Origin of the sequence: Stappia sp. (assembly GCF_965276915.1) — a bacterium.
In the GTDB taxonomy this organism is placed as follows: domain Bacteria; phylum Pseudomonadota; class Alphaproteobacteria; order Rhizobiales; family Stappiaceae; genus Stappia.
The window spans coordinates 4,409,767-4,632,815 of sequence record NZ_OZ255709.1 but is presented as its reverse complement, the minus strand read 5'-3'; the positions used below and the strand labels follow the sequence as shown (position 1 = coordinate 4,632,815).

Below are 223,049 nucleotides of genomic sequence, written 5' to 3'. Positions count from 1 at the left end.
CTCTTCGCCGTGGAATGGATCACCCGGCGCACGCGCCTTGCCGAGGACACGGCCATCGGCGCGGTGCTCTCCGTCTTCTTCGGCTTCGGCATCGTGCTGCTGACGGTCATCCAGACCCAGTCGCAGGGCCGGCAGGCGGGGCTTGAAGGGTTTCTCCTGGGCTCCACCGCCGGCATGCTGTTCCAGGATGCCATCGTCATCGCCGTCGGCGGCGTGCTGGCGATCGCAGCCCTGATCGCGCTGCGCCGGCCGATGACGATGGTCGCCTTCGATCCCGGCTTTGCCGCCGCCTCCGGCGTCAACACGGGCCGTGTAGACATGGCAATGATGATGCTGGTGCTGGCCGTCACCGTGACGGGGCTGAAGATCGTCGGCCTCGTTCTCATCGTGGCGCTGCTGATCATCCCGGCCGTCGCGGCGCGGTTGTGGAGCGAGCGCACCGATCGCGTCATTCTGGCCGCCGGCGCCATCGGCGGCGTCTCCGGTTATCTCGGCGCGGCGATTTCCGCCGCCGCGCCCGGCCTGCCGACCGGCCCGATCATCGTGCTTGTCTCCTTCGCCCTGTTCCTCGCCTCGCTGCTTTTCGCGCCGCAACGCGGCGTGCTCGCCGCTGCGATCCGCCACCGCAGCTTCCAGCTGCGCCTGCACCGTCGCCAGGGCCTTTTGTCGCTGGCGCGCAGCGAGCCGATCTTCGACCCGCTGACCCTGCGCGTGCTCCAGCGCGAGGGACTGATCCGGACCGACCGGGTGGCGACCGAGGAAGGGCGGGCGGCCGCTGCCCGGGCGCTGCGCGACGAGCGCCGTTTCGAGATCGCCCGCGAGATCCATCGCGACGATCCCCTTGCCCACCGCTATGACGGCCTGACCCCGATCGAGGATGTGATGACCGCTGACGAGATTGCCGAGATCGATCGCATGGTCAACCGACCCTCGAGCGTTGGAGCGCCGGCATGATGGGGCCCGAGTTCGTCCAGCTGTCGCTCACCCCGATCCTGATCGGAGTGCTCTCGGCCATTGCCTGCGCGTTGCCGGGGAATTTTCTCATCCTGCGCCGGCAGGCGCTGATCGGGGATGCGATCAGCCATGTGGTGCTGCCGGGCATCGTCGTCGCGTTTCTCGTTACCGGCAGTCTCGCCAGCCTGCCGATGCTCGTTGGCGCGGCCGGGGCCGCGCTTGTCGCCGTCTTCCTGATCGAGACCATTCGCCGGCTGGGCCGGATCGAGCCCGGGGCGGCGATGGGCGTCGTCTTCACCTCGATGTTCGCCGGTGGCGTTCTGCTGCTGGAACAGAGCGATACGAGCGGCGTGCATCTCGATGTCGAGCATGCGCTGATGGGCAATCTGGAAAGCCTGATCTGGTTCGACGCGACGGGTTGGGTCTCGCTTTTCGACCCTGCAGCACTGGCCGGGCTGCCGCCGGAGTTGCCGCGCATTGCGCTGGTGGCTGCCACCATCACCATGCTGATGCTCGTCTTCTGGCGGCCGCTGAAACTCTCCACATTCGACGAGGGCTTCGCCGCGACGCTCGGCCTGCCGGTGCGGCTGATCGGGCTTGCCCTGGTCGCGGTCTCCGCCGTGGCGGCGGTCGCCGCCTTCGATGCGGTGGGATCGATCATCGTCATCGCCATGTTCATCTGCCCGCCGGCCGCTGCCCGGCTAATGACCGAGCGGCTCGAACATCAGGTCGCCTGGAGCGTCCTCTTCGCGACGCTTGCCGCCATTCTCGGCTATGTGCTGGCCGGCTACGGACCGCTCTGGTTCGGTTCGCCCAATGCGGTCAGCGCTGCCGGCATGATCGCCACCGTCTCGGGCGCGATGCTCGCCGTTGCCTGCGTTGCGGCGCCGCATCGCCGCCGTATCGGCCAGCCGGCGGGCTGAGCCTTCGCCGCAAGCGCCTTCCGCGGCTTCCGTGGTCGGCCGGGGGCATCGGGCGGCGGGAACGGTTGAAAGTACGCTGCGCGCGATGGTTGCAACCGCGTTTCAGGTCTGACCGATTTCGGTTGTGGTATTCTTCCCAATGAAAATAATATCCATCTACCTTCTGAATGTCTCGCGCCAACCTTGAGAAAATTTCGGATATTTTCGCCAATATATTGTTTTAAATAAGGATATTTATTTAGGTCAATACGTGTAAGTTTTTTTGAATGTCGAAAATTGTATTGAATCATACGAATAAATCCGAAAATCGTCTTTATATATTTGGCTCTGAAGCCTTGCTAGGTTGTTTCGTTGATGCGACGATGCGCGCATAAGTAGATATTTTGCGTTTCCAGCCAGTTTTTTCCATGCGAGGTTGCGATGTTCGATATCACCACTGTCCGGGAAATCGACTACGGCACGAACAGCGTCGTGTATGTCTACCAGGACCACGACAATCCAAAGCTCTGGTACATGGTTCCGGTGCCGACCCTGAGGACGGTTGGCGGCGCGCCGGCGTTCTCGCTGACCGAGTACACCAAGAACGGCGGCGGCGTTGCCGGTCTGTGCACCTTCGAGATGGAACTGGTCCAGCCGCAGGCGGCGCGCGCCGCGGCCGAGAAGGTGCTGGGCGACGACATCTCCTGGGGCGGCTTCACCTGGGTCGGCGGCACCGCCTATTTCTACTACGACATCGAGGGCGAGGGGCGGGCGCTGGCCGTCGAGCCGACGCTCTACGGCACCAATGTCGCCGCGTTCCAGATCGAGCTGGAGACGGCGGAGGCGCTCAACACGTTCAAGGGCGCCTACGGTTCGGGGGGCGGTGCCTCGCCGTTCCGCGTCGAATACGACATGCAGGTGCTGACCAAGCTGCTCGGGGCCAAGGCGACCGTCACCTACAAGGCGGAAGCGGCGATCGAATACGAGAAGAAGTACAAGACCGTGCGCGACACCTGGGGCAACCAGAAGCAGGTGCTGCAGGAGGTCAAGCAGGTGCTGACCCAGTCAGGCGCCGGCGACGTCAAGGTCGAGCTTGGTGCGGGCAGCTCCGAAGAGCTGGCGCAGCGGGTGCGCGACTGGGGCTGGACGACGCTGGAGAACCAGGTCTCGACCACGGTGGCGGCGGCGGCGGTGATGGCGACGGGGCCGAACCCGGTCTCGGCGACGACCTCCTTCACCCAGTCCTACCAGGAAGACACGGTGATCGACTGGTCGACGCCGGTCAGCACCTTCATGCGGAAGTTCTCCTCCGACGAGTGGAACAAGCTTTTCGTCAAGGTCGACAACCGCAAGCTCTCGGTCGTCTTCAACCTGATCGGCCAGCTTGACCGCAGCGACAATGGCGATCCGATCGCCCAGTCGGTGACGGTGACGGTGACCTATCCGACCCGCAAGACCGACAACACCTTCACCCTGATCGTCAAGGACGGGGCGCAGTCGTCGCTGATCTACGAGGCGCCGGGCGATTTCCCGGGCGGCGACTACAATGCCGAATTCACCTACAGCTACGTGATCGAGTTCGACGACGGCAAGAGCTACCAGAGCGATCCGGTGACGACCACCGACACGCTGGTCAACATCACCCCGAACAATTTCGGCACGCGGCAGGTCACCTTCATCGGCCAGAACGTGCCCTTCGGCACGCCGACCGGCGTCCGGGCGGTCAATATCGACTTCTTCTTCGCGCCGCCCGCCGGCAATCCGGCCATCGTCCAGACCAAGACGATGACGGCAAACGGCGAGGACGAGGCCATCGCCTTCGACAGCTACTACAACCTGCCGATCGGCCAGGGCTACACCTACCGGCTGCGCTACCAGATGGCGGACAATACCGAGATCGTCTCGCAGCCGCCCGGCGCGCTGTCGGCGGCGCCGGACTATACCGGCTCGGGCAATGCCGACATCGTCTTCGTGGTCGACCCCAAGGGGCTGTTCACCCAGTTCACGCTGCGGGCCTTCAACTACACGACCGAGCCGGCGACGCTGGCGCTGGTCGACGTCAACGCCCAGTATTTCGACCCGGCCAACAATGGCGATCAGTGGGTCGCCGAGAACACCTGGGCGAACTGGACGCCGGAAGGCTTCCTGAGCTTTGCCGAGCCGCGCTGGAACTTCCAGGCGGTCGACAACCTCAACATGGCCTACTACAACATTTCCGGTCAGGTCTACTATTCCGACGGAACCAACTTCACGCTCGACAAGTACCGACAGTCGAGCGAGACGAAGACGCTGACGATCACCAACACGATCCAGAATTACAGCGTCAAGGTCGACACCAGTCTCATCGACTGGGACAAGGTGGCCAGCGTCAATCTCACCATGTTCCAGCTGACCACGACGGCGAAGGAGGAGTTCGGCGGCACGCTGCCCGATTTCCTGCGCAAGCCGCGCGAGGAGATGACCCGGAAGGAGCGGGAACTTGCCGGCGAATCGCAGCAGAACCAGATCCTCTACAGCATCCTGGGTTCACCGCAGGGCGTGAAGGTCGACACGATCGAGCGCTACTACGGCATCCAGCGGCTGCGCACCGATCCGACGATCGAGTTCTACTACACGGCCGTCTACGTGATGAAGGACGGCGAGGCGCGCGCGATCGAGAAGCAGGAGGTGACCGGACGGCTGTCCGTCGAGCTTCCGGCGGTGCCGCCGGCCAACATCCAGCCGGGCATCGTGCGCCAGCGGATCGATCCGGACCAGCTGCACGCGCATATGCGCAAGAGCGGATAGGCGCGGGTCATGTCCGCGCGGGGACTTGACCAGGCGCAGGGCGCCCCGGACCCGCTGCCCTGCGCCCCGTCGCCGGTCTCCGCCATCGCGGAAGCCGGCGAGGGAGCGGTGCTCGACCATCTTGCGCGTTCGGCGCGCGACCTGGTCCGCGGTGTCGCCGATGGCGGGCCGCATGCGGCCGAGGGTGCCGCGATGCGGCCGGTGGCCAGCAACCTGACACCTTCGGGTGCGGCCGTCGAGGCGGCGTTCGTGTGGGGCGGTGTCGGCCCTGACGGGCGACCCGGTTGCGATCCCCGCATCAGTCTCGACCCGCTTCCCGGCGGCGCGCCTTCCGCGCGCCTTGCCGCGGCCCTTGCCCTGCTGCGTGCGGCCGGGACAGCGCGTCTTTCGGTGCAGCAGCAGATGCTGGCGGCCGAGGTGGCCGAGTGGCAGGCATCGTCTCCCGGGCGCTACGGCGCCTGGGCGGGCCTACGCGCGGGGTCTGTCGCCGCATCGCCGGCGGGTGCGTCGCCGCCGCTGGCCGCCAAGCTCTACCTGGAACTGCCCGAGCGGGCGCGCGAGGCGGCCTGCGCGCTGGAGCAGCGCCTTGCCGGCGCGCCGCCCGTCCTTGGCGGACGCGATATCCGCCCGACCATGCTCGGCCTCGACCCGCAAAACGGCGGCGTCGAGGTCTATTACCGCTGCGATCGTCTGTTTCCCGGCGATCTCGACACGCTGATGCGCCGGTTTCGCCTGGCCGAGCGGTCCGGCGAGGTGGTCGCACTCATCGAGCGGCTGACCCGGCGCAGCGTCCGTTTCGAGCTTCCTTCCTGGGATGTCGGCTTTTCCGTCGCCTATGTGGCGGGAGAGGAGGGCGCGCGGCTCTCGCCCGCCGTCTTCACCTTCTATTCCAATGCCGCCTCGCTGCTCGGGCCGGACGAGCGGGTGCGCTGCGCGCTGATGCGCGAGGGGCGCGCCGCGAACTGGGACATGGTCCCTTACGCGGCGCTCCATGCGCGCATGCCCGAAACGGTCCCGGGCGAGGCGCCGCTACAATGTCACGGGCTTGTCGGCGCGGTGCTTCCATCGGTCGGGGACATGCGGGTCACGGCGACCCTGGCGCTGCCGCGCGCGCTCGGCTGTCCCGCGCGCCGCGATGCCATGCGCGCGCAACCTGGGAGCCTGCCGCAGGCGCACGCGGCAGAGGGACGGGAGGAGCACGGCCATGCCTGACACCGCTCCGCTGCTGTCGCAGCTTCTCGCCCTGCAGGCACCGGGCGGGGCCTTCCCCTCGCAGGTGGATGGACCCTCGGGCGCGCTCGCCGACGAGACCTGCTTCGTCACGGCGCAGGTGGCGCTGATCCTTGCGGGAACGGTCGCAGCGGCAGGGGAGCCTTCGGCGGACGCGGCCCGGCCGGCGCTTCGCCGGGCGCTCGATTTCGTCGAGGCCTGCGAAAGCCCGCAAGATCCCGGCGCCTTCCTCTTCTATCCGTCGGGCCTTGCAGCGCCGCGCCTCGACATCGACCTTGCCGCCGATGCCGACGATACGGCGCTCGCCTGGATGGCGCTTGTCGCGGGCGGTCGCCGCAGCCGGGCCGAGGCGGGTGCCGCCCTGTCACGGCTGTTGCCCCGTTTCGCCTGCGGCGCGGCCCGGCGCGGCGACCCTCCCTTCGCGCGCGCGCCGCTGCTGCGCACCTGGGCGGGCGGCGGCGAGCCGGATCCCGTCGACCTGATCGTCAACATCAACATGGCGGCGGCGCTCGCCCTGTGCGCTCCCGCCTCAAGGCCCGCCATCGGCGAGGCGGGAGAAGCGATCGCAGCACGCGTCGTCGCCGCCTTTGCCGGCCACGCACCGGACCGTTCCGCGCTGAGGGCGCTTGCCCCCTATTACGCGGATCCGGCGGAGGCGGGCATTGCGCTGGAACGCGCGCTCGCGTGCGGGGCGGATGCACTTGCGCCGCTTGGCCGACGGCTGCTGCCGCTCGCGGAGCGCGACCGGGCGGCCGGCCGTCCGGCCGCTCGCCCGCTTTACTGCAACGCCCATGGCCGCCCGTTGTGGCGCGCGCCCGCCTTGCAGCTCGCCCGGCGTCTGGCCGACACGCTTGCCCTTTCCTTCGACCAGCCCTTTTCACCACCCTCGATTTCGGGAGGCTCCCATGACTTTGATGCCCAGGTCCGTCCTTGCTGAACTGCCGGCCGGCGAGCGCCCGGCGGCGCGCGCCAGCACCAAGTACATGGAGACGTTCCAGCTCTCCAGGCCGGCGCTCGGCGGCACCGACATCGTCACCTATGCCAATCATTCGGGCGATCTGGATCTCTACACGATCGGCACGGCCGGCGAGATCTACCGGCTGCGTCGCGGCGACGGGTCGGAGGCCCCCTACCAGGACACCGACCTGCATGTGCGCGGCCGGCAGCTCTTCCTCTACACTTCAGCGGCCGAAGGCAGCAACACGCCGAACATCATGACGCTCGGGGACAACGGGCAATTGTCGCTGGCCGAGTTCCAGACGACGACCGATACCTATTACCAGCGCGAGACGAAGCCGACCGACGCGACGGAGACGATCCGCCAGTTTCGCGGCGTGCGGGGCATCACCGGCAATGTCTATGTCAACGTCATGCTCGACGTGCCGGGCGCCGACTACGGCCTGCTCGCCAACAATTTCTTCAAGCCGGGCACGGCCGAGTGGGCCGGCCCCGTCTGGGCGCCGGTCTCGGGGCCGGGGGGCACCCAGGCCCAGGTGAAGAGCATTGCCATGGTGTCGAACAGCACCGTGCAATCGGCGATCTTCGCCATCGGCAAGGACAACGCGGTCCTGTTCAGCGAGACCAGCGACCGCACGTCCGCGCTCAGGGCGCTCGGCACGAAGAAGGCGACGGCGCTGTCCGTCATCGTCGATGCCGCCGACCGGCTGAATGTCTTCGCCGTCGAACAGGGCACGGGCAAGCTCCTGTTGAAGAAAGAAAAGAAATACCAGTCCGGCTCGCTCAAGCAGTTCGACGACTGGATTTACGTCGACCCGTCGCAGAGCGTGCCGCTGACCGAGATCTACGCCTCGGTCACTTTCGACGACATGCTGCAGGTCTTCGGCATCGGCGCCGACGGACGGTTGTGGCGCTCCGGCCAGGTGCCGGGCACCGGGCGCAAGGCGGAGCCGACCTGGAACGTGCTGTTCCCGCTCGGCAACGAGATCCCGACCGATCCGGGCTCGAAGGCGACGATCTTCACCGTCGGCCGCGACCACGCCGGCTATGCGGAGGCCTACACGGTCTCTGCCGGCGGCGACCTCACCCGCTTCTGGCAGTCTCCGACCTCGCGCCAGTGGTTCGAGCAGCGGGTCGACCTCTTGCGCCAGGACAACGAGATGGTGCCGGTGGAAACCCATGCGCTGGAACTGGTGGTGCTCGACGAGGACGGCATGCCGCTCTCCTTCGCGCCGGTCTCCATCCAGTCCTCCTTCCTGGTCACGCTGTTTGTCGACGGGCGCTCCTACCGGTGCAGCCAGGTCAACCGGGTTCCGGCGCAGACCGGCCCGGGCGGCAAGCTGGTGGTCTACCAGCAGGCGACCGCGCTCGCCGCCGCGACGATCTATCTGGAAACGACGGGCACGCTTGCCGGCAGCCCCATCGTGGTGGAGCCGAACCTGCAATTGCAGGAAAAACTCTCGGCGCTGACGGTGGATGAGATCAAGAACGCCAAGGATGCCTCGGGCAATTATCTTTTGCCGGCTCAATACAGAACCAATGACGAGTATGCCCAGAGCCTGCAGCAGATCACCCAGGCGTCGATGGAGATCGCCGACCAGCGCGAGGTGAAGGCGTCGAAGGTCGCCTATCACACGGTGTCGCGACGGATGGCGGCGCGCGGCTTCGACCCGCGCCTCAACCTGCGCGCCATGTCCGGCACGGCCTGGTCGATCGACTTCTCCTCCGGCTTTCCGCAATACCAGGCGATGACCCTGTCGGAGGTGTCGGAGTGGAAGACGGGAAAGCTTGCCGCGATGCGCGCGTCGGCCGCCAATGACGACGGCGCGGAGCTTGCCGGCTTCCTCGGCATCGACTGGGGCGATGTGTGGAACGGGATCAAGAACGCGGCGAAATTCGTCATCGACGGGCTGACCAAGATCGTCGTCGAGATCGTCGACGGGATCGGGCGGGTGCTGTTCGAGATCGCCGGCAAGGTGTTCGAGGCGATCATCGAGTTCGCCCAGCAGGCCTTCGATTTCGTGCAAGGCGTGTGGAACTGGCTGAAGGTCAAGCTGAAGCAGCTGTTCGAGTGGCTGGCCTTCCTGTTCAATCTCGGCGACTTCAAGCGCGTCGCCGAGGCGGTCGAGCACAACACGCGGGTGATGCTCGATTTCACCGTCGACGGCATCGATCACGTCAAGACCATGATCCTTTCGGGCATCGACACGCTGAAGGATTCGCTGAAGGCGGTCGTCGACGACATGCTCGACGAGTTCAACAAGGAGGACAATCCGACCATCGCGCAGTTCTCGTCGCAGCAGGAGATGACCGACGAGCAGGCGTACGAGATGGAGCACAATCTCTTTTCCAACGCCTATGAGCAGAACGGCGGCAAGGCCGACGAGCGCGGCGGCAGTACGGTCAGCCTCCTGAGTTCGAGCGCCCTGTCGAGTTCGCTCGACGGGCTGATATCGATGATGGAGGACCTCGCCAACAACTTCCAGTTCGGCGACGGCAAGGAGGCGTTCAACGAGGCGCTCGATTTCTTCACGGCGATCGGCGACAACCCGAACGACGCGCTCAACCTGTTGATGAGCGGCGTGATCAAGGTGATGGAGAGCGTGGCGCTCTTCGCGCTCGATGCCGCCAAGGGCGTGATCGCGACCTTGATGGACCTGATCAAGGAGGTGGTTGCCTCCTTCCGCGACGCGCTTTTCGCGGAGTGGGAAATCCCGGTCCTGTCGCAGCTCTACAAGTTCTTCACCGGCCACAGCCTGTCGATCCGCGTCAGCCAGATCGCTTCCTGGCTGATCGCCATTCCCGCCACGCTGATCTACAAGCGCGCAACCGGCAAGGCGCCGTTCCCCGATCAGGCGGCGCTCGACGCCTACACGAACTATGTCACCGTCGACTGGATGAAGTCGAAGTTCGGGATGACCACGCAGAAGGAAGTCGTCTTCGACAGCACGGCGGAGAAGGTCGTGGCGGGCTTCGCCCTCGGCGTCTACGCGGCGGCGATGGTGGTGCGCATCTTCACCGACGGGCTGACCGGTTTCCTGAGTTCGACCGGAGCGATCCCCGACCAGGGAAGCAAGGTGCCGGAGGGCCTGAAGACCTATTCGAAGGGCTGGTCGCCGAAGGGCAAGAACCTGGCCGGCCTCGCCGCCGTGCTGATGCGCTACGTCACCACCTTCGCCACCGCGCCCTGGCTGATCCGTCCCGGCACGCCGGTGCCGAGCTGCCCGCCGGGCGATCCGGGCTTCTCCGGTGTCATCTGGATCTGCCAGGTGCTCGCCGGACCGACACGCGGCCTGGTGATCCTGGCCTTCCCGGGCGGCAAGGCGCGCACCTATACGGCGGAGCTGACCATCACCCTGTGGGGCTTCGTCAACATCGCCATGGTCTCGTGGAACTACGGGGCGAGTTCGAACAAGGACAAGCTCGCCAAGATCGGCCTGTCACGGGCGCTGACCAACATCATACCGGGGCAGGCGACCCGCTTCCTCTTCGTCCCGGACGTCCAGGAGGCGCTCTACTACGTCCCGGCAATCGTCGGCGAGGCGCTGATCGTCGTCGGCAATCTCGGCTCGGCCGGCATTGCCGTGTGGGAGCTCGTCGAGATCACCACGGCTGACGACTGAGGCGAAAGGCGCTGCGGCAGAGGGCGTGCCTCTCTCCCGCTGTTCCGGATGGCCGGCTCGCCCTCAGGTGGTCACCCCGCCCTCGGTCCGTCACCCCGGGCAAGGCGAAGCCGCGAGATGCAAGTCTTGGGGGCCCATTCGTTCCCAGAGCGGGCGCGATGAGGAGGAGGAGGCCGCGCAACCGTTCGGCCCGCTGATGTCTGAGAGCCCCCGTGCCTGCCGCGACCTACGAGCACCCCCAAGCCTGCCGGGGTTGCCAATGGATCCCTGCTCTCCGCTTCGCTCCGGCTGGGATGACGCCCGGGTGAGAGGCATCGCCCGTGCCGACAAGACCGGCGGCGGGCGCGATGAACCGAAGCGGTCTCTGCGGTGACCGCTCTACGCGCACACAGGCTGTTGCCCGACACTCCGCCACTGCCCCGTCCTCAGGCCGTCACCCCGGGCAAGGCGAAGCCGCGAGATGCAAGTCTTGGGGGCCCATTCGTTTCCAGAGCGGGAGCGATAAGGATATGGAGCCCGCGTGACGATCCGGTCCAAGGGCGGCGAAGGGCTCCACGCCTGCCGCATCCGGCGGCCGCATCCCTCAGGAGAGATGTTCGCGAAAGAAGGCGATGGTGCGCTCTTCGGCAAGCCTTGCCGCCGCCTCGTCGTGGCGCGGTGTCGTGTCGTTGTGGAAACCGTGATTGACGCCCGGATAGATGTGGACCTCGAAGGTCTTGCCATGGGCCTTCAGCGCCGCCTCATAGGCCGGCCAGCCGGCATTGATGCGGTCGTCGAGGGCGGCATAGTGCAGCTGCAGCGGCGCCTCGATCGCCGGGACGTCCTCGGCCGATGCCTGGCGGCCGTAGAACGGTGCCCCGGCGGCGAGTTCGGGATAGGCGACCGCGATCGCGTTGACGACGCCGCCGCCATAGCAGAAGCCGACCGCGCCGACCTTGCCGGTGGCATCGTCGCGGGCCGCAAGATGCTCGAACCCGGCGAAGAAGTCGTTGAGCAGCTTGGTCGCATCGACCGAGCGCTGCAGTTCGCGGCCCTGGTCGTCATTGCCGGGATAGCCGCCGACGGAGGTCAGCCCGTCCGGCGCCATTGCCATGAACCCGGCCTTCGCCATGCGCCGGGCGACGTCCTCGATATAGGGATTGAGGCCGCGATTCTCGTGGATGACCAGCACGGCCGGCAGCTTGCCGGTCACGCCGGCGGGGCGGACCAGATAGGCGTTCACCTCGCCATGGCCGTTGGGGGAGGGATAGGTGATGCGGGCCGTCTCGATCGCCGGATCGTCGGGAGCGACCTGCCGGGCCAGCGCGTAGTCCGGCGAGAGCGCGTTCAACAGCGCCAGCGCGGTGACGCCGCCGACCGCGTATTTCGCCGCCCGGTCGAGGAACTCGCGCCGGTCGATCCTGCCATGGGCATAGAAATCGTAGAGCTCGAGCAGTTCCTGCGGAAAATCCTTCGCTGTCCTGCGCGCCGGCCGGAGCTTTCCGCTGCCCATCGTTCCAGGCTCGTCCATGTCGTCCTCCATGCCATGGTGGCGGGGGCGCGCCCGTTGCCCCCGCAGGTCGCACCTGCAGATAGTGACATAGGCCAGGCGCTTCCCAAAGCCATGACTATCGTCAGATTACGCGGGATGGAGGATCGTGGATCAGGGACGGGGAGGCGGCTGGACGTCCGCCGTCAGACGTTGAAGGCGTCCGCCCATTCGGGATGCTTCTTGCGCTGGGCGTTGACGAAGGGGCAGAGCGGCATGATCTTGAACCCTTTCGCACGGGCGTCGGCGACAAGGCGTTCCACCAGCGCCAGTCCGGTCCCGGTGCCGCGAAGGCTGTCGGGCACGCCGGTATGGTCCGCGATCACGAGCGTCGGGCTCGCGATCGAAAAGGTCAGGTCCGCTTCCTCCGAATGGCCTTCGACACGGGCGACATAGCGGCCCTTGCTGTCGCTGCGTTCGATGTCGATGGTAATGGCGCCGGTCATGTCGTGCGTCTCCTTTTCGATTGTCGCGGGGTCCGTCCTGCCCGACCGTCTCCGATCCTGTCAAGCCGGGACGGGGCGGGGCAAGGGGCGTTTGCCGCGGCTGTCGGGGTCAATGTGATGCGGTTTGAATGATGAGACAATGCTGCAATCCAAAGTCTCACTGTCTCTTTTTAGTGAACGGTCGAATGCTATCAAATCGAACAATTTCGATAAAGTTTCGATCAATTTCTGCAAGATTCAAGCCCAATATTGTCGTGATTTGTCAGTCTGAATCAATTCTGGCGCGCCTGCCGTGCAGGCGCGCCAGGGTGCTGTTCCCGTCCTGCCCGCGCGGGGCGGGCAGGATATCCCCGGTTCTGGCCGGGTCTCAGCCGAGGGGCAGGTTGTCGTCGCGCTTCACCGCGATGATCGAGGAGCGGCCGAGCGTACCCTCGCCGTCCGGGAAGGGCGCCTTCGGATGCTGGATGCCGACGAACATCGTGCGGCGGTCGGCCGACCAGGTCAGGCCGGTGACTTCCGAGCCGTTCGGGCCGGTGAGGAAACGCTCGATGCGGCCCGTCGCCGGATCGCCGGCGAGCATCTGGTTGTTGCCCTGGCCGGCGAAGTCGCCCTCGTTGTCGTCATCGCCGTCCGTCTGGATCCAGAGCAGGCCGGTGGTGTCGAACATCATCCCGTCAGGCGAGTTGAACATGTTGCCTTCGTTGACGTTTTCCGATCCGGCATAGGCGTCCTCATGGACGGTCGGGTTGCCGGCCATGACGAACAGATCCCAGGTGAAGCCCGTCGCGGCATGGTCGTCGCCGTCCGGATACCAGCGCACGATCTGGCCGTACTTGTTCTCGGCGCGCGGGTTCGGGCCGCCGACGGGGGTCTCGTCGCCGCCGGCATTCGGCTTGACGCCGCGGCGCGAGTTGTTGGTCAGCGCGCAATAGGCCTCGATGGCAACCGGATTTACGGCAACCCATTCCGGGCGGTCCATCGTGGTGGCGCCGACCTTCGAGGCGGCGACGCGGGTGAGGATGGCGATCTCCGCCGCCGTCATCCCGGTTGCCTCCGGCGTCAGTGCGATCCACTCGCCCGAGCCGTCCTCGGCGAAGCGGGCGACGTGGAGCATGCCCTCGTCGAGCAGCGTCGAGGTGTCGCCGCCGGGGGTATAGATGCCGGCCGAGACGAACTTGTAGAGGAACTCTCCCCGCTCGTCGTCGCCGAGATAGACGACGACGCGCCCGTCGCGGGCAAGCGCCGTGGCGGCGTTTTCATGCTTGAAACGGCCGAGCGCGGTGCGCTTGACCGGCGTCGAGGCCGGATCGGCGGGGTCGATTTCGACAATGTACCCAGCACGATACGGCTCGTTGAGATGCTTCGAGAGGTCGAAGCGCTCGTCGAACTTCTCGTAGGAATAGACGCTCTTGGCATCGATGCCGTAGCGCTTGAAATCGTCCGGCAGGGCCACGGTCTCGTCAGTCGAGCCGAAATAGCCGTTGAAGTTTTCCTCGCAGGTCAGGTAGGTGCCCCACGGGGTCTTGCCGGCGCCGCAATTGTTGAAGGTGCCGAGCGAGGAGGTGCCGGCCGGGTCGGCCGCCGTCTTCAAAAGGTCGTGCCCGGCAGCCGGTCCCGACAGGCGCATTTCGGTGTTGTGGTCGATGCGCCGGTTGAGCGGACTGTCGACGACGATGTTCCAGCCGCCCTCGCTTTCCGCCACTTCCATGACGGTGACGCCTTGCAGGTTCTGCAGCTTGCGCACGTCCTCGGCGCTCATCGGCTTGCCGTCCTCGTTCTTCGGCAGGTTGAGCTTCGGATTGACGTATTCGTGGTTGACCGCAATCACCTGGCGGTTGCCGATGGCGAAGAGCTCCATGCCGTCAGTGTTCTCGCCGAAGACCCGGTTGGAAGTGGCCGCGTCGCCGCCGGTCGCATGGTCGAACGCGACGGCGTCGGAGAAGAGCGGATCGCCCCAGCGCGCCAGCACCCGCCAAGTATACCCTTCCGGCACATGGACGGTGAAATCGGTCGCGATCGGGATCGGCTTGAAGGCGAAGCGCGAGGTCGCGGCTTCCGCCGAGACGGAGGACAGCAGGCTGCCCATGCCCATGCCCATGCCAGTGCCCAGGCCCATGGCCGCGGCGCCCGATCCGTAGGCGAGAACGCCGAGGAACCCGCGACGGGAGAGGGCTGCCTCGACCACCTGGTCGAAACCGGTCACTTCAGGGTCGGGCCTGCGGGCCTCGTCGAACGCGTCGAAGGAAAAGCCCTCGTAGTCGATATGCTGGCTGTCGTTGCGATCCATCGCTGTCGCTCCTGTGGCTGGCCGGAAGCTGGCCACAACCGGTGGCCGGCTCGACCTTAGCGCCGGTTTTCCTCATGCGTGTGACGATGCCGTTGGTCCCGGTTGTCAGCGCCTGTTGTCCGATCTACGCTGCGGCCACCGGCCCAAAGGATCAGTACAAATGACTATTTCGACAACGCCCGGTTGGGCAGGCCACCATGACGACGACGAGATCGTTCCGCGCGACATCCGCTTCAATATTTCCGGCAATGCGGAGCGCCACTGGTTCGGCGGCGATCCGATGCGCACGGCGATATTCGACGCCTTCTCGATCTTCCTTCCCGAGGGCGAACGCTTTTTCATCCGCTCGCTGAAGCACTATGCGTCGAAGTTCGGCGATCAGGACCTGATCGATGAAATCAAGGGGTATGCGGTGCAGGAGGCGTTCCATACCCGCGAGCACGGAGACTACAACCGCACGCTGGCAACGCTCGGCTATGATGTGGAGGAGATGGAGCGGCCGGTGAAATCCGTTCTTGACAGCGTCAGCGCGCCGCTCTTGCGGCTGGCGGTCACCTGCGCGGTCGAGCACCTGACGGCCAATTTCTCGACCATGACGCTGCGCCATCAGGAAGTTCTCGACAGCGCCCACCCGGCCTACCGGCGGCTGTGGATGTGGCATGCGCTGGAGGAACTGGAACACAAGGCGGTCGCGCTCGACGTCTACAAGCGGGCCGCGGCGGGCATGCCGGCCTGGAAACGCTACGGGCTGCGCGTCTCGGCAATGAACCTCACCGTGGTTCACTTCATGCGGATATTCCTGCGCAACGTGCGCCTGCACGTTGAGGCCGACGGCATCCGCACGGGCTTCCGCTTCTGGTCGCGTTTCGCCTGGTTGCAGATCGTCTCTCCCGGCTATACGCGGGTCAGCCTCTGGTCTTTCCTGTGCTACTACATGCCGGGCTACGACCCGCGCAAGGTCGACGACAGTGACCTCATCCGCAAGGGGCGGGCGTGGCTCGCCAACGAATATGCCGCCGGCAGCACGGCGCAGGAGACCCCGGCCCGATGACCAGCCGCGCCTTCGTCTATGTCCTGCGTGCGGTTGAGCGCGGCGCCTTTCCGAAAACCCGCAAGTGGGCCTGGAAGCGGCTCTACAACATCCTGTCGCGGACCTGGGGCGACAGCGACTGGCGCTTCATGAACTACGGTTACATGCCGACAGGCGACGCGTTTGCCCTGACGGCGGAGGACGAGCCGGAGCGCGCCTTCATCGGCCTCTACCACCAGGCGCTGGCCGGGCTTGCGGTTGAGGGCGCGCGCATTCTTGAAGTGGGCTCGGGCCGGGGCGGGGGCGCGCGCTACATCGCCCGCTACATGGCGCCGGGCGCGGTGACCGGGCTCGACTACTCGCCGGAGACGGTGCGCCGGGCACGGCAGCTCAACGGCGACACGCCGAACCTCACCTTCGAGGTGGGCGATGCGGAGGCGTTGCCCTTTGCCGATGCAAGCTTCGACATCGTCGTCAACATCGAGTCCTCCCATTGCTACGCCAATGTGCCGGCCTTTGCCCGAGAGGTGGCGCGGGTGCTGGCGCCGGGCGGCTGCTTCACCTGGGCCGACATGCGCGCCTCCACGATGATCGAGGGGCTGGACCGGGATCTCGGCGCCTCGGGCCTCGCGCTGGAGAGCGAGACCAACCTGTCGCCGGGTGTGGTCAACGCGCTTGATGCCGTCAACGAGCGCAAGATGAGCCGCATCCAGAAGACCGCGCTGATGCGGCGGTTCCTGAAGGAATTCTCCGGCGCCAAGGGTTCGGTTCTCTACGGAACCCTGAGGTCGGGAGCCGTCGTCTACCTTGCCCGCCGCTATCGCAAGGCACTGGCATAAAAGGATTTTTCCAGACGTATCGGGCTGTCAAGCAGATGTCATGTCCACCCCCTAACAGTTCCTGATTGGCTAGTCAGCCTCTCGCATTCTGGGGGAAATCATGAAAATCACGGTGCTCGGCGCGCTCGCGGCAGCGCTTCTCGGCTCGACCGTCGCGGCCTCCGCCGATCCGGTGTTCAACCGGATCGCCTCGTTCCCGGTCAACACCAACCTGCCGGCCGATCTCGACCAGAAAACCGAGACCTCGGCAGAGATCATCGCGGCGACGGCGGACGGGCAGATGCTCGTCTATTCCGACAGCCCGCTCGGCGCCATCGGCTTTGTCGACATCGCCGATCCGGCCGCGCCGAAGCCGGCCGGCATCGTCAGGGTCGATGGCGAGCCGACCTCCGTCACCGTGCTTGGCGGCAAGGTGTTTGCCGGCGTCAACACGTCCGAGAGCTACACTGCGCCTTCCGGCAACCTCGCCGTCATCGACATCGCCAGCAAGACGATCGAGGCTTCCTGCGATCTCGGCGGCCAGCCGGATTCGGTGGCGCTCTCGCCGGCCGGCGACCTGCTCGCCGTCGCCATCGAGAACGAGCGCGACGAGGACCTGAACGACGGCGCGTTGCCGCAGATGCCGGCGGGCTACCTGACGCTCTTCAAGATCAATGACGGCGTGCCGGATTGCGCGAGCCGCCAGGATATCAACCTTACGGGCCTCGCCGAGATCGGCCCGGAAGATCCGGAGCCGGAGTTCGTCGATTTCAACTCCAGGAACGAGATTGTCGTCACACTGCAGGAGAACAACCACCTGGTCGTGGTTGACGGCAACTCGGGCAAGGTGACCGCCCATTTTCCGGCCGGTACGGTTGACGTCGACAGCGTCGACACGAAGCGCGACGGCATGCTGTCCTTCGCCGACAAGATCGCCGGCATCGCGCGCGAGCCCGATGCGGTGCAGTGGATCGACGACGACCGTTTCGTCATCGCCAACGAGGGCGACTACAAGGGCGGCTCGCGCGGGTTCTCGATTTTCTCGAAGACAGGCGAGTTGCTGTTCGATTCCGGCAGCGACTTCGAGCATCGTGTGGCGCTTGCAGGACATTTCCCCGACAAGCGGGCGAACAAGAAGGGCGTCGAGCCGGAAGGGCTCGAGGTCAAGCGCTTCGGCGAGGAGATGCTGATCTTCGTGCTGTCCGAGCGCGGCTCGGCCGTCGGCGTCTATCGCGACACGGGCGCGGCGCCCGAATTTCTCCAGCTGTTGCCGACGGCGCTGGCGCCGGAAGGCGCGGTCGCCATTCCAGGCCGCAACCTCTTGGCCGTTTCCAACGAGGCGGACCTCGTCGAGGAGAGCGGCCTGCGCTCGCATGTGACGATCTACAGCTACGCGGAAGGGACGGCCTCCTATCCGATGATCGTGTCGAAGATGGATGATGCGGGCCGGCCCGTCGGCTTCGGGGCCCTGTCGGGCCTTGCCGCCGATCCCGAAGTTCCGGGCAAGCTCTACGCGGTCAATGACAGCTTCTATGCCCTGCAGCCGACGATCTTCGAGATCGACGCCACCGCGCACCCCGCCCGCATCACCGGTGCCATCCGGGTGACCCGCGGCGGCCAGCCGGCCCAACTCCTCGACCTCGAGGGTGTCGCGCCGGACGGCAAGGGCGGTTTCTGGCTCGCATCCGAAGGCAATGCGGCAAAGCTCGTGCCGCATGCGCTCTACCGCGTCGACGGCAAGGGCGAGATCAGGGAAGCGGTCGCGTTCCCGGCCGGACTTCTCGCCCATGAGACCCGCTTCGGGGCCGAGGGCGTCGCGATGATCGGCGACACGCTGTGGATTGCCATCCAGCGTCCCTGGAAGGACGATCCCAAGACCGCCGTGAAGCTCCTCGCCTACAACACCGGGAGCAAGGAATGGGGCGCGGTGCGCTATCCGCTCGATCCGACGGAAACCGGCTGGGTCGGCCTGTCGGAGATCGTGGCTTACGGCGATCATGTCTACATCATCGAGCGCGACAACCAGATCGGCGACAACGCGAAGCTGAAGAAGCTTTTCCGGGTGCCGGTCTCGGCGCTGGTGCCGGCGCCGCTTGGCGGCGACCTGCCGCTTGTCGCCAAGGAAGAGGTTCGCGACTTCATTCCGGACCTGAAGGCGACCGGCGGCTACGTGGTCGACAAGATCGAGGGCTTCACGGTCGATGCCGCGGGCACCGGCTATGCGGTCACCGACAATGACGGCGTCGACGACAGCAACGGCGAGACGCTGTTCTTCTCGACCGGCAAGATGTGAGACGAGACGGGCCGCCCGAGAGGCGGCTCGTTCCGCACCCGAACAAAAGAAAGGCCCGGGAGCGATCCCGGGCCTTTTGCGTTCTGCCGAGGTCTTCCGGCGTTGGTGCCGACCCTACTCGCCCGTCAGCGGCGGAAGACCATCATGGTGAAGAGGCCGAAGGGACCGTGGCGGCTCTCGCGTTCGAGCACCATGGAAGTGTTGGCCAGCACTTTTTCGCGCGGGAAGAGCGGATCCCAGCCGAGATTTTCGGCGAAACGGGCAAGGCCGCGCTCGATGGCGGCGAGCACGCCGCTTCCCGAGGCAAAGTGATTGACGATGATGACCGTGCCGCCCGGACGCACCACGCGTTCCAGCTCCTTGAGCACGGCGGCCGGATCCGGCACCACGCTGACGACATACATCACCGTGGCGATATCGAAGCGGGCGTCCTGGAAGTCCATCTGGGAGGCGTCCATGGCCCGCAAGGCGGCAACGTTCTTCAGCTTCTTGCGGCGGATCCGGTCACGGGCGCGCGCCAGCATGGGCTTCGACAGGTCGATGCCGGTGATCGACAGCGAGGGGTCGTAAAGCGGCAGCGAAAGGCCGGTGCCGACCCCGACCTCGACCAGTTCTCCGGCATGGCGGTTCGCTTCCCTTGCGGCGGCGCGCTGGCCGGCGATGAGCGGCGCGGTGAACACCCAGTCATAGACAGGGGCCCAGCGGGCATAGGCGCTCTCGACCGCGCTGGCGGGCGAGAGCCCGTCGCGGCCGCCGATGCCGAGGCGGCGCAGGAGCTTGTCGAACAGGCGGCGAATACGGCTGACAGGAAAGAACTCAACGGCCATCAGAGTGTTGCCACCACGCGTGCTTGTGTTGTCTCGTTGGCGCCAAGGCCGGCGCCGGAGGGAATGGTGCGACCGATCCAGCCACCGCCGAGCACCCGTCCGCCATCGCCGTCATCGTCGAAGAAGACGCAGGCCTGGCCGGGTGCGACGCCCGTTTCGCCGTCGACAAGGTCGAGCATGGCGACGCCGTCGACAAGCCGCAGGATGGCGGGCTTCGGCGGCCGGGTCGAGCGGACCTTGGCGTGCAGCTCAAGGCCGGAGGCGGGGATGTCGGCAAGGCTGCCGGGGCCGATCCAGTTGACGTCGCGCAGCACGATCTCGCGGGTGCCGAGCGCCTCGCGCGGGCCGACGATGACGCGGCGACCTTCCGCATCAAGACGAACGACATAGAGCGGCTCGCCGGTGGCGATGCCGATGCCGCGGCGCTGGCCGATCGTGTAGTGGATGATGCCCTGATGGGTGCCGAGCACGCGGCCGTCGACATGTACGACGTCGCCGGGCTCGGCGGCGTTGGGCTTCAGCCGCTCGATCACGTCGGCATACTTGCCCTGCGGCACGAAGCAGATGTCCTGGCTGTCCTGCTTTTCGGCAACCGACAGGCCGAACTCGCGGGCAAGTTCGCGGGTCTCCGGCTTGGTCATGCCGCCCAAGGGGAAGCGCAGGAAATCGAGCTGGTCCGGCGTCGTTGCGAAGAGGAAGTAGCTCTGGTCGCGGTCGAGGTCGACCGGCCGGAACATGGCCCTGTGACCATCGATCAGACGGGAGCGCACATAGTGGCCGGTGGCGAGCACGTCGGCGCCGAGCGTGCGGGCGGTTTCCAGCAGGTCCGAGAACTTGACCGTCTGGTTGCAGGCGACGCAGGGGATCGGCGTCTCGCCGGCGATGTAGCTCTCGGCGAACCGCTCGATCACCTTCTCGCGGAAGCGGTCCTCATAGTCGAGCACGTAGTGGGGAATTCCGAGACGCTCGGCCACCCGGCGCGCGTCCTGGATGTCCTGTCCGGCGCAGCACGCGCCGGCGCGATGCACGGCCTCGCCATGATCGTAGAGCTGCAGGGTGACGCCGATGACGTCATAGCCCTCCCGCTTCATCAGCCCGGCCACGACGGAGGAATCGACGCCGCCCGACATGGCGACGACGACGCGCGTGTCCTCCGGCCGCTTGGGGATATCGAGACTGTTGAGCATGCCTGTCACCTTGCGGTCCTGTTTGCTTGCGGTGCCGGCCGATGGCCTGTCCGGCCGGGCGTTCCTGCGTCAGGCCGGCCCCGGCTTTCCGCCATCACCGCGCCTGTCACCGTCGCCCCCTTGCCGTCCTTGGCTCCTGCCTGATCCTGCCGTTGCGATATCCGGCCGTGTCGTGTCCAACCCGTCATCGGTTGTCCTGGCGACACCCTTCCGGCGCGCGGACGGTTTGCTGGGGGACGCGACCGGTCCCGTGTCTGGCAGCCCGCATATGTTGCGGGCGACTATAGCGGATCGGCCGGGCAAAGGAAAAGGGTGCGCTGGAGGCGACACGCATCGTGCAGTCCTCGCCCGGCAAAGCTTACCGGTCCCGGCAATGTTTACCCGGTATGTGAGAAATTGCCCGGCCCCGGACAAGGGGCACGTCTCCGATATTCGCTGTTTTCCGCCATTTTTCCGGTTGGCCCGGCATTTGCTGACATGTTTTGCGGAAGAGTGGCCTGTGCAATCCGGATGACGGGGCAGGCGACAGAGAAATCGGAGAGACGCGTGATCCTCGCCAATCCAGTGTCCAGTTTCCCGGCAAGCGTGGCAGGCCTTGCCGGTCAGGCCGGGAGCCAGGCTGCCGGTCAGGCCGGGAGCCAGGCTGCCGGTCAGGCGACCGGCGCCGGGCTGATGGCCGGGACGCCGTCGATGTTCGCGCTCGACCTGGGTGCGGCGACGGCAGGCATGCGGACCACGGCCGGCGCCAGTGCGTCTTCACAGGGTTTTGCAGGGCGTGGCGGCATTCCCCTTGCCGGCCTGCGCGAGCTGCATGTCGATGCGAGCATGCTCGTCCAGCTGGATATCGAGGCCGGGCCGCCGGCAGCGGTGTCGCCGCGCGGGTGGTTCGCCGATGCCGTCCGGGCCGGCGAGGGCGTCATGGCCGGTGCGCTGACAGGCGAAGGCGTAGCGGGACGACTGACAACCGAACTTGCCGAGGATGGCAGTGCGGCGGACACGACGCTTGACGTCGCGGCGCAGACGGACATTCCCGCCGGCATTGCCGGCCTCCTTTCGGGCATGATCGCGGCCGCAGGCCAGGCCTCGGCCACCCTGAGCGATACCCCGGCAGGGACGGGATTTTCCACCGCCCTTTCCGCACAGGCGGCCGTCGGCGCGACCGAGGGCGTGTCTGGAGCCGTGGAAGGCGGAACTTCGACTGCCGGAAGCGCGGCTACGGGATCCGCCGTCAGCGGGTCCGGTGCTGCGGCAACCGGGAGCGCCTTGACGCAGCCCGCCGTGGCAGGCACAGGCGCGACGCCAGGGGCGATCGCCTCGAACGATGACAGCAGCCCCGGTCTTCCCTCCACCAGCGCCTCGCTGTCGGTGAAGGTTGCGGGCGGCCTGGCTGGCGGTCTTGCCCTGGCCGCGGAAGCTGGCGGGAATTCACAGGCCGTCGCCGGAGCGATGACGAGGGGGGCGACCTCGCCGGCGTCCGACGATGCCGCCGCGCAGGCAGCCCGGGCCATGACGGCGCAGGCAGGCGAGATACAGGCGGGAGCCGCTTTGGCCACCGACGATGCGACAGGTGCCGCTACGACGGGTGCCGCTACGACGGGCGCCGGTACAACGGGCGCTGGCGCGGCGGTTGCCGGATCGGCCGCCGCCCTGCCTGGCGGAAACATCATCGAGGCAACGCTCTCAACCGGTGCCGGTACGACGACGACGACCGAGCGCTCCGCCGGGCCGGCCGGGGTCGAGAGCCGTATCGAGGGCCAGGGCGGTTCGGCCGCCATCCGCGTCAGCACCGCCCCTGCGACAGCCGGAACGAGTGCCGCAGGCGGCCTGACGCAAACCGCCGCCGCTTCGCTTGTCGCAACGGCAACAGGCGTTCCGGCGACGGAACCGGACGGGGCTGCCTTCTCCGGGACGGGCGAAGCCGGGACCGGGGCAACGACGTCCGCGCGCGCCGCCTCGCAGCCGCAGGCAGGCAACACCGAGGGTCTGCTTCCCGGACGCCAGGGCGCGGAAAACCCGAATGCGAACAGCCAGGGCATCGGTGTTCGGGCCGGGGGCGATCAGGCTCCCGCCATGACGGCCGATGTCGAAGCCGGCGCCGTGCCGGGCGAGACGCCGGGAACGGCAGCGAAGCGCCTCGATGCAGCCGCTGACCCGGCTCGTGCGGGGGCAATTCCGACCGCGGACGTGGCTGCCAGCGCGGCGGCCGGCACAAATGTCCGTCCGGCGCCGGATGCATTGGTTGCAGGCAAGCTGTCGGTGTCGGGGATGGCTCCGGCGAGCGCCCTTGCGGGTGCGGTCATTCCGGCAGGCGACATGGATATCAGCATCACGACCAGCACGGTGGCGGATGACGCAGCCGCGGCCGGCGGGACCGGGACGGCCTCCCGGGAGCAGGGCACGCCGGTTGCCGGCGGCCAGGCCATGCCGGCGCTGACCGGCCAGGTTGCGAATGTCCTGCCGCGCGGCGCGGCTTCGGCCGCCGCCCGCACGAGCGAGCTTGACTATGCGCAGGCCGTCGAAGACGCGACGGCCGGTACGTCCGGACAGGACGGCGAGGGTGCCGGCGCCGCGCGCGAAGGCAACGGCAAGCCGGCGGGAGCCTCGGCACCGCAGGCCGCCGCATCCCAGCCGATCGAGATCCAGCGCCCCGGCGTGAGCGCGGCCGCTCTCGCCTTCGCCGCCGCCATGACGGAGGGCGATGCCAGCCAGGGAGAGGGGAGCGATCCCTTCAACGGCCTGACCGAGATTGCCCGCGCCGACGCGCAGGCCAGTGTTTCTACCGCCGCCCTTCGCGGATCGACGGCGGCACTTCCGCAGAACGCGGCAGTGGCAAGCGCACATCTGGCGGCGGAAGTCGCCAGGTTTGCCCAGAAGGGGCAAACGCGCTTCCAGATCCGGATGGACCCGCCCGAGCTTGGCCGGGTCGACGTTGAACTGAAGGTCTCGCGGGACGGAACGGTGAGAGCGCATCTCGCCGTCGAGCGCAGCGAGACGCTGGACATGTTCCTGCGCGACCAGCGCGGGCTGGAAAGGGCACTCGATGCCGCCGGCCTGAAGCTGGAGAACGCAGGACTGGAGATGTCGCTGATGAACCAGAACGGTTCCACGGCCTTCGACCGGGGCGAGGGGGGCGAAGGCCGCTCCTCGCAGCCTGGAGAAGGCGGTGTCCTCCAGAAGGAGGACGGCGACACGCTGCCGATGGCAGCGGCACGGGCCTATGTGAGCGGCGCCAGCGGCGCCCTCGATATCCAGATCTAGCCCGGTTCAGGGGCGGGGCGGGCGTCTGTCGCCGGCCCCTGGCAGGAGTAGGATACCATGGTTACAAGCAGCATTACCGGGAGTGGCGGTTCGTCGGGGTCGGGTTCCTCGATCACGTCGATGTCGGCGTTGTCGAACAATTACGAGCTGTTCCTGTCGATCCTGACGACGCAGATCAAGAACCAGGATCCGCTCGACCCGATGGATTCATCGAAATACACCGAGCAGCTGGTTCAGTATTCCTCGGTCGAACAGCAGATCAAGACGAACGATCAGCTTGGCGACCTGCTGGGCGTCATGGCGGCGACGACGGCCTCGAGCTATGTCAGCTATCTGGGCACGAACGTGGTTGCGTCCGGCGCAACGACGCAGCTTTCCGACGGCGAGGCGAACTGGACCTACGATTCCCCCAGCTCCGGCAAGGCGAAGATCGAGATCCGCAACGAGCTTGGCGCGGTGATCTACACGGCCGATGCCGACCTGTCGTCGGGGCGCAATGCCTATACCTGGGACGGAAAGACCACGGCGGGGTCCACGGCGCCCGACGGCAACTACACGATTTCCATCGGACGATACGACGAAAAGGGCAACCCGAGCATTCCGGTCGCGACCGAGGTCTCGGGAACGGTCGAGGGCATCGAGTTCACGTCTTCGGGCGCGGTTCTGACCGTGGGCGGCGTCCGTATCCCGGCCAGCGCGGTGATTTCCGTGAATTCGACCTCGTAGCGGTCGCAGGGGCGCGGCCGAGGCCGCCGCTCTCGGGGACTGGCGACAAACCGGCGCGGACAGGAAAACCTGTCGTCGCCGGTTTATTTTTTTTCCGACCGTCCCGGTTCCCAATTTGCGAAACCGGCGCAGTATCGCCTAGCCCAATGTTTTCCTCGCTTTACGACTGTCGAAAGGTTTTCTGAGTCGTTCCAATTCTTACCGAATTGTTGCTTTGGGCTTAGGCAAATTTTAAAGCCAAACAGTTACATTCATAGTCAACGTGGTCATGTTGAGTGTGAGTGTACAATGACCGACCGAGCGAGTGCGCGTGTCAAATATGTTATCGGCCCTGACGGGTCGCCGCTTACGATTGCCGATCTTCCTCCGGTATCAACGAGGCGATGGGTGATCAGGCGAAAGGCAGAGGTGGTGGCCGCCGTGCGTGGCGGACTGCTGTCCCTGGACGAAGCCTGCAAGCGGTATACGCTGACCGTTGAGGAATTCCTCTCCTGGCAGAGTTCCATCGATCGGCATGGTCTTGCCGGCCTGCGCGCGACCCGCGTGCAGCAATACCGGAACTGATCGGCAAGCTTCCCCGCCCGAACGGTTCCGCAGATCCTCGAACATGACGCAAGGCCGGCCCGCAAGCCGGCCTTTTTGCGTTTGCCGCGCCCCGGGCCTCGTCGCGCATGATGCCTGCGGCAGCGCCTGGCCGGGATCCGTGCGGCGCGACTCGTCGACGTTTCAGGAAAGGTTAACGAGGCCGGTCAATCTTGCCGGGTTCCGGTCGCATTTCGCCAATGATTTTCGGCGGAAAACAGCCATTTTCATCATTTACTAACGGACGTTAACACCTTGTTTACCATCTGGCGGGCAAATTTTGCCTACCGGCCATCCGGGGGCGTCTTTTTCCATCCCCTCATCCCCAGGGCTTCCCCGGGTGGCCCGGTCTCAAACGGTTCTTTCCAAGAGCATCGAACGGGTGGCACGTGAACGGACTTGCGGATCTTGTAAAGGCACTGGGACCTGGCCGCCTCGCCGCGATGGGCGCCGTCGCGGCAATCCTGGTCGGCGTGTTCGCCTTGATCATGCTGCGCGTTACCGCGCCGCAGATGACGCCGCTCTATACCGATCTCACCTTCGAGGATTCCTCCGCGATCGTCTCCCAGCTCGACAGCCTTGCCGTGCCCTATGAGCTGCTGAACGACGGCGCGACGATCCTGGTCTCCGACGACGAGGTCTTCCGCGTCCGCATGCGGCTGGCGGAGCAGGGCCTGCCTCTCGGCGGCTCCGTCGGCTACGAGATCTTCGACAAGGCCGACACGCTCGGCTCCACCAGCTTCGTCCAGAATATCAACCGCACCCGGGCGCTCGAGGGCGAGCTTGCCCGCACCATCCGCTCGATCGGCCGCATCAAGTCGGCGCGGGTCCATCTGGTGCTGCCGGAGCGCCGGCTGTTCCAGCGCGACGCCCAGCCGCCCTCCGCCTCCATCGCGCTGTCCGTGCGCGGGTCGCTCGATCCCGGCCAGATCCGCGCGATCCAGCATCTCGTGGCGACGGCCGTCGAGGGGCTGCAGCCGAATTTCGTCTCGATCGTCGACGAGACCGGCCGGCTGCTCGCCAGCGGCGCGGGCGAGGAAGGCGAAGGTTTCCTCGCCTCCTCGCTGCAGGAGCGGACCCAGTCGATGGAAGCGCGGCTGCGCTCGCAGGTCGAGGAGATCCTCAATTCGGTGGTCGGCGTCGGCCGGTCGCGGGTGCGTGTCGCGCTGGAGCTCGACCACACCCGCACCTCCGAGACGCAGGAGACCTTCGATCCGGAAGGCCAGGTCGTGCGCTCGACGCAGACGCGGGAAGAGAATTCCTCGACCATCGGTCGCCGGGGCGCCGTGACCGCCGGCAATCAGCTGCCCGAGGCAAACCAGCAGACCGGCGAGGACGACAATCGCGACGTCGCCAACCAGAACGAGGAGATCGTCAATTTCGAGATCTCCAAGTCGGTGAAGACCGAAACCATCGAAGCCGGCGGGCTGAAGCGCCTGTCGGTGGCAGTGCTGGTCGACGGCGTCTATGCGCCGGACGCCAACGGCGACATCGCCTACGAGCCGCGCACGGCGGAAGAGCTGGAGCGGATCGAGACGCTGGTGCGCTCGGCCGTCGGTTTCGACGAGCGCCGCGGCGATACGGCCGAGGTGGTCAACCTGCGCTTCGCCCAGGCGCCGAACAGCGTGCTGGCGGAGGAGGAGGCCGGCCTCTTCGAATTCACCCGCGCCGACATGATGCGTTTCGTCGAGCTGGGCGTTCTGTTCCTGATCGCGGTACTGCTGACGCTCTTCGCGGTGCGCCCCCTGATCAAGCGCATCCTCACGGTCGAGGAGCAGGCCGCGCCGGTCCTGCTCGGCTCCGACGGGCAGCCGCTGGAGAACCCGATGCTGGCCGACCAGTCCGGCGACCGCTCGCTGCCGGGCGAGACCGACGAGAACGGCGAGCCGCGTATCGAGTGGCTGGAAGAAGCCCAGGCACAGGGCGCGGTCCAGGTCGCCACCATCGCCAAGGTCGGCGCCCTGATCGACGAATATCCGAAAGAAGCAGTCGGGATCATCCGTAGCTGGATGAATGAGGCGGCATGAGTATCGCAAACAGCATCCAGACCACGGCGCACAGCCACCTGACGATCAGCGCCTCCGAGAAGGAGCGCGATCTCAAGGGAACCGAGCGCGTTGCCGTCCTGTTGCTGGCGCTCGGCGAAAAGCACGGGCGCCGCATCTGGGAACAGCTCGACGAGATGGAGGTCCGCGAGGTCTCCGCCGCCATGTCGCGGCTGGGCCCGGTGACGCCGACCATGCTCGAGGAGCTCTTCGTCGACTTCGTCAAGAAGATCTCCAGCAATGGCGCGCTGAACGGCAATGTCGACGTTACCGAGCGCCTGCTGGCGAGCTTCCTGCCGCGCGACCGCGTCTCCATCATCATGGAGGAGATCCGCGGACCGGCGGGCCGGAACATGTGGGAGAAGCTCTCCAACGTGCAGGAGAACGTTCTCGCCAACTACCTGAAGAACGAATACCCGCAGACCGTTGCCGTCGTGCTGTCGAAGATCGATCCGGACCACGCCGCCAAGGTGCTCGGCATCCTGCCCGAGGAACTGGCGCTGGAGGTCATCTCGCGCATGCTGAAGATGGAATCGATCCAGAAGGAAGTTCTGGAGAAGGTCGAGCAGACGCTCCGCGTCGAGTTCATGTCGAACCTGACCAACACCTCGCGGCGCGACAGCCACGAGATGATGGCCGACATCTTCAACAATTTCGACCGCCAGACGGAGGCCCGGTTCCTGGCCGCGCTGGAAGAGGAAAACCGCGACTCGGCCGAGCGCATCAAGACGCTGATGTTCACGTTCGACGACCTGATGAAACTCGATGCGGGCAGCTGCCAGACCCTGCTGCGCAGCGTCGAGAAGGACCGCCTGGCGATCGCGCTCAAGGGCGCGTCGGAATCGGTGCGCGAGTTCTTCTTCTCCAACATGTCGTCGCGGGCGGCCCGGATGATGCAGGACGACATGGACGCGCTCGGGCCGATCCGTTTGCGCGACGTGGACGAGGCGCAGTCGGGAATGGTGGCGACCGCCAAAGATCTCGCTGCGAAAGGGGAGCTCATGCTGTCCAAGAGCAAGGGCGATGACGAGATCATCTACTAGGTGGCCTGAAGCACGATGATGACACGAATTGCGAGCACACCGATGAAGGTCAACCGCTTCCTCTTCGACCGCAACTTTGCGGCGATCGACGTGCCTGAGGAGGAAGAGGTCGAGGAGGTCGTGGAGCCGGTGGTTCCCACGATCCCGCTTGCCGAACACCGTGCGCTGGTCGCCGCCGCGGAACAGGCGGCGTACGAGCGCGGTCGTGCCGAGGCGGCGGTCGATCGGCAGCAGAGCGACGAAGGCCGGTTCGCCGACGAGGCCGGCCGGCTGGCCGAGACCGTTTCGGCGCTGATCGGCCAGCTCGATACCGAGCAGGCCCGTCACGAGAAGGACGCGGTCGCGCTGGCCTTCCTGGTGGCGCGCCGGCTGTGCGCCCACCTGATCGCCCGCGAGCCGCTGGGGGGAGATCATCGCGCTGATCTCCGAGTGTCTCGGGCCGCTGCGGCGGGCGCCGCACCTGGTGATCCGGGTGCGCGACAGCGATCTGGCCGCGCTCAAGGAGCGGGTCGATCCGCTGGTCGCGGAGAAGGGTTTCGAGGGCCGCCTGGTGTTTCTGGGCGAGCCCGATATCAGCGCCGGCGATTGCCGGATCGAATGGGCGGACGGGGGCATCGTGCGCGATCGCAAGGCGATCGAGAAGCAGGTCGACCAGGCCGCCCGGCGGTATTTCGAAAGCCGGCGCGCCGGCAAGGGACAGCAGGCGTCCCTCAACCACGAGCCCGCCGAGGAGCGGATTGACGGATGAGCGATATCGACAAGGACATCGACGGCGACCTGCCCCAGTCGGGGATCCCGCTTGCCGAGATGGAAGCGCAGGAAACGCATCGCGAGGGTGGCGATCGCGACCATTCGCAGGCGCGCAGCGCGGCCGATCTGGAGGCGGTGTTCGATGTGCCGGTGCAGATTTCCGCCGTGCTCGGCCACTCGCGGATGCATGTGTCGGACCTGTTGCGGCTGGCGCCGGGCACCGTCCTGAAGCTCGACCGCAAGGTCGGCGAGGCCATCGACATCTATGTGAACGACCGTCTGGTGGCGCGCGGCGAGGTGGTCCTCGTGGAGGACAAGCTCGGCGTCACCATGACAGAAATCATCAAGTCCGATCGCTGATCGGAGCAGGAGAAGACCATGCGACTGTTGATCGTCGGCACTCTCGAAGGCCAGTTGATCACCGCCTCGAAGATCGCAATGGATCGGGGCGCCGCCGTCACCCATGCGGCCAGCATCGAGGAGATGCTGAAGGTCCTGCGCGCCGGTCGCGGCGCCGACCTGGTGATGGCGGATGTCGGGCTCGACATCGCCGAGCTGATCGCGCGGCTGCAGGGGGAACGCTTCCACCTGCCGGTTGTTGCCTGCGGCGTCAAGACGGACGCCAGTGCCGCGGTGAGCGCCATCCGCGCCGGCGCCAAGGAATACATCCCGCTGCCGCCGGATCCAGAGATGATCGCGGCCGTTCTGGCGGCGGTCGCGCGCGACCAGTCGAGCGTCATCTACCGCGACGGGGCGATGGCCGCCGTCGTTCGCCTTGCCGAGCAGATCGCACCGTCCGACGCCTCGATCCTGGTGACCGGCGAGAGCGGTTCGGGCAAGGAGGTCATCTCCCGCTACGTGCATTCACGTTCGAACCGGGCCGACAAGCCGTTCATCTCGATCAACTGCGCGGCGATCCCGGAGCACTTGCTGGAATCGGAACTGTTCGGCCACGAGAAGGGCGCCTTCACCGGCGCCATCGCGCGGCGTGTCGGCAAGTTCGAGGAAGCGGACGGGGGCACGCTGCTGCTCGATGAAATCTCGGAGATGGACGTGCGCCTGCAGGCCAAGCTCCTGCGCGCCATCCAGGAGCGGGTGATCGACCGGGTCGGCGGAACCAGGCCGGTGCCCGTCGACATCCGCATCATCGCGACGTCGAACCGGGATCTGGCCGAAAGCGTGCGGACCGGCACGTTCCGGGAGGATCTGCTCTACCGGCTGAACGTGGTCAACCTGAAGCTGCCGCCGCTGCGCGAGCGCCCGGGCGACATTCTTGAGCTCGCCGGTCATTTCGTCGAGCGCTATGCGCGCGAGAACGGCGTTGCGAAGCGCCCGATCTCCGAGGACGCACGCAAGATGCTGCTGTCCAACCCCTGGCCGGGCAATGTGCGCGAGCTGGAAAACACGATGCATCGCGCCGTGTTGCTGGCGAGCGGCGACGAGATCGATCTCGACGCCATCCGCATGCCGGACGGCAGCCCGATCTCGGGCGGACGGACGGCCGATGCGCGGATCGCGGCCGATGCGGCGGCCACGGCGGAGGCCGTCAACCGGGTCCTGGTCGGGCGCACGGTCGCCGATGTGGAGCGCGACCTGATCCTCGACACACTGGATCATTGCCTGGGCAACCGCACCCATGCGGCGAAAATCCTCGGCATCTCGATCCGCACCTTGCGCAACAAGCTGAATCAGTATGCCGATGAGGGACTGGACGTGCCGGGCCCCGGAGAGGCGCGCGTCGCCGTCGCCTGAGGCGGGCGACAGGCGAATGGCGACGGGCGAATGGCGACGGGCGAATGGCCACCGCATGGCAGGCCGGCTGACAGGGTGACGAAGGGTCGAGAATGAGCGATGTGACGGCGAGCGAGGGCTCTCAGGCCAAGGTTCCGGCACCGGCGGCAAGCGGCGGGTTCCGCCTGCCGGCGGGCACCCCGAGCCTGGCCACGGTCTGGGACACGATCCGGCGCGGCGACATCGCGCTGGCGATGGGCGTCATGATCATCCTGGTCGTGCTCATCCTGCCGATGCCGGCGATGATGCTCGACATGTTCCTGGCCATCTCCATCATCTTCTCCGTGCTGATCCTGATGACCGGCCTGTTCATCCAGAAGCCGCTCGAGTTCTCCTCCTTCCCGACCGTGCTGCTGATCGCGACGATGTTGCGGCTGGCGCTGAACCTGGCCTCGACGCGCCTGATCCTGGCCAACGGCCACGAGGGAACGGACGCGGCCGGCGAGGTGATCGAGGCCTTCGGCCATTTCGTCATGGGCGGCAACTTCATCATCGGCATCATCGTGTTCTCGATCCTGGTGATCGTGAACTTCGTCGTCATCACCAAGGGTTCGGGGCGTATCGCGGAAGTCGCGGCACGCTTCACGCTCGACGCGATGCCCGGCAAGCAGATGGCGGTCGACGCGGATCTCTCCGCCGGCCTGATCGACGAGGCGACGGCACGCCAGCGCCGGCGCGACCTGGAGGACGAAAGCTCGTTCTTCGGCGCCATGGACGGTGCCTCGAAATTCGTGCGCGGCGACGCCATCGCCGGCCTGCTGATCACCTTCATCAACATCATCGGCGGCATCATCATCGGCGTTGCGCAGATGGACCTCAGCTTCTCGCAGGCGGCGACCACCTACACGCTGCTGACGATCGGCGACGGCCTCGTCTCGCAGATCCCGGCGCTGATCGTGTCGACGGCCGCCGGCCTGCTGGTGTCGAAGGCCGGTGTCGCGGGCTCCGCCGACAAGGCGCTCGGCCGGCAGCTTTCCGGCTACCCGAAGGCGCTTGGCATGTCGTCCTTCGTGATGGTGACGCTCGCCATGCTGCCGGGCATCCCGATGATCCCGTTCCTGAGCCTGGCCGGGCTTGCCGGCTATCTCGCCTACCGATCGGGCAAGTCGCAGAAGGTGGCGGCGGAAGAGGTGCGCATGGCGGAAGTCGCCGCGGCCGAGCCGGCGAAGCCGTCGGAGCCGCCGGTCAGCGAATCGCTGAAGATGGACGAGCTCAGGATCGAGCTCGGCTACGCGCTGCTGCCGCTGATCAACGGCCAGAGCGCGGACGGCGACCAGCTGACCGAGCAGATCAAGGCGCTGCGCCGCCAGCTCGCCGCCGATCTCGGCATCCTGATGCCGCCGGTGCGCATCCTCGACAACATCCAGCTGGGCGCCAACGACTATGTCATCAAGGTCAAGGAAGTGCCGGCGGGCAACGGCCAGCTCTTCCCCAGCCACTACATGGTCATGGATCCGGCCGGCGGCCAGGTGAAGCTGCCCGGCACGCACACGACCGAGCCGACCTTCGGCCTGCCGGCGACCTGGGTCGAGGGCCAGTATCGCGAGGACGCGGCGCTGCGCGGCTACACGGTGGTCGATCCTGCGACGGTGCTTGCCACCCATCTGACCGAGACGATCCGCGGCAACGTCTCCGAGCTGCTGACCTATGCCGACGTGCAGAAGCTGCTCAAGGAGATCACCGGCGAACAGGCGAAGCTGGTGGAGGACATCGTGCCCTCGCAGATCACCGTGTCGGGCATCCAGCGGGTGCTGCAGGCGCTTCTGGCCGAACGCATCTCGGTGCGCGACCTTGGCACGATCCTGGAAGGCGTCGCCGAGGCGACGGGCTTCACCCGCAATCCGGCGATGATCGCCGAGCATGTGCGTACCCGCCTTGCCCGCCAGATCTCGGCCGCCAACCAGGCGCCGGGCGGCTATCTGCCGCTGATCGCCCTGTCGCCGCAGTGGGAGCAGGCGTTCATCGAGTCCATCGTCGGCGACGGCGAGGAGCGCTCGCTGGCCATGGCGCCCTCGAAGCTGCAGGAATTCGTCCGCCTGGTGCGCGACGCCTTCGAGCAGGCGGCGCAGGCCGGCGAGGTGCCGGTGCTTCTGACCTCGCCGCAATCGCGGCCCTTCGTGCGCTCCATCGTCGAGCGCTTCCGCGCCCACACCACGGTGATGAGCCAGAACGAGGTGCACCCGCGCGCAAGGCTGAAAACGGTCGGATCCGTGTGATGAAAACGCGGGCGCCCGCAGCACGGCGGGCGCCGAACAACGGTTGCCGAAACGAGGGTTTGGGGGAGCGAGCGCTCAGACCTTGATGTCGACGCCTTCGGTCTTCTTGTCGCCGGTCTTGGCGGAATCGAGACTTTCGATGGCCTGGTCGATCGCGCCGTTCTGCTGGGCGATCTTGGCCTTGGCCTCGTTCTTGACGCGCTGGGCAACGTTGTTGAAGAGCATTTCCGTCGCCGTCTGGGTCTCGCTGACACCGACGGCGAAGACGTTGCTGGCGACGGCCTGCTGGTTCAGGAACTTCTGGGAATGGGCCTTCTGCTTGGCCTTCCACTGCTGCATCTGCTGGTAGGCGGACACCTTCTTGGTACTGCCGAAGCCGCGGCCAAAAGATTTTCCGATGAGAGCCATGGCGGTGGAAAGAGTCCCTGATCGTGCGCGAGTACCGGCTATTCGGAACCACTGTCGCCCCAACGGGGTTAACAACTTCTTAGCGGTTTCGCCTACGGCCAGTGAAGTATTGCGGAATGCGACGAATTGGGCGCAGGAGGGCCGCGCAAGCCCAGCTCAGGCGGGCACCTGCTGGGTGATGCAGTGGATGTTGCCGCCGCCGAGCAGGATCTCGCGCCCGGGAACGCCGACGATCTGGCGGCCGGGGAAGAGGCCGGCGAGGATCGCGGCGGCTGTGGCGTCGCTGCGCTCGTCGAGCAGGGGAAACACCACCCGCGTGTTGGCGATGTAGAAATTCGCGTAGCTGCCGGCGAGCCGTTCGCCTCCCTCGCGCACCATGCCGTTGTCGGCGGTCTCGATGCCCTGCGCCTCGGCCCTGGTCATGGTGAGGGGACCGGGCATCGGCAGGCGGACGATGCGGATCTCGCGCCCGCGCGCATCCCTTGCGGCGGACAGGAACTCGAATGCCTCGCGCGAGCGCTCGTGCTGCGGGTCGGTGCGATCATCGGTCCAGGTCAGCGCCACGACACCCGGTGCGCAGACATGGATCAGGTTGTCGACATGGCCCGTCGTCTCGTCGAGATGGACGCCGCGCGGGATCCACAGGACCTTGCGCGCACCGAGATAGCGCTTCAGCCCGGCCTCGATCGAGGCGCGCGAGAGCTTCGGGTTGCGGCCCGGGGAAAGCAGGCATTCCTCCGTGGTGTAGACCGTGCCCTCGCCGTCGACATGGATCGCGCCGCCTTCCAGCACGAAGGGCGCGCGGTAGCGCTCGACGCCTTCGATCCCGGCGATCTGCGCTGCGACCTCGTCGTCGAGATCCCAGGGGTCGTAAAGACCGTCATGCTCGCCGCCCCAGGCATTGAAGCGCCAGTCGACGGCGCGCAGGCCGCCCTTCGCGCCGGTGACGAAGGTCGGTCCGATGTCGCGCATCCAGGCGTCGTTCGAGGGCAGGCGGACAAGACGGATGCCGGGCGACAGCAGGGCTCTCGCCCGGTCGTGTTCGGCGTCCGAGACGGCGATCGTGACCGGGTCGCTGGCATGGATCGCCTCGGCGACGGCGGCGAAGGCCTCCTGGGCGGGACGGGCATTCTCGCGCCAGTTGTCCGGTCGTTCGGGCCAGGCCATCCAGCAGCCCGAATGGGGCTCGAATTCGCCCGGCATGCGGTAGCCGTCATCGGCCGGCGTCGAGGCGAGAGGAGTGTCCATCCTATGGGGCCACTTCCTGCCCGCGCCGGCCGGCACCGCCGCCGGCGCCGTCCAGTGTTGCTATCGGTCCGTAGAGGTCCGGCCGACGGTCCCGGAAAACGCCCCAGGAGGCGCGCAGGGCGGCAAGCGCGTCGAGATCGAAGGTGGCGGCCAGCACCGTTTCCTCCGTCCGGTTCGCCTCCGCGACCTTGGCGCCGGTGGCGTCGGCAATGAAGGAGGAACCGTAGAAGACGAGTTCCGTGCCGCAGCGCCCCGGTTCCGCGCCGATCCTGTTGGAGGCGACGAGCGGCATCAGGTTGGCGCCGGCATGGCCCTGCATGACCCGCTGCCAGTGAGCGGCCGAATCCCAGTCCGGGTCGAGCAGTTCGGAGCCGATGGCTGTCGGGAAGAAGAGCATTTCGGCGCCCATCAGCGCCATGGCGCGGGCGGTTTCGGGAAACCACTGGTCCCAGCAGATGCCGACGCCGATGCGGCCGGCCTTTGTGTCCCAGACGCGGAAGCCGGTGTCGCCCGGGGAGAAATAGTATTTCTCCTGGTAGCCGGAGCCCTGCGGGATGTGGCTCTTGCGATAGACGCCGAGGTTGCGCCCGTCCGCGTCGATGACGGCGATGGAGTTGAAACGGGCCTGGCCGGCAAGCTCGTAGAAGCTCACGGGAATGACGATGCCGAGTTCTGCGGCAAGCGCCTGCATGCGGACGATCGCGGGATGCCCCTCTGCGGCTTGCGCGCGCAGCAGCAGGTCGGGCGCTTCGTCCTGGCAGAAATAAGGATACTCGAAAAGCTCCTGCGGCAGCACGATGTCGGCACCGCGCCCGGCCGCCTCGCGCACCAGTCGTTCCATGGCGGAAAGGTTGGTCTCGCGATCGGGCGTGCAGGCCATCTGCAGGGCGGCAAGGGTGACGTTTCTCATGAGGCTCCCGGAATGACGCGCTTGGTCCGGCGAGGGTAGCGGATGGCGTCCCCAAGGCCAATCGCGGAAGCGCGCCCGGCAACCGATCTCCCGCTTGATCGGAGACGCCCGACGGACTACCTCAGAAGCGGTCGGCGGAACGCGCCGGCGCATGCCTTGCACAAGGAGCCGCGATGTCCTCGATCAGCGTCGATCTGGCCGGTTACACCGACCTGCCGCCCGGCAAGGTGGCCACAATCGTCACCTATCTGGAGATGCGGGCGCAGCCGATGCCGCGCCGGGCCGAGCGGCCGGACCTGTCGCTGCAACGCATCGAGGCGCCGGATCCGGGCGACTATCGTGCGCTGTTCCGCGGGATCGGCGACGAATGGCTGTGGTTCGGCCGGCTGACGGGGAGCGATGATGACCTGCTCGCGCAGATCACCAGGCCCGGGCACGAAGTCTATTTCTGCCGCAGGAAGGGCGCGGCCGAACCGGTCGGCCTGCTGGAACTCGATTTCAGCGATCCGCGCGACGTCGAGCTTGCCTATTTCGGACTGGTCCCGCAGGAGATCGGCAACGGCGCCGGGCGCTGGCTGATGAACCAGGCGCTGTCGAAGGTCTGGTCGAGGCCGGCGACCGCGCGGCTTTTCGTCCACACCTGCACGGCCGACAGCCCGCAGGCGCTGGGCTTTTACCGGGACAGCGGTTTCGCGCCCTACAAGCGGGCGATCGAGATTTCCGACGATCCGCGGCTTTCCGGCGTTCTGCCGATGTCGGCGGCGCGCCATGTGCCGGTGATCGAGGGAGAGTAGGGCGGGCCTCAGCCGGTCATGCGCAGGACGGCCGCGCCGGTCGCCTTGAGAAGGTCTGACGGAGTTGTGGCAAACACGCTGTTCGGCGATCCGGCAGCGGCCCAGATCCCGGCGAATCGGATAAGATCCTCATCGAGATAGACGCGCGTTGCGGCGATATGGCCGAGCGGCGCGACACCGCCGATGGCGAAACCGGTGCGCTCGCGCACGGTGCGGCCGTTGGGGCGGACGAGCTTTTCGCCGATGCGCTCGGCAACGGCGGCCTCGTCGACGCGGTTCACGCCGCTGACGAGAAGCAGGATCACCTCGTCGCTCGCCTCACCGAGGAACACGAGCGACTTGACGATTTCCGCCACCTGGCACCCGCAGGCGGCGGCCGCTTCCTCCGCGGTTCGGGTGGAGGCGGGCATCTCGACGATGTCGATGGTCAGGCCGGCGTTGGCGGCCGCCTCGCGAACGCGGTCCGTGCTGCTGTTGTTTGCCATGGAGAAGTCTTAATCCTCGTTAACCATAAAACGTTGTTTGTTCGTGGACGAATCGGATCTGATGGGGCGGGACGGCTGCGGATGAAGTCGCATTATGGTAAGCATGTTTGTTAAGGGTTCGTTTACCTGCCTCGAACGGAACGATGTATGACCAGATCGCGTGACAATGTAGTGCCGCATGCCAAGGTGCGCAGCCTCCGGGAAGCCATCCGGAAGGTCAAGTTCGCCGAGGTCGAGCGCACCGACGTGGTGGTGGACTTGCAGGAATCGGAAAGGGCCCGCCTGGAACTTCTCGCCGAGGAGCTGCAGGACATCTTCAAGGAAGTTCCCGAGGACGACGACCAGTTCTCGTTCCAGATCGTGCCGGGCAACATCCCGCGCCTGTGGATCGACATCACCGGTCACGTGGCGATGGGCCGCGACAAGCGCACCTACCGCTTCCTCAAGGACACACGACTGGGTCGCACGGTCATTCTCGAGACGCCCGAACTCGACGACATGGCCGATTGCATCACCGAATATATCGCCGAGCGGGTGCTGGAGCGGGAGCGCGCCGTCGAGGGCGACTGGCTCAGCAAGCGTCTGAAGGAGCCGCCGCGCGCGGAAGCCGCGGTCGCGGCCGTTCCGCAGCAGTCGGCCCAGCCGTCTGCGGCCAGCGTGCCGCATGTGCGCGGGCTGTGGGGACCCTTCGCGGCCTTCGCCGTTGGCCTTCTGGTCGGCGCCGCGCTGCTGGTCGGCTATGCCTGGTTTGCCAATCCCCTGAACTGACGCCGGCGGCCCGTTTTTTCCCCTTGAGCTTAGCCTATCCGGGAATGTCGATCGCGTGCCGCGCGATCGTCGCGACCGCCTGCACTTCGTCGCGAGGAGCCTTCGAGACGAAGCCGCGCTCTTCCATCTCGCAGTGCCAGTTGCCCGGTGCGCCATCGATCGAGAACAGGTTGTAGCGGGCGGCCGGGCGCTTGTGTCCCGGTCCGTTGGAGGCCGAGGGCACGCCGATCACCGGCACAGGCCCGTGCGGTCCTTCGATGACGGTGCGGGTGGCAAGATGGGTGTGGCCGTGCAGGACGAGTTCGCAGCCTGCCCGCTTGACCGCGGCGCGCACACGCGAGGCATCGGTCAGTCGCTTGTTCCAGCCGGTGGCCCCCCGTTGCGGGGGATGATGGATGAGAAGGACGCGGAACAGGCCTTCCTCGCCAAGCCGTTCCAGGCAGTCCCGCAGCCGGCGCGTCTGGGCGGTGCCGATCCGGCCGGTGGCGAACCACGGGCCGCTGGCGCGCGCGCTGGAAACGCCGACAAGCGCCAGCGGACCGCGTCTGCGGACAAAAGGGAACGTGTCGGGCGTGGCGGCATCGCCGCTCATGTAGGGGCCCCAGGCGTGGACGGCGCGGCGCAGGGCGCCCGGCACATAGGCATCGTGATTGCCGGGAACGACGGTCAGCAGGTCGGGAGGGGCTATGTCGTCCAGCCAGTGCCGCGCCGCGGAAATCTCCAGGTCCAGCGCGATGTTGACGAGGTCGCCGGTCAGCGCGATGTGATCCGGGCCGTTGTCCTGGATATCCTCGACAAGGCCGGGAAGCCAGGCGCCGGCCATGGTCCGGGCGCGCGAGCGGTGCCAGTTGACGTAGCCGATCACCCGCTTGGAAACGAGGTCGCGGAATTTCGCGTCGGGCATCGGGCCAAGGTGGGGATCGGAGAAATGTGCGAGACGGAACATGCGCCCACATCAGGAAAGCATGCGGGTCCGGTCAAGCAAAAAGCGCCGCGGACAGGTCCGGGCGCTTCCATCCATCCTCTCGGGACGGTGCAGAACGGGAGGTCCCGACAGGGCGCGATGCGCTCCTGCCGCGTAACCGGCCGTGTCAGTTGCTGCTGAACGTGGTCAGCACCGCCGCGATGCGCGGGTTGGTCAGGTCGATGGCCGGCCGCCAAACATAACGGCGCCGGGCGCGGGTCGGGAACAGGACCGACAACATGGCTCTCTCCTTCGAGAACGCAGCATGGAAACGATGGGGGCCCATCGGTGAAAGGCGTCGTTCCTTCGGCTGCGAGGAGACAATCCCCGGAATCCCCTGCCTGAACAAGCGCCATTCGGGCATTTCTCCCATGCGCGGCGCGCATGGTGGGTTAAGTATCTGTTATCGGGCACCCGACTTCGAGCGGATCCCGTGTCGGGTGAAACCGGGTGCCGTGAAGAGGGTCAGTGGTATGCGGACCATCCTTCCGCTGAAAGCGATACGCAGGCTTGCGCTGGCGGCGACCCGCTACCAGCGGGCAATGACGCTCGGTGTCCGCGTCGTGGCACGGGATGCGGACGGCGCCATCCTGCTGGTGCGCCACACCTATCTGCGGGGCTGGTATCTTCCTGGCGGCGCCGTGGATGCCGGCGAGACGCTGGCAGAGGCCGCCTTGCGGGAACTGCGCGAGGAAACCGGCGTGCTGCCGGGCGCGGGCGCGGCGGCGGAGCTCTTTGCCATCTATCACAACCGGCGCGACCACCTGCGCGATCACGTTGCCCTTTACCGGCTTTCGGCTGTGCTCGTGCCGGAGGGCGCGCTACGGCCGAACCGCGAGATCCGCGAGGCGCGGTTCTTCGCGGTCGATGCGCTTCCCGAGGAGACGACGCCCGCCACTCGCCGGCGCCTTGCGGAGCTTGCCGGCGAGAGCGAGATCGCCCCGCTGTGGTAGCGGCCGCGCGCGGGGACGTGGATCAGGCCGCGCGGCCGAGACGGTCGCGCCCGTGCGGCCGGTCGAGATCGAGCTGCGGGCCGACGGGAACGATGCGGGTCGGGTTGATTGTCTCGTGCGAGCCGTAATAGTGCTGCTTGATCGTGGCGAGGTCGCAGGTGTCGGCAATGCCGGGCTGCTGGTAGAGCTCGCGCAGATAGCCCGAGAGGTTCGGATAGTCGGCGATGCGGCGGATGTTGCACTTGAAGTGGCCGACATAGACCGCATCGAAGCGCAGCAAGGTGGTGAACAGCCGCCAGTCGGCCTCGGTGAGCCGGTCGCCGGTCAGGTAGCGGCTCCCGCCGAGGCGTTCCTCGAGCCAGTCGAGGCTTTCGAAGAGCTTGCCGACCGCCTCCTCGTAGGCCGATTGCGTCGTCGCGAAGCCGGCCTTGTAGACGCCGTTGTTGACCGTGTCGTAGACGCGGGCATTGATGCGCTCGATCTCCTCGCGCAGCGCCTGCGGATGGAAATCCAGCGTTGCATCGACCCCCGGCAGTGCATCGAAGGCCGAATTGAACATCCGGATGATGTCGGCCGATTCGTTGGAGACGATGGTCTGCCGCTTGCGGTCCCACAGGATCGGCACGGTGGCGCGGCCGGTATAGGCGGGATCGGCCTTCACATAGACCTGCCAGGCGGCGCGCGCGCCGGTCTCGGGTTCGGCTTCCGAGAAGGTCCAGCCGTCTTCCAGCATCAGCGGCTCGACCGCCGACACGGTGATGACGTCCTCCAGCCGCTTGAGCTTGCGGAAGACCAGCGTCCGGTGCGCCCAGGGACAGGCATAGGAGACGATCAGGTGGTAGCGGCCGGCCTCGGCGGCAAAGCCGTCCCCGCCGGTCGGACCGGCAGCCCCGTCGGGCGTGACCCAGTTGCGAAACACTGAATCCTTGCGAACGAATCGACCTCCGCTGGAGCCGGTATCGATCCAGCCGGTCTTCCAGACGCCTTCGACGAGTTGACCCATGATGATGTCCTCCTGTGTCTGTTGTACCCCGGAGATGGGCCCTGTTGCCCGTTCTTCAACAACCTGAATGGTGCGTTCACCCGGGATGAACGGTGGGCGGTGATACAGGAAACTCTTTACGGACCGGGTGTTGCATGATACCGACCGCCCTCGCATCAGATGAAGGGCGCGCGCCTTGCGACCCGACAGGCCGGATGAAGATGATCAGGATCGAACGCCAGCGACGACGAGAATTGCGACGAGGCCAGCCCTCGCGCGTCGTCACACGCGTGCCTTGAGACACCGGTAGAGCGGTTCGAAAGATCCCTCGGAACGGTTCGACAGGCACGGTTTCCTGCCTGACTGTCCCGATCCCGAGAACCGATCATGCTCGCTCTTTCCTGGCTTATCCGGAACGAAACCCCCGAAGACCTTGCCGCCATCGAGGCCCTGCAGGCCGATGCGTTCGGCCCGGGCCGTTTTGCCAAGACCGCGTTCCGTCTGCGTGAAGGCGTCGATCACGACCCGCGCCTGAGCTTTGTCGGCATGAGCGGGGATGTCTTTGCCGGCTCGGTCTGGCTGACGCCGATCACCATCGGCGGCGCGCCGTCGCAGCTGCTCGGGCCACTGGCCGTCGCGCCGGCCTTCAAGAACAAGGGACTGGGGCGGCTGCTGGTCAACCAGTCGCTGAAGACGGCACTGGCTTTCGGCGAGCGCAGCGTCCTGCTGGTGGGTGATGCGCCCTATTACGGCCCGCTCGGGTTCGAGCCCGTGCCTCCGGGCTCGATTACGCTGCCAGGGCCTGTCGATCCGGCGCGGGTGCTTGTCGCCAATCTCGTGCCGGGTTCCCCCATGCCGGTCGGACAGGCGCGCGGCGGACGCGGATGAGGCCGCGTCAGCGTCCCTCGCGGTACCACAGGAGCGAGACCGCGCCGAGCAGAAGCGCCAGACCGAGAAGGCCGGCGAAAAGCGGGTAGCGGTCAATCCCCTTGAGCAGGCTCGCATCGCTGGTGCGGAACCCGATCCAGCCGTCGCCGGCAAAGCTTGTCGCGCGGCGCAGCGGCACGACGCGCGGTATCAGCACGTTGCCGCCGGCATCCACAAGCCGCCGCACGCTGCCGCCTGTCTCCTCGGCAAGCGGTGCCAGCGTTTCGGTGGTGGAGAGCACGTCGGTGAACTCGCGCGGATTGGGCGGGCCGACATGAACCAGGGCCTTGCGGCTGCCATCGTCGACCGAATAAAGACCCAGATCGGGAGCGGGTGCGCTGGCGCGCCAGAGGCCAGGCGACACTTCGGTCGGCGTCAGGTTGCGGGTCTCGCCGCCCGGCAGTGTCAGTGTCATGTCGCCGACGCTCTCGCCGATCGTCTGGCGCTCGGCGACAACCTCGACGCCGCGCGAGGTGAGCCGCAAGGCCTCTTCCTCGAGGTCAGGTTCCTTCATCAGCCAATGGGCGAGGCGACGCAGCAGCGCCACATGCGGGCCGCCGCCCTCGTAGCCGCGCGCCCACAGCCAGACATGGTCGGACAGCAACACGGCGACGCGGCCCTCGCCCTCACGGCTCAGCACCAGCAGCGGCTTTTCCTCCGCACCGGTCATCAGCGTCTCGCCGTTGCGGATGGTGGCATCGACGAGGCGGAACCAGCGGCTCCACGCCGGCGGCTCGACGTTGCCGCCGGGCAGGCCCCGGGTCACCGGATGGCGGCTGCCGGTTTGCGAGATCGCCGCCCGGAAGGGTTCCTCGTAGATCATGCCGCTCGGCTCGGCCGGCAGCACGGGCGACAGCGGCGTGCGATAGATGCTGCCGCCCTCGGCATAGTCGGGACCGCCTGCGACCAGCACCGCGCCGCCCTCGCGCACGAAGCGGGCGATGTTGTCGAAGTAGAGCAGCGGCAGCACGCCGCGCCGTTCGTAGCGGTCGAAGATGATCAGGTCGAACTCGTCGATCTTGACCGAGAACAGCTCGCGGGTCGGGAAGGCGATCAGCGACAGCTGGTTGATCGGCGTGCCGTCCTGCTTGTCGGGCGGACGCAGGATGGTGAAATGCACGAGGTCGACGGACGCATCGGATTTCAGCAGGTTGCGCCAGGTACGCTCGCCCGCATGCGGGCTGCCGGAAACGAGCAGCACCCTCAGGTTCTCGCGGATGCCCTCGACGGTGACGACGACGCGGTTGTTGAGTTCGGTGAGTTCGCCCTCCAGCGTGTCTGCGGAGAACTCGAAGATGTTGTTGCCGCCATGGGCGACGGTGACGGGAATGTCTATGGTCGAGCCGGGCTGGGCGCGTTGCTGCGTGACGATCTCGCCGTCGCGCCGCACGGTGATGGTGACCCGGTCCGAGGCGCTCTCAACGCCGCGATCCTGTAGCTGCAGGGTGACCACCTGCTCGGAGCCGACAAGGGCGAATTTCGGCGCGCGGGCGATGGCGAGACGGCGGTCGATCTCGTCCTCGACGCCCGTCACAAGCGCATGCAGCGGTGCGTCGAAGCCAAGGTCGGCGGCCTTTTCGGGAATGTCGTGGACTTGCCCGTCGGTGATCATGACGCCGCCGCCGATCCGCTCTGGCGGCACGTCGGACAAGCTGTCGGCCAGCGCGGAGAAGAGCGCCGTGCCGTCCGCCGTGGCGCCGTCGCCGCGGGCGGCGCGGGTGACGCGCAACTCGTAGCCGGGGAGTGCGGCGAAACGCTGCTCAAGCGCGGCAAGGGCCTCATTGGTGGACGTGGCGCGATCTCCCAGGCGCTGGCTCTGGCTCTCGTCGACGACGATCGACACGATGCTGCTCAGCGGCTCGCGGTCCTCCCGCTCGATAGCCGGGCCGGCAAGGGCGAAGACCAGCAGTGCCATGGCCATGACGCGCAGCGGCCATGCGGGCAAGCGCAGGACGAAGGCGGCAAGCGAAAGCGCGAGCGCGGCAATGGTCGCGGCGGCCAGCAGCCAGACGGGAAACAGCGGCGCGAAGGAGAGGGACCAGATCACGCGATCGCTCCTATTGTCCGAGACGTTCGAGAAGGGCGGGGATGTGCACCTGGTCGGCCTTGTAGTTGCCGGTCATCGCATACATGACGATATTGACGCCGGCACGGAAGGCGTATTCGCGCTGGACCGCGTCGTTCGGCACGGTCGGAAACAGGTAGTTGCCGGCCTCGTCGATCGCCCATGCGCCGGCGAAATCATTGCCGGTGATGAGAACGGGCGAGACGCCGTCGCCCCCGCGTACCGGCCTGCCGGGTTCCCCGGCCGCCTGCTCGCTTGCCTCCACCCAGAGCGGTCCGCCGGAATAGCGTCCCGGGAAGGTCTCGAGGAGGTAGAAGGCCTTGGTCAGGACATGATCGGCCGGAACCGGCTCCAGCGGGGGCATGTCGAGCCCGTCGAGCACGGCGCGCAGGCGCAGCACGGCCGGCGAGGTTCCAAGGCCGATGCCGGCGGACAGCTGGTCGGCGGTGTCGAAGAGGATCGTGCCGCCATTGCGCATGTAGGTGTCGATGCGGGCCAGTGCCTCGGAGGAGGGACGCGCTGTGTCGGCGGAAATCGGCCAGTAGAGGATCGGGTAGAAGGCGAGTTCGTCGCTGGCGATGTCGACGCCGACCGGCGCCTCGGGCTCCAGGGCGGTGCGGGTGGAGAGATAGCGCGTCAACCCGAGCAGGCCCTGGCGGCTGGCCGTGTCGCGGTCCGGCTGGCCGGTGAGGACATAGGCAAGGCGGGTGTCGAGCGTCGCCTCCAGGGCGGCAAGGTCGCCGGAAGTCTCCTGTGCCCGGGGCTCTCCGGCGGCAAGCGTCATGGCACAGGCGAGAACCAGCCCTGCGGGCAGGACCCGGCCCAGCCGGCCGCGCAGCGCCGTGCGGTCGCCGCGCAGCCAGATCATCGCGATCGCGTCGGCGAACAGCAGCAGCAGGGCGATCAGGAAAAGGGCGGGGCGCAGGTCGGTTGCCGCCGATGCCGGATAGCCGGTAACGCGGGCGGTGCCGCCGAGCGATGCGAGGTCGAGCTCCATCACCTGTTCCGGCGCGGTGAGAAGGTTGATTGCCCGGAAGGCGTCGTCGCTGCCGTAGAGGCCCGGCGGATGGCGCCGGCTCGGGGCGACGTCCTGCTGCGAGGCGGCAACCGGAACCGCTGCCGTCGATGGCGAGCCGAGCCGGCCATAGCCGTCAAGCAGGCGCACTGGCGGCAAAAGGGTTTCCGAGGGATCGGTCGCGGCCGCAGCCGTGGTCGGGGCGGTCTGCGTGCCGGCCTCGTCGTTGGCGGGAGCGGCCGAGGAGAGGCTGACGATCCGCCGCAGCATGGCGACGAAACTGCCGGAAATCGGCAGGTTCGACCAGCCGGTATCGGCCGTCACGTGGAAGAGGACCACGGTGCCGCGTCCGCGCGCGGTGGCGGTGACGAGCGGCGTGCCGTCGGCGAGCGTTGCCCAGGTGCGGTCGGCAAGGTCCGGTCCCGGTTCGGCGAGCACCTGCCGGTTGACGGTGACGTCGGCGGGCACCGGCATGCGGGCGAAGGGGGACGCCTCCGAGAAGCTGGCGAGCGGCTGCGGCTCTTCCCAGGACAGGCTGCCGCCCAGGGTCCTGTTGCCGGCCCGAAGGGGCGTGGGGATCAGCTCGTCCGACCCGCCGGCCAGGCGCGGTCCGGCGAAGCGCACCAGTATGCCGCCCTGCTCGACCCAGTCCCGGACCCGTTCGAGGGCCGCGTCCGGCATGCGCCCGACATCGGCGAGCACCAGAACGGAAACACCTTCATCAATGAGCTCAGGAAGGGCGTTGTCGAGGTTTTCGCTGCGTGGCCGGCGCAGCTCCGAAAAGGGCGACAGCGCCCGGTCGAGATAGTAGAGCGGCGACAGCAGGGGCTGCGCCTGGTCGGCGGAGGCGCCAGAGACGAGGCCGACCGTGCGCCGCTGCCAGCGATCGTCCAGCAACTGGACGCCGGCGGCGCTGTTTTCACCTGCGACCTCGAGCCGGGCGATATCGTTGCGGAGCTCGACGGGGAGGTTGAAGGACACCTCGCCCACATCCGTGTCGTCCTCGAAGACGGGGGCCGCCTCGCCAAGCACCAGTCCGCGCAGGTCGAGCGCCCGCACCACCAGGTCAGCGGGCGCTGCGTCGCCGCGCAGCACGGCGGCGGTCAGCGCATCGATGTCGTTGCGGGCATCGGCGAGTGCTGTCGGGCGCGGCAGGCCGGTCAGCACGCTCAGTTCGGCGTCGCCGGCCAAGGCGCGAAGATCTTCCAGGAAGCGCGGTGTTGTCTCGCGGGCGATGCCGTCGCTCAGCCAGACGATGGCGTCGGGCGGCTGGTCGGCAGCCGCCTTGCGCAGGGCCAGCGTCAGTTCGCCGCGCGCGGTCGGCCAGGAGCGCGGCTCCAGCACCCGGAGCCGCTCCAGCGCGGCATTGGCCGTCTGCGAGACCAGCGGCTGGTCCGGCCCTTCGGCGGTTGCCGCGAACAGAACGGGCCGGCCGCTGTCGGCGGCGGCCGTGATCAGTCGCTCCGCCGTCTGGCGCTGCCGGTCCCAGGCTCGGGCCGAGGCCCAGCCATTGTCGAGCAGGACCCAGAGCGGTCCGTTGCCGGCGGGCGCGTCGGCGCTTGGCCGCCAGACGGGACCCGCGAGCGCGAAGATCAGCGCGGCGGCGAGACACAGGCGCAGGATCGTCAGCCACAGCGGGCTCTTGTCGGGGGTCTCCTCGCGCCGGTCGATGTCGGCAAGCAGCCGGGCGGGGGGGAAGGCGACCCGGCGCGGGCTTGGCGGGATCAGCCGCAGCAGCCACCAGATGACCGGCAGCAGCAGCAAGGCGGCAAGGGCGAGCGGGGCGGTGAAGCCGAGGGGCAGGAAGGAGGTCATGCATCGACCCCCTTGGTGCCCTGCATGGGAATGCCGCTCAGCCGGCTGTGCAGCAACAGCATCGGCTCGGATGCCGGACGGTCGGTGTGGTGGACGAGGAAGGTCCAGCCGGCCCTGCGGGCGGCGTCGCCAATGGCGGCGCGGTGCGCCTCAAGCCGATCCGTATAGGCCTTTTTCCACTCTTCGGCCTTGCCGCTGGTCAGGCGGAAGCCGGTCTCGGGGTCGCGGAATTCGGTGCGCCCGGCGAAGGGGAAGGTTTCCTCGACGGGGTCGAGCACCATGACCATGTGGGCGCGCGCGCCGGAAGCCGCGACCTTGCGCATCCATGCAAGGGTGCCCTCGACCGGATCGAGCAGGTCGCCGATCAGGACAACGTCGGAGAAACGGCGGATATCCTGGGGTTCGGGCAGGCTGGCGGGGTCGGCGAGATGGGCGAGGGCGGCGGCGATGCGTTCGGCCGCATGGCGATCGGCCACCGGCTTGCGCAGTCCGGGCAGGCCGATGCGCTCGCCGGTTTCGGCAAGCAGGTCGGCCAGCGCCAGCAGCAGGACCAGCGCCCGGTCGCGCTTGATCGTGGCGGAGAGATGCGAACGGAACGCCATGGACGGGGAAAGGTCGGCCCACAGCCAGACGGTATGGGCGGCCTCCCACTCGCGTTCGCGGACATAGAGGTGGTCGTCGCGGGCGGAGCGGCGCCAGTCGATGCGCTTGACCGGTTCTCCGGCGACAAACGGACGGAACTGCCAGAAATTCTCGCCGGAACCGGACCGGCGGCGGCCATGCCAGCCGGCATTGGTGGTCATGGCGACCTGGCGTGCCTCGACCAGGAGGTCGGGCAGAGCGTCGGCAAGCGAGCGCGCGCCGGCGACGACCTGCGGCCAGCTTTCACCCTGCTCCTCGCCGGATGTCGGCCTGCCCGGTGTCGCCTGGAACCCGAAACGCGCGAAACCCTCCATGGACTGTTCCTAGCCGATCCGGCTTTTCAGGCGGCCGATGAGCCCGCGTATGGTGTGGCCGTCCGCGCGGGCGCCGAAGGTCAGCGCCATGCGGTGCTGCAGGATCGGTTCGGCCAGCGCCAGCACGTCGTCGACGGAAGGCGCCAGCCTGCCGTCGACCAGCGCGCGGGCGCGCACGGTCAGCATCAGCGCCTGGCTGGCGCGCGGCCCCGGTCCCCATGCGATCAGCTCGGTCAGTTCGTCGTCGGTCTCGCCCGGACGGGCGGAGCGGACAAGTTCCAGGATCGCCTCCACCACGCTCTCGCCGACCGGCATGCGGCGCACCAGCTGCTGGCAGGCGATCAGGTCGTCGCCGTTCATCACGGCGGTGGCGGCGGCATCATGCGCGCCGGTGGTCTCCATCAGGATGCGGCGTTCGGCCTCGCGGTCGGGATAGTGCACGTCGATCTGCATCAGGAAGCGGTCGAGCTGGGCCTCGGGCAGGGGATAGGTGCCTTCCTGCTCGAGCGGGTTCTGCGTCGCCAGCACGTGGAAGGGACGGGGCAGGTCGTAGCGCTGCCCGGCGATCGTCACGTGGTACTCCTGCATCGCCTGGAGGAGGGCCGACTGGGTGCGCGGGCTGGCGCGGTTGATCTCGTCGGCCATCAGCACCTGCGAGAAGACCGGGCCCTTGATGAAGCGGAAGGCGCGGGAGCCGTCCCGGTCCTGGTCCATCACCTCGGCGCCGAGAATGTCGGAGGGCATCAGGTCGGGCGTGAACTGGATGCGTCGGGCATCGAGACCGAGCACCGTGCCGAGCGTTTCCACCAGCTTCGTCTTGGCGAGGCCGGGCACGCCGACCAGCAATCCGTGACCGCCGGAGAGCAGCGTGACAAGGGCCCGCTCGACGACGCTTTCCTGACCGTAGATGACGCGCGCGACCTCGCTGCGCGCGCCGGCGATCTTTTCCATCGCCGTCTCCGCGTCGCGGGCTACCTGTTCGTGGTCGATGTCCGGTGAGGTGATCGCGCTCATGGTCGGTATACGCCTCCTGCTTCGTTTGGACCGCCTGGCCGCCGTTTCCGGCAGCATGCGGCTGATCGGCGCCGGGTGACCCGGATTGCCTGGCCGGCGCGACATTTCGGCAGTGGCGCGCAGGACTCACATTGGCAACGCGACGATGGTAACCCATGTCATGATAGGGTATGGGCCAAATCATGGCGGGGACAACGGAATTGGATCAAAAAGCAGCGACACGAAGGAAATCGGGGACGTCCGATGCAATTCCCGAGGGTCTTGCGGATCTGGTCGCACGCGCGGGGAGCAGTCGCGGCACGCCGCCGGTGGAGCGCTGGAACCCGCCCTTCTGCGGCGATATCGACATGCGTATCGCCGCCGACGGGCGCTGGTTCTACATGGGCTCGCCGATCGGCCGGGAGGCGTTGGTGCGCCTGTTCGCCTCGGTGCTGCGCCGGGACGAGGACGGTCGTCACTACCTGGTGACGCCGGTGGAGAAGGTGGGGATCACGGTCGAGGACGCGCCGTTCCTGGCGGTCGAGCTTCATGCCGAGGGCGAAGGCGCCGCGCAGGTCCTGACCGTGCGCACCAATGTCGGCGATGTGGTGCGGATCGATGCCGAGCATCCCCTTCGTTTCGAAGATGAAACTGGCACGGGCGGGCTCAAGCCCTATATCAGGGTCCGGGGCGGGCTGGACGCCCTGTTCGCACGGCCCTTGCTGTATCAGCTGGCAGATCTTTTCGAGGACCATACGGTGTCGGGCGAAACCCTGACCGGCGCATGGAGCTCCGGCCGGTTCTTCCCGGTCTCGCCCGGTGGCGCCGCGACAACAGGTGAGGCATCTTGACGGCGTTCGTGGAACAGCGGATCGCGATGACGGGGGAGGGGCAACTGACGGCCCGTGCCTTCGCCGAACAGGCGCGCACGCGCCTTGTTTCGCCCGCGACCGACGAGGTCGGCGATCACATCCTCAATCCGGATCTCGGGCCCTTCGCCTTCGCCAAAAGGCCGCCGCGCGACGCGGCGGTGCTGATCCCGGTGATCGAACGGCCGGCCGGGGCGACCATCATCCTCACCCGGCGCACCGACCATCTGACCAGTCACGCAGGGCAGATCTCCCTGCCCGGCGGCAAGATCGATCCCGACGACGACGGTGCGGTCGGCGCCGCCCTGCGCGAGGCCGAGGAGGAAATCGGGCTCGATCCGCGTTTCGTCGAGACGCTTGGCGTCCTGCCGACCTACCTGACCGGATCGGGTTACCGCGTCGCGCCGGTGGTCGCCCTTGTCGGGCAGGAGGCGCAATTGGTGCCGAATCCCGACGAGGTGGCCGATGTTTTCGAAGTGCCGCTTGCCTTTCTGATGAACGACGCCAACCATTTGCGGCAGTCGCGCGTCTTTGCCGGCAAGCCGCGCTATTTCTATGCGATGCCCTATGGCGAACGCTATATCTGGGGCGTCACTGCCGGAATCCTCCGGCTAATGTACGAGACGGTTTGCCGCTGATGTTGCGTATCATCCTGACCCAGCTACTGCTTTTCTCCCTGCCTTTCATCGGTTTCGCGATCTGGCTGTTCATCACCAAGAAGGCGCAGACATCGGAGAACTGGCGCAAGGGGCCGATGGTCTGGCTGGTGATCGCCGGCGGTGTGCTGGTTATCGGCGGGCTGGTGATGCTTACGACCCGCGAGGGCCTGCCGGAGGGCAAGACCTATCGTCCGGCCGAGCTGCGCGACGGCGAGTTCGTGCCGGGCCACTTCGAGTAGCCTTGCGGGAAACGGCGTCCACATGACCGCGCGTATCGATTCCGACTGGCTTTGCGAGCCGGGCCTGCAGGCGGCGTTCGATGCTATCGGGCGTGACGGCGACAGCGTGCGTGTGGTTGGCGGTGCGGTGCGCAACACGCTGATGGGGCTGCCCGTCACCGATATCGATATCGCCACCGATGCTGTCCCCGACACTGTCATTGCACGTGCCGAAGCGGCCGGGCTGAAAGCCGTTGCGACCGGCTACGAACACGGGACAATCACCGTGGTGAGCCATGGCACCGCCTATGAGGTGACGACGCTGCGCGAGGATGTCGAGACGCATGGCCGTTCTGCCACCGTCCGCTTCGGTCGCGACTGGCAGCGCGACGCGGAACGGCGCGATTTCACCATGAACGCGCTTTACGCGGCGCGCGACGGCATCGTGCACGATCCGGTCGGCGGGCTGCCGGACCTTGCCGCGCGCCATGTCCGCTTCATTGGCGATGCGCATCGCCGGATCCGCGAGGACTATCTGCGCATCCTGCGTTTCTTCCGGTTCCATGCCCAATATGGAGACGGTGCGCTCGACGAGGAGGGGCTTGCCGCGGTCGTGGAGCTGAAGGCCGGGATCGCCGGCCTTTCGGCGGAACGGATCGGCATGGAGATGCGCAAGCTTGTCTCGGCGCCCCGTGCGGCGGAAACGCTTGCCGAGATGGAGCGCGCCGGCGTGACGCCGATGGTGCTGGCAACGCAGGCGGGCCTTGCCCCGTTCCGCGCGCTGCGCGCGCTCGACCATCTTGCGCCGAACACGAGGGATCCGGCGCTGGCGCTCGCCGCGCTCAGCGACGGCGATGCGGCGGAACTCGACGCGGTCGCCGATCACCTGCGGCTTGCCAATGCGGAGCGGCGCCGGATGAAGGCGGCCTTTTCCGCCTCGCGCTGGCTGGCGGAAGGACTTGCGGCGAGGGGGCCGGGAGGCGACCCGCGGCTGGCGCTTGAACTCCTCCACCGCTTCGGCCGGGAGGCAGGCGTCGACGGGGTGCTGCTTGCCTGGTCGAACAGCGGGCCGGGGCCGGACGATCCGGCTTTCAAGGCACTCCTGGCGCAGGCCCTCGATCTTGATGCACCGGTCTTTCCGCTTTCCGGCCGGGACCTGACCCGCGCAGGCGTTGCCGCGGGACCGGAAATCGGCCGCCGGCTGGCGCTGGCGGAGGACCGCTGGGTGGCGAGCGGGTTCACGCTCGAGCGGGCGACCTTGCTGGATATCGCTGTCGCCGGCTGAAATACGGCGGCCGGCATCGGTCGAAGGCTGCGGCCGTTCACTCTTCGGCGAATTCGCCGGTGATCTTCAGGCCTTCGATTTCCGTGGCGCCGTCGTTCTTGACGATCGTGCGGGGCACGGCACCGGCCTCGCGGGCCAGTGCCTCGGCAAACGTTGCGGAGTGGGTGACAATCCAGATCTGGCTGCGCTCGCAGGCGCGGGCGACGATCCGGGCAAGCGGCTCCAGAAGGTCCGGATGCAGGCTCGCCTCCGGCTCGTTGAGGGCGACGAAGGCCGGCAGGCGGTAGGCGAGCAGCGCACCGGCGAGCGCCAGGAAATTGAGCGTGCCGTCGGAGAGTTCGCGCGCCTCGAACGGGCGGGCAAGGTCGGGGAAGCGCATGGCGATGGCCGCATGGCCGCCATCCAGCCGGATGTCGAGGCGGGCGCCGGGAAAGGCGTCGTCGATGGCCGCGTCGAGATCGACGGTGTCGACCCTGACCTCGGCGAGCGTCGCGAAGACGGCGGCGAGATCGGCCCCGTCGGAGGACAGGGTCGGCGTGGTCAGGGCGAGCGCCGGGCGGCGCAGCGGCGAGCCGTCATCGGTGCGGAAACCGTGATAGAAGCGCCAGTCGGAAAGCGTGCGGCGAACGATGTCGAGCTCGGGGAAGCGGCCGCCGTCGCGAAAGGCGAACAGCGCGGTTTCCGAGCCCAGCACCTCGTTGTCATAGGTCAGGCGTTCGCCTCCTGCCGCCCGCAGCCAGACGGAAGGACCGGAACGCTGCATCAGCACGATGTCGCGCGTGCCGGAAGCAATCGTCAGCCTTTCTTCCTTCACCAGCGGTTCGAGCGGGAGGGCGGCATCGGAGCCGAGCTTTGGCAGGCCGATCTCGATTGCATAGGAAAGGTCTCCAAGCCGCGCCTTGAGGCTCAACCGCACGGGCGCGCCGCGCTTGCGCTCGCCCGCCCAAAGGACGCTTTCCACCCCGCCCTCCTCGGCGATGGCGCAGGTGATGCGGCCAAGAGCTGCCTGCTGGAGCAGGGAGAGCCCCCGGTAGAGATTGGTCTTGCCGGTGCCGTTCTTGCCGACAAACACGTTCAGCGCCCCGACCGGCATGTGCACGGCGCGCAGGGAGCGATAGTTGGTGATGGAAACCGAGCTCAGCGGAGGCAGGGACACGGCGGATCCGTTTTCCTGGAAGGGTGAGGCCCGCTCAGGGCCATTTCACCACCGGGGGCATGGAGGAGAGGATCGAGGCGACATTGCCGCCCGTCTTCAGGCCGAAGATCGTGCCACGGTCGTAGAGCAGATTGTACTCGACATAACGGCCGCGGCGCACCAGCTGTTCCTCGCGCTCCGCCTCGTTCCAGGGTTTGTGGTAATTGGCGCGCACCAGCTTCGGGTAGATGTCGTGAAAGGCGAGCCCGACGGCCTGGGTGAAGGCGAAATCCGCGTCCCAGTCGCCGGAATTGAGATAGTCGTAGAAGATGCCGCCGACGCCGCGCGCCTCGTTCCGGTGCTTGAGAAAGAAATAGTCGTCGCACCACGCCTTGTAGCGCGGATAGTCGGCCACTTCGTGCGCCTGGCAGGCCGCTTGCATTGCGCCATGGAAGGCGAGCGTGTCCGCGTCTTCCTGCGTGCGCCTTGCATCGAGCACCGGCGTGAGGTCGGCACCGCCGCCGAACCACTGGCGGGTCGTCACCACCATGCGGGTGTTCATGTGCACCGCCGGCACATGCGGATTGTGCATGTGGGCGATCAGCGAGATGCCGGACGCCCAGAAGCGCGGGTCTTCGGACGCGCCGGGGATCTGGCCGCGAAATTCGGGCGAGAACTCGCCATGCACGCTCGAGACATGGACGCCGACCTTTTCGAAGACGCGCCCCTTCATCATCGACATGACGCCGCCGCCGCCCTTGGCCCCGGTCGAATCGGTACGCTCCCACGGTGTGCGCTCGAAGCGTCCGGCGGGGAGGGCGGCAAGCTCTCCGGGAAGGGCAGCATGTTCGGCGGCGTCGTCCTCGATCGCCTCGAAGGCGGCGCAGATCCGGTCGCGGAGCGCGCGGAACCAGGTTTCGGCCTGTGGCTTGCGCGTCTCGATGTCTTCCGGCACCGGACCGCCGCGCGCCTCGCTGTTGCCACCTGCCGTCTGTCCGCTCATTCCCGTCACCTTCGCCAGCACATTCGTGAAACCCGACCGCTTCATGGCAGATGCGGACGCCCGGGAAAAGGTCTGGCGGTCGCGACGGTGCGCCGCGCCGGCCGGCGGCGGCCCTTACGAAGGGAAGCTCCCGGTCTGGCGCAAGGCCTCCCCGAGCACCATCGCACCGGCGACCGCGACGTTGAGCGAGCGCATGCCGGGGGTCAGGGGGATGATGAGGCGCGCATCGGCTGTGTCGTGGACGGCAGGCGGGACACCGGCGGATTCCCGCCCGAGCAGGAGAAGGTCGTCCTTGCGGAAATCGAAGCGATGGTAGGGCTCGCTGCCCGCCGTTGTCAGCAGGACGAGCCGTCGCTCTTCCGCCCCGCGCCAGGTTTCGAACGCCTCGAACGTGACGTGGCGGCGCAGGGCAACGCGCTCCAGATAGTCCATGCCGGCCCGCTTCAGCGCGTGGTCGGAAAGCGGAAACCCGGCCGGCTCGACGACATGCACGGCGATGTCCATGCAGGCGGCGAGGCGCAGGATCGTGCCGGTGTTCTGCGGGATGTCGGGCTGGTAGAGAACGAGATCTGGCATTGTTGCAAGTGTCCGGAGCTTGGAAGCGCGAGGTGGCGCCCCATATGCTGGTTGCGGGTACGGGTGGTTGCCCGCATCCTCAGGCCTGCGCGCCTTTAGCGGGACTGCCGGATTCGGCCGTCAGGGCGTGTCGGTCCCTCCGACAGGGATCGTGCGTTGGCGCGCCATACTTCACGTCACGCCGCATTTCGCGCCAGACTTATTGCCCCGCCCCGCCTTCCCGGCAATAGCAAAGGAACAGTCCGCCCGTGTTCGAACGCCTGCTCGTCTGGTTCGAGACCCGTCTCGACCCGCTGAAGCCGCTTCCCGACAGGCCGGTGCCGAAAACGGGCTTTGGCTATCTCTGGTTCTTTGTCTCCCAGGCGAAGGCGGCGTTTCTCGCCATGCTGGTGCTGGGCGGCGTGACGGCCCTGATCGAGGCGGCGCTCTATGTTTTCGTCGGCGACCTCGTCGACATGATGCAGACGGGCGCGCGCGCGGATTTCCTCGCCGACCATGCGCCGGTACTGATCGCCATGGCGCTGACGGTGCTGGTGCTGCGGCCGGTCGTCTCGGCGCTGACCTCGCTGGTCGAGGAGCAGATCATCGTTCCCGGCTTCTTCAACCTCGTGCGCCTGCAGGGGCATGCGCAGGTCGTCGGCAAGTCGCTCGCCTATTTCCAGGACGAGTTCGCCGGGAGGATCTCGCAGAAGGTCTGGCAGTCGGGGCAGGCGGCGGGCGACTTCATGGTCAGCCTGCTGCAGATCATCTGGTTCATCGTCGTCTTCGCGCTGTCGACACTGGCGCTGGTGACGCGCCTAGATCCGCTGTTCGGTGTCGTCGTGGCGCTCTGGCTGGCGGCGTTTGCCGGGGTCTCGGCCATCTATGTGCCGCGCATCCGGGCTCAGGCGAAGGCCAGCGCGCATGCCTCGTCCGGCGTGACCGGCCGCTTCGTCGACACCTATGGCAATATCCAGACGATCAAGCTGTTCAGCGATATCGACCGGGAAGCGGTGGAGACGCGCGGCGCCTACGAGACCTTCCTGGCGGCCATCCGGCGCTTCACCCGCACGCTGACGGCCGTGCGCTGCCTGATGAGCCTGCTCTCGGGCGTCATGATCGCGATGATCGGCGTGCTCGCCGTGCTGGCCTGGCAGGCGGGCAGCGTCACCACCGGCGACGTGGCGCTGGTGCTGGGACTGGTGCTGCGCCTCAACGTGCTGCTCGGCCGCCTGATGGGCCAGCTCAACGGGCTGTTCCGGGCGCTGGGCACGCTGCAGGACAGCGCCGAGACGATCACCCGGCCGGTAACGGTGCCCGATGCAGCACAGGCGCCGCAGCTGAAGGTGTCGGAAGGGCGTATCTCGTTCGACGGCATCCGCTTTCACTACGGCAAGGCGGGCGGGGTGATCGACCGTCTGTCGGCAACGATCCGGCCGGGAGAGCGGGTCGGCGTCGTCGGCCGGTCGGGGGCGGGCAAGTCGACGCTGGTCAACTTGCTGCTGCGCTTCTACGACTTGGAAGGCGGGCGCATCCTGATCGACGGACAGGATATTTCCGGCGTCACGCAGGCCTCGCTGCGCGGGCAGGTCGGCGTGGTGACGCAGGACACCTCGCTGCTGCACCGCTCGATCCGGGACAACATTGCGCTCGGGCACCGGACTGCGAGCGAGGAACTGGTGCGGGAAGCGGCGCGGCGCGCCCATGCGCTGGAGTTCGTCGAGGCGCTTGCCGACAGCCGCGGGCGCACCGGCTTCGACGCCCATGTGGGCGAGCGCGGCGTCAAGCTCTCCGGCGGCCAGCGGCAGCGCATCGCGATTGCCCGGGTGCTTTTGAAGAACGCGCCGATCCTGGTGCTCGACGAGGCGACCTCGGCGCTCGATTCGGAGATCGAGGCGGCGATCCAGGACAGTCTCAACGAACTGATGGCCGGCAAGACGGTGATCGCCATCGCACACCGGCTGTCGACGATCGCGGCGATGGACCGGCTGATCGTCATGGACGAGGGGCGTATCGTCGAGGACGGCAGCCACGAGGACCTGCTGCGCAATGGCGGTCTCTACGCGGATCTCTGGGCGCGTCAGTCGGGCGGTTTCCTGCTTGCCGAGGATGTGGCCTGACGAGACGGGCAGCAGCGGCCGGTGGGGAGAACGTTGCATGAACGCAACAGTGATTCCGGATCGATCCTTCGGGTTCGAATTACCCCTTTGCAACTTCCGGTGATCGTGTAGTGTGCCCGCATCGGTCACCGGCTCCGGTCGGCTGACCCTTTGCGGACCCTCCCCGGGTCCTTGTCGAGCGGGTGGAGTTTCCGCCCAGTCCAGTGTCGCCACACCCAGTGAAGAGGAGGGATCGCATGATCGAAATGCGCGTGTTTCAGATCCACGCAGCCATGTGCGCCTCCCGTCAGGCGACCGGACCAATGATGCTCTGCGCCTGAGCGAGCTTCCTTCAGTCCTTCCCATGTCTGCCCGCCCGGCCTGACCGCCGGCGGCTTCCGCTTTCCTGTCGCGCATGCAATCCGCCCGTTCCGGCGGATGCGCCGGGGACTCAATCCCCTGGTGTCGGTGTCGCGGCGTCTCCTATTGCCCGGTTCCGCAGGAGCTTGTCCGATGTTGTCCCGCTATCCGCTCGACCCGTTCGCGCGGCCCGATTCACCCGACCTGCCCGGTCTCCCCGTCAGGATCGCCCCCGCAGGTGTCGCAAGGCGCCTGAGGGAGGCGGCGATCGTCGCCGGTGCCGCCGCCGCTCTGACGCTGGCGCTCACCCTCATCCTCTTCCTGCCGGTCGCGGCGGACGAGATCGCCCGGCTGGAGAGCGTCATCGTCAATGGCGTCAGCGAACCGGCCGGTGCGTTCACGGACCGGCTGGTGACGCTGTTTCTCGGCCTGCTGGTGCTGTCGGCATCGGTTTCCGCCTTCATCCTCTCGGTGCTGATGACACCGCCCTCCACGCGCCCGATCTTCCCGGCCGGCGGGCGCGGCTCCGCCCGGCTCCCGCGTCGCGGTAGGACCTGCAAGGAACACGATCATGTTCAAGCGCTTTGAGAAACTGGTCGATCCGTTCCGGGAGGGGTCCATGGAGGCTCCCCCGGCGACGCTGTTCGCCTTCTGCTGGCACTATACGAAGCCGATCTGGCCGGTGCTTGCCGTCGTCTCCGTGCTCGGCACGGCCATCGCGATCTTCGAGGTCATGGTCTTTTCCTTCCTCGGCGATCTGGTGAACTGGCTGTCGAATGCGGACCGGGAGACGTTCTTCGCGGAAAACTCCGGGCGGCTCGTATGGATGGGCGTGGTCATCCTGGTGATCATGCCGGTGCTGGCGCTTTTGTGGGAGATGCTGTTCCACCAGACGCTGCTCGGCAACTATCCGATGGCGATCCGCTGGCAGGTGCACCGTTACCTGCTGCGCCAGAGCGTGGGCTTCTACCAGAACGACTTTGCCGGGCGCATCGCGACGAAGGTGATGCAGACGGCGCTCGCCGTGCGCGAGGTGGTGACGCGTGTGCTCGACGTGCTCGTCTATGTCTGCGTCTACTTTCTCGCGGCGGTGGTGCTCATCGGCGATGCCAGCATCGAACTGGCGATCCCGCTGATCCTGTGGCTGGTCGCCTATCTCGCCGTTCTGGTGTTCTTCGTGCCGCGGCTGAAGTCGCTGTCGCAGGTGCAGGCGGACGCGCGCTCGACGATGACGGGACGCGTGGTCGATGCCTATACCAACATCGCCACGGTGAAGCTGTTCTCCCACACCGACCGCGAGGAGAGCTACGCCCGCCAGTCGATGTGGGAGTTCCTGAAGACCGTCTACCGGCAGATGCGGCTGGTGACGCTTCTCAACACGGCGCTGCACACGATCAACGTGCTGCTGCTGTTCTCGACCGGCGCCGTCTCGATCGCGCTATGGCAGCGCGGCGTGGTGACGGCCGGCGACATCGCCGTTGCCGTCGCGCTGATCCTGCGGCTGCACGGCATGTCGCAGTGGATCCTGTGGGAAATTTCCGGCCTGTTCGAGAATATCGGCACTGTGCAGGACGGCATCACCACGATCTCGCGCGAGCGCGACGTGGTCGACGCACCCGACGCCGCGCCGCTCAAGGTCGGCAGCGGGGCGATCTCCTTCCAGGGCGTGCGCTTCCACTACGGCAAGAAGAGCGGCGTCATCGACCACATGGACCTGGAGATCCGGCCGGGCGAGAAGGTCGGCGTGGTCGGCCGCTCGGGAGCCGGCAAGTCGACGCTGGTCAACCTGCTGCTGCGCTTCCACGACGTGGAAGGCGGGCACATCCTGATCGACGGCCAGGACATCGCCACGGTGACCCAGTCGAGCCTGCGCGCCAATATCGGCATGGTGACGCAGGACACGTCGCTGCTGCATCGCTCGGTTCTGGAGAACATCGTCTATGGCCGACCGGACGCCAGCGACGAAGAGGCGATGGAGGCGGCACGGCGCGCCCATGCGGCCGGGTTCATTGCCGGTCTGGAAGACCAGGGCGGACGCAAGGGGCTTGAGGCCCATGTGGGCGAGCGCGGCGTCAAGCTCTCCGGCGGCCAGCGGCAGCGCATCGCGATTGCCCGGGTGCTGTTGAAGAACGCGCCGATCCTGGTGCTCGACGAGGCGACCTCGGCGCTCGATTCGGAAATCGAGGCGGCGATCCAGGACAGCCTGAACGAGCTGATGGCGGGCAAGACGGTGATCGCCATCGCCCACCGGCTGTCCACCATCGCCGCGATGGACCGGCTCGTCGTGATGGATCACGGGCGGGTGGTCGAGGACGGCAGCCACGACGAGTTGCTGGCGCGCGGCGGGCTTTACTCCAGCCTGTGGAACCGGCAGTCGGGCGGGTTCATCGACAGCCAGCGCGACGCCGGCTGAGCCTCCGGGCAAGACCGCCTGTGCGGCGGGGTCTTTGAAAAGAGGCCTCGCCGCACAGCTTCCGCGTTGCATCGGGAACTGTCGCCGCTCCTGCAATCACTGGGTAAAAACCGCGACAAAGCGTCGTCTTCCAAAGGATGATCTGGACAAGCGCGGGCAAGGGTGCCAATAACAGCCCCGCTTGGAAAGGTGCGGAAAGCCGCATCTGCCGCCCGGACGACCCGCTCCGCCTCCCTTCGCCTTCCGGATTGCCGGGGCAGGGACGGTGGCTTTGCGCTGTTGTCGCCGGGCCAACGGGTTAAAAAGAGGACGCGACCTTGGCACAGCAGGATACGGTCGAACCCACTCGCCGCGATTTCCTCTATATCGCGACCGGCGCGATGGGGGCGGTTGGCGCAGGTGCGCTGGCATGGCCTTTCATCGACCAGATGAACCCCGACGCTTCAGCGCTGTCGCTGGCCTCCATCGAGGTGGACGTCTCGGCGGTGGAAGAGGGACAGTCGATCAAGGTGATGTGGCGCGGCAAGCCGGTTTTCATCCGCAACCGTACCGCCAAGGAAATCGAGGAAGCCAACGCCGTCCCGCTGGCGGATCTTCCCGACACGAACGCGCGCAATGCCAATCTCGCCGCGGACGCAGAGGCAACCGACGTCAACCGCGCGGTCGAGGGCAACGAGGCCCTGATCGTGATGGTCGGCGTGTGCACCCATCTGGGCTGCATCCCGCTTGGCCAGCAAGGTGATTTCGGTGGCTGGTTCTGCCCCTGCCACGGCTCGCACTACGACACCGCCGGCCGCATCCGCAAGGGACCCGCGCCCGAGAATCTCCTGGTTCCGCCCTTCGAGTTCATCTCGGAAGGCCTGATCCAGATCGGTTGATACGCGGCAATCCAGAGGAGGCAGCCATGGCTGGACATTCCAATTACGTGCCGCAGAGCGCGGCGGCTAAGTGGCTCGAGAGCCGCCTGCCGGTCATTTCGCTCGTTCGCGGTTCCTTCATCGACTTTCCGACCCCGAAGAACCTCAATTACTGGTGGACCTTCGGCGGCATCCTGATGTTCGTGCTGATCGCCCAGATCATCACCGGCATCGTGCTCGTCATGCACTACACGCCGAACACCGAGATGGCATTCGCCTCCGTCGAGCACATCATGCGCGACGTGAATTTCGGCTGGCTCTTGCGCTACCTGCATGCCAACGGCGCGTCGATGTTCTTTATCGCCGTCTTCATCCACATGTTCCGCGGCATGTATTACGGCTCCTACAAGGCGCCGCGCGAGATCTCGTGGATCCTCGGCGTGATCATCTTCCTGATCATGATGGCCACCGCCTTCATGGGCTACGTGCTGCCCTGGGGCCAGATGTCCTTCTGGGGCGCCACCGTGATCACCAACCTGTTCTCGGCGATCCCGCTTGTCGGCGAGCCGATCGTCAACTGGCTGTGGGGCGGTTTCGCGGTCGGCAACCCGACGCTGAACCGGTTCTTCTCGCTGCACTACCTGCTGCCGTTCATGATCTTCGGCGTCGTGCTGCTGCATGTGTGGGCGTTCCACACGACGGGCAACAACAATCCGACCGGCATCAACCCGAAGACGAAGCAGGATTCGCTTCCGTTCCATCCGTACTACACGATCAAGGACCTGTTCGCGGTTGTCGTGTTCACGATCCTGTTCGCGTATTTCGTCTTCTACATCCCGAACTTCATGGGACACGCCGACAACTACATCGAGGCCGATCCGCTGGTGACGCCGGCGCATATCGTTCCGGAATGGTACTTCCTGCCGTTCTACGCGATCCTGCGCGCCGTGCCGGACAAGCTCGGCGGCGTCATCCTGATGTTCGGCGCCATCGCGGTGATGTTCGTGCTGCCGTGGCTCGACACCTCCAAGGTCCGCTCCGGCACCTACCGGCCGCTGTTCAAGCAGTTCTTCTGGATCTTCGCGGCCGTCTGCGTCGGCCTCGGCTATCTCGGCGCGATGCCGCCGGAAGGCTGGTACGTGATCTTCTCGCGGATCTTCACCGCCTACTACTTCGCTCACTTCCTGATCATCCTGCCGCTGCTCGGTTTCCTGGAGAAGCCCAGGGCGCTGCCGGCATCGATCTCCGAGGCGGTGCTCGCAAGCTCTGGCGGCGGCAAGCCTGCGGGCGCGGTCGCCGCACCGGAAACGAAGTGAACCACGGACGGGATTGGGAGTTCTCACTCATGAAAACGATGATCAAATCCGTGCGTGGAGCCTTGCTGGCGATGGCCGCCGTCGCGGTCGCCGCTCCGGCACTTGCCGCCGGCGAAGGCCCGCATATCGAGCGCCAGCAATGGTCGTTCTCGGGACCTTTCGGCTATTACGACCGGGCCCAGCTGCAGCGCGGCTTCAAGGTCTACAAGGAGGTCTGCGCTTCCTGTCACGGCGCCCGCTTCCTCGCCTTCCGCAACCTGGCGGAAGAGGGTGGGCCGGGCTTCACCGAAGACCAGGTCAAGGTGATCGCGGCCGAGTACACCGTTCTGAAGGGGCCGAATGACGACGGCGAGATGGAGGAGGTCCCTGCGATCCCCTCCGACCGCTTCCCGTCTCCCTTCCCCAACGAACAGGCGGCGCGTGCCGCCAATGGCGGCGCCTATCCGCCGGACTTTTCCACGCTCGCCAAGGCGCGCGCCGTGGCCAGCGGCTTCCCGGGCTTCATCTTCGACATTTTCACGCAGTACCAGGAACACGGCCCGGACTACATCTATGGCCTGCTCACCGGCTACGAAGAGGCGCCCGAGGGCGTCGAGGTGCCGGCCGGGCAGTACTACAACACGCATTTCATCGCCGGAAAGACGCTGGCCATGGCGCCGCCGCTCTATGCCGACGGTGTCGAGTACACGGACGGGACCCCGACGACGGTCGAGCAGTATGCGCGCGACGTCGCCACGTTCATGATGTGGGTGGCCGAGCCGAAGCTGGAAGAGCGCAAGAGCATGGGCTTCCGCGTGATGATCTTCCTGATCATCTTCGCCTCGCTGCTCTACTTCACCAAGAAGTCGGTGTGGCGCGACGTCGATCACTGATCGGTGCGCCATTGACGGAAATCGGGCCGCCGGAGCAATCCGGCGGCCTTTTCATGTCCGCCACGGCCTAGGCCACGTGTCCTGTTGGAATATTCGCGCCATGGTGGTATCGCAATGAGCGGGTTTGAGGGGGACGGCATGGTCGATGCAGTGCTTGGTGTGATCGGCGGATCGGGTCTTTACGATCTTCCGGCGCTTGAAGGAGCGGAGTGGGTCCGGGTGGAAAGCCCCTGGGGCGAGCCGTCCGACAGCGTGCGTATCGGCTCGATCGGCGGCCTGAAGGTGGTCTTCCTGCCCCGGCACGGGCGCGGCCACCGCTTCGCGCCCTCCGACATCGACTATCGCGCCAATATCGACGTGATGAAGCGATGCGGCGTCACCTCGCTGGTTTCGGTCTCGGCGGTCGGGTCTCTCAACGAGGCGATGGCGCCGGGCCATTTCGTGCTGGTGGACCAGTTCATCGACCGGACTTTCGCGCGCGAGAAGAGCTTCTTCGGCAAGGGCTGCGTCGCCCATGTGTCGATGGCCGATCCGGTCTCGCCGCTGCTGGCGGGCCATATCGCGGCCGCCGCGCAGGCGGAGGCGCTGACCCATCACCGCGGCGGCACCTATCTCGCCATGGAAGGTCCGCAGTTTTCCTCGCTGGCCGAAAGCAGGCTCTACCGGACCTGGGGATGCGACGTGATCGGCATGACCAACATGCCGGAAGCCAAGCTCGCCCGCGAGGCGGAGATCTGCTACGCGACGGTTGCCATGGTGACCGATTATGACAGCTGGCATCCCGACCACGGCTCCGTCGACATCCAGTCGATCATCCGCGTCCTGCATGAAAATGCCGACAATGCCCGCCGCCTCGTTGCCCGGCTCGCGCAGGACCTGCCGCGCACGCACGAGGCCTGCCCGGTCGGCTCGGACACGGCACTGGAATACGCCATGATGACCGCGCCCGACGCGCGCGATCCGGCTCTGGTCGCGAAGCTCGACGCCGTCGCCGGCCGCGTGCTGGCCCGCGAAGGCTGAGCCGTTGCCGGACGGCGACAGTTGACGGTTAGAGCGTGCGCCCGCCATGCATCCACGGGCCCATGCCGATGCCGAACACTGTCGCCAGCGCGCCCATGACGAGGGACAGGATGACGGACACGATGATTGCCGCGGGGATCGCGGCCAGCGTGACCTTGATGATGATCGTCATCAGGCGAAAGAACGGAATGTCGATATCGACCACCTGGACCGGCTGCCTGTCGCTCATCTGGCTGCTCCTCAATTTCCCTGGACTTCAACACGGATCGCCGAGGATGATGACCGACCCTTGCGCGACCGGCAACGACGAGGCTGGATGATGGTTCAAGACACGGTTTCCGACGAGCTCCTTGCGGCGATCCGCACGATCCCGGATTACCCCAAGAAAGGGGTTCTCTTCCGTGACATCACCACGCTGCTGGGCAATGCCCGCGCGTTTCGCCGCGCCGTTGACGCACTGGTGCAGCCCTGGGCCGGTTCCAAGGTCGACCAGGTCGCCGGCATCGAGGCGCGCGGCTTCATCCTGGGCGGGGCGGTGGCGCATCAGCTGTCGGCCGGCTTCGTGCCGATCCGCAAGAAGGGCAAGCTGCCGCACGAGACGGTGCGCATCGCCTACTCGCTGGAATACGGCCTCGACGAGATGGAGATGCACAAGGACGCGATCACGCCCGGGGACAAGGTGATCCTCGTCGACGACCTGATCGCCACCGGCGGGACGGCGGAAGCCGCCACCAAGCTGCTCCAGCAGATGGGTGCGGTGGTGGTTGCCGCCTGCTTCATCGTCGACCTTCCCGATCTCGGCGGGTGCAAGCGCATCGAGGATCTCGGTGTGCCGGTGCGCACGCTCGTGGACTTCCCGGGTCATTGAGCGGGGCGCCGACCAGCGGGAAACCGGATGCCGGTGCCGCTCGGGCGCCGGCCTTCGACGCGGCTTTCGTCGATGCCTTCCACGATCTGCTCGGCTGGCGGCGCGACGTGCGCCGCTTCGCCGACGCGCCGTTGGCCCCCGCGCTGGTCGAGACGCTGCTGGCGCAGGCGCACATGGCGCCCTCCGTCGGCAACAGCCAGCCCTGGCGCTTCGTGCTGGTCGAGGACGATGCCCGGCGGGAGGCGATCCGGGAGAATTTCCGCAAGGCCAACGCCGAGGCGCTGGCAAGCTATGACGGGGAGAGGGCGGGCCTTTACGCGCGGCTGAAGCTGGAGGGCCTGACGGCCGCGCCGGTGCAGCTTGCCGTCTTCTGCGACGAGGGTACGTGCCAGGGCGACGGACTGGGGCGCAGGACGATGCCGGAGATGCTCGCCTATTCCTGCGTTTGTGCGGTCAACACGCTGTGGCTCGCCGCGCGCGCTCGCGGGGTCGGCATGGGCTGGGTCTCGATCCTCGACCCGCTGCGGGCGGGCGAGGCGCTGGAGGTGCCGTCCGGCTGGCGCCTTGTCGCCTATCTGTGCCTTGGCTATCCGGTCGAGGAGCACCCGGATCCGGAACTGGAGCGTGCCGGCTGGGAGGCGCGAAGCGGTCTTAGCGAACGCATCTTCAGACGCTAGACTATATACGAAGCGGTGGTGCGGCAGGGCACCTGCGCAAGCAACAGGGGCGAGACAATGGCGGTGAGCATTCGAGCCAAGACCGACGACGACCACGCGGCCGTCGTCGAGCTTCTGACACGACGATGGACCAGTCCGGACATTCTCATCGAGGGCGAGATGATCGACGCCTCGCGGCTGCCCGGTTTCATCGCGATGGAGGAGGACGAGATCGTCGGGCTGGTGACGCTGATCCAGCGCGACAACGAGTGGGAAATCCTGACGCTCGATTCGCTGAGCCGCTGGAGCGGCGTGGGCACGCTGCTGCTCAACGCGGTGACGGGCGAGGCCGTGGAGAGCGGCATCCGCCGGCTTCTGGTGCGCACCTCGAACGACAATCTCGACGCCTTCCGCTTCTACCAGCGGCGCGGCTTCCGGATGGAGAAGCTGGTGCCGGGCGCCATCGAGGAGGAGCGCCGGCTGAAACCGGAAATCCCGATGATCGGCGAATACGGCATCCCTATCCGCGACGAGGTGGTGTTCTCGCGCAAGGTGTAGCGGTACGGGCGGGCGGGCGTCGTCCGCCGGGTTCAGCCTGCGGGGCGCCGCGCCACAAGCACCTTGCCGGTGAAGGAAAAGACGAGCACGCCGTCCTGGTTGACGCCCTCGTTGGCGTGGACGGCGAGGCCCCATTGCGGGCGCGTCTTCATCGGACGCTTTTCAAGAAGCGTCGACGTGTAGGTGATCGTGTCCCCGGCAAAGACCGGCTTGATCCATTTCAGGTCGGTGAAGCCGGGCGAGGGGCCCAGCCGCGACGGTGTGCCGAGGCGCTCGCACTCGGCCTTGATATGGGCGACCATCAGCTTCATCCACACGGAGGCGGTATGCCAGCCCGACGCGCACAGACGGCCGAAATGGGTCTGGCTGGCGCCTTCGTCGGACAGGTGGAAGGGCTGGGGGTCGAAGGCCCGGGCGAAGCGGATGATCTCGTCGGGCGTGAAGTGGTGGCTGCCGAGATCGCGCCGCTCGCCGATCTCCATGTCCTCGAACCAGGTCATCGGACGGTCTCCCGGCGGGCGAACAGGATCTTGTTGCGCTGGGTCATGACGGTCACGCCGGTCTGGTCGGCAAGCGTGAAGAGGAAGTCGACCATGCCCAGTTCGGGGCGCGAGTTCAGCACCCGGGCGGAGACGACCTCGGCGCTGGCGCTCAGCGTGTCGCCGGGGCGCACGGGGCGCATCCAGCGGACCTCCTCGACGCCGGGCGAGCCCTTGCCGCTGGAGTTCAGCAGCAGGTTGTCGCACATCAGCCGCATCAGCATGGCGATCGTGTGCCAGCCGGAGGCCGCGAGCCCGCCCAGCAGGGAGGCTGCTCCCGCCGCCTCGTCCAGGTGGAAGGGCTGGGGATCGAATTCCGCCGCGAAGGAGATCACTTCCTCGCGCGAAACGGTTTTCGAGCCGAGCGGGATCGTGTCGCCGGGCCTGAAATCCTCGAAGTATCGCATGTCGCTCATGCGCGCCATTTAGGCCGATGCGCGGGTTCCTGTCGAGATCGCGCTAGGGAAGGTGGTCGCCGGTCTTCAGGTGTTGAACTTGAAGAGCAGCACGTCGCCGTCCTTGACGACATATTCCTTGCCTTCGTCCCGGGCCTTGCCGGCATCCTTGGCGGCGGTCTCGCCGCCGAGCGACACATAGTCGTCGAAGCCGATCGTCTGGGCCCGGATGAAACCGCGCTCGAAATCGGAGTGGATGACGCCGGCGGCCTGCGGTGCCTTGGTGCCCTTGCTGATCGTCCAGGCGCGGGCCTCCTTGGGGCCGGCCGTGAAATAGGTGATCAGGTCCAGAAGGTCGTAGCCGGCCCGGATCAACCGGTCGAGACCGGGTTCCTCGAGCCCCATGGTTTCCATGTATTCCGCCTGCTCGGCCTCTTCGAGCTGGGCGATTTCCGCCTCGATCGCGGCGGAAATGACGACACAGGCAGCCCCTTCCGCTTCGGCCAGGGCGCGCACGCGCTCGGACTGGGCGTTGCCGGTGCCGGCGGCGCTTTCCTCGACGTTGCAGACATAGAGGATCGGCTTGGTCGTCAAGAGGTTGAGGCCGTCGAGGATTTTCCTGTCCTCGGGCGTGGAGGCATCGACCAGGCGGGCGGGCTTGCCGTCCTGAAGCAGGGCGAGGGCGGCTTCCATAAGCGGAATGACGGCCTTGGCCTCCTTGTCGCCGACCGTTGCCTTTTTCTTCAGCGGCGCGAGGCGGCGCTCAAGGCTCTCCATGTCGGCGATCATCAGCTCCGTCTCGACGGTCTGGGCGTCGGCGATCGGGTCGATGCGCCCGTCGACATGGGTGATGTCGTCATCCTCGAAGCAGCGCAGCACATGGGCGATGGCATCGACCTCGCGGATGTTGGCAAGGAACTGGTTGCCCAGGCCCTCGCCCTTCGAGGCGCCGCGCACGAGGCCGGCAATGTCGACGAAGGTCAGGCGGGTCGGCACGATGCTGGCGGACTTGGCGATGCGCGCGATGTCGCGCAGGCGCGGGTCCGGCACGGCAACCTCGCCGGTGTTCGGCTCGATGGTGCAGAACGGATAGTTTGCGGCCTGCGCCGCCGCCGTCTTCGTCAACGCGTTGAAGAGCGTGGACTTGCCCACATTCGGCAGGCCGACAATGCCGCACTGGAAACCCATCTTGGCTAGTCCTTCTTTCCAAACATGCGGGCCAACTGATCGGCGAGCGCGCCGCCGGGCCCCTTGCGGTCGCCACCAAGGCCCGCCAGCGGCGGGGTCGCCACCGGCGAACGGGCGCCGGCCGGGGCCTTCGCCTTGTCCTGCCGGTCCGGCTTGGCCGGGCTCACGGCGCGGTGGAGACGGTTGCAGAATTCCGAATGATGCCCGCCGACCAGCAGGCCGGCCTCGCTCGCCACCGCATCGAGCAGCGGATCGAGCCAGTCGGCGTCGGCCTTGGCGAAATCGCCGAGAACATGTGCGGTGACGCGGTCCTTGTGGCCGGGATGGCCGATGCCGAGCCGCACCCGCGAATATTCCTTGCCCAGATGTGCGTCGATGGAGCGGATGCCGTTATGGCCGCCGCTGCCGCCGCCGACCTTGGTGCGCACCTTGCCGGGAGCAAGGTCGAGCTCGTCGTAAAGGACGATCACGTCGGCCGGGGTGAGCTTGTAGAAGCGGGCCGCATCGCCAACGGAGCGGCCCGATTCGTTCATGTAGGTCTGGGGCTTCATCAGGAGGACCTTGTCGCCCTCCAGAACCCCTTCGCTGACCTCCGCCTGGAAGCGGCTGCGCCAGGGGCCGAAACCGGCATTCCGGCCGTGGATCGCGTCCACGGCCAGAAAGCCGATATTGTGGCGGTTGCGGGCGTATTTCGCACCCGGATTGCCAAGCCCAACGATGAGGCGCATGGGATCTCCCCGTCACTTCCCGTCGCAGGCAGACGATTGCAGAGCCGGACCTTAGTCCTCGCTCTCCTCGACCTCGGCTTCTTCCTCGTCGTCGCTGTCCGAGGCGGCACCGCCACCCGGTGCGGCGATCGTGGCGACGGTGAAGTCGCGGTCGGTGATCGTCGGCACGCAGCCGGCCGGGATCTCGATCGCGGAGATGTGGATCGAGTCGCCGACCTGGGCCTTGGCCAGATCGATGACGAGGGCGTCCGGAATGGCGTCGGCCGGAACGGTCATCTCGACCGTGTGGCGCACCACGTTCAGAACGCCGCCGGCGCGGATGCCCGGGCATTTCTCTTCATTGATGAAATGCACGGGGATGTCGACCGTCAGCGAGGAGCCCTTGGCAACGCGCAGGAAGTCGACATGAATGAGGTCGTCGCGGACGGGGTCGAGCTGGTAGTCCTTGGCGATCACCCGGTGGGCGACGCCGTCGACCTCGATCGTCCCGAGATTGGTCATGAAGCCGCCGCGATGCAGGGCGAGCGTCGATTCCTTGAGCGGAATTGCGATCGGCAGGGCGGGCTTCTTGTCGCCGTAGATGACGGCGGGAACGAGGGCCTCACGGCGAAGCGCACGAGCGGCCCCCTTGCCGACCCGGTCCCTCACCGAAGCCTTCAGCACATAGCCTTCAGCCATGGTAGTTCTCCTTCAGATTGTCGTGAATGCGGACCGCCGTTGCGTCTCCTGCAAACGGGCAGCCCTCATGCGCCGCCTCCAGGGGTGCAGGTGCGCGCCGGTGCTATAGCCGAAGCCGCACCAAAGGGCAAGCCGCGCGGCGGTTTCCGGCGGTTCATCGCCCGCAGGACTGCGGCACCGCCTGTTGGCGCAATCCCGGGCTTGCAACTCTTTCGCAATAGGGATGTTGTATGCTGCCATGCGGTCCGGGGTCTTCCCGGCCGGCGATTTCGTGACGATGAACCGATGGGTGCGATGTTGAACTGGCTGGGACGGATCTGCGCTGCGGCTGTGGTTTTTACCGTGACGGGAGTGTCCTGGGCGGCGGGGCTCAATGTCTTCGAGGAGGACCTGACGCGCCTGGCACAGGCGCGCCTCACGGCGATCGCGGCAGCGGATGTGGTGATCGAGGCCGTGCGGGCACAGAACAAAGTGACGGCCTCCTACAACCAGGCGCGGATCGAGGAACTCGAAGCCACCTGGCGGAACGAGGCGGAAACCGGTGCCCGGGCGCTGGTCGACGAGATACTCGACAGACCGGTGTCGAGATACCTGGTGCAGATGCAGGAAGCCAGCGACGGCCTCTTCACGGAAATCATCGTGATGGACGGGAAGGGGCTCAATGTCGGGCTCAGCCAGGCAACCAGCGATTATTGGCAGGGCGATGAGGACAAGTGGCGGATGACGGTGCCGGTTGGGCCTGAGGCGCTGCATATCGGGCCGCTCGTGGAAGATGAATCCACCCAGACCGTGCAGAGCCAGGTCAGCATTCCCGTCGTCGACCCGCAGACGGGAGCGGTCATCGGCGCACTGACGGTCGGTGTCGACGTAGAGGAAATCTGACGCGCCGCGCCTGATCCCGGGCGCGCCGCTTTCCGGTGCACGCCGGTCCAGCCCGAATAGCCAGCCTGCACAGATTGACAAGGAGGCCACCCTGCGCTCACCTGCCACCCCCGGCGTGGCCGGCGCGTGGCCCGGGACCGTGGACCCCGGCGCGGCCCGCGTCGAAAACACCGCAAGCGGAAAGACGAGCCGGCGACAGGATCTCCGGCCACAACTGGGAGGTAGCCATGACGGCACTGACGAAACGCGGATTTGTGAAACTTGTTGCGACGGCCGGTATCGTTGCCGGCGTGTCCCTTGCTCCTGTCGCCCCGGCCGTGGCCGCGGACAAGATCACCGTCGGCGCCTTGCGCTTTACCTCCCATGCGCCGAGCTTCATCGCCTTCGAGCGCGGCTATTTCGCCGACGAGGGGCTCGAGGTGACATTCGAGTATTTCCAGGCGGCGCAGCCGATGGCGGTGGCCATCGCTTCGGGGGATGTCGATTTCGGCGTCACCGCGATCTCGGGCGGCCTGATCAACCTGGCCGAGAAGGGGGCGGTCAAGGTCGTCGGCGGCGCGCTTCAGGAGGAGGCCGGCATCGACGGCCAGATAATCCTCGTCTCCAAGGCGGCCCATGATGCCGGCGTGACGTCGCCGGCCGGGCTGAAGGGCAAGAGCTTCGGCATCACCCAGACGGGGTCGTCGTTCCACTACATCGCCCACAAGATCGCCGACAAGGAGGGCTTCGACCGCTCCGAGATCACCTTGCGCCCGCTGCAGAAGGTCGGTGCCGTGATCGGCGCGCTGAAGACCGGCCAGATCGATGCCTGGGCGATTGTGCCGCATATCGCCAAACCGCTGGCGGCGGGGCCGGAGATCGAGGCGATCGGAATGGTCGCGGATTACATCCCGGACTACCAGGTGACGACCGTCTTCACCTCGACCGCCAACACGGTCGACAAGCCCGACCTCGTGAAGCGCTTCCTCGCCGCCTTCTCCAGGGGCGCGGACGACTTCAACGCGGCGCTGGTCGACAACACGGCCGGCGAGGCGGAAGCCGAGGCAATGCTCAAGCTGCTGCACAAGTATGTCTACAATGACCGTCCGTTCGAGAAGGCCGCGCCGTCGATCCGCAACGGCGCCATGCGGGTCAACAAGAACGCGAAGCTGAACATGACCTCGATCGCCGACCAGCTCGCCTGGTTCCAGTCGGAGAAGCTTGTGCCGGCATCCGTCAGCATCGAGATGCTGGTCGATTCCAGCTTCGTCGAGACCGACTGACAAGCAAGGACGGGGCGCAGCCGGCATGGACCTCCTGCTTCGCGGGATCACGCACCGCTACGGCGCGACCGAGGTGCTGAACGATATCGACCTGGCCGTTGGCGAGGGCGAGATCGTGTGCATCATCGGCCCGTCGGGCTGCGGGAAATCCACCCTGCTGCGCTTCATCGGCGGGCTGGAGCGGCCCGATGAGGGCGAGGTGCTGCTCTCGGGCCCCGTGCCGGTCGGCTCGCTCAACCCGTTGACCTATGTCTTCCAGGACTTTGCGCTGCTGCCCTGGCGCAGCGTCGAGGCGAATGTCTCGCTGGTGCTGGAAGACCATGCCATGAGCAGGGGCGAGCGCGAGGAGATCATTGCCGATGTCCTCGCCCGCACCGGCCTGTCGGAGTTCCGCAAGGCGCTGCCGCGGCAATTGTCGGGCGGCATGAAGCAGCGTGTCGCCATCGCCCGCGCGCTCAGCGTCCGCCCTGCGGTGATGCTGATGGACGAACCGCTGTCGGCGCTCGACAGCCAGACGCGCGAGCTGCTGATGGACGATCTCGTCGACCTTTGGCAGCGCGAGCGCTTCACCGCCTGCTACGTCACGCATAACCTGGCGGAGGCGGTGCGTCTCGGCCACCGCATCGTCGTCCTGTCGCGGCGCCCGGGCCGCATCCGCACCATCGTCGAGATCGACCGGGACCTTGCCGATCGGGGCACGGGCGATGCGAAACTCGATGCCGTGCAGCGCGAGCTCTGGCAATTGCTGCGCGACGAGGCACGCGCCGCCGACAGGGAGATCGCCGATGGCGTCGCTTGAGGGATCGCAGACGGCCGCACCTGCCGCGACCGATGACGGGGACGGTGTCTCGCCCGCCGCGCACACGGCGTTGCGGCCGGTGCCCTATCGCGGTGGCGGTTTTCGCCCCGTGCCCGTGCGGTTCGTCGGGCTGTTCGTCTTCGTTGCGCTGATCGTCCTGTGGGAGGCGGGATCGCGCAGCGGCGTGATCAGCAATCTGGTCCTTCCGGCGCCGAGCGAGGCGTTCGAGGCGTTCCGTTACCTGGTCGAATCGGGGCAGCTGTGGCGGCATCTCTCCGCCTCGCTGCAGCGCCTCGTGATCGGCTGGACGCTCGGCATGTCGCTTGGCGTGGCGGTCGGGCTGATGATCGGGCTGTTCTCGCTGGCGCGCGCCGGCGTCTTGCCGCTGGTCTCGGCACTGTTTCCGATCCCGAAGATCGCGCTTTTGCCGCTTTTCGTCATCTGGTTCGGGATCGGCGAGGGCTCGAAGGTGGCGACCATCCTGTTCGGCTCGTTCTTCCCTACCGTGATCGCCACCTATGGCGGCGTCGACAATGTCGACCGGACCCTGGTGCGCATGGGCCAGTCCTTCGGCCTTTCCTGGTGGTCGATCGTGCGCAAAATCATCCTGCCGGGCGCCATGCCGGCGATCCTGTCGGGTTGCCGCATCTCGGCCTCGATTGCGATCATCCTGCTGGTGGCGGCCGAGATGATCGGCGCCGAATACGGCGTCGGCGCCTATGTCCTGATGGCCGGCAGCCTGTTTGCCACCGACCAGCTGCTCGCCGGTGTCGCCATCCTGTCCGTCCTCGGTCTTGTCGTCAGTTGGCTGATCGGCAAGGCGGAAGCCTGGCTGCTTGGCTGGCGCGGCTGATCCCGCCGCGCCGGCAAATCCGTACCGACTGGAACTTTCGCGCTCTCCTTCCCAAGCGGTCGTCCTGTACGTCTCTGGAGCAAAACCGGAATGCCGAAGCTATACGAGAGCCGAAAACGCATCCTGGTGACAGGAGGCGCCGGCTTCATCGGATCCCACCTGTGCGACCGTTTGCTGACGGACGGCCACGAGGTGGTGTGCGCGGACAATCTTTCGACCGGCACCCTTCTCAACATCGGGCACCTCACGGACAACCCGGGGTTCGCGTTCCTGCCGCACGACATAGCGGAGCCTCTCCATGTCGAGGTGGACGAGATCTACAATCTCGCCTGCCCGGCCTCGCCGGTGCACTATCAGAGCGACGCGGTGCGGACCGTGAAGACTGCGGTCCTGGGGGCGATCAACGTGCTCGACCTGGCCAAGCGTCTTCGCGTGCCGGTGCTTCAGGCCTCGACCAGCGAGGTGTACGGCGATCCGCTCGTGCATCCGCAAACGGAAGACTACCGGGGCAATGTCAATCCGATCGGACCACGCGCGTGCTACGACGAGGGCAAGCGTTGCGCGGAGACCCTGTTCTTCGACTACCACCGCCAGCACGGGGTGGCGATCAGGATCGCGCGGATCTTCAACACCTATGGCCCGCGCCTGCGCCATGCCGACGGACGGGTTATCTCGAACTTCATCGTCCAGGCACTGGGCGGCGCGCCGCTGACGATCTACGGAGACGGGAGCCAGACCAGATCCTTCTGCTTCGTGTCGGACATGGTCGAGGCGCTTGTGCGGCTGATGGCGTTGCGGGACGACAGCGCGAGGCCGGTCAATCTCGGCAATCCGAGGGAGTGCACCATGAGCGAGCTCGCGCAGGTCATCCTGCTGGAGACAGGCTCTCCGTCAGGGGTCGCGCATCTGCCGCTGCCGGAAGACGACCCAAGGCAACGACAACCCGATATCCGGCGTGCGGGCGCGGTGCTCGGCTGGGCCCCTTCCATCGACCTGGAAGAGGGGATCAGGGAGACGGTCGGGTATTTCAGGCGGCACCCGGAGCTTGACACGGGCTGAGCTTGCCCGGCAGTGACAGGTTGCAGAAACCACAAGACGGCTTGCGGACGTGTTTTCATTGGCAATCGACCTGCTTGATCGCGCCCTGTCGGTCGAAGCGCGACGACGCAGCGGCTTTCGTCCGGCGCCCGACGGGCTGCAGGGCATCATGCCGACTCCCGGAACCTGGGAGGAGGTCGGCCCGGACGTCGCCCCGCTTGTCTGGCGCCGCGAAGATCCGGCGGTGGCAGGACGCGGACCGGCCGGCGTTCTCGTGGAGCAGGGATTGCGGATCTCGTCCCTGCCGCATGTCAGCCCTGACAGGGACGAGCATGCCCGATGGCTTCGGCTTTCCGACGCGCGGATGCGAACCGTTCGCCAGGCTCACTGGAAGCTGGGGCTGCGCGCGGCGTTTCAGCGGAAGCTGGACGCACGCATGCGTGTCGTGACGCTCGACGGCGATACCATCCTGCTCGGGGCCTATTATCCGGACTGCAAGAACTACTTTCATTTCTGGGTCGATGCGATGTGCGACCTCTGGTTCCTGGGCCAGTGCGGGCTCGACCTTTCTTCGGTCAGCCATGTCCTGATGCCCTGGAACGGCTCTCGCTGGCAGGAGGAGGTCGCGCAGCTGTGCGGCATCCCGCGCGAGCGGATCGTGCCGCTGTCCTCGGCCGACGCCTTCGTGCTGGAACGGGCGCATCTGCCTGTCCGCGTCAAGGGCGGTACCCGCAATCACGACTGGATCGCCGCCGCCCTGCGCCAGGTGAGCGGATGGCGGCTGCCGGAGGAGCCGGCCGGGCCCGCGCGCAGGATTTATGTGACACGCGGTGGCGCCTTGCGCCGTCCCCTCCTCAACGAGCCGGACGTCCTTGAGGCCATCACTCCGTTCGGGTTCGAGGTCATCGATTGCGCGAGCCTGTCGGTTGCCGACCAGCGGGCGCTGTTCGCCAGCGCGGAGATCGTCGTCGCGCCCCATGGCGCCGGCCTCGTCAACATGGCGTGGGCCCGGCCCGGAACGAAGCTGGTCGAGTTCATGCCGCGCGGCCACGCCAACCCGTGTTTCATGGACCTCTGCGCACAGGCCGGGCTTATTTACCGCAACGTTCCCTCAATAGCGGAGGAAGACGGCGGCGATCCGCTCTTCGCCGGCTTTGCAGTCGACCCCGGGCATGTCACCGCCGTGCTGCGGGACCTGCTGGGGCCGCCGGTCCCGCCCGCCGGTCCGAGGTCTCAGCGCGCGCCGACGCGCTCGTAGATGCCGATCGCGCCGGAGCGGTCGACCGAACGGACGTCGTAGCGCGCGGCCGGATCCTCGCCCATGCCGAGCGAGCCCGAGGGCATGCCCGGCACCGCCAGGCCGGCGATCGGGGGCCGGTTGGCGAGCAACCGGCCGACCGAGGAGAGCGGCACGTGGCCCTCGAGGAAATAGCCCTCCACCAGGGCCGTGTGGCAGCCTTCCATGGCGGCAGGCACGCCCGCCTTTGCCTTGACCGGGGCGAGGTCCTCCCGGTTTTCGATGACGATCTCGTAGCCGGCCGCCCGCATCGCGTCGGACCAGGCTTCACAGCAACCGCACCAGGGCGACTTCCACACGGTCATGGTCTCGCCCGCGGCATGGGCTGGCAGTGTCGCGGGAAGCGACAGGGCAAGTGTTGCGGCGAGGGCGAAAGCGGCATGTGTGTTCATGGGAGCCAAGGTCCTTCTCCTGTCATCTTCGCCAAGATGTCTTGCGGCTTCCAGCAGGGGTAAGGTCAAGGGGCAGGCGGACAGTTGCTCCATCCCTTGCCGGGGAACGGGAAAGGTCTAGTTTCCCGGCGGTGCCGGTCCGCGCAACCTGCGCCCTGCGGTGCCATCGATACGGAAGGAAAGAACATGCCGGGTTTCAGACCGTTTGCCGTCGCCGTCCTCGCGTTGCTGCCCGCCGTCGCGTTCGCTGACAGCCACCGCACGCCGGCGCCGGAGGGCGCCGCGGTCTATTTCATCACGCCGCAGGACGGTGCGACCGTCTCGAGCCCGCTGACCGTCAAATTCGGCCTGAGCGGAATGGGCGTTGCGCCGGCGGGCGTGGAGAAGGAGATGACCGGCCATCACCACCTGCTGATCGATCAGGAGCTGGAGGACTACGACAACGCCATTCCGGCGGACGACAACCACCGGCATTTCGGCGGCGGCCAGACGGAAACGACGGTCGAGCTTGCGCCGGGCACGCACCGGCTGCAGTTGATCCTCGGCGATCACAACCACATACCGCACCAGTCGCCGGTGCAATCGCAGGTGATCACGATCACCGTCGAGTAGCGCCGCGACAAAAAAACGGCGGGGTTTCCCCCGCCGTTCGTTTAAAGCTCGAAAAGGTGTGGCGCGGTCAGCCGAACAGGCTCGACACCGACTGTTCCAGCGCGGTGCGCGAGACCGCCTCGCCGATCAGCGGGGCGATCGAGATCGCGCGGATGTTGGGCGCGGCGAGGACGGCGGCCGTCGGCTCGATGGAATTGGTGATCACCAGTTCCTTGAGCTTGGAGGAGGTGACGCGGGCGACCGCGCCGCCCGAGAGCACGCCGTGGGTGATATAGGCGGTCACCGACTTGGCGCCCTGGTCGAGCAGTGCCTCGGCGGCGTTGCACAGGGTGCCGCCCGAATCGACGATGTCGTCGACGAGGATGCAGTCGCGCCCGGTCGGGTCGCCGATGATGTTCATGACCTCGGACTCTCCGGGCTTGTCGCGGCGCTTGTCGACGATGGCGAGCGGCGCGTCGATGCGCTTGGCCAGCGCGCGGGCGCGGACGACGCCGCCGACGTCGGGAGAGACGACCATGACGTTGTCGGTCGAATAGCGCTCCTTGATGTCGCGGGTCATCACCGGCGCGGCAAACAGGTTGTCCGTGGGGATGTCGAAGAAGCCCTGGATCTGGCCGGCATGCAGGTCGAGCGTGAGAACGCGATGGGCGCCGGCATGGGTGATCAGGTTGGCGACCAGCTTGGCCGAGATCGGCGTGCGGCCGGAGGCGCGTCGGTCCTGGCGGGCATAGCCGAAATACGGCATCACCGCGGTGATGCGCTTGGCCGAGGAGCGGCGCAGCGCGTCGATGACGATCAGCAGCTCCATCAGATGGTCATTGGCGGGAAAGCTCGTGGACTGCAGAACGAAGACGTCCTCGCCGCGCACGTTTTCCTGGAGCTCGACGAAAATTTCCTGGTCGGCGAAGCGGCGCACCTGGCATTTGGCCAGCGGCGCGCCGAGATAGTGCGATATTTCCTCGGCAAGCGCGCGATTGGAATTGCCCGCGACGATCTTCATGGCCCGCAAGTCCTTTCTTGGATCCGTCGCCGCGGGGGGCGGCTCCGGCATGACAGGCTCACACGTGGTCTGTCTGGTCTTTGTTGGTGGCCCTGGTCTAGGCGCGGCCGGCCGGACCGGGGTCCGGCATCGTCACGGCCGTTCCTCCATCAGGCGGCGGCGTTTTAACAACGCCTCCCGGGTTTCACAACCGGCCAGTGCGTGTGTGGGCATGTTTTTCGGAAAGTCGGTAACCGGAACCGCGCGAAGGAAGGGCTGCACGGTCATGTCCGGCGGAGCGAATTCGGCACGCAGGTCCCGCTCGCCACAGGCGCCGCGCCGCATGCGCGCATCAAAAGCGCGGCCAGAATCATGTGTTTGCCGGCGATCTCCTCAAGACCGGCATTTGCTCCCGGACGCGCCAGGCGGGGATGCAAATGCCGGCGCCGGGTCACTAGCGGCGAATCCAGGCGGCGAGCTCGCTGACCGAGCGGCGCGCGGCGCGATTGAGCGCATCATCGTCGATGCCGGCCCACGGATCGCCGGAGGAGCCGGGGGCCGATTCCTGCCCCAGGATCCTGTGCAGCCGGTTGCCGGACGAATCGACCACGTCGAAGACATAGAACAGGGTCGTGGCCGACTGGCTTCCCGAGGCGGACAGATAGCCGTTGATCCGGTAGGTGGCGGGTGCGCCCACCCGGCGCACCACGTTCAGGTTCTGGTTGCGGGCCTCGTTGCCGATCTGCCGCGACAGGGCGTCGGCGATGTTGCCGGGCGCGCCGGTAAAGGGCTCGAACGCAACGGTCGCCTGGCCGGCGGGAACCGACGGTGCCGGAGCGCTTGCCGCGGGCCGGTCGTTGTCGGCGACATAGGCCGGAGGAAGGGGCTGGCCGGCACAGGCGGCCAAAAGCAATGCGAGAGCCGGGACGGCGCCGCGCAGAACGGTCTTGCGGAAGGTGGAAAGCACGTTCATCTCGCCTTGTCTGTCCGTTTCCGTCATCGCTTCGATTGCCGGTGGTTGCGCTTCGTCGCCGCCTCGCGCGCGCCGCGCTCCACCATGTTTCGTTTCCTCGTTTATCCCGCCTTGACCGGCAGGTCGAGGGGGAGCTTCGAAAGGCACTCGGCCGATCCCTCGCGCGTCAGGTAGGTCTGGCCCAGCGACATGGCCGCGCCGGTGTCGGAATCCGCCAGGATCATGTGCACGAAAACCACCATGTCGGGAACGATCCGTGCCGGGTTGGCGCGATAGGCCATCGGCCAGTCCATCCAGCTGGGAGCAAAGCGGGCGCCAAGCGAATAGCCGCAGGCGTTAAGCCGGTGGGCGCCCTCGCCGCGCGCGTCGATCTCGCGCGCGTGGGCATCGAACACCTCGCCGAAGTCGCGCCCGGGCACGAGACATTGCTCGACGGCCGCGAGCGCTGCGCGGGCCGCCTCGTAAAGGGCGACGTGGCGGCCGGTCGGCTCGCCGACGATCACCGTGCGCATGGCGGCGACATGGTAACGCCGGTAGACGCCGGCCCATTCCAGGGTCAGCTGGTCGCTGGCGTCCAGCGTGCGGCGCCCGGTCTGGTAGCGACACAGCAGCGCCTCGGGGCCGGAGCCGATGATGAACTCGTTGGCGGGATAGTCGCCGCCGCCGGCAAAGACCGCGCCCTGCATCGCGGCCAGGATGTCGCCCTCGCGCGCACCGGGGCCGATCAGCGGCAGCGCCGCCTCATAGGCGGCATCCGTGAGCGCCGCGGCACGGCGCACGCAGGCGATCTCCGCCGGCGTCTTCACCGACCGCAGCACCGCGACCAGCGAGGAAGCATCCTCCAGCAGCGCGAAATCGGCAAGCAGCGTCGCGATGTCGATGGCGATCCGGCCGGTCATGCCGTGGGTGTCGTACTCGACGCCGATGCGGTTGCCGTCGAGGCCGAGCTCGAACAGCAGGTCGCGCAACTGAAGCACCGGCGAGGCCCCGTCTCGGTCCTCCCAGACGCGGATGTCGTCGACGGTGGAGGTCAGTTGCGCCTGCCGCAGGTCGGCGGAACGGGTCAACAGCACGATGCGGCCGTCGCGGGTGACGACCATCGACTGGAAGAAGCAGAAGCCGAACGTGTCGTATCCGGTCAGCCAGTACATGCTCTCCTGGGCGAAGAGGAGCATCGCGTCGCGGCGTTCCTCCGCCATGCGCGCCGTCAGGGTCTGCAGCCGGGCAGTGTATTCCTCCCGGGAGAAAGCAAGGGACATGGTCAGTTTCCGCTGATCGAGATGGCCGAGACGAGGCGGCCGTAATCCGGTTCGCTCCTGTGGGTGGAGCGGCGATAGGAGAAGAAAAGGTCCTCCTCCAGATAGGTGCAACGGCCGAGGTCGCTGGCTTGCGCAATGCCTGCCGTGCCCAGCCGCGAAAGGATGTAGGCGGGAAGGTCGAACAGCGCATGGCCGTCGCGGTCCGCAGGGGCGAAGAAGCGGTTATTGCCGGCATCCGCCGTGAGGAAGCGTTCGACGAATTCCTCGCCGACCTCGTAGCTGGCGCGGGAGATGGTCGGACCGAGCACGGCAACGATGCGGTCGCGGCGGGCGCCGAGCCCTTCCATCGCGGCCAGCGTCGCCTCCAGCACGCCGGTGAGGGCGCCGCGCCAGCCGGAATGGGCAGCACCGATCACCCTTGCGCCGGCATCGGCGAACAGCACCGGTCCGCAGTCGGCGGTGGAGATGCCGAGCGCGATGCCGGGGCGGTCGGTGACCAATGCGTCGCCGCGCGGCTGTGCGTCCGGTGTCCAGGGGCGGTCGACAACGATCGCGTCGGGGGAATGGTGCTGGTGGGGCGAGACCAGGGCGCCGGGGGCGACGCCGAGCAGGCTGGCGACCCGGGTGCGGTTCTCCAGCACGGCGGCGCGTTCGTCGTCCGAGCCGAGGCCGACATTGAGGCTGGAATAAATGCCCGAGGAGACGCCGCCCTTGCGGGTGAAGAAGCCGTGGGAAATGCCGTCAAGCGCGGAAAGGTCGGGAGATGTCAGCATCGGGGCGAAAGGCCTGTCCTGTCACGGAGCGAGGGATAAGGGGCACGGGAAGACGGCGCGATGGTGGGTGCATCGACGTCCGCTGTCAAACGGGATCGAAGGGCATCAGCGGCACGATGTCAGGGGCGACGGCCAGCACCTTGAAGAGATCGCCCATCTGGCCTGGGGCTGCCAGCCGTTCGACCTCGCCGCGGATGCGTTCCCGGTCGTCTTCGCTCTTGCCCGCGCCGAGTTGTCCGGCGCGTTCCAGCAGGCCGAGGGCGAGCAGGAACTCTCCCTGGCCAAGCAGCCGGCGCGGCCGCAGCGGGGCAAGGTTTGCTGCCCTGGCAAGGGCCTCGAAATTGACATGGGCTGTAAGGTCGCACAGGCCGGGCGCCTCGAACACGGACACATGCTCATGCCTGCGCAGGGCCTGCAGCGTGTCGCCGGCGGCCGTGCGGCCATAGCCGTAATCGATTGCGAGCAGGACCCCGCCCTGCGCGGCAAGCCGGGTGGCAAGGTCCTGCATCAACGCATTGGCGAGCGGCTGGGTCTCGACGACCGCGCCTTCCGGCGCCCCGGCAAGGCCGGCGATAAGATCCGCGTCCTCCAACCCCCCGGTGCCGGGGACGAAGCGGAGGGTCTCTCCGTCGTCCGCAAGGCCGATGCAGCGTTCCCGCCAGCGCCCCTGGAGGCGGACATATTGCCGGATCGGCAGGGCATCAAAGAACTCGTTGGCGACGATCAGAAGCGGCGCATCGACGGGAAGGCCCGCGATCGAGTCGTGCCATTGCACGTTGACCGCATTCGCGCCGAGCGCCGCCTTCTGGACCTCGCGCAGTCTGGGGCTCGTCTCCACCAGATGAAGGCTGGCGGCGGCGTGGAATGCCGGTCGCAGGCGCGCGACACGCAGGATGTCGGCCATCAACGTGCCGCGACCGGGGCCCAGTTCGACCAGGTGGAACCTCTTTGGCGCGCCCGAGGCGGCATGGGCGTGAACCAGCCACGCGCCGATCATTTCGCCGAAGAGCTGGCTGACCTCGGGAGCGGTGATGAAGTCGCCGCCGGCGCCGAAGGGTTCGGCGCGCATGTAGTATCCGTGCTGCGGGTCGGCCAGACACAGGGCCATGTAGTCACAGACGGAGAGCGGCCCGGCCGTCTCGATCAGCGCGCGGATCCTGTCGGCAAGCGGCGTTGGCGTCCCGCGCGTCACGCGCCGCTGTCCGTACCCGTCGCGGGACGGCGCAGGGCACGAAGAATCGCGAAAAGGCCGGCGGCGATCATCGGCAGCGACAGGACGATGCCCATGGTCAGGCCGAACTGGAGATAGCCGATATGGGCATCGGGCACGCGGAAGAGCTCGACGAAGGAGCGCGACAGCCCGTAGCCGAGCGCGAAGGTGCCGGCGACGAGGCCTGGACGGCGGAAGCCGCCGCGTGACAGCCCGATCCGGGTCACGAGAAGCAGCAGCAGGCCTTCGAGCGCGGCTTCATAGAGCTGGCTCGGGTGGCGCGGCTCCGGTCCGGCGCCTGGGAAGACGAAGGCCCAGGGCACATCGGTGACGCGGCCCCAGAGTTCGCCATTGATGAAGTTGGCAAGGCGGCCGAAGAAGAGCCCGATCGGGGCGACCGCGCCGGCAAGGTCGAACATGGTCCAAATGGGTATGCCCCGGCGCCAGGCGAAGACCACCATCGCGACGACGACACCGAGGAAGCCGCCATGGAAGGACATGCCGCCCGACCAGACCTGCAGGATGTCGAGCGGGTTCTGGAGATAGTAGCCCGGCGCGTAGAACAGCACGTAGCCGAGGCGTCCGCCGAGGATCGTGCCGATCGTCGCGTAGACGACGAAATCGTCGACATCGACAAGGCCGGGTCGCGGTGTGCCGCCCCAAAGGCTGTCCCTGGCGACGAGGCCGCGCATGTAGCGCCAGCCGATGAGCAGGCCGGCGATATAGGCCAGCGCATACCAGCGGATCGCGAAGGGGCCGAACTCGATCAACACCGGATCGATTGCGGGAAAGGGCAGGACGAGAACAGGCATGGCGCCTCCGGCTGGCCGGCGGCGAGGGTGCCGCGCGCGGGGCGGACGTTGCCGCCGTTTGCCCCGCCGCGTCAAGGTTGCGACGATTTCACCCGTTCCGGGTGTTTCGCTGAGGCGCAAAGCGCATTACCTAGAAGGCAGAACATCTGCGGGGCCGGCATCGTCGCCGGCGACATCCGCGTATCCGGGAAAGGACAAGGCATCATGACACAGGGATCGAGCCGGATTCTCGACGATTTCGCCAAGCTGATGACGGACGCGGCCGGCGTTGCCCAGGGCGCCAGGCGTGAGGTGGAGACGGCGTTCCGCGCGCAGGCCGAACGGTTCCTGGCGGACATGGATCTGGTCAAGCGCGAGGAGCACGACGTCGTCAAGGACATGGCGGCGAAGGCTCTGGATGCGGTCGAAGCGCTGGAAGCGCGCGTCGCCGAGCTGGAAAAGGCGATGGCCAAGCCCCGCGCGGCCAAGCCGAAGACCTCCGGAGACTGATGCCGGAATAATTTGCGAGGGATGGCGGCGGGGAAAATCGAAGGCTTTCCCGACGTAATTTCGCCGCTGCCATCCACAGGTTCAAAAGCGTAAAAGAAACGTGAACATATCTTTGAATTAACTTCTCCCTATATACTGGTTTCAGGCGAAGATTCGCGGCGTCCGCTGCCGGACCGGCTTTGGCCGCCATTCGGGCACGCGAAAAATTGCTGGCGGCAGGCCAAACTCCTGCGGACCGACACGGATGGCCTTGCGTCCGGCCAGGGCGCGATGCCCGCAAGCCGAGAGGAACCTCCCATGAGCCTCATCGACATCGATTTCGAACGGCCCGCCAATCCCGTCGACACGATCGAGCATATCGCGGCGATCAACGACTGGTCCTTCGAAAGGTCTTGCGACGAGGAGATCACGATCTCCGTCACCGGCCACTGGTGCGACTATCACGTCTCCTTCTCCTGGATGGAGGACCTCGAGGCCCTGCATCTGGCCTGTGCCTTCGACCTGAAGGTCCCCGATCCGCGCCGCACGGAAGTCGTGCGTCTGCTGGCGCTGGTCAACGAACAGCTCTGGATGGGCCATTTCGACCTGTGGAACCGCGAGGGCGTGGTGATCTTCCGCCAGTCGCTGCTGCTTGCCGGCGGCGCGGAGGCCACCTCCCGGCAGATCGAGGGACTTCTTACCAACGCGCTCGAATCCTGCGAGCGCTACTATCAGGCCTTCCAGTTCGTCGTATGGGCCGGTAAAAGCGCCTCCGAGGCGATCGATACCGCCCTGTTCGAGACTGCGGGGGAAGCATGAGTTTTTCGAAGGAGCGTCCGCTCGTTCTTGTCGGCGCCGGCAAGATGGGCGGCGCCATGCTGGCCGGCTGGGTTGATGCCGGAACCGACCCGGACGCCATCCTGGTGGTGGATCCCAACGCTTCCGAGGAGCTTCTGGAACTTGTGGCGCGTACCGGCATCCGGCATGCCGTCGCCGTCGATCCCGCCCTTCGCGCCGGTGTCCTGCTGCTGGCGCTGAAGCCGCAGATCATGGCGAGCGTGCTGCCCGGCGTCGCCTCCAGCGTCGATGGCGAGACGCTGGTGATCTCGGTCGCGGCCGGCACGCCGGTCGCCACCTTCGCCGCAGCCTTCGGGGATGTCGCCATTGTCCGGGTGATGCCGAACACGCCCGCGCAGGTCGGGCGCGGCATGAGCGTTGCCTATGCCAATCCGCGCACCAGCGCCGTGCAGCGCGCCACCGTCGACACGCTGCTTGCCGCGATCGGGGCGTCTGACTGGATCGCCGAGGAGCGGCAGATCGATGCGGTGACCGCGGTCAGCGGCTCGGGGCCGGCCTATGTCTTCTATCTCACAGAGGCGCTGGCCGAGGCCGGTATCGCGGCCGGACTTCCCGCCGACCTCGCCATGCGCATCGCCCGCCAGACCGTGTGCGGTGCCGGCGAGCTGATGTACCGCTCCGACAAGCCTGCGGCGGAGCTGCGCCGCAACGTCACCTCGCCGAATGGCACCACGGCCGCGGCGCTCGAGGTGCTGATGGATGCCGATGGCGGCTTGCCGCCGGTGATGACGCGTGCCGTCGCGGCGGCGAAGAAGCGCTCCGAGGAGCTTGCCGGCTGAGGCTTTCCCGCGGCTGGCGGCTGTCTTTCTGGCCGCTTTCGCGGGCAAAGCGTCGCGGGGTGTCGAAATTTGCCGGCGCTCTGCCTACATTGATCTTTCGAGGATGCCGGCACGACATCGTGCTCCGGCGGCAACCCGGGAGATGATGATGGCAACGCAGAAGACGAAACAGAAGATCGTCGCGACCTTTCTCAAGCTGGTCGGGGAGCGGGGCTGGAGCGGGTTCGAAATGACCGACATCGCCGCCGGGGCCGGCGTCAGGCTGTCGGTGCTGCGGGCCGAGTTTTCCGGCAAGACTGGCTGCCTCAGGGCGTTTCTGTCCGAGGTCGACCAGACGGTTCTCGACGATATCGACGAGGACATGGCGGACCAGCCGGCCCGCGAGCGGCTCTTCGATGTCCTGATGTCGCGGCTCGATGCCCTTGCTCCCCACAAGGATGCGCTTCGCGAGATGAAGCGCGCGGCCGCGCGCGATCCGCAGCTTGCCCTGAAGATCAACCGCGAGGCGGTGACCTCGATGCGCTGGATGCTCACCGCCGCCGGCATTCCCGCCTCCGGCCCGCGCGCCTCCGTCATGGCGCAGGGGCTGGCGATCGCCTTCGCGCGGGTCGTCGACACCTGGCTGACGGACGAGGATCCGGGACTTGCGCGCACCATGTCGGCGCTCGACCGGCAGCTGGACGAAGGCGAGAGCTGGATGGGCCGGCTCGACGGTGTCAGCCGCTTCCTGAAGCCGTTCTTTTCCGCCGTGGCCCGTGGCCGAAAGGCGCGCAAGGCTCCGCCGGAGGCTGGCTCCGAGGCTGACGGCGGGGCTTCACCCGGCGCGGCGTCTCCAGCGGCCTGAGGTCGGACGCCTGAAAAAGGTCTTGCCTGACGAATAAGCATAGGCTTATATGTCGGCATGACCGAGAACGATGTCTTTCGCGCCCTTGCCGACCCGACTCGCCGCACCGTCTTCGAGAAGCTGGCTGCCGGCCGCATGAACGCGACCGCCCTGCGTGAAGGCATGGCGATCAGCCAGCCCGCGATGTCACAACACCTCTCGGTCCTGAGAACCGCCCGCCTCGTCAAGGAGATGCGGGAGGGACGCTTCGTCTATTACGAGGTCGACCCGGAGGGGCTGGCGCTGGTCGCGGGATGGATGGCGAAGTATCGCGCCTACTGGCCCGCGCGCGTCGATGCCCTGAAGGACTTGCTGAAGGACATGGACCAATGAGCGACGGGATTTTCGGCGAGAGCGAGACCGGCCAGGAGCCTTCGGCGGAGCTCACCCTTGAATTCGACCTCGACGCACCGCCGGAGAAGGTCTGGCGGGCGCTCAGCCTGGCCGAGTTTCGTGCCCGCTGGATGCCCGGTGATCCGCTTGCCGGCGAGGAGCCCGTCTGCACCGAACCGGGGCGGGAGGCGAGCTACCGGATGCGCGAACCGGCTCCGCCCTTCCTTGAAAGCATCGTGACCTTTCGCATCGACCCGAACGGGGCGGGCGGCACGCGTTTGCGGGTCCTTCACGAACTGACGGACGTGCGGCTGAGGCGAGCGGGAAAGCCGCCGACGAGCAGCGATCCCTGCCTCATGCTTGCGGCCTGACAGCCGCGAGATCCTTCGAAAACCCGGAAGCACTGGAGTTCGCCGATGCGCGAAGCGATGCAACTCGTCCCCATGGTCGTCGAGCAGTCGGCACGAGGGGAGCGGTCTTTCGACATCTACTCGCGGCTGCTGCGCGAGCGGATCATCTTCCTCAACGGCGAGGTCAATGACGACGTTTCCGCCCTTGTCTGCGCACAGCTCCTGTTCCTCGAGGCGGAGAACCCGACAAGGCCGATCAGCCTCTATATCAACTCGCCCGGAGGTATGGTGACCAGCGGGTTCGCCATGTACGACACCATGCGCTACATCCGTCCGCCGGTGCACACGCTGTGCATGGGAACGGCCCGCTCCATGGGCTCCTTCCTGCTGATGGCGGGGGAGCCGGGCGAACGGGCGACCCTGCCCAATGCCAGCATTCTCATTCACCAGCCCTCCGGGGGTTTCAAGGGACAGGCCTCGGACATGCTCATCCATGCCGAGGAGATCAAGCAAACGAAGCATCGCATGACACGGCTCTATTCCGAGCATTGCGGCCGCAGCTACGATGCCTTCGAGGAGGCGATGGACCGGGACCGGTTCATGACCGCGGAACAGGCGTTGGAATGGGGCCTGATCGACCGGATCCTCACGCCTCGCGAGCAGACGGCGGCGGTTGGCGACTGACCCGTCGGGCGGCCCTGTCCCGCGAACAGGCCAGCCGGCGCAAGTCCTGTTCGCGGTGCTTTGCACGAGCCGGAGCGATGCCGTAATGTCGTCCGATGGTTCGCGAATGCATCCGGCCGCTGACGCCGGATGCGCGGGTCTCTCGCCTTCTTCGCTTTTACAAGACAGGGTTTTCCGTATGGCAGATGCCGACAAGGGCGCCGTTGCGCCGACCGTTACCTTTGACGATTTCCTGAAAGTCGACATCCGCGTCGGGTGCGTCATCGAGGCCGAGCCCTTTCCCGAGGCGCGCAAACCGGCACTCAAGCTGAAGATCGATTTCGGCGAGGAGATCGGCGTCAAGAAAACCAGCGCCCAGATCACCCGCCACTACACGCCCGAGACGCTGGTTGGCCGCCGGGTGCTTGCGGTGGTGAACTTTCCGCCCCGCCAGATCGGCCCGGTCATGTCCGAGGTGCTGACGCTCGGCGTGCCCGATGCCGACGGCGAGGTCGTGCTGCTCGCTCCCGACCAGGACGTTCCTCTCGGCGGCCGGCTCTACTGAGCGGCCGCCCGCACGCGGGGACGGCGGAAGACATAGACGGTTGCCGGCGGCAGGTTCGCCCAGACGCGCCTGGTGCGTGTGAAGCTCAATCCTAGCCCTTTCGTGACGCGGGAGCGCAGGGGCGATTTCGGGCCGTAGGTGAACTGGATGAAGACGCCGTCCGGCCCGAGCCGGGAGAAGGCGGAGCCCAGGATCGCGGCCTGTTCGTCGGCGCTCATCGAAAGCAGCGGCAGCCCGGACAGCACGGCGTCGAAGGGAGCCGCCTCGACACGCGCCAGCTCCTGGGCCGGCAGTCTGTGCAGTCTGGCTTGCGGAAAGCGGGCTGCCAGGTCGCCGGCGAAGAGCGGGTTGATCTCGAACAGGACAAGGTCGCGTTCGGCGATGCCGCAGTCGATCATGCAACGGGTGAAAACGCCGGTGCCCGGGCCGAGTTCCGCCACGCGGCTGGCCTGCGCTGGAAGCTGGCGCGCCATCATTTCGCCGAGGCTTGGCGAGGAAGGGGCAAGCGCCGCGACCTGGCGCGGGCGACGCAGGAACTGGTGGAAGAAGGCTGTCTGTCCGGTCGGCATTGGGGGGGAGGCCTCGGGTGATCGGTGCGGGATGGATGTGATGGTTGTCTGGGGACGGCGCGGGCCGTCTCAACGGCCGCGCATGATCGCGTAGGCAAGCGCTGGCGAGATCCGGTGAAGGACCCGCAAGGCTCGTGTCTTCTCGATCCAGATTTCCTTCTTTCCCCCTTCCAGGCCGCGCAAGAGGTCGGCGGCGGCGCGTGTCGGCGGGTATTTGCGGATTGTTGAAGGCCGCGACAGGCCGGTATCGACCAATGTCATCACAACCTCGCTGACAAGGATCTGACGCCCGGCCGCCTCGCACTGGTCGCGCAGCGCGCGGGTGAAGCTGCGCAGGCCCGCCTTGGTGGCGCAGTAGACCGCTGCGTCGCGCTTCGGTGCGATGGCAAGCCCGGACGTGACGTTGACAATCGCGGCCGTGGGCTGGCGCGACAGCAGCGGCAACAGGGCGGTTACAAGCTGCGCGGGGGCTGCGAGATTGACGGCGATCTCGCGTGCAATGTCATCGGGAAAGGCAGGCGGCGCGCTCGCAAGGTCCTGGTGGATCATGATCGCGGCGTTGTTGATGACGACGCTGCAACCGGGATGTCGGGTCGCGACCCAGTCGGCAAGCGCACGCACGCCGCCCGTGGTGCCGAGATCGGCCGCGAAGGCGTCGAGCCGCCCGGGATGGGCCTCGGCCAGATCGTCCAGCGGGGCGATGTCGCGCGCGGTGACCAGCACGGAGTTTCCGCGGGCGAGCAGCTGGCGCACGGTTTCAAGTCCGATGCCGCGCGAACCGCCCGTGACCAGGATCGTGCGACCGGCAAGGTCGAATGTTTTTCTCATCGGGTCCTTCCTGTCGGGGGCGAAAAGCCCTTCGCAGATCCGGTCGATTATGCGAGTAATCGCTCACATTCACACTCGCATTGGGCAGACCCGATGGACACACGGCTCAAGCCGCGCAAAACCCCGGTACAGGGCCGCAGCAAGGCGACTTGCGACGCTGTTCTGGAGGCGGCTGCTCGCATTCTCGTGGAAGAGGGGCGACAGGCCCTGACGACGAATCGTATCGCCGAGCGTGCCGGGGTCTCGGTCGGTTCGCTCTATCAGTACTTCCCCGGCAAGGAGGCGATCGTTGCGGAGCTGATCCGGGAGATGCGGCGCGACATGGTGGTGCTGCTGCGCGGGGCGGTGCAGGCGGCGGCGACGCAGGCGTTCCGCCCGGCGGTGGGAACTCTGCTGGCGGCCACGCTGGACCATCACACGGCGCGGCCGGAACTGGCTCGGGCGCTGGAGCGGGAGGAGGAAGACCTGCCGATCGATGCGGAAACGCAGGTGCTGAAGGCGGAGTTGCGCGGCCTGATCGCCGGGTTCCTTGTTGAGCGCGGGGTCGCGGATGCCGAGCGTTGCGCCTTCGACCTGGTTGCCATGTGCCACGGAATGGCATCCGCTGCCGTGCGCGCCGGGCAGGACAACATGGAAGACCTGAAAGGTCGCCTTGAGCGCGCCGTGCTCGGCTATCTCGGCAGGCCGGAGTGAGCCTCTCGGCTCTTCTGCGCCGAATGAACCGGTGCTAGACGGGAATACGCACCCGGGCGCGCAACCCGCCCAGGCCGTCACTGGCGCCGAGCACGATGTCGCCGCCATGGGCGCGGGCGATGTCGCGGGAGATCGCAAGGCCCAGGCCGCTGCCGCCGGTGTCGCGGTTGCGTGCCTGGTCGAGCTGGTAGAAGGGGCGGAAGACGTTCTCGCGCTCGTCCTCGGGAATGCCGGGGCCGTTGTCGTCGATGGTGATCGTCAGCCAGCCGTCGGCGTTGCGGCCCTCGATACGCACCTCGCTGCCGTGCCGCGCGGCATTGGTCACCAGGTTGGTCAGTGCCCGCTTGAAGGCGCTGGGGCGCAGGTTGACCATTGGCGGTCCGTCCAGGCGGGACGAGACGGCGCCACCGAGGATCTCGACCTCCGCCTCCAGGTCCTCGAACAAGAGACCGATGTCGGTCAGTTGCGCCTGCTCGTCGCCTTCGCCGCGGGCAAAGGCGAGATAGTCCTCCAGCATCGTCTTCATCTCGTCGACGTCGTGCTGCAGCGCCCGCACTTCCTCGCTGTCGGGGAACAGGGCAAGTTGCAGGCGGAAACGGGTCAGCACGGTCCTGAGATCGTGGCTGACGCCGGCGAGCATGGTGGTGCGCTGCTCGATCTGGCGCTCGATGCGCCGACGCATCTCGATGAAGGCCTGGGCCGCGCGCCGTACCTCGCGCGCGCCGCTCGGCCGGAAGTCCTCGATCGGACGTCCCTTGCCGAAGTTTTCCGCCGCCGTTGCCAGCCGCTCGACCGGCCTCGTCTGGTTGCGCAGGAACAGCAGCGCGATGACGACGAGGATGAGCGAGGTGGAGACCATCCAGACGATGAAGAAATGCGAATTGGACGCGTAGGTCTGGCTGCGCCGGGCGATGACGCGCAGCACGTTGTCGGGCAGCTTGATGCGGATCTCGACGAAGCTCGAGCGGCCGACCGTGTCGATCCAGAACGGTTTGCCGATTCGCGCCGCGATCTGCTGGGAGAGATAGCGGTCGACGATGTCGAAAAAGGGCTTGGGCCGGGGCGGCGGCAGCGGTTCGGGCGGCAGGATGCTGATCGCCAGGCTGAGATCGCGCCGGGCCATCTCCGTCAGTCCGGCAATCCCCTCCTCGCTCTCCGCACTCTCGGCCAGGGTTGTCAGAAGGGCGATGTCGCGCACGACCGCGTCGGACAGGCGCTGGGTAACGAGATTGTAGTGGCGCTCGAGAAAGACGAAGGCCAGAACCGCCTGCATGATCACAAGCGGCGCCACGATGATCAGCAGGGTCCGGGCGAAGAGGCCCTTCGGCGTGCGGCGATAGAGCGCCCCGGCGAAGGCGCGATAGGGGACGGCCAGCGTGTCCGTGAACCGCCGCAGGGCGGGCGGCAGCGACCAGTCCGGCAGCTTGCCGCGCAGGCGCCCGCTCAATCGCATACGAGCCGGTAGCCGATGCCGCGCACGGTCTGCAGATAAAGCGGATTGCCGGGATCGGTCTCGATCTTGCGGCGCAGGCGGTTGATTTGCACGTCGACGGTGCGCTCGCCCAGGCCGCTGTCGTCGCCGACGATTTCGGTGCGTGGCACGGTCTCGTTCGGCTTCTCCGTGAACAGGGACAGGATCTCCTTCTCCCGGTCGGTCAGCCGGACGATCTCCTCGCCGCGTTTCAGTTCGCGCCGCGCGGCGTCGAACACATAGGGGCCGAAGCGGACGTCGGCCGGCGGCATTGCCTCGGGCGCGGCGCGGCGGCGCAAGATGGCGCGGATGCGCAGCAGAAGCTCGCGCGGCTCGAACGGCTTGACGAGGTAGTCGTCGGCGCCGGCCTCGAGCCCGGCGATCCTGTCGGCGGCGTCCGAGCGGGCGGTGAGCATCAGGATCGGCACGTCGGAGCGCCCGTGCAGGTCGGAGGCAAGCGACAGTCCGCTTTCCCCCGGCATCATCACGTCGACGACGAGCAGGTCGAAGGCGAGCCCTTCCAGCCGGCGGCGGGCTTCGGCCGCCGAGGCGGCGACCGTGATGCGGAAGCCGTGCTCGGCGAGAAAACGGCGCAGCAGCGTGCGGATGCGGGTGTCGTCGTCGACAAGCAGCAGATGCGGGGCATCGTCATCCAGCACGGGGCGGTCCCGGGTCCCGGTCAGGGGAGAACCGGAGATCGGGAGTTCGGCGGAATCGATCGTCACGGCCGGCTTCTCGCTCTTTCATGGTGATGCGCGGTGGCGCGGATCGCTCTTGTCATTCGCCGTCGATCAGGCGCGCGACGTCGCCGCGCTGGTCGGGGTCGATCATATGATAGAGGAACTGTCGGGCGATATCTTGACCGCCCGGGGGAATGGCGGTGAGGGCCCGGCGGATGCGCCGGGTCTGGAGGTCGGTCAGGCGGGCGGCAAGCGCCTCGCCCCTGGCGGTGGCGAACAGCAGGCGCTCGCGCCGGTCCTGCGGGCCGGGCTCCTGCGAGATGTAGTCCTCCTCGACAAGCTGCTTCAGCACCCGGGCAAGGCTTTGCTTGGTGATCTTGAGGATCGCCAGAAGGTCGGTGACCCGGAGGCCCGGATTGCGGCTGACGAAATGCAGGACCCGGTGGTGCGCCCGGCCGAAGCCGAACTCGGCCAGGACCGCATCGGGGTCCGAGGTGAAGTCGCGATAGGCGAAGAACAGCAGCTCGATCAGGTCGATCGGGATCGCCGTCGTGGAGGCGTCAGGCTCCGCAGGGAGCGTGTCCGAGAAATTTACGTCAGTCATATTGACTTATTTCCGACCGATTGTTACACGTATCCTGTCTGCTGCGAAATGATCGTACGTCATCGCCCTTCAAGCATGGTAGATGTTGTCCTTCACCGTTGCAGATCGCGACTTTTCGCCGATGCTTGCGGTTCACGCATTGCCTGCATCGGCCAGCCGTGGCCCGCCACCATACAAACAGATGACGGGCCGCGCAAAGCCGCGCGATCGGGTTGCAAGTCAGTCGGTTCGATCCGTTCCTTCCGGTTTCGGGTCGCATTCAAACGCAAGCGGGATCAAGCCCGTTGCATGTTTCGGGAGAATTTCGACATGGCGCAGGTGCCTTTTGACCAACGCGAAGGCGAGATCTGGTATGACGGCGCCTTCGTGCCGTGGGCCGATGCCAAGCTGCATGTGCTGAGCCACGGCCTGCACTATGCCAGCAGCGTGTTCGAGGGAGAGCGCGCCTATGGCGGCGAGGTGTTCAAGCTCGAGGAGCACACCGACCGCCTGCATGAATCGGCACGCATCCTGGGCTTCGAGATCCCCTACAGCCCCGAGACCATCAACAAGGCGACGCGCGAGCTGCTTGCCCGCGAGAACCTGGTCGATGCCTATGTGCGTCCGGTCGCATGGCGCGGCAGCGAGATGATGGGCGTGTCGGCGCAGACGAACACGATCCACCTGGCGATCGCCGCCTGGGAATGGCCGAGCTATTTCGATCCGGAACAGCGGCTGAAGGGCATCCGTCTCGACATGGCGCCCTATCGCCGGCCGGATCCGGCGACGGCGCCGTGCCGTTCGAAGGCCGCAGGCCTCTACATGATCTGCACGATTTCCAAGCACGAGGCCGAGCGCAAGGGCTATGCGGACGCGCTGATGCTCGACTGGCGCGGCCAGGTGGCGGAAGCGACGGGCGCCAACGTCTTCTTCATCAAAGACGGCAAGATCCACACGCCGAAGCCCGATTGCTTCCTCGACGGCATCACCCGACGCACGGTGATCGGCCTGGCGAAGCGGCGCGGCATCGAGGTGATCGAGCGGGCGATCCTGCCGGAGGAACTCGCCGGCTTCGAATCCTGCTTCCTGACCGGCACGGCCGCCGAGGTGACGCCGGTGTCGGAAATCGCCGACTGGTCGTTCCAGGTCGATGCCATCACCAAGGCGCTGATGGAAGACTACCAGCGGGAAGTCCAGCCGAAGGCCGAAGCGCGGGTCGCCGCCGCCGGCTGATCCGGTCTGGCGATGTCGGGCGAAGACGGAAACGAAAAAGGCGGCCTTCGGGCCGCCTTTCTTGTTGGCGCGGGTGTCTCGGCTTAAAGGCGGAACACGCGGCCACGTTCCGTCCAGGCGACGACACCCAGCGCGAGCAGGCTGAAGCCGGCAAAGCCGAGCGCGAGCGGCAGCACCGTGCCGTCGAAATGGCTGGAAACGAGGAAGCCGAGCGCGGCCCCGCCGCTGGTGGTGACGAAACCGAGCATGGCCGAGGCGGTGCCGGCGATGTGGCCGAGCGGTTCCATGGCGATTGCGTTGAAGCTTGGCCCGATGAGGCCGAAGGAGAACACCGCCAGCAGCAGCAGGCCGGTGAAGGGAACGAGGCTGGAGCCGGCCGTGAGCGCGACCACGACCTGGATCACGCTGATCGCGCAATAGGCGACGAGCGCCCAGTGAGAGAGAGGTCGCAGGCCGATCCGTTCCACCAGCGAGGCGCTGAGGAAGGACGAGGCGGCCAGTGCGCTGCCGATCAGCGCGAAGATCAGCGGGAAGGACGCGCCGAGGTCAAAGACATCGACATAGACCTGCTGGGCGGAGGCGATGAAGGCGAACAGCGCGCCGAAGATCAGCGTGGTGGCCAGCATGTAGCCGAGCGTGGTGCGCGTCCTCAAGGTCGCCATATAGGCGCTTGCGACGGCGGAGAGCGAGAACCGCCGCCTTTCCGCTTTCGGCAGGGTTTCGCCCAGGCGCAGCGCGCACCAGATCAGCATGGCGAAGCCGCCGAGCGTCAGCATCAGGAAGATCGCCCGCCACGGCGCGACAAAGAGGATCAACTGGCCGATCGAGGGCGCGATCACGGGGACAGTCATGAACACCATCATCACGAGCGACATCACCCGGCCCATGCGGGCGCCGGAATAACAGTCGCGCACCACCGAGAGGGCGACGACGCGCGGCGCCGCGCAGCCGATGCCTTGCAGCAGGCGGGCCAGCAACAGGTGATCCATGGTGTCAGCGACGAGGCTGAGAAGGCCGGCGAGCGCGTAGAGCGCCAGTCCGCCGAGCAGGACAGGCCTGCGGCCGAAGCGGTCCGACATCGGCCCGTAGACGAGCTGGGCGGCGCCGAAGCCGAGAAGATAGACGATGACAACCTTCTGGCGGTCGTTCGGATCGGTGACGGCGAAGGCCCGGCCGATGTCGCCAAGGGCGGGAAGCATGACGTCGATGGCAAGCGCGTTGAGCGCCATGAGCGCGGCGACGATGGCGACGAACTCGGTGAAAGCGAGGCCGTGGCGCGGTGCGCCGACCGCCTCTGCGGCGGGTGAGGAAACAGTCATGGTCGGTCCGATCGGGAGGACACCATCGGCTGTCGGCAGGAAGACCGTGGGGGAACGGTTGCCGGCACAGGCCGAGACAGGGCGTCGGGAGCTTTTGCTAGACATTCACCGGAATTTGCCGCCGGTCAACCTGCCTGCGCGGGCCCGGGTCTGTGACCGGGATCCGGCCGTAGCGGTTTTTCCTCGCGGAAGGGCGGGCAACACCTTGAAATGACAGCGGCGGGGATACGCGGCAGCCTTTCGGAAAATTATCGCGTCCAGCGGTCGGCGTCGGCGCTGTCACTCTCTCGTGCGTCCACCCATTCGCCGGCGCCGCCGCTCTTCAGGTGTTCCTTTTTCCAGAACGGCGCCCTTGTCTTGAGATAGTCCATCAGGAACTCGGCCGCCTCGAAGGCGGCGCGGCGATGGCGCGAGGCGGTGACGACGAGGACGATGTTGCCCCCCGGGGCGATGCGGCCATGACGGTGGATGGCGAGGATCCCGTCGAGGGGCCAACGCCGGCAGGCGTCTTGCGCGATCCGTCCGATCTCCTCCTCGGCCATGCCCGGATAGTGCTCGAGCTCGAGCGCCGAAAGCCGGCCGGCCTCGTCGCGGCACAGGCCTGTGAAGGTGACGACGGCACCGATATTGGCTTTTCCGGCGACGAGCCCGTCGATCTCGGCCGCCGGATCGAAATCCTCCGCCTGGATGCGCACCACGACCCGGGGGGAGGCGGGGACCCGTTCCCCGTCGGCATTCGGGGCGGCAATATCGGAGGGGAGGGGGGCGTGGCCGGTCACCGATGCACCTCAGCCGCCGGTCATCGGCGGAAAGAATGCGGCCTCGCGGGCGCCGGCGAGCGGGGCGTCGTGCTCGACATGCTCGTGGTCGAGGGCGACGCGGATCGTCTCGCGTTCGGCAAAAGCGCCCGCATAGCTTTCGTCGCGCTCGGACAGCCAGTCGATCAGGCCGGCGACAGTGGTCACCGTGCCGGGCACTTCGAGGGTTTCCGCCTCGCGCCCGATGCGTTCGCGCACCCAGGCAAAGTAGCGTATCTGCATGATCAGGCTCCGTTCGTAGCGGCGGCGGCCCCGGAGTGTCCGGTCAGTCCTGCATCAGGTGGCCGATGCCGGCACGGAAATAGTCGTAACCGGTATATAGCGTCAGCAGCGCGGCGATCCACAGGGCCATGAGGCCGACGATCTGGGTGCCCGGCAGGACGGCCTCGCCAGCGGGGCCGGCCAGCAGGAAGGCCATGGCGATGAGCTGCAGGGTCGTCTTCCACTTGGCGAGCTGCGTCACCGGCACGCTGACGCGAAGGTCGGCCAGGAACTCCCGCAAGCCCGAAACGAGGATCTCGCGGCACAGGATGATGGCCGCCGCGATCATCGACCAGCCGCCGATGTCGCCCTTTCCGGACAGCAACAGCAGGCACACGGCGACAAGCAGCTTGTCGGCAATCGGATCGAGCATCTGGCCGAGACGCGACTGCTGCTGCCAGGCGCGCGCCAGATAGCCGTCGAAGAAGTCCGTGATCGCCGCGACGATGAAGATGGCGAGCGCCGTCCACCTCGCGCCATGTCCGGCGAAATCGGGGATCAGGCACAGCATGACCGCGGGGACCGCGAGGATGCGGCCGTAGGTCAGGATGTTGGGAAGGCTCCAGACGTGGGATCGCGACATGTCTCGGTCGTGTCTTGAGCTGGGCGGAGCCGCCGTTCCGGCCGGATCGGCGAGCCACCGCTCCAGGCGGGGGTCAAGGGACGTACCCGACCTTGAAGCATGTGCACATGTGCGCGTCAATCGGCGGGCCCGGGCGGGAGCCGTCATCGCGTGGTCTGGAACCGGCCCTGCGAATTGATCGGCAGGCGGCTCTCCACCGCCCCACCACAACGGGTATACCTTTGCGGAACGACATGAAAACGGGATGCGAGATGACACAGCGGGTGAACGGGTTCGGGCAGGCGATCGGGCCGGACGTGGCGAACTGGACGGCGCGGCCACGCCCGCCGCGCATGGCGATGAGCGGGCGGACCTGCCGGCTCGAGCCGTACGAGTCGCGCCACGCGGCCGATCTTTTCGAGGCCTATTCAAAAGATCGCGAGGGTCGCAACTGGACCTATCTGGGCTATGGCCCGTTCGAGGAGGAGAAGGCTTTCGCCGCCTTCGCGGCCGCCACCTATCCCGGCGACGATCCGATGTTCCATGTGGTGGTCGACGCGCAAAGCGGCCGGGCGCTGGGCGTTGCCAGCTATCTCAGGATCGATCCGGGCAACGGGGTCATCGAGGTCGGCCACATCAATTTCTCGCCAGCTCTCCAGGCAACGGCGATGGCGAGCGAGGCCATGTTCCTGATGATGGGCCGGGTCTTCGACGAGCTTGGCTATCGCCGCTACGAGTGGAAATGCGATGCGCTGAACGCACCCTCGCGGCGTGCGGCCGAACGCCTCGGCTTCGTCTATGAGGGCACCTTCCGCCAGGCCGTGATCTACAAGGGACGAAATCGCGACACGGCCTGGTTCTCGATCACCGACAGCGAATGGCCGGCGCTCAAGGCCGCCTTCGAGGCCTGGCTCGATCCGTCGAATTTCGATGCGGACGGCCGGCAGAAGCGCGCGCTCGCCTCGTTCAGGGGCTGAACACCGACCGGGCCATGGCGGGGGCCGGTCCAGGACGATCGGGCGCGTCAGGAGAAGATGCGTTCGCCCTGTTCGTCGATGATCTGGCGGGCCTTGCGGATGGCGAATTCCGCGGCCTGCTCCTCGCTTGGCATCAGGTCGGCGCGAATGAAGTCGTGCGAGCGCGTCTCGCCGTCCTCGTTGGTCTGGGCGATCGACCCGGCGACCTGCCACTGCCCGTCGCGGGCGGTCGGGGCCGGCGTGACGAGGAAGCCCTTGTACTCCACGATCGGATGCCGGGCGCGCGGCGCCGCCTTGTCGCCGCCGCCGAACAACCCGCCGAACAGCTTGCCGAATACCATGTCACGCGCTCCGTGTGCTTTTCGCCGCGCCGCGCATCCGCGCGCCGGTCCGGCAAGTCCTCCCGCAGGCTGTTTTTTCCGGTCCTGCGGATCCGGGGCCAAGTGTCGCGCGTGCGGCGGGGCACTTCAAGCCCGGCTGTCCCGGTCGTTGCGGGGCGCGTGGCCTTCCGGCGCGCCGTCGCCCAGCTGCCGGTGCGACCAGTGCCGGCGGCAGAGCGAGACATAGCTTTCCTCGCCGCCGATGACGACCTGCTCGCCTTCCTCCACGATCCGCCCGGCGCCGTCGAGCCGGGCGACCATCGTTGCCTTGCGCCCGCACCAGCAGATCGTCTTGACCTCGCGCAATGTGTCGGCGAGGGCCAGCAGCGCGGCGCTGCCGGGAAAGAGCTTGCCCTGGAAGTCCGTCCGCAACCCGTAGCACATCACCGGGATGCCGAGTTCGTCGGCGACCCCGGCGAGCTGCCAGACCTGCGCCTCGGTCAGGAACTGGGCCTCGTCGACAAAGACGCAGTCGATCGGGTGCTCTTCAAGGTGTGTCTCGACATGGCCGAGCAGGTCCGTTCCCGTCTCGAACAGGTCGGCTTCCGAGGCCAGTCCGATGCGCGAGGCGATGCGCCCGCGTCCGGCGCGCTCGTCGATCGCTGCGGTCAGCAACAGGGTCGCCATGCCGCGTTCGCGGTAGTTGTAGGACGCCTGCAGCAGGATCGTCGACTTTCCCGCGTTCATCGAGGAATAGCTGAAATAGAGTTTCGCCATTGTCCGGGCGCCGGCTCCTGTGGTGGCGTATGCCGCCATCATGACCGCATTCGTGTCCGGGACCGACCCGGTCGCGCCGTTTTGCACAGGTAAAGGAATACCCGGCGGCGCGCGGGGCTACTCGTGGAAATGGTCGTAGATCGCGCGGGCCACGGATTCGGACACGCCCTCGACCGCCATCAGGTCGTCCATGCCGGCCTTGGAGACCGCCTTGGCCGTGCCGAAATGGCGGAGCAGTGCGCGCTTGCGGCTGGGGCCGATGCCGGCGATCTCGTCGAGCGGGCTTCGGGCAATGTCCTTCTTGCGCCGGGCCCGGTGGGTGCCGATGGCGAAGCGGTGCGCCTCGTCGCGCAGGCGCTGGACGAAATAAAGGACGGGATCGCGCTCCGGCAGCATGAAGGAGGGTTTGCCCGGGATGAAGAACTTCTCCCGCCCCGCATCGCGGTCCGGTCCCTTGGCGATGCCGATGAGCGGAACATCGGTAATGCCAAGGTGCTCCAGCACCTCGCGCGCCGCGTTCAACTGGCCGAGGCCGCCGTCGATGAAGACGAGATCCGGCCAGGCCGGGATGGCGGTGATGTCCGCGGTGTCGCCGTCGGCCTCCTCGATGTCCGTCTCCTCGATATCCGCTTCTACCGGCGGGGCCGACACCCTCTCCGTTTCCGTCCCCTTCGCCTCTTGCGGAGCGGCCGGGCCAGGGACAGGGCCAGGGACGGGGTCGCGGGCATGTTCCTTCAGCAGGCGTGAGAAGCGCCGGGTCAGCACTTCGCGCATCATGCCGTAATCGTCGCCGGGGACGAGGTCCTCCGACTTGATGTTGAACTTGCGATACTGGCCCTTGGCGAAGCCTTCCGGCCCGGCGACGATCATGCCGCCGACCGCGTTGGTGCCCATGATGTGGGAGTTGTCGTAGACCTCGATGCGGCGCGGGGTCGCCGCAAGCCCGAAGACCTCGCCGACCCCTTTCAAGAGGCGTGCCTGGCTGCTCGTCTCGGCAAGTCGCCGGCCGAGCGCCTCGCGGGCGTTTTTCGTCGCGTGCTCGACCAGTTCGCGTTTTTCGCCGCGCTGGGGCACGGCGACCTCGACCTTGTGGCCGGCGCGCTCGGAAAGGGCGGCGGCAAGCAGCGCCCGTTCCTCGATCTCGTGCGACAGGAGCACGAGGCGCGGCGTCGGCTTGTCGTCGTAGAACTGGGCGAGGAAGCTCTCCAGCACTTCCGCCTCACCGAGCGACTTGTCGGCGCGGGGAAACTGGGCGTGATTGCCCCAGTTCTGGCCGGTGCGGAAGAAGAACACCTGGATACAGGTCTGTCCGCCTTCCTGGTGGATGGCGAAGACGTCGGCCTCCTCCACCGTTTGCGGGTTGATGCCCTGGTGCGACTGGACATGCGAGAGCGCGGCAAGCCGGTCCCGATAGACGGCGGCGCGCTCGAAATCGAGCGTTTCCGACGCCTGCTCCATCTGGCCGGCCAGTTCCTTCTTCACGATCTGGCTGCGCCCGGAGAGGAATGCCTTCGCCTCGGCGACGAGGCCGCCGTAATCGTCGGGTGCGATCTCGCCGGTGCAGGGGCCGGCGCAGCGCTTGATCTGGTAGAGCAGGCAGGGACGGGAGCGGTTGGCGTAGTAGCTGTCGGAGCAATTGCGCAGCAGGAACGCCTTCTGCAGGGCGTTGATCGTGCGGTTGACCGCGCCGGCGGAGGCGAAGGGGCCGAAATAGCTCCCCTTGCGCCGGCGCGAGCCGCGATGCTTGACGAGGGCGGGGGCCTCGTGGTCGCCGGTGACGAGAATGTAGGGAAACGACTTGTCGTCGCGCAGCAGCACGTTGAAGCGGGGCCGCAGCCGCTTGATCAGGTTTGCCTCGAGAAGCAGCGCTTCCGTTTCTGTGCCCGTCGTGACGAACTCCATCGACGCGGTTGCCATGATCATTCGAAGGATGCGGTTCGACTGCCCCTGCAGGCGGGTATAGCTCGTGACCCGTTTCTTCAGCGAACGCGCCTTGCCGACATAGAGCACGTTGCCCTCGCCATCGAGCATGCGGTAGACGCCGGGTCCCAGCGGCAGGCGGCGAACGAAATGCGCGATCACGTCCGCGCCGCGGGCGTCCGGCCCCAGCGGCGTCGGTGCACTCTGGAAGGCCGGCACCTGCGGCAGCTCCGCCTCGCCGTCCTCGCCCGGAAGCTCGTTTTCGTCCTCGTCCCCGTTCTCGTCCGGCAGGTCCTGCGGGTCGAGGGGGGCGTCCTTGTGTCCGTTCATTCCGCGATGCCCACGACGTCGGGCGTCTCCCATGCAAGGTGCTGGCCCCCGTCGAGCGCGATCATCTGGCCGGTGATCGACGGCGTTTCCCACAGGAAACGGATGGTGCGTCCGAATTCCGGCAGCGCCGGCCCGCGTCCCAGCAGCACCGCGCCGGCCTGGCGGGCGAAATCTTCCGCCTGCTGGCGCGTGTTGGCGAGTGTCGGGCCGGGGCCTATGCCGTTGACGCGGATGCGCGGGGCGAGCGCCTGCGCCATCGTCTGCGTCGCCGTCCACAGCGCTGCCTTCGACAGGGTATAGGAAAAGAACTGCGGGGTCAGCTTCCACACCCGCTGGTCGATGATGTTGACGACAAGGGCGGTGGTGTCCGCCGGCAGCATTGCGGCCATTTCCTGGGTCAGCAGGATGGGTGCGCGGGTGTGGATGGCCTGGTGGCGCTCGTAGCGCTCGACCTCGATCTCGCCGATCTCGTCGCGCTCGAAGATCGAGGCGCTGTTGATCAGGAGGCGGACGGGACCGAGCGCCTCGCATGCCTTCCTCATGACCTGCGCCGGCGTGTGCGGCTGCGTCAGGTCGCCGTTGACGACCGTGGCCCTGCCGCCGGCCGCGAGGATCTCGCCGGCGAGGCCCTCGGCCTCCGGCATCGAGCTGTGGGCGTGGATGGCGACCTGAAAGCCGTTGGCGGCAAGGTCCGCGGCGATTGCGCGGCCAATGCGGCGACCGGCGCCGGTGACGAGGGCGACAGGGGCATTTGCCGCGGTTGCGGCACGTTCCGATACGGGCATTGCGACTCGCTGGGTTCCGGAAATCAGGCGCTGGCAAAAAAACATACGCAATGCGGGCGACGTTCGATCAGGCAACCTTGCCGAGATGGAACGCCATGAAAATGTAGATCCCGTACAATGCGCAGAGGATGATACCCGAAGGCCAGCGGATGGTCACCCGCATTGCCGAGAACGCGAGCACCAGTAGCGCGCAGGCAAGCATCGCCCAGAGGTCGAACCGCAGCACTTCGGCGGGAACCTCCACGGGAATGACGACGGCCGTGATCCCCATGATGGCGACGAGGTTGAAGACGTTGGAGCCGATGACGTTGCCGAGCGCGACGGCCGCGTGGCCACGGACGGCAGCCATCAGCGAGGTCATCAGTTCGGGCAGCGAGGTGCCGAGCGCAACGACGGTCAGCCCGATCACCGCGTCGGAGACGCCCCAGTTGCGGGCCAGCGCCGAGGCGCCCTCAATGGTGAAATGGGCGCCGAGCGGCAGGCCGATCATGCCCAGCACGACGAACAGGATGGCAAGCGCCGGGCTTTCGGGAACGCCCTCGACTTCCTCGAACGGGGTGTCGTCGTCGCAGCAGCCGGTCTCGACCGCCGCGGCCCCGGCATTCTGCGCGCGGTGCTTGCGGGTGGCGCGAACAGAATCCCACAGGAACACGGCCAGGAGCAGCAGCAGGATGCCGCCGTCCAGCCGCGAGATCGGGCTGTGGAACGCCATTCCGATGAAGATGCCGGTCACGGCGACCATGAAGATGGCGTTGCGGGTCGCGCCGTTCTCGCAGCATGCGGTCGCGGCGAACAGCGCCGGCAGGCCGAGCACGGCCAGCACATTGGCGATGTTGGAGCCGACGACATTGCCCACGGCAATGCCCGGAAGACCGTCCAGCGCCGCGCCGAGGGAGATGACGAGTTCGGGCGCACTGGTGCCGAAGGCGACGATCGTCAGTCCGATCACCAGGGTGGGTATGCCGAGCTTCTCCGCGATGCCCACGGAACCGCGCACCAGGACGTCTCCGGCGACGATGAGAACGACGAGCCCCCCGATCAGGCTGACATATTCGATGAGCATGAAGCTAGGGCACCCGGCGCTGCGGAGACAATGTGAAAAGCGAGGCAAGCTGGACACGGGCGCGGCGGAAAGGTCCGGGCGAGCCCGTCTGGTTCACTCCAGCCTGCGTGTGACCTGCCCTATATATGTATTCGAATGCGGATGAAAAGCCCGGATGTGGGGTTGCAGGCATGCGGAAAAGGCCCGGTTGGCGGCGTTTCCCGCCTGTTCCGCATGGTAACCGATTGCTTACCACGTCACCAAAAAATCATCACTTGCCCCCAGATCACCGCATTTCGTGACGGGCGTTGCCACATTCGATCGCCATATGTTCCGTGTTGGGGGCCGGACAGCGGCTGGGCGATTGCCCGCCTGTCCGAATATTCCATGTGTAACTCGGAGTAATCAAATGAAGCGTCTCGCTGCAGCCGGTTTGACGATCGCCGCCGCCGTCGCGGCGAGTGCTCCGGCACTCGCGGCCGACCTTCCGCAGCCTGCCGAACCCTATACCTACAACGAGCCCGTTCCCGCGGAACGGTTCGACTGGTCCGGGTTCTACTTCGGTGGGCATCTCGGTTGGAACTGGTCCGACTTTCAAACCAACAACGCCGTCACCGGTCGCTTCAACACCCGCGACAACGGCGTCACAGGCGGTGTCCACGCCGGCTACAACTACATGCTGACGCCGGAATTCCTGCTCGGCGCCGAGGCTGACTTCAGCCTCACCGACATCGAGAAGTCGCGTACGGTCGCCGGTGTCAACTACAAGACGTCGAGCGACTGGAACGGCACGGTTCGTGCCCGCGCCGGTTGGGCCTTCGACCGCTTCCTGGTCTTCGGTACCGCGGGTCTTGCGATTGCCGACATCGAAGCGACGGCAAACGGCTCCTCCAAGAACTCCATCCGTACCGGCTGGACGGCAGGCGCCGGTCTCGAGGGTGCCGTGACGCAGAACATCACGGCCCGTGTCGAATACCAGTACCAGAACTACGGCAGCGACAAGTTCGCTATCGGCGGCCAGACCTACAAGACGGATCTCGACAACAACCAGGTCCGTTTCGGCATGAGCTACAAGTTCTGACCCTGACGGATCGCGACGTGCAAGGAGGGAGCCCGGCAACGGGCTCCCTCCTTTCGTTTCAGGGCTGCGAAAAGCGCCCGCGAGCGCCGGCCTTGCCAATGCCTTTGCCAATGCCTTTGCCAGTGCTCTTGCCAGTGCCCTTGCCAGTGTCCGTGCCGCTGCTCTAGCCTCGCGAGGCGTGTCCCTCCCCGAAAGGCCTGTCGTGTCCGTCGCCGAAGCTTCATCCCCGTTGCACCCGCCGATTGCCGGCCTGCCGATGTATGACTGGCCGGAGGTTCGCGAGGCGACCGACGCGCTCTGGACGGGCCTTCGCGCCGCGTTCGACGCACGCGGGTTCGCGCCGCCGGCAATGCTGTCACGCGACCGCGATCTCTTCGATCTGTGGCGCGATCCGGGGCTGCTTGTCGGCCAGACCTGCGGGTTGCCGCTTGTGCGCCACCTTGCCGGCGCGGTCTGCGTGCTCGGCGCGCCCGATCACGGGGTCGAGGGATGTCCGCCGGGCCACTATCACAGTGTCGTCGTGGTGGCGGGGCACAGCCGCGCCGAAGGGCTTGAGGACCTGCGCGGCAAACGGCTTGCCTTCAACCACCCCGGTTCGCAGTCGGGGGAGGGGGCGCTGCGTCACCTGCTGGCGCCGCTTGCGGGCGGCAGGGCATGGTTTTCCAAGGTGATCGAGACGGGCTCGCACCGTGCGGCGCTTGCGGCGGTCGCAAGCGGGGAGGCGGATGCGGCGACGCTCGACGCCGTCAGCTTCCGGCTTGCCGAAAGGCATGATCCAGCTGCCGGGGCCGTGCGCGTTCTCTTGCGGACGCCGCCGACGCCGGGCCTGCCGATGATCACGGCGCGCGGCAATGCCGCCCGGGTGGAGATTCTGCGCGAAGCGGTTGCCGAGGCGATCGCGACCGCCCCGCGCGATGTGCGCGAGGCGTTGTTCCTGCAAGGCTTCGTGCCGATGGAGGCTGCCGACTACGCGATCATAGCCGAGCGCGACGCGGCCGCCTCGCGGCTCGGATATCCGGCCCTTGCCTGACCGCTCGAGCGCAGGGGGGCCGCTTCAGCCCGTGAAACGGGTGTCCGTGAAGGCGGGAACCGCCGCCTCGAAGGCCTCGAGCCAGGCGACGAGCCCGGGATGGCCGGCCCGCCAGGTGCCGTCGAAACGCAGGTCGAGATAGCCGAGCGCGCAGGCAAGGCCGATCTGGCCGGCATCGGGCAGGGTTCCGGCGGCAACGGTTGCCGGCGTCTCCGCTTCCAGCGCCGCCAGGGCGCGGGTCACCTTCTCGCCCTGATAGGCCAGCCAGTCCGGATGACGTTTGTCCTCGGGGCGGAACCGGACCTCGTAGACCTGCAGGATGGCGGCATCCATGATGCCGTCGGCAAGGGCCGCGAGCCGCAGCACGTCGAAGCGGGCGGCGCCCGCGGGGATGATCTTGCCGCCGCCGGCGAGGTGATCGAGATATTCGACCACGACCCGGCTGTCGAACAGCACCCTGCCGTCATCGAGCACCAGCGCGGGGATCTTGCCGAGCGGGTTCTGGGCGCGAATCGTGTCGCTGGGATCGGTCGTGTCGGTCATCTCGACGGCGATGCGATCCTTCAGGCCGAGAACGGCGGCGGCGATCTTGGCCTTGCGGCCGAAGGGGGACGGGGGGGAAGAGCGAAGGACGGGCACGAAAAGCCTCCCAAATGTCTCAGGAACGGATGCACGGGGGCGTGCGGTCTGGCGGGTGCCGGTCTCGCTCACATGTCCGCAGGACATGACCTGGCTGGCAGGTCCTGCCTGGCATGGGGCGGCCGGTTTGGCGGGGCGAATTTTTTCGACACCGCAGAACACTGGTTAACGCGGTTTTGCGTTGTTTGTCCACGGCTTGAAAAACAGTCGCGGTTTCAGTGCGTTCTTGAAACGAATTGCGAATGTGCCGGTAACATCTCGTTAAAGCGCGGTTCCTAGCGTGGCGATGCGGGTCGGCAGGCGGCTTCGCGAGGATACCGGCAAAGGACATGGCATGCGGCTTTCGCTTCACTCTCCCTTCGGGGCGCTGTGCAAGGCGATCTGCCTGTCGGCTCTGGTCTATGTGATCTCGGGGCCGGCTTTCGCGCCCTGGCGTCCGGATGTCGTCGATGAGCCGATGTCGCGCTACCATGATGCGGTGAACGAGGTTTTCGCGGACCAGCGGCCGACGCTGGCGCTGGTCACCGAGCCGCTGCGCCTGTCGCCGCATTTCGCCCGCCAGCATGTCGCGGCAATGCTGCGCAAGTGATCGGGACCGGGCGCCGGGATGCGGCCTATTTAGACGGAAAGACCTGCGTCCAGCGACCGGGATTGCCGGCATCACGGCACTCCGCCGGACCCTCGAATCGCTCCAGCACAAAGGCGTAATCCTGCCAGCGCCATGCCGCGCGGTAGCCGCAGACGCGGTCCGAGCGACCGACATGTTCGGCCGTCAGCAGGCCGCGGTCATGGTCGTAGGCAACGCCGGTCAGGAGGTCCGTGCCGACCCAGCCGAACCGCGGGTCGTGCAGGGCAAAGGCAAGCGTCTCGATGCCGCCGATTTCCCCCGAATCGCGCATGTAGAGCCGGTATGTCACCGCGTTGCCGGAGACCGTGCAGGGAATGGCATAGAGCGTCGAAGCATTGCCCAGAACACCGACCGGGACCTCGGCGTTTGCAATCGAGGCGCTGTCGGTGCTCTCGCAGTCGCTGGTGCGGGCGTGCCGCTCCAGCACCGCGTAGGGGATGCCGAGCGCCGTGACGATCTCCCGGCGGCTCGGCCTTGCAAGGGCGGGGACGGCATCGGGCGCTGCCAACCGGGCGGTGTCGAGACCGCTCGCCGCACCGCCAAGCGCCTGGAGCCCGGCGGTCAGCCCGGTAAGCGAGAAGACCGCGTCATGGGCGTCGGCGACCGCGTCGAGATAGGAAACCCGCAGCCGCGTCCCGCCCCTGAGCGCGGCGAGCAGCCGGTCGCCCGCCGCCGCGTCGGTGACGTAGAGATGGTCGATATCTCCGAAGGGGGCGAACTCCTCGGGGCGCAGCACATGCACCAGGGTTCCGTCCACCTCCCATTGCATTGCGCGGGTGTCGTCGGGACGGGCGCGGCCGGCGCTGAAGGACAGCGACAGCGCCGCCTTGCCCGCGCGCAGCGCCAGCGTGTAGAGCGGCTGGCCGCTCTGCTCCTCGACCCCCGTCGTCGTCAGTTGGCAGTTGTCGCGGGAGGAACAGTCCAGCTGCCAGTCGCCGAAGGTTTCGGCATGGGCGCGGGATGCGGCCGGGCCGAATGCCTGAAGGCAAAAGGCCAGCAGGCCGGCGGCAAGCACGACGCCGGCTTGGCGCGGGGCGACGGGGCGGTTGGTCGTTCTAGCGTCCGGGTGCGGGAACATGGATCTGCCCTTGCCTGCAGCCCCGCCGGTCTACGGACCGGCAGGAGCGGAATTCCAGGTCGCGCGTCAGGCAGATGCGGACTTCGCTCAGCCGCCCCTGTTTGCACATGACGGCCATGGCGTTGTCGCGCAGGCCCGGATTGGCGAGACGGAAGGCGGTCTCGACGGCGTCGGGCGCCACCCGTCCGCCGCTTTCCGTCGTGGCGAAGGCGGCCGGGATGCGGATCTTTGAAAAGGCGCGCCGGGCAAGGGCGAAATAGGCGTCCGGGGCAAGCCCGCTGCAACTGCCATGCTTGCGCCACTGATGCCGGACGAGGCCCCGGCTCGGCATGATGTCGAGGGTCTTCCTGATCGTCGCATCGGCGGGATCGCGCGGCTCCGAGACTTCGCAGAAATCCGGGTAGCCGTTTTCGTATTGCGGCCAAAGGCCATGGACGATGAAGCGGAAGGGCTTGGCGGCGCGGCACTGGGTCGGATCGGCATTGCGTCCGGCCCGGGCGCAGTAGGAGGGCGACCAGGAGAGCGAGAGCACGTAATAATCGAAGGTGCCGGGGCGTTCGGCGCGCGCATCAACGGCAAGGGCGACCAGCAGCACGGCGGCGACAAGGCAGGTGTCGACAAGGCAGGCGGCAAGCCGTCCCGCGCATGCCGGGAGCCTCGACATCGATGCTCTCGTCAATAGGAGCGCGCAGTGCGGCAGCGCGCATCGTAGACCCGCCACGGGTCGATGCCGGCGACGCAGGCCTCAAGACCCCAGGAGAGGCCGACAAAGCTGCTGTGCTCGGTGATGGCGTAATAGACGCGGCGCTGGCGGCCGTCGCTCATCATGGCCCGCGCCTCGCAGAAGCGGCGGGCATAGGGGCTCGGCCGGTCGACGCTGTAGCCCGTTTCGACGATGCGGTGCATCTCGCGGATGGTGATGCCGCCCGAATAGACGGCGTCGGCCCGCGCGACATGGCCGATGACGGCGCGCTGGACCGCCGCTTCCTCGCAAGCCGGTATGCGCGGCTCGTCGTTCCAGGAAAAATAGGGGCGATCCTGTGCCTGCGCCGCAAGGCAGAAGCCGGCGAAGGCGGCCACGTAGACGATGGCGCGCAGGGCGTGGCGGTAAAGGGCGGGCATGCGGACGTCTCCTCGGCCGGTGCGGTCAGCAGGACGATGCGGCAGCGCGTCGTCACGGTCAAGCCTTGGCGCGGCGGCGGCCGTCACGCGGTTTCGCCGGTCAGGTCGAACACCCGCCATTCGGCGCCGCGCCCCTGCTGCAGCACCGTTGTCAGCCAGGGAAGGATGGTTTCCAGCTCTCCCTTCAGCGTCCACGGTGCATTGATCATGATCAGCCCGCTGCCCATCATCGGCTTGTCGGCGGTGGCCCGGCCGGCAAAATGCTCGGCGACCATGATGCGGGTGATGCCGGACACCGACATGGCGTCGTAGAAGCGCTTGACCAGCTTGCGGTCCTTGATCGGATACCAGGCCATGTAGACGCCGGTGCCGAAGCGGCGCCACGCCTTGTAGAGGCCGGAGGCAAGCTGCTCGAACTCGTTGGTCTCCTCGAAGGCCGGGTCGACGACGATCAGGCCACGCTTCTCCTTCGGCGGGACGAAGCCGCGCAACGCGTTCCAGCCGTCGAGCTCTATCGCCTTGGTCTGGTAGTCGCCGTCGAAGAGCTCGGCGAGCTTCACCACGTCGAGCGGATGCATCTCGGTCACCGTCAGCCGGTCCTGCTCGCGCATCAGCTTGCGTGCGAGGAGCGGCGAGCCGGGGTAGCGCTCGAGCTTGCGGGCACCCTCGTTGACGCTCGCCACAACGTCGAGCCACGGCGCCAGCAGGGCCTCGACCTGCGGCGGACGCTGCGCGTCGAGGACCCGGGCGATGCCCTGGCGCCATTCGCCGGTGCGCTGGGCCTCGCCCTTGGTGAGATCGTAGAGGCCAAGACCTGCATGGGTGTCGATCACCCGGAAGGCGGAGGGCTTTTCCTTGAGATAGGTGAGGATGCGCGCGAGCGTCGCGTGCTTGAGGACGTCGCCGATGTTTCCGGCATGAAAGGCGTGGCGGTAGTTCACCGGCTTGCGCTCCCCGTTGCGGCGGCCGCGAGCGACCGGGACAGATAGACGACGGCCTTGTCGCCGAGATCCTGCGTGCCGATCTCGGCAAAGCCGAGCCTCTGGTGGAAGCGCAGCGAGCCTGGGTTGGGCGGCCTTGTGTTGACCTCGCAGGCCAGCGGCGCAGCGGCGCGTGCCGGCTCGGCGGCAAGCCGCGCGATCAGATCGCGATAGAACAGCTGCCCGATCCCGGATCCGCGCGCCTCCGGCGCCAGCGCGATGCGGTCGACATAGGCGAAACGGCGGAGATTGTTCTTCAGCCACGCAAAATTGCGGCTGTCATAGTCGGCGCCCTGATCGAGGCAGACGAGCAGGCCGACAAGGTCCTCGCCGCGAACTGCGACCAGCGTGTGCACGCTCATCGCCGCGAGCGCGAGCAGTTCGGCCTCGCTCAGGCTGTTGACGGCGGGAAGACTGGCTTCGTTGACGCGGCGGGCTGCCCCGACATCGGCGGGGAGGAAGGGACGGATGTCGATCATCGTGGTTCGTGACGCGTTCCATGCCGCGCCGCGGGTCGCGGGCCCGAGGGAGGGGCCTTGCCGGCGGCGGGAAAAAGGGAGGCGGCGGTCCCTTGCCGGAACCGCCGCCGCGATATGCTGGCCGTGATGCGCCCTGTCCGGCCGGCACATGGCCCGGCCGGAATGTTCGGACGGTGACCGCAGGGGGCGTTTGCCGGGAGTTACTCCGGCTGCTCGCCGCCTTCCTCGATCTTCAGCTCGACGGCCTTGGGGCCCTTGCCATGCCGGTCCGGCTCGGTCTCGAAGGAGACGCGCTGGTCGCTTTCCAGACTGGTCAGGCCGGACCGCTCCACCGCCGAGATGTGGACGAACACGTCGGCATCGCCATTGTCCGGCATGATGAAGCCGAAGCCCTTGTCGGCCTTGAAGAACTTCACCGTGCCAAGCTGCCGCGGGCCACGCTCGGCCGGCGGGCCGCTGCGCCGGGGACCGCGATCGGCGTCACCGCCACCACGAGGTCCGCCATAACCGCCGCCGCCGTCACGGGGAGCGCCGCCGCCATAGCCACCGCCGCGCGGAGCGCCGTAGCCGCCGCCTTCGCGCGGGGGGCCGCCATAACCGCCGCCGCCCTCACGCGAACCGCCGCCGCCATAGCCGCCGCCGCGCGGAGCGCCATAGCCGCCGCCTTCGCGCGGGGGACCGCCGTAACCGCCGCCGCGCGGGCCACCGCCCTCACGCCGGTTGTCCGGTCCGCGGTCGCCAAAGGAGCGCGAGGGACCGCGATCGCCGCCGCCAAAGCGGTCGCCGCCGCCAAACTGGCTGTCCGGAGGAAACCCCGGCTCGCCGCCGTCCGGGCCGCCCCAGGCAGGTTCACCGAAATTGTCGCGACGGCCACCGCGTTCCGGTTTGTTGCGCTTTCCGTGATCGGAACCAGCGCCGAATTCGTCCGCGTCCCCGCCATAGTCCTTCGAACCGCCGCGCCGTCTGCCTTGTCGACGGTCGTCCGAACGCCAGTCATCCATGTCCAAATCACCTTGTATGAGCCTGCTGGTCCGCCGGGCTCGCCGATCACACTCTTCTGACGCACAGGGACCTTTGTGCTCTTGCCCTGCGCCGTCAGGCTTCAACCGCGGTTGTCACCCGCACCGGATCGCACGCCACCCTTGGCTGAGAGGCGCGCAATTCGTGTCGCATGACAGTTTCCGAAGACCTGCCTGTCGCCTGACCTGCCTGTCGCCGAACCACCCGAACTCGCACTCTTCGGCAACCATGCACCGCTCCAGCCCTGCCAACCGCGGTGATATCATACGGTCTGAGGGGGCTTTCGGGCAAGGAAAACCCGGAGAAACCGATACCTTGTCGTGTTTTTCGAAGCATTTTGGTGAAAGCGCCGATCCGTCCCTGTGCGAATTGACAGGAGCCTTGGCCGGGCGGGCGGTGGATGGTTGCCAGCGGCGCGTCCGCCGGGCTACGAGGGAAACGGAATTCTTGCCGGGCCTGCAACTTCCCCCGGGTGGTCGGGCGCGCCTGCCGCCCGGGGCGCGGGATGCGGCCGGCCGGCCACAGCAACAGGAGACGTCATGAGCGAGCCAGAGGGCATCGAGCCGCCGATCCAGATCGTCATCGTGCCGGTGACGGCGTTCCAGCAGAACTGCTCGATCGTCTTCGACAGGGCGACGAAGGCCGGGGCGGTGATCGATCCCGGCGGCGACGTCGAGCGCATCCTCGCCGCGCTGCGCGAGCATGAGGTCAAGGTCGAGAAAATCGTCCTGACGCACGGGCATATCGACCATGTGGGGGGTGCGGCCGATCTGGCGGAGGCGCTGGAGGTGCCGGTGATCGGACCGCACGAGGCGGACCGCGAGCTGATCGCCCGGGTGGAGGACCAGGCGCGCCAGTTCGGCGTCGACGGGGTGCGGGCGGTCGAGCCAGACCTGTGGCTCGCCGAGGGCGACGAGCTGACCATGGCCGGTCGCAGCTTCCAGGTGCTGCATTGCCCCGGCCATGCGCCTGGCCATCTGGTCTTCTTCGACAAGGAGCTGCGGTTCGCGATTTCCGGCGACGTGCTGTTTGCCGGATCTGTCGGGCGGACCGATCTTCCGGGCGGCAATCACGAGACGCTGATCGCCTCGATCCGCGACAAGATGCTGCCGCTGGGCGACGATGTCACCTTCCTGCCCGGCCATGGCCCGGCCTCGACCATCGGCCATGAACGGCAGACGAATCCGTTCCTCAGATAGGCATCGGCGGCAAACGGACGCCGCGTGACGCGCGTCACGGCTTCACGGCCGGTTGCGGCGTTAAGGTCCTTGCAGATGGCCGGAACGGTTCCGGCCTGAAGACAAGGACAAGACCCATGCGCAAGATGACGCGAATTGCCCTGGCTGCGGCGATGGCCGCCACGATGACCACCACGATGATCACCGGCGCCTTTGCTGTCGAGGACAACATGAGCCGTCAGATGCGGCTGGACCGGCTGAAGGAGCAGGACATGCGCGGCGGTCCCTATATCCGCGGCGGCCACGGCGCGACGCTGACCCGCTACAAGGTCTGCAACGTGATGCCGACGCCGGTGCGCGATCCCTATACCGGCGAAAGGGTCTATGTGATGAAGGAAGTCTGCTGGATGGAGTGACTGCCCATCGGCCGCGACACGCGGCACCTTCCCGAGCGGACGGTGGCGGGCGAACCGCCACCGCCGGTCACAGCAGGCTCTCGATGACCTCGAGCTTGTCGTTGACCAGCCAGCCGTAGTAGTTCTCCGCCGGCCATGTCTGGGCGCCCGCCGCCCGTCGCCGGCGAAAGTCCGAGGCCCGCGCCCAGGGATCTCCCAGGTTGTAGAGCGTGGCCGTCAGGCCCGGGTTCTTCGAGATGTCGACCCGCCCCACCGACTTGTAGGCATCGATGGCGTCGCGCAGGATCGCGGCCATGTAGTGCAGCGACTTTCCCGGATCCATCGCCGCGCGATAGATTTCCTGCTCGTTCCTGGCGGACAGTTTCGAAAAGCCGCTCGTGCGGGCCACCTTGTCGCTCATCATCAGCACCGTCAGCGGCGACAGCTGGCCGAGCCCGAAGCTCTGGCCGGCGAAGAGCGGCTGGAAGAAGGCCTCGTTGAAGGTCTTGTCGGGAAACCGGTCGCCGTCGACCCGCTTGCCGCGGAACGAGACGTTCCAGACCCGCTGGTAGCAGTTCCACAGCGTGTTGGTGTCCTGGCGGCCATTGTTGCAGCGGCTGAATTGCGGCCGCTTGACGAAATCCTCGACATGCTCGCCGCCAAGCGAGAACTCCATGCGCACGCCCGCATAGCTCAGCGCCTTCACATAGTAGGACTGGGCGCTGTCGAGACTGTCGTAATTGTAGGTGTGCTCGCCGATGATCGCGCCGAGCATGTGGACGGGGTCGATGCCGTAGAGGCCGGCGACGCGCTTGATGTCGCGGATCAGGCGTGAATCCCGGCGCAGCACGGCGATGATCCGGTCGAACTTCGCGTCGTAGGCGGAGTTGCTTGCCGCGGTGCGACGGGCGGAGGCGAAGGGGATGCGCGGCTGTCGGGCGTTGCGGTTGCCGGAGGGCACGGTGCTTGCCGCCGCCGCGCCGCTCACGAACGAGGGGATCCCGGCAAGCGGTGCGATATCCAGGGGGAGGGCCAGCAGGAGCGTTGCCGCGAGTGCGCGCAGAACCGCGCGCGCGCGCCGCGCAAAAATCGTTGGTCGTGTCATTACCGCATCCAGCCGCCGCTCGTCCGCCTCGCCCCTTGCATATACCGGGGGGCGGTGCGTTGGGAAGGACGGCCGGGCCACAGGCTGAACAAATCTTTGCGTGTTGCGTCCGTCTCCGCGCCATTCGGCGAGGTCGGCTACGGATGTGGAGTGACGGGCACGGGAAAGCCTGGAACGAATGGATTTCATGCGGGAAAGGTCGCTTGTCTTGTCGGGTGCGGGGGCTGAGCGAAACGGCGCCGGCAGGCGGTTCATCGGGTCTGCGCCGTCGTGCCGGTGTCGGGCGGGGGCGGGGGATCTGGCGGATCGGCGGCGGTGGCCGCGGGTCCCATCAGCAGGTGCACCGAGCGCGGGACGGCGAGATCCTTGAGGAAACCGTCATGCCGGCGAAGGCCGCAGAGCTCGCGCTGGATAAGGCTGTGCCAGAGCGCTTCGCCGGCCTCCGCATGGCGTCGTCGCCAGCGCGCGCGCAGCGCCTCGACCTCGTCCGGGGAGGCGGCATGGAAGCGTTCGCCGCAGCGATGCAGCAGCGCCAGCGCGCTCTCCAGCACCTTGTTCAGCCGGACGAGGGTAGCGATCTTCTCGGCCGCCTCCTCCTGTCGCAGCGCCTCGCCGAGCGGGTCGTCGCTGCGGGGGCGGAAAACCTCTGGCGTGCGGAGCGACATGGCGGGCCTCGCGCTCACGCGCGCACCGGCGGGTGCGGGACACCGCCGGTGATCGGCCGGGCGACGCCGGTGCTGGTGGGAAAGCTGATCGGCAGGCCGCGCAGGGCGCGCATGGCCAGCAGCGCGAAGCATTCGGCCTCGATCGCATCGCCCCGCCAGCCGAGGTCCTCGGCAAGCAGGACCTCGATCCCGGCACGGGCCGCTATTTCCCGCCGCATCAGCGGATTGCGGCGCCCGCCGCCGCACAGGACCAGGCGGGCGGGGCGATGCGGCAGGACATCGAGCGCGCGGCCGACGGCGCCGGCGGTGAAGGCGGTCAGGGTCGCGGCGCCGTCCTTGGCGCTCAGCCCGTCGGCCATGGCGGAGGTGAAATCGTTGCGGTCGAGGGACCTGGGATAGGGCGCGGCCAGATAGGGGTGGTCGAGCAGGTGCGCCAGGCGACCCTCGTCGACCCGGCCGGAGGCCGCAAGGCGCCCGTCGCGATCCATCTCGCCAAGTCCGTGCCGGCCGATCCAGTCATTGAGCGGGGCATTGGCCGGCCCGGTATCGAAGGCATGGGGAAGACCCCGCTCGTCCACCCATGTGACGTTGGCGACCCCGCCGAGATTGAGAACGGCGGTTTCGGGCCCCGCGTCCGCCCGGCGCAGCAGCGCGGCGTGGTAGATCGCCGAAAGCGGCGCACCCTGGCCGCCGGCCTCCATGTCGGCGCTGCGGAAGTCGTTGACGACCGCGATGCCGAGCCGGTTCGCCATGGCGCTGCCGTCGCCAAGCTGGCGGGTGCGTCCCTTGCGTCCGGCCGAGGGCGCGCGGTGCAGCACCGTCTGGCCGTGGAAACCGATGGCCGCGACCTCGCCGCGGGGCAGGCCGATCTCCTCCAGGAAGCTTGCGACGGCCTCGGACTGCGCCTCGGTGACGCGGGCCTCGGCCCTGGCGAAGATCTCGGGTTCGTCGCCCGCAAACGCCCAGTCGGCCGCCGTCGCCAGCGTCTCGACGAGAAGCGGGCGCAGGTCCTGCGGATAGGGCGCGAGCGTCCAGGCGCCGAATTCGGCGATCTCCTCGCCGTCGGTTCGCAGCAGGGCGATGTCGATGTTGCCGTCGAGGACGGTGCCGGTCATCAGGCCAATGGCCCAGGCGGGGGTCATCTGGGCGCGGTCTCCCGGGTGGTCATGGTCATTGTCGCGGCACGCAGTCCCGGTTCGGGAACGACCGGCCCTAGCATTGGTGGCTGTAGGTGAAGACCAGCGTGTCGGTCGTGACCGCATCGGTGGGGTGGCACTGCCGGTTGATGTTGCGGGTGCCGGACACCGTCACCTGAAGCTGGTCGGGGCGCACCGGGCCGGCCACGGAATAGACTTGCGGCTGGCCGGGGCAGTGGCGGGAGAACACCCGTGCCGTTCCCTCGTACCAGTTGCCGCGCTTGACGCCTTCGAACAGCACCGTGCCGGGTGCGACGCCGGCCCTGCGCAATTGCGGGCGGGGATTGTCGTAGGAGAACCAGCGGCGATCGCCCGTTGCCTGCAGGCGCATCACCGACCCGTTGTGCATCCAGCAGCTTTCGGCAGCGGCCGGCGCCGGCATCGCGGCGAGCGTGCCGAGCATCAACGCGCCGGCGGCAAGCGGGCGAAGGGCGGCGCCCGTCAACCTGCTGATGGCAATGGTCTTGTGGTTTCCCATGTGATCGTCTCCCCGGCCTCCGACACTGTAGCACGACATTGCCGTGCCCGGGCGGCGCGGGCAGTGACGCGCGTCACGTTCCGCACGCTCGTCAGTCCGCGCCGAGGTCGAAGCGGCCGCGGCACTGGCCGTAGCGATCGTTCAGCGCGGAGCCGAGTTCGGCATCGTCGGGACGCTCCAGCAGGTCCTGCCAGATGCCGTCCGAGCGCAGCGAGCGGAGCGTGCAGGCGCAGGCCGCCTCGCATCCGGAGGCTTCTCCCGACAGGCTGCAGGTGGCGGTGCATTGCGCGACGAAGGCGGTGCTGGTGCGGTCCGGGGTCAGGCCGGCGGTCACCGCCAGCCAGACCGCGCCGAACAGGAGCGGCTGGTGCACGAGATAGACCAGCAGCGAATGGCGGCCGGCAAGGGCCATCGTCCGGCTTGTCCGCCCCTTTGTCCGCCATTGGCGCACCCTTGCGGGAATGTCGCGGGCGATCGCGATCCTGCCCGCGACGATGCCGGCGAGGATGGCGGCCAGCCAGGGAAACAGCGGCACGTAATCGACCGACAGCGGCGGCCGGGCGACAAGTCCGGTCCAGGCGAGCCAGCTGTCGCCGGCAAAGTCCAGCGAGACCAGAAGCGGCAGCGCGGCGGCAAGCGCCGCGGCGAGCGCGATGACAACCACCGGCAGGCGCACGAAGGGCAGCGCTGCCAGCGAGCCGGCGGCGATCGCATGCAGGATGCCGAAGCGGACATATTGCTCGCCAAGCGCGAAGTAGGTGGCAAGGCTGATGGCGGCCGCGGCGAGCGCGATGCGTGCCGCGCGGCGCAGGGCGGGACCGATGCGCAGGCCGTCGCGATGGGCCAGCGCCAGGCCGATGCCGACGAGAAACAGGAAGCTGCCGGCGATGGCGATGGCGAAGCCCCGCCAGGCGGGGTGGGAATCGACCGGCCAGTCGACCACGCCGAACCATTTCATGTCCCAGGACAGGTGATAGACGGCCATGGTCGCCAGCGCGATGCCGCGCGCGACGTCGAGGGCGTCGATCCGCCCCCGCGGCTGCCGGGCATCCGCTTCGCTTGTCATCGCCATGCCGCAGGCACTCCGTTGTCGGCTGGGTTCCGGTCAGACCCGGTTGGGGCGCAGGCGCCACCGGTTCCACGAGATCATCGGCACGAGTTGCACCGCGATGATGGCGAGGAAGATCAGCAGGCAGCCGGCCAGGCCGGCGGCGTCAAGCCTTTCGCCCAGCAGAAGCGCCCCGAAAAGGGCTGCGAACAGGGCCTCGGACGACAGCAGGATGGCGGCATCGGCGGCCCGCGTCCAGCGCTGCCCGATGGCCTGCAGCGTGAAGGCAAGCCCGCCGGAGATCAGGCTTGTATAAAAGAGTTCGGGAGCGGCCGCCCATAATGCCGCGAACGTGACCGGCTCAAGCAGCAGGCCGGGCGCCAGCGCGGCGGTGCCGACCACGGCGAACTGCCAGCAGGAGAGCGCCAGCGGGCGGCCGCTCGTCGCCGCAAGTCCGCCGATAAGGCCGACATGAAGCGCCCAGAAGACCGCGCACACGATCATCAGCATATCGCCGGTGCCAAGCGCCTTCAGGTCGCCGCCGCTGAGCAGCCAGATGCCACCGAGCGTCACCAGCGAAGCGGGCCAGGCGACGGCATGCGGTTTTTCGCGAAACACGACCAGGGCGAGCAGCGGCGTCAGGACAACATAGATGCCGGTCAGGAAACCGGCATTGGTCACCGTCGTGGTCAGCAGGCCGACCTGCTGCAAGGTGATCGCGGCAAAGAAGACGAGGCCGAGGCCGGTAAAACGCAGGCCCATGCCGGCGGTCAGCGGGTTGCCGGGGTTCCGGCGCCCCTCCGCAAGGGCGAAGGGCAGGACGGCGGCGGCGGCGATCAGGAAGCGGACGCCGGTAAAGGTGAGCGGTCCCAGATGCGCCATCGCCGTCGCCTGCGCAACGAAGGCGGACCCCCAGAAGAGGGCGGCGAGAAGCAGCAGCGTGTTGGCGAGAAGGCGGCTCATGGGCACCCGCTATCCGAAACCGGGGGTGCCTGCAAGCGCCAGCGTCAGCCGTTCGGGAAAGCGAAGCAGAAAACGAGGGTGAGGACCAGGATCGCGACGGTCACGCGCAGGGCGATGGGCCAGGGGGAGGTCTTCTGGACGGCAATCGTGTCGGACAGGCCGGCGGCCAGATCGTTCGTCGGTGCCTGGTTCGTGAAGCTCATGTGTCGTCTCCGCCAATCCCCTCGCGACCAGAGAATTCAAGCGGTATGGTTAACAAACTGTAAAGCGTCGCGGCGCGACCCCTCGCACTTATCCCAAGGAAAGTAACGTAGCGTCCGCTGTCTGTGGAAAAGAAGGCGCGACTAGAGGTCGAGCGCTTCCAGCCCCGCCTCGAGGTGATCGGCGAAAAGCGGCATGCCGATCAGGTATTTGGCGGTGGAGCGCAAGGCCCGGTCACGGGCCTCCTCTATGGCCTGGTCGAGCTCTTCCGCGTCATAGTCGCCCCGCCCGATCCAGACCAGCGCGACCAGTTCCGCGGCCTCGTCGACATTGAGGTCCTCGATCAGTTCCAGCAGTTCCTCGGCGGAGAGGTCGTCCGATTCTTCCTCGGCCAGCCCGTCATGGGCATGGGTGTCCTCCAGGCTTTCATTGTCGAACTCGATCTCGTGATCGTTGCCGGTCTCATAGCCGCCGTCATTGGCAGCTGCTGCTGCCCGGGCCTTCTGGACAAGCATCCGGATCGTCGCCGGAGAAAGTGTGAGGTCGACCGCCATCGTTCGAAACTCCGCCTCGCGGGGCCGGCTCCCTGGTCCGCTTCTTGTTTCCGCCGGCATGCCTGACATCGAGGCAGGGGCGAAATCCGGAACCGCCACATCGATGCCGCGCCGAGCGCTGCATCCGGCGGTCGGCCTCGCGGAACCTGCCGTTCCGCGAGCCTACGCTCGGACTGCCGGGAATGCCAGTGGGGGGAAGCGGGACAGGAAAGGCGAGGGGGCAGCCCGAAAGCGGCCCGGGTTCGGTGCGTGAGGGCCGACCGGGGCTGCTCAGCGTTGCCCGACTGCCGCCACCTGCGGGCCGAGGTCGCGGATCGTTTCGGTGAGCGGGCCGCCGAACATGGTCAGCGAGGCCGCGAAAAGAAGGCCGGCTGCGACGGCGACGGCAAGAAACATGGCCGCGCGCTCGTCTTCCGCGCGCCGCGTGACCCCGAGCGTGTCAAAAGTGCCGCGACGCATCACATCTGCCTCCCGGCGGTGTCGCGCTGACGCAGGCTGGTGCGCAGACCCTGTGTCATGCGGCTGCCCAGCAGGGTCAGGACGATCAGCATCGAGCCGAAGGCGAGCGCCAGCAGGCCGATGGTCCATTCGTCGGCGGCGGTCGTGTTGGCGGCACGGGCGCTCGAGGCGATCAGCACGGCGGGAACCGAGCCGATGGCGGCGATCGCCACCGCGCGGACGGACTTGCCGAAACGCGAATGACGTGTGGAGCTTGTGGAACGCATGACTGGTACTCCGGGGCTTCGTGCAATTTCGATGCTGCGAAGATGACCGTCGATATGGGCTGCCTGAGGCCGCCAATCGGGCGCTTCCTGTGTCATTTCGCGGCGGAAGCAAGGCAGGAGCCTGCGCAATTATGAATGCGGAGCATGCGATTTTCTGTGACCGCTTTTACTGAATCGCAGGAGCTTTGCGCGAAGGTGAGGACAACGCAGCATGACGGCTGGGGCCAGGGGCAACCCGGGGCGCCCGGCAAGAACCGGAAAACGAAAAATGGACGCAATGGAGAAGGCTGAGCGGCACCCGGTGCCGGCGGATGCGGAGACGATCAGCCAGCCCGTTGCCAGCGACGGCGGCACGCCGGCGATGTCGGTGGCGGGCCTGTCCTTCTTCATGGTCGACATCCAGGCGAAGCGGGTGGTCTGGCTGGAACCGCGATCTCTCGATTTCGAGCACCGCTCCGGCCTCAACGACGCGTCGCTGTCGACGGCGATGCGCCACATGGCGCAGAACGACCAGAAGCAGATCCTCAGCCTGATCCAGCTTGCCGTGAAGAACGGCTCGGCCGGCCCGGTCGAGCTCGGCGGCGATGACCTTGGCGCCGGGCTGTCGCTGGTGGCGATGCGCTACCAGGCCGAAGGCGGGCGCACCTTCGTCGTCGCCGTTTCGGGCTCCGAGGTGGAGGACGAGGCGAACGGCACGGCGGTGCGCGGCGTCGCGCCGCTGATCCGTCATCTCGTCGAGGACAGCGAGAAGGCGGTGCTTGTCTGCGACAGTTTCGGTTATCTCCGTTACGCCAATGACGCGCTCTACAAGCTGTTCGGCATTCCCGATCCCTCGCTGTGCATCGGGCGCAATATCGCGCATATCCCGAACCGGGTCGGCAAGACCCTGACCTCGGTGGTGCTGACGACGCTGGCGCGGCGCGCGCCGATGGACGGCAGCAAGCGCTTCTTCCTGGCAAGCGGCGATTCCATGACGCTGGATTTCGACCTGATCCCGTTCCGGGTCTCGGCCGGGCTCGGCGGCGTCGTGTTTTCCGCCTCCAAGGTCAAGGAAAGCGGCATCGACTTCCAGCAGATCTTCAACTGCGTGCATGCGCCGATGCTGGTGGTCGACATCAAGACCCGGATGCTGATCTCCGCCAACAATGCGGCGCGCAAGACCTTCGCGGTCACCGAGCAGCTGATGGAATCGGCGCCGATCACCGAGACCATGCTGCATCCGAAGACGTTCCTGAGCCTGATCGAACATGCCCGCAAGGGCGGCAACACGCCCCTGCAGGCGACGGTCAGCGGCTTCGACGGCGTCTCGCGCAGCAAGCGCATGCGCGCGACGGTCATCGACGCGGGCACCACCCATTACCTGCTGATCGAGAGCAAGCACTGATCACCCGGACCCAGGTCCCGTCCCGCGTCCGCCAGGACACGGGGTACGGGAGCTGGATGCGGCGACCTGCGCTTCCATTCCCAAGTCCGGCGAGAAACGCCGTGCCTTTCCCCGAGTGTTTCCCGGCCTTGCATCTTGTCCGCTCCTCCTGCCCGGACGGTGCGTGCCCGCGGCTTGCGCGCTGTTGCGCAAGGGCCCGGTGCATGCAGCCGGCGCGAGCGCGTCCGGGGCGGCCTGTCGTCCGGCGTCCGCGGCGGCGTTGAAAAGGCGGGACGCGGCCCCGGAAACCGGGTCCATGGCCGGCCGCAACGGGCTGGCGGCGGAAATTTCTGCAATCCGCACGGCAAAAGATAATTTCAGGCGATTTTTTCAAGTAAGAGCGAATGTTCGAAAATTCGTATTTTTGGCGATGCAACCCCCGGTACATTCCTGTTTTTGAATGAAAAAAATCACAGATGTATTTTGTGTTCCTGATAAACTAAATCGTTTAACGCCTGTTAATCAAAAGCAAAGTTTACACAATTTTAGCGCGATAATCGGACTATCATCGTCTGTATGGCGTGAAGATAAGTTGTGCCAGAATATTTCCGGAAGATAAATCCGGAGTAACACGATGTCATGTCGATGTCCTTGTTCAATTTTTTATTTTCGGACTTGATTTGATATCCATGCGGCACGACCCGCAAGCTTCGCGCCCTTCCTCAAGGAAGGAGCCATTGCATGCGCAAGTTGATCGACCGCTTCCTGCGGGAAAAATCAGGTGCGTCGGCCGTTGAATTCGCCCTTGTGTTGCCGGTCTTCGTGCTGGTCATGCTCGGGATCATCGCCTACGGCATTTATTTCGGTGCGACGCACAGTGTTCAGCAACTCGCCGCCGATGCGGCCCGTGCCTCCATCGCCGGCCTGTCGGATCCCGAGAGGATCCAGATCGCCAACCGCCACGTCACCGAGAATGCCCGTCAATACGCCCTTCTCGACGTGAGCCACGTGAGCGTGGAGGCCGGGCCCGTCGCCACCGACGCCACCCAGTTCCGCGTTGCCGTCTTCTATGACGCCAGCAGCCTGCCGATCTGGGCGATCGGTCCCATTCTTCCCCTGCCGAGCCAGACCATCGCGCGTACCGCCGTCGTCAAGCGCGGCGGCTATTGACGCGAGGAGGACACGTCATGCAAAGCACCGGTTTACGCAAGCTCCTCATCTCCCTTGCCCGCGACCGGGAGGGATCGGTCGCCATGATCACGGCCTTCTTCTTTGCCGTGATCATGGGGGCGCTTGCCCTTGCCGTCGATGTGGGCGCGCTGTTCCTCGAGCGGCGGACCCTGCAGGGAACGGCCGATCTTGCCGCCGTCGCCGGCGCCTCCGATATCTCCCGCGCGGAAGCCGCCGTCGCCGCGACGCTCCAGGCAAACGGCGTTGAGGCCGACTTCACCGTCATCCGCGGCAACTACGTCCAGGATCCGGCGCTCGACCACACGCGCCGTTTCCGGGCCAACCTGCAGCCCTACAATGCGGTCAGGGTCAATCTGGCGAAACCCGGACGGGTCTATTTCGCCAAGGTGTTCTCCTCCCAGACGACGACCATCGGGGTGACGGCGCTGGCCGCCAATGCAGAGATGGCCTCGTTCTCGATCGGCACGCGCCTGCTCGCCCTGCGCGACGGCGTCGCCAACGAGCTGCTTGGCAAGCTGCTGGGGACCACGGTCAATCTCAATGTGATGGACTATCAGGGGCTCGCCTCGGCCGATGTGCAGATCGCGCAGACGATCCAGGCGGTCGCCACCGAGATCGACCTGACGGCCGGCACCTTCCAGGATGTGCTCGACGCCTCGGTGACGACGGGCGACCTCGTTGCCGCGATGGCGAAGATCGCCGGCGGCAACGGCGACACGGCGGCGGAACTGGCGCTGAAGCGGCTGCTGGCCTCCGGCGGGCTCAATGGCGAGGTGCCGCTGGCCTCGCTCTTCGATCTCGGTCCCTTCGCGATGCTCGCCATCGACGATCCGGCGCCGGGGCTCGACGCGCAGGTCTCGGCCATGCAGATCCTCGGCTCCTCGCTGGTGCTTGCCAATGGCGCGCGCCAGGTCAAGCTCGACCTGGGCGCCGAGGTTCCGGGGCTCCTGTCGCTGACCGTCGACCTGGCGATCGGCGAGATGCCCCGCCACAGCGCGATGATCGCCGTCGGGCCGAAAGCGGCGAAGGTGCGCACCGCGCAGACGCGGCTGCGGCTGGTGGCTGAGGTCGGCGGTGCCGGCGTGCTCGCCAATGTCCGCCTGCGGTTGCCGCTCGTCGTCGATCTCGCCTATGGCGAGGCAAGCCTTGCCTCCGTTTCCTGCCCCTATGGCGGCTCGTCGCGGGCGGTGGTCGTCGCCCGGCCGGGGATCGCGGAGGCCTGGATCGGAGAACTCGGCGGCGGCGACCTGTCCGATTTCGGCAACACGCCGTATCTCTACCCGGCTCGCATCGTCGAGGCGCCGCTGGTCAAGGTCACCGGCAAGGCGCATGTCGATGTGGGCAATTCGCTCGGCACGCGGCTCGTCTTCACCGCGCGCGACGTCGAGCGCGGTACGGTGAAGCGCACCAGCACCAACTCGATCGCCGGTTCGCTGGTCTCCAGCCTGCTGTCGGATCTCGATGTCGAGGTCAAGCTGCTGTCGCTCGGCCTGTCGCTTCCCGGTCCGATCGCCGACACGGTCGGCAGCGTGCTGGGCAATGTCGCCGATCCGCTCGACGCCGCCGTGCACGGGCTCTTGACGACGCTCGGCCTGCATCTGGGCGAGGCGGATGTGCGGGTCCACGGCATCCGCTGCGGCGGCGGCGTGCTTGCCGGTTAGGCGGCTTGCGTGGACGTTGGCCATCTCCCTTGCGTGGCGGGAGCGCGGGAAGTAGTCTCCGCGCGCCTGCAACCACCTGCCTCACCGGGAGAGCATCATGGGCTTCATCGCCGACGCACTGGCGCGCGTCAAACCCTCCGCCACCATTGCCGTGACCAACAAGGCGCGCGAACTCAAGGCCGCCGGACGCGATGTCATCGGCCTGGGCGCGGGCGAGCCGGATTTCGACACTCCCGAAAACGTCAAGGCGGCCGCCATCGCGGCGATCAACGAGGGCAAGACGAAATACACGGCCGTCGACGGCATTCCCGAGCTGAAGGCGGCGATCTGCGCCAAGTTCAAGCGCGAGAACGGCCTTGCCTATGAGCCCTCGCAGGTCAGCGTCGGCACCGGCGGCAAGCAGGTGCTCTACAACGCCCTCGTCGCGACCATCAATCCGGGCGACGAAGTCATCATCCCGACGCCCTACTGGGTCAGCTATCCGGACATGGTGCTGCTCGCCGGCGGCGAGCCGGTGATCGTGGAGGCCGACAAGTCGACGTTCAAGATCACCCCGGAGGCGCTCGAGGCGGCGATCACGCCGAAGACCAAGTGGCTGATCTTCAACTCGCCCTCCAACCCGTCCGGCGCGGCCTATACGCGCGACGAGCTGAAGGGCCTGACCGACGTCCTGATGCGCCATCCGCATGTGTGGATCATGTCCGACGACATGTACGAGCACCTCGTCTATGACGGTTTCGAGTTCACCACCCCCGCGCAGGTCGAGCCGAAGCTCCATGATCGCACGCTGACGGTGAACGGCGTCTCCAAGGCCTATGCCATGACCGGCTGGCGCATCGGCTATGCCGGCGGCCCGGCCGAGCTGATCAAGGCGATGGCCAAGGTGCAGTCGCAGTCGACCTCCAACCCCAGCTCCATCGCCCAGTGGGCGGCGGTCGAGGCGCTGAACGGTCCGCAGGACTTCATCCCCGCCAACAACGAGGTGTTCAAGTCGCGCCGCGATCTCGTCGTCTCGATGCTGAACCAGGCGAAGGGCCTCTCCTGCCCGGTGCCGGAAGGCGCGTTCTACGTCTTCCCGTCCTGCGCCGGCACGCTCGGCAGGACCGCGCCGTCGGGCAAGGTGATCGAGACCGACGAGGATTTCGTCACCGAGCTGCTGGAAACCGAGGGCGTTGCCGTCGTGCAAGGATCGGCCTTCGGTCTCGGCCCCAACTTCCGCATTTCCTACGCGACCTCGACCGAGGCGCTGGAGGAAGCCTGCACGCGCATCCAGCGCTTCTGCGGCAACCTGAGATAAGCCGCCCGCGCCGGTTCGGCGCGCGGCAATGTCGATCGGCTCAAGGCCCGGCGGGGCGATCCGCCGGGCCTTTGCTTTTGGCTCGTTTCGCGGCCCTTGCCCGTTTTAAGGCGCCATCCTTCACCCGGACGTCGTCCCTTCTGCGCTCTTGGCGGCACGCCGGCCCTGCCTCCCTCTCGGACGTCATCCCAGCCGGAGCGAAGCGGAGAGCAGGGATCCATTGGCAACCTCGGCAGGGAGTTTTCGTGAAATATATACCTTTCAAGTTCTTGGTATAAATTGAAATCTAGGTGCTTGGAGCGATTGTTATCGTGTAGCTGTTTTCCGACTCGCCAAAGGAAATCTTGTTGTCTGGTGGTGGATTCAACCCCCCGAGAATGCTGCGTTGGACCTCGAAGCCGTTAGAGACGAGGAATTCATGATATTGATTTCCTACGTCTTGGTCTGATCTTCCGCCTATAGTTTTCAGAATTACTGTCTTTTTATTAGGCATGAGTTTGAGTATTTCAGATGCGATATTTTGATCAAATGTGAGTTTTTGTGGCCCGTAGTTGTTTACGGGCCCAACAATCCCGTAGTTTACTCCTGAGTTATGGTAGCTATCACCCATAGGAATTACCTCTCTCGCCGATTTTTCTGAGGTTTTTGCAAAAAAAATAAACGATAGAATTATGCCAAAAACAACTAAGGCTATTCCGCCATAGGTGGCTATTGGCGCTAGGTCGGGAAATGTGTCTGGCCCAAAAGCCATCGCTACACCTCCGCCCAGTGTGATGGCAAGGCCACCGATCTTACTGAAGATATGTTTTCGATCCATCTCTGCTTCATATCAGCGGGGACGAGTCTGCAAAAGATAGTACTACCCGCTTGAACAGAGAACCCATCGTGTTGTCTTACGGCATAGACGGTGCGCACCGCCTGACAGCCCCCGTAATGCACCGCAGCACAGGTTTCCCTTGCGTTCCCCGCGTCATCGGCGCGACGATGAATGTCCGCCCGTGTCTGGCGGGCGGCGGTGCTGGTGCGCGGCGCCGTCCGATCAGAGCCGCGCCCGGTTCCTTCTACGACAACCGGTCCTTCCGGGACCTGATGGGAAGGAGACTTGAGCATGGGCGACAACAGGACGAACGGGAGCGCCGGCACCCAAGCCGGCAGAGATACGGGGCCCCGGTGCATCGGGATCTTCGGGCCCTTCGGCAGCGGCAAGACGTCGCTGCTGGAAGCGTTGCTCGCCCGCACGGGGGCCATTTCGCGGCAGGGAGCGGTGACGGCCGGCAACACGGTCGGCGATGCCGCGCCGGAGGCGCGCGCCCACTCCATGAGCGTCGAACTCAACATGGCCGAGACCGAGTATCTCGGCGACCGTTTCGTTTTCCTCGATTGTCCCGGCTCCATCGACTTTCTGGGCGAGACCGCCGGCGTGCTTGCCGGCATCGACCTTGCCATCGTCGTTGCCGAGGCGGACGAGAAGAAGGTGGCCGCGCTTCAGGTCATTCTCAAGCAGCTTGAGGATCGCGGCATTCCCCGCATCCTGTTCCTGAACAAGATCGACAGGACCTCCATGCGGCTGCGCGATGTGCTGGCCATGCTGCAGCCGGCCTCGGCCGCGCCGCTGGTCATGCGCCAGATCCCGATCTGGAGCGGCGGCATCGCCACCGGCTTCATCGACCTTGCGCTGGAGCGCGCCTATGTCTACCGCGAGCACGCGGCAAGCCAGGTGATCGAGATCCCCGACGAGGCGATGGCGCGGGAGGTCGAGGCGCGCTTCTCCATGCTGGAGACGCTGGCCGACCATGACGACGTCCTGATGGAATCGCTGCTGGAGGACATCGCTCCGGAGCGCGACCGGGTCTTCGACGATATCGGCAGCGAGCTGCGCGACGGGCTGATCTGCCCGGTGCTGTTCGGCTCGGCCGAGCATGGCAACGGCATCGGCCGGCTGATGAAGGCGCTGCGCCACGACGCGCCGGGCATCGCCGAGACCCGCACCCGGCTCGGGATCTCCGACGATGGCGGCACGCTCGTCCAGGTGCTCAAGACCGTCCACACGCTGCATGCCGGCAAGCTGTCGCTGGCGCGGCTCATCTGCGGCACCCTTTCGGACGCGGACACGCTGACCCGGCCGGACGGCGAGCCGGCGCGGATATCCGGTTTCTACAGGCTGATGGGCCAGCAGGCGAACAAGCGCGGCCCGGCGGAAGCCGGCGACACGGTCGGCCTTGGCAAGCTCGACGGGGTGCATACGGGCAACACGCTGGGTGGAGGCTCCGCGGTGCCCCAACTGGCGCCGCTCGACATGCCGCTGCCGGTGCTGGGCCTCGCCGTCTCGCCGAGCGAGCGCCGCGACGAGGTCAAGCTCTCGGCCGCGCTCGCCAAGCTGGCCGAGGAGGATCCGGCGCTCGTCGTGACCCAGAGCCAGGACACCGGCGAGACCCGGATCGAGGGGCAGGGCGAGATGCATCTGCGCGTCGCGCTGGAGCGGCTGACGGGCAAATACGGGCTGGCGGTGGAAACGGCAGATTCCACCATTCCCTATCGCGAGACGATCCGCGGGTCGACCTCCGTCCGGGCGCGCCACAAGAAGCAGTCGGGCGGCCATGGCCAGTTCGGCGACGTGGCCATCGACATAAGGCCGATGCCGCGCGGCGAGGGCTTCGTCTTCAACGACACGATCACGGGCGGGGTGATCCCCAAGCAGTATATCGCCTCCGTGCGTGCCGGCGTGGAGGAGGCGCTGAAGAGCGGCACGCTGGGCTTTCCCACCGTCGATATCGCCGTGACGCTGACGGACGGCTCCTATCACAGCGTCGATTCCTCCGACCAGGCGTTCCGCATGGCGGCGATCCAGGCGATGCGCGAGGGCTTGCCGCAATGCAAGCCGGTGCTGCTCGAGCCTATCCACCATGTCACCATCGCCTGCCCGAGCGATGCGACGGCGCGCATCAACGCCATCGTCTCGAGCCGGCGGGGGCAATTGCTCGGCTTCGACGCCCGTCCTGGCTGGGCCGGATGGGACGAGGTGCAGGCCTTGATGCCGGAGACGGAGATCGGCGGGCTGATCGTCGAGCTGCGCTCGGCCACCGCCGGCGTCGCCACCTATGTCAACCGCTTCGACCACCTCGCCGAACTGACCGGCAAGCCGGCCGACGCGGTGCTCGCCCGCCACGGCCGCCAGGCGGCGTGACATCCACAGGGAGCGGGCGGTGCGTCGCGCCACCCGCTCCCTGCCGCTTCCAGTCTGGACCTCGGCAGTCTGCTCCCTAGCTATAGGGCGGGGGCAGGTCAGGTTGCCAATCAGGCGGCCAATCAGGCTGCCAATCAGGCGGGAGGGATCCCTTGCGAGCAGTTCTTACAGGTGTTTCTTCGACTGTCGCCGGTGCGCTGGCACTGACGGCCATCACCCTTGCGCCGGCATCGGCGCAGGGCGTGCATGAGGCCGGCGGGGTGAAGTTCACCGTCACCCGCGCCGTCGCGGACCTCTCCTATCCCTGGGGCTTCGACTTCCTTCCCGACGGCTCGTTGCTGGTCAACGAGGTTGAGGGGCGCATGTGGCTTGTCTCCACCGACGGCGAGCGCCGCATCGAGGTCACCGGCGTGCCCAGGGTGCGCGCCGTGGGGCAAGGCGGGTTGCTCGATCTGGTCGTCGCGCCCGATTTCGGGACGAGCGGCCGCGTCTATTTCACCTTCTCCGAGCCGGGAACGGGCGGTGCGGGCACGGCCGCCGCGACGGCCCGGCTGCTGCGCGAGGGCGACACGGCGCGGCTTGCCGACGTTGCCGTCATCGCGCGGATGGAGAAGAAGACCGGGAGCGGCCGCCATTTCGGCTCGCGCATCGTGCCGGCGCCCGATGGCACGCTCTTCGTGACGCTCGGCGACCGGGGCGATGCCGACCGTGCCCAGGACCCGAAGGACCATGCGGGGTCTGTCCTGCGGGTCAATGCCGACGGGTCTATCCCCGACGACAACCCCTTTGCCGATGGAGCGAAGGCCTTGCCCGAAATCTGGTCGACCGGCCATCGCAACATCCAGGGTGCGGCGATCGAACCTTCGACCGGGCTTTTGTGGACGGTCGAGCACGGCGCGCGCGGTGGCGACGAAATCAACCGGCCGGAAGCGGGCAGGAATTACGGCTGGCCGGTCATCTCCTATGGCCGCCACTATTCGGGGCTGCGGATCGGTGTGGGGGCGCAGGCGCAGGGCTACGAGCAGCCCTTGCATTACTGGGACCCGTCGATCGCCCCGTCCGGCATGGCCTTCTACACGGGCGACGCCGTCCCGCAATGGCGCGGCAGCCTCTTTGTCGGCGCGCTCAAGGACCAGCTGATCTCGCGGCTCGAGGTGGAAAACGGCGAGGTCGTCGCCGAGGAGCAACTCGTCGTCGGCGACTACGGGCGCATCCGCACCCTGCGCAACGGACCGGACGGGACGCTCTGGTTCTCCACCGACGAGGGCGAGGGCGCGCTTTATCGGATTTCCGGGGCGCGATAGGACGAGGCCGGCGCGGCAGCTCCTCCGCCCGCGCCGGTGCATCCGCCATTTGCAATGTCCGATTGTGCCGGCTCCCACAATGCCCCTCGCGTTGACAAGGCGACCCATTGACCGCGATGCTGCCACGACCATGACGTCGGAGGCGGGAGCATGCGGATATTGGCATTTATGTTACTAACTTTGCTTGCCGTCACGAGTGCTGAAGCTAGCCCCGAGGAAACTCTTTCGCGGGAGATATCAGCATGTTGGAACACACATGAGACCATAAAAGATCACACTGTGGTCATGGACGCGAGGATCGACGGCAACGGCAACGGCAACTTCCGAGCCTCAGGTTTTGACTCCGATATACCTGGAGCCAGCATCCTCGCAGACTCGGCACGACGCGCGGCTCTGCGGTGCGCGCCGTACGATGTCCCTCCGGGGCTATATCGGTTTGAACTCAAGCCCCTTGATCCGTTTGAGGGCCTGCCGCCTGTTGCTCCCTCGCAATAGGACGAGGCCGGCGCGGCAGCTCCTCCGCCCGCGCCGGTGCATCCGCCATTTGCAGTACCGGGCTTTCGCGCTATTGAGAGGGAGCGGCCCCGTTTCCCTTTCCTCGCCGTCTTCCCCTTGTCGCGCGCCACCCCCGGACATCATGAACACCGTTCCGCTTATCATCGCTTTCGCGTTTTTCATGGAGATGATGGATTCCACCGTCATCGCCACCTCGCTGCCGGTGATCGCGGCGGATCTCGGCACCAGTCCGATCGCGCTGAAACTGGCGCTGACCTCCTACCTGGTGGCGCTTGGCGTCTTCATCCCGGCCAGCGGCTGGATGGCCGACACGTTCGGGGCCAAGCGGGTGTTTCGCCTCGCCATCGTCGTCTTCGTCATCGGTTCGCTCGCCTGCGCCTTTTCCAACTCGCTGCTCACCTTCGTGCTCTCGCGCTTCCTGCAAGGGATGGGCGGGTCGATGATGGTGCCGGTCGGGCGGCTCATCCTGGTCCGGACCTTCCGGCAGAAGGACCTTGTCCACGCGATGACCCTGATGACCATTCCGGGCCTCATCGGTCCGATGGCCGGCCCGCCGCTCGGCGGTTTCCTGACCACCTATTTCTCCTGGCACTGGATCTTCCTCATCAACGTGCCGATCGGCATTGCCGGGATCTGGCTTTGCGGCATCTTCCTGCCTGACATCGCCAGGCGGCCGACCGCCTCGCTTGACTGGCGGGGCTTCCTCCTGAGCGGCACGGCGGCGGCGGGCATCGTCTTCGGCCTGTCCGTCGTCAGCCTGCCGGCGCTGCCGCCCGTCGTCGGCGTGGTGACGACCGTTGCCGGGCTTGCAGCGCTTGCCGGCTATCTCGTGCATGCGCGGGCAAAGGACCATCCGATCCTCGACCTCGGGCTGTTGCGCAACCGGGCCTTCGGGCTGACCTTGCTGGGCACCAACATCTTCCGCGTCTCGTCGGGGGCGATGCCCTTCCTGATCCCCTTGATGCTGCAGACGTCCTTCGGCTACAACGCCTTCCAGTCGGGCCTGATCACCTTCACCGGCGCCTTCGGAGCCATCTCGATGAAGTTCATCGTCAAGCGCTCGCTGGCCGCGCTCGGCTTCCGCACGGCCCTTGTGATCGCCTCGCTCGGCGGGGCGCTGCTGACCCTTGCCATGGCCGCTTTCGCGCCCGGAACGCCGGTGTGGATCTTCGTGCTGGTGCTTTACGGCGCCGGTCTCACCCGCTCCTTCCTCTTCACCTCGTCCAACGGGCTGATGTTCACCAGCATTGCCGATGACGAGGCGAGCCAGGGAACAGCCCTCAGTTCCGTGTTCCAGCAGGTCTCGCTGGCGCTCGGCGTGGCGCTTGCAGGCTTCGTGCTGGAGGCGACGGGCTGGTTCACCGGCGATCCGTTGGCGCTCGTCAACTTCCACGTGGCCTTTGCCGTCACCGCGGCGCTGGCGCTTGTCTCGGTGCCGGTCTTTGCCTTCCTGCCGGCGTCGGCCGGGCAGGAGGCTTCCGGCCACCGACAGCGCCGGGAGGCGTGAGCGGAGCGTTTCGCCCGGCAACTCTTCACGCCGCCCGCACCTTTCGTTCAACCGCACTTGATTTGCCGGGAGCCGGTCCGCGCGCTAGGTCAGAAGCAACGCTCGGCGCCACGACGTGCCGCGGCCGGCACGCATGTGCGGGCGCGGGAACCTTCAGGACGGCAGGCATGAAGCGGGAGAGGACGCAATGAACATCATTCGCAAGCGCGGCTGGGAGCTGCCTGAATCCGAGGCGACGCCCGAGGTCGTCTTCTTCAACCGGCGCTCGGTGATCGCCGGCCTTGCCGGCGCCGGCGCGCTTCTTGCCGGTGGCGGGTGGCCGCGCCCGGCCTTCGCCGAGGAAGACCCCAGCGCCTCGCTCTATCCAGCGAGCCGCAACGAGGCCTTCACCCTCGACCGGGAGATCACCCCCGAGAAGGTCTCCTCCATGTACAACAATTTCTACGAGTTCGGCTCGCACAAGCAGATCGCCTCGGCGGCGCAGGCGCTGAAGATCCGCCCCTGGGAGGTGAAGATCGACGGGCTTTGCGACAATCCGCAGACCATCGGCATCGACGACCTCTTGAAGAAGGTGAGCCTTGAGGAGCGGCTCTACCGGCTGCGCTGCGTCGAGGCCTGGGCGATGGCGGTGCCGTGGACCGGCTTCCCGCTGGCGGAGCTGGTGCGCCTCGCCAGCCCCAAGGCCGGGGCGAAGTACCTGCGCATGGAGACCTTCCTCGACCCGGACACGGCCAGCGGCCAGCGCGCCTCCTGGTATCCCTGGCCCTATGTCGAGGGGCTGACCATCGCCGAGGCGACCAACGAGCTCGCCTTCCTGGTCACCGGCGTCTACGGCAAGCCGCTAGCCAGGCAGTTCGGCGCGCCGCTGCGCCTCGCCGTGCCGTGGAAATACGGGTTCAAGTCGATCAAGTCGATCACCCGCTTCTCCTTCACCGAGGAACGTCCGGTGAGCTTCTGGGAGGAGGTACAGGCGGCCGAATACGGGTTCTGGGCGAATGTGAACCCGGAGGTTCCCCATCCGCGCTGGAGCCAGGCGAGCGAGCAGGTGCTGCCGAGCGGCAACCGCGTGCCGACGCAGCTCTTCAACGGCTATGGCGACTATGTCGCCGACCTCTACAAGGGGATGGAGGGCGAGAACCTCTACATGTGAGGGAGAACGCTTGCGTTCGCTCATCGGACGAGAGGGCCTGGCGCCGCGCGCCGGGTCCTTTTTGCGTTTGGACCGCGGGGGGGGGGCGCGCAAGGTGTTCCGCTTCGGGGCCGGCCCAAAAAAAATGCCGGGCACGAGGCCCGGCAGTTATTTGATTTTGCCACCATCGGTGGCGCAATCACCTTCCAGAGGGGAACAGCTGGTCGCATCAGACGTCGCTGGGAGGAGGTAGCGACGAAGCAGACCAACAGCCTGTTGCTTATATGCAGTGCACAACGTGCCTATGCAAGATGCAGTCGCGCAAGTCTGCTATGCAAAAAACGAGGGCCACGCCGCGCGCTGCGTCAACTTTGCCCCGTGAAGCATCGCGACATGCTGGAAACAGCGGCGTTCTGCCTGCTTCCAAAGCAGGCCTTGCGCGAATGACAGGGGTTGTGGCGCGACTTTGTTTGCATCCCGTGCCCATGCCTTGCCCGTGCGCTTGCCTTGCCGGCGCAATGTGCGACGCAATATCGCAGGCGGCCGGCTGAAAGGACCGGCTGCCATCGTCGGCATGCGTGGAAAAAGCCTCAGAAGGTCCAGCGCTCGGCCTTGGACAGCAGGAAGTCGCGGAAGACGGCGATGCGCGCCGTGTTCTTCAGCTCGGAAGGATAGACGAAATAGGTGTCGAAGCTCGGCACCTCCGCCTCGGGCATCAGCTGCACGAGGCCGGAGCCGTCCTCGTTGATGTAGTCCGGCAGGATGGCGATGCCGATGCCGCGCTGCACGGCACGCTTGATCGCCACCACATTGTTGATCCGCAGCACGCAGCGGCGGGTTTCGCCGAGCGGCAGGCCGGCCGTTTCCAGCCAGTTCATGTCGCGCAGATAGGGCGGGGCCTGCTCGCCGAAGGTGATGATGCGGTGGCCGTCGAGGTCGTTCATCGACTTGGGCGCGCCGAAGCGCTGGATATAACCGGGCGCCGCGTAGAGATGGAAATGCACGGTGAACAGCTTGCGCTGGATCAGGTCCGGCTGGGTCGGCTGGCGCAGGCGGATGGCGACATCGGCCTCGCGCATGCCAAGGTCCAGTTCGTCATCGTCGAAGATCAGCCGCAGTTCCATCTCCGGATAGAGATCGACGAACTCGTTGAGGCGCTGGGTCAGCCAGGTCGAGCCGAGGCCGACCGTGGTGGTGATCCTCAGAACGCCCGACGGTTTCTCGCGGCTGTCGGTGAGGCGCGCCTGCGCTGCCTCCAGCTTCATGAACACCTCGCGCGCGGTGCGGTAGAGCACCTCGCCCTGCTCGGTCAGCAGCAGGCCGCGTGCGTGCCGATGGAACAGCGGCACCTTGAGATCGTGTTCCAGCGCGCTCACCTGCCGGCTGACCGCGGACTGGCTCATGTTCAGCGTGTCGCCGGCATGCGTGAAGCTGCCGGCCTGCGCCGCCGCATGGAAGATCCGCAATTTGTCCCAGTCCAGCGGCACGGCGTCCTCTATATGTTCGTGTCGGCTCCCGCCGAGGCGTATGGATGGGTCGTGACCCTAGCCTATTCGGCGGCTTCCGCTTCCGCAATCTCATGTTCGGCAAGAAAGCGTTCGCTTTCAAGGGCCGCCATGCAGCCCATGCCCGCCGCCGTCACCGCCTGGCGGTAGATTTCGTCGGTCACGTCGCCGGCCGCGAAGACGCCGGGGATCGATGTCATCGAGCTGTCGGGCGCCGTCCAGATGTAGCCGGACGGCTTCATCTTCAGCTGGTCCTTGAACAGTTCCACCGCCGGCGCATGGCCGATGGCGACGAAGAAGCCGTCGGCGGCAACGTCGCGCGTCTCGCCCGTGTGGACGTTCTTCAGCCGCGCGCCGGTCACGGCCTTGGGCATGCCGCCGCCGAGCACTTCTTCCACGGTGCTGTCCCAGATCACCTCGATCTTGTCGTTGCGTGCCAGCCGCTCCTGCAGGATCTTCTCGGCGCGGAAGCTGTCGCGGCGGTGGACCACCGTCACCTTGGAGGCGAGGTTGGCAAGATAGAGCGCCTCCTCGACCGCAGTGTTGCCGCCGCCGACGACGATGACTTCCTTGCCGCGATAGAAGAAGCCGTCGCAGGTGGCGCAGGCCGAAACGCCGGCGCCCATGAAGTCCTGCTCGGTCGGGATGCCCAGCCACTTGGCCTGGGCGCCCGTTGCGATGATCAGCGCGTCGCAGGTGTGGACGGTGCCGCTGTCGCCGGTCAGGCGGAAGGGGCGCACCGAAAGATCGGCCTCCAGGATCGTGTCGTAGACGATCTTCGTGCCGACGTTTTCCGCCTGCTTGCGCATCTCCTCCATCAGCCAGGGCCCCTGGATCGGATCGGCGAAGCCCGGATAGTTCTCCACTTCCGTGGTGATGGTGAGCTGGCCGCCGGGCTGGATGCCCGTGATCAGCACCGGCTCCAGCATGGCGCGCGCGGCATAGACGGCGGCGGTGTAGCCGGCCGGGCCGGAGCCGACAATCAGGAGTTTGTGGTGCTCTTCTGCCATCGCTTCTTTCCTTGCATGCTCAGCCTCGCGGCGCCGGCGCGCGAGCCGTTCGGTGCGCCTCGAAACGCCGCCGGATCGCCTCGGCGATCTCCGGCGTGGAATCGACCGGATCGTAGGTAGTCACTTTAAGCGGTCCGGGAAAGGGGTGCACGGCGTTCGTTCCCACCAATCCCGCCATAAACGCATCAAATTTGCGGTGACCGCCATGCGGGTGGAAAACATGGACCGCGCGGCCGGTGGCCAGCGCCTCGCCGACCATGTTGGCGCTGTCGGCGGTGACGACCACCGCATCCGCGTTGGCAAGATACTGCAGCAAGGGGTTTTCGCCCGTCCCGTCCCACAGAAGGTGCGGGCCGTGCGCCGCGATCTCGCGCAGCGCTTCCGACAGCGCCTGCGGCGTGCGCCGCGATGTCGTCATCATCAGATGCGCGCCCTCGGCCGCAAAATGCCGCAGCCCGTCGGCGAAGCGGGCGATGTCTTCGGGCCGGTAGTGGTGGTTGCGGCTGTCGCCGCCAACGAGCACGGCAACGCGCGGGTGTCCGAGTGCGGCGATCTGCGGCCAGGGGTTTTCGCGCGCATCCGCCAGCCTTTCCGCCGAATGCCGGTGCGGACCGCCGGGCGTTGCCAGCACGTTGTCTCCGCGCAGGGCGTCATGCGCCTGCACCCAGATGAAATCGGCGGCCTTCACGCCCGTGCGCGGGTCCTTCAGGAACACGGTGAAGGTCTGCCCGTGGCTGTCGCGCCGGATCCGCTTCAGATAGGCGACGGCGCGCCGGCCGGAGGCAATCGCGATGTCGGGAAAGGGCGGGGCGATCGGGCTTTGCGGCCGGTCCGGGGCCTCGCGCGGGTCGACGGGACCGCGCGGCATCGCCCAGGACCAGGGCGCGCGCGGCGCCACCCGGCGCAGCTCGAAGGCAAGCCCCAGCGCCTCGGCGACCGCGATGCATTGCATCTCGTCGCCGGCCTTGCCGTCGGTGACGATCCAGGCGCTGGGCGCAGTCATGCCGGGCTTGGCGATCAGTGGGCTTTCCTGATGTTTCTTCATGGTGGCGATTGTTGTTATACTATTGCAGGTTTCGGTAAAAAATCATAAGGCCCTAGGGTACGAACGGCACGATGCGTCCGGCCGAGTCGCGCTTGTCCGCCCGGACCCTCCCGTCCGGAGCGCCTGCCCGCGAGCCCTTGCGCGTCTGTGCCAGCGATTGGCGAAGGAGACCAGCGTGAAAATCCGCCTCGATGCGATTGATTGGCACATTCTGAAAGAGCTGCAGGCGGATGGCCGCATCACCAACGTGGAGCTGGCGCGCCGCGTCGGCATTTCCGCGCCGCCCTGCCTGCGCCGGGTGCGCGCACTGGAAGAAGCCGGGCTGATCGTCGGCTACCGCACCCTGCTCGACGAAAAACAGCTCGGCTACGAAGTCACCGCCTTTGCCATGGTCGGCCTGCATTCGCAGACCGAGGGCGATCTCAACGCCTTCGAGGAGAAGGTCAAGGGCTGGCCGGAAGTGCGCGAAAGCTACATGCTGTCGGGCGAGGTCGACTTCCTGCTCAAATGCGTGGTGCCGGACCTGCAGGCCTTCCAGAACTTCATCATCCGCGAACTTACCGCCACGCCCAATGTCGACAGCGTCCGCACGGCCCTCACCATCCGCCAGACCAAGAACGATCCGGTCGTGCCGATGAAGGAGTGAGGGGATGAGTGATGCAAAAAATCATCACTATATACCGATATGCTACTCGAAAAACTTCGTGAACTCCGATGGATACTTGATGATATCTGATCTTTGGGATGAAGGGAGGATTTTTCCGTCAAAGCCTATTGCTTCTCTGAAAATAAGGAAAATGTATTCGCAGCCGGTTCATGCCGAAGGAAGGATGGACGATTCCATCGAAAGACTTTTTTCTAGTGAGGTTGAAGCAGCGTGGACACCGGTTTTTCGAAAAATTCTTAATAAGGACCGCATTTCTCAATATGATTGGAGTGCGATCATCAAGTTTATGTGCTCGATGATTGTTCGTGTTCCCATGACATTTAACGCGATTATTGAGCTATTGAGGGAGCATGTGATTCGTAGCGCGCCGGATAGTGTTGAACATATTCCGAATATTCTAATTGATACATATCATAAAATTATGGGCCCGAGAGCGAAGGCCGAACCTTCTTTCAGGGATTTGGTTGAATGCGGAGCAATTTCGATAAATATCGATCCGCACAGATGTATTTCATCTATTGTAAATATTATGAGAGAAATACAGGTTTTTAAATTAGGATTCCCATTTGGGTCCCCGAAATTTGTTTACAACAACACGGGCATTCCATTTTTATCTAGTGATAATCCGGTTTGTTTTTTTCGAGGTAGCAAGGGGAAGAGTGGGTATTATCCATATCAAGTTCAAAAAGATCGCCCTTTTTCGTTTTTATTTCCAATTAGCTCTCGAATTGCTCTTGTGAATAGCAGCTTTTTTGCGGCGAAGGGAATGCATATCGGGGTGGACCATGAAAGTGATGTGCGGCAAATGAACCGCATAATATCAAGATTCGCATACAGGTATGTGTTCTCTTGTGATGAAGATATTTTGAAATATTCATTCAATCAGAGAAATATCTGCCCAAGGCCGGTGTATTCAAGATCTACCATTGGAGATGGATTTGTTTTTGATATTTTCTATAAATTCGGCGCACCTAAGAAGATTTTTAATGATTGGAAATATCAATTTAAGCGCTGACTTTCTGCACAGAGACGGCATTCACCTGACAGCTCCGCGTTTTGAAGCGGTTTCAGGCGGCGCGGGTTTCGTGTGTCATTGAAGCCTGTTTCGGCGCTGTTGTCAGCGGGTCTCCTTTCGGTTCCTTTGGTGGTTGTGGCGGCCTGCCGGGCAGGCCGTCGGTGAAGGCCTTGGGGATCCATTCGTTCCCAGAGCGTTGGTGAGGGGGCTGCGAGGCCGCCGGCGTGCTCCAACGCATCCTTGCGATCATTCGCGCGCAGCCCCGCGAGCGTCATCCCGCACGAAGCATGAGCGAAGATGCGGGATCGGAGAGCCGACGGCGTCAGTGGCTGGGCTCGGCAAGCGCCGTGGCTCGCCGGTTCCGGGTCGCGGCTGCGCCTTGCCCGGAATGACGAAACGAGGGACCGTGCGCTGAGATGGCGAGAGGGGCCGACAGGACGGGAGCCAGCGTACTTCAATCTCACGCCTGCCGGGGTTGCCAATGGTTCCCGGCTCTGCGCTGACGCTTGGCCGGGATGACGGCATGAGCGGGGTGTGCCGTCCTGACGCCTGCTGCCACGGCTGCCTGCCGCCACGACTGCTTGACGGCAAAGTGGCATCGACAGCCTGTCGGGAGAGGCACGAACCATGCCTCTCCCCTCCACGCGTCAACTCGCTCAGGCGGCGGCCGCGTCCGGCCGGCTGAAGTTCACCTCGCGGGTCACCTGCCAGCGTCCGTCCTCGAAAATGAAGTCGATGCTCAGGTCGATCATCATGTTGGGGCCGCCGACCGGGATCTTTCGCGAAATCAGCACATGCCCCCGGTTGCCGGACACAGTGACGCTGTGGATTTTGGCCCACATGTGGTCCGCCGGGTTTTTGCCCCTGAAGGTCTGCTCCAGCATGGACATGAAGTCCGTCTTGGTCAGGGTCACCAGGCGTCCGTCGATGCTGAGGTCCATCACGACGATGTCGTCGTGGTAGATGCCGTCGAGCGTCTCCATGTCGGCGCTGACGCCGGCTTTCATCAACTCGTCGATCCGCGCGCGCAGTGCGGCTTCCGTTCTTTCGGTCATGCTGTCTCCTCGGGGTTCAGGCAAAAGTGCCGTTGATCGGGGCGTCTTTCATGGGCCCGCGCCGGAAGCCGATGCCCTTGGCAATCCACTTCAGATCGGGTCGTGAAAAGGGAACGTTGGAGATGTCGGTGATCTGCAACGCGCCGGTCTCGTCGACGACAAAAAGGCCCGGCTCGGCGAACGGGGCCTCGACATCCATCCCGTTGCGCGGACTTGAAACGTACAGGCCGAGTTCCTGCATCTGCGGAACCGTCAGGCCGTAGGCCACGTCGAAGTGCGGCGACACCTCCTCCATCTGGGCGATGGCGCGGGCCTCGTTGTCGGCCGAGACCGCAATCACATCGACGCCGAGCGCGTTCAGGTCGGAAAGGGTCGCATCGAGCTCCCGCAGGTATGTGGTGCAGAGCGGGCAGTGCCTGCCGCGATAGACAATCACGAGCATCCAGTCGAAGCCCTCGCGCGGCCTCGATATGTCGCGCCTGCCGCCACCGAGCACGGGAAGGCTGATCGCCGGAAACACCGAACCGGCGGCGAGTTTTCTGCTGGTCATTTCGAGCGTCCCTTTATATATTGATCGATACATAAAGGCGTGAGCCGGACAGCGTCAAGGAATATATATTGAACGTTACAAAAAAAATTGGCCGCCCCCGGAACTTCGATTATGACGAAGCGCTGTTGAAGGCGATGTTCGTCTTCTGGGAGAAGGGCTATGACGGTGCTTCCATGCGCGACCTGACCAGTGCCATGGGGATCACGGGCCCGAGCCTCTATGCGGCCTATGGCGACAAGCGCGGCCTCTATCTGAGCACCATCGACCACTATTGCGATGCGGATGCCTGCGCCCCGCTTGTGGCCCTGGAAGGCGAGGAAGACATCGAAAAGGCGCTTCATGCCTTCTTCTCCGAGGTCATACGGTCCGCCTCGGAGCATGAAAGCGGCGCGACGGGGTGCTTCCTCGCATCCAGCGTCGTGGCATCCGTCGGCCATGTGGACGGGGTTGCGGAGCGCATGGAAGCCGCCATCGCCGACACGGAGAAGCGATTGGTCAAACGCTTCGACCGGGAAGTGGAGAAGGGCACCTTGCCGCCGACCTTCCCCTCGAAGGAACGGGCCGCGCTGCTCTTCGACCTTCGCCAGGGCTACATGTTCCGGGGCCGTGCGGGCTGGTCCAGCGATCGCATGCGGAACCAGATCGCCGACCGGGTCAGGATGCTGCTCTCGCACTGACCAGGCCAGAGCCAGTTATCGAAGCCGTCCTTTTCCACGGAAGCTTCTTCTCATCCTTGCACGAGCGGGAAGGGCCGGGGACAAGCTTTCCGGTGCGGCGGCAAGGGCGAGGCTCACGTCACGGGGATAACCGTCACCGGGAAACGGGGACAAGCGCAAGGCGGCGACAAGCGCCGGGCACCGGCGATGCGGCCCCGTGTCATCGTCAGGCGGAGACGGCAACGCCCGGACGTTGCCGTCCGGGCGAAAAAAGAAAGATACAATTTCGAAAAAAAATGAATCAATTTTGCGCAGAAAACTGTTCGAATTTGTTCGAGATTGTCGCGCGCGTCGTCAGCCGAAGCTGACGTTGATGATCTCGTAGGCGCGCGCGCCGCCCGGCGCGGTCACCTCGACGCTGTCGCCGGTGGCCTTGCCGATGAGGGCCCGGGCGATCGGCGAGGAGATCGAGATGCGGCCGAGCTTCACGTCCGCCTCGACGTCGCCGACGATCATGTATTTCTTCTCTTCCTCGGTGTCCTCGTCGATGAGGGTGACCGTGGCGCCGAACTTGATCGTGTCGCCGGACAGCTTGGTGACGTCGATCACCTCGGCCCGGCCGAGCTTGTCCTCAAGCTCGCCGATGCGGCCCTCGTTGAGGCTCTGCTGCTCCTTGGCGGCATGATACTCGGCGTTTTCCGACAGGTCGCCATGGGCACGCGCCTCGGCAATCGCCTGGATGATGCGCGGCCGCTCTTCCGACGTCCGCTGCTTCAGTTCCTTCTCGAGCATGGCGTAGCCAGCGCTTGTCATCGGAACTTTTTCCATAGGTCCTCGACCCTTTCGCTTCGCGCGCCACTCGTTGGCGGCGCGCGTCAAAAACACAGACGTCCGGCCGGGAAGTCCCCTGCCGGAACGTTCAGGATAATCAGGCCTTCGTGAAATAGGCCTGCAACGGAACCACTTCAAGGTTGCCCGAAGCGTAGGCCTCGATCCCCTTTGCCGCCGCAATCGCCCCTGCCAAGGTCGTGTAGTAGGGGACCTTGTGCAGCAATGCGGCGCGGCGCAGCGACCTGCTGTCGGAGAGCGCCTGCGCGCCTTCGGTCGTGTTGAAGACGAGCTGAACCTCTCCGTTCTTGATAGCATCGACGATGTGAGGCCGGCCTTCAAGCACCTTGTTGACCTTGTCGCAGGAAATTCCCTGCTCCTGCAGGAAGGTCTGGGTCCCGTGCGTGGCGATGATCCGGAAGCCGGTCTTTGCAAGGCGCTGGATCGGGTCGAGGACGCGTTCCTTGTCGGCGTCGCGGACCGAGACGAAGACCGTGCCGGAAGTCGGCACGCGGGTGCCGGAGCCGAGCTGGGACTTGGCGAAGGCGACCTCGAAGGTGCCGTTCAGGCCCATCACCTCGCCGGTGGAGCGCATCTCCGGGCCGAGCACCGTGTCGACGCCCTGGAAGCGGGCGAAGGGGAAGACGGCTTCCTTCACCGCCACATGGTCGAGCTTCTTCGTCGTCAGGCCGAAGGAGGCCAGCGGCTCGCCGGCCATGACGCGGGCGGCGATCTTGGCGATCGGCTGGCCGATGGTCTTGGCGACGAAGGGCACGGTGCGCGAGGCGCGCGGGTTGACCTCGAGCACGAAGATCTCGCCGTTGCGGATGGCGAACTGGACGTTCATCAACCCGCCGACGCCGAGCGCCTTCGCCAGAACCTCGGTCTGGCGGGTGAGTTCGGCGATCATCTCGTCCGAGAGCGAGTAGGGCGGCAGCGAGCAGGCGCTGTCGCCGGAATGGATGCCGGCTTCCTCGATGTGCTCCATGATGCCGCAGACGAAGACGTCCTTGCCATCGGCCAGCGCGTCGACATCGACCTCGATGGCGCCGTCCAGGTAGCGGTCGAAGAGCAGCGGGTTCTTGCCGAGCACCGTGTTGATCTGGCCGGTCTTGTCATTGGGGTAGCGGGCGCGCACGTCGCCGGGAACCAGCTCCGGCAGGGTGCCGAGCAGGTAGGCGTTGAGCGCGTCCTCGTCGCGGATGATCTGCATCGCCCGGCCGCCCAGAACGTAGGAGGGACGCACGACCAGCGGCAGGCCCAGATCGGCGACGACGAGGCGGCTCTGCTCGACCGAATAGGCGATGCCGTTCTGCGGCTGCTTCAGGCCCTGGCGGTGCAGCAGCTTCTGGAAGCGGTCGCGGTCCTCGGCGAGATCGATCATGTCGGGCGCGGTGCCCAGGATCGGCACGTCCGCCTCGACCAGGGCCTGGGCGAGCTTCAGCGGCGTCTGGCCGCCGAACTGGACGATGACGCCGTGCAGCGTGCCGTTCTTCTGTTCTGTACGGATGACCTCCAGCACGTCCTCGTCCGTCAGCGGCTCGAAATAGAGCCGGTCCGACGTGTCGTAGTCGGTGGAGACGGTTTCGGGGTTGCAGTTGATCATGATGGTTTCGAAGCCGGCATCCTGCAGCGCGAAGGCGGCATGACAGCAGCAATAGTCGAACTCGATGCCCTGGCCGATCCGGTTCGGACCGCCGCCGAGAATGACCACCTTCCTGGCGTCGCTGGGCCGCGCCTCGTCGGCAAGATGCCCGGCGAAGGGCGTCTCGTAGGTCGAGTACATATAGGCGGTCGGCGAGGCGAATTCGGCCGCGCAGGTGTCGATGCGCTTGTAGACCGGATGCACGTCGAGGCGCTGGCGCAGCTTCCTGACGTCGCTTTCCTCAAGGCCCGCGAGCGAGGCGAGGCGCGCGTCGGCAAAGCCCATCGCCTTGAGCGAGCGCAGTGCCTCGGTGGTCTGCGGCAACCCGTGCGCGCGCACCTTCTCTTCCAACTCGACGATGGCCTGGATCTGGCGCAGGTACCACGGGTCGATATGGCAGGAGCGATAGACCTGCTCCAACTCGGTGCCGAGACGGAAGGCCTGGGCGACCTTCAGCAGCCGGTCGGGCGTCGGCGAGGCAAGGGCGGCGCGGATGGCGTTCTTGTCGTCGTTCTGGCCAAGGCCGGGGATCTCGACCTCGTCGAGGCCGCTGAGACCGGTCTCCAGGCCGCGCAGCGCCTTCTGCAGGCTCTCGGCGAAGGTGCGGCCGATGGCCATGACCTCGCCGACCGACTTCATCGCGGTGGTCAGGATCGGCTCGGCGCCGGGGAACTTCTCGAAGGCAAAGCGCGGGATCTTGGTGACGACATAGTCGATCGACGGCTCGAAGGACGCCGGTGTCGCGCCGCCGGTGATGTCGTTCTCCAGCTCGTCGAGCGTGTAGCCGACGGCGAGTTTCGCTGCGATCTTGGCAATCGGGAAGCCGGTCGCCTTGGAGGCGAGCGCGGAGGAGCGCGACACGCGCGGGTTCATCTCGATGACGATCAGACGGCCGTTTTCCGGGTTGACCGCGAACTGGACGTTGGAGCCGCCCGTCTCGACGCCGATCTCGCGCAGCACCGCGAGGCTCGCGTCGCGCATGATCTGGTATTCCTTGTCGGTCAGGGTCAGCGCCGGCGCGACGGTGATCGAATCGCCGGTATGGACGCCCATCGGGTCGATGTTCTCGATCGAGCAGATGATGATGCAGTTGTCCGCCTTGTCGCGGACGACCTCCATCTCGTACTCCTTCCAGCCGATCACCGATTCCTCGACCAGCACCTCGTTCGTCGGCGAGGCATCGATGCCGCTCTCGATAATGTCCAGATATTCCTCGCGGTTGTAGGCGATGCCGCCGCCGGTGCCGCCGAGCGTGAAGGAGGGGCGGATGATCGCCGGAAGGCCGATGTCGTCGAGCGCGTCGAGCGCCTCGCCAAGCGAATGGGCGAGGCGCGAGCGCGGCGTCTCGAGGCCGATCCGGGCCATCGCCTCGCGGAACTGCTCGCGGTCCTCGGCCTTGTCGATCGCCTCGGCGGTGGCGCCGATCATCTGCACGCCGAATTTCTCCAGCACGCCCATCTTGCGCAGGGACAGCGCGCAGTTCAGCGCGGTCTGTCCGCCCATCGTCGGCAGCAACGCGTCGGGGCGTTCCTTCTCGATGATCTTCGCGACGATCTCCGGGGTGATCGGCTCGATATAGGTCGCGTCGGCGAGATCTGGATCGGTCATGATCGTCGCCGGGTTCGAATTCACGAGGATGGTGCGATAGCCCTCTTCGCGCAGGGCCTTGCAGGCCTGGGTTCCCGAATAGTCGAATTCACAGGCCTGACCGATGATGATCGGTCCTGCCCCGATGATCAGGATGGAAGAGATGTCTGTGCGTTTGGGCATTCTGGGCTCGCGGCTCGGCGTCGCCCTTTCGCGCGGCGCGCGAAACAGGGGCGAGGAGGTCGGTATCGGTAACGTGTTCGGCTGAGCGCGCCTTATAGGGAAAAAGCGCGGGCGGCGAAACCCCATCCGCGCTTTGTTCCGTACCTAATCGACGACGGCGACAGCGGGCCGGGCGGGCGCGGCGGGTGCAAGATCCGGCATGTCGAGCGCAACCGGCCGCGCGCCGTCGAAATCGCCGATGCCGATGGCGAGTGCATAGCAGGCGAGCCGGACCGATTTCGGGATCTCGACGGGCCTGCCGTTGCGGTCGCCTTTTTCGTAGTACTGGATCATCCGCTTCTTCAGGCCGAGAATGTCGGCGGCATCCTTCTGCTTCAGGCCCAGCGACTTTCGCCACTGGCGGAACCGTTCCGGTGTCATGCCTTCTTCGGCGGCCGGTTCCGGTGTCTGAGGCTTTTTCATGTGGTGACCTTCTTCGTGAGCCCGCCGCCGATTCCCCCTGGCAGCGGGGGAAGGCATCAGGCAAGACGCAATCTGTGCGCATGCCTAGATCCAACGGGCGGGCGAGAAAGTCAAACGGCGATGCGCCACGGCGCCGCCGGCGTTAATCGTGATGAGGGAAACCGCGAAGGGTCCCCTGTTGCGTGGCTCCGTCGAACTTACATGTTGCCGACATTTTCTAGTAACATCTCCTCCTGCTCCGAATGGTGGAGCAATATCGTTCCGGCACCGGCCGGATCCTTGAACGGACCGCATGTCCATGCTCGCCAGATTCGATGTTCCTGCGTCAGTGGATACGCTGCTCATTCATTCGCGCGCCCAGGTCGGGCTCGCGGACTATTGTCGGCTGTGCGGCGTGCCGTTCGACACGGTGCTGCGAGAGAGCGGGCTCGACGGCGAGAGTGCCCAGGCCTCGCTCGGCGGGCATATCAGCCTGCGGGCGCATGCCAGCGCCCTGGAAGCGGCAAGCCGGCTTGCCGACGACGACACGTTCGGTCTGGGCTGGACCCGCGCGCTGGGACCGGGGCCGGAGGACACGGTGTCGCTGGCGCTTCGCCATGCTCCCGACTTCCGCGCGGCCCTGCAGACGAGCGCGCGTTTCATGCGCATCGTCGTTGACGTGACGGAGATCCGGGCGGAGTTCGACGGAGCGGATGCCACCCTTTGCTTCGCGTTTTCGCCGGAACTGGTCTGCAGGGACCAGCTGAACGACCGTGTGACGAGCAAGATCTTCAGCCGGATGATGCGTATCGGCGGGGCAAGCGTGCGGCCTCTCGAGATCCACCTGGCCCGCCCGCGTCCGATGAACGTCTCGCGTCATGACATGTTCTATGGCGCGCCGGTGCGCTTTGCCGCCGAGCGCAATGCCTTGCGGTTCCGGGTCGAGGAGGGCGGGGGAAGCAATCCGCTGCGCGACGACGACCTGTTCGCAGCGCTGTGCGAACTGAACCGGCGCCGTCTCGACGATCGCCGCCGGGCGGAGGACTTTGCGTCCCTGGTGAGCGATGTGATCGCCGAGCGCATCGCCGATCCAGGCCTGACTATCGCCGAGGTGGCGCGCGACCTGGGCATGAGCGTGCGCGTGCTGCAGCGGCGTCTGGCCGAGCGCGAGCGGACCTTCCACAATCTGCATGACGGGGTTCGCCGGCGCATGGCCGCCGACTATCTCGCCCATACCGACCTTGCCGTGTCGGAGATTGCCTTTCGCCTCGGGTTCTCGGCGGTCGGGAACTTCTCCCGTGCCGCGCGGCGCTGGTTCGGTCGACCGCCAAGCGAATGCAGGCAGAGCCGGCTGGCTGTATTTTAGGCAAGAACCTGCCGGAAAACGTCCGGGCAGGCCGTCGGGCGGTCGCCTCGATGGCATTTGTCCTGTCTCCCCTTCCTCATGGGCACTATACTTTAGGCCTAAAACTTCCCTTGGGGTCGCCGATTCCGGGGAGATATTCATAAATGTCTGTCTGTTTTTAGTTTATACAGGCCAATTGATAGATGTTATCTCCATGTTGATTTGATGTAAAAAGTTTAGAATTGACTATATCGGATAGTGATACGAGATGATCTTCAATTGTGGAATTTTTTTTGACCGCGCGGTTGCTTTCCGCTTTTCGTTTTCGGACGGGTTTTTCGATAAAATGAACGTAGGGATAAAAAAATGGCGCGCGAAGAGAAGGCCCCGTTCGCGTCGCGGTGGCATAGTTCGCAGCGTTGTGCGCGTTCCGGGCCGCGCCGTTCTATCGGGAAATACGGATACGGATATGACGGAACTTTCCAGGACTGCTGCTTTTGGACCGGATCTGGCAGGGCCTATTCTGGTCGAGGGTGGAACCGAGGCGCGTCTCTCAATCGCGGAGATGGCCGAGACGTTCGGGGTTACACTCCGCGCGCTTCGCTTCTATGAGGAAAAAGGTCTCTTGCGGCCGGAGCGCAAGGGGGCCCGGCGATTCTACGGCGCCCGCGAGATCGGGCGCATGCGGGTCATCCTGCAGGCAAAGCGCATCGGGTTGACGCTGGTCGAGATTCGCGAAGTCATTTCGCTGCTCGAAGGCCGTTCCAGCCGCATGTCGCAACTGCGTTCGCTGCGGGAGATGTGTGCCAGGCAGGAAGATCTGCTGCGCGAACAGCTCGAACAGCTTCAGGCCCAGACCAAGGAGACGGCATCCGTCGTCGCCGCGCTGGAGGGGCTGATCGAGGCCAATCCGGACGCCTGACGGGCGTTGATGCGGATGTGAACGAAAAACGCCGCGCTCGATGAGCGCGGCGTTTTTCGTTTTCCGATCATCCCGATCAGGTGCGATTGCGCAGCAGGCGCGCGCCTTGCGGTCAGGCGGTTTCGGCCTTCTCGGGAATGGTCTCGCCACCGGCGCGCTGGCGCATCAGGTTGGTGAAGCGGCGGAACAGGTAATGGCTGTCGCGCGGGCCGGGCGAGGCTTCGGGGTGATACTGCACGGAAAAGACCGGCTGATCCTTCAGGCGCAGCCCGCAATTGGAGCCGTCGAAGAGCGAGACGTGGGTCTCCTCCACCGTAGCCGGCAGGCTTCCGGCGTCGACAGCGAAGCCATGATTCATCGAGGTGATCTCGACCTTTCCCGTGGTGCGGTCGAAGACCGGATGGTTGGCGCCGTGATGGCCCTGGTGCATCTTCACGGTCTCGCCGCCGAGCGCCAGCGCCAGCATCTGGTGACCAAGGCAGATGCCGAAGACCGGCAGGCCGGTCGCCACGAGATCGCGGATCACCGGGACCGCGTAGTCACCGGTTGCGGCCGGGTCGCCGGGTCCGTTGGACAGGAAGATGCCGTCGGGCTTGCGCGCCATCACTTCGTCGGTGGTGGCAGTCGCCGGCAGGACGGAAACCTTGCAGCCGGCGTCGGCGAGAAGGCGCAGGATGTTGCGCTTGATGCCGTAGTCGATGGCGACGACGTTGAACTCTCCGTCCTCGCGCGTGCCATAGCCCTCGTCCCAGACCCAGGGGGTCTGGGTCCAGCCGTAGCTCTGCGAGGAGGTGACGTCCTTCGCCAGGTCCATGCCGACGAGGCCGGGCCAGTTGGCGGCGGCGAGTTTCAGCGCGTCGATGTCGAAAACGCCGTCCGGATTGTGGGCGATCACGGCATTGGCGGCACCGGTCTCGCGGATCAGGGCGGTCAGGGCGCGGGTGTCGATGCCGGACAGGCCGATGATGCCGCGCGCCTTCAGCCAGGCGCCGAAATGCCTGGCCGAGCGGTAGTTGGCCGGCTCGGTGACATCGGCACGCACGATCGCGCCGCGCACGCCGGAAGCCGCCGCCATGTTGACGGTCTCGACATCCTCGTCGTTCGTTCCCACATTTCCGATATGAGGAAACGTGAAAGTCACGATCTGGCCGGCATAGGAGGGGTCGGTGAGGATTTCCTCGTAACCGGTGAGCGCGGTGTTGAAGCAGACTTCGGCACAGGCCTGGCCGGTCGCTCCGAAACCACGACCCTCGATCACTGTCCCGTCGGCGAGAACGAGTACGGCCGTGGTCGGCGGCGCGGACCAGACGTCAGCGGTCATTGTCTTGCTTTCTCGATCGGTTCGATGACATGATTTGGCGTTCGACGCGTCTTGACGGAGAGGGGCTCAACTGTCAACGGTGCGTCACGCGCCGCACTCTATGGTAAGCGCGGAAAAGGGTCAACCACTGGCGTTGTAAAAATACACCATATAAATCAAGTGGTTGCGATAGATGTTCGGGGATTTTCCGAAGCGGGACGACAGTCTACGGCAAGTTTATCCGGGCAAATGGCAGGGCAAGTCATGCGTGAACGTATCGATGCGGCGTTGCAAGACGCCGTGGAGAACGACGACAAGCGGCGGGCGGCGACGCTTCGTCTGGTTCTCGCGGCAATCAAGGATCGCGATGCGCGTTCCAGGGAACTCGGCCATGATGGCGTTCCCGATGCGGAGATCCTGGAAATCCTCAACAAGATGGTTCGCCAGCGCGAGGCTTCCGTGCGCGACTTCGAGGAGAGCGGCCAGCTTGGCCTGGCCGAGCAGGAGCGCGAGGAGATGTCGGTCATCCACGAATTCCTGCCGCGCCAGTTCGACGAACGGGCGATGCAGAACGCCTGCGAGGACATCGTCCGCGACATCAATGCCAAGGGGCTGCGCGACATGGGCCGCTGCATGAGCGCGCTCAAGGAGCGCTATCCGGGGCAGATGGATTTCGTGCGGGCAAGCTGCGTCGTGAAGGACCTGTTGCGCACGGAGTGATGCGGCCGGGGCCGGGTGGCGCGGGGCGGCCTGTGCCCTCTCGTCCGTGCCCTCACGACCACGCCCTTGTCCTCCTTCAGGCCCATTGCCAAACGGGACGGTCCATCCCACTTTCTTCGGCAGGCCTTCTCCTGTCGCCCTTTCAGTCAGCCCTGTTGCGCGGGCGGAGCGGACGCTATGGTGTCCCCTTCGCCCCGTGCCGAACCGGCTGCTCCGGAACCTGTGTCCATGCGATTTTCCCCCGGCCTCCTCGACGAGATCCGCGCCCGGCTCCCCTTGTCGGAGATCGTGGCGCGCCGCGTCTCGTGGGACCGGCGCAAGTCGCAGCCGGCGCGCGGCGATTTCTGGGCCTGCTGCCCGTTCCACCAGGAGAAGTCGCCGAGCTTCCATGTCGACGATCGCCGCAACCGCTACAAGTGCTTCGGTTGCGGGGCGTCGGGAGACCATTTCCGCTTTTTGACGGAAACCGAGGGCCTGTCCTTTCCCGAGGCCGTGGAACGGCTCGCCGAACAGGCCGGCGTCTCCCTTCCGGCTCCGGATCCGCAGGCCGCCGCCCGCGCGGCGGAACGCGCCAGTCTTGCCGATGTCTGCGAGATGGCGGCCCGCTTCTTCCAGGATGCGCTGGCCATGTCGGGCGGCGAGGAGGCGCGCGCCTATGTCGCCCGACGGCGGCTGAAACCGGAGACCCTGCGCGAGTTCCGGATCGGCTTCGCGCCAAACGGCCGCGACGCGCTGAAGCGCCATCTCCTGGGCAAGGGGGTGGACGAGGGTGCGATGGTCGAGGCCGGCCTCATTATTCGGCCCGATGACGGACGCCCGACCTATGACAGGTTCCGCAACCGGCTGATGATCCCGATCCAGGACGAGCGCGGCCGGGTGATCGCCTTCGGCGGGCGCACGCTCGATCCCGACGGACAGCCGAAATACCTGAACTCCCCGGAGACGCCGCTGTTCCACAAGGGCACGATGGTGTTCAATTTCCACCGCGCCCGCGAGCCTGCCCACAAGAGCGGCCAGGCGATCGTGGTCGAGGGCTACATGGACGCCATCGCCATCTGGCAGGCGGGCATGGGCAATGTGGTCGCAGCCCTCGGCACCGCCTTTACCGAGGACCAGGTGGGGCGGCTGTGGCGGCTGGCGCCCGAGCCGGTGATCTGTTTCGACGGCGATGCTGCCGGCGTGTCGGCGGCCCATCGTGCCGTCGACCGTATCCTGCCGGGACTTAGGAGCGGATATTCCTTCGGTTTCGTCTTCCTGCCCGACGGCAAGGACCCCGACGACCTGATTGCCGAGGGGGGCGTTGCCGCCTTCGCGCGCGAGCTTGCCGGCGCCATGCCGCTGATCGAGGTGGTGTGGTCGCGCGAGGTCGACGCGGCGCGCATCGACACGCCCGAGCGGCGCGCGGCGCTGGAAAAGGGGCTCGACGATCTCGTCCGCACGATAGCCGACGAGCGGGTGCGGCGCGGCTACCAGCTCGACATCCGCCTCAGGCTTTCCAACCTGTTCTACCGGCAGGCGCGCGACCGGCGCATGGCCGGCGGCGGTGGCCGCCCGGGCCAGGGAGCGGAGCGGGGAGGGACCCAGACCCCGTCCGGGCCGGCACGCGGCGGCGATCTTCCCGACAGCTCGCTCTTCGGCAACGAGCGGACCCTGTGCGGGCTTTGCCTGCGCTATCCCGACCTGCTCGAACGGCACGTGGAGCGGGTTAGCCAGGCGCGCTTCGGCGACACGCTGCACGCGCGCTTCCGGGACGAGTTGTGCCGGATCGCCACCGAGTTGCAGGACGTGCCGGTGAGCGGGTTCTTCGAGACGCTGGACAACCGGTTCTACCAGATCCTGTCGGAGGCGCTGGACGGGGGAGAGGTGCCGGGCACCGCCGGCGCGCGCCCCGCGCCGCGCTTCAGCGACCTGCTGCAGCGCCTGCCGATCCTGCGGCACGAACCGCCGGCGGATTTTGTCGAGGATCTCTTCTGCCACTATCTCGACACGCTCGAGATCCGGACCCTGGAGCAGGAGCTGGAAGAGGAGATGGGCGCGCTTGGCGACGGCCTCGACGAGGCGGAATGGGAACGCGTGCGGGCCCAGTCGCAGGACCTTGCCCGCCGGCGCGAGGAATGCGCGCGCGACGAGCAGGACCTGGCAGAGCGGGCGCGGGGGCTGCGCGGCGGCCGTGTCGCGGCGACGGGAACAACGGGCCAGGGGATCCTTTCGGGCGGGTCGGGTGCGGGGGGCAGGCTGCCCGGCGGGGCGATGGCGTCATCGCCGCGCTGACCCGGGCCGGCGGCTACGGGCGGCGCGGGCCGGCAACACGGCCGGGGACAAGCGACCTATTCGATTGACTGTTCACGAATCACTCTTGCGAATCCGGACCTTTGCGCTAAATAAGCAGATCAGGCAGCATCCGGCGCCGCGCCAGGCCATTCATGCGAAGCCCAGGGCCCAACGAGCCCGCATCGGGACGTAATGCATGATCAGGGACCGACAAGGCGGCACGAAATCAACCCGCTGACCTATACCCCATGCGGAACCGGACGGCCGGAGCGCTATGCGCCGGCCGGTCAAGTCCGGTCTCACTCGCGGCTTGTCGAACCGGTTTGCAGGGTTAAGTGGCACTTAACGGACATCGACTAACACTAATGATCGAACGACGCCGGACGTGTTCCACGGGATGGCGTGCGGCCCTTGGCTTGCGCGCATCGGTGGCGTTGGCGAGCCGTTCGGGTGCCCGGCGACGGGTTGCGAGAAGACGGGTTGTGAGAAAACGGGCCGTGAACTGAATTTTCCGGTCCCCCCGGCCTGGACGCGTTGGCGACAGGGGGGAGGGGCCGGGCCTGGAAATGCGATGGCCGCCGCGTCCGCCCTTGGCGACGACGTGGCGGGGACGCGGTTTCGGGCGCATCTAGGATCAAACGCGACAGCGCCAGGCCCGTTCGGGCCGGGGGGCCGGAGAAGACAATGGCAGCGAAATCGACGCAGGCTGAAGAGAGCCAGGAACCCGCGACCGAGACCTCTGACGGTCCGCTTCTGGATCTGTCCGATGCCGCGGTCAAGCGGATGATCAAGCTCGCCAAGAAGCGCGGCTATGTGACCTACGAGGAGCTCAACGAGGTCCTTCCCTCCGAGGAAGTGACGTCGGAGCAGATCGAGGACACGATGGCGATGCTTTCCGACATGGGCATCAACGTCATCGAGGAAGAAGAGGCCGAGGAAGCCCAGGCCGACGACAACCGCGAGGGCGGCGAAGTCGTCGAGGCCGGGCCGACGGCTGTCGCCAAGACGCCGGCCAAGGAGCCGACCGACCGTACCGACGATCCGGTGCGCATGTATCTGCGCGAGATGGGCTCGGTCGAGTTGCTGTCGCGCGAGGGCGAGATCGCCATCGCCAAGCGCATTGAGGCCGGCCGCGAGGCGATGATTGCGGGCCTCTGCGAGAGCCCGCTGACCTTCCAGGCGATCATTATCTGGCGGGACGAACTCAACGAGGGCAAGGTCCTCCTGCGCGACATCATCGATCTCGAGGCGACCTATTCGGGTCCCGACTTCAAGCCGGAAGGCGCCGAGGAGGAGAGCGAGGACGGCGACGAGGACAGCACCGCCGCCGCATCGGGCGAGGGCAACGGCGAGCGTCCGGCCGCCAAGGATGGCGAGGGCGAAAGCAGCGCCAAGGGCGAGGACGGCGCCGAGGGCGAGAGCCAGACCGAAGGCGAGGGCGAGGGTGACGACGACGACGAGTTCGAGGCGAACATCTCGCTCTCGGCGATGGAGTCCGAGCTGAAGCCGAAGGTTCTGGAGACCTTCGACCGCATCGCCGACGACTACAAGAAGCTGCGCCGCCTGCAGGACCAGCTGGTCGAGAACAAGCTTGCCAACAAGACCCTGTCGCCGTCCCAGGAGCGTCGCTACAAGAAGCTCAAGGAAGACATCGTCGTCGACGTCAAGAGCCTGTCGCTCAACCAGCAGCGCATCGACGCGCTGGTGGCGCAGCTCTACGACATCAACAAGCGGCTGATGGGCTACGAGGGGCGGCTGCTGCGCCTTGCCGACAGCCATGGCGTCGATCGCGGCGACTTCCTCAAGCAGTACCAGGGCAACGAGCTCGATCCGAACTGGATCCGCAAGGTCGCCAATCTCGCCTCCAAGGGCTGGAAGAACTTCGTCGCCTCCGAAAAGGAGACGATCCGCGAGCTGCGCCTGGAGATCCAGAGCCTTGCCTCGGAGACGGGCCTGGAGACGGCCGAGTTCCGCCGCATCGTCTCGATGGTGCAGAAGGGCGAGCGCGAGGCGCGCATCGCCAAGAAGGAAATGGTGGAGGCCAACCTGCGCCTCGTCATTTCCATCGCCAAGAAATACACGAACCGCGGGTTGCAGTTCCTCGACCTGATCCAGGAAGGCAATATCGGCCTGATGAAGGCGGTCGACAAGTTCGAGTACCGGCGCGGCTACAAGTTCTCCACCTATGCCACCTGGTGGATCCGGCAGGCGATCACCCGCTCGATCGCCGACCAGGCCCGCACGATCCGCATCCCGGTGCACATGATCGAGACGATCAACAAGATCGTGCGCACCTCGCGCCAGATGCTGCACGAGATCGGCCGCGAGCCGACCCCGGAGGAGCTGGCCGAGAAGCTGCAGATGCCGCTGGAGAAGGTCCGCAAGGTCCTCAAGATCGCCAAGGAGCCGATCTCGCTCGAGACGCCGATCGGCGACGAGGAGGACAGCCATCTCGGCGATTTCATCGAGGACAAGAACGCGGTGCTGCCGATCGACGCGGCGATCCAGTCGAACCTGCGCGAGACGACGACGCGGGTGCTGGCCTCGCTCACCCCGCGCGAGGAGCGCGTGCTGCGGATGCGCTTCGGCATCGGCATGAACACCGATCACACGCTGGAGGAAGTCGGCCAGCAGTTCTCGGTGACGCGCGAACGTATCCGCCAGATCGAGGCCAAGGCGCTGAGGAAGCTCAAGCATCCGAGCCGGAGCCGGAAACTGCGCTCGTTCCTCGACAGCTGAGGACGGGGCCGAGCTATCGGACGCGGTTTTCAGGCTTTTTTCAAGGGCTCGGCGGCAACGCCGGGCCCTGTCTTTTGGGCGGGCGCCTCTCTGGCGTCTTCCCGGGCGAGCAACGCGAGACCCGGGACCGGAGAAGCACACGCGGTCCTGAGGTGCTGCCGGAGGATTGCCGACAGGTCCCCGGCTCCCCGATCCCGGCTCTGCGGCTTCGCCTGCGGCCGGGACGACGGGGGAAGCGCGTGTGCGGTATGATGCCGAAAGGCGCGTTTGCGATCACGTTCGTGCTGGGAAGTAGCCGCGCTTTGCCGCCTCCCTTTTTCCCCGAAGCCGGGTTACCCATGGGTATGCGCCGGCACGACAAACACGGCCGGCCACGGCACACCAGAGAGAGCAACGGGCCCTGACCCTCGACATGCCGAGCGACAAGCGCGAACCGGGCTTTGACGTCGCGCCCCCGGGGAGCGGGCGGGGCGCGGCCGACGCGTTGCCGGCCCCCGTCTCCGCACCCGTGCCGGGCGCGGACAGCCGGGCTGGTTCGGGCAACGGGGAGATGCCCCGGGCCGAAGCGCGGGCTGCGGACGAGGCAGGCTCTGTTCCGGCGACGGGACGCGCGCGGGGCGGCGTTGCCCTGTCCCTGATGCTGCATGTCGCGGTCGCCTGGGCGGTCTTCTTCGGCGGCGACAGTGTGCGGGAACTGCCTTCCTTCCTCGACGAGCCGGTCGAGGTGGTGCTGGTCGACTTTCCGGCCGCCGAGGAGGAGGCGCCGGAAGAGCCGCAAGAGGAGGAGGTGCCGGAAGAGCAGGAGACTGAAGAGGAAGCGGACACCGCGCCGCCACCGCCCTTGCCGGACAGCGAACAGGCCGAGACCGAGCCGCCCGCGGCGGAGGAGCCTGAGGAAGAAAAAACCGAGACCGCGGAACCCGAGGCCCCCGAGCCTGAGGCCCCCGAGTCCAAGGCCAAAGAGCCCGAGGTCGCGGCGCTGCCCGAGCCGGCGGTGCCCCCGCAGGCAACGCCGCGCGTCTTGATCCCGGTGACGGAGTTTGCCGAGGAAGACAGCGGCAACGCGGAGCGGCCCGGCGAGATCGGACTGCGTGAAGGGGTGGAAGAGACCCCTGAAGCAGAGTCTGAAACAGAGCGTGAAACAGAGCCTGAAACAGAACCTGAGGCGGCTGTTGCGCCCCCCGGCGAAGGGACAGGCGAGACGGCTGGCGAAGGGACCGGCGAGGGTCCAGGCGAGGAACCCGGCGAAGGACCGGACGGGGACCGGAATCCCGTCGGGGCCGATGGCGAGGAGATCGCACATCCGGTCGACGATGCGACGACCCGCGAAGAGGCGGAGGTCGCGCAAGACGGGGCGCAGCAAGAGGCTCCCCCCCAGACCGAGACAGAGACAGAGACCGAAACCGAAACCGGAACCGACGGCGGGACCGAGGTCGCGGCACTGAACGATCCGGTGGCACCGGGCGAAGCGGAAACGGCTGCGGAAGTCGAGGCGAATGCGGAAGGTGCCGGAGAGCTCGACGTGCTCGGGACGCCGGGTGAGGGGCCCGGCGCGATTGCGGCGACCGGGTCCGGCCTGCCTCCAGCCGGCACCCGCGTGCTGCCTCGCGAAAAGCCGGCAGACCTTGCGGTGCCGGCGGCATCCGGGGAGCGGATCGACCTTTCAGCGCTCGCCGATCTCGGCGCCCGGGCCGAGGCGATCTCGCGCGCCCTTGCAACGCGCCAGCGGGCGGCAGCGGGCGGGGGCGAAGGAGGTGGCGGCGGTGGTGGCGAGATCGCCGGCGGCACCACGGCGACGCGGCTGTTCTCGCGCGACATTTCCGACGATCCGCGCATGCGCACGGCGATGAACGGCATGCCGCAGGCCGCCCGCGTCGATCTTCTCTGCATGACCGAACTGCGGGCACAGCTGCGCACCGGGACGCCGCCCTATCATGCGGACCTGCTGCCCTCGTTTCGCCTCGAGGCGGGCAACGTGCTGCAGCCGCGCCGCGCGGCCTTTCGCGCCGGCGGGCAGTGGTACGATCTCGACTTCCGCTGCGAGCTCAATGCCGGCGTGACGCGCGTCGAAAGCTTCTCCCACCGGGTCGGCGAACCGGTCCCGCGCTCCGAGTGGTCCGCGCGCCGGTTCCCGGGGAACTGAGCTCCCGGCGGGCTTCCGCCGGGTGTCGGGACAAGTCCAAAAGCCGCACGAAAATTGGTTGTTGTTTGCCACCCCTCCCGCCAGACTGGCGGCGGGGAAGCGCTGCGGCGCGGCACTGCGGGGGCAGGCTTGGCGGAAGACGACGAACGGCCGGAGATCGACAGCCGAGAGGCGCTGGAAGCGTGGTTGACGGACAACCCGGTCGAATGGGCGCAGGTGATCGCCGTGCGTGCAGCGCTGCGGGTGTTTCCGCTGGTGTTCAAGGTCCATGAGAATTGGTATAGCTATTCGAGTATCGCTTCAAAACAAGGCTTAAGCCTGCAGGTGTTCAGGGCTGCGTTTATTTCGCGAGCCGCGCGCGGATACCCAAGTAGGGATATGAGGGAGGCCTCTGCTTACGCAGCTGCCATTGATGTCGCTGACCTACCACTCGGTAACTCTGTCGTCTATTCCATTGCCACCACTTCTGATGTTGTCGCCACAGCTGACGCGGTCGCCTTTGCTGCCAACGCTATTAATACGACCACAGCTGTTGCCGCCGCCGCCGCGACCGCCATTTCCGCTGCCGATGCTGCCGATGCTGCCGGTGCCGCCACGGCAGACGGCAGAGCCGCCGCCATGTCCTGGCAAGCCATCTCCGATGACTGTCAATGGTTACTTGGGCGTGGCACAGACGGCAATCTGATCGATCAGCCGCTTTGGCTTTCCGATGTCCGGGGCATGATCGCTTACACTAGCAACCTTCCGCCCTGGGTCCGAGAGCCGTTGCACCGTTTCACCGCGCGAGATGAAGTCAAGAACGGTCCCTGGGGGCTGATCGTCGATTGGTATCGCGCCATCTTGCCGGAGCCGGACAACGCGAAACCGCTCAGTCTCTTTGGCGAGAAGGCCGATATTGCCATTGCCACCCAGCCGGATGCGTTCTGGACGGTCACGGAGGAGCGGTCGACAGAGGATATTCTGGAGGAAATCGCGGCGATCGGGGGGTATGGCCAGCGCGGCCTTTTTTTTGATGGTGTCCTCTCTTCGCTTGCTACCCGGATCCTGGAGTTCTTAGAGGAAGTACGACGACCGGCAGCATTTGACGAGATCCACTCGGCGATTCTAGCATTGCGTCCTGTCTATCATCCGTCGCTTGAGGGGGAACTTGGTTCTCAGCTGGCTTTCGGACGGATAATTCGAACCAGTGACGGGCTTTATGTTCATCAGAAGTGGGCGGAGACCGACACCGCGAACTGGGATTTCTTCCTCTCCTACAATCAGCACGACCTTGCCGTTGCCCGGCGCATCTCCGATGTATTGGAGGACGAGGGCTACGCGGTCTTTTCCCAGTTCAACGACATGACGGCCGGCAAGAGCTTCGTCGGCGAGATGAACAAGGGTCTTGCGGGCATGGGGCGGATGATTGCCGTCTATTCGCCCGACTATTTCTCCTCCGGTCCTTGCCAGTCGGAATGGGAGGCGGCGTATACGGTCGATCCTTCCGGTGAGGGGGCCGGGATCGTGTCGTTCATGGTGCGGACTTGCGAGCCGTCTCCGCTTGCCCGTCGGCTCGTCTGGACATCCCTGCTCGGCCTTTCGCCGACGGACGAGCGCGAGGCGGTGCTGAGAGCCGTTCGCGGCGGGCTTGTGCCTCGCGACCGTGTGGTACAGAGAGCGGCGATGAAGGCCGCCGCTAGCCCGGATGTCGGCCTCGATCCGAGCGGTCGGAAGCTCGATGCCCTGCCCAACGCGGAGTTCGACCGGCCCTTTGTCGACGAGGATCTGTTCGAGTTGCCGGAGCGGCTGCGAAGCCTCATCGGCACCATCCTGGATGTGCTCGAGGGGCGGAATTCACCTCGCGGCCTGACGACGGCGCTGCGCAGCTATGCCGCCGAACTGGAGGCACGCGGCGCCAACTGCAGTCTTGGCGTGCTGCGCGACCAGATGGCCTTCGTCGAGGCGGAGGTTGACGACCCGGAAGCCGAATACTGGTGTTCCGGAGCCGGGCTCAAGGTCCATATCGCCAGTCTTCGCCGACTTCATGCGTTGCTGCTCACCCATTATCCGCTCGATCAGGAGCGCGAGCGCCTGCTTCGCTCGGTTGAGGTCGACGAGGAGAAGTTCAGCCCGGAAGCGAGCGCGAGGCTGCGGGACGAGATCCGGAACGCGGTCAGGGAAGCTCTTGCGGATGACAGCGTCACGGAGAGCTATCGTGATGCGGTAGAGAACAGGGCGCGCGTCGTTCGCGATGCTCTCGACCTGCCCACTCCCGACGTGCCGACGGATGGCGATCCCGAATACACCCGGAGGGAGCAGGATCGCAGCAACCGCGTCAGGGATGCGAAGAAGCGCGCCCTCGCCCAGGAAGCGGCGTTGGCCGACAAGACGCTGGATGTGGTCGGCAAGATGGCAAAGATCGCCGACTCGCCGGCGGTGCAGCGTCTGGCGAGGGCGATGCACGATCTTGCGGAGTGGTTCTGGTAGCGCCATCGCCACGATCACCCGGGGTTCCGCAACCTGAGCGCGTCTTGCCGGCGCATGTCCGCGCCGATTGTGTTCCGCGACAGCGGCGGCGCGCCTGTGCTACGATCCGCAAAATAAAGGATACTTATAAAGATCATCTATTCCGGCTCATGTCGCATGGGGTCGAAAATGAGCAGAGATCATCCCGCGCTGGCGGTTTTGTTTTTTCTTTTCTGCACGGTATTTCCTTTTTCTCCGGGCCTTGGGCAGACAATCCCGGCCGACGAATATGCCCGGTTGTGCGAGAAGCTGATCAGCGACGTTCCGCCCATCGACTGCTCGCAAGGCACCGAGATCAGGATGACCCTCGGGGCAAAGGACGGCAACGGTCTGGACACCTGCCACGAGCCGTCGCTGCTGGCCGATACCGGATGCCGTCCTGGCTCGCGGCTGTTGCGGCTGACGCCGGTGAAGAACCCCGCCGACACCGAGATCGTCTTCCTGTGCCGTTCCGACCGCACCTCCAGCCAGCTGAACTCGGTCATCGGGGTTCACCACAACACGCGCACCGGGGCGACATGCTGGTATCACAGCTTCGGGCACGGCCGCCTTTCGCGCGGCGCCAGGCTGCCGCCGCCGGCCACCGCGCCCGATCCGCTGGCGACACCGACCTGGGACGGGCTCAATCAAACCGGGATCGGCAGTTCCAACTGCATGACCTGTCATGACAGCGATCCCTATATCGTCACGCCTTTCCTGGCGCGCACGGCGGATGCCAACGCGCTGCCGGGGCTGCGGGCGGGCGAGGCGGCGCTGGACTGGTACAACCGGCCCTATGCCAGCTTCTTCATGCGCCGCGCGCCGGGCGCGGACAAGCTGCCGGCCTGGCCGGCCACCATCCGCATGCAGCCCGCGTCGCCGAATGCCTGCTCCGGCTGTCATGGCTACGGCATCTATACGACCGTCAGGGATTACCTGAAGAACGCGACGGGCGATTCCATGGCGGCGGGCGCCCTGCATCCGACGATCTGGATGCCGCCCACGAACCCTTTCGCGGCACGGAAGGGGGAGTTCAAGGATCTCGACCAGAGCTACAAGGACGCGGTCGCGCAGATCAGGCGCTGCCAGGACGAGGTGCATGCGCTGGACATTCAAGCCTGGCTTGCCGGCGGGACAGGGGCACGACCCGCCGATGTCGCCGATTCCTTCCGGCGCTGCGGCTGGCATTATTCCAGCATTGAACTTGCCGCGGTGTCGATTTCGGCGCTCGAGTGGGAGAACAACGCGTTGCGCGGCGCCTACCGGGTGCTCAACCGGAACCGGTTTGCGGCGCGCGACGTGCGGATGGCGATCCGTGCCGAAAATGGCGGCGGCGGCCGTATCGCCGAACTGACCGAGACGCGCAGTCTTGGCGCCAACGCAATGGCGCCGGGCACTTTCCTTGTGCGCGGGCAGATCCCGGATCAGGACGAGATCGGGCTTTCCCTTTACGTGGACACGCTCGCCGACCCGGATCTGCCCGACGGCGAATTCCTCGAGGTGAACGAGGACGACAACAAGCTCACCGCCGTCCTGCGGCTCAACGACCTGCAGGTCCTGCCGCCGAAAGGCGTCACTCAGCTTCTGCCGGGAACACCGGTCCGGCTTGCGTTCACCGTCCGCAACGACGGGCCCTTGCCGGTGCGCGGCGCGAGAACCGACGTGCTTGTCACAAACGCGGGTTCCCCGGGCCTCAGTTGCGTCCATACCGGCTGGGACAGGCTCAAGCATGACTGGCGCCCCGGCGAGACCCGCACGCTGGAGGTCCGGATCGCCAACCAGTGCGCCGTGCAGAACCGGACGATCCAGATCCGGGTGGAGGCGGATCCCGACCGCCTGATCCCCGAGCGCGCTCAGGCCAACAATGTCGTCGTCTACACGTACACGCTGCCCTATCCGCCGCCGCCGCCACCGCATCCCGGCGGGCCGGGCACCCTCAATCCGACGTTCAATGTGCTGACCCAGCTGATAAGGACCCGCGCCGTTTTCCTGGAAATCTGCCAGCGCATGCGGGTGACGCCCGACAGCAACATCTGCACAGGGCTGGAGCGTCTGCCGACGGTGCGCGATCCCGACGACATCGTGGTGCCGCGCCCCATGCCGGTGCCCACGCCCTTCCTGGAGCAGGTCCTGGAGGCGCTGCGCGTGCTTCGTGTTGCCGGCGATCCGCAGTTCGAGCTGGCCAACGCGCGGCTCGAGCGGGCGCTGGCGGGCGAGCCGGTCGATCTGAGCCCGGTCGCGGCGCTGTTCTCGATGCTTGCCAACGCGGATGTCGTGGCGGACAGGGAGCGGGGTAGGGCGAGGGTTGCCGCCGATGGCGCTTTCACGCCCGCTCCGGGCTGGTCGTGGACGGCCAAGTCGGTGACCGGCGATGTGTCGCTTCGCGCCTCCGATCTCGTGCTCGCCGATTTCGGCGTCTCCATCGACAGCGTGCCATTCATGTGGATCGAGGGGCCGACCGACCGGCCGGTGGCCACCGTGGGGGTGGACCTGTCGGCGCACGGCCCGCCGGCCGGGGAACAGGAGTTCCGGCCGCTGGCGGTTGCCATGGTCGATGGCGTGCTGTTGCCGCTGGAGAGCGACTGGAACCGGGAAACAGGCCGCATTCACGTGCGCGTTCCCGGCTCGGCCATGGGCCTGGGGTTTGTGTGGGCAGCGCCGTGAGCTTCTCCCGGGGCTCCGCAACCTGACCGAGCCTTTTCCCCTCACATTTGCATCAGGCCTCTCCCACTTTCGTCGCATTCCGGCATAGGCTCGGGTTTGCCGCGCCGGGCATTGGTGCCCACACTTCCGGAGCGCGGCACGAAGGAGGGTTGAATGAATTTCCTGAAAGGCTATTCCGCATCGCGGCCGGGCTTTTGTTCCTCCAGCACGGCACGACCAAGTATCTCAGCCTGCCGGTAACGCAGATGTCCGGCGTCTCGCCGACGACCATGGGCGGGGCGGCCGGCATCATCGAACTGGTCTGCGGCGCGCTGATCGTGCTCGGCCTGTTCACGCGGCCGGCCGCCTTCCTTGCCTCGGGCACGATGGCGGTTGCCTATTTCATGGTGCACGCGCCGCAGGACTTCTACCCGATCCTCAATGCCGGCGAGCTGGCCGCGCTCTACTGCTTCTCCTTCCTCTATCTCGCGGCGGCCGGTCCCGGCCCCCTGAGCATCGACCGCATGCGCGGCGCCGCCTGAGGCGCAAGCCTCGGCAGTGGCACCGACGGACGGGTCACGCCAGGACGGATGACGCGAGGACGGATGACGCAAGAACGGGCGCGGCGGGATCGTCGCGCCCGTTGACTTTGGTCGAATAAAACTATAAAACAAGTTTTATGGTTATAAGTACATCGAACGACAATCTTCCGAAAGCGCGCGCCCTCGATATCGAGGAGGCGGCGCAGGGCTTTGCGGCGATCGGCTCGGAGGCGCGGCTTGCCGTGGTGCTGGCGCTGGTCAAGGCGGGCCGTGGCGGCCTCAGCGTGGGGGATATCCAGGAGCGGACGGGCATGGCCGCCTCGACGCTGGCCCATCACCTGCGCTTTCTCGCCGCCGCCGGGCTGATCACGCAGGAAAAGGCGGGCCGGGCGGTGATCAGCCGCGCCGCCTTCGACCACCTCGACCGGCTCGCCGGTTTCCTGATGAAGGAATGCTGCGCCGAGGAGCGAAGATCCCCGGCGACATGACCGCAAAGGCAAGGTGAGGCAGGGGTCGTTCAGGCCCGTGTAATGCCTCGGCACCAACGGAGCACCTGAATGACCGATACCCTGACCACGCCGGCGGCCGGCCGGCGAACCCTTTCGCATGCCTTTTTGCGCGACCTGAAGGGCGGGCTGGCGCGGCTTGCCTCGCCCTGGACGGCGGTGGCGCTGACGCCGCTTGCGGTTGCCTTTCTCGATCCGGCGCGCACCGGCGAGATCGTCGCCTTCGCGACCCGGGCGTTCGCCTCGACGCTGCCCTATCTCGCCGTCGCGGTGCTGTTGATTGCCTGGCTGAAGGCGACGGGGGCGCAGGCGATCGTCGGGCGGGCCTTCCAGGGACGCGAGACGCAGGCCATCATGCTGGCGGCGCTGCTCGGCGGGCTGGCGCCTTTCTGCTCCTGCCAGGTCATTCCCTTCATCGCCGGACTGCTCGCCATCGGCGCGCCGCTCTCGGCGATCATGGCCTTCTGGCTCTCCTCGCCGCTGATCGATCCGCCAACGCTGCTGATCACGGCCGCCGCGCTTGGCTGGCCGTTCGCGTTGGCCAAGGCGGGGTTCGCCGTGGCGCTCGGGCTGTTCGGCGGTTTCGCGGTCAAGGCGATGCTGGTCGCCGGCTTCTTCGCCGAACCGGCCCGTGCGGTGACGGGTGGCTCCTGCTGCCGCAAGAAGGTGTTCGGCGGCGTGCCGGTCTGGCGTTTCTGGCAGGAGGAGGAGCGGGCCGATGCGTTCCGTTCCGAACTTGCCGTCAACGCGCTCTTCCTGGCGAAATGGCTGGCGCTTGCCTATGTCATCGAGGCGCTGCTCGTCACCTATGTGCCGGCCGACATGGTTGCCGGCGTCGTTGGCGGCGAGGGTGTGCTGCCCGTGATCCTGGCCGCGCTGGTCGGCATGCCGGCCTATCTCAACTCCTACGTGGCGCCGCCGCTCCTTGCCGGGCTGATGGAGCAGGGCATGACGGCGGGCGCGGCCATGGCCTTCATGATCGCGGGGGCGGTCAGCTCCGTGCCGGCGATGGCCGCCGTATGGTCGCTGGTCCGGTTGCCGGTCTTTGCCGCCTATATCGGTCTCGGGCTGACGGGTGCGGTGCTGTCGGGCCTGCTCTTCCAGCTCATGGCCTGAGGAGGCCGGCTCACGCTTCGAGCAATGCCTCGACCACGGCGCGGACGGAGGGCAGCACACCGCGCCGATGCGGGGTGAGGATCGTCGTGGTGATCGTGCCGGCCCGCCAGCCGGGGAGCACGCGGACGAGACGGCCCTCGGCAAGGGCGCTCTCCGCCACCGTCTCCGGCAGGCAGGCGATGCCAAGTCCGGCCTCGGCGGCGGCCAGCAACATGCCGGCCTCGTCGAGGGAAAGGCGCATGGGCGGGACAAGGCTTGCTTGCTCTCCGCTCTCATGGACGAGGGGCCAGGGAGCGTCGCTGCCCGTGCCGATCGTCTCGCATGCCGCAAGCTCTGCCGGCGTTCGCGGCGTGCCGGCGCGGGCGAGAAAGTCCGGGGAGGCTGCGAGGATTACGGTCTCCACGCCCATGCGCCGCTGCACCAGGCCGGAATCGGGCAAGGGGCCGGCATGGCTCCGCACCGCGATGTCAAATCCCTCGTGCAGGAGATCGACAAAACGATCGCTGACATTGAGGCGGAGCTCGATCTTCGGGTGACGCCGCATGATCCCGGCAAGGCGCGGAGCAAGGTGAAACCGGGCGACCGGCACCGAGGTCGTCAAGCGCACCAGCCCGCTCGGTTCGGCGAGGCGGCGCTTCACGGCCTGTTCAGCCGCCTCCGCCTCGATCACGGCGGCACGCGCATGTTCGTAGACGTCGCGGCCGAGATCGGTCAGGCGGAAACTGCGGGAGCTGCGCTGCAGCAGGCGGGCGCCGAGCTGGCGCTCCAGCTCCGCCACCCGCTTGGCTACGGTCGATTTCGGTGCGCCGGTGAGCCGGCCGGCGGCGGCGAACCCGCCGCAGTCCACCGCCTGGACGAAAAAGCGCAGGTCGTTGAGATTGTACATGGATGATTGTCCATACTTATGGACTTTAAGAGGGTGAACTGCCCTCTACAGCCCGGAAGTCCATGATCGCATATTCCCGGCATCCGGACGAGACCCCTCGTCCCCAGCCAGGAAAAGACGACACCATGACCCCCATCCTGTTTTACGGCGTGCCCGCGGGCTGCTCCTTCGGTTCGATCGTGGCGCTTGAATGGCTGCAGATCCCGTACCGGCTCTGCCGCATCGACATGCTGAGCGAAGAGATCCGCAGCGCGAACTACCGACGCGTCAACCCGGTGGCCGAGACGCCGAGCCTGCTCACATCGGATGGCCGACTGCTGTCCGAAAGCATGGCGATCCTCGGTCATCTCGCCCCGCATGGCGTGGAAACAGGTCTTGCCTTCGCACAAGGGACGGCCGGGTTCGACCGGTTGAACCAGATGCTCGCCTTCCTCAACACGTCGCTGTTCGGCGGCTTTTCCCCGCTCTGGTACGCCTATGAGCACGAACTGGGGGACGAGGCGAAGGCGGCGCTGCAGGGTTTCGGTGCAGCACAGCTGGAAAAGGCGCATGCGGATCTGGCCGCGATGCTCGGAGAAAGACCGTATCTGCTTGGCGACAAGCCGACGCTGGCGGACGCCTATTTCTACGGGATCGCGCGCTGGGCCGAGTATCACGGCGTTCCGGATCGCGCCTCCTGGCCGGGCCTGCAGGGTCTCTTCGAACGCCTGCGGGACGACCCGGCGGTGCGCTTCGCCGAAGCGATCGAGAAGGGCGAGGCGGCCGTCTCCAACGGCGGCTTCCAGGGACATGTCACCCTTGACGAAGCGCTGGGCGAGCTCCGCCAGGCGGCCTGACCCGGTACTCCCGGTCAGCCGGGCGCCAGTCCGTCGACCAGCGCCTCGAAGACGGCCATGAACGCTTCTTCCTCCGCGCCGCCGGCGATATCCAGCGCGGCGCGGTCGAAGGCCGCCGAAAGCACCGTCGACAGGGCGCCGACCGGGAGCTGGCGGATCGCGCCCGCGTCGGCGGCGTGGGCAAGCCCCTCGCGCAAGGTCCGGCCGGCATGCAGCGCGTCGATGCGCTGGGCCTCGGCCGGGCCGAGGGCGGCGGGCCCGTCGACCAGCAGGATGCGGCAACGGCCCGGCATCCGCATCGCGGTGAAATAGGCGCGCGCACCGGAAAGCAGCGCTTCGCGCGCCGAGGCGCTGCCCGTCGAACCGGCCTCGATCTCCGTCGCCACGGCGCGGGTCTCTGCCTCGAAGACGGCGGAGAAGAGCGCGGTCTTGTCGGCAAAGTGATGGTAGAGCGCGCCGCGCGTTACCCCCGCCTCGGCGACGATCTCCGGTGTGGCGGTGGCGGCGAAGCCCTTATCGGCGAAGAGCTTGCGCCCCGCCGCGACGAGTTCCTCGCGCATTCCCGCGGAACGCTCCTCGTTGCCGCGCCCCTTGCCACGCCGCCGGTCGGTGCGTTGCGGTGCCGCCGTGTCTTGCCGGGCATCGCTCGCTGGATCGTCCGGCCCTGCCGCCATTTCCGGTTTTCCCTCGTGCGTCACCATCGGTTCGGTTCCTTCTCCGCCGCGTTTCCGTTGAGGCGCCGCTATTCCCGGTCGCCGTCGTCACTTCGTCGTCGGCAAGTGGCGTCGGAATCATTTTACATACAGTCAGAATGTATGTATATAGATGCAGTCAGTATGTATGTGACACGGCTCCCCCGGAACCCGCAAGCGAGACCGAACGGAAAACGATCGGCCCGGCGACAGACGGGTCTCCTGGCGGGCGGGCCGGAACGAGGCAGGGAGCCCGCAGGATGCGGGCAAGGCAACAGAGGACGAAACGAGATGAAGACGACGAGCTACTATCCGGTTCTGATGAGCGACGATGTCGACGGCACGGCGCGCTTCTACGAGACGCATTTCCGCTTTCACCGGGCCTTTTCGGCCGACTGGTATGTGCATCTCCAGTCGAGCGAGGATCCCTCGGTCAATCTCGCCATTCTCGACGGACGGCACGAGACGATCCCCGAGGCGGCGCGCGGCCAGTCGGTTGCCGGATTGCTTCTCAACTTTGAGGTCGAGGACGTCGATGCCGAATATGACCGGGTGGCGGCCGCCGGCCTGCCGGTATTGCTGGCGATCCGCGACGAGGCGTTTGGTCAGCGCCACTTCATCACCCGCGACCCGAACGGCGTCCTCATCGACGTGATCAAGCCGATCCCGCCGAGTGCCGAGTTCCTGGCGCAATATGCCGAGGACGCGGTCCCGACCGCCTGAGGAGCGCGGCCCGGCCGCCTGATCCGGCGTGGAAAAGGCGTCCGGCACGGCTTGTTTTCGACCGGGGAGCTGGACGATGATGGTCGCCTGGTCCATGCGCGCGGGGTCTCTCCGCGCGCCAACTCCCCGACAGGTTTCCATCATGCCGAACGCCGCCGCCCGTTCCCTCGTCGAACGTTATTACGTCGCCTTCAATTCCGGCGACACCGGCGCGATGCTGGCGCTGGTCACCGACGACATCGCCCATGACGTCAACCAGGGCGAACGGCGCGAGGGACGCGAACTCTTCGCCGCCTTCAACGCGCACATGACCCGCTGTTACCGGGAAGAACTCTCCGACATCGTGATCTTCGTGAATGCCGAAGGCACGCGGGCGGCCGCCGAGTTCACCGTCTCCGGCTCCTATCTCGTGACGGATGAAGGCCTGCCGGAGGCGCAAGGGCAGACATACCGCCTGCCCGCCGGTACCTTCTTCGACATCCGCGACGGGCGAATTTCCCGCATCACCACCTACTACAATCTTCAGGACTGGATCGCCCAGGTCGGCGCCTGAGGGATCCGCGCCGGCCAAGGAGCGTCTCATGAAGGTCATTGTTGTCGGTGCCGGCATCTCCGGCCTGTCCACCGCCTGGTCGCTGGCCAGGCGCGGCGTCGAGGTGACGCTCATCGAGCAGGGACCGATCCCCAACCCGCTGTCCGCATCCGGCGACCATCATCGCATCATCCGGCGGGCCTACGGGGCGCAGGGCGGCTATCAGCGGCGCATCGGCGAGGCTTACGAGGCCTGGGGCGAGATGTGGGACGATCTCGGGGAGAAACACCTCGTCGACACCGGCTTTCTGCTGGTCTCGCAGACGGGGCGGGACGCCGCCATCGCCTATCGCGACAGTCTTCTCGCCGGAGGGTATCCGGTGGAGGCGATGAGCGCGAACGAGGCCACTCGCCGCCATCCCTTCCTTGACGAGGCGACGGTCCATTCCGCCGCCTTCAGCCCGGAAGGCGGGGTGCTGCTTTGCCGCCATATCGGCGCGGGATTGCTGGCCTGGCTTAGGCGCGCAGGGGCGATCGTCAGGGAACAGGCGCGGGTGGAGGCGGTCGAGCCGGTGCGCGGAACCGTGCAGCTTGCCGGCGGCGAGGAGCTTGCCGCCGACCACGTGGTCGTGACCGCAGGCGCCTGGGTGCTGAAACTGTTTCCGCAGCTGTCCGACCGGTTGACCGGCTACCGCACGGCGGTCGCCTATCTCGCCCCGCCCGAGGATCTGGCCGCTGCCTGGGAAAAGGCGCCGGTCATTCTCGATGTGGGCGGGACGGTCGACGGCTACGTGCTGCCGCCGGTGCGCGGCACGGGGCTGAAAGTCGGCGCGGGCATCCACAAGGTTCGCGCCGCGGCGGACGAGAAACGCGTGGCGGAACCCGGCGAGGGCGAGCGGTTGAGGGACCATTTCGGCCCGCCTTTCGCGCGGATTGCCGACTACCGCGTCACGGACGTTGTGACCTGCGCCTACACGTTCACCAGCGACGAGCATTTCTTCGTCACCCGCGAGGGGCGGGCAACCATCGTCTCCGCCTGTTCCGGCCATGGCTATAAGTTCGGCGCCGCTGTCGGTCGCCGGGTGGCCGAAGGGGTGATGTCCGGCGACCGGGCGCGGCTTGCCGCCTGGCTGGAAGCGCGGGACTGAAGGGGCGGGCTGCGCCAGTGGCTCGGCCTCTCTTTCGTCCCCCCGCACGAAGCGCAGCGGAGATGCGGGACCGGCGAGCCGAAGGCATATGCGAGAGCGTTCCCGGCAAGGGCCGCAAGGCGCCCTGGTTCTCCGATCCCGGGTCGCGCTGCGCTTGCCCGGGATGACGCCCGGCGAGGGACCCTGCTCTACGGGACCGGCGATGAAAAAAGCCGCCGCCTCGTGTGAGACAGCGGCTTTGGTGTTTCCAGGAACTCAGAAGAGGTGTCAGTCCGCCTTGCGGCCTTCCTCGACGGCGTCGCGGATGAAGCGGGGCAGGGCGAAGGCTGCCGCATGAACATCCGGCAGGTAGTAGCGCGTGTCGATCGCCGCCTCCTGGAAGCGCTGTTCCAGCACCTCGAGCGGCACCCGGCGCAGGCTGGAATCGTCGCTGGCCCAGCCGAGCGCCATGTGGCCGCCGAAATAGGTCGGGATCGCCGCCACATAGGCGGAGGCATCCTTGTAGATCTGCGAAAAATGACGGATCGAGGTGACGAGTTCGCCCTTCTGCAGGAAGGGCACGCCGTTCTGGGTGACCAGCACACCGCCGGGCTTCAGGCAGTGATGAACGCCGCGATAGAACTCCTGCGTGAAGAGGACCGCGCCCGGCCCCATCGGGTCGGTGCTGTCGACCATCACCACGTCGAAGCGCCGGTCGGTCTCCGCCACATAGCGGGCACCGTCGGCGATCACCAGGTCGAAGCGGTCGTCACCGAAGACGGAGGCGTTGAAATCGGCGAAATGCTCCTTCGAGAACTCCACGACTGCATCGTCGATCTCGACCTGGGTCAGGCGTTCGACACTTTTGTGCTTGAGCGCCTCCTCGGCCATGCCGCAATCGCCGCCGCCGACGATCAGCACCTCGCGCGCCGCCCCGTGGGCCAGGATCGGCACATGCGCCATCATCTCGTGGTAGATGAACTCGTCGGCGGTCGTCACCTGGGTGATGCCGTCGAGCATCAGCACCTTGCCGAACACCGGGTTGGTGAACAGCACGAGGTCCTGATGCTCCGAGCGATCCTGGTAGAGGATGTCGTCGCAGGCGTATTTCACCTCGACGCCCGGGTAGAGCGTCTCGTTGAAGAACAGCCCGCTCATGCGACTTCCTTTCCGCGCAGCAATTCGCTGACTTGCGAGCGTCCCGGGCGGAAGGCGCGTTCCAGCACCTCGACGCAGCGCTCGGGCTTGGCGTCGCCGCACATGAACACGTCGAAGGCCGCATAGCCGGCCTCGGGCCAGGTATGCACCGAGATGTGACTTTCCGCGAGCACGGCAACGCCGCTGACGCCCGTCGGTTCGAACGGGTGCAGGTGGATGTGCAGCAGTGTCGCGCCAGCCTCCTCGACACAGGTCTTCAACGTTTCCTCGATATAGGGAAGGTCGTCGAGACGCGTCGCGTCATAGAGGTCGATAATCAGATGCGATCCGGCACAGCGAACGCCCGCCCTCTCGATGAAATGATCAAGGCGATCGTCCTGCAGATGAGCCGCAGGCGCGGTGGATGTGTTGTCTTCCGTATGGGTGGTGCTTCTCGGCTCGACAAAGGCGGTAAAATCCCGTCCTTCACAGTCACGAGCGTCCAAGTCCATCCCCAATTGGAAGAGGCCGTCGTCAGACATGGCGGTCTCCCCAACCAGTAGATGAAACCCGGGTTCAGTCCCGAACGGGCATGCTATAGGGTGCTTCGTGTTGCGATGCAATGTGTGTTTTGCGCAATTCCGACCTGTGATGAATGCAGGGGCCTGTTGTGGAAAAGAAGAAGCGTCAAGAAAACATGGCCGCCGATCTCATTACTTTGACGGGTAAGGAAATAGAACGGGTGCTCGAACAGCTCGCGGATCTGCGGGTGCGTGTGTTTCGCGAGTGGCCCTATCTGTATGACGGCTCGGTTTCTTACGAGAAAACCTATCTGGCGCGCTACGTGAACGCTCCCGGCGCAGTCGTTGTGGGCGCATTTGCGGGAGAGCGTCTCGTGGGAGCGGCGACGGGTCAGCCGCTTGCCGGTGAGGTCGAGGATTTTCGCGTGCCTTTCGAGCGGGCGGGGTTCGACCCGGCCGGCATCTACTATTTCGCCGAATCCGTGCTCGACGCCGACTGGCGCGGACGCGGCGTCGGTCATGCCTTTTTTGATGCCCGCGAGGCGCATGCCCGCGCGCTCGGTTTCGATACGGCGGCGTTTTGCGCGGTGATCCGACCGGCGGATCATCCCTTGCGGCCGGCCGGGTATGCGCCGCTCGATCCCTTCTGGAGGAAGCGCGGCTATGCGCCGGCCAATGGCCTTACCGTCGGCTTTGACTGGCCCGATCTCGGCGAGGCCGCCGCCACCCGGAAACAGCTCCAGGTGTGGATGCGAAGCGGATTGTCAGGCGGGTGACAGACCACGTGACAGGCCAAGTCACACGCCCGGTCATTCCGGCTTTGCGAATATCTCGCAATGTTCCGTGTAGTGGGGGAGTTCGGTTTCGCAAATTTCCCGGAGCCGACCGCTGCGATTGAGGCGCTCATAAGACCTGGAGACGGCATCGACGATGTCGGGCTCTGTCCGGATGTTGGCGGCAAGATAGAGAAGGGGCGATGCGCCCCCGGGGTCCGGCACGTCGAGATGCTGGACGATCGCCGTCTTCGGGCGGCCGGAGAGCGTGGTTCTTGCCCACATCGACACGGGCACGGTCACACGGTATTCGCAGTGCCCCGTCAGAAGCAGTTCGTACCAGTCGTGGTCGACAGGCCCGAGGTCCTTGTCGAGGATCATCGAGGAAAAGGCCACGTCGATCAGCGGGAAAAGGTTCACGCCCTCTTCGAAGCCGCTCTCCACGAGTGCATCGTAAGGGGGCGTTCCCTCCTGTGCGCAGACGCTGTGCGCCTTGTAGCCGTCAATCGCGGGATAGGTCGGCAGGTTTCGCTCCGCGGCAGAAAAAAGTGCTGCTGGCGGGATCTTCGCCACCGGCGCGATCCAGCGGAAGGCCGTCTCGCGTTTTGGCGTCCGCATCATGGAGAAGATCAGCGTGTTGGGGATACGCTCGGCCGTCTTGTAGGCCTTCGTCCAGGTGAGGTACTCGACATCCGTGCTGAGCCCGGCTCCGGCAAGCACCTCGTGCATGACGGTCGCGACATAGCCCTTCTGGTTTGCGGAAGGGTCGACATACTGAAACGGAAAAAATACTTCCGTCACGGTTCGTACAGGCTCCTGGGCCTTGGCCGTATCTGTGTGAACCGGCAGGCCCGACAGGGCCAGCAGCATCAAGGCGGTGCGGACTGCTATGGCCATGGTTCTCACCTCCGAAACTGCCATGTGCACTCGCGTGTATTCATGCTCGATTAGAGCATCGATGCCGTGCACTCGCAACTTCTTGCGATAGCGTGATAATTTTCCCTCTCGATATATCTTGTGCGTTTTGCGTGAAGTTGTATCGTTTTTAGAATCAACGCGCGACTGACTTTAGTTTGAGTAGAAACCTTGTCTTTCGCTCGAGCGCTCGCGAAGATTGATTTTTACGAGGTGAATGCCTGCCATGGTTGAAAAAACAACCGACAGTTACTCAACCAAATCATTGGCACACTACCTGCTCGGCCGGTTCCTGATCTTGACCCTGGGCTTCATCGCTGCCTTCCTGACCATCTATTTCGTGCTGTCCAGCGAGATCAACAGGAAGTCCCTGGAAGACATCGTCGACCACACGCTGGAAACGATCCGTCCGAACGCGACGATCGCCGCCTTCAGCTCCAGTCAGGCGATGGCGGCCTTCGCGCTCAGCCCGCTCGAGACTGTGCCCTGGGTCCGGCGTGCAAGCCTTCTGGACTCCTTCGGCGATACCTTGCAGGTCCTGGAAAACAGGAAGCAGGCCAGCCCGGACCGAGGTCCTCCCGCCGGGGCGGGGGAGGCGGTGCCACCGCGCCAAGAGAACGGAACGACCGTTTCCTACACCCTGACCTACAGGGGGCAGAACGCAGGCAGGCTTGTCGTCGAGGTCGACTATTCGCGCGGACGCAGTGTGCTGGTGGACCTTCTGATCGGAATGATTTCGATCATTGCCTGCACGACGATGGTGTCGCTCGCGAACTATCTTTTCATCAAGCGGCGGATCGTGGTGCCGATCGAACGGCTGGCGCGCTTCGTCCAGGATCCGGCGAGCAGGTCGGTTCGGGGCACAGCCGTCGGCAGGCGCGCGGAAGCCGGGGGCAAGACCTCTCCGGGTGCCATGTTCGAGATCGCCGAACTCGATGCCATCTCGGTGGAACTCGAGAAAACCGTCTCGCATCTCTCCGAACAGGCGACCATCGATCCGCTGACCGGGCTGGCCAACCGCCGTGCCTTCGATGCTGCGCTGAAGGAGACTGTCTCCTCGGGCGGATCCGTTGCCCTCATGCTGCTGGACATCGACTATTTCAAGTTCATCAACGATCACTTCGGTCATGTCGCCGGAGACCGGACCCTGCAGGATTTTGCCGCCTATCTCCGGGATTTTGCCGGAGAGACAGGGCAGGCTTATCGTCTGGGCGGGGATGAGTTCGGCGTGCTGCTGTTTGGCGGAGAAACGGCGAGCGAGGAGGTTATCGCTCGGGTGAAGACCGCGTTCAGCTTCGACTTCGAACAGCTCGACAACACCAGCATCTACTATTCGGTGTCGGCCGGATACGCCCATTTCCCAACCGATGTGGCCGACGGTGCCGAACTTGGCTTCGGGGCCAGTGCCGCCTTGCTCTCGGCCAAGGTGCAAGGTCGCAAGACCGTCAACCGCCACGGGGGGGAAGAGGCCGTTCCGGGATTGTCGTCGCGACTTCCCGTGCGCGAATACGAATGCGCCCTCGCGGACGGACGCGTCACCCATTTCGCGCAACCGATCGTGTGTCCTCAGAGCGGGCGCATCCGTGCGTTCGAGCTTCTGTTGCGGGTGCTGCCGCGTGAAGGCGGGGCAAGCGTGCGTGCCGATCTGGCGGTCGAGGCCGCGATCCGGATCGGACTTGCCGGCGATCTCACGCGCCGGACGCTGCAGGCGGCACGGGACGTGATCGGGCAACTCCGGGCACATGATCGCGGCGGCATCTGCGTCAGCATCAATCTTGCCGAGGCGCAGCTGACGGCCCCCGACTTCGTCGAGATATTCGACGAAGTGTTCGACAGTGCGGACAAGGCCTCGGGACTGATCGTTGAAATGCTCGAGGGCGACTATCTGGGCTCGCGCTCCCTTGCCGACATTATCGCCGACCTGCGTCACCGCAGATCGGCGATCGCCATCGACGATTTCGGCAAGGGATACTCTTCGCTGCTGCGGCTGTTCGCGATGCCGTCCAACATCGTCAAGCTGGACCGGAGCCTGCTGCATTACCGCGAGAAGGATCCGCGGCTGCTCGGCGGCATGATCGCCGCGCTGTCATCGGGGGGGCGGCTTGTGGTGGTGGAGGGCGTCGAAACCGAGGAAGACGCGCGGTTTGTCCGCGATGCCGGCGCCGGGCTGGCGCAGGGATACTTTTATGCCCGACCCATGCCCGTCGACGAGGCGGTATGCGCCGCCTGCGCCGTGCCGGTCGTCCTGGAAGACCCGCCGATCTGCGACACGCGGCCAGGCGGGCGGCAACGCGCCTGAACAGCCGGAAGGGTCCTGGAGCCAGGGCCGGACGGCAAGGCGCAGACAACAGGGGCCGGTGCAATGTCAGTCGCACCGGCCCCTGTGTCGTTCGGTGATGTGGCGGCAGTGCCTACTGGGCGATTTCCCAGGTGATATTGACACGCACGTCGAGGGAGGTCTCGCCCGCCTCGATCGGCGCGGGCGCTGCCCCATCCATCTTCATTTCGGCGCGGGCCATCATCATCACCGGGCGCGGCGAGTAGTCCTGTTCGCTGATCGACAGCACCCGGCCGAGCTTGATGCCGGCGGCCTCGGCGTAGATCTCCGCCTTGCGGATCGCGTCGGCCGTGGCTTCCTTGCGGGCCTTGTCCTTGAGCTTGTCCGCGTCGCTGACGATGAAGCTGACGCCGCCGACCTGGTTGGCGCCGTCACGCACCATGGTGTCGAGCAGGCCGCCAAGCTTGGCCAGGTCGCGGACCCGTACCGAGACGTTGTTGGAAACCCGGTAGCCGATGATTTCGGAGCGATACTCGGTGTTGTCGAGGCTGCCGCTCTTGATCTGGCGGTAGCGCGGCTGCACCGAGAAACCCGAGGTCTGGATGTCACGCTGCTCGATGCCGCTTTCCTTGATGCGGGCGATCACGGCACTCATCGCGGTGGTGTTGGCGCTCATCGCGTCGCCGGCGGTCTCCGCATCGCTGACGACGCCGCTGGTGAGGATCGCCATGTCGGGAGCCGCGGTGACCGTGCCGGTGCCAACCATGTCGATGGTGGCGATGCGCGGCGTCTCGGCCCGGGCGGGAAGCGTCGTGGCGGCAAGCGCGACGGCGGCGCCGAAAAGTGCAATGCGACCGGCGGTCTGAAGCGAACGCATGAAGTATCTCCTGTCCAGTTTTTTAGGATCAGCGGAGGCCCGGTCCGCATGTGCCGAGCGTCCTGAGCTGACCGTTTTCAAAGTGCCAGAGCTATGGTGCCTGCATCCGGGCCGGATGCAGGCGGCTCTCGGGCCTGTCGGATGGCGGAACCCGAGTGCCGCATCCTTCGCGAGCAAATGCGGCGGGTGAAAGGCATCGCACGGGCCGTTTTCAGGCAGGGGGCGAGGGACGGGTGTCGCGGCTCACCACCATCGGCTCTCCGACCTCGCCGTCGGCGGACAGGAGCACGGCGACCGGCCGGGAGGCCGGGAACTGGGCGCAGATGATCAGCACCATGACGGTCAGCGGCACGCAAAGAAGCATGCCCGTCACGCCCCAGATCGCACCCCAGAACGACAGCGACAACATGATGACGAGGCCTGAAAGGTTGAGGCTGTTGCCCATCAGGCGCGGTTCCAGCAGGTTGCCGATCAGGAACTGGATGGTGCCGAGGCCGAGCACGATGATCAGGAACGGTGTCAGGCTGTCGAAATAGACAAGCGCCAGGAGGCCGGGAAAGAGCACGGCCGTCAGAGAACCGATCGTGGGGATGAAGTTAAGGGTGAAGGCGATGAAGCCGAAGAGCGCGGCTTAGGGCAAGGCGAGGAGCGACAGGAGCCCGGCCGTCAGCAGGCCGGTCAGCACGCTGACCGCGGTCTTGATGCCGAGATAGTTGCGCAGCGCCTCGGTGATGCGCGCCCGCATCATGAAGGCGAGCTCGGCGCGCTCGGGCGAGGAAAAGAGGCGAGCCATCTTGCGGTCGAAGGTCGACTGTTCGAGCAGCAGGAAGAGCACGTAGATGAAAACCAGCGAGGCGGAGCCGGCGATCTGGGTGATGGCATTGGCGCCGGCAGTGATGGCGCGGTTGAGCGCGTTGTCGGGGACAAGGTCGCGCAACTCGATCGGATCGGCGAGGCCGAGCTTGTGCGAGTAGGTGTTGAACAGGGTCTCGAGCCGGGTCTGGTAGACCGGTGCGTCACGGGCAAGGTCGGTGAGGTTGGCGGTGACCACGTCGACGACGAAAACGGAGACTCCGAAGATCGCGGCAAGCGCGGCGACCAGGGCCAGGGGATAGGGCAGGTGGAAGGGGCCGAGCGGGATCCGGCGTATGGCCTCGGCGAGTGCCACGATCAGGTACCAGACCAGCAAGGCTATGACGAAGGGCAGGAGCAGCGCGCGGCCCACCGACAGCAGCCAGCCGAACAGCGACAGCGAGACGAGGGTCAGCGTCACGACAAGTGGAAATTGCGGCATCAGGCCCCCGATGCGTGGCTGCGGCGGTCCGTCTTCCGGACCGTTCCCTGGTTCCCGGTTGTCGCGTCCTTTCGGTGCCGTTGCAAGAGCGGCGCACCTGCCGGTGCGTGCCGTGTTGCAAGCTTTTGGTGAGGTGCTATAGGAAAGATCATGCAGGGATGATGAGCCGGATTCGCTGGTGACCGATCCCTGCCATGGGCCTGTAGCTCAATGGTTAGAGCCGTCCGCTCATAACGGATTGGTTGCAGGTTCGAGTCCTGCCGGGCCCACCACCTTCCCCTCACGCCTCGATACGCCACACGCCGCCGCCGTCTCCATGGATCTTGACCATGTCGATGCGCGTTCCGTCCCAGTGGCAGGTCAGATGCCTGGCCTGGAGCGGGATCGACATCACATCGGGATAGAAGGCGGCGAAGCATTCGCCGCCCTCGTGCCGGACGCTTGGATAGACGATGCCGTCGGCGCCGCCTTGCCGCAGGGCGAGCGCAAAGGCCTGGGAGGCTGTGTAGTCGTCCGGATCGAGAAGCGCCGCGTTCTCCGCCCTCGTTCGGCTCCCGCGCAGATCAGCGAGCCTTGCGTCGATCGAGCCGACCAGTTCGCGCATGTCGGCAATCCAGCCGGGCGCCTCGCCGGTTGCCGCATAGAAGCGGCCCTGGTGATGGGTGACCTCGAACAGCGCCGTTTCGAAAGTCCTGGCCGCGTAGAAGGCGCCGAAGCCGCCGTCATGGAAACGGCCCTTGCGCTCCGGCGACACATGGGTGAACGGCGCCATCGCATAGGAGGCTCCCGGTCCGCCGACACGCCGGGCGGGCGGTACCAGGTCAAGATTGCCGATCGTCTCGGCAAGGCGCGGGTTGCTCTTGCCTTCGGCCGCGCCAAGCAGGTCCCAGTCGGCCGGGTCGGCAATGTCCTCGAACAGGTCGATGGGCGGATAAGCGGTGCCGATCAACCGGCGGTAGTCCGGCCAGACGACCCTGACGGCGCGCGCACTCACCACTGGCCGCGGCGCGCGTCAAGATAGCGGCGCACCCGCATCAGGTCGGTGATGCGTCCCTGCAGCATGACGTCCAGCGCCGAACGGCCGTCGAAGTCCGCATTGGGCCGCGAAATCCAGCCATATCCACGCTCGGCTTCGCGAAACAGCAGCCTCAGGGCCTTGTGAATGCCCATCAGGTTGGACATGCGTTCGGCAAGATCGACACCGACGCGACCGAAGGTGCCTGTCTTCCAACGCTGGTAGGTGCGGACCGAAATGTCGCCAAGCAGACGGCTTGCCTGTTCGTCGGACAGCCCCCAACGTGCAAACAGGGCAATCGTCGCGCGCTGCATTGCCCGGATCTCGTCGGCCGAGAAGTCCGGCGCGGCGGCGGGGGCCGCAGGCGATACAAGATGCAGTTCCGGCATGGCATCATTCCTTCGACTTTTGTCTTTATATACGAAAATGACGCCAAATGGCAAGGTTCATTGTCGCCCTGCCGGCTGTTTTCAGCCAATTCCGACAAGAACCATCTGATGACGTGCGTCACAGTCAGGTCGATGGCGGGGGGGTATCCTGTCTCCATCATGATCGCAGATTGCGATGGTGTGCGGCGCTTGAAGCGTCGGCTCGTGCCGCGCGGCCCTTTCGGGTCGGGCGGAACCGCCTCCGGGTCGTCATCACTGGATGACCACATTCGTCTGCCGAGATGAAGAACCCGGAGATCGCAAGGCTGAGAGGAGACAGTGCCATGCGTTTCAAACAGACATGCGCGGCGGTGGGGTTCGCCATCGCGGCTATCATCGGCTTCGGCAGCGCCACGCCGGCCAACGCCGCCACGGCTGCAACGGCTGCCGCGGCCCTTGCCCCGCTTGTGGCCGTACCGTCGGAGCTCCGCTCGGACGGTACGGTGACGAAAGCCTGGCATCGCGGCCGGCCGCATCGCTACCGCCCGCGTCGCCGCTGGCGTCCGCGCACCTATCGTCCGCGCTATTATGCGCCGCGGCCTCGGGTGCGCGGGCTGGGCCGGGCGCACTACAACTGGTGCAGCCGGCGCTATCGCTCGTACCGGCCGGGGGACAACTCGTTCCAGCCGTATAACGGCCCGCGCCGTGCCTGCATCTCGCCCTATATCCGCTGATACGGGCGGGCGCCGGTCGCCTGACTGACAAGGGCCGCTTTCCGGATCGGGAAAGCGGCCTTTTCCATCCGCGGATGGTCCGCCGCGTCTTGACCCCTCGTCTCAATAAGGTATCGCTTGCCGTCCCGTCCGCCGCGATCGGCGCGGCGTGTCCGGGGGCAGGGACCGCGCATCTCTCATGACGATCGTTCAGCTTTCCACCGCGCACGCATTCGACGTCTTGTTGCGGCAGTCGCCAGATGGCGACGGTCGCTGGCAGGACATCGATGTGCGCCTCGGCGCGGATGCCGGCGAGGAAGCGGACTGGCTGATCGTGCTCGATCACCCGGCCCCTGGCCTGACGACGCGCCTGCCGCGCGAACGTCGCATCGTCTTCCTTCACGAGCCGGCCTCGATCAAGCACTACGACCCGCAGTTTGTTGCCCAGTTCGGCGTTGCCTTCGCTGTTTCACCGCAGCCCGGCTTCGACGGTATGCCGATCCATACCCAGCCGTTGACGCCGTGGTTCTACGGCGCCGGGATCGGTGCCCGGGCGGGCACGGGGCTGCGCAAGTCCTATGCGGAACTGGCCGGTGGGCCGGTGGGTGAGGGCGGCGCCCGCGGGCTTCTCTCCGCCGTCTGCTCGACCAAGACGCTCAACCGCAACCAGGTCCGGCGGCTGCGCTTCCTGCGGCGGGTCAAGGCGACGCTGGGGGCGCGGCTCGACATCTATGGCCGGGGTTTCCAGGAGGTTGCCGACAAGGCCGAGGGACTTGACGGCTATCGCTATCATCTCGTCCTGGAGAACAACCTCGATCCGCACTGCTGGACGGAGAAGCTTGCCGATCCGCTGCTGGCCGGCGTCTATCCGATCTTCGCCGGCGGTCCGGGACTGGAGGCGTATTTCGATCCGCTCGGCTTTACCGCGATCGACATCACCCGTCCGGACAGCGCGCTTGCCGGGATTGTCCGCGTCCTGGCCGAGGACCCTGTCTCGCGTCCCGAAGTGCGGGCGGCGATGCGCGAGAACCGCCGCCGGCTGATGGAGGAGCACCAGTTCTTTCCGGTGCTTGCAGCGGAGCTTTCCCGCCTCGACCGGGCTCCGGTCGCGCGGCTGGAGGTGCCGGTTCCGGTTCGCCCTCCGCTGAAGCTGCCGCTGCACCGGTTGATGCGAGCCTTTCGCCCCTTGCGCATTCTCGCCGACAAGGCGCATGTGGCGCTCTTCGAGCGCGGCTAAACGGTCCGGGGGGCCGAGGCAGGTCTCCGCGTGCTGTCGCGCGCGACCACCTCGAAGCCGAGATCGACCCACTTGTCCTTCGGGTCCTCGCCGGAAAGCGCTGCAATCATCATCTCCATCGCGCGCTGCCCCATGTCGAGCCGGTAGGTCTTGACGCTGGTCACCGCCGGATTGGCAACGGCCATCATCTCCAGGTCGTTGAACCCGCAAATGCCAATCTGGCGGGGAACGTCGATCCCGCGCCGCTGGCACTCGAACAGGGCACCCATTGCCAGATCGTCATTGTTGCAGAGGATGGCGTCCGTGTCTGGTGCGCGGGCGAGCAGGTCGGCGGTCAGCTCGCAGCCGAGCGTCACCGTCGAGGCGCGCGGCGTGGTGATGATCCGCCGGGGATCGAGCAGGCCGGCCTCGCGGGCGACATCGCGAAATCCTTCCAAGCGGCGCTGGGTGCGGGGATCGAGCCGGGCGGCGATGAAGCCGGGCTTGCGATAGCCGGCGGCAACGAGGTGGCGAGCCGCGGCGCGCGAGGCCTCCAGATGCGAAAAACCGATCATCATGTCGAACGGCTCGGGACCGGTCTCCATCACCTGGACGATGCGGCAATTGGCGGAACGCAGCGCCGCTGCAGTGGCGGCCGACTGGTCGATGCCGGAAATGATCAGCCCGGCCGGGCGCTGGCTGAGAAAGGTGCGCACCAGCCGCTCCTCCTCCAGCGGCGAATAGCGCGAGTTGCCGAGCTGAACCTGCCAGTCGGTTCCCTCGGCGCGCGAATAGATGCCCGCCATCACATCGGCAAACACGTTGTTCGTCACCGAGGGGACGATCACGCCGATGACATTGGTGCGCCCGGCGGCAAGCGCCCGTGCGGCCGGGTCGGGCACGTAGCCAAGACGGTCGATGACGGCGCGGATCTTCTCCAGCGATTTCGCCGATACCTTGCCGGGTTCGCGCAGCGCTCGCGACACCGTCATAGCGCTAACACCCGCTTCCCGCGCGACATCCGCGATAGTGATCGCCAAAACATCATTCCTTTTCATGGTCTTGATGGAATTCTACCGGATAGCCGCGAGAATGCCAGAGGCAATGGCTTGACAAATGTTAGCGCTACCATATAGCTTCGCTATGCAAGGGAGGAGTACTGGCGTGTATCATCCATCGGACACGGGACGTGCTGTTTCGGCGCGTTGCGTCGTCATCATGGGCGTGTGCGGTGCCGGCAAGAGCCGGCTCGCAGAGGCATTGGCCCGTCGGCTTGACGGCGCCTGCGTCGAGGGCGACGATTTTCACAGCGCCGGGGCCAAGAGCCGCATGGCGGCGGGGCAGGCGCTGTCCGATGCCGAGCGCGAACCGTGGCTCGATGCCATTGCCGCTGCCGCATGCGCTGCAGCGCGACCGGCGCGCGATGTGGTGATTGCCTGCTCGGCGCTGCGGCGATCCTACCGCGACCGGTTGAGGAGCCGACTGGGCCCGCCGATCTTCGCCAGCCTGGCCTTCGTTCATCTCACAGGTCCGCGCGCGCTGGTCGCGGCGCGACTTGCCGCGCGCGACGATCATTTCGTCGGCGAGAGCCTGCTGGACAGCCAGCTTGCCATTCTGGAGCCGCTGTCGCCCGACGAGGCCGGCTTCACACTCGAGATTTCCCCGCCGGTCGACGCGGTCGTCGACCGGGCGATGGAAATGCTTGCGGAGTTGGATCCGCAGCGAACTGGCGCGGCGGAGGCCGAAGGTGCCCCGGATCGCCATCACGGATCATCCTAGGGAGGAAAACGGATGTTCAAGTCACTCGGAACCATTGCCATCGCGGCGCTTGCCGGAGCGGCGCTCGCCGGTACGGCACTCGCGCAGGATTTCAGCTTCAAGTTCCAGTCGTCGGATCCGGCGGGCAACCCGAATTTCGTGCTGCAGCAGGGGTGGGCCGCGGGCGTGTCGGACAAGACCGGCGGGCGCATCGCCATCGAGCTTCTGCCGGTGGAATCCATCGTCGCCCACAACGAGACGCAGGACGCCATCGCCGCCGGCATTCTCGACGGTCATGTGACGGACACGTCCTATTTCGCCGGCAAGGATCCGGCCTTCGGCCTGATCGCCAATCCGGTCGGTGCCTGGTCAGCGCCCCAGGAGATGTTCGACTTCATGTCGAAGGGCGGTGGCAACGCGCTGATGAACGAACTGCTCGAGCCCTACGGCCTGCACTTCATCGGCGCCACCACGCCGGGGCTCGAGGCCTTCGTCTCGAAGAAGAAGCTCGAGGGTGTCGCCGACCTGCAGGGACTGAAGCTGCGCGCGCCGGAAGGCCTTGTGCAGCAGGTCTTCGCGGCAGCCGGGGCAGCGCCGGTCAACCTGCCGGGATCGGAGGTGTTCACCTCGCTCGACAAGGGTGTCATCGACGCGGCCGACTACTCGGTCTTCTCCACCAACCATGCCCAGGGCATGCATGACGTGGCGCCGAACCCGGTCTATCCCGGTTTCCACTCCATGCCGCTGGTCGAGATCTCGATCAACAAGGGCAAGTGGGACGCGCTTCCCGACGACCTCAAGACGGCACTCGAGGAAAGCGTCGCGGAATTCGCACAGACCCAGGTCGCGGCGCTTGCCGCCAATGACCTGAAGGCGGTCGAGGAGGCGAAGGCCAGCGGCAAGGTGACCGTTACCGACTGGCCGGCCGAGGAGCGGGCGAAGTTCCGCACCATCGCCACCGGCGAATGGGCGAAGGTTGCGGAGCGTTCGGAAAATGCCCGCAAGGTCTACGACACGCTGACCGGCTACCTCAAGGAAAACGGCCTGATGCAATAAGTTCCGCATCCGCAGGCTCCGGGCGCGGGAGGTCCCCGCGCCCGCTTTTTCCGGGGAGACAATCATGATGGAACCGCAGGACGTGCCGGGCGAAAGTGCGCAGGAGCTCGGGGCGATCCCCGAGGCCGGCGTGATCGGGCGCATCATTGATCGCGGCGGGCTGGTCTTTGCCGCGGGCATCGTTCTCTCGATGGCCGTTCTCATCAACGAGGTTGTGCTGCGCTATCTCTTCAACGCGCCGACCATCTGGGCACATGAGACAACGATCTTCCTGTGTGGGGTCGCCTTCATCTATGGCGGCCTCTACTGCACCGCCCGCGACCGGCACATCCGCGTCGTGCTGATCTACGATGCGTTGCCGCCGGGCGCCCGCAGGGCGTTCGACGTGGTCATCTCGCTGATCTGCGCGGCGTCGAGCGCGATGTTCGCCTTCGCCGCCTGGGTGATGGTGCAGCGTGCCGCCTTCCGGCCCGACGGGTCGTTCCGCCTGGAGCGTTCCGGCAGCGCCTGGGACCCGGTCTATCCCGGTCTCGTCAAGGTCTTCCTCCTTGCCGTGCTCGCGGTCATGGCCGTGCAGTTCCTGGTGCTCGCCGTCAATTACGCAAGGGGCGGCACCTCCAGGGGTGCCAACGGGAAGGGTGATCGCTGATGGAGATCTTCGGCTCGCTCCAGCCGCTCGGGATCGAGGGCGGCACCTTCCTGATGTTCGCGCTGCTGCTCGGCCTGCTGGTTACCGGCATACCGCTTGCCTTCGTCACCCTGCTTGTCGCGCTGATCTTCGCGCTGGGCTGGTTCGGGCCGACCGTCGTGCCGCTGATCACCAGCCGCGTCTATTCGTTCGTCTCGTCCTTCGTCTTCGTCTCCGTGCCGATGTTCGTGCTGATGGCGGCAATCCTCGACCGATCCGGGATCGCCCGGGACCTGTTCGATGCGATGCGCCTTGTCGGCGGGCGGTTGCGCGGCGGCGTCGCCATCCAGACCATCGTCGTCGCCGTGATCCTGGCGGCGATGAGCGGCATCATCGGTGGCGAGGTCGTGCTGCTCGGGCTTGTGGCGCTGCCCCAGATGCTGCGGCTCGGCTACGACAAGCATCTGGCCATCGGCGTCGTCTGCGCCGGCGGGGCGCTCGGGACCATGGTGCCGCCCTCGATCGTGCTGATCATCTACGGCCTGACCGCGAATGTCTCCGTCGGCGACCTCTTCACTGCCGCCTTCGTTCCCGGCCTGATGCTGGCAGGGTTCTATGTCGCCTATGTGCTGATCCGGGCGAGGCTCAATCCGGCGCTCGCGCCCGTGCCGGACGGACCGGACGAGCCACTTGCCGAGAAACTTCGCCTGCTCAAGGGGCTGATCCTGCCGCTCCTGGTGGTGGTCGGCGTGCTCGGCTCGATCTATGGCGGCATCGCCAGCGTGACGGAAGCCTCCGCTGTCGGCGTCTTCGGCGTCATCGTCTCGACGATCCTGCGCGGCGAGTTCACGTTTGCCCTGATGAAGGGCGCGGCCCTGCAGACGCTTCAGACGGTGGGCATGATCGTGTGGATCGGCATCGGTGCAAGCGCGCTGGTCGGCGTCTTCAACCTGATGGGCGGCATCCGCTTCGTCTCCACCCTGATCACCGGCATCTCCGACTATCCGATCGTCATCCTGCTGTTCATGATGCTGATCCTGTTCGTGCTCGGCATGTTCCTCGACTGGGTCGGCATCGCGCTCCTGACCATGCCGATCTTCGTGCCGATCATCGTCACGCTCGGCTACGATCCGGTGTGGTTCGGCGTGCTGTTCTGCATGAACATGCAGGTGTCGTTCCTGTCGCCGCCCTTCGGTCCGGCCGCCTTCTATCTGAAGAGCGTGGCCCCGCCCGGCATCTCGCTGGCAACGATCTTCCGCTCGCTGCTGCCCTTCATCGCCATGCAGGTGCTGGCGGTGGCAATCCTGATCGCCTTTCCGGGGATCACCGGGCGCTGATCAGGGAGCCTTGACGCCGGTCAGGTCCGCAGATCCCAGCGCTCCCAGATGAAGGGGTAGCGCCAGACAAGGTCGTGGGTCGCCGAGAGCTTCTCGGCGATCCGCGCGTAGCGCTCGCGGCTGTCATCCGCGATCAGGTGGAACTGGACGACGAGATGGCGAATGGCGGCGACCTGTCCCTCGGCGATCAGATTTTCCAGGACGGGATACTCGTCGCCTTCGATGTTGAGCTTCATCAGGTCGACAGAGCGTCCGGCGGCCCGAACCACGTCGGAGGCGCGACGCAGCGTCACCTCGACGGTGTCCCCCTCCTGCTTGCGCTGGGTGCTGCTGCCGTCATTGTCATAGACGAGACGGGCGGTGCCGTTGAAATCCGACAGTCCGGCGCATTCCAGCGTGACGTTGGGCAGGCGTTCCAGAAGCGGGGCCGCTTTTTCGCAGAATTCCGGCGCCGGTTCGAAAGCAAGAACCTTCGGCCCGCCCTTCTTCGAGATACGGGCCGAGAAGTCGCCCTTGTAGAAGCCCGCATCCACCACCAGCGACGCCGGGCCGAGTTCGAAGTCGGTCAGCAGCCGCTCATCTCCCTTCGCCCGCTTCCAGCGCTTGATCGCGCGATAGTGGGGGTCGAGTGCGAAGCGGATCAGATTGAAACCCATGGAAGCGGCTCTCTTGGCGGAACAGCAGCCGTCTCCAGGCCTTGTTGCGCCCGGATTCGTTCGCCCGCAGCCGCCCTGCCGCGCGCGAGGGGACAGGGATTGCAGCTTGGCCGACGGAAAGCAAGTCCCGCGGGGCCGGGCTTGTCGCGCAGGAGCGCCGCCCTCCCGGAGCTTCGATCCCGGTCAGAACGTGTAGCCGAAGCGGGCGATGTCGTCGCGGTGACGGCTTGCCACCAACTCGATGCCGGCATCGTTGTAATAGCTATGATAGTTGGCGTGGGAGGAGGAGTTGGCGCGCTGATCGGGCACGTTGGTGGCAAGGTCGAGATCTTCCAGCATGGCGCGGAGATCCTCCTCCAGCCGCTCCTGCCGCAGCACGGTGTCGACGGCCATCACGCCCTTTTCGTCAGTGATGTAGTCCACAAGCTGCTTGCGGATATAGCGGGTCGGCGATGTCGGCGCCTCGTCATCCGCCAGCCAGGAAAGATAGTCCGTGAAGTCCAAATTCTGGAACAGGTCAACCTCGGTCGGCATTCCCGACCGGCCGCGGCCCTTGTCCTGTTTCAGGTACTGAAACCAGGACACGTGCCAATCCCAGGGATTGCGGACGACGGTGAAGACAAGCATCGCGCCAAGGTCGATGCGATGACGGTCAAACACCTGCCTGTATTGCCGCAATGTCAGGTGGCCGCGCGCATCGCGCAGGCGTCGGGAAGGGCACTTGGTGATCCATGGCAGGAAGGCTTGCTCGACGAAGGAGCCTCCGCATTTGGGAATGTGGAGGAACATCAGATTCCGTTTGACGGGGCGCCTCAACAGCCCCTGTTTCCGGTTGGTTGGTACAAGCAAGACGGAATCCTGTTTATATTATTGTCATAAATGACAGTAGTTATCCTGATGGAGTCTGAGATATTTGAAGCAAACATGGCGAAAATATGATAGTCTATTTCATTATTGATGAAATTATACATAATATATTGTATTCGTTGAATTTTGAAATGCGGTCTTGGCTTCTTTCAACGGCATGCGTGTGATGTGCCTATTGCCGTTCCGGTCAGGGCAAGACGAACGACAGCATCTCCGGGCGTTCCGGCGGGGAACACTCGAAGGCTCAGGGTTGCCTGATCGCTATTCGCAATTCTGAGGATCAGCTGACAGCCCGAAGGCACGCGATGTCGTGCAAAGCCGGATACAAGACCGGCAAGTTGCCGAACGTGCAGCAGATGCAACCACTCGTCGCGAGGGAACCGGTCAAGGATGTTGTGCCGGTGGCCTTCAGGGGAGCGAGCCTGCGCAAACGTCTCGTGCCCGTCCTGCCGCCGCCTGAAAACCTACGGTGCAGGCTCTGCCATGATCGCGGCCGGATGGTCTTCCTGCGTGATCCGTGCAAGCGCGGCATGGGCGGCTGCAATCGCGGGGGCGCTGGGGATGTCGGTGTCGGCCTGCGCGGAGGCCGTTCGGGTCCGGCCCGAAGATGCCCTGGCGCTGTCCTGCGCCCGGCCCGACCAGTGATTTTCCCAGCGAAGCGACCAGCTCATTGCACTCTCCTGCGACGCGGCCCGCCAGCGGTCCGCAAGCGTCTCTTCCGTTAGAGGGGAATAGTGAGAGGGGTGTGACAGTCCGGCAAGGAGCAATAATCTATCGACCGAACGCCTGGCGCATATATGTCGCGGCGCGGCGTGTGGAGACGCCGCGCCGCGTTGATCGCGTTCATCGCCGTCAGCAGTTGTTGGGGCGCTGCGGGCCGAGGTCGATCTGGCATTCGTTGGTGAGAGCGCCGATCGCGGCGCCGCCGGCGACACCGACCGCCGCGCCGAGAAGGACCGGCCCTCCGGCCAACGCCAGCGCGCCGGCGCCGGCCGCGCCGCCGATGGCGCCGCCCGTCACGCCGCGTTCGAAGCGGTTTGAACCGCAGGCGGCAACCAAGAGTGAAAGTGCGAGAATGCCGGCAAGGCCGGCCGGTCTCGGGATACGCATGTTACATTCCTTCCTGAGCACCCAGCCAGGATCAACATGCGCTGTCATCGTGAACGGGGGGTAAACGCGCGGCAGGCGGCAGCGCCCCGGCGCGGCCCGCGCGAAAGTGTCGGGTGAAGCGCGCCGAAGTCCGGAGTTTTCCTTGCCCCGGGCGCTGCCATCGACTAAGAAGCGGCCAGTTCCCCCTCATTTCAAGCATGGAGCGGCAGGCACCTATGGCGCGCCAGTTTATCTATCACATGCACGGTCTGTCGAAGGCCTATAACGGCAAGAAGGTCCTCGACGACATCCATCTGTCCTTCTATCCGGACGCCAAGATCGGTATTCTCGGTCCCAACGGCGCCGGCAAGTCGACCCTGTTGAAGATCATGGCAGGCCTCGACAAGGAGTATTCCGGCGAGGCATGGGCCGCAGAGGGCGCCAAGGTCGGCTATCTGCCGCAGGAGCCGCATCTCGACCCGACCAAGACCGTCCTGGAAAACGTCACCATCGGCGTTGCTCACAAGCAGGCGATCCTCGATCGCTACAACGAGCTGATGATGAACTATTCCGACGAGACGGCGGACGAGGGCGCCAAGCTCCAGGACATCATCGACGCCGAGGACCTGTGGAACCTCGAGAGCAAGGTCGAGATGGCGATGGAAGCGCTGCGCTGCCCGCCGTCGGACAGCCCTGTCGACAACCTGTCGGGCGGCGAGCGCCGCCGCGTGGCGCTGTGCCAGCTGCTGCTGTCGGAGCCGGACCTCTTGCTCCTCGACGAGCCGACCAACCATCTCGACGCCGAGACCGTGCACTGGCTTGAGCGCCACCTGCGCGAGTTCAAGGGCTCTGTCCTGATCATCACCCACGATCGCTACTTCCTCGACAATGTCACGGGCTGGATTCTCGAGCTCGACCGCGGTCGCGGCATTCCCTACGAGGGCAACTACTCCGCCTATCTGGAGAAGAAGACCAAGCGCATGGAGCAGGAGGGCCGCGAGGACATGGCCCGCTCGCGCGCCATCTCCCGCGAGCGCGAGTGGATGGGCATGTCGCCGAAGGGACGCCAGACCAAGTCCAAGGCGCGTATCCGGGCCTATGACGACCTGCTTGCCAAGCAGGAAGAGCGCATGCCCTCGATCGAGCAGATCCTCATTCCGGTGGGCGAGCGTCTGGGCAACAACGTCATCGACCTGCAGGGCGTGTCGAAGGGCTTCGGCGACCGGCTGCTCATCGACGACCTGACGTTCAAGCTGCCGCGCGGCGGCATTGTCGGCGTCATCGGCCCCAACGGCGCCGGCAAGACGACCCTGTTCAAGCTCCTGACGGGGCAGGAAACACCGGATTCGGGCGAGGTCGTCGTCGGCGACAGCGTGCATATGGGCTATGTCGACCAGTCGCGCGACGCGCTCGATCCGAAGAAGACCGTGTGGGAGGAGATTTCCGACGGCCACGAGATCATCTATCTCGACGGCAAGGAGATCAACAGCCGCGCCTATTGCTCGTCCTTCAACTTCAAGGGCCCGGCCCAGCAGGCCAAGGTCGGCGATCTCTCCGGCGGCCAGCGCAACCGGGTGCATCTGGCCAAGGTCCTGAAGCAGGGCGCCAATGTGCTGCTGCTTGACGAGCCGACCAACGATCTCGACACGGAGACGCTGGCGGCCCTCGAGGACGCGCTGGAAAACTATGCCGGCTGCGCCGTCGTGATCAGCCACGATCGCATGTTCCTCGACCGGCTCGCCACGCACATGCTCGCCTTCGAGGGCGACAGCCATGTCGAGTGGTTCGAGGGCAACTTCGAGGACTACGAGAAGGACAAGGTGCGTCGCCTCGGCGCCCATGCGGCCGATCCGCGCCGCATCAAGTACAAGCCGCTGACGCGCTGATATCGTCCGGTTCTTTTGAGACGAGCGGCGGTGCCTTCGGGCGCCGCCGTTTTTGTTTGCCGGTTGCGGATGCGCCGAAGGGTACAGACCCGGGGGCGCTTGCCCTTTCCAGGCAAGCGGACTCGTTGTAAGCCTCGGTTGCATGGCCGGCCGGGCCGCAAGCCGGCTGCCAAAGAAACGGGAAGACCAGGCGATGGCGACGGATCTGTTCGGACGCGAGCACATGGACGAACTTCAGATCGTGCCGGCGCGCAAGATCGCGGCAACCGCGGTCAAGGTGTTTGCCACCAAAGATCCGGAAGATTTCCGTACCACGTGGACGGCGGCCCTGAAGCTCGGCTTCGAAGGCGTACCGGGCGGCCGTCATGCCGGCTACACCCGTCGGTCGGGCTCGCGCGAGCCGTGGTATCCGCGCGGCACCGAGATGTGCAACGAGCGCCAGGTGTCGATCCTCTCCGTCGAGGAACTCGCTGCGGTCGCCGCCGACATGGACCTGCCGCGTATCGAGGCGGAGTGGATCGGCGGCAATGTCCTGACCGAAGGCCTGCCGCGCCTGTCGCTGGTGCCGCCGCGCACGCGGCTGGTCTTTGCCGGTGGCGCGGTGCTCCGGGTTGACGGCGACAACGTGCCCTGCCGCATCGCCGGTGCCTCCATCGGCGAGCATTTTCCCGACCGCGAGGGCATCGACCTTTTGTTCCCCAAGACGGCGCGCCGCCGCCGGGGCCTTGTCGCCTATGTCGAGCGCCCCGGCGTCATTCGCCCGGGCGAGGCGGTCACCGCCCATATTCCCGAGCACTGGCTCTACCGCTGAGGGCTGGTGGCCAGCGACGTAGCCCGATCCGCTGACCGCCGTTTTGCGTTATTCCCGTCCGGACAGAAGGTTGTTGGCCGCCGACCAGACATTCGGCGAGATGTCGCAGCCGAGCCCGGGGAATTGCGAGAGGTTCTGGCCGACCTGATAGGGCCCTTCCGCGATCGGGCACTTGCAGGTGGTCAGTCCTTCCTCATTGGTGGTGCAGGGCGCGGTCATGCAGCCGGCATAGCGGCCGGTTGACTGCGGGCAGTCGGTGGAGGCGAACGGGTGATTGAAGGAATAGACGAAGCTGAAGGTCGAGATCAGCTTCGTCTCCGGCTGGTCCGGATAGAGCGTCTGGGTCGTACCCTTCTCGATATTGCCCAGGTAGTCGCAGACCGGAGCGGGCTTGCACGAGGGATCGTTGCCCAGAACCGCGCATTTTTGCTGGTTGACCATGTTCAGGCAGTTGCGCCCGAGTTCGCCGCATTGCGCGACCGTTTCCCGCCGGACCTGCGGGTTTAGGATGGAGTGGATCAGCACGTAGTTGTATTCGGCCGGGCCGATCGCTTTTTCGGTGATCGCGTAGCAGGCGCAATCGGCGCCCTTCGCATCGCTGTCCGAGACGGAGCAGGGCAGGGCGGGCGAGGCGACGTTGCCGTAGCGCGGGGTCGGCTGGTCGGGGCCTGAATAGTAGCACAGCGCGTAAGGGTTGCCCTTGCAGGCGAGGAAGGCGGTCGGACTGGCGAAGTCATCGGCCCATGGCGGGGGCAGGTCCTGGGCTGCGGCCCCCGGCGCGGCAAGCGCAAGAACGAGCAGCGCCGGCAGGATGGCCGGCATTCGGGCAAGGTATCGCAGCAGCATGAAAGGCACCCCCGATTTTCGACGCGGCCGGAGTGGCCGAAAGTCAATTTCAGGGTACATGTTTTCAAACGCAAATTTAACAAGATACTCGCACTGGTTGTTTTCGCGAGGCTCCTTGCCCGCGCCTCTCAGTCCTCGCTGATCTCCTCTTCGTCCGCGCTCACCTGCCTGGTGGCGCCCCAGGCAAGCAGGGTCTCGTTGATCGCATCGAGCGCGAAGAAGCGCGCGGCGTCGTGCTCATAGCCTTCGTCCAGCAGCGCGTCATAGTCGCTATGCGCGTGGCGGACATGGGCGACGAGCGCCAGCCACAGGGCGATGGAGGGCGGCATGTGCCGCAAATGCGGGGCCTGCGCATCGGCGAGGACCGGCTCGGCATCGGCATAGGGAATGCGTGGCGCGAAGAGCCTAAGTGCCTTGCGGATCTCCTTCTGGCGCCGCGTGCCGCTCACGGCAGGCGGCCGGCAAGGGTGGCGAGCCCGGCGCGGCTTGTGATGCCGAGCTTGGCATAGACGACCTTGCGATGGGTGCGCAGGGTGTTGGCGCTGATGCCAAGGCGCGCGGCGACGTCCTCCTCCGCGCGCGCCGGCATGGCAAGTTCGGCGGCGACGGAGGCCTCGCGGGCTGTCAGCCGGAAGGCGAGCCTCAGCTTTTCGCGAAGCTCCGCGATCCGGGCATCCGGCAGCGCGGGGTCGAGCAGGGTCAGCACCAGAAGCAGGGACTGTCGAGCCTCCCGTTCCCCATCGCTGCCGCCTTCCGGGACGCGTTGCAGTTCCGCATAGACCGGATGGGAGGGGCCGCACCCTGCCGAGATGACAAAGGCAACCGGTTCGGCCGTGCCGCTGTGCAGCTGGCGCCAGGCGGAGGCGAAGGCCTGCTGGGCCTGCGGATGGGCGAATTCCAGCCTTCGGCCGGCCGGCTCGTCGGTGACGGGGAACCCGGCCGAAGCACGCGTCATTTTCGTGGCGGTTGCGTTGGCGGCAAGGATCTGCGCTTGCGGTCCGATGACGAAGGCCGCGCGGCCCTGTCGCTCGAGCAGGCCGAGGGCGAGTGCCAGACCCGCGTCGGCGACATCTTCGGGAAACGCGGGATCAGGCATCGAGAGGGATCGCGACATTGTCGTCGGCTCGCGGGCCGGTGCCGGCTGCCGGGGCGATGGCCGGCGCTTCCGTTGCCGCGGTGATGCAGGCGCCGAGTGCCGCAAAGTCGTGTCCGCGCGGCGACGACTTGCGCCAGGCCAGGCCCACCGTGCGCTGCGGCTGGGGATCGGCGAAACGCAGCAGCGAGACGCGGTCGTCGCGCACCTCGACGGAGGCACAGAGTTCCGGCAGCAGCGTCACGCCATAACCGGCGGCGACCATCTGCATCACCGTCGACAGGCTGGTCGCGCCGAAACCCGCCCGGCCCGACGGGCGCAGGCCCTCGCAATAGTTGAGCGCCTGGTCGCGCAGGCAGTGACCTTCCTCGAGCAGCAGCAGGGAGGTTCCGTCGACCGCGGCGGCGTCCACCCGGCGGCGCTCGTCCAGATCGGGGGTCGACTGAACGGCGAGCAGGAAACGGTCCTGGAACAGCGGCAGCGTTTCCAGGTCCGCGCCGTCGATCGGCAGGGCGGCGAGGATCACGTCGAGATCGCCTTGCATCAGTTCCTGCACCAGCGCCTGGGTCAGCGTCTCGCGCACCTGCAACTCGACGCGCGGGTGGGCCCGGTTCAGCGTCGGCAGGATCCGGGGCAGCAGATAGGGGGCGATGGAGGGGATGATGCCGAGGTTGAGGGGGCCGCTCAAGACCTCGCCGGTGCTGCGGCCGTAGTCGACAAGGTCCCGCGTCTCCGACAGGATATTGCGCGCCCGGCGCGCGATTTCCCGACCCTCGGCGGTCAATCGCAACGCGTTCGGGCGCCTTTCGAACAGGGCGACGCCGAGCGTCGCCTCGAGTTCTCGGATCTGCATGGACAGCGCGGGCTGCGACACGGCGACGGCATTCGCGGCACGGCCGAAATGCAGGTGACGGGACAGGGCCTCGAAATAGCGCAGCTGGCGAAGGGTGATCATACTCATTAGATAAACTTATCGGGAACAACTTTCAATGCGATTGGCCCTGATCGTCATCCTTGTGGCATGGTTCGCGCGTTGATTCCAACTGACCGTCGGCGAGATCGGCGCCGGGCGGGATATAGAGGGAGACTGATCATGAGTGGCAAGAAGCCCGTTTTGACGACGACGGCCGGCGCGCCGATTACGGACAACCAGAATTCGCTGTCCGCAGGCCCGCGCGGCCCGCTGCTGCTGGAAGACTACCAGCTGCTGGAAAAGCTGGCCCACCAGAACCGCGAGCGCATTCCCGAGCGCGTGGTGCATGCCAAGGGTTGGGGCGCTTTCGGCACGCTGACGATCACCAACGACATCAGCAAGTATTCCCGGGCCAAGATCTTCTCGGAAGTCGGCAAGAAGACCGAGATGATCGCGCGCTTCTCCACGGTGGCCGGCGAGCAGGGTGCCGCCGATGCCGAGCGTGACGTGCGCGGCTTCGCGTTGAAATTCTACACCGAGGAAGGCAACTGGGACCTCGTTGGCAACAACACCCCGGTGTTCTTCGTCCGTGATCCCTACAAGTTCCCGGATTTCATCCACACGCAGAAGCGTCATCCGAAGTCGAACCTGCGCTCGCCGACCGCGATGTGGGATTTCTGGTCGCTGTCGCCGGAGAGCCTGCACCAGGTCACCATCCTGATGTCGGATCGCGGCCTGCCGCCGAGCCCGCGCTTCATGAACGGCTACGGCTCGCACACATACAGCTTCATCAATGCCGACAACGAGCGGTTCTGGGTGAAGTTCCACTTCAAGACCATGCAGGGCCACAAGTTCCTTACCAACGAGGAAGCTTCCCAGGTGGTCGGCGAGACCCGCGAGAGCTACCAGGAAGACCTGTTCGGCTCGATCGAGAAGGGCGACTATCCGAAGTGGCGCATGTGCGTGCAGATCATGCCGGAGGCCGATGCCGACAAGCATGACTACAACCCGTTCGACCTGACCAAGGTGTGGCCGCATGGCGACTACCCGCTGATCGAGGTCGGCGTCATGGAGCTGAACCGCAACCCGGAGAACTATTTCGCCGAGATCGAACAGGCGGCCTTCTCGCCCTCGAACAAGGTTCCGGGCATCGGCTTCTCGCCCGACAAGATGCTGCAGGCGCGCGTGTTCTCCTATGCGGACGCGCATCGCTACCGCCTTGGCACCCATTATGAGGCGCTGCCGGTCAACCAGCCGCGTTGCCCCGTCCATCACTACCACAAGGACGGCAACATGAATTTCATGGGGCAGCAGACCGGCAATGTGGACGCCTATTACGAGCCGAACACGATGAACGGCGCGGCCGAGGCACCGGAATACCGCGAGCCGCCGCTCACGATTTCCGGAGATGCCGACCGCTTCAACCATCGCGAGGGCAATGACGACTACGTCCAGGTCCGGGCGCTGTTCAACCTGTTCGACGACGGGCAGAAGGCGCGCCTGTTCTCCAACATCGCGGCTGCGATGGGCGGCGTGCCGCAGGCGATCGTCGACCGTCAGCTCGCCCATTTCGACAAGGTCCATCAGGACTATGGCGACGGGGTGCGCGCCGCGCTGGTGGCCGCTTCCGGTGCCCGCGACGCGGCCGAGTAAGCCGCGCATCGCCATCCTGGCGGCATGAGAAGACGACAGGGCGCAGCGGTTCCGGCCGCTGCGCCCTTTTTCATGACAGGTGAGCGGGAAGGGGCTGGACCGCCGACCGCCCGAACCTCGCCCGACCCTCGGCGGTACGGGTGCCGTACGGCGTTTCAACTCCCCTTAACCGCAGGACGCCATACTTGCTTTCGCGCCGGGGACGGGACAGGGAGGGTGAAACGCATGAGCGATGCTGCACGCAGGCCGGGGCTCGACCTGTTACGGGTGCTGGCCGTTGTCGCTGTCGCCTGGTTCCATTTCGGCTTCCGCATGCAGGCAACCGGAGAGGCGGGGCCGCTGGTCGCGGGCGATCCCGGCATTTTCGCCCGCTACGGCTATCTCGGCGTCTCGGTCTTCTTCGCCATTTCCGGCTATGTGATCTCGATCTCGACCGAAGGGCGCGACCCTTTCGGCTTCGCCGTTGCCCGTGTTGCCCGCCTGTGGCCGACCTTCGTCCTTTGCATGAGCCTGACGGCGCTGGTCACGCTCGCGGTCCCGGGTTTCGCCTTTTCGGTCACCCTGCCGCAGTATCTCGCCAATCTGACGATGCTTTCGCCCTTTCTCGGCCAGCCCTTCATGGATGGCGCCTATTGGTCGATCGTCGCCGAGATCGTGTTCTATGCCTGGGTTGGCCTGTTGATGACGGCGCGGCTGTGGGCCCGCTTCCAGGTTCCGATAGCTCTTGTCTGGCTGGCGATCGCGGCACTCGACCAGGCGTTGATCGGCAGCGATACGCTGCGCCGCCTGTTCCTGACGGATTTCGCCGGGTTCTTCGCCTTCGGCATGATGCTGCGCGCCCGCGAGCGTGGTGCGGCCGGTGCCACTGCGGTGCTTGCCGCGGCCTATGTGCAGGCGATTGCCGGTGCGGCGGTCTTTGCCGGAGGCCTGGTGCGCCTCTATGGCGGGGAGCCGTTCTCGCAGCCATTGATCGCGGCTGTCGTTGCGGTAGCCCTGGTGGTGCTGGCGCTGGCGACACGGCCGGTGCGGACCGGCCTGCCTGAGGGGCTCGTCGCGATTGCCGGCCGGGCCACCTATCCCTTCTATCTGTTGCACCAGCATATCGGCTACGCGGCGTTCCTTCTCCTGCTGCCGCTTCTGGGCTTCGCGGGCACCACACTGGCCCTGCTTGCGGGCGTTGTTTTCGTGTCGCTGGCGATCACTCTTTGTGTGGAAATCCCGGCGGCACGCATCGTGCGTCGGCTTGGCGAGGCGGTGCGGGCACGCGCGCTTGCGCTGGTGCGCCGTCCGGCCTGACGTTTCCGGCCTGACGTTTCCCGGTTCTGAACGAAAAAGGGCGCATCCGGAGATGCGCCCTTTCCTGTGCCGTGTGGACAGTGCGGCCTATTCGGCCGCTTCCATCTGGTGCGGGTCGTAGTTGAGGATCGGCGCGAGCCAGCGTTCGGCCTTTGCCAGATCCCAGCCCTTGCGCCGCGCGTAGTCCTCGACCTGGTCGCGCTCGATCCGGCCGACCCCGAAATAATGGCTGTCTGGGTGGGCGAAGTAGAGCCCGGAGACCGAGGAGCCCGGCCACATGGCATAACTTTCCGTCAGTTCGATCCCGGCGGTGGCGGTTGCGTCGAGCAGCTCGAACAGCGTGCCCTTTTCCGTATGGTCGGGCTGTGCGGGATAGCCGGGCGCCGGGCGAATGCCCTGATATTTCTCGCCGATCAGGTCCGCAACCGAGAGTGCCTCGCCGGGCGCGTAGCCCCAGAACGTCGTGCGCACCATCTGGTGCAGCTTCTCGGCGAAGGCTTCCGCCAGACGATCGGAGAGCGCCTGCGCCAGGATCTTGTTGTAGTCGTCGCCGGCCGCGACATAGCGGGCGATGATGTTGTCCTCGCCATGGCCGGAGGTGACGGCAAAGCCGCCGACATAGTCGGCGATGCCGCTGTCCTCGGGTGCGACGAAGTCGGCCATGGCCACATTGGCGCGGGCACCCTCGGCACGGGCCATCTGCTGGCGCAACGTGTGCAGAAGGGCGCGCTCGTCGGACCGGGTCTCGTCGCCGAACAGCACGATGTCGTCGCCACGGCTCGCGGCCGGCCAGAAGCCGATCACGCCTTTCGGTTGCAGCAACTTGTCGCGCACGATCTCGTCCAGCATCTCGCGGGCATCGTCGAACAGCGCCTTGGCGGCCGGGCCGTAGCGATTGTCGGTCAGAACGGCCGGGTAGCTGCCCTTGATCTCCCAGGTCGAGAAGAAGGGCGTCCAGTCGATGACCTCGGCAAGGTCCTCCAGCGCGATGTTGTCGATCACCTTCGTTCCAAGGAACGAGGGCGCCTTCGGCCGGTAGGTCTCGAAGGAGGGCCGGAAGCGGTTCTTGCGAGCCTCGGTGATGCTGGTGCGGCGCGCATTGCCGCGCGAGCGGGCATGTCCTTCGGCGGCACGGGCGTAGTCGGCCCGGATCTCGCCGATATAGGTATCGCGCTGGCTCTCGCCGAGCAGCTTGGAGACCACGCCGACCGCGCGGCTCGCATCGGTGACATAGACCGCCTGCGAGCGCTTGTAGTTCGGGTGGATCTTCACCGCCGTGTGGATCAGGCTCGTCGTCGCGCCGCCGATCAGCAGCGGCAGGTCGAAGCCTTCGCGTTCCATCTCGGCCGCCACATGGCACATTTCGTCGAGCGAGGGCGTGATCAGGCCGGACAGGCCGATGATGTCGACCTTTTCCTTTTTCGCGGTCTCGAGGATCTTCGCCGCAGGCACCATGACGCCCAGGTCGATGACGTCGAAATTGTTGCACTGGAGCACGACGCCGACGATGTTCTTGCCGATGTCGTGGACGTCGCCCTTGACGGTGGCGAGCAGGATCTTGCCGGCGCTGGGCATGTCCTCGATGCCCTGCTCGCGCTTCTCCGCTTCCATGTAGGGCATCAGGTAGGCGACGGCCTGCTTCATGACGCGGGCGGATTTCACCACTTGCGGCAGGAACATCTTGCCGGCGCCGAACAGGTCGCCGACGATGTTCATGCCGGCCATCAGCGGCCCCTCGATGACATGCAGCGGGCGTTCGGCCTTGGCGCGCGCCTCTTCGACATCCGTCTCGATGTAATCCGTGATGCCGCTGACCAGCGCGTGGCTGAGACGCTCCTCGACGGGAAGGTCGCGCCAGGCCAGATCCTTGACGGTCTGCTTGCCGCCCTGGCCCTTGTAGCGTTCGGCCGCATCCAGCAGCCGGTCGGTCGCATCCGACCGGCGATTGAGGACGATGTCCTCCGAAAGATCGCGCAGCTCCGCGTCGAGGTCGTCATAGACGGCAAGCTGGCCGGCATTGACGATACCCATGTCCATGCCCGCCTGGATGGCGTGGTAGAGGAACACGGAATGCATTGCCTCGCGCACGGATTCGTTGCCGCGGAACGAGAAGGAAAGGTTCGACACGCCGCCCGAGACATGCGCATGCGGCAGGTTCTGGCGGATCCAGCGGGTCGCCTCGATGAAATCGACGCCGTAATTGTCGTGCTCGGAAATGCCGGTCGCGACCGCGAAGATGTTCGGGTCGAAGATGATGTCTTCCGGCGGGAAGCCGACCTGGTTGACGAGGATGTCGTAGGAGCGCTGGCAGATCTCGGTCTTGCGCGCCTGGGTGTCGGCCTGGCCCTTTTCGTCGAAGGCCATGACGACGACGGCGGCGCCGTAGCGGCGCACCAGCTTCGCCTGTGCGATAAAGGCGTCGACACCTTCCTTCATCGAGATCGAGTTGACCACGGGCTTGCCCTGGACGCATTTCAGCCCGGCCTCGATCACCTCCCACTTGGAACTGTCGATCATCACCGGAACGCGGGCGATGTCCGGCTCGGCGGCGATCAGGTTGAGGAAGGTGACCATCGCCTCCTTGGAGTCGAGCAGGCCCTCGTCCATGTTGACGTCGATGATCTGGGCGCCGCTCTCCACCTGCTGGCGGGCGACATCAAGGGCGGTCGGGTAGTCGTCGTTCTTGATCAGCTTGCGGAAGCGGGCCGAGCCGGTGACGTTGGTGCGCTCGCCGACATTGACGAAATTGATCTCCGGCGTCAGCACGAAGGGTTCCAGGCCGGAAAGCCGCATGTGGCGCGGCGGAGCGGCGATCGAGCGCGGTGCGTGCGGCGCGACGGCCTCGGCGATGGCGCGGATATGGTCGGGGGTCGTTCCGCAGCAGCCACCGACGATATTGACGAGCCCGCTCTGGGCGAACTCGCCGACCAGCGCGGACATTGCCTCCGGGCTTTCGTCATACTCGCCGAACTCGTTCGGCAGGCCGGCGTTGGGATAGGCGCAGACCAGCGTGTCGGCGACGCGGGCGAGCTCCGCCACGTGGGCGCGCATCTCCTTGGCGCCGAGCGCGCAGTTGAGACCGATGGAGAACGGTGTCGCGTGCCGCAGGGAGTACCAGAACGCCTCGGGCGTCTGGCCCGACAGGGTACGTCCGGAGAGGTCGGTGATCGTGCCGGAGATCATCACCGGCAGCTTGACGCCCTTTTCCTCCAGCACTTCGTCGATGGCGAAGAGGGCGGCCTTGGCATTGAGCGTATCGAAGATGGTCTCGACGAGCAGCAGGTCGGAGCCGCCGTCGATCAGGCCGCGCACGGCCTCCGCGTAGGCCGTCTTCAACTCGTCGAAGCTGACCGCCCGGAAGCCCGGATTGTTGACATCAGGGGAGATCGACAGGGTCCGGTTGGTGGGGCCGAGCGCGCCGGCGACGAAGCGCGGGCGGTCCGGTTCGCGGGCCGTGACGATGTCGCAGGCGGCGCGCGCCAGCCGCGCGCCTTCCAGGTTGAGCTCGTAGGCGATCTCCTCCATCGCGTAGTCGGCCTGGGCGATGGTGGTGGAGGAGAACGTGTTGGTCTCGACGATGTCGGCGCCGGCCTCCAGATAGGCGACGTGGATGTCGCGGATCGCGGGGCCCTGCGTCAGGTTGAGAAGGTCGTTGTTGCCCTTCACGTCCTGGTGCCAGTCCTTGAAGCGGTCGCCGCGATAGCCGGCCTCGTCCAGCCGCAGGTCCTGGATCATCGTGCCCATGGCCCCGTCGAGGACGAGAATGCGCTTTGCTGCCGCGGCCTTGAGTGTCGCCGCGGCGTCGGTCTTGCTGGTCATGATGTCTCTCAGGCCGCCTGCTGTTCCAGGGGAGCCGGGCGCAGGCCCAGCATGTGGCAAATCGCGAAAGTGAGGTCGGCGCGATTCATCGTGTAGAAATGGAAGTCGGTGATGCCGCGATCGACCAGGTCGAGCACCTGCTCGCAGGCCACCGCCGAGGCGACCAGCTTGCGGGTCTCCGCGTCCTGGTCGAGGCCGGCGAAACGCCTGGCCAGCCAGTGCGGGATCGAGGTGCCGCACTTGGCGGAGAACACCATGGTCGTCTCGAAATTCACGATCGGCAGGATGCCGGGAACGACCGGAATGGTGATACCGGCCGCGCGCACTTTTTCCAGAAAGGTCTCGAACAGGTTGTTGTCGAAGAAATACTGGGTGATCGCCCGGGTCGCGCCGGCATCGACCTTGCGCTTCAGGTTGTCGATCTCCGAGCCCCAGTCCGGGCTTTCCGGGTGGCGCTCGGGATAGGCGGAGACGGAGACCTCGAAATCCTCGGAGACGCGGCGGATGCCGGCAACAAGGTCCGAACCGTAGGCATAGCCCTGCGGATGCGGGTTGTAGATGGCGCCGAGGCCCTCCAGCGGGTCGCCGCGCAGCGCCACGATGTGCCGCACGCCAAGCTCGTGATAGTCGCGCACGACGGCGTCGACCTCCTCGCGCGAGGCGCCGACGCAGGTCAGATGGGCGGCCGGGGCAAGGCCGGTCTCCTTGATCATCCGCTCGACGGTGCGATGGGTGCGTTCGCGGGTGGAACCGCCGGCACCGTAGGTGACGGACACGAAGGACGGCGACAGCGGCTCAAGCCGCTGGACGGCTGCCCACAGCGAGGCTTCCATCTTTTCGCTCTTCGGCGGGAAAAACTCGAAGGAGACGGAAACCCCCGCACCTTCGTCCAGCTCGAAGCGGCGGAATTTGTCGATGGAAGACATGTCAGGCGACCTCCTGGGTCAGGTTCAATTCGGGTAGATCGGAAACGATGCGCGGATCGCGGGCGAGCCAGATCGTCACGGTGAGCCGGTCGGCCTCGCCGGCATCGGCGTTCAGATCGCGGACCTCGACCACTTCGAGCCCGGCCTCGTGCAGCCAGCGGTCCATCTGCTCGTGCGAGAAGCCGAGACGGCGATGGGCATGGGCGTCACGCAGGAACTCCAGCTCGTGCGGGGCGAAGTCGACGATCAGCAGGCGTCCGCCGGGACGCAGCACGCGGGCTGCCTCCTCGATGGCACGACCGGGGTCGTCAAGAAAATGCAGCACCTGGTGCAAGGTGATGAGGTCGTGGCTTTCGGCCGGCACGTTGAGCGCGTAGATGTCGCCCTGGCGGACCTGCACGTTCCTCAGCCCCTGGCGGGCGAGGTTGGCGCGCGCCACCGTCAGCATGTCGTGGCTGGCGTCGAGGCCGACCGCCTGCTGGTACTGACCGGCAAACAGGGAGATCAGGCTGCCGGTGCCGGTGCCCAGATCGAGAAGCGAACGGAAAGGCTTGCCGCCGACAAGCTCGCGAATGGTCGCCTCGACGGCAGCCTCGGGAACGTGCAGCGAGCGCTCCTGGTCCCAGGTCTGGGCTCGGGAGGCGAAGAAGGCGGCCGCGGCTTCCGCCTTGGCCCGGCGGGTGGCGGCGAGGCGCACCCGGTCTCCGGCCAGCACCGCGTCCTGCGGGTCGAGGCGCGACAGGAGCAGGCGGGCGAGATCGCCCATGGCGCCGTCGCCGAGCCGATAGAAAACCCAGGCGCCTTCGGGAAAACGCTGGACGAGGCCGGCTTCGGTCAGAAGCTTCAGGTGGCGGGAAATGCGCGGCTGGCTCTGGCCAAGAATGACAGTCGCGTCCTTGACCGTCAGCTCGCCGTCGGCCAGCAAAGCCAGCAGGCGCAGGCGTGTGTCCTCGCCGACCGTGCGCAGGCCTGCAAGAAGCTGTTCGGCGCTCAGGAGCGGCTCCCTGGTCATTGGTGTCCTCGCTGCCCGGGTTTCGGGGTCGATCTCCTAGGAAGATATAAAGATATCTTTATACCTGTATTCCGCAAAAATCAAGGGTCGATCCGGTTGCGGATGGGGACAGCGAGGAGGGGTGCGTCCGGACGGCCGACGGCCGCGGCACACCGCCGGGAGGGAGGCTGCGTTCGCGGAGACGGACCTGATGAGTACTCCGCCGCAGCGAAGGCGAGCGCCCGGGTGGCCCCTGCGCGGATGTCCCGTCAGGCGAGGCGGACCGGGTGCCGCCATGGGCGGGCACTTGCAGGAATGCGCCTTGAGGGAGAGGGGACCGGAATCCCAGACCCGGCCGTTTACCGTCCGTCGGCTGTCCCCGCCCCGGCGGAAGCCTGTCCCTGCTGCGGGTCCAGAGCCGGTAGCACGGCCCCGGCGATCGCCTTTTTCTCCGCTTCGGAGAACTGGCGCGTGTCGCCGGGTTCCTGGGCGACGCGCACCGTGACCTCGCGGTGGGCGAAGTGGATGCCGGCGGCCTCGCACAGATCGCGGATGCCGGAATAGACGACCTTGCGAAGTTCGAACTGGTCGCCCGGCCGGGTCATGAACTTGACCCGGACGATCATGGCGGAGTCCTCAAGCGCGGTGACGCCCTGCGATTTCACCGGCTGAAGGAACTTCGGCCCGTAGTCGGGATGCTCAAGCAGCTCCTGGCCGAACTTCTTGATCAGCTTGCGCATCTTCTCCACGTCCGTGTCATAGGTGACACGGAAGGCGAGCTTCATGACAGCCCAGTCGCGGGAGAAGTTCTTGACGAACTTGATCTCGCCGAAGGGCACGGTGTTGAGCGGGCCGTTGTGGTGGCGCAACTGCATCGAGCGGATGGAGATCTTCTCGACCGTGCCCTTCACGTCGCCGATGTCGATGTACTCTCCCTTGCGGAAGGCATCGTCGATCAGGAAGAAGGCGCCGGAGAAGATGTCGCGTATCAGCGTTTGCGCGCCGAATCCGACGGCGAGGCCAACGACGCCGGCGCCGGCGAAGATCGGCGCGATGTTCACGCCCAGTTGCGACAGCGCCACCATGCCGGCGATGACGACGATCGAGATCAGCAGGAAGTTGCGGAAGATCGGCAGCAGGGTGGCGAGCCTGCTTTCGCCGGCGCCGCCCACTTCCGCATCCTCGCCGGGAGCCGCGTTTCCGCCCTCAAGCAGGATCTGGTGGTCGATGGCGATCTCGACCGCCCGGTAGGCCATGTAGCCGAGGAAAACGATAACGCCGATCTCGAACAGGTTGGCGACGATCGAACTGTCGTCGGAGATGCGAATGCCCCAGCGCAGGATCAGGTAGCCGAGCGCGATCACCAGCGACAGGATCATCGCGCCGTGGTCGAGCAGGTCGCGATAGGGCGAGCGCCGGTCTTCCGCCTCGATCGCTTCGGCCGCGGCCTGGGCGCGGTTGGCGTCATGGTCGGGCATTTCGCCGGCGGTTTCATCGGCCCGGGCGATATCGTCCAGGAGCTTTTGCCGGCCTGTGTCGCTGTCGAGGCGGGGCAGGAGCATCCGGTCGATCAGCAGGAGAAGCACGCCGTAGATGGCGGCCCAGATCAGCGCGGAGATCACCGGCGCCCCGACCAGTCCCAGCGCGGCCGGCTTGTCGAGGAGGACGCGGCCGCCGGAGACGAGGAAGGCCGCGAGGAAATAGACCAGGAGTGCCGGCAGCCAGACAAGCGAAACGATACGCCGGGCAACACCGGGGCCGTCGCGTTGCCCGGCATCGCCGTGAATCAGCCGGTTGAAGGCGGCCCGGTAGGCGACGATCACCCCCGACAGGGTCAGGCAGGTGAGGCCGACCGTGGCAAGAACCACCAGTCTGTGGGCGTTCTCGTCGAGGCCCATGGCGTCCATCCACTCGCACAGGGCGACCATGGCGGCCGTCAGTGCACCGACCCCGAGGATCGAACGGTAGAGGCCCATGGCGTCCCGGTTCGTGAGATCGAACATCCTGAATGCCGCGCTGCGCGGCGCCAGAACGGCGTGGAGAACGAGCCGCAGGCCAAGAACCAGCACCGCGAATTCCAGCGCGATGAAGACCGAGACGCGGGCGGCCGGATGCCCGGAAACGAAGGCGAGCGTGACCATCGTGGCGGTCGCCGCGAAGGCCAGCACGGCGAAAGCCATCAGCACGGCCGTGGCAAGAAGGCAGGCGATCCTTGCAGCCCGGTCCCGGGGAACCGTGTCGTAGACGGTGCGGAACCTCTGCCGGCCCCAGCGCTCGGTCAGCCGCAGCGCGCCGAAGCCGGCAATGATCGCCAGGGCAAGCACGATGGCAACGGTCCAGAGCCAGTCGGTCGTTCCGTCGGGGGAACGAGCGGCCAGCATCTCGCGGGTAAGTGCGGGAAAGTCGGAGAGGGAGGCGATCGCACGGCCCAGTGCGTCGCGCACCTGCAGGGCCAGGCGGACATGTTCGCGGTCGCCGGCCATTTCCGCCATGGCAACGGCATTGTCCCGGGCAGCGACCGGTGTCGCCAGGACGCAGAGGAGCGACGCCAAGGCAGCGCGCGCATGGCGGGAAAGGGCAAGGAAGCGTTCCCGGAGGCGCAAACCCTGCGCCACGCCTGCGGCGCGCAAGGCCGGTGCCGATGTGCCGCGATGTTCCTGCATGTGCCATTCCCCCGAACCGCCCGCGCCGGTCCGAGCCGGACGGCGAGGCGAATTCGATCCCAGACGCGCTGCGAAGGCAAGCGGCAAGTCCGGGCGGGACGATTCAATTTGCCGGGTGGGTGCCTTAGCAGGCGACCCGGCTGTGCCACTGGTTCACCAGCATCCGTGCCGACTGCGGATTGATGCCCTTGAAGCGGGCAACGATCCGCGCACGGTCCGGCTCGCGCAGGCGGTAGCGCCAGGGGCCGACCTTAAGCAGTTTTTCTACTGTCGATACATCCAGGTTTGCCGCCTTGGCGACGATCAGGAACGGATCGGTGTCGGATCGCACCATCCAGTGCTTGGCTTCCTCGATGCCGATGTCGCCGATCATCGCGAACGTCGCGACGGCCTCCGCGAAGCGGTCTTCCTCCGCGAAATGGATCAGCGTGTCCTCATCGATGCCCGGCCCCCGGGCGAGCGTCATCACGCGCCCCATTGCCGTTTCGAAGTCGTAGCGCCCCAACCAGAAGTCGTTGGAGAGTTTCTGGGCCGCCACGCGCGCTGCCTGGGGCACGTCGCCATCCGTGCCCGTGTTCGCCTCGAGGAGGCGCATGCGGACCCGCTCGCTGGCAAGGGACGCGAGCGTCGAGACAGCCTGCTCGTCGAGATCGGAGCGGTTTGCAAGGGCCATCTGCAGGTCCTCGTCCAGGCCCGATGCCTGGATAAGGCCAAGCACGCCCTTGCTCGACAGGCTGGCGCCGCCGTTGCGCGCCACCGTCTGGTGCACGGCGGAGCCGCCGGTTTCGACCAGGACGTCGGTGACCATGTCGGAGAGGATTTCGCGCGCGGCGATTGCCACGCGGTGGTCCTCGCTTCGCTTCATCGAGATTTCGACAAGGTCGGTATCGCGCAAGATGGTCGAGCTTTCCAGAACCGGCTTGGCAACCTCGATCTCGTCATTGGCGAGGCGGCGGATCGTTGCCTCGGGAGCGCGGCGCAGGGACGCCAGGCGGCCTGCGATGAACGCACGGGCTTGCATCTCGACCATGTCGGACAGGCGCACGAGGACGGAATCGTAAACCTCGATCTGTTCTTCGGAACATTTCTCGGAAGTCAGCGAGAACAGGGTCGCCACGTTGCGCGCCAGCTCGTTGCGGCGCGACATGTCGTTCTCGTTGGCCAGTGCCTCGAAGTTCACGAGCTCCGTAGTAGACATGTTTGACATTGCTATTTCCCTGCGAGATTGGCTTCGTCGGTCTGAGGTAGCATGAGTCGAATAAACAAAAATTCAGGGCGACATCTAATTAATTATCTTTATTTTCAAAGACTTGAGATAAATTTTGAGACGATTTTGATTAAAATGCCGAGGACTGCGAAATTGCCCGGATCGCACTTGTCGTTGTCCCCCCGCCAGTCGTTGCGACAGGGCGTTCGAGCCCTGTCCGGGACACGGGAACTACGTGCTGCAACGGACCCTGAAAAAATGCGAGCGAACCGTGCGACATTGCCGGCCGGGGCCGGGAAAGAGGTTTCATGAGCGACAAGATGGCAATGCCGGCGCGTGCCGGGGAGATTGAGCTTGAGAGGGATCCGGCAGCGCTTGCCGCGGATGCCGGCATCGTTTTCATCGGTCACATCGAAACTCCCTGGAAGACGCGCGGGGAGTGCCCGCGCAATGGCCGCCAGAGCCGCGAGACCTGCCGGGTGGTGCTGAAGCCGGATTATCTGGAGGGGCTGAAGTCGGTCGAGACCTGCAGCCATCTCATTCTGCTCTACTGGATGCACGAGGCGCGTCGCGACCTCATCGTCCAGACGCCGGGCTTCGCGCGCAGGGCGCATGGCTGTTTCGCGTTGCGCACGCCGGTCCGGCCGAACCCGGTCTCGCTCTCCGTCGTCGAGCGGCTCGACATGACCGATGACGGTTTCCTGGTGCGTGGTCTCGATTGCCTGCACGGCACGCCGCTGGTCGACATCAAGCCGTATTTCGCTACCACCGACAGCGTTCCAGGGGCGGAGGTGGGCTGGCGCAAGGACTGACCCGGGACCGCTGCACATGGCCCCCGCCGTCTTCCGCTGTTGTCGCCCGCTGGCGTCCGGTCTCCCTGGCCTTCGACCGGGAAGCGCGGGGCGCTGAAAGGTTCGTTCACAAAAAGAGGTCTAATCGCGGCTCTTGCGTCGACATATCTTCGGTTTCACAGAACGGCGCGTGCCTGCGCGCCCCTATCCGGAGAATGTCATGAGCAAGTCCCTGACCGTCCTGAACGTCGAATCCTCCGCACGTCGCGACGGCTCCATCACCCGCCGGCTGGCAGATCGCGTCATTGCCGGCCTTGGCGAGGGAAGCGTATCGGTTACCACCATCACCCGCGATGTCGCGGCCGGCCTTCCGGTTGTCGACGAGGCCTGGGTCGGCGCCAACTTCACGGATCCCTCCGCGCGTTCGCCGGAGCAGAAGGCGCGCCTTGCCCTTTCCGACACGCTGGTGGCCGAACTCAGGGCCGCGGATGTGCTGGTGCTCGGCGTTCCGGTCTACAATTTCGGTATTCCGGCGGCCCTGAAGGCGTGGATCGATCTCGTTGCCCGTGCGCGCGAGACGTTCAGCTATAGCGAGGCTGGTCCTGTCGGCCTGCTGAAGGGCAAGAAGGCGATCATCGTGCTGGCTTCAGGCGGCACCCAGGTCGGCTCGGAGATCGATTTTGCCTCGGGATATCTCAAGCACGTGCTCGCCTTCATCGGCATCACCGATGTCTCCGTGGTGGCCGCCGACCAGCTTATGGTTGCCGGCGAAACCCGTGTCCACGAGGCGGAGCAGCAGGCGGATGTGACCGTCAACCGCCTGATCGCCGCCTGATCGCCGCCTGATCGCCGCCTGAGGCGGCCGGGCCATCGCGGCGCGAAGTCAAGTGGCCCGAAGTCAAGCAGCCCGAAGTCAAGTGGCCCCAAGTCAAGTGGCACGGAGTCAAAAAGCCCGGGCAGGGATCTGCCCGGGCTTTCGTATTGGTTGCGCCTTGATCCGGCACCGGCAGGATCGGGTCGGCTGGCGTGCCACCGTGCCTGTGCGCGATCAGGTGCGCCTGTCGCTGCGTCGGTATCGCAGCGGGCAATATTCCGAAAATTCCTGCCTCGGATTGTTCTTTTTGTTGGCAAGCGGCTCGAATGTACGCAGGAGCCGCCTTTTCGCGCCGGGGCTCCCGGCGCTTGTTGTTCTGTCCTAGATCGCGCCAACCACAATGGCTGCGACGAAGACGAAAGCCGCACATACGGCGAAGAGATTCATGTTGCGGACAAGTGTCATTTCGTGGCCTCCCGCAGTCTCTCGATACGTGAACAATAAGTTACCGGGCCAAGCCGGCAAAGCGAAAAAGATGCTGCGTTGCATGGTGAGCGCGAAATGGTTTTGCGGCCCTGTCAGGATTCGCAGTGGAGCGGGGGATTTGCAGGCTGCCGGCGCCGTTTCGTTTGCCGATATGTCGCAGGGTCGATCGCAGGGGAAAGGTGAGGCACGAACAAGTTGTTGTGCGATGCAATATCGGATCTACGTAGACATCCGTAGGGTGGGGTTCCGAAAAGGAACGAAAACTCATGTACTTACGGTTTCCGCGGCGGGAAACTGCGGTTTATACGGACGGGTTAACGGGAGAGAAACCGGTTCGATCTATGTTTTCTTGTAGATGAACGAGAAGGGTCGACGATGAACGCTGTGCAACTGACGGAGTTGGCACGCGAGGGTTCTGCGGAAAGCTCAGGCGAGCTGGTGACGGCGCTGACCGATCTTTTCCTGCGTGCCGGCGAGGACGAGCGCGATCGCGTCAGCCTGATCTTCGGCGATGTGGTCCTGCGGGTGCTGGACAGGCTCCAGGTCGATGCCCGGACCGGCATGTCGGAAAAGATCTGTGTCGAGGCCGGTGCGCCGAAAGATCTCCTGAAGGCGCTTGCCGCCGACGAGGATATCGGGGTGGCAAAACCGGTTCTGGAGCGCAACCGGACGCTTGCGGACGATGAACTCGCCGAAGTGGCGGGCACGGTCTCCGGCGCGCATCTGTCGCTGATCTGCAAGCGCCAGGGGCTCAAGCCCGTCCTCACCCGCGTCATCGCCCAGCGCGGCGACCCGGCGATCCTGTGCCAGATGCTGGGCAATGCCGGCGCGGCGATCGGCGCGGACAGTTTCGACCTGCTGGTCGCCCGGGCCCGCAAGGACAGCGACCTGCAGAATGCCTTGTGCGAGCGCGAGGACTTGCCCGAGGCAGCGGCCCAGCGCCTGGTGCCGTTCCTGTCGAAGGAGCAGGCACAGCGTATCCGCGAGCTAAACGCCAACCCGACGCTGGTCAAGGCTATTGCCGAGCGGACGAAGAACGAGGTCGAGATACAGCTGCGCGAGTTCCAGGGCGCCAAGTCGAAGACGGCAACACTCATCGACGGGGCGATTGACGGATCCGTCCCCATCGACGTTGCGGCGGGGGCGTTCGCCGACAAGGAGCGGGCCTTCGATCTCGGCCAGCTTCTCGCACGCAGGGTCGGCTGGCCGGAGAACGTGGTGGTGCCGCTCGTCTATCGCGAGGACGAGCAGCCGCTGTTCTTCCTCTGCCGGCTGAGCGGTGTCTCGGACGAGGCCTATATGAAGATTGCCCGCATGCGTGGCAAGCGGATGCGGCTGTCATCTGCGGCAGCGAGCGAATCCTCGCGCAAATACGCAGCTCTCCCGCTCGAGGAGGCCGTCGCCTCGTTCAAGGCGATGGCGAAGAAGCTGAAGCTTCCCGTCGCGCCGCCGGGCGCGTGAAGCGCCTGACTGCAGGCGCAGGGACCTCTCGTGCCTTTCCGAAGCGTTGCGACGATCGCCCTTGCGGCAGGGCGCCGGTCAGGCGTCTGCCCTGGCGGCGAAATGCCCTTCCAGCCAGTGCGCAGCCTGTAGCGTTGCACGATCGCGGCCGCTGGCCCCGACGAGCTGGATGCCCAGCGGCAGGCCGGCCGCATTTTGCAGACCGGGCACATTGACTGCGGGCGCGCCCATCAAGGTCCAGACCCGGTTGAAGACGGACGAGCCGGTCGAGGCCAGTCCGGCGGGGGCGGCGCCAGGTGCCGAGGGCATCATCAGCACATCGACCTGAGACATCAGATCTGCCTGGGCCCGGCGCGCCTGCGCGGCGATCTCCTGGGCCGCGTCATAGGCCTCGGCGTCGATCGTCGCGCCTTCCTGCAGCGTCTCGCGCAGGATCGGGCTCAGCATCCCGCTTGCCTTGTCGAACTCGGCGGCCAGCGCGCGCGTCGCCTCGTAGTCCTGGATCACCTTGTGAGCGGCGAAGGCCTCGCGGAAAACCGGCGGCAGCGATACGCGTTGCACGGGGGCACCGGCGCGCTCCGCCAGCGCGCGCGCCGTGTCGAGGGCGGTAAGCATGTCGTCGTCGGCCTGTGCCCAGGGTTGGGGCTCGATCAGACCGATCCTTGGCGGCGTCGGCACCATCGTGTCGACCCGCCAGTCGCGGCCGGCCAGGATACCTGCACCGAAGGCAACATCGGCAATGCCCTTGCCGAACAGGCCCAGCGTGTCGAGCGACCAGGAGAAATACTTGAGGCCGACCGTCGGCAGGCGGCCGAAGGTGGGCTTGAATCCGGCGATGCCGCAGAATGCCGCCGGCCGGACCACGGAGCCGCCGGTCTGGGTGCCGAGCGCCAGGGGGAAGAAACCCGCGGCGATACCGGCGGCGGACCCGGACGAGGAGCCGCCCGGCGTGTGATCGGGATTGTGCGGGTTGCGCGTCGGTCCGGGTTGAAAGAAGGCGAACTCCGTCGTCACGGTCTTGCCGATGATGGCGGCGCCGGCGCGGCGTGCCAGCGCGACGATGGCGGCATCGACGGCAGGCCGATGGTCCTTGTGGATTGGCGATCCGTAGGCCGTCGGCATGTCGCCGGTGTCGATATTGTCCTTGATCGCCATGGGCAGGCCCATCAGCGGACCGGTTGCCGCGTGTCCCGCCCGGAGCGCGGCCTCGACATCCCGGACAACGAAGGCGCGGACGTCCGGCTCGCGGATCTCGATCCGTTCGGCGATTTCCCGGTAAATATCATCGAGCCGACGGCTTCCGGAATGGAGCGCTTTCGCGAGTTCTAGGGCTGACAGCATCGGATTCTCCAAACCGCGGAACCGTGATCTTGCAACTAAATGCCGGTTTTTCAAGTGGTTTTGCCGTCAGGCTGCTCGTGCAACACGAAAGCGGCACCGCCATGCAATCCTGTCGCGAGGAAAAGTCTTCATGCAACGAAAGAGGCCGGCACGCATGCGTGCCGGCCTCCTGATCTTCGGTTCCGGCCGCGTTGTCACCTGCAAAGGCGCCGCTGGCCGGAATAGGTGGTGTAGGTGCCGGTGCGGGGATTGAAGCTGCGATACCGGGCGGAGCAATAGGAATACCATGCCGGGGTCCAGGGTCGCAGACCGCCGCGGTTGACGACCGGAGGCGGTGCGGGACGGTAGCGCCGGTCACGATAGCGCCGGCTGTCCCTGTAGTTGCGGCCGTCGCGGTAGTTGCGGCCATCGCGATAGTTCCGGCCGTCGCGATAATTCCGGCCGTTCTTGCGAATTCCGCCGCCCGGCATTTCGTGCGGATAAAGGTAGTCCGGATCGGCGTGGTCCTCGCGGCCGGGGACAGTCTGGGCGAGGATGATGCCGGCGGGAAGGCCTGTCGCACTGTTGCTGCCGTAGCTGCCGCCAGCGGCGCTGGCAAGGGACGCTGCCGGCAGAACCATCGCACCAGCCAGGGCGGCTGCGAGGACGTGAAACGTGAGACGCTTGAAAACCATGTTTCGGTTCCCTTCAGGACTGCGAGGCGGTTTCGCCATCGAGGCGATGCCATGTTCGGCTTCAACCGCTGCCGGCGACGCCAGTCGAGCCGGTGTTCAGGTGCTGGCTGCCATGGCCCCGGGGGAATGCGCGGGACGCCGGGCCGGCATTAGCTGAACGGCCGGCGACCAGGAAGGTTCCATCCCTCCTGGCCGTTCGGTCTGATTACCGGCAGACGCGCTGTTCGCCGGAATAGGTGGTGTAGGTGCCGGTCCGCGGATTGAAGCTGCGGTACTTCTCGGCGCAGTAGCGGTACCATTCGCCCGAATAGGGCGCGGGATAGGCATCATATTCGACCACCGGTGCGGCCGGGCGGTAACCGGCGTTGCGGTCGGCGGGGTCAAAATACTCGACGCCGCTGCCATAGTGGCGGGGATAGCGCGGATCGTAGATGATTTCGGGCTCCGCTCGGGGGGCACTCAGGGCGCCGCCGATGATGGCGCCGGTGGCAAGGCCGATGACACCGAGGGCGACCGCCGCTCCGACATCATTGCCGCCGCGACGATTGCCGCGGTGGCCACCATGATGGCCACCGCGATTGCCACGATGACGGAAGGCCTTGTGCTGGCCGCCGTTGTTGCGCCAGTTGCGGTGCCCGTCACCGGCCTCGGCGATGGAAACCGCTGCCGGCAGGGCCACCGCGCCGGCCAGGGCAACTGCGAGAACGCGGGAGGTGAGACGCTTGAAAGCCATGGGTCGGGTCCCTTCAGGGCTGCGAGAGTGTTTCAGTATCGCGACAATGCCATGCTCAGCTTGAACCGTGCCTGAGATGTCTGTTCATCTGGCGTTCAGGTTCGAACTCTCTCCTCGTCGCAGGAAAACTCCCTGTCACCCCGGTTCGAAGCCCGTCTCGTGTTCCGGCGGATAGTGTGGCTAGCGACAGAACCGGTAGCGACCCGAATAGGCCAGGAAGTATCCGGTCTCGGGATTGAAGCTGCGGTACTTGCGTGCGCAGTAGCTGTACCATGCCGGCGTCCACGGGGCATATCGGCCGCGATAGACACGGCGAACCGGCGGGTCGATATATTGGGGACCGCCAAGCGCCTGGCCGAGAATGGCACCGGTTGCGAGACCGAACATCGCCGCCGCGCCGTTGCCTCCATATCCGAAATAGACGCCGCTGCGGCGGTAGGGACGGTATCGGCGATGATGTCTGTAACGCCAGTGCCGGGGCCGGTAGTGCCTGTGCCGGTAATGGTGCCGCCGTCCGCCCACATAGACGAGGGACGCGCCGGGGAGGGCTGGGCGGATATGGTCGGCCGCCGCCGCTGTTGGAAACGCCATGTTCGCCGCCAGCGCCAATGCGGTCGCAAGCGTGCCACTAACGAGCCAGCGGGCGAATTTGCGCGGCACAAGGCCGGTTGCCCTTTTCATCGGGGTTCCTCCTTTCGGGCCGGTTGACAGTCGCTCTCAACCATTGCCCCCAATGTGGCGAGAGGATGACCCATCAGTCGTGGCGGAAGGGTTGCGCGCGTTGCAAAGACCGCCGAGGCAAGGCAAAAGTCGGTGCAGCCACGCACCGGATGCGCAAGCCAGAAGCACGATGACCTGACAATGCCGAGGTGTTCCATGGCCGTATCCGACCGCTCCACGACAGATGCCCCAGAGGCGGGATCCGCCCCGACAGACCGCCCCCAGACCATCCGGCCGACGGATGACGAGGCGCGGGGCCTTGCCCGCAAGCTGATGCGGACGGCCCGCTACGGGGGGCTGGCCGTTCTCGATCCGCAGGACGGCTCGCCCTTTGTCTCTCGCGTCGCCCTGGCCACGGAGATGGACGGCACGCCGGTGATGCTGGTCTCGACCCTGTCGCAGCACACCAGGGCCCTGGCGGACGACCGGCGCTGCTCGCTTCTCGTCGGGGAACCGGGCAAGGGCGACCCGCTCGCCCATCCCCGCCTGAGCATCGTCGCCGAGGCGGAGAAGGTGGAGGCGGGCGATCCGGCCCTTGCCGATATCCGCCGCCGCTACCTGGCCCGCCATCCCAAGGCGAAGCTCTATGCCGATTTCGCGGATTTCGCCTTCTACCGGGTGCGTCCGGTGCGCGCGAGCCTCAACGGCGGCTTCGGCAAGGCCTATCTGCTCTCGGCACGGGATCTTCTGGTCGAGAGTGCGGCGCTCGCGGGGCTCTCCGCGATGGAGGCCGGGGCAATCGCGCACATGCACGAGGACCATCTCGATGCCGTGCAGCTTTATGCCGAAAAGCTTGCCAGGGCCGGCGAGGGGGCATGGCTGCTGTCCTCCTTCGATCCGGAGGGGCTCGATTTCGTCGACGGCGACAAGGTCGCCCGGCTCGTTTTTGCACCGCCGCTGGAAAGTGCGGGGGACCTGCGTCCCCGGCTGGTCGCCCTTGCGAAACAGGCAAGGGGTGTTGAATGATCACCCTTGCACGCTTTTGAACCGCCCGGGATTCGCCGGGCCGAACCGGGAAGAGGATACCGGACAGGGATGGCCGAGATATTGAACGCCGACAGCAGGATTGGTGACAGCGCGGTCGGGCGCACGGCCATCCTAGCGGGACGGGGGCGACTGGCCGTAGGACTGCTGGCCGGCGTGCTTGCCGCCGCTGTGCTGCTTGGCGCCGGGCCGGCCGCAGCCTACCGGCTGGAGTCCTTCAAGGACCGACTGTTCGACTATCCCGGCCTGCTCGCGGGAAAGCCGGACGATGCCTTCGTCATCGTCGACTATGACAAGCGCCGCGACATCCACCGGCGGGACAAGGTGTGGGAGCGCGAGGTCTTCGGCGAATACGTGTCGATGAAGCCGAGCAGTACCCAGGAAGACCTGACCCTGCAGGCGAACGGGCGCACGATCTCCTATATGCGCGTCGGCGAACCGCGTGGCGCCAAGGCGGTGGTGATCTATGTGCACGGCCAGGGCGGAAACCGCTTCCAGGGCATGAACGACGTCAGTTTCGGCGGCAACTTCAACCGCATCAAGAACCTGATGGTGCGCAATTCCGGGCTCTACATCACGCTCGACGTGAAGGATTTCAAGGAGCGGGGCGCCGCTGACGTCAAAGCGCTGATACAGCATTACACGCAGCGCTCGCCGGGCGCGCGGGCCTATGTCGCCTGCGGCTCGATGGGGGGCTTCCTGTGCTGGCGGCTGGCCCAGGACAGCGGTGCGGCGCGGATGATGGGCGGCATCCTGCTGATGGGTTCGACATGGGACGAGGGGTTCTTCTCCAGCGCGACCTTCCGGGCGGCGTCGCTGCCGATCTATTTCGGCCATGGCAGCTGGGACGAGGTGTATGACTGGAAGCGGCAGGCGAAGTTCTTCGAGCGGCTGAAGGCGCGCGCACCGAAATATCCGGCACGCTTCACCCTGTTCGAGACCGGCACCCATGGCACCCCGATCCGGATGACCGATTGGCGACTGATCCTCAACTGGATGTTTGCCGTAACCGGCAGGTAGGTGCCCGCGTCCTTGTCTCCCCGCGTCCGGCGGCCGGGACGGGCGGACCTCACAACAAACCGGGAGCCTTGAAATGGTCGCCATAACCTCCGTCTACGCTGCGGTGTTCGCGGTGCTCTTCCTGGTTCTCAGTGGCCGCGTCGCCCGGTGCCGGGCAAAGACGCTGACGGCCCTTGGCGATGGCGGCCACCCGGAACTTCTGCGACGCATCCGCGTCCAGGCCAATTGCGCCGAGTATGGTCCCCTGGCGTTGCTGCTGATCGGGTTTTCGGAAATCCAGGGTGCGCCGGGGCTGCTTGTTCATGCGCTGGGCGCGATGCTGCTTGGCGGACGGGTCCTGCATGCCTACGGGGTCTCGCAGGTCAAGGAGCGCCTCGTCTTCCGGGTTAGCGGCATGACCCTGACGTTCTCCAGTATCTCGATTGCCGCGCTGACGTTGCTGTGGCTGGCATTCGGCTGACAAGGAAACCGCCCGGGTGGGGCGGCTTCCGATGTCGTACCGAACTCTGGAGAGGCCTACTCGGTGCCCTGAATGGCCGCGAGCATCCATTCGCCGCCCTTCCGGCGGCGGAAGGTCCACAGTTCGGTGCTTTCCTGGGGTTCGTCCAGGCTGCCTGAAAGAACCTGGCCCGAGTTGCGGTCGAGGATGGCGTCAAGAGCGGAGAAGCGCATGGCGACCGTCGCGAAGTCATCATCGCCTTCACTCCAGGCTTCGGACAGGTCGCCCTGCAGGAGCTTCACATCCGAAACGCTGTTGCGCTTGCCGGCAGACGCGAGTTCGCCCAGTTCCTCGGCGAGGAAGGACATGGCCTCGGGCGTGGCGAGACGGCGCAGAGCGGCATAGTCCTCTCGGCCGTAGGCGTCCTGCACCTCGCCAAGCAGCTGTTCGAAGCGGTCGAAATCGGCACCTTCCGGCTCGAGCGGCGTTTCCATGACCGGAGCGTGAAACGACGGGGCGGCACTGGGGCTGCCGCCGCCATTGCCGCCGAAGCTGAACGGCGTGTGTGTCGTGTCCCCGGCGTTGCCGCCGAAATCCGGACGGGCTCCGCCGGCCGCCACGGCTGCCGGCTGCTGGCGCCGGGCGCCGAAGAAGCGCATCGCCAGAACGACGAGGAAGCCGATCAGGGCCACCTGAAGGATCAGGCCGATGAAGCCGGCAAAACCGCCGAGGCCGCCGCCGAAGAGCATGCCGAGCAGACCGCCCATCAGCAGGCCGCCGAGAAGGGCGCCGCCCATGCCGCCGAAGAGGCCGCGCGAGGGTTGTGCTGCCTGCTGCTGCCGGGCAGCGGCACCGGGGGCTGCCTGCTGGCCCTGCGCGGGTTGCGGCGTCATCGTGCGCTGGACAGGCGAGGCGGCGCCGGGGGCGGTGTTGGTCGGGGCGGGCGCGGAAAAGGTGCGGGCGCCACGACTGCCGAAGCCGCCGCCGCCGGCCCGGCGGGCCTCAGCAAAATCGACGGCGGCAAAAAGCGCGGCGATTCCGAGGGCAATGGCGGCTGTCGTCTTGCGCATCCGGCGGGCGGCAGCTTGCATCAGGGATTTCCTCCACGAGGTTCAGGTCGAGAACAACGACCGTCATATGGGAGGCCGCCTGGCGCGTTACCAGCGCAAGGAGCGCTTCTTTCCTCTTGTTTGCGCAAGAAAAAAGGCGGCGCCATCCGGCGCCGCCCCGTTCCGTTCAATGCTGGCCGCTTGCGCAGTCGCCGCAGCGCCAGCCCATGGACGGGGTCACTTCCAGACCACGTCGTTGTTGCGAACGGTGATGGTGGTCATGTTGCAGTAGTCGATATCCGTGTCGACGAAGGTGCCGTCGGTGAACTCGATGCGCGTGCGCACCGTGCAATCGCCCTCGTTGGTGCCGAAATCCATTTCGAACACCTCTCCCGGCGCAACGATCTCTTCCAGCCAGTTGTCACTCCAAGCGCCGTTTTCCTGGGTGCGGAAGGTGGTGACGTTGGCGGTCGAGCGGTTCTCCAGATTGAAAAGCCATTCGGTCGCCTGAACACCGCCGGGGGCGGAAACGGCGAAGGCGGACAGGGAAAGGAATGCGGCGAGAACCAGCTTGTGCTTCATGTGAAGACCTCAGGAAAAGGCGCGGCCCAATCGCCGGCGCGCGAAGATACAGCCGCGCCTGAAACCTGAGAAGCCGGATTATTTTTCCTCGGTTACGCCTTGCCCCAGCCGCCCGCCGTGGGGGTGATGACGGTGACCGCCTCGCCCGCCTTCAGCACCGTCTGGTCGCAACCGGCGAGTTCCTCCATCGTGCCGTCGAGACGGCGCACCAGGGTCTTGCCGAGTTGCCCGTCCTCGCCGCCTTCCATGCCTTTGGGGGCGATGGTGCGGTGGGAGGAGAGGATCGCCAGCTCCATTTCCTCGAGGAAGCGGATGGTGCGCCTGGTGCCGTTGCCGGCATGCCACTTGCCGCGTCCGCCCGAGCCCTCGCGGATGTGGAAATCCTCGAGCAGGACGGGATAGCGGAACTCCAGCACTTCCGGATCGGTCAGGCGCGAGTTGGTCATGTGCACGTGAACGCCGTCGGTGCCGTTGAAGCCCGGACCTGCCGGCGAGCCCGAGCACAGGGTCTCGTAATACTGGTAGGTGTCGTTGCCGAAGGTCAGGTTGTTCATCGACCCCTGGCTGTTGGCCATCGCCTTCAGCGCGCCGAACAGCGCGTTGGTGACGTGCTGGCTGGTTTCCACATTGCCGGCGACGACGGCGGCCGGATAGGTCGGCTTCAGCATGCACTCGTCCGGGATGACGATGTGGATCGGGCGCAGGCAGCCGGCGTTCATCGGGATGTCGCCTTCCACCATGACGCGGAAGCAGTAGAGCACGGCGGCCCGGGTGACCGGCTCGGGCGCGTTGAAGTTGTTCGGCTTCACCTCGCTGGTGCCGGTGAAGTCGACGGTCGCCTCGCGCTTCGCCTTGTCGACGGTGATCTTCACCCTGATCACCGAGCCCTGGTCGGTCGGGTAGGCGAACTCGCTGTCGCTCAGCGCCTCGATGACCCGGCGCACGCTCTCCTCGGCATTGTCCTGGACATGGCCCATATAGGCCTGCACCACGTCGAGGCCGAAATGGGCGACCATCTTCCTGAGTTCCTTAACGCCCTTCTCGTTGGCGGCGATCTGCGCCTTCAGGTCGGCGACGTTCTGGGTGACGTTGCGCACCGGCCAGGGATGGTTGGTGAGCACCTCGACCAGGGCTTCCTCGCGGAAACGGCCGCGGTCGACGAGCTTGAGGTTGTCGATCAGCACGCCTTCCTCGTCGACGGTGGTGGCGCGCGGGGTCATCGAGCCCGGCGCCGAGCCGCCGACATCGGCGTGGTGGCCGCGGCTTGCCGCCCAGAACAGGATCTCGATGCCGGCGTCATCGAAGACGGGCGAGACGACCGTGATGTCGGGCAGGTGGGTGCCGCCATTGTAGGGGGCGTTGAGCGCGAAGACGTCGCCCGGCGCGATGTCGCCGGTGTTCAGCTTGATGACGGTCTCGACCGAGCGGTCCATGGAGCCCAGATGCACCGGCATGTGCGGGGCGTTGGCGACCAGCGCTCCGGAGGCGTCGAAGACGGCGCAGGAGAAGTCGAGGCGCTCCTTGACGTTGACCGAATAGGCTGTGTTCTGCAGGGTCACGCCCATCTGCTCGGCGATCGACATGAACAGGTTGTTGAAGACCTCGAGCATCACCGGGTCGGCCTTCGTGCCGATGGCCTCGGCCCGGGCGAGCTTCTCGACACGCTTCAGGACGACATGGTCCTTGGCGGTGATTGTCGCCTGCCAGCCCGGCTCGATGACGATGGTCTGGTGCGGCTCGACGATCAGCGCCGGACCGGTGACGGTGTTGCCGGGCTTCAGGTCGGCGCGGGCGAAGAAGCCGGCCTCGCGCCAGCCTCCTTCCGCGAAGATCTGGCCGCTGTCGGCGGGTGCCGCCTCGCCGGAAACGAGCGGCAGGTCCGCCTCGTCGATGCCGGAGCCGCCGCCGACGGATTCCACCTCGAGCGCCTCGACGACGATCGGCTTGTTCTCGTAGACGAAGCCGAACTGGGCGCGGTGGGCATCGGCGAAGGCATCCGTCATCGCCGGAATGTCGCCCTTGGCATAGGGAACGGCGATCGGCGTGTCGGTGCCCTCGTAGCGCAGCAGCGCGCGCGGCAGGTCGCTGATCCCGCCTTCCGGCACACCCTGGCCGGCAACCTCGGCGCGGGTCTCGTCGCGCAGGCGCCCGGCCAGCGCCTCGAGATCGGCAAGCATGCCCTGTTCCAGTCGACGAACGACCGCCTGCTGGCGGGTGGAACGAATGTCGGCAAGTCCCATGCCGTAGGCCGAGAGAATGCCGGACAGCGGATGGACGACAACCGTCGTCATGCCGAGGCTGTCGGCGACGGAGCAGGCATGCTGGCCGCCGGCGCCGCCGAAGCATGTGAGGGCATAGCCGGTGACGTCGTAGCCGCGCTGGACGGAAATCTTCTTGATCGCGTTGGCCATGTTCTCGACGGCGATCTTGAGGAAGCCGTCCGCGACCTCGGCCGCCGTCCGGCCATCGCCGATCTCCGCGGCCATCGTCTCGAACTTCGCCACCACCGCATCACGGTCGAGCGGCTCGTCGCGGCCGGGGCCGAAGATCTTCGGGAAGAAGGCGGGCTGCAGCTTGCCGACCATGACGTTGGCGTCGGTGACGGCGAGCGGTCCGCCGCGGCGGTAGCAGGCGGGGCCGGGATTGGCGCCGGCCGAATCCGGGCCGACCTGGAAGCGGCCATCGCGGTAGTGGAGGATCGAGCCGCCGCCGGCCGCGACCGTGTGGATCATCATCATCGGCGCGCGCATGCGCACGCCCGCGACCTCGGTCTCGAAGGCGCGCTCGTACTCGCCGTTGAAATGCGAGACATCCGTGGAGGTGCCGCCCATGTCGAAGCCGATGACGGCGTCGAAGCCGGCCATCTTCGAGGTCTCGACCGCGCCGACGACGCCGCCGGCGGGACCCGACAGGATCGCGTCCTTCCCCTGGAAGAGATCGGCGGCGGTGAGGCCGCCCGAGGACTGCATGAACATCAGCCGGCAGCCGGTGCCCTCGATCTGCAGTTCGCTCGCCACCTGTTCGACATAGCGGCGCAGGATCGGCGAGAGGTAGGCGTCGACGACGGTGGTGTCGCCGCGCCCGACCAGTTTCATCAGCGGCGAGACCTCGTGGCTGACAGAGACCTGCGGGAAGCCGACGCGGCGGGCCACCTCGGCGACCGCCGCCTCGTGGGCGGGATAGGCATAGGCATGCATGAAGACGATGGCGACCGAGCGGATGCCGCTGTCATAGGCGGCCTTCAGCTCGGCCTCGACGGCGGCAAGCTCCGGCGCCTGCTCGATGGTGCCGTCGGCGCGGACACGCTCGGCGACCTCGACGACGCGCTCATAGAGCAGTTCCGGCTTGATGATCTCCTTGGCGAAGATGTCGGGGCGGGCCTGGTAGCCGATCTCCAGCGCGTCGCGGAAACCCTTCGTGGTGACCAGCAGGGTACGGTCGCCCTTGCGTTCCAGCAATGCGTTGGTGGCGACGGTGGTGCCCATCTTGACGTTGGCGATCCGCTCGGCCGGGATGCGCTCGCCGGTGGCGACGCCCATCAGCTCGCGGATGCCCTGGATGGCGGCGTCGCGATAGGCCTCCGGGTTTTCCGACAGGACCTTGTGGGCCTTGATCGCACCCTCCGGGGTACGGGCGACGATGTCGGTGAAGGTGCCGCCACGGTCGATCCAGAAGTCCCACTTGCCCGTCGTCATGTTGCGTTCTCCGCTGGTCTTTTCGTTTGCGGCTTCGCCTTCGGCGCCACCGTCATCGAGATTTCAACATCAACAATTTATCAAGAAAATGTCAATGTTGTTTTGTCTCATTCCGCCCGAAACGGCGGCCGGGCTGTCCCGGCCGCCACGCGGTCATGGCCGGTTGCGCATGTTCTCCGGCAGCCAGGTGGCCAGATCCGGCACGCCGATCAGCAGGAACACCATGACGACCATGATCGCGAACATCGGCAGCGCCGCCTTGGCGATATAGGTCATCTCGTGCCGGGTCATGCCTTGCAACACGAACAGGTTGAAGCCGATCGGCGGCGTGATCTGCGCCATCTCGACGACCACGACGATGAAGATGCCGAACCAGATCAGGTCGATGCCGGCGGCGCGCACCATCGGCTCGACGACGGCCATGGTCAGCACGACCGAAGAGATGCCGTCGAGGAAGCAGCCGATGATGATGTAGAAGACGAGCAGGGCCATCAGCAGCTCGAAACGGGAGAGCTCGAGGCCGCCGATCCAGGTGGCGAGCGCCCGCGGCAGGCCGGTGAAGCCCATCGACAGCGACAGGAAAGCCGCGCCGGCCAGGATCAGCGCAACCATCGCCGAGGTTCGCGTCGCGCCCATCAGGCTCTCGCCGAAGGTCTTCCAGGTCAGCGAACCCTGGCCGAGCGCCAGCGCCAGCGCGCCGACGACGCCGATGGCGGCAGCCTCCGTCGCGGTTGCAAGGCCGACATACATCGATCCGATGACCGCGAGGATGAGCAGGATCACCGGCAGCAGGAAGCGTGAGTTGGCGAGCTTTTCGGTGAAGCTCATCTCGGGTTCAGGTTGCGGGTGGTAGTCCTTGGAAAGCTTGGCGTAGACGACGATGTAGCCCATGAACATCGCGGCCAGCACAAGGCCCGGAAGGATGCCCGCCATGAACAGCTTGGTGATCGACTCGTTGATGGTCACGCCATAGACGATCAGCGTCAGCGAGGGCGGTATCATCAGGCCGAGGGTGGCGGCGCCGGCCAGCGTGCCGATCACCATCTTCTCGGGGTAGTCGCGCTTGCGCAGTTCCGGCACCGACATCTTGCCGACGGTGGTCAGCGTCGCGGCGGAGGAACCGGAGACGGCGGCAAAGACCGTGCAGCCGACCACGTTGGTATGCAGCAGGCCGCCGGGGAGCTTCGCCATCCAGGGCGACAGACCTCGGAACATGTCCTCCGACAGGCGCGTGCGGTAGAGGATCTCGCCCATCCAGATGAACAGCGGCAGCGCGGTCAGCGTCCAGGAGGAGGAGGCGGCCCAGATGACGGTGATCATCGCATCGCCGGCCGGGCGCGTGGTGAAAAGCTCCATGCCGACAAAGGCGACGCCGAGAAGGGCAAGGCCGACCCATACACCGCTGCCGAGCAGCAGGAACAGCACGAAGAGAAAGAGGACAATCGGAGCGAAGGTTTCCATGGCGGCTTACTCCCCGTGGCTCTGTTCGACGGTGTCGGACCTGATGCCGGGGTCGCCGAGGAAAAGGACGCGGACGAGATGATCCGCCATGGCGATGGCGAGCAGCACCGCGCCGGCTGCCATGGCCATCTGCGGTATCCAGAGCGGCGTCGCGTCCTGGCCCTGGCTGATGTCGTTGAGCTTGCGGGACCAGTAGACCGCCTTGATCGCGTAGTAAGCGAGATAGCCGGCCAGTGCGGAGCCGATCGCGAAACACCACACTTCCAGCCAGCGGCGACGCTCGCCGAGAGCTGACAGCAGGATGCTGACGCGGATATGCGCGCCCCTGTTGAGCGCATGGGCGAAGGCGAAGAACGAGGCGGAGGCCATCGCGTAGCCGGCGTAGCTGGTGGCGCCGGGGAAGGTCATGCCCGTCCATCTGGCGATCATCTGCGCGACGATGATGGCCAGGATGGAGATCAGGCACAGGGCGGCAAACACCCCGCCGGTAAAATACAGGCCGTCGAGAAGGCGTCGCAGCCCTCGCCCGAGTGCGGTCATGGTCGTGTTCCGTATCTCTTTTCGCCGGGTCCCGGGAGCGGTTCGCGCCGCAACGGGCATGCCGGTCGCTCCGCCTCAAGCAGAGGCGGGCGCCGACGCTGCGGGGAGGGGACGACGGGGCGCCTGTCGGGCTCCGTCGTCCTCCGGTCCGCTGTCGGGCGGGCGCCCCTTCACGAGGCGCGCGTACCGGGACTGGCTGTCAGGTGATGCTGGCGGCGGAAGCGCCGCTTACATCGCCTTGTAGGCGTCGACGATGGCCTTGCCCTTGTCGCCGGCGGCCTTCAGCCATTCCTCGGTCATGGTCTCGCCGACCACGGCAAGGTCGCTCTTCAGCTTGTCGCTCGGCTTCTGCACCTGCATGCCGTTCGACTTCAGGCCGTCGAGGGTGAAGGTGGTGTAGTCCTTGGCCTTCTGCAGGCCTTCCGCCTCGGCGGTGGCGGCACAGTCGGTGAAGACCTTCTTGGTCGCGTCGTCGAGACCGGCCCACGTGTCCTTGTTGACCATGATCGAGTTGCGCGGCAGCCAGGCATCGACTTCGTAGAAGTGCGAGACGTTCTCCCACAGCTTGCTGTCATAGCCGGTCGCACCGGAGGAAATCATCGACTGGGCAACGCCGGTGGCGAAGGCCTGGGAGACCTCGGCCGCCTCGATCTGCACCGGAAGCATGCCGGTCAGTTCGGCGAGCTTGGCGGTCGCGGCGTTGTAGGCGCGGAACTTGACGCCCTTCATGTCGTCGACGGAGTTGACCTCCATGTTGAAATACATGCCCTGGGGCGGCCACGGCACGCTGTAGAGCAGGACGAGGTTCTGGCCGTCGAGAGCCTCTTCCACGGCGCCCTGGGCTGCCTTCCACAGGTTCACGGAATCGTCGAAGGAGGTGGCGAGGAAGGGAATGCTGTCGATGCCGAACAGCGGATCCTCGTTGGCATGGGCGGACAGCAGGCGCTCGCCGATCGGCACCTGGCCGGTCTGCACGGCGCGCTTGATGTCGGCGCCGCCGAACAGCGAGCCGCCCGGATGGGTGACGATCTCGATCTCGCCGCTGGTGCCCTTGGTCACGCAGGCCGCGAAGGCGGCGGCATTCTCGGAATGGAAATTGGTCGCCGGATAGGCGAGCGGCATGTCCCACTTCTCGGCGGCGAAGGCCGGCGTGGCGGCGGATGCGGCAAGAAGGGCGGCGGTTACAATGCCGGTGGTGGTCTTCAAAAGGTCAGTCATCTTCACTCCTCCATGTCTCCGGACCCTGATGTTGTTTTGGGTCCCGGAGCGTTCACGATCTCTGGTCGGTGTCTGGTCCCGGCAGGACGTCGAAGGCCTCACTCTAGACAGCGAAACGCTCCGGCGAATAGGGGGCCAAGTCGATATTCGGCCTGCGACCGCTCACCAGGTCGGCAATCAGCCGGCCGGTCCTGGGACCGCCGGTCAGGCCGACATGATGGTGGCCGAAGGCCATCAGGACGTCGCCATGTCGCGGCGACGGCCCGATTACGGGGATGGAGTCGGCCGGTGCCGGCCGGTGTCCCATCCATTGTCTTGTGGAGCGCCAGGACAGCCCGGGCATCGCCTTGCGCAACTGGCGTTCCAGCAGTTTGAAGGGCGCTTCCGCCGGTCCTGCCTCCAATCCGCCGAACTCGACGATGCCGGCAAGACGGATCCGGCCCTCCAGCGGCGTGGCGACGAATTTCGCCGAGGCGAACATGGCAGGCGCGCGAGGGAAGCCGCTCGGCTCCTCCAGCTCCAGATGGTAGCCGCGCTCGCTCTCCAGCGGAACCGAGATGCCGAGCTGGCGGGCCAGGCCCTTCGACCAGACGCCGGTGGCAAGAACGGCGCGGTCGCAGTCGAGAGGACCGCCATCGGTGGCAAGCCCGGCAAGCCGGCCGTTGTCGAAGCGAAAGCCCTCGACGGAGGCGCGCAGCACACGCCCGCCCAGCGTTTCCAGATGGGCGGCGAGATCCTTCACGTAGCGGCCCGGATCGCGGATGACACCGTGGTCGGAAAGGCGGATGGCGAAGCGGTTTTCCGGCCCGAGCAGCGGATCGTAGGCGGCAACGGCGCCGCCTTCGATCTCCTCCCAGGAAAAGCCGGCCGCGCGGCGCAGGTTCCAGCCGAAGGCGTCCGCCGCGAAAGCCGCGCGGTCGCGGTAGACATAGAGATAATCGGACGGGACAAGCCAGCGTTCCGCCGG

Annotated in this window: 208 protein-coding genes, 1 tRNA gene and 1 pseudogene (2 of these 210 only partly in view); 104 read left to right on the top strand and 106 right to left on the bottom strand. The window is 66.3% G+C overall.

The genetic code is table 11. The features are described from left to right. The 6 genes from ACQY46_RS21650 to ACQY46_RS21625 form a co-directional block, all read left to right on the top strand. Positions 1 to 954 carry the 3' portion of a metal ABC transporter permease gene (locus ACQY46_RS21650; protein ID WP_428698032.1) on the top strand. It extends 276 nt beyond the left edge of the window, so only the last 954 of its 1,230 coding nucleotides appear in the window; its start codon lies off the left edge, out of view; its stop codon occupies positions 952 to 954. Then, entirely contained in the window at positions 951 to 1,877 is a 927-nt protein-coding gene (locus ACQY46_RS21645) for a metal ABC transporter permease (protein ID WP_428698031.1), read from the top strand. The genes ACQY46_RS21650 and ACQY46_RS21645 overlap by 4 nt, the downstream gene beginning before the upstream one ends. A gap of 420 nt (positions 1,878 to 2,297) precedes the next feature. Then, complete coding sequence (locus ACQY46_RS21640; RefSeq protein ID WP_428698030.1) at positions 2,298 to 4,643, top strand: hypothetical protein; 2,346 nt, start codon at positions 2,298 to 2,300, stop codon at positions 4,641 to 4,643. 9 nt (positions 4,644 to 4,652) lie between these two features. After that, on the top strand, positions 4,653 to 5,855 hold the full coding sequence (locus ACQY46_RS21635) for a hypothetical protein (protein WP_428698029.1): 1,203 nt from the start codon (positions 4,653 to 4,655) through the stop codon (positions 5,853 to 5,855). Next, on the top strand, positions 5,848 to 6,810 hold the full coding sequence (locus ACQY46_RS21630) for a hypothetical protein (protein ID WP_428698028.1): 963 nt from the start codon (positions 5,848 to 5,850) through the stop codon (positions 6,808 to 6,810). Before ACQY46_RS21635 ends, ACQY46_RS21630 begins: the two co-directional genes overlap by 8 nt. Next, complete coding sequence (locus ACQY46_RS21625) at positions 6,779 to 10,453, top strand: hypothetical protein (RefSeq protein ID WP_428698027.1); 3,675 nt, start codon at positions 6,779 to 6,781, stop codon at positions 10,451 to 10,453. The genes ACQY46_RS21630 and ACQY46_RS21625 overlap by 32 nt, the downstream gene beginning before the upstream one ends. 583 nt (positions 10,454 to 11,036) lie before the next feature. Here the strand turns inward: ACQY46_RS21625 and yghX are convergent. The 3 genes from yghX to ACQY46_RS21610 form a co-directional block, all read right to left on the bottom strand. Beyond that, positions 11,037 to 11,963, bottom strand: coding sequence for a YghX family hydrolase (yghX, locus tag ACQY46_RS21620; RefSeq protein WP_428698026.1), 927 nt, complete (start codon positions 11,961 to 11,963; stop codon positions 11,037 to 11,039). A 164-nt stretch (positions 11,964 to 12,127) separates the two neighbouring features. Beyond that, positions 12,128 to 12,427 carry a GNAT family N-acetyltransferase gene (locus tag ACQY46_RS21615; protein WP_428698025.1) on the bottom strand — a complete coding sequence of 100 codons (300 nt, stop codon included), beginning with the start codon at positions 12,425 to 12,427 and terminating at the stop codon, positions 12,128 to 12,130. A 367-nt stretch (positions 12,428 to 12,794) separates the two neighbouring features. Beyond that, positions 12,795 to 14,714, bottom strand: coding sequence for a PhoX family protein (locus ACQY46_RS21610; RefSeq protein WP_428698024.1), 1,920 nt, complete (start codon positions 14,712 to 14,714; stop codon positions 12,795 to 12,797). Between the two features lie 160 nt (positions 14,715 to 14,874). On the opposite strand from ACQY46_RS21610, the gene ACQY46_RS21605 reads away from it, so the two are divergent. The 3 genes from ACQY46_RS21605 to ACQY46_RS21595 all read left to right on the top strand — a co-directional run bounded on the left by ACQY46_RS21605 (position 14,875) and on the right by ACQY46_RS21595 (position 18,855). Continuing rightward, complete coding sequence (locus tag ACQY46_RS21605; RefSeq protein WP_428698023.1) at positions 14,875 to 15,765, top strand: metal-dependent hydrolase; 891 nt, start codon at positions 14,875 to 14,877, stop codon at positions 15,763 to 15,765. Continuing rightward, entirely contained in the window at positions 15,762 to 16,583 is an 822-nt protein-coding gene (locus ACQY46_RS21600; protein WP_428698022.1) for a class I SAM-dependent methyltransferase, read from the top strand. Before ACQY46_RS21605 ends, ACQY46_RS21600 begins: the two co-directional genes overlap by 4 nt. A 100-nt stretch (positions 16,584 to 16,683) precedes the next feature. Continuing rightward, positions 16,684 to 18,855 (top strand): esterase-like activity of phytase family protein, encoded by a 2,172-nt coding sequence (locus tag ACQY46_RS21595; RefSeq protein WP_428698021.1) that lies wholly within the window; start codon positions 16,684 to 16,686, stop codon positions 18,853 to 18,855. A gap of 125 nt (positions 18,856 to 18,980) precedes the next feature. On the opposite strand, the gene ACQY46_RS21590 is transcribed toward ACQY46_RS21595, so the two are convergent. Further along, the gene (locus tag ACQY46_RS21590) at positions 18,981 to 19,682 is read right to left on the bottom strand and encodes a class I SAM-dependent methyltransferase (protein ID WP_428698020.1); all 702 of its coding nucleotides are present in this window, start codon (positions 19,680 to 19,682) and stop codon (positions 18,981 to 18,983) included. Beyond that, the gene (gene mnmA / locus ACQY46_RS21585; protein WP_428698019.1) at positions 19,682 to 20,869 is read right to left on the bottom strand and encodes a tRNA 2-thiouridine(34) synthase MnmA; all 1,188 of its coding nucleotides are present in this window, start codon (positions 20,867 to 20,869) and stop codon (positions 19,682 to 19,684) included. Before mnmA ends, ACQY46_RS21590 begins: the two co-directional genes overlap by 1 nt. 546 nt (positions 20,870 to 21,415) lie before the next feature. Between mnmA and ACQY46_RS21580 the strand changes: the two genes are divergently transcribed. From ACQY46_RS21580 to flhA, 9 genes are all read left to right on the top strand, one after another. After that, positions 21,416 to 24,127 carry a flagellar hook-length control protein FliK gene (locus ACQY46_RS21580; RefSeq protein ID WP_428698018.1) on the top strand — a complete coding sequence of 904 codons (2,712 nt, stop codon included), beginning with the start codon at positions 21,416 to 21,418 and terminating at the stop codon, positions 24,125 to 24,127. A gap of 57 nt (positions 24,128 to 24,184) precedes the next feature. Then, positions 24,185 to 24,853 carry a flagellar hook assembly protein FlgD gene (locus ACQY46_RS21575; RefSeq protein WP_428698017.1) on the top strand — a complete coding sequence of 223 codons (669 nt, stop codon included), beginning with the start codon at positions 24,185 to 24,187 and terminating at the stop codon, positions 24,851 to 24,853. A gap of 288 nt (positions 24,854 to 25,141) precedes the next feature. Continuing rightward, the gene (locus ACQY46_RS21570; protein WP_181759451.1) at positions 25,142 to 25,417 is read left to right on the top strand and encodes a DUF1153 domain-containing protein; all 276 of its coding nucleotides are present in this window, start codon (positions 25,142 to 25,144) and stop codon (positions 25,415 to 25,417) included. A 407-nt stretch (positions 25,418 to 25,824) separates the two neighbouring features. Next, positions 25,825 to 27,462, top strand: coding sequence for a flagellar basal-body MS-ring/collar protein FliF (fliF, locus tag ACQY46_RS21565; protein ID WP_428698016.1), 1,638 nt, complete (start codon positions 25,825 to 25,827; stop codon positions 27,460 to 27,462). Continuing rightward, on the top strand, positions 27,459 to 28,523 hold the full coding sequence (gene fliG, locus ACQY46_RS21560) for a flagellar motor switch protein FliG (RefSeq protein WP_428698015.1): 1,065 nt from the start codon (positions 27,459 to 27,461) through the stop codon (positions 28,521 to 28,523). Before fliF ends, fliG begins: the two co-directional genes overlap by 4 nt. Positions 28,524 to 28,995: 472 nt before the next feature. Next, positions 28,996 to 29,271, top strand: a complete 276-nt coding sequence (locus ACQY46_RS21555) for a hypothetical protein (protein WP_428698014.1) — start codon at positions 28,996 to 28,998, stop codon at positions 29,269 to 29,271. Then, a complete protein-coding gene (fliN, locus tag ACQY46_RS21550) occupies positions 29,268 to 29,633 on the top strand; it encodes a flagellar motor switch protein FliN (protein WP_428698013.1) in 366 nt (121 codons plus the stop codon). Before ACQY46_RS21555 ends, fliN begins: the two co-directional genes overlap by 4 nt. 18 nt (positions 29,634 to 29,651) lie before the next feature. Beyond that, entirely contained in the window at positions 29,652 to 31,025 is a 1,374-nt protein-coding gene (locus tag ACQY46_RS21545; RefSeq protein ID WP_428698012.1) for a sigma-54-dependent transcriptional regulator, read from the top strand. 92 nt (positions 31,026 to 31,117) lie between these two features. After that, positions 31,118 to 33,280, top strand: coding sequence for a flagellar biosynthesis protein FlhA (gene flhA, locus ACQY46_RS21540; RefSeq protein ID WP_428698011.1), 2,163 nt, complete (start codon positions 31,118 to 31,120; stop codon positions 33,278 to 33,280). Between the two features lie 75 nt (positions 33,281 to 33,355). Here the strand turns inward: flhA and ACQY46_RS21535 are convergent, their stop codons facing one another. From ACQY46_RS21535 to aguB, 3 genes are all read right to left on the bottom strand, one after another. Next, entirely contained in the window at positions 33,356 to 33,637 is a 282-nt protein-coding gene (locus tag ACQY46_RS21535) for a hypothetical protein (RefSeq protein ID WP_428698010.1), read from the bottom strand. A gap of 207 nt (positions 33,638 to 33,844) precedes the next feature. Then, complete coding sequence (gene aguA, locus ACQY46_RS21530) at positions 33,845 to 34,936, bottom strand: agmatine deiminase (protein WP_428698009.1); 1,092 nt, start codon at positions 34,934 to 34,936, stop codon at positions 33,845 to 33,847. Between the two features lies 1 nt (position 34,937). Continuing rightward, the gene (gene aguB, locus ACQY46_RS21525; protein ID WP_428698008.1) at positions 34,938 to 35,846 is read right to left on the bottom strand and encodes an N-carbamoylputrescine amidase; all 909 of its coding nucleotides are present in this window, start codon (positions 35,844 to 35,846) and stop codon (positions 34,938 to 34,940) included. 173 nt (positions 35,847 to 36,019) lie between these two features. On the opposite strand from aguB, the gene ACQY46_RS21520 reads away from it, so the two are divergent. Beyond that, positions 36,020 to 36,640, top strand: coding sequence for a GNAT family N-acetyltransferase (locus ACQY46_RS21520; protein ID WP_428698007.1), 621 nt, complete (start codon positions 36,020 to 36,022; stop codon positions 36,638 to 36,640). Between the two features lie 8 nt (positions 36,641 to 36,648). On the opposite strand, the gene ACQY46_RS21515 is transcribed toward ACQY46_RS21520, so the two are convergent. After that, the gene (locus ACQY46_RS21515; protein WP_428698006.1) at positions 36,649 to 37,125 is read right to left on the bottom strand and encodes a YbaK/EbsC family protein; all 477 of its coding nucleotides are present in this window, start codon (positions 37,123 to 37,125) and stop codon (positions 36,649 to 36,651) included. 147 nt (positions 37,126 to 37,272) lie between these two features. On the opposite strand from ACQY46_RS21515, the gene ACQY46_RS21510 reads away from it, so the two are divergent. Next, positions 37,273 to 37,893, top strand: a complete 621-nt coding sequence (locus ACQY46_RS21510; protein ID WP_428698005.1) for a hypothetical protein — start codon at positions 37,273 to 37,275, stop codon at positions 37,891 to 37,893. Positions 37,894 to 37,927: 34 nt separating this feature from the next. On the opposite strand, the gene ACQY46_RS21505 is transcribed toward ACQY46_RS21510, so the two are convergent. Beyond that, positions 37,928 to 38,839 carry a metallophosphoesterase family protein gene (locus tag ACQY46_RS21505; RefSeq protein ID WP_428698004.1) on the bottom strand — a complete coding sequence of 304 codons (912 nt, stop codon included), beginning with the start codon at positions 38,837 to 38,839 and terminating at the stop codon, positions 37,928 to 37,930. 491 nt (positions 38,840 to 39,330) lie between these two features. On the opposite strand from ACQY46_RS21505, the gene ACQY46_RS21500 reads away from it, so the two are divergent. Beyond that, on the top strand, positions 39,331 to 39,810 hold the full coding sequence (locus tag ACQY46_RS21500; protein ID WP_428698003.1) for an NUDIX domain-containing protein: 480 nt from the start codon (positions 39,331 to 39,333) through the stop codon (positions 39,808 to 39,810). A gap of 22 nt (positions 39,811 to 39,832) precedes the next feature. Here ACQY46_RS21500 and ACQY46_RS21495 read toward each other — a convergent pair whose 3' ends face one another. After that, on the bottom strand, positions 39,833 to 40,813 hold the full coding sequence (locus tag ACQY46_RS21495) for a glutathione S-transferase family protein (RefSeq protein ID WP_428698002.1): 981 nt from the start codon (positions 40,811 to 40,813) through the stop codon (positions 39,833 to 39,835). A 366-nt stretch (positions 40,814 to 41,179) separates the two neighbouring features. On the opposite strand from ACQY46_RS21495, the gene ACQY46_RS21490 reads away from it, so the two are divergent. Beyond that, the gene (locus tag ACQY46_RS21490) at positions 41,180 to 41,680 is read left to right on the top strand and encodes a GNAT family N-acetyltransferase (protein ID WP_428698001.1); all 501 of its coding nucleotides are present in this window, start codon (positions 41,180 to 41,182) and stop codon (positions 41,678 to 41,680) included. Between the two features lie 7 nt (positions 41,681 to 41,687). Here ACQY46_RS21490 and ACQY46_RS21485 read toward each other — a convergent pair whose 3' ends face one another. From ACQY46_RS21485 to ACQY46_RS21470, 4 genes are read right to left on the bottom strand one after another with little or no spacing between them, the layout of a single operon-like run. Continuing rightward, positions 41,688 to 43,766 carry a hypothetical protein gene (locus ACQY46_RS21485; RefSeq protein WP_428698000.1) on the bottom strand — a complete coding sequence of 693 codons (2,079 nt, stop codon included), beginning with the start codon at positions 43,764 to 43,766 and terminating at the stop codon, positions 41,688 to 41,690. Between the two features lie 10 nt (positions 43,767 to 43,776). Then, positions 43,777 to 46,614 (bottom strand): DUF4159 domain-containing protein, encoded by a 2,838-nt coding sequence (locus ACQY46_RS21480; protein WP_428697999.1) that lies wholly within the window; start codon positions 46,612 to 46,614, stop codon positions 43,777 to 43,779. Next, the gene (locus tag ACQY46_RS21475; RefSeq protein WP_428697998.1) at positions 46,611 to 47,570 is read right to left on the bottom strand and encodes a DUF58 domain-containing protein; all 960 of its coding nucleotides are present in this window, start codon (positions 47,568 to 47,570) and stop codon (positions 46,611 to 46,613) included. Before ACQY46_RS21475 ends, ACQY46_RS21480 begins: the two co-directional genes overlap by 4 nt. Positions 47,571 to 47,579: 9 nt before the next feature. Further along, a complete protein-coding gene (locus tag ACQY46_RS21470) occupies positions 47,580 to 48,584 on the bottom strand; it encodes an AAA family ATPase (protein WP_428697997.1) in 1,005 nt (334 codons plus the stop codon). Between the two features lie 182 nt (positions 48,585 to 48,766). Here ACQY46_RS21470 and ACQY46_RS21465 point away from each other — a divergent pair, with 182 nt between their 5' ends. From ACQY46_RS21465 to ACQY46_RS21450, 4 genes are read left to right on the top strand one after another with little or no spacing between them, the layout of a single operon-like run. Next, positions 48,767 to 49,414 carry a DUF1285 domain-containing protein gene (locus ACQY46_RS21465; RefSeq protein ID WP_428697996.1) on the top strand — a complete coding sequence of 216 codons (648 nt, stop codon included), beginning with the start codon at positions 48,767 to 48,769 and terminating at the stop codon, positions 49,412 to 49,414. A 26-nt stretch (positions 49,415 to 49,440) separates the two neighbouring features. Next, complete coding sequence (locus ACQY46_RS21460; protein ID WP_428700542.1) at positions 49,441 to 50,070, top strand: CoA pyrophosphatase; 630 nt, start codon at positions 49,441 to 49,443, stop codon at positions 50,068 to 50,070. Next, the gene (locus ACQY46_RS21455) at positions 50,070 to 50,330 is read left to right on the top strand and encodes a DUF6111 family protein (protein ID WP_428697995.1); all 261 of its coding nucleotides are present in this window, start codon (positions 50,070 to 50,072) and stop codon (positions 50,328 to 50,330) included. Before ACQY46_RS21460 ends, ACQY46_RS21455 begins: the two co-directional genes overlap by 1 nt. Positions 50,331 to 50,352: 22 nt before the next feature. Continuing rightward, entirely contained in the window at positions 50,353 to 51,594 is a 1,242-nt protein-coding gene (locus ACQY46_RS21450) for a CCA tRNA nucleotidyltransferase (RefSeq protein WP_428697994.1), read from the top strand. A gap of 37 nt (positions 51,595 to 51,631) precedes the next feature. Here the strand turns inward: ACQY46_RS21450 and ACQY46_RS21445 are convergent, their stop codons facing one another. From ACQY46_RS21445 to ACQY46_RS21435, 3 genes are all read right to left on the bottom strand, one after another. Continuing rightward, positions 51,632 to 52,744 carry an AAA family ATPase gene (locus ACQY46_RS21445; RefSeq protein ID WP_428700541.1) on the bottom strand — a complete coding sequence of 371 codons (1,113 nt, stop codon included), beginning with the start codon at positions 52,742 to 52,744 and terminating at the stop codon, positions 51,632 to 51,634. 40 nt (positions 52,745 to 52,784) lie between these two features. Continuing rightward, a complete protein-coding gene (gene hemF / locus ACQY46_RS21440; protein WP_428697993.1) occupies positions 52,785 to 53,732 on the bottom strand; it encodes an oxygen-dependent coproporphyrinogen oxidase in 948 nt (315 codons plus the stop codon). A gap of 114 nt (positions 53,733 to 53,846) precedes the next feature. Continuing rightward, positions 53,847 to 54,308: a tRNA (cytidine(34)-2'-O)-methyltransferase gene (locus ACQY46_RS21435; protein WP_428697992.1), complete on the bottom strand. Its 462-nt coding sequence runs from the start codon at positions 54,306 to 54,308 to the stop codon at positions 53,847 to 53,849. Positions 54,309 to 54,556: 248 nt separating this feature from the next. On the opposite strand from ACQY46_RS21435, the gene ACQY46_RS21430 reads away from it, so the two are divergent. From ACQY46_RS21430 to ACQY46_RS21400, 7 genes are all read left to right on the top strand, one after another. Further along, positions 54,557 to 56,407, top strand: a complete 1,851-nt coding sequence (locus ACQY46_RS21430; RefSeq protein ID WP_428697991.1) for an ABC transporter ATP-binding protein — start codon at positions 54,557 to 54,559, stop codon at positions 56,405 to 56,407. A 492-nt stretch (positions 56,408 to 56,899) separates the two neighbouring features. Further along, complete coding sequence (locus ACQY46_RS21425; protein WP_428697990.1) at positions 56,900 to 57,334, top strand: hypothetical protein; 435 nt, start codon at positions 56,900 to 56,902, stop codon at positions 57,332 to 57,334. Next, on the top strand, positions 57,318 to 59,159 hold the full coding sequence (locus tag ACQY46_RS21420) for an ABC transporter ATP-binding protein (protein WP_428697989.1): 1,842 nt from the start codon (positions 57,318 to 57,320) through the stop codon (positions 59,157 to 59,159). The genes ACQY46_RS21425 and ACQY46_RS21420 overlap by 17 nt, the downstream gene beginning before the upstream one ends. A gap of 317 nt (positions 59,160 to 59,476) precedes the next feature. After that, positions 59,477 to 60,037, top strand: a complete 561-nt coding sequence (gene petA, locus ACQY46_RS21415; RefSeq protein ID WP_428697988.1) for a ubiquinol-cytochrome c reductase iron-sulfur subunit — start codon at positions 59,477 to 59,479, stop codon at positions 60,035 to 60,037. A 26-nt stretch (positions 60,038 to 60,063) separates the two neighbouring features. Next, positions 60,064 to 61,332, top strand: a complete 1,269-nt coding sequence (locus ACQY46_RS21410) for a cytochrome b (protein WP_428697987.1) — start codon at positions 60,064 to 60,066, stop codon at positions 61,330 to 61,332. A 29-nt stretch (positions 61,333 to 61,361) separates the two neighbouring features. Further along, the gene (locus tag ACQY46_RS21405) at positions 61,362 to 62,204 is read left to right on the top strand and encodes a cytochrome c1 (RefSeq protein WP_428697986.1); all 843 of its coding nucleotides are present in this window, start codon (positions 61,362 to 61,364) and stop codon (positions 62,202 to 62,204) included. Positions 62,205 to 62,342: 138 nt separating this feature from the next. Continuing rightward, entirely contained in the window at positions 62,343 to 63,224 is an 882-nt protein-coding gene (locus tag ACQY46_RS21400; protein WP_428700540.1) for an S-methyl-5'-thioadenosine phosphorylase, read from the top strand. Between the two features lie 28 nt (positions 63,225 to 63,252). Here the strand turns inward: ACQY46_RS21400 and ACQY46_RS21395 are convergent, their stop codons facing one another. Next, positions 63,253 to 63,453 (bottom strand): hypothetical protein, encoded by a 201-nt coding sequence (locus tag ACQY46_RS21395; protein WP_428697985.1) that lies wholly within the window; start codon positions 63,451 to 63,453, stop codon positions 63,253 to 63,255. Positions 63,454 to 63,543: 90 nt separating this feature from the next. Between ACQY46_RS21395 and ACQY46_RS21390 the strand changes: the two genes are divergently transcribed. From ACQY46_RS21390 to ACQY46_RS21380, 3 genes are read left to right on the top strand one after another with little or no spacing between them, the layout of a single operon-like run. Beyond that, complete coding sequence (locus ACQY46_RS21390) at positions 63,544 to 64,092, top strand: adenine phosphoribosyltransferase (protein ID WP_428700539.1); 549 nt, start codon at positions 63,544 to 63,546, stop codon at positions 64,090 to 64,092. Beyond that, positions 64,089 to 64,769: a 5,6-dimethylbenzimidazole synthase gene (bluB, locus tag ACQY46_RS21385; RefSeq protein ID WP_428697984.1), complete on the top strand. Its 681-nt coding sequence runs from the start codon at positions 64,089 to 64,091 to the stop codon at positions 64,767 to 64,769. Before ACQY46_RS21390 ends, bluB begins: the two co-directional genes overlap by 4 nt. A 57-nt stretch (positions 64,770 to 64,826) precedes the next feature. Next, on the top strand, positions 64,827 to 65,306 hold the full coding sequence (locus tag ACQY46_RS21380) for a GNAT family N-acetyltransferase (RefSeq protein WP_428697983.1): 480 nt from the start codon (positions 64,827 to 64,829) through the stop codon (positions 65,304 to 65,306). Positions 65,307 to 65,338: 32 nt separating this feature from the next. On the opposite strand, the gene ACQY46_RS21375 is transcribed toward ACQY46_RS21380, so the two are convergent. The 5 genes from ACQY46_RS21375 to ACQY46_RS21355 all read right to left on the bottom strand — a co-directional run bounded on the left by ACQY46_RS21375 (position 65,339) and on the right by ACQY46_RS21355 (position 68,834). Further along, on the bottom strand, positions 65,339 to 65,806 hold the full coding sequence (locus ACQY46_RS21375) for a MaoC family dehydratase (protein ID WP_428697982.1): 468 nt from the start codon (positions 65,804 to 65,806) through the stop codon (positions 65,339 to 65,341). Continuing rightward, the gene (locus ACQY46_RS21370) at positions 65,803 to 66,261 is read right to left on the bottom strand and encodes a MaoC family dehydratase (RefSeq protein ID WP_428697981.1); all 459 of its coding nucleotides are present in this window, start codon (positions 66,259 to 66,261) and stop codon (positions 65,803 to 65,805) included. Before ACQY46_RS21370 ends, ACQY46_RS21375 begins: the two co-directional genes overlap by 4 nt. A gap of 66 nt (positions 66,262 to 66,327) precedes the next feature. Continuing rightward, positions 66,328 to 67,428 carry a redox-regulated ATPase YchF gene (ychF, locus tag ACQY46_RS21365; protein WP_428697980.1) on the bottom strand — a complete coding sequence of 367 codons (1,101 nt, stop codon included), beginning with the start codon at positions 67,426 to 67,428 and terminating at the stop codon, positions 66,328 to 66,330. A gap of 5 nt (positions 67,429 to 67,433) precedes the next feature. Continuing rightward, entirely contained in the window at positions 67,434 to 68,156 is a 723-nt protein-coding gene (pth, locus tag ACQY46_RS21360) for an aminoacyl-tRNA hydrolase (protein ID WP_428697979.1), read from the bottom strand. A 51-nt stretch (positions 68,157 to 68,207) separates the two neighbouring features. Then, complete coding sequence (locus ACQY46_RS21355) at positions 68,208 to 68,834, bottom strand: 50S ribosomal protein L25/general stress protein Ctc (RefSeq protein WP_428697978.1); 627 nt, start codon at positions 68,832 to 68,834, stop codon at positions 68,208 to 68,210. Positions 68,835 to 69,119: 285 nt separating this feature from the next. Between ACQY46_RS21355 and ACQY46_RS21350 the strand changes: the two genes are divergently transcribed. The 6 genes from ACQY46_RS21350 (at position 69,120) to ACQY46_RS21325 (ending at position 74,926) form a co-directional block, all read left to right on the top strand. Beyond that, positions 69,120 to 69,716, top strand: coding sequence for a hypothetical protein (locus tag ACQY46_RS21350; protein ID WP_428697977.1), 597 nt, complete (start codon positions 69,120 to 69,122; stop codon positions 69,714 to 69,716). Between the two features lie 227 nt (positions 69,717 to 69,943). Continuing rightward, entirely contained in the window at positions 69,944 to 70,978 is a 1,035-nt protein-coding gene (locus ACQY46_RS21345; RefSeq protein ID WP_428697976.1) for an ABC transporter substrate-binding protein, read from the top strand. Positions 70,979 to 71,003: 25 nt separating this feature from the next. Then, entirely contained in the window at positions 71,004 to 71,777 is a 774-nt protein-coding gene (locus ACQY46_RS21340) for an ABC transporter ATP-binding protein (RefSeq protein WP_428697975.1), read from the top strand. Next, positions 71,764 to 72,630: an ABC transporter permease gene (locus tag ACQY46_RS21335; RefSeq protein ID WP_428697974.1), complete on the top strand. Its 867-nt coding sequence runs from the start codon at positions 71,764 to 71,766 to the stop codon at positions 72,628 to 72,630. Before ACQY46_RS21340 ends, ACQY46_RS21335 begins: the two co-directional genes overlap by 14 nt. Before the next feature lie 90 nt (positions 72,631 to 72,720). Next, on the top strand, positions 72,721 to 73,689 hold the full coding sequence (locus ACQY46_RS21330; RefSeq protein WP_428697973.1) for a UDP-glucuronic acid decarboxylase family protein: 969 nt from the start codon (positions 72,721 to 72,723) through the stop codon (positions 73,687 to 73,689). 49 nt (positions 73,690 to 73,738) lie between these two features. Beyond that, positions 73,739 to 74,926 (top strand): glycosyltransferase family 61 protein, encoded by a 1,188-nt coding sequence (locus tag ACQY46_RS21325; protein ID WP_428697972.1) that lies wholly within the window; start codon positions 73,739 to 73,741, stop codon positions 74,924 to 74,926. Here the strand turns inward: ACQY46_RS21325 and ACQY46_RS21320 are convergent. Then, positions 74,902 to 75,357: a DUF411 domain-containing protein gene (locus ACQY46_RS21320; protein ID WP_428697971.1), complete on the bottom strand. Its 456-nt coding sequence runs from the start codon at positions 75,355 to 75,357 to the stop codon at positions 74,902 to 74,904. The genes ACQY46_RS21325 and ACQY46_RS21320 overlap by 25 nt on opposite strands. Positions 75,358 to 75,543: 186 nt before the next feature. Here ACQY46_RS21320 and ACQY46_RS21315 point away from each other — a divergent pair, with 186 nt between their 5' ends. Beyond that, the gene (locus ACQY46_RS21315) at positions 75,544 to 75,969 is read left to right on the top strand and encodes a DUF4399 domain-containing protein (protein ID WP_428697970.1); all 426 of its coding nucleotides are present in this window, start codon (positions 75,544 to 75,546) and stop codon (positions 75,967 to 75,969) included. A 67-nt stretch (positions 75,970 to 76,036) separates the two neighbouring features. Here the strand turns inward: ACQY46_RS21315 and ACQY46_RS21310 are convergent, their stop codons facing one another. The 6 genes from ACQY46_RS21310 to lgt form a co-directional block, all read right to left on the bottom strand. Continuing rightward, on the bottom strand, positions 76,037 to 76,969 hold the full coding sequence (locus ACQY46_RS21310; protein ID WP_428697969.1) for a ribose-phosphate pyrophosphokinase: 933 nt from the start codon (positions 76,967 to 76,969) through the stop codon (positions 76,037 to 76,039). Positions 76,970 to 77,402: 433 nt separating this feature from the next. Further along, the gene (locus tag ACQY46_RS21305; RefSeq protein WP_428697968.1) at positions 77,403 to 77,921 is read right to left on the bottom strand and encodes a hypothetical protein; all 519 of its coding nucleotides are present in this window, start codon (positions 77,919 to 77,921) and stop codon (positions 77,403 to 77,405) included. 101 nt (positions 77,922 to 78,022) lie between these two features. Next, positions 78,023 to 79,180 carry a M24 family metallopeptidase gene (locus ACQY46_RS21300; RefSeq protein WP_428697967.1) on the bottom strand — a complete coding sequence of 386 codons (1,158 nt, stop codon included), beginning with the start codon at positions 79,178 to 79,180 and terminating at the stop codon, positions 78,023 to 78,025. A gap of 2 nt (positions 79,181 to 79,182) precedes the next feature. Continuing rightward, positions 79,183 to 79,953 (bottom strand): peptidoglycan editing factor PgeF, encoded by a 771-nt coding sequence (gene pgeF / locus ACQY46_RS21295; protein ID WP_428697966.1) that lies wholly within the window; start codon positions 79,951 to 79,953, stop codon positions 79,183 to 79,185. 85 nt (positions 79,954 to 80,038) lie between these two features. Further along, positions 80,039 to 81,145 carry a class I SAM-dependent methyltransferase gene (locus ACQY46_RS21290; RefSeq protein WP_428697965.1) on the bottom strand — a complete coding sequence of 369 codons (1,107 nt, stop codon included), beginning with the start codon at positions 81,143 to 81,145 and terminating at the stop codon, positions 80,039 to 80,041. After that, entirely contained in the window at positions 81,142 to 81,975 is an 834-nt protein-coding gene (lgt, locus tag ACQY46_RS21285; RefSeq protein WP_428697964.1) for a prolipoprotein diacylglyceryl transferase, read from the bottom strand. Before lgt ends, ACQY46_RS21290 begins: the two co-directional genes overlap by 4 nt. A gap of 204 nt (positions 81,976 to 82,179) precedes the next feature. Here lgt and ACQY46_RS21280 point away from each other — a divergent pair, with 204 nt between their 5' ends. The 8 genes from ACQY46_RS21280 (at position 82,180) to ACQY46_RS21245 (ending at position 86,874) form a co-directional block, all read left to right on the top strand. Beyond that, positions 82,180 to 82,464 carry an accessory factor UbiK family protein gene (locus ACQY46_RS21280; RefSeq protein WP_428697963.1) on the top strand — a complete coding sequence of 95 codons (285 nt, stop codon included), beginning with the start codon at positions 82,180 to 82,182 and terminating at the stop codon, positions 82,462 to 82,464. A 297-nt stretch (positions 82,465 to 82,761) separates the two neighbouring features. Next, a complete protein-coding gene (locus ACQY46_RS21275; protein WP_306029341.1) occupies positions 82,762 to 83,262 on the top strand; it encodes a YbjN domain-containing protein in 501 nt (166 codons plus the stop codon). Beyond that, the gene (gene proC / locus ACQY46_RS21270; protein WP_428697962.1) at positions 83,259 to 84,080 is read left to right on the top strand and encodes a pyrroline-5-carboxylate reductase; all 822 of its coding nucleotides are present in this window, start codon (positions 83,259 to 83,261) and stop codon (positions 84,078 to 84,080) included. Before ACQY46_RS21275 ends, proC begins: the two co-directional genes overlap by 4 nt. 148 nt (positions 84,081 to 84,228) lie before the next feature. After that, positions 84,229 to 84,924 carry a TetR/AcrR family transcriptional regulator gene (locus ACQY46_RS21265; protein WP_428697961.1) on the top strand — a complete coding sequence of 232 codons (696 nt, stop codon included), beginning with the start codon at positions 84,229 to 84,231 and terminating at the stop codon, positions 84,922 to 84,924. A gap of 57 nt (positions 84,925 to 84,981) precedes the next feature. Continuing rightward, positions 84,982 to 85,296, top strand: a complete 315-nt coding sequence (locus ACQY46_RS21260) for an ArsR/SmtB family transcription factor (RefSeq protein WP_417768272.1) — start codon at positions 84,982 to 84,984, stop codon at positions 85,294 to 85,296. Beyond that, the gene (locus ACQY46_RS21255) at positions 85,293 to 85,667 is read left to right on the top strand and encodes an SRPBCC family protein (protein WP_428697960.1); all 375 of its coding nucleotides are present in this window, start codon (positions 85,293 to 85,295) and stop codon (positions 85,665 to 85,667) included. Before ACQY46_RS21260 ends, ACQY46_RS21255 begins: the two co-directional genes overlap by 4 nt. Before the next feature lie 45 nt (positions 85,668 to 85,712). After that, on the top strand, positions 85,713 to 86,330 hold the full coding sequence (locus ACQY46_RS21250; RefSeq protein ID WP_428697959.1) for an ATP-dependent Clp protease proteolytic subunit: 618 nt from the start codon (positions 85,713 to 85,715) through the stop codon (positions 86,328 to 86,330). Positions 86,331 to 86,508: 178 nt separating this feature from the next. After that, the gene (locus ACQY46_RS21245) at positions 86,509 to 86,874 is read left to right on the top strand and encodes a tRNA-binding protein (RefSeq protein ID WP_428697958.1); all 366 of its coding nucleotides are present in this window, start codon (positions 86,509 to 86,511) and stop codon (positions 86,872 to 86,874) included. Here the strand turns inward: ACQY46_RS21245 and ACQY46_RS21240 are convergent. Both ACQY46_RS21240 and ACQY46_RS21235 read right to left on the bottom strand, forming a co-directional pair. Further along, positions 86,868 to 87,443 carry a class I SAM-dependent methyltransferase gene (locus tag ACQY46_RS21240; protein ID WP_428697957.1) on the bottom strand — a complete coding sequence of 192 codons (576 nt, stop codon included), beginning with the start codon at positions 87,441 to 87,443 and terminating at the stop codon, positions 86,868 to 86,870. The two genes, ACQY46_RS21245 and ACQY46_RS21240, sit on opposite strands and share 7 nt — an antisense overlap. A gap of 69 nt (positions 87,444 to 87,512) precedes the next feature. Next, positions 87,513 to 88,271, bottom strand: a complete 759-nt coding sequence (locus ACQY46_RS21235) for an SDR family oxidoreductase (protein WP_428697956.1) — start codon at positions 88,269 to 88,271, stop codon at positions 87,513 to 87,515. A gap of 93 nt (positions 88,272 to 88,364) precedes the next feature. Between ACQY46_RS21235 and ACQY46_RS21230 the strand changes: the two genes are divergently transcribed. Further along, positions 88,365 to 88,964 carry a TetR/AcrR family transcriptional regulator gene (locus ACQY46_RS21230; RefSeq protein ID WP_428697955.1) on the top strand — a complete coding sequence of 200 codons (600 nt, stop codon included), beginning with the start codon at positions 88,365 to 88,367 and terminating at the stop codon, positions 88,962 to 88,964. A 34-nt stretch (positions 88,965 to 88,998) separates the two neighbouring features. Here ACQY46_RS21230 and ACQY46_RS21225 read toward each other — a convergent pair whose 3' ends face one another. From ACQY46_RS21225 to ACQY46_RS21215, 3 genes are all read right to left on the bottom strand, one after another. Continuing rightward, a complete protein-coding gene (locus tag ACQY46_RS21225; protein ID WP_428700538.1) occupies positions 88,999 to 90,339 on the bottom strand; it encodes an ATP-binding protein in 1,341 nt (446 codons plus the stop codon). Positions 90,340 to 90,407: 68 nt separating this feature from the next. Next, complete coding sequence (locus ACQY46_RS21220) at positions 90,408 to 91,118, bottom strand: response regulator (protein WP_428700537.1); 711 nt, start codon at positions 91,116 to 91,118, stop codon at positions 90,408 to 90,410. Positions 91,119 to 91,212: 94 nt separating this feature from the next. Further along, positions 91,213 to 91,719, bottom strand: a complete 507-nt coding sequence (locus ACQY46_RS21215) for a MarR family winged helix-turn-helix transcriptional regulator (protein ID WP_428697954.1) — start codon at positions 91,717 to 91,719, stop codon at positions 91,213 to 91,215. A gap of 309 nt (positions 91,720 to 92,028) precedes the next feature. Here ACQY46_RS21215 and ACQY46_RS21210 point away from each other — a divergent pair, with 309 nt between their 5' ends. Beyond that, positions 92,029 to 92,931 (top strand): branched-chain amino acid aminotransferase, encoded by a 903-nt coding sequence (locus ACQY46_RS21210; protein ID WP_428697953.1) that lies wholly within the window; start codon positions 92,029 to 92,031, stop codon positions 92,929 to 92,931. 83 nt (positions 92,932 to 93,014) lie between these two features. Here ACQY46_RS21210 and ACQY46_RS21205 read toward each other — a convergent pair whose 3' ends face one another. The 4 genes from ACQY46_RS21205 to pgsA form a co-directional block, all read right to left on the bottom strand. Further along, complete coding sequence (locus ACQY46_RS21205; RefSeq protein WP_428697952.1) at positions 93,015 to 94,250, bottom strand: multidrug effflux MFS transporter; 1,236 nt, start codon at positions 94,248 to 94,250, stop codon at positions 93,015 to 93,017. 248 nt (positions 94,251 to 94,498) lie between these two features. Then, on the bottom strand, positions 94,499 to 94,948 hold the full coding sequence (locus ACQY46_RS21200) for a molybdenum cofactor biosynthesis protein MoaE (RefSeq protein WP_428700536.1): 450 nt from the start codon (positions 94,946 to 94,948) through the stop codon (positions 94,499 to 94,501). A 90-nt stretch (positions 94,949 to 95,038) separates the two neighbouring features. Beyond that, positions 95,039 to 95,290: a molybdopterin converting factor subunit 1 gene (moaD, locus tag ACQY46_RS21195; RefSeq protein ID WP_428697951.1), complete on the bottom strand. Its 252-nt coding sequence runs from the start codon at positions 95,288 to 95,290 to the stop codon at positions 95,039 to 95,041. Positions 95,291 to 95,333: 43 nt separating this feature from the next. Beyond that, complete coding sequence (pgsA, locus tag ACQY46_RS21190; protein ID WP_428697950.1) at positions 95,334 to 95,912, bottom strand: CDP-diacylglycerol--glycerol-3-phosphate 3-phosphatidyltransferase; 579 nt, start codon at positions 95,910 to 95,912, stop codon at positions 95,334 to 95,336. Positions 95,913 to 96,163: 251 nt separating this feature from the next. Here pgsA and ACQY46_RS21185 point away from each other — a divergent pair, with 251 nt between their 5' ends. After that, positions 96,164 to 96,868 carry a GNAT family N-acetyltransferase gene (locus ACQY46_RS21185; protein ID WP_428697949.1) on the top strand — a complete coding sequence of 235 codons (705 nt, stop codon included), beginning with the start codon at positions 96,164 to 96,166 and terminating at the stop codon, positions 96,866 to 96,868. A gap of 47 nt (positions 96,869 to 96,915) precedes the next feature. Here the strand turns inward: ACQY46_RS21185 and ACQY46_RS21180 are convergent, their stop codons facing one another. The 5 genes from ACQY46_RS21180 to ACQY46_RS21160 form a co-directional block, all read right to left on the bottom strand. Further along, positions 96,916 to 97,209 carry an HlyU family transcriptional regulator gene (locus tag ACQY46_RS21180; RefSeq protein ID WP_428697948.1) on the bottom strand — a complete coding sequence of 98 codons (294 nt, stop codon included), beginning with the start codon at positions 97,207 to 97,209 and terminating at the stop codon, positions 96,916 to 96,918. 126 nt (positions 97,210 to 97,335) lie between these two features. Beyond that, on the bottom strand, positions 97,336 to 97,965 hold the full coding sequence (locus ACQY46_RS21175) for a thymidine kinase (RefSeq protein ID WP_428697947.1): 630 nt from the start codon (positions 97,963 to 97,965) through the stop codon (positions 97,336 to 97,338). 117 nt (positions 97,966 to 98,082) lie between these two features. After that, positions 98,083 to 100,215, bottom strand: a complete 2,133-nt coding sequence (uvrC, locus tag ACQY46_RS21170) for an excinuclease ABC subunit UvrC (RefSeq protein WP_428697946.1) — start codon at positions 100,213 to 100,215, stop codon at positions 98,083 to 98,085. Next, a complete protein-coding gene (locus ACQY46_RS21165) occupies positions 100,212 to 101,000 on the bottom strand; it encodes an SDR family oxidoreductase (protein WP_428697945.1) in 789 nt (262 codons plus the stop codon). Before ACQY46_RS21165 ends, uvrC begins: the two co-directional genes overlap by 4 nt. A gap of 67 nt (positions 101,001 to 101,067) precedes the next feature. Next, positions 101,068 to 102,063 (bottom strand): calcium/sodium antiporter, encoded by a 996-nt coding sequence (locus ACQY46_RS21160; protein WP_428697944.1) that lies wholly within the window; start codon positions 102,061 to 102,063, stop codon positions 101,068 to 101,070. A 388-nt stretch (positions 102,064 to 102,451) separates the two neighbouring features. Here ACQY46_RS21160 and ACQY46_RS21155 point away from each other — a divergent pair, with 388 nt between their 5' ends. Beyond that, positions 102,452 to 103,123: an outer membrane protein gene (locus ACQY46_RS21155; RefSeq protein ID WP_428697943.1), complete on the top strand. Its 672-nt coding sequence runs from the start codon at positions 102,452 to 102,454 to the stop codon at positions 103,121 to 103,123. Between the two features lie 202 nt (positions 103,124 to 103,325). Continuing rightward, positions 103,326 to 104,153, top strand: coding sequence for a phosphate/phosphite/phosphonate ABC transporter substrate-binding protein (locus ACQY46_RS21150; protein ID WP_428697942.1), 828 nt, complete (start codon positions 103,326 to 103,328; stop codon positions 104,151 to 104,153). A gap of 24 nt (positions 104,154 to 104,177) precedes the next feature. Here the strand turns inward: ACQY46_RS21150 and ACQY46_RS21145 are convergent, their stop codons facing one another. Then, on the bottom strand, positions 104,178 to 104,792 hold the full coding sequence (locus ACQY46_RS21145) for a glutathione S-transferase family protein (protein WP_428697941.1): 615 nt from the start codon (positions 104,790 to 104,792) through the stop codon (positions 104,178 to 104,180). A gap of 334 nt (positions 104,793 to 105,126) precedes the next feature. Between ACQY46_RS21145 and ACQY46_RS21140 the strand changes: the two genes are divergently transcribed. Continuing rightward, complete coding sequence (locus tag ACQY46_RS21140; protein ID WP_428697940.1) at positions 105,127 to 105,381, top strand: hypothetical protein; 255 nt, start codon at positions 105,127 to 105,129, stop codon at positions 105,379 to 105,381. A 25-nt stretch (positions 105,382 to 105,406) separates the two neighbouring features. Here ACQY46_RS21140 and ACQY46_RS21135 read toward each other — a convergent pair whose 3' ends face one another. The 6 genes from ACQY46_RS21135 to ACQY46_RS21110 all read right to left on the bottom strand — a co-directional run bounded on the left by ACQY46_RS21135 (position 105,407) and on the right by ACQY46_RS21110 (position 110,080). Then, on the bottom strand, positions 105,407 to 106,498 hold the full coding sequence (locus ACQY46_RS21135; protein WP_428697939.1) for a DUF1176 domain-containing protein: 1,092 nt from the start codon (positions 106,496 to 106,498) through the stop codon (positions 105,407 to 105,409). Further along, the gene (locus ACQY46_RS21130) at positions 106,476 to 107,162 is read right to left on the bottom strand and encodes a ribonuclease T2 family protein (RefSeq protein ID WP_428697938.1); all 687 of its coding nucleotides are present in this window, start codon (positions 107,160 to 107,162) and stop codon (positions 106,476 to 106,478) included. Before ACQY46_RS21130 ends, ACQY46_RS21135 begins: the two co-directional genes overlap by 23 nt. An 11-nt stretch (positions 107,163 to 107,173) precedes the next feature. Then, positions 107,174 to 107,620: a cytoplasmic protein gene (locus tag ACQY46_RS21125; protein WP_428697937.1), complete on the bottom strand. Its 447-nt coding sequence runs from the start codon at positions 107,618 to 107,620 to the stop codon at positions 107,174 to 107,176. A gap of 83 nt (positions 107,621 to 107,703) precedes the next feature. Next, entirely contained in the window at positions 107,704 to 108,561 is an 858-nt protein-coding gene (locus tag ACQY46_RS21120; protein ID WP_428697936.1) for a 23S rRNA (adenine(2030)-N(6))-methyltransferase RlmJ, read from the bottom strand. Then, positions 108,558 to 109,079 carry a GNAT family N-acetyltransferase gene (locus ACQY46_RS21115; protein WP_428697935.1) on the bottom strand — a complete coding sequence of 174 codons (522 nt, stop codon included), beginning with the start codon at positions 109,077 to 109,079 and terminating at the stop codon, positions 108,558 to 108,560. Before ACQY46_RS21115 ends, ACQY46_RS21120 begins: the two co-directional genes overlap by 4 nt. A 200-nt stretch (positions 109,080 to 109,279) precedes the next feature. Further along, positions 109,280 to 110,080: a cold-shock protein gene (locus ACQY46_RS21110; RefSeq protein ID WP_428697934.1), complete on the bottom strand. Its 801-nt coding sequence runs from the start codon at positions 110,078 to 110,080 to the stop codon at positions 109,280 to 109,282. Between the two features lie 558 nt (positions 110,081 to 110,638). Between ACQY46_RS21110 and ACQY46_RS21105 the strand changes: the two genes are divergently transcribed. Together ACQY46_RS21105 and ACQY46_RS21100 are read left to right on the top strand one after the other, a co-directional pair. After that, complete coding sequence (locus ACQY46_RS21105; RefSeq protein ID WP_428697933.1) at positions 110,639 to 111,298, top strand: MBL fold metallo-hydrolase; 660 nt, start codon at positions 110,639 to 110,641, stop codon at positions 111,296 to 111,298. A 116-nt stretch (positions 111,299 to 111,414) separates the two neighbouring features. Next, positions 111,415 to 111,693, top strand: a complete 279-nt coding sequence (locus ACQY46_RS21100) for a hypothetical protein (protein WP_428697932.1) — start codon at positions 111,415 to 111,417, stop codon at positions 111,691 to 111,693. 67 nt (positions 111,694 to 111,760) lie between these two features. On the opposite strand, the gene ACQY46_RS21095 is transcribed toward ACQY46_RS21100, so the two are convergent. From ACQY46_RS21095 to ACQY46_RS21050, 10 genes are all read right to left on the bottom strand, one after another. Continuing rightward, positions 111,761 to 112,735, bottom strand: a complete 975-nt coding sequence (locus ACQY46_RS21095) for a DUF1402 family protein (RefSeq protein ID WP_428700535.1) — start codon at positions 112,733 to 112,735, stop codon at positions 111,761 to 111,763. Between the two features lie 293 nt (positions 112,736 to 113,028). Beyond that, positions 113,029 to 113,442 (bottom strand): DUF6665 family protein, encoded by a 414-nt coding sequence (locus ACQY46_RS21090; protein ID WP_428697931.1) that lies wholly within the window; start codon positions 113,440 to 113,442, stop codon positions 113,029 to 113,031. 14 nt (positions 113,443 to 113,456) lie between these two features. Then, positions 113,457 to 114,584, bottom strand: a complete 1,128-nt coding sequence (locus ACQY46_RS21085; protein WP_428697930.1) for an anhydro-N-acetylmuramic acid kinase — start codon at positions 114,582 to 114,584, stop codon at positions 113,457 to 113,459. A 70-nt stretch (positions 114,585 to 114,654) separates the two neighbouring features. Continuing rightward, positions 114,655 to 115,116 (bottom strand): hypothetical protein, encoded by a 462-nt coding sequence (locus ACQY46_RS21080; RefSeq protein ID WP_428697929.1) that lies wholly within the window; start codon positions 115,114 to 115,116, stop codon positions 114,655 to 114,657. 91 nt (positions 115,117 to 115,207) lie between these two features. Beyond that, complete coding sequence (locus ACQY46_RS21075; protein ID WP_428697928.1) at positions 115,208 to 116,188, bottom strand: heparan-alpha-glucosaminide N-acetyltransferase; 981 nt, start codon at positions 116,186 to 116,188, stop codon at positions 115,208 to 115,210. 33 nt (positions 116,189 to 116,221) lie between these two features. After that, positions 116,222 to 117,127 (bottom strand): DMT family transporter, encoded by a 906-nt coding sequence (locus tag ACQY46_RS21070; RefSeq protein ID WP_428697927.1) that lies wholly within the window; start codon positions 117,125 to 117,127, stop codon positions 116,222 to 116,224. A 44-nt stretch (positions 117,128 to 117,171) separates the two neighbouring features. Next, positions 117,172 to 117,330 (bottom strand): hypothetical protein, encoded by a 159-nt coding sequence (locus ACQY46_RS21065; protein WP_428697926.1) that lies wholly within the window; start codon positions 117,328 to 117,330, stop codon positions 117,172 to 117,174. 141 nt (positions 117,331 to 117,471) lie between these two features. Beyond that, entirely contained in the window at positions 117,472 to 117,882 is a 411-nt protein-coding gene (locus ACQY46_RS21060) for a DUF3775 domain-containing protein (protein WP_428697925.1), read from the bottom strand. 270 nt (positions 117,883 to 118,152) lie between these two features. Next, on the bottom strand, positions 118,153 to 118,341 hold the full coding sequence (locus ACQY46_RS21055) for a hypothetical protein (RefSeq protein ID WP_428697924.1): 189 nt from the start codon (positions 118,339 to 118,341) through the stop codon (positions 118,153 to 118,155). Beyond that, positions 118,341 to 118,607 carry a hypothetical protein gene (locus ACQY46_RS21050; RefSeq protein ID WP_428697923.1) on the bottom strand — a complete coding sequence of 89 codons (267 nt, stop codon included), beginning with the start codon at positions 118,605 to 118,607 and terminating at the stop codon, positions 118,341 to 118,343. Before ACQY46_RS21050 ends, ACQY46_RS21055 begins: the two co-directional genes overlap by 1 nt. 268 nt (positions 118,608 to 118,875) lie before the next feature. Between ACQY46_RS21050 and ACQY46_RS21045 the strand changes: the two genes are divergently transcribed. The 4 genes from ACQY46_RS21045 (at position 118,876) to ACQY46_RS21030 (ending at position 124,119) form a co-directional block, all read left to right on the top strand. Further along, a complete protein-coding gene (locus ACQY46_RS21045; RefSeq protein ID WP_428697922.1) occupies positions 118,876 to 119,991 on the top strand; it encodes a PAS domain-containing protein in 1,116 nt (371 codons plus the stop codon). Between the two features lie 720 nt (positions 119,992 to 120,711). Then, on the top strand, positions 120,712 to 121,140 hold the full coding sequence (locus ACQY46_RS21040) for a TadE/TadG family type IV pilus assembly protein (protein WP_428697921.1): 429 nt from the start codon (positions 120,712 to 120,714) through the stop codon (positions 121,138 to 121,140). A gap of 17 nt (positions 121,141 to 121,157) precedes the next feature. Next, entirely contained in the window at positions 121,158 to 122,822 is a 1,665-nt protein-coding gene (locus ACQY46_RS21035; protein ID WP_428697920.1) for a pilus assembly protein TadG-related protein, read from the top strand. Positions 122,823 to 122,919: 97 nt separating this feature from the next. After that, positions 122,920 to 124,119: a pyridoxal phosphate-dependent aminotransferase gene (locus ACQY46_RS21030; RefSeq protein ID WP_428697919.1), complete on the top strand. Its 1,200-nt coding sequence runs from the start codon at positions 122,920 to 122,922 to the stop codon at positions 124,117 to 124,119. A 286-nt stretch (positions 124,120 to 124,405) separates the two neighbouring features. Here ACQY46_RS21030 and ACQY46_RS21025 read toward each other — a convergent pair whose 3' ends face one another. Further along, a complete protein-coding gene (locus ACQY46_RS21025) occupies positions 124,406 to 124,936 on the bottom strand; it encodes a hypothetical protein (RefSeq protein ID WP_428697918.1) in 531 nt (176 codons plus the stop codon). A 291-nt stretch (positions 124,937 to 125,227) separates the two neighbouring features. On the opposite strand from ACQY46_RS21025, the gene ACQY46_RS21020 reads away from it, so the two are divergent. The 4 genes from ACQY46_RS21020 (at position 125,228) to msrP (ending at position 131,780) form a co-directional block, all read left to right on the top strand. Beyond that, entirely contained in the window at positions 125,228 to 127,303 is a 2,076-nt protein-coding gene (locus ACQY46_RS21020) for an elongation factor G (RefSeq protein WP_428697917.1), read from the top strand. A gap of 152 nt (positions 127,304 to 127,455) precedes the next feature. Beyond that, positions 127,456 to 128,607 (top strand): PQQ-dependent sugar dehydrogenase, encoded by a 1,152-nt coding sequence (locus tag ACQY46_RS21015; RefSeq protein WP_428697916.1) that lies wholly within the window; start codon positions 127,456 to 127,458, stop codon positions 128,605 to 128,607. A gap of 637 nt (positions 128,608 to 129,244) precedes the next feature. Next, positions 129,245 to 130,630, top strand: coding sequence for a DHA2 family efflux MFS transporter permease subunit (locus ACQY46_RS21010; RefSeq protein WP_428697915.1), 1,386 nt, complete (start codon positions 129,245 to 129,247; stop codon positions 130,628 to 130,630). A gap of 187 nt (positions 130,631 to 130,817) precedes the next feature. Beyond that, complete coding sequence (gene msrP, locus ACQY46_RS21005) at positions 130,818 to 131,780, top strand: protein-methionine-sulfoxide reductase catalytic subunit MsrP (protein WP_428697914.1); 963 nt, start codon at positions 130,818 to 130,820, stop codon at positions 131,778 to 131,780. Between the two features lie 569 nt (positions 131,781 to 132,349). Here msrP and ACQY46_RS21000 read toward each other — a convergent pair. From ACQY46_RS21000 to ACQY46_RS20990, 3 genes are all read right to left on the bottom strand, one after another. Next, positions 132,350 to 133,240 carry a LysR family transcriptional regulator gene (locus tag ACQY46_RS21000; RefSeq protein ID WP_428700534.1) on the bottom strand — a complete coding sequence of 297 codons (891 nt, stop codon included), beginning with the start codon at positions 133,238 to 133,240 and terminating at the stop codon, positions 132,350 to 132,352. A gap of 68 nt (positions 133,241 to 133,308) precedes the next feature. Then, a complete protein-coding gene (gene trxB / locus ACQY46_RS20995) occupies positions 133,309 to 134,274 on the bottom strand; it encodes a thioredoxin-disulfide reductase (RefSeq protein WP_428697913.1) in 966 nt (321 codons plus the stop codon). Between the two features lie 19 nt (positions 134,275 to 134,293). After that, complete coding sequence (locus tag ACQY46_RS20990) at positions 134,294 to 135,277, bottom strand: mitochondrial fission ELM1 family protein (RefSeq protein WP_428697912.1); 984 nt, start codon at positions 135,275 to 135,277, stop codon at positions 134,294 to 134,296. 217 nt (positions 135,278 to 135,494) lie between these two features. Between ACQY46_RS20990 and ACQY46_RS20985 the strand changes: the two genes are divergently transcribed. Both ACQY46_RS20985 and ACQY46_RS20980 read left to right on the top strand, forming a co-directional pair. Further along, positions 135,495 to 135,965, top strand: a complete 471-nt coding sequence (locus tag ACQY46_RS20985; protein ID WP_428697911.1) for an Lrp/AsnC family transcriptional regulator — start codon at positions 135,495 to 135,497, stop codon at positions 135,963 to 135,965. Positions 135,966 to 135,969: 4 nt separating this feature from the next. Beyond that, positions 135,970 to 137,001, top strand: a complete 1,032-nt coding sequence (locus tag ACQY46_RS20980; RefSeq protein ID WP_428697910.1) for a DUF4238 domain-containing protein — start codon at positions 135,970 to 135,972, stop codon at positions 136,999 to 137,001. Between the two features lie 656 nt (positions 137,002 to 137,657). On the opposite strand, the gene ACQY46_RS20975 is transcribed toward ACQY46_RS20980, so the two are convergent. Both ACQY46_RS20975 and ACQY46_RS20970 read right to left on the bottom strand, forming a co-directional pair. Beyond that, positions 137,658 to 138,056, bottom strand: coding sequence for a nuclear transport factor 2 family protein (locus ACQY46_RS20975; RefSeq protein ID WP_428697909.1), 399 nt, complete (start codon positions 138,054 to 138,056; stop codon positions 137,658 to 137,660). Positions 138,057 to 138,072: 16 nt separating this feature from the next. Next, complete coding sequence (locus ACQY46_RS20970) at positions 138,073 to 138,606, bottom strand: peroxiredoxin-like family protein (RefSeq protein ID WP_428697908.1); 534 nt, start codon at positions 138,604 to 138,606, stop codon at positions 138,073 to 138,075. 134 nt (positions 138,607 to 138,740) lie between these two features. Here ACQY46_RS20970 and ACQY46_RS20965 point away from each other — a divergent pair, with 134 nt between their 5' ends. After that, on the top strand, positions 138,741 to 139,283 hold the full coding sequence (locus ACQY46_RS20965; protein ID WP_428700533.1) for a TetR/AcrR family transcriptional regulator: 543 nt from the start codon (positions 138,741 to 138,743) through the stop codon (positions 139,281 to 139,283). 333 nt (positions 139,284 to 139,616) lie between these two features. On the opposite strand, the gene greA is transcribed toward ACQY46_RS20965, so the two are convergent. The 3 genes from greA to ACQY46_RS20950 all read right to left on the bottom strand — a co-directional run bounded on the left by greA (position 139,617) and on the right by ACQY46_RS20950 (position 143,967). Continuing rightward, a complete protein-coding gene (gene greA / locus ACQY46_RS20960) occupies positions 139,617 to 140,090 on the bottom strand; it encodes a transcription elongation factor GreA (RefSeq protein ID WP_306029282.1) in 474 nt (157 codons plus the stop codon). A 100-nt stretch (positions 140,091 to 140,190) separates the two neighbouring features. Then, positions 140,191 to 143,505 (bottom strand): carbamoyl-phosphate synthase large subunit, encoded by a 3,315-nt coding sequence (carB, locus tag ACQY46_RS20955; RefSeq protein ID WP_428697907.1) that lies wholly within the window; start codon positions 143,503 to 143,505, stop codon positions 140,191 to 140,193. Between the two features lie 144 nt (positions 143,506 to 143,649). Beyond that, positions 143,650 to 143,967: a helix-turn-helix domain-containing protein gene (locus tag ACQY46_RS20950; RefSeq protein WP_428697906.1), complete on the bottom strand. Its 318-nt coding sequence runs from the start codon at positions 143,965 to 143,967 to the stop codon at positions 143,650 to 143,652. 298 nt (positions 143,968 to 144,265) lie between these two features. On the opposite strand from ACQY46_RS20950, the gene ACQY46_RS20945 reads away from it, so the two are divergent. Then, the gene (locus ACQY46_RS20945) at positions 144,266 to 145,312 is read left to right on the top strand and encodes an AraC family transcriptional regulator ligand-binding domain-containing protein (protein WP_428697905.1); all 1,047 of its coding nucleotides are present in this window, start codon (positions 144,266 to 144,268) and stop codon (positions 145,310 to 145,312) included. A gap of 247 nt (positions 145,313 to 145,559) precedes the next feature. Further along, entirely contained in the window at positions 145,560 to 146,213 is a 654-nt protein-coding gene (locus ACQY46_RS20940; protein ID WP_428697904.1) for a MerR family transcriptional regulator, read from the top strand. A 112-nt stretch (positions 146,214 to 146,325) separates the two neighbouring features. On the opposite strand, the gene carA is transcribed toward ACQY46_RS20940, so the two are convergent. Continuing rightward, on the bottom strand, positions 146,326 to 147,534 hold the full coding sequence (gene carA / locus ACQY46_RS20935; protein ID WP_428697903.1) for a glutamine-hydrolyzing carbamoyl-phosphate synthase small subunit: 1,209 nt from the start codon (positions 147,532 to 147,534) through the stop codon (positions 146,326 to 146,328). Positions 147,535 to 147,777: 243 nt separating this feature from the next. On the opposite strand from carA, the gene ACQY46_RS20930 reads away from it, so the two are divergent. The 9 genes from ACQY46_RS20930 (at position 147,778) to ACQY46_RS20890 (ending at position 162,677) form a co-directional block, all read left to right on the top strand. After that, a complete protein-coding gene (locus tag ACQY46_RS20930; RefSeq protein WP_306029276.1) occupies positions 147,778 to 148,233 on the top strand; it encodes a GatB/YqeY domain-containing protein in 456 nt (151 codons plus the stop codon). Positions 148,234 to 148,461: 228 nt separating this feature from the next. Next, the gene (gene dnaG, locus ACQY46_RS20925; RefSeq protein ID WP_428697902.1) at positions 148,462 to 150,504 is read left to right on the top strand and encodes a DNA primase; all 2,043 of its coding nucleotides are present in this window, start codon (positions 148,462 to 148,464) and stop codon (positions 150,502 to 150,504) included. A gap of 684 nt (positions 150,505 to 151,188) precedes the next feature. Beyond that, a complete protein-coding gene (gene rpoD, locus ACQY46_RS20920) occupies positions 151,189 to 153,243 on the top strand; it encodes an RNA polymerase sigma factor RpoD (protein ID WP_428697901.1) in 2,055 nt (684 codons plus the stop codon). Between the two features lie 550 nt (positions 153,244 to 153,793). Beyond that, positions 153,794 to 155,386, top strand: coding sequence for a DUF930 domain-containing protein (locus ACQY46_RS20915; RefSeq protein ID WP_428697900.1), 1,593 nt, complete (start codon positions 153,794 to 153,796; stop codon positions 155,384 to 155,386). 129 nt (positions 155,387 to 155,515) lie between these two features. Further along, positions 155,516 to 157,852, top strand: a complete 2,337-nt coding sequence (locus ACQY46_RS20910; RefSeq protein ID WP_428697899.1) for a toll/interleukin-1 receptor domain-containing protein — start codon at positions 155,516 to 155,518, stop codon at positions 157,850 to 157,852. Positions 157,853 to 158,191: 339 nt separating this feature from the next. After that, positions 158,192 to 160,534, top strand: coding sequence for a hypothetical protein (locus tag ACQY46_RS20905; RefSeq protein WP_428697898.1), 2,343 nt, complete (start codon positions 158,192 to 158,194; stop codon positions 160,532 to 160,534). Between the two features lie 149 nt (positions 160,535 to 160,683). Continuing rightward, positions 160,684 to 161,055, top strand: a complete 372-nt coding sequence (locus ACQY46_RS20900; protein ID WP_428697897.1) for a DoxX family protein — start codon at positions 160,684 to 160,686, stop codon at positions 161,053 to 161,055. Positions 161,056 to 161,192: 137 nt separating this feature from the next. Further along, the gene (locus ACQY46_RS20895; protein WP_428697896.1) at positions 161,193 to 161,543 is read left to right on the top strand and encodes an ArsR/SmtB family transcription factor; all 351 of its coding nucleotides are present in this window, start codon (positions 161,193 to 161,195) and stop codon (positions 161,541 to 161,543) included. 69 nt (positions 161,544 to 161,612) lie between these two features. Next, positions 161,613 to 162,677 carry a permease gene (locus ACQY46_RS20890; protein WP_428697895.1) on the top strand — a complete coding sequence of 355 codons (1,065 nt, stop codon included), beginning with the start codon at positions 161,613 to 161,615 and terminating at the stop codon, positions 162,675 to 162,677. A gap of 10 nt (positions 162,678 to 162,687) precedes the next feature. Here ACQY46_RS20890 and ACQY46_RS20885 read toward each other — a convergent pair whose 3' ends face one another. Further along, on the bottom strand, positions 162,688 to 163,563 hold the full coding sequence (locus ACQY46_RS20885; RefSeq protein WP_428697894.1) for a LysR family transcriptional regulator: 876 nt from the start codon (positions 163,561 to 163,563) through the stop codon (positions 162,688 to 162,690). A gap of 125 nt (positions 163,564 to 163,688) precedes the next feature. Between ACQY46_RS20885 and ACQY46_RS20880 the strand changes: the two genes are divergently transcribed. Next, positions 163,689 to 164,399 (top strand): glutathione S-transferase family protein, encoded by a 711-nt coding sequence (locus tag ACQY46_RS20880; protein WP_428697893.1) that lies wholly within the window; start codon positions 163,689 to 163,691, stop codon positions 164,397 to 164,399. Between the two features lie 14 nt (positions 164,400 to 164,413). Here ACQY46_RS20880 and ACQY46_RS20875 read toward each other — a convergent pair whose 3' ends face one another. Next, a complete protein-coding gene (locus ACQY46_RS20875; protein WP_428700532.1) occupies positions 164,414 to 164,959 on the bottom strand; it encodes a TetR/AcrR family transcriptional regulator in 546 nt (181 codons plus the stop codon). Positions 164,960 to 165,382: 423 nt separating this feature from the next. On the opposite strand from ACQY46_RS20875, the gene ACQY46_RS20870 reads away from it, so the two are divergent. The 3 genes from ACQY46_RS20870 to ACQY46_RS20860 all read left to right on the top strand — a co-directional run bounded on the left by ACQY46_RS20870 (position 165,383) and on the right by ACQY46_RS20860 (position 167,493). After that, on the top strand, positions 165,383 to 165,814 hold the full coding sequence (locus tag ACQY46_RS20870) for a VOC family protein (RefSeq protein ID WP_428697891.1): 432 nt from the start codon (positions 165,383 to 165,385) through the stop codon (positions 165,812 to 165,814). A gap of 142 nt (positions 165,815 to 165,956) precedes the next feature. Then, positions 165,957 to 166,367, top strand: coding sequence for a ketosteroid isomerase-related protein (locus ACQY46_RS20865; protein ID WP_428697890.1), 411 nt, complete (start codon positions 165,957 to 165,959; stop codon positions 166,365 to 166,367). A 28-nt stretch (positions 166,368 to 166,395) separates the two neighbouring features. Continuing rightward, positions 166,396 to 167,493: an NAD(P)/FAD-dependent oxidoreductase gene (locus ACQY46_RS20860; protein ID WP_428697889.1), complete on the top strand. Its 1,098-nt coding sequence runs from the start codon at positions 166,396 to 166,398 to the stop codon at positions 167,491 to 167,493. A gap of 267 nt (positions 167,494 to 167,760) precedes the next feature. Here ACQY46_RS20860 and speE read toward each other — a convergent pair whose 3' ends face one another. After that, positions 167,761 to 168,630, bottom strand: coding sequence for a polyamine aminopropyltransferase (gene speE, locus ACQY46_RS20855; protein WP_428697888.1), 870 nt, complete (start codon positions 168,628 to 168,630; stop codon positions 167,761 to 167,763). Then, positions 168,627 to 169,151: an adenosylmethionine decarboxylase gene (gene speD / locus ACQY46_RS20850; protein ID WP_428697887.1), complete on the bottom strand. Its 525-nt coding sequence runs from the start codon at positions 169,149 to 169,151 to the stop codon at positions 168,627 to 168,629. Before speD ends, speE begins: the two co-directional genes overlap by 4 nt. A 128-nt stretch (positions 169,152 to 169,279) precedes the next feature. On the opposite strand from speD, the gene ACQY46_RS20845 reads away from it, so the two are divergent. Beyond that, positions 169,280 to 169,906, top strand: coding sequence for a GNAT family N-acetyltransferase (locus ACQY46_RS20845; RefSeq protein ID WP_428697886.1), 627 nt, complete (start codon positions 169,280 to 169,282; stop codon positions 169,904 to 169,906). A 33-nt stretch (positions 169,907 to 169,939) separates the two neighbouring features. Here ACQY46_RS20845 and ACQY46_RS20840 read toward each other — a convergent pair whose 3' ends face one another. Next, positions 169,940 to 170,800, bottom strand: coding sequence for a transporter substrate-binding domain-containing protein (locus ACQY46_RS20840; protein WP_428697885.1), 861 nt, complete (start codon positions 170,798 to 170,800; stop codon positions 169,940 to 169,942). 244 nt (positions 170,801 to 171,044) lie between these two features. On the opposite strand from ACQY46_RS20840, the gene ACQY46_RS20835 reads away from it, so the two are divergent. Continuing rightward, positions 171,045 to 173,117: an EAL domain-containing protein gene (locus ACQY46_RS20835; RefSeq protein WP_428697884.1), complete on the top strand. Its 2,073-nt coding sequence runs from the start codon at positions 171,045 to 171,047 to the stop codon at positions 173,115 to 173,117. Positions 173,118 to 173,229: 112 nt separating this feature from the next. Here the strand turns inward: ACQY46_RS20835 and ACQY46_RS20830 are convergent, their stop codons facing one another. Both ACQY46_RS20830 and ACQY46_RS20825 read right to left on the bottom strand, forming a co-directional pair. After that, positions 173,230 to 173,973, bottom strand: a complete 744-nt coding sequence (locus ACQY46_RS20830; RefSeq protein WP_428697883.1) for an SIMPL domain-containing protein — start codon at positions 173,971 to 173,973, stop codon at positions 173,230 to 173,232. Positions 173,974 to 174,184: 211 nt separating this feature from the next. Next, a pseudogene (locus ACQY46_RS20825) lies at positions 174,185 to 175,267 on the bottom strand (AI-2E family transporter). A 196-nt stretch (positions 175,268 to 175,463) separates the two neighbouring features. On the opposite strand from ACQY46_RS20825, the gene ACQY46_RS20820 reads away from it, so the two are divergent. Beyond that, positions 175,464 to 175,539, top strand: a tRNA-Ile gene (locus ACQY46_RS20820). A gap of 8 nt (positions 175,540 to 175,547) precedes the next feature. Here ACQY46_RS20820 and ACQY46_RS20815 read toward each other — a convergent pair. After that, on the bottom strand, positions 175,548 to 176,264 hold the full coding sequence (locus ACQY46_RS20815) for an RES family NAD+ phosphorylase (RefSeq protein WP_428697882.1): 717 nt from the start codon (positions 176,262 to 176,264) through the stop codon (positions 175,548 to 175,550). Beyond that, positions 176,258 to 176,671 (bottom strand): MbcA/ParS/Xre antitoxin family protein, encoded by a 414-nt coding sequence (locus tag ACQY46_RS20810; RefSeq protein ID WP_428697881.1) that lies wholly within the window; start codon positions 176,669 to 176,671, stop codon positions 176,258 to 176,260. Before ACQY46_RS20810 ends, ACQY46_RS20815 begins: the two co-directional genes overlap by 7 nt. 323 nt (positions 176,672 to 176,994) lie before the next feature. Between ACQY46_RS20810 and ACQY46_RS20805 the strand changes: the two genes are divergently transcribed. Continuing rightward, positions 176,995 to 177,384, top strand: a complete 390-nt coding sequence (locus tag ACQY46_RS20805; protein ID WP_428697880.1) for a BA14K family protein — start codon at positions 176,995 to 176,997, stop codon at positions 177,382 to 177,384. Between the two features lie 178 nt (positions 177,385 to 177,562). Next, the gene (locus tag ACQY46_RS20800; protein WP_428697879.1) at positions 177,563 to 178,600 is read left to right on the top strand and encodes a hypothetical protein; all 1,038 of its coding nucleotides are present in this window, start codon (positions 177,563 to 177,565) and stop codon (positions 178,598 to 178,600) included. On the opposite strand, the gene ACQY46_RS20795 is transcribed toward ACQY46_RS20800, so the two are convergent. Further along, a complete protein-coding gene (locus ACQY46_RS20795) occupies positions 178,597 to 179,571 on the bottom strand; it encodes a LacI family DNA-binding transcriptional regulator (protein ID WP_428697878.1) in 975 nt (324 codons plus the stop codon). The two genes, ACQY46_RS20800 and ACQY46_RS20795, sit on opposite strands and share 4 nt — an antisense overlap. Before the next feature lie 172 nt (positions 179,572 to 179,743). On the opposite strand from ACQY46_RS20795, the gene ACQY46_RS20790 reads away from it, so the two are divergent. The 4 genes from ACQY46_RS20790 (at position 179,744) to ACQY46_RS20775 (ending at position 183,358) form a co-directional block, all read left to right on the top strand. Further along, positions 179,744 to 180,358: a gluconokinase gene (locus ACQY46_RS20790; RefSeq protein WP_428697877.1), complete on the top strand. Its 615-nt coding sequence runs from the start codon at positions 179,744 to 179,746 to the stop codon at positions 180,356 to 180,358. A 12-nt stretch (positions 180,359 to 180,370) separates the two neighbouring features. Further along, positions 180,371 to 181,393 (top strand): TRAP transporter substrate-binding protein, encoded by a 1,023-nt coding sequence (locus tag ACQY46_RS20785; protein WP_428697876.1) that lies wholly within the window; start codon positions 180,371 to 180,373, stop codon positions 181,391 to 181,393. 64 nt (positions 181,394 to 181,457) lie between these two features. Next, positions 181,458 to 182,042, top strand: coding sequence for a TRAP transporter small permease subunit (locus ACQY46_RS20780; RefSeq protein WP_428697875.1), 585 nt, complete (start codon positions 181,458 to 181,460; stop codon positions 182,040 to 182,042). Then, positions 182,042 to 183,358 carry a TRAP transporter large permease gene (locus ACQY46_RS20775; protein WP_428697874.1) on the top strand — a complete coding sequence of 439 codons (1,317 nt, stop codon included), beginning with the start codon at positions 182,042 to 182,044 and terminating at the stop codon, positions 183,356 to 183,358. Before ACQY46_RS20780 ends, ACQY46_RS20775 begins: the two co-directional genes overlap by 1 nt. 20 nt (positions 183,359 to 183,378) lie before the next feature. Here ACQY46_RS20775 and ACQY46_RS20770 read toward each other — a convergent pair whose 3' ends face one another. From ACQY46_RS20770 to ACQY46_RS20755, 4 genes are all read right to left on the bottom strand, one after another. After that, positions 183,379 to 184,014 carry an FkbM family methyltransferase gene (locus ACQY46_RS20770; RefSeq protein WP_428697873.1) on the bottom strand — a complete coding sequence of 212 codons (636 nt, stop codon included), beginning with the start codon at positions 184,012 to 184,014 and terminating at the stop codon, positions 183,379 to 183,381. Between the two features lie 183 nt (positions 184,015 to 184,197). Next, a complete protein-coding gene (locus ACQY46_RS20765; RefSeq protein ID WP_428697872.1) occupies positions 184,198 to 184,803 on the bottom strand; it encodes a sulfotransferase family 2 domain-containing protein in 606 nt (201 codons plus the stop codon). A 542-nt stretch (positions 184,804 to 185,345) separates the two neighbouring features. Continuing rightward, positions 185,346 to 185,552, bottom strand: coding sequence for a hypothetical protein (locus tag ACQY46_RS20760; protein WP_428697871.1), 207 nt, complete (start codon positions 185,550 to 185,552; stop codon positions 185,346 to 185,348). A 181-nt stretch (positions 185,553 to 185,733) separates the two neighbouring features. Then, entirely contained in the window at positions 185,734 to 185,991 is a 258-nt protein-coding gene (locus ACQY46_RS20755; protein ID WP_306030423.1) for a hypothetical protein, read from the bottom strand. A gap of 215 nt (positions 185,992 to 186,206) precedes the next feature. Here ACQY46_RS20755 and ettA point away from each other — a divergent pair, with 215 nt between their 5' ends. Then, the gene (ettA, locus tag ACQY46_RS20750; RefSeq protein ID WP_428697870.1) at positions 186,207 to 187,856 is read left to right on the top strand and encodes an energy-dependent translational throttle protein EttA; all 1,650 of its coding nucleotides are present in this window, start codon (positions 186,207 to 186,209) and stop codon (positions 187,854 to 187,856) included. Between the two features lie 193 nt (positions 187,857 to 188,049). Next, a complete protein-coding gene (locus tag ACQY46_RS20745; protein ID WP_428697869.1) occupies positions 188,050 to 188,667 on the top strand; it encodes an MOSC domain-containing protein in 618 nt (205 codons plus the stop codon). 48 nt (positions 188,668 to 188,715) lie between these two features. Here the strand turns inward: ACQY46_RS20745 and ACQY46_RS20740 are convergent, their stop codons facing one another. From ACQY46_RS20740 to ACQY46_RS20725, 4 genes are all read right to left on the bottom strand, one after another. Then, positions 188,716 to 189,513 (bottom strand): hypothetical protein, encoded by a 798-nt coding sequence (locus ACQY46_RS20740; protein WP_428697868.1) that lies wholly within the window; start codon positions 189,511 to 189,513, stop codon positions 188,716 to 188,718. 128 nt (positions 189,514 to 189,641) lie between these two features. Next, the gene (locus ACQY46_RS20735; RefSeq protein WP_428697867.1) at positions 189,642 to 189,962 is read right to left on the bottom strand and encodes a DUF2293 domain-containing protein; all 321 of its coding nucleotides are present in this window, start codon (positions 189,960 to 189,962) and stop codon (positions 189,642 to 189,644) included. Continuing rightward, positions 189,959 to 190,609: a LuxR C-terminal-related transcriptional regulator gene (locus ACQY46_RS20730; protein WP_428697866.1), complete on the bottom strand. Its 651-nt coding sequence runs from the start codon at positions 190,607 to 190,609 to the stop codon at positions 189,959 to 189,961. The genes ACQY46_RS20735 and ACQY46_RS20730 overlap by 4 nt, the downstream gene beginning before the upstream one ends. After that, the gene (locus tag ACQY46_RS20725) at positions 190,602 to 191,567 is read right to left on the bottom strand and encodes a LysR substrate-binding domain-containing protein (protein ID WP_428697865.1); all 966 of its coding nucleotides are present in this window, start codon (positions 191,565 to 191,567) and stop codon (positions 190,602 to 190,604) included. Before ACQY46_RS20725 ends, ACQY46_RS20730 begins: the two co-directional genes overlap by 8 nt. Positions 191,568 to 191,699: 132 nt before the next feature. Between ACQY46_RS20725 and ACQY46_RS20720 the strand changes: the two genes are divergently transcribed. Both ACQY46_RS20720 and ACQY46_RS20715 read left to right on the top strand, forming a co-directional pair. Beyond that, positions 191,700 to 193,172 (top strand): catalase, encoded by a 1,473-nt coding sequence (locus tag ACQY46_RS20720; protein WP_428697864.1) that lies wholly within the window; start codon positions 191,700 to 191,702, stop codon positions 193,170 to 193,172. A gap of 225 nt (positions 193,173 to 193,397) precedes the next feature. After that, positions 193,398 to 194,468 (top strand): acyltransferase family protein, encoded by a 1,071-nt coding sequence (locus ACQY46_RS20715; protein WP_428697863.1) that lies wholly within the window; start codon positions 193,398 to 193,400, stop codon positions 194,466 to 194,468. 87 nt (positions 194,469 to 194,555) lie between these two features. On the opposite strand, the gene metH is transcribed toward ACQY46_RS20715, so the two are convergent. The 5 genes from metH to ACQY46_RS20690 form a co-directional block, all read right to left on the bottom strand. Continuing rightward, positions 194,556 to 198,287: a methionine synthase gene (metH, locus tag ACQY46_RS20710; protein ID WP_428697862.1), complete on the bottom strand. Its 3,732-nt coding sequence runs from the start codon at positions 198,285 to 198,287 to the stop codon at positions 194,556 to 194,558. 8 nt (positions 198,288 to 198,295) lie between these two features. Beyond that, a complete protein-coding gene (gene metF, locus ACQY46_RS20705) occupies positions 198,296 to 199,213 on the bottom strand; it encodes a methylenetetrahydrofolate reductase [NAD(P)H] (RefSeq protein WP_428697861.1) in 918 nt (305 codons plus the stop codon). A 1-nt stretch (position 199,214) separates the two neighbouring features. After that, entirely contained in the window at positions 199,215 to 200,225 is a 1,011-nt protein-coding gene (locus ACQY46_RS20700) for an ArsR/SmtB family transcription factor (RefSeq protein ID WP_428697860.1), read from the bottom strand. A 338-nt stretch (positions 200,226 to 200,563) separates the two neighbouring features. Continuing rightward, complete coding sequence (locus ACQY46_RS20695; RefSeq protein ID WP_428697859.1) at positions 200,564 to 202,867, bottom strand: mechanosensitive ion channel domain-containing protein; 2,304 nt, start codon at positions 202,865 to 202,867, stop codon at positions 200,564 to 200,566. Between the two features lie 124 nt (positions 202,868 to 202,991). Continuing rightward, entirely contained in the window at positions 202,992 to 204,074 is a 1,083-nt protein-coding gene (locus ACQY46_RS20690; protein ID WP_428697858.1) for a DUF2336 domain-containing protein, read from the bottom strand. Between the two features lie 308 nt (positions 204,075 to 204,382). Here ACQY46_RS20690 and tsaA point away from each other — a divergent pair, with 308 nt between their 5' ends. The 3 genes from tsaA to ACQY46_RS20675 all read left to right on the top strand — a co-directional run bounded on the left by tsaA (position 204,383) and on the right by ACQY46_RS20675 (position 207,626). Further along, on the top strand, positions 204,383 to 204,886 hold the full coding sequence (tsaA, locus tag ACQY46_RS20685; RefSeq protein ID WP_428697857.1) for a tRNA (N6-threonylcarbamoyladenosine(37)-N6)-methyltransferase TrmO: 504 nt from the start codon (positions 204,383 to 204,385) through the stop codon (positions 204,884 to 204,886). Positions 204,887 to 205,085: 199 nt separating this feature from the next. Further along, positions 205,086 to 205,700 carry an FMN-dependent NADH-azoreductase gene (locus ACQY46_RS20680; RefSeq protein WP_428697856.1) on the top strand — a complete coding sequence of 205 codons (615 nt, stop codon included), beginning with the start codon at positions 205,086 to 205,088 and terminating at the stop codon, positions 205,698 to 205,700. Positions 205,701 to 206,540: 840 nt separating this feature from the next. Further along, a complete protein-coding gene (locus tag ACQY46_RS20675; protein ID WP_428697855.1) occupies positions 206,541 to 207,626 on the top strand; it encodes a DUF2336 domain-containing protein in 1,086 nt (361 codons plus the stop codon). 78 nt (positions 207,627 to 207,704) lie between these two features. On the opposite strand, the gene ACQY46_RS20670 is transcribed toward ACQY46_RS20675, so the two are convergent. From ACQY46_RS20670 to ACQY46_RS20655, 4 genes are all read right to left on the bottom strand, one after another. Further along, positions 207,705 to 208,967 (bottom strand): amidase, encoded by a 1,263-nt coding sequence (locus ACQY46_RS20670; RefSeq protein WP_428697854.1) that lies wholly within the window; start codon positions 208,965 to 208,967, stop codon positions 207,705 to 207,707. Positions 208,968 to 209,161: 194 nt separating this feature from the next. Then, complete coding sequence (locus ACQY46_RS20665; protein ID WP_428697853.1) at positions 209,162 to 209,641, bottom strand: BA14K family protein; 480 nt, start codon at positions 209,639 to 209,641, stop codon at positions 209,162 to 209,164. Positions 209,642 to 209,846: 205 nt separating this feature from the next. Continuing rightward, positions 209,847 to 210,374 (bottom strand): BA14K family protein, encoded by a 528-nt coding sequence (locus ACQY46_RS20660; protein ID WP_428697852.1) that lies wholly within the window; start codon positions 210,372 to 210,374, stop codon positions 209,847 to 209,849. 180 nt (positions 210,375 to 210,554) lie between these two features. Then, positions 210,555 to 211,055 carry a BA14K family protein gene (locus tag ACQY46_RS20655; protein ID WP_428697851.1) on the bottom strand — a complete coding sequence of 167 codons (501 nt, stop codon included), beginning with the start codon at positions 211,053 to 211,055 and terminating at the stop codon, positions 210,555 to 210,557. A gap of 195 nt (positions 211,056 to 211,250) precedes the next feature. Between ACQY46_RS20655 and ACQY46_RS20650 the strand changes: the two genes are divergently transcribed. The 3 genes from ACQY46_RS20650 (at position 211,251) to ACQY46_RS20640 (ending at position 213,558) form a co-directional block, all read left to right on the top strand. Beyond that, the gene (locus ACQY46_RS20650) at positions 211,251 to 212,060 is read left to right on the top strand and encodes a HugZ family protein (RefSeq protein WP_428697850.1); all 810 of its coding nucleotides are present in this window, start codon (positions 211,251 to 211,253) and stop codon (positions 212,058 to 212,060) included. Between the two features lie 69 nt (positions 212,061 to 212,129). After that, a complete protein-coding gene (locus ACQY46_RS20645) occupies positions 212,130 to 213,098 on the top strand; it encodes an alpha/beta hydrolase (protein WP_428697849.1) in 969 nt (322 codons plus the stop codon). A gap of 73 nt (positions 213,099 to 213,171) precedes the next feature. Beyond that, positions 213,172 to 213,558, top strand: coding sequence for an MAPEG family protein (locus tag ACQY46_RS20640; RefSeq protein ID WP_428697848.1), 387 nt, complete (start codon positions 213,172 to 213,174; stop codon positions 213,556 to 213,558). A gap of 56 nt (positions 213,559 to 213,614) precedes the next feature. Here ACQY46_RS20640 and ACQY46_RS20635 read toward each other — a convergent pair whose 3' ends face one another. From ACQY46_RS20635 to ACQY46_RS20605, 7 genes are all read right to left on the bottom strand, one after another. Beyond that, positions 213,615 to 214,628, bottom strand: a complete 1,014-nt coding sequence (locus ACQY46_RS20635; RefSeq protein ID WP_428697847.1) for a TIM44-like domain-containing protein — start codon at positions 214,626 to 214,628, stop codon at positions 213,615 to 213,617. 195 nt (positions 214,629 to 214,823) lie between these two features. Continuing rightward, on the bottom strand, positions 214,824 to 215,168 hold the full coding sequence (locus tag ACQY46_RS20630; protein WP_428697846.1) for a hypothetical protein: 345 nt from the start codon (positions 215,166 to 215,168) through the stop codon (positions 214,824 to 214,826). Between the two features lie 92 nt (positions 215,169 to 215,260). Beyond that, a complete protein-coding gene (locus ACQY46_RS20625) occupies positions 215,261 to 218,863 on the bottom strand; it encodes a hydantoinase B/oxoprolinase family protein (protein WP_428697845.1) in 3,603 nt (1,200 codons plus the stop codon). A 153-nt stretch (positions 218,864 to 219,016) separates the two neighbouring features. Continuing rightward, entirely contained in the window at positions 219,017 to 220,324 is a 1,308-nt protein-coding gene (locus ACQY46_RS20620) for a TRAP transporter large permease (protein ID WP_428697844.1), read from the bottom strand. Positions 220,325 to 220,330: 6 nt separating this feature from the next. After that, positions 220,331 to 220,864: a TRAP transporter small permease gene (locus tag ACQY46_RS20615; protein WP_428697843.1), complete on the bottom strand. Its 534-nt coding sequence runs from the start codon at positions 220,862 to 220,864 to the stop codon at positions 220,331 to 220,333. 228 nt (positions 220,865 to 221,092) lie between these two features. Continuing rightward, complete coding sequence (locus ACQY46_RS20610) at positions 221,093 to 222,082, bottom strand: TRAP transporter substrate-binding protein (RefSeq protein WP_428697842.1); 990 nt, start codon at positions 222,080 to 222,082, stop codon at positions 221,093 to 221,095. A gap of 103 nt (positions 222,083 to 222,185) precedes the next feature. Beyond that, on the bottom strand, positions 222,186 to 223,049 hold the 3' portion of the coding sequence (locus ACQY46_RS20605) for an NAD(P)/FAD-dependent oxidoreductase (protein WP_428697841.1). Its footprint extends 399 nt past the window's final position; the window shows 864 of its 1,263 coding nt (coding positions 400-1,263); the start codon falls outside the window, past its right edge; its stop codon occupies positions 222,186 to 222,188.

What these genes read in the sequence shown, in the direction of transcription:
- ACQY46_RS21645 (WP_428698031.1), top strand. Translation starts at nt 951, where the DNA reads ATGATGGGGCCCGAGTTCGTCCAGCTGTCGCTCACCCCGATCCTGATC.
- ACQY46_RS21640 (WP_428698030.1), top strand. Translation starts at nt 2,298, where the DNA reads ATGTTCGATATCACCACTGTCCGGGAAATCGACTACGGCACGAACAGC.
- ACQY46_RS21635 (WP_428698029.1), top strand. Translation starts at nt 4,653, where the DNA reads ATGTCCGCGCGGGGACTTGACCAGGCGCAGGGCGCCCCGGACCCGCTG.
- ACQY46_RS21630 (WP_428698028.1), top strand. Translation starts at nt 5,848, where the DNA reads ATGCCTGACACCGCTCCGCTGCTGTCGCAGCTTCTCGCCCTGCAGGCA.
- ACQY46_RS21625 (WP_428698027.1), top strand. Translation starts at nt 6,779, where the DNA reads ATGACTTTGATGCCCAGGTCCGTCCTTGCTGAACTGCCGGCCGGCGAG.
- yghX (WP_428698026.1), bottom strand. Translation starts at nt 11,963, where the DNA reads ATGGACGAGCCTGGAACGATGGGCAGCGGAAAGCTCCGGCCGGCGCGC.
- ACQY46_RS21615 (WP_428698025.1), bottom strand. Translation starts at nt 12,427, where the DNA reads ATGACCGGCGCCATTACCATCGACATCGAACGCAGCGACAGCAAGGGC.
- ACQY46_RS21610 (WP_428698024.1), bottom strand. Translation starts at nt 14,714, where the DNA reads ATGGATCGCAACGACAGCCAGCATATCGACTACGAGGGCTTTTCCTTC.
- ACQY46_RS21605 (WP_428698023.1), top strand. Translation starts at nt 14,875, where the DNA reads ATGACTATTTCGACAACGCCCGGTTGGGCAGGCCACCATGACGACGAC.
- ACQY46_RS21600 (WP_428698022.1), top strand. Translation starts at nt 15,762, where the DNA reads ATGACCAGCCGCGCCTTCGTCTATGTCCTGCGTGCGGTTGAGCGCGGC.
- ACQY46_RS21595 (WP_428698021.1), top strand. Translation starts at nt 16,684, where the DNA reads ATGAAAATCACGGTGCTCGGCGCGCTCGCGGCAGCGCTTCTCGGCTCG.
- ACQY46_RS21590 (WP_428698020.1), bottom strand. Translation starts at nt 19,682, where the DNA reads ATGGCCGTTGAGTTCTTTCCTGTCAGCCGTATTCGCCGCCTGTTCGAC.
- mnmA (WP_428698019.1), bottom strand. Translation starts at nt 20,869, where the DNA reads ATGCTCAACAGTCTCGATATCCCCAAGCGGCCGGAGGACACGCGCGTC.
- ACQY46_RS21575 (WP_428698017.1), top strand. Translation starts at nt 24,185, where the DNA reads ATGGTTACAAGCAGCATTACCGGGAGTGGCGGTTCGTCGGGGTCGGGT.
- ACQY46_RS21570 (WP_181759451.1), top strand. Translation starts at nt 25,142, where the DNA reads ATGACCGACCGAGCGAGTGCGCGTGTCAAATATGTTATCGGCCCTGAC.
- fliG (WP_428698015.1), top strand. Translation starts at nt 27,459, where the DNA reads ATGAGTATCGCAAACAGCATCCAGACCACGGCGCACAGCCACCTGACG.
- fliN (WP_428698013.1), top strand. Translation starts at nt 29,268, where the DNA reads ATGAGCGATATCGACAAGGACATCGACGGCGACCTGCCCCAGTCGGGG.
- ACQY46_RS21545 (WP_428698012.1), top strand. Translation starts at nt 29,652, where the DNA reads ATGCGACTGTTGATCGTCGGCACTCTCGAAGGCCAGTTGATCACCGCC.
- flhA (WP_428698011.1), top strand. Translation starts at nt 31,118, where the DNA reads ATGAGCGATGTGACGGCGAGCGAGGGCTCTCAGGCCAAGGTTCCGGCA.
- aguA (WP_428698009.1), bottom strand. Translation starts at nt 34,936, where the DNA reads ATGGACACTCCTCTCGCCTCGACGCCGGCCGATGACGGCTACCGCATG.
- aguB (WP_428698008.1), bottom strand. Translation starts at nt 35,846, where the DNA reads ATGAGAAACGTCACCCTTGCCGCCCTGCAGATGGCCTGCACGCCCGAT.
- ACQY46_RS21520 (WP_428698007.1), top strand. Translation starts at nt 36,020, where the DNA reads ATGTCCTCGATCAGCGTCGATCTGGCCGGTTACACCGACCTGCCGCCC.
- ACQY46_RS21515 (WP_428698006.1), bottom strand. Translation starts at nt 37,125, where the DNA reads ATGGCAAACAACAGCAGCACGGACCGCGTTCGCGAGGCGGCCGCCAAC.
- ACQY46_RS21510 (WP_428698005.1), top strand. Translation starts at nt 37,273, where the DNA reads ATGACCAGATCGCGTGACAATGTAGTGCCGCATGCCAAGGTGCGCAGC.
- ACQY46_RS21505 (WP_428698004.1), bottom strand. Translation starts at nt 38,839, where the DNA reads ATGTTCCGTCTCGCACATTTCTCCGATCCCCACCTTGGCCCGATGCCC.
- ACQY46_RS21500 (WP_428698003.1), top strand. Translation starts at nt 39,331, where the DNA reads ATGCGGACCATCCTTCCGCTGAAAGCGATACGCAGGCTTGCGCTGGCG.
- ACQY46_RS21495 (WP_428698002.1), bottom strand. Translation starts at nt 40,813, where the DNA reads ATGGGTCAACTCGTCGAAGGCGTCTGGAAGACCGGCTGGATCGATACC.
- ACQY46_RS21490 (WP_428698001.1), top strand. Translation starts at nt 41,180, where the DNA reads ATGCTCGCTCTTTCCTGGCTTATCCGGAACGAAACCCCCGAAGACCTT.
- ACQY46_RS21480 (WP_428697999.1), bottom strand. Translation starts at nt 46,614, where the DNA reads ATGACCTCCTTCCTGCCCCTCGGCTTCACCGCCCCGCTCGCCCTTGCC.
- ACQY46_RS21475 (WP_428697998.1), bottom strand. Translation starts at nt 47,570, where the DNA reads ATGGAGGGTTTCGCGCGTTTCGGGTTCCAGGCGACACCGGGCAGGCCG.
- ACQY46_RS21470 (WP_428697997.1), bottom strand. Translation starts at nt 48,584, where the DNA reads ATGAGCGCGATCACCTCACCGGACATCGACCACGAACAGGTAGCCCGC.
- ACQY46_RS21465 (WP_428697996.1), top strand. Translation starts at nt 48,767, where the DNA reads ATGGCGGGGACAACGGAATTGGATCAAAAAGCAGCGACACGAAGGAAA.
- ACQY46_RS21460 (WP_428700542.1), top strand. Translation starts at nt 49,441, where the DNA reads ATGACGGGGGAGGGGCAACTGACGGCCCGTGCCTTCGCCGAACAGGCG.
- ACQY46_RS21455 (WP_428697995.1), top strand. Translation starts at nt 50,070, where the DNA reads ATGTTGCGTATCATCCTGACCCAGCTACTGCTTTTCTCCCTGCCTTTC.
- ACQY46_RS21450 (WP_428697994.1), top strand. Translation starts at nt 50,353, where the DNA reads ATGACCGCGCGTATCGATTCCGACTGGCTTTGCGAGCCGGGCCTGCAG.
- hemF (WP_428697993.1), bottom strand. Translation starts at nt 53,732, where the DNA reads ATGAGCGGACAGACGGCAGGTGGCAACAGCGAGGCGCGCGGCGGTCCG.
- ACQY46_RS21435 (WP_428697992.1), bottom strand. Translation starts at nt 54,308, where the DNA reads ATGCCAGATCTCGTTCTCTACCAGCCCGACATCCCGCAGAACACCGGC.
- ACQY46_RS21425 (WP_428697990.1), top strand. Translation starts at nt 56,900, where the DNA reads ATGTTGTCCCGCTATCCGCTCGACCCGTTCGCGCGGCCCGATTCACCC.
- ACQY46_RS21420 (WP_428697989.1), top strand. Translation starts at nt 57,318, where the DNA reads ATGTTCAAGCGCTTTGAGAAACTGGTCGATCCGTTCCGGGAGGGGTCC.
- ACQY46_RS21410 (WP_428697987.1), top strand. Translation starts at nt 60,064, where the DNA reads ATGGCTGGACATTCCAATTACGTGCCGCAGAGCGCGGCGGCTAAGTGG.
- ACQY46_RS21405 (WP_428697986.1), top strand. Translation starts at nt 61,362, where the DNA reads ATGAAAACGATGATCAAATCCGTGCGTGGAGCCTTGCTGGCGATGGCC.
- ACQY46_RS21400 (WP_428700540.1), top strand. Translation starts at nt 62,343, where the DNA reads ATGGTCGATGCAGTGCTTGGTGTGATCGGCGGATCGGGTCTTTACGAT.
- ACQY46_RS21395 (WP_428697985.1), bottom strand. Translation starts at nt 63,453, where the DNA reads ATGAGCGACAGGCAGCCGGTCCAGGTGGTCGATATCGACATTCCGTTC.
- ACQY46_RS21390 (WP_428700539.1), top strand. Translation starts at nt 63,544, where the DNA reads ATGGTTCAAGACACGGTTTCCGACGAGCTCCTTGCGGCGATCCGCACG.
- ACQY46_RS21380 (WP_428697983.1), top strand. Translation starts at nt 64,827, where the DNA reads ATGGCGGTGAGCATTCGAGCCAAGACCGACGACGACCACGCGGCCGTC.
- ACQY46_RS21375 (WP_428697982.1), bottom strand. Translation starts at nt 65,806, where the DNA reads ATGACCTGGTTCGAGGACATGGAGATCGGCGAGCGGCGCGATCTCGGC.
- ACQY46_RS21370 (WP_428697981.1), bottom strand. Translation starts at nt 66,261, where the DNA reads ATGAGCGACATGCGATACTTCGAGGATTTCAGGCCCGGCGACACGATC.
- ychF (WP_428697980.1), bottom strand. Translation starts at nt 67,428, where the DNA reads ATGGGTTTCCAGTGCGGCATTGTCGGCCTGCCGAATGTGGGCAAGTCC.
- pth (WP_428697979.1), bottom strand. Translation starts at nt 68,156, where the DNA reads ATGCGCCTCATCGTTGGGCTTGGCAATCCGGGTGCGAAATACGCCCGC.
- ACQY46_RS21355 (WP_428697978.1), bottom strand. Translation starts at nt 68,834, where the DNA reads ATGGCTGAAGGCTATGTGCTGAAGGCTTCGGTGAGGGACCGGGTCGGC.
- ACQY46_RS21350 (WP_428697977.1), top strand. Translation starts at nt 69,120, where the DNA reads ATGGGTGCGATGTTGAACTGGCTGGGACGGATCTGCGCTGCGGCTGTG.
- ACQY46_RS21345 (WP_428697976.1), top strand. Translation starts at nt 69,944, where the DNA reads ATGACGGCACTGACGAAACGCGGATTTGTGAAACTTGTTGCGACGGCC.
- ACQY46_RS21340 (WP_428697975.1), top strand. Translation starts at nt 71,004, where the DNA reads ATGGACCTCCTGCTTCGCGGGATCACGCACCGCTACGGCGCGACCGAG.
- ACQY46_RS21335 (WP_428697974.1), top strand. Translation starts at nt 71,764, where the DNA reads ATGGCGTCGCTTGAGGGATCGCAGACGGCCGCACCTGCCGCGACCGAT.
- ACQY46_RS21330 (WP_428697973.1), top strand. Translation starts at nt 72,721, where the DNA reads ATGCCGAAGCTATACGAGAGCCGAAAACGCATCCTGGTGACAGGAGGC.
- ACQY46_RS21320 (WP_428697971.1), bottom strand. Translation starts at nt 75,357, where the DNA reads ATGAACACACATGCCGCTTTCGCCCTCGCCGCAACACTTGCCCTGTCG.
- ACQY46_RS21315 (WP_428697970.1), top strand. Translation starts at nt 75,544, where the DNA reads ATGCCGGGTTTCAGACCGTTTGCCGTCGCCGTCCTCGCGTTGCTGCCC.
- ACQY46_RS21310 (WP_428697969.1), bottom strand. Translation starts at nt 76,969, where the DNA reads ATGAAGATCGTCGCGGGCAATTCCAATCGCGCGCTTGCCGAGGAAATA.
- ACQY46_RS21305 (WP_428697968.1), bottom strand. Translation starts at nt 77,921, where the DNA reads ATGAACGTGCTTTCCACCTTCCGCAAGACCGTTCTGCGCGGCGCCGTC.
- ACQY46_RS21300 (WP_428697967.1), bottom strand. Translation starts at nt 79,180, where the DNA reads ATGTCCCTTGCTTTCTCCCGGGAGGAATACACTGCCCGGCTGCAGACC.
- pgeF (WP_428697966.1), bottom strand. Translation starts at nt 79,953, where the DNA reads ATGCTGACATCTCCCGACCTTTCCGCGCTTGACGGCATTTCCCACGGC.
- lgt (WP_428697964.1), bottom strand. Translation starts at nt 81,975, where the DNA reads ATGCCTGTTCTCGTCCTGCCCTTTCCCGCAATCGATCCGGTGTTGATC.
- ACQY46_RS21280 (WP_428697963.1), top strand. Translation starts at nt 82,180, where the DNA reads ATGACACAGGGATCGAGCCGGATTCTCGACGATTTCGCCAAGCTGATG.
- ACQY46_RS21275 (WP_306029341.1), top strand. Translation starts at nt 82,762, where the DNA reads ATGAGCCTCATCGACATCGATTTCGAACGGCCCGCCAATCCCGTCGAC.
- proC (WP_428697962.1), top strand. Translation starts at nt 83,259, where the DNA reads ATGAGTTTTTCGAAGGAGCGTCCGCTCGTTCTTGTCGGCGCCGGCAAG.
- ACQY46_RS21265 (WP_428697961.1), top strand. Translation starts at nt 84,229, where the DNA reads ATGGCAACGCAGAAGACGAAACAGAAGATCGTCGCGACCTTTCTCAAG.
- ACQY46_RS21260 (WP_417768272.1), top strand. Translation starts at nt 84,982, where the DNA reads ATGACCGAGAACGATGTCTTTCGCGCCCTTGCCGACCCGACTCGCCGC.
- ACQY46_RS21255 (WP_428697960.1), top strand. Translation starts at nt 85,293, where the DNA reads ATGAGCGACGGGATTTTCGGCGAGAGCGAGACCGGCCAGGAGCCTTCG.
- ACQY46_RS21250 (WP_428697959.1), top strand. Translation starts at nt 85,713, where the DNA reads ATGCGCGAAGCGATGCAACTCGTCCCCATGGTCGTCGAGCAGTCGGCA.
- ACQY46_RS21245 (WP_428697958.1), top strand. Translation starts at nt 86,509, where the DNA reads ATGGCAGATGCCGACAAGGGCGCCGTTGCGCCGACCGTTACCTTTGAC.
- ACQY46_RS21240 (WP_428697957.1), bottom strand. Translation starts at nt 87,443, where the DNA reads ATGCCGACCGGACAGACAGCCTTCTTCCACCAGTTCCTGCGTCGCCCG.
- ACQY46_RS21235 (WP_428697956.1), bottom strand. Translation starts at nt 88,271, where the DNA reads ATGAGAAAAACATTCGACCTTGCCGGTCGCACGATCCTGGTCACGGGC.
- ACQY46_RS21230 (WP_428697955.1), top strand. Translation starts at nt 88,365, where the DNA reads ATGGACACACGGCTCAAGCCGCGCAAAACCCCGGTACAGGGCCGCAGC.
- ACQY46_RS21215 (WP_428697954.1), bottom strand. Translation starts at nt 91,719, where the DNA reads ATGACTGACGTAAATTTCTCGGACACGCTCCCTGCGGAGCCTGACGCC.
- ACQY46_RS21210 (WP_428697953.1), top strand. Translation starts at nt 92,029, where the DNA reads ATGGCGCAGGTGCCTTTTGACCAACGCGAAGGCGAGATCTGGTATGAC.
- ACQY46_RS21205 (WP_428697952.1), bottom strand. Translation starts at nt 94,250, where the DNA reads ATGACTGTTTCCTCACCCGCCGCAGAGGCGGTCGGCGCACCGCGCCAC.
- moaD (WP_428697951.1), bottom strand. Translation starts at nt 95,290, where the DNA reads ATGCAGATACGCTACTTTGCCTGGGTGCGCGAACGCATCGGGCGCGAG.
- pgsA (WP_428697950.1), bottom strand. Translation starts at nt 95,912, where the DNA reads ATGTCGCGATCCCACGTCTGGAGCCTTCCCAACATCCTGACCTACGGC.
- ACQY46_RS21185 (WP_428697949.1), top strand. Translation starts at nt 96,164, where the DNA reads ATGACACAGCGGGTGAACGGGTTCGGGCAGGCGATCGGGCCGGACGTG.
- ACQY46_RS21180 (WP_428697948.1), bottom strand. Translation starts at nt 97,209, where the DNA reads ATGGTATTCGGCAAGCTGTTCGGCGGGTTGTTCGGCGGCGGCGACAAG.
- ACQY46_RS21175 (WP_428697947.1), bottom strand. Translation starts at nt 97,965, where the DNA reads ATGGCGAAACTCTATTTCAGCTATTCCTCGATGAACGCGGGAAAGTCG.
- uvrC (WP_428697946.1), bottom strand. Translation starts at nt 100,215, where the DNA reads ATGAACGGACACAAGGACGCCCCCCTCGACCCGCAGGACCTGCCGGAC.
- ACQY46_RS21165 (WP_428697945.1), bottom strand. Translation starts at nt 101,000, where the DNA reads ATGCCCGTATCGGAACGTGCCGCAACCGCGGCAAATGCCCCTGTCGCC.
- ACQY46_RS21160 (WP_428697944.1), bottom strand. Translation starts at nt 102,063, where the DNA reads ATGCTCATCGAATATGTCAGCCTGATCGGGGGGCTCGTCGTTCTCATC.
- ACQY46_RS21155 (WP_428697943.1), top strand. Translation starts at nt 102,452, where the DNA reads ATGAAGCGTCTCGCTGCAGCCGGTTTGACGATCGCCGCCGCCGTCGCG.
- ACQY46_RS21140 (WP_428697940.1), top strand. Translation starts at nt 105,127, where the DNA reads ATGCGGCTTTCGCTTCACTCTCCCTTCGGGGCGCTGTGCAAGGCGATC.
- ACQY46_RS21135 (WP_428697939.1), bottom strand. Translation starts at nt 106,498, where the DNA reads ATGTTCCCGCACCCGGACGCTAGAACGACCAACCGCCCCGTCGCCCCG.
- ACQY46_RS21130 (WP_428697938.1), bottom strand. Translation starts at nt 107,162, where the DNA reads ATGTCGAGGCTCCCGGCATGCGCGGGACGGCTTGCCGCCTGCCTTGTC.
- ACQY46_RS21125 (WP_428697937.1), bottom strand. Translation starts at nt 107,620, where the DNA reads ATGCCCGCCCTTTACCGCCACGCCCTGCGCGCCATCGTCTACGTGGCC.
- ACQY46_RS21115 (WP_428697935.1), bottom strand. Translation starts at nt 109,079, where the DNA reads ATGATCGACATCCGTCCCTTCCTCCCCGCCGATGTCGGGGCAGCCCGC.
- ACQY46_RS21110 (WP_428697934.1), bottom strand. Translation starts at nt 110,080, where the DNA reads ATGGATGACTGGCGTTCGGACGACCGTCGACAAGGCAGACGGCGCGGC.
- ACQY46_RS21105 (WP_428697933.1), top strand. Translation starts at nt 110,639, where the DNA reads ATGAGCGAGCCAGAGGGCATCGAGCCGCCGATCCAGATCGTCATCGTG.
- ACQY46_RS21100 (WP_428697932.1), top strand. Translation starts at nt 111,415, where the DNA reads ATGCGCAAGATGACGCGAATTGCCCTGGCTGCGGCGATGGCCGCCACG.
- ACQY46_RS21090 (WP_428697931.1), bottom strand. Translation starts at nt 113,442, where the DNA reads ATGTCGCTCCGCACGCCAGAGGTTTTCCGCCCCCGCAGCGACGACCCG.
- ACQY46_RS21085 (WP_428697930.1), bottom strand. Translation starts at nt 114,584, where the DNA reads ATGACCCCCGCCTGGGCCATTGGCCTGATGACCGGCACCGTCCTCGAC.
- ACQY46_RS21080 (WP_428697929.1), bottom strand. Translation starts at nt 115,116, where the DNA reads ATGGGAAACCACAAGACCATTGCCATCAGCAGGTTGACGGGCGCCGCC.
- ACQY46_RS21075 (WP_428697928.1), bottom strand. Translation starts at nt 116,188, where the DNA reads ATGGCGATGACAAGCGAAGCGGATGCCCGGCAGCCGCGGGGGCGGATC.
- ACQY46_RS21070 (WP_428697927.1), bottom strand. Translation starts at nt 117,127, where the DNA reads ATGAGCCGCCTTCTCGCCAACACGCTGCTGCTTCTCGCCGCCCTCTTC.
- ACQY46_RS21065 (WP_428697926.1), bottom strand. Translation starts at nt 117,330, where the DNA reads ATGAGCTTCACGAACCAGGCACCGACGAACGATCTGGCCGCCGGCCTG.
- ACQY46_RS21060 (WP_428697925.1), bottom strand. Translation starts at nt 117,882, where the DNA reads ATGGCGGTCGACCTCACACTTTCTCCGGCGACGATCCGGATGCTTGTC.
- ACQY46_RS21055 (WP_428697924.1), bottom strand. Translation starts at nt 118,341, where the DNA reads ATGCGTCGCGGCACTTTTGACACGCTCGGGGTCACGCGGCGCGCGGAA.
- ACQY46_RS21050 (WP_428697923.1), bottom strand. Translation starts at nt 118,607, where the DNA reads ATGCGTTCCACAAGCTCCACACGTCATTCGCGTTTCGGCAAGTCCGTC.
- ACQY46_RS21045 (WP_428697922.1), top strand. Translation starts at nt 118,876, where the DNA reads ATGGACGCAATGGAGAAGGCTGAGCGGCACCCGGTGCCGGCGGATGCG.
- ACQY46_RS21040 (WP_428697921.1), top strand. Translation starts at nt 120,712, where the DNA reads ATGCGCAAGTTGATCGACCGCTTCCTGCGGGAAAAATCAGGTGCGTCG.
- ACQY46_RS21035 (WP_428697920.1), top strand. Translation starts at nt 121,158, where the DNA reads ATGCAAAGCACCGGTTTACGCAAGCTCCTCATCTCCCTTGCCCGCGAC.
- ACQY46_RS21030 (WP_428697919.1), top strand. Translation starts at nt 122,920, where the DNA reads ATGGGCTTCATCGCCGACGCACTGGCGCGCGTCAAACCCTCCGCCACC.
- ACQY46_RS21025 (WP_428697918.1), bottom strand. Translation starts at nt 124,936, where the DNA reads ATGGATCGAAAACATATCTTCAGTAAGATCGGTGGCCTTGCCATCACA.
- ACQY46_RS21020 (WP_428697917.1), top strand. Translation starts at nt 125,228, where the DNA reads ATGGGCGACAACAGGACGAACGGGAGCGCCGGCACCCAAGCCGGCAGA.
- ACQY46_RS21010 (WP_428697915.1), top strand. Translation starts at nt 129,245, where the DNA reads ATGAACACCGTTCCGCTTATCATCGCTTTCGCGTTTTTCATGGAGATG.
- msrP (WP_428697914.1), top strand. Translation starts at nt 130,818, where the DNA reads ATGAACATCATTCGCAAGCGCGGCTGGGAGCTGCCTGAATCCGAGGCG.
- trxB (WP_428697913.1), bottom strand. Translation starts at nt 134,274, where the DNA reads ATGGCAGAAGAGCACCACAAACTCCTGATTGTCGGCTCCGGCCCGGCC.
- ACQY46_RS20990 (WP_428697912.1), bottom strand. Translation starts at nt 135,277, where the DNA reads ATGACTGCGCCCAGCGCCTGGATCGTCACCGACGGCAAGGCCGGCGAC.
- ACQY46_RS20980 (WP_428697910.1), top strand. Translation starts at nt 135,970, where the DNA reads ATGAGTGATGCAAAAAATCATCACTATATACCGATATGCTACTCGAAA.
- ACQY46_RS20975 (WP_428697909.1), bottom strand. Translation starts at nt 138,056, where the DNA reads ATGACCGAAAGAACGGAAGCCGCACTGCGCGCGCGGATCGACGAGTTG.
- ACQY46_RS20970 (WP_428697908.1), bottom strand. Translation starts at nt 138,606, where the DNA reads ATGACCAGCAGAAAACTCGCCGCCGGTTCGGTGTTTCCGGCGATCAGC.
- ACQY46_RS20965 (WP_428700533.1), top strand. Translation starts at nt 138,741, where the DNA reads ATGTTCGTCTTCTGGGAGAAGGGCTATGACGGTGCTTCCATGCGCGAC.
- greA (WP_306029282.1), bottom strand. Translation starts at nt 140,090, where the DNA reads ATGGAAAAAGTTCCGATGACAAGCGCTGGCTACGCCATGCTCGAGAAG.
- carB (WP_428697907.1), bottom strand. Translation starts at nt 143,505, where the DNA reads ATGCCCAAACGCACAGACATCTCTTCCATCCTGATCATCGGGGCAGGA.
- ACQY46_RS20950 (WP_428697906.1), bottom strand. Translation starts at nt 143,967, where the DNA reads ATGAAAAAGCCTCAGACACCGGAACCGGCCGCCGAAGAAGGCATGACA.
- ACQY46_RS20945 (WP_428697905.1), top strand. Translation starts at nt 144,266, where the DNA reads ATGCTCGCCAGATTCGATGTTCCTGCGTCAGTGGATACGCTGCTCATT.
- ACQY46_RS20940 (WP_428697904.1), top strand. Translation starts at nt 145,560, where the DNA reads ATGATCTTCAATTGTGGAATTTTTTTTGACCGCGCGGTTGCTTTCCGC.
- carA (WP_428697903.1), bottom strand. Translation starts at nt 147,534, where the DNA reads ATGACCGCTGACGTCTGGTCCGCGCCGCCGACCACGGCCGTACTCGTT.
- ACQY46_RS20930 (WP_306029276.1), top strand. Translation starts at nt 147,778, where the DNA reads ATGCGTGAACGTATCGATGCGGCGTTGCAAGACGCCGTGGAGAACGAC.
- dnaG (WP_428697902.1), top strand. Translation starts at nt 148,462, where the DNA reads ATGCGATTTTCCCCCGGCCTCCTCGACGAGATCCGCGCCCGGCTCCCC.
- rpoD (WP_428697901.1), top strand. Translation starts at nt 151,189, where the DNA reads ATGGCAGCGAAATCGACGCAGGCTGAAGAGAGCCAGGAACCCGCGACC.
- ACQY46_RS20915 (WP_428697900.1), top strand. Translation starts at nt 153,794, where the DNA reads ATGCCCCGGGCCGAAGCGCGGGCTGCGGACGAGGCAGGCTCTGTTCCG.
- ACQY46_RS20905 (WP_428697898.1), top strand. Translation starts at nt 158,192, where the DNA reads ATGACCCTCGGGGCAAAGGACGGCAACGGTCTGGACACCTGCCACGAG.
- ACQY46_RS20895 (WP_428697896.1), top strand. Translation starts at nt 161,193, where the DNA reads ATGGTTATAAGTACATCGAACGACAATCTTCCGAAAGCGCGCGCCCTC.
- ACQY46_RS20890 (WP_428697895.1), top strand. Translation starts at nt 161,613, where the DNA reads ATGACCGATACCCTGACCACGCCGGCGGCCGGCCGGCGAACCCTTTCG.
- ACQY46_RS20885 (WP_428697894.1), bottom strand. Translation starts at nt 163,563, where the DNA reads ATGTACAATCTCAACGACCTGCGCTTTTTCGTCCAGGCGGTGGACTGC.
- ACQY46_RS20880 (WP_428697893.1), top strand. Translation starts at nt 163,689, where the DNA reads ATGACCCCCATCCTGTTTTACGGCGTGCCCGCGGGCTGCTCCTTCGGT.
- ACQY46_RS20875 (WP_428700532.1), bottom strand. Translation starts at nt 164,959, where the DNA reads ATGCGCGAGGAACTCGTCGCGGCGGGGCGCAAGCTCTTCGCCGATAAG.
- ACQY46_RS20870 (WP_428697891.1), top strand. Translation starts at nt 165,383, where the DNA reads ATGAAGACGACGAGCTACTATCCGGTTCTGATGAGCGACGATGTCGAC.
- ACQY46_RS20865 (WP_428697890.1), top strand. Translation starts at nt 165,957, where the DNA reads ATGCCGAACGCCGCCGCCCGTTCCCTCGTCGAACGTTATTACGTCGCC.
- ACQY46_RS20860 (WP_428697889.1), top strand. Translation starts at nt 166,396, where the DNA reads ATGAAGGTCATTGTTGTCGGTGCCGGCATCTCCGGCCTGTCCACCGCC.
- speE (WP_428697888.1), bottom strand. Translation starts at nt 168,630, where the DNA reads ATGAGCGGGCTGTTCTTCAACGAGACGCTCTACCCGGGCGTCGAGGTG.
- speD (WP_428697887.1), bottom strand. Translation starts at nt 169,151, where the DNA reads ATGTCTGACGACGGCCTCTTCCAATTGGGGATGGACTTGGACGCTCGT.
- ACQY46_RS20840 (WP_428697885.1), bottom strand. Translation starts at nt 170,800, where the DNA reads ATGGCCATAGCAGTCCGCACCGCCTTGATGCTGCTGGCCCTGTCGGGC.
- ACQY46_RS20835 (WP_428697884.1), top strand. Translation starts at nt 171,045, where the DNA reads ATGGTTGAAAAAACAACCGACAGTTACTCAACCAAATCATTGGCACAC.
- ACQY46_RS20830 (WP_428697883.1), bottom strand. Translation starts at nt 173,973, where the DNA reads ATGCGTTCGCTTCAGACCGCCGGTCGCATTGCACTTTTCGGCGCCGCC.
- ACQY46_RS20810 (WP_428697881.1), bottom strand. Translation starts at nt 176,671, where the DNA reads ATGCCGGAACTGCATCTTGTATCGCCTGCGGCCCCCGCCGCCGCGCCG.
- ACQY46_RS20805 (WP_428697880.1), top strand. Translation starts at nt 176,995, where the DNA reads ATGCGTTTCAAACAGACATGCGCGGCGGTGGGGTTCGCCATCGCGGCT.
- ACQY46_RS20800 (WP_428697879.1), top strand. Translation starts at nt 177,563, where the DNA reads ATGACGATCGTTCAGCTTTCCACCGCGCACGCATTCGACGTCTTGTTG.
- ACQY46_RS20795 (WP_428697878.1), bottom strand. Translation starts at nt 179,571, where the DNA reads ATGACGGTGTCGCGAGCGCTGCGCGAACCCGGCAAGGTATCGGCGAAA.
- ACQY46_RS20785 (WP_428697876.1), top strand. Translation starts at nt 180,371, where the DNA reads ATGTTCAAGTCACTCGGAACCATTGCCATCGCGGCGCTTGCCGGAGCG.
- ACQY46_RS20780 (WP_428697875.1), top strand. Translation starts at nt 181,458, where the DNA reads ATGATGGAACCGCAGGACGTGCCGGGCGAAAGTGCGCAGGAGCTCGGG.
- ACQY46_RS20775 (WP_428697874.1), top strand. Translation starts at nt 182,042, where the DNA reads ATGGAGATCTTCGGCTCGCTCCAGCCGCTCGGGATCGAGGGCGGCACC.
- ACQY46_RS20770 (WP_428697873.1), bottom strand. Translation starts at nt 184,014, where the DNA reads ATGGGTTTCAATCTGATCCGCTTCGCACTCGACCCCCACTATCGCGCG.
- ACQY46_RS20765 (WP_428697872.1), bottom strand. Translation starts at nt 184,803, where the DNA reads ATGTTCCTCCACATTCCCAAATGCGGAGGCTCCTTCGTCGAGCAAGCC.
- ACQY46_RS20760 (WP_428697871.1), bottom strand. Translation starts at nt 185,552, where the DNA reads ATGAGCTGGTCGCTTCGCTGGGAAAATCACTGGTCGGGCCGGGCGCAG.
- ACQY46_RS20755 (WP_306030423.1), bottom strand. Translation starts at nt 185,991, where the DNA reads ATGCGTATCCCGAGACCGGCCGGCCTTGCCGGCATTCTCGCACTTTCA.
- ettA (WP_428697870.1), top strand. Translation starts at nt 186,207, where the DNA reads ATGGCGCGCCAGTTTATCTATCACATGCACGGTCTGTCGAAGGCCTAT.
- ACQY46_RS20745 (WP_428697869.1), top strand. Translation starts at nt 188,050, where the DNA reads ATGGCGACGGATCTGTTCGGACGCGAGCACATGGACGAACTTCAGATC.
- ACQY46_RS20740 (WP_428697868.1), bottom strand. Translation starts at nt 189,513, where the DNA reads ATGCTGCTGCGATACCTTGCCCGAATGCCGGCCATCCTGCCGGCGCTG.
- ACQY46_RS20730 (WP_428697866.1), bottom strand. Translation starts at nt 190,609, where the DNA reads ATGCCTGATCCCGCGTTTCCCGAAGATGTCGCCGACGCGGGTCTGGCA.
- ACQY46_RS20725 (WP_428697865.1), bottom strand. Translation starts at nt 191,567, where the DNA reads ATGAGTATGATCACCCTTCGCCAGCTGCGCTATTTCGAGGCCCTGTCC.
- ACQY46_RS20720 (WP_428697864.1), top strand. Translation starts at nt 191,700, where the DNA reads ATGAGTGGCAAGAAGCCCGTTTTGACGACGACGGCCGGCGCGCCGATT.
- ACQY46_RS20715 (WP_428697863.1), top strand. Translation starts at nt 193,398, where the DNA reads ATGAGCGATGCTGCACGCAGGCCGGGGCTCGACCTGTTACGGGTGCTG.
- metH (WP_428697862.1), bottom strand. Translation starts at nt 198,287, where the DNA reads ATGACCAGCAAGACCGACGCCGCGGCGACACTCAAGGCCGCGGCAGCA.
- metF (WP_428697861.1), bottom strand. Translation starts at nt 199,213, where the DNA reads ATGTCTTCCATCGACAAATTCCGCCGCTTCGAGCTGGACGAAGGTGCG.
- ACQY46_RS20700 (WP_428697860.1), bottom strand. Translation starts at nt 200,225, where the DNA reads ATGACCAGGGAGCCGCTCCTGAGCGCCGAACAGCTTCTTGCAGGCCTG.
- ACQY46_RS20695 (WP_428697859.1), bottom strand. Translation starts at nt 202,867, where the DNA reads ATGCAGGAACATCGCGGCACATCGGCACCGGCCTTGCGCGCCGCAGGC.
- ACQY46_RS20690 (WP_428697858.1), bottom strand. Translation starts at nt 204,074, where the DNA reads ATGTCAAACATGTCTACTACGGAGCTCGTGAACTTCGAGGCACTGGCC.
- tsaA (WP_428697857.1), top strand. Translation starts at nt 204,383, where the DNA reads ATGAGCGACAAGATGGCAATGCCGGCGCGTGCCGGGGAGATTGAGCTT.
- ACQY46_RS20680 (WP_428697856.1), top strand. Translation starts at nt 205,086, where the DNA reads ATGAGCAAGTCCCTGACCGTCCTGAACGTCGAATCCTCCGCACGTCGC.
- ACQY46_RS20675 (WP_428697855.1), top strand. Translation starts at nt 206,541, where the DNA reads ATGAACGCTGTGCAACTGACGGAGTTGGCACGCGAGGGTTCTGCGGAA.
- ACQY46_RS20670 (WP_428697854.1), bottom strand. Translation starts at nt 208,967, where the DNA reads ATGCTGTCAGCCCTAGAACTCGCGAAAGCGCTCCATTCCGGAAGCCGT.
- ACQY46_RS20665 (WP_428697853.1), bottom strand. Translation starts at nt 209,641, where the DNA reads ATGGTTTTCAAGCGTCTCACGTTTCACGTCCTCGCAGCCGCCCTGGCT.
- ACQY46_RS20660 (WP_428697852.1), bottom strand. Translation starts at nt 210,374, where the DNA reads ATGGCTTTCAAGCGTCTCACCTCCCGCGTTCTCGCAGTTGCCCTGGCC.
- ACQY46_RS20655 (WP_428697851.1), bottom strand. Translation starts at nt 211,055, where the DNA reads ATGAAAAGGGCAACCGGCCTTGTGCCGCGCAAATTCGCCCGCTGGCTC.
- ACQY46_RS20650 (WP_428697850.1), top strand. Translation starts at nt 211,251, where the DNA reads ATGGCCGTATCCGACCGCTCCACGACAGATGCCCCAGAGGCGGGATCC.
- ACQY46_RS20645 (WP_428697849.1), top strand. Translation starts at nt 212,130, where the DNA reads ATGGCCGAGATATTGAACGCCGACAGCAGGATTGGTGACAGCGCGGTC.
- ACQY46_RS20640 (WP_428697848.1), top strand. Translation starts at nt 213,172, where the DNA reads ATGGTCGCCATAACCTCCGTCTACGCTGCGGTGTTCGCGGTGCTCTTC.
- ACQY46_RS20635 (WP_428697847.1), bottom strand. Translation starts at nt 214,628, where the DNA reads ATGCAAGCTGCCGCCCGCCGGATGCGCAAGACGACAGCCGCCATTGCC.
- ACQY46_RS20630 (WP_428697846.1), bottom strand. Translation starts at nt 215,168, where the DNA reads ATGAAGCACAAGCTGGTTCTCGCCGCATTCCTTTCCCTGTCCGCCTTC.
- ACQY46_RS20625 (WP_428697845.1), bottom strand. Translation starts at nt 218,863, where the DNA reads ATGACGACGGGCAAGTGGGACTTCTGGATCGACCGTGGCGGCACCTTC.
- ACQY46_RS20620 (WP_428697844.1), bottom strand. Translation starts at nt 220,324, where the DNA reads ATGGAAACCTTCGCTCCGATTGTCCTCTTTCTCTTCGTGCTGTTCCTG.
- ACQY46_RS20615 (WP_428697843.1), bottom strand. Translation starts at nt 220,864, where the DNA reads ATGACCGCACTCGGGCGAGGGCTGCGACGCCTTCTCGACGGCCTGTAT.
- ACQY46_RS20610 (WP_428697842.1), bottom strand. Translation starts at nt 222,082, where the DNA reads ATGACTGACCTTTTGAAGACCACCACCGGCATTGTAACCGCCGCCCTT.